The following is a 186,670-nucleotide window of genomic DNA, read 5'->3' on the forward strand; positions in this document are numbered from 1 at the left end:
CCGCGCTCGCAGGCTGCACCGGCAGCGAGGGTGAGGCGACGGCGACCGACGACGAGACGACCGCGACCGAGGGGTCCCCGGATGGCGGAACGGCGACCGAGGAGAGCACCTACGCCACCGAGGGCGACCTCACGGTCGACGCGTCCTGGGAGGGCGAGGAGGCCTCCGCCTCCGGTACCGTCACCGTCGCGGCCGACACCGAGGTCACTGCGTTCGTCGAAGCCGGCGCGGGCGTCGTCGTCGAGTCCGGCGCCGTCGTCGAGGGGTCCGTCCGCAGCCTCGGCGCGGTCGAGGTCCGCGAGGGCGCGACCGTCACGGGCGACGTGGAGGGAACGGCCGTGACGCTCGGCGACGCCACGACCGTCGAGGGCGCGATCTCCGCGAACGGCGACCTGACGGTCGGTGCCGACGCCACGGTCGCGGGGCAGGTCTCCGCCTCCGGCGCCCTGACCGCGGCCGACGGCGCCTCGTTCAGGAGCTTCGTCGGCGCGACCGGCGCGGTCGAGCTGGGCGAGGGCGTCACCGTCGAGCGGACCGTCTCCGGCGGCTCGGACGTGACCGTCGGCGCCGAGTCGACCGTCGGCGGCGGGCTCGTCACCGGCGCGTTCACCACCGGCGCGAACGTGACCGTCACCGGCGACGTGGAGGCCGCCTCCATCGAACTCGGCGAGGGCAACGAGGTCGAGGGCTCGCTGTCGGCCGACGGCGCGGTCGTCGTCGGCGCGGACTCGACGGTCGCGGGCGACGCGACCGGCGAGACGGTCGAACTCGGTAGCGAGGCCACGGTCGAGGGCGAGGTCTCCGAGACCGGCGGCGACGACGCGTAAACCGGCTACAGCGACTTTTTGAACCGCGGTTCGAACTCGGTTGTAGACCCCGCTGATCGGGAGTGAGACGTTCGGTGAATCCCAGCCGACTCCCGCTACGATTTGTGTGGCTCTGCTGTTGATCCTGCTGTTTGGAACAGCACCACCCAGAAAGCCCCAGCCGGCTCGACCGTCCGCGGCACGCTCTGCGCTCCTCGCTCCCCGCACAGCTCGCTGCGGTGCTTGAGGCGCCGGGGCCGGATCGAGCCGGCAGCCCCTTTCAGTCCCACCCCGCTCCGCACCGTAGGCCTCGCACCTCCCCAACCTCGGCCGCGGGCCGGCCGCGAAACCGCAGCGCGGGACAACCCGCGTCCCGCTGGCCTCCAGCGTGCAGTAGCGCGCTGGAGACACCGCAGGCAGCCGGCCCGCGACCTCCCTCGCGCGCGCCGACCGCAACCGTGCCACAGCACCGCGGTGGGCCGCGACAGTACGCGGCCACGCGGCGGTCGGCCGCCCGTCGCTTCCGGTCCGCCGCCGAACCCTTTTGTACGAAACCGCGGCCATGTTCGGGCATGCAGCGACCGACGCGCGAGCGTGCCGTTGGAGCGTCGAAACCGCGAGACTGCGGCGTCTCACCGGGGCAAGGACAACGCTTATGCGCGGGCTCACCAACTCACGACGTAGGATTATGGGAGTGATCGAGGACGTCTACGAGGACCTCGACACCGACGTCGCCTACGAGGAGTTCGAGGCGGCCGTCGAGGACAAGGTCGAGCAGATGGGGGGCCTCGCGGACGAGGAGACGGCGGCGATGCTCATCGCCCACGAGCTGAAGGACGGCGAGGCCGACACGATCGCCGACATCGAGCCGGGCATGGACGAGGTGAAGTTCCTCGGCAAGGTGACCTCCATCGGAGAGATCCGCACCTTCGACCGCGAGGGCGACGACGGCGAGGAGAGCGAGGGTCGCGTCTGCAACGTCGAGATCGCGGACGCCTCCGGCTCCGTCCGCGTCGCGCTGTGGGACGAGATGGCCGTCGCCACGGAGGAAGAACTGGAGGTCGGCGACGTGTTGCGCGTCGCGGGCCGCCCCAAGGAGGGGTACAACGGCCTCGAGGTGAGCGCCAACAAGGTCGAGATCGACGAGGACGCGGAGGTCGACGTGCAGGTGCTCGACACCTACCAGGTCGAGGACCTCACGCTCGGCGCCTCCGACGTGGATCTGGTCGGGAAGGTGCTCGACACCGACTCCGTGCGTACGTTCGACCGCGACGACGGCAGCGAGGGCCGCGTCGCCAACCTCACCGTCGGCGACGAGACCGGCCGCGTCCGGATCACGCTGTGGGACGGCAAGGCCGACCTCGCGGAGGAGTTCGAACCCGGCGAGGTCGTCGAGATCGTGGACGGCTACGTCCGCGAGCGCGACGGCGACCTCGAGCTCCACGTCGGGGATCGCGGCTCCCTCGAGCGCGTCGACGAAGAGGTGGAGTACGTTCCCGAGACGACCGATATCGCGGACGTGGAGCTCGACCGGACCGTCGACATCGCTGGCGGCGTCATCGAGACCGACCCCAAGCGCACGTTCGACCGCGACGATGGAAGCGAGGGACAGGTCCGCAACGTCCGGATCAAGGACGAAACCGGCGAGATCCGCGTCGCGCTGTGGGGCGACAAGGCCGACGCCGACATCGATCTGGCCGACCGCGTCGTCTTCACCGACGTGGAGATCCAGGACGGCTGGCAGGACGACCTCGAGGCGTCCGCGAACTGGCGCTCCACGGTGAGCGTGCTGGACGGGGACGCGGCGACCGGCGGGTCGGCCGGCTCCGCGGACCCTGCGGACTCCGCGGACGCCGCCGGCGACGAAACGGGACTCGGCGCGTTCTCGGACGACGGTGGCTCGGCTGGCGGCTCCGACGGCGGGTCGTCGGACGCCGACGTGGGGTCCGACGACGCCGGAAGCGCGGCCGTCTCGGGCGGTGCGACCGGCTCCGGCGGCGCGGCCGCGGCGACCGCGGAGGCGGGCGAAGTCGAGTTCACCGGAACCGTCGTGCAGGCGGGCGAGCCGGTCGTGCTCGACGACGGCCGGAAGACCAAGAGCGTGGAGACGGACGCCAACCTCCGGCTCGGCGAGGAAGTGACCGTCCGCGGGACGGAGCGGGACGGCACCATCGACGCCGACGAGGTCTTCTGACCGGCGGTCGAGCCGGCCCCTCGCGACCGCTCGTCCCGTTCAATCCGCCGGCGCGAAAACGAGCGTCTGAGCGACGCCGATGGGGCGGATCGGTGGTTGAGACGGCGTTACACCGAGACGCAACGGAAACCGTTATACGGGGCAGGTCCCCGTGTGTGGGTATGAGTGTCGAGCTACCGTTCGCCCCGGTCGACCAGATAATCCGGCGCAACGCGGGCGACCTCCGCGTGAGCGCCGGCGCGGCCGAGGCGCTCGCGCGTCGCGTACAGGAGCACGGCGCGACGCTGGCCGAGGACGCGGCCGAGCGGGCGACGGCGGACGGTCGGAAGACCCTGATGGCGGCGGATTTCGGCGTCGAACAGGTCGTCGACCGCGAGGACCTCACGCTCCCGGTCGCGCCGGTCGACCGCATCGCCCGGCTCCATATCGACGACCGCTACCGGGTCGGGATGGACGCCCGGATCGCGCTCGCCGACATCCTCGAGGACTACGCCGACAACGTCGCGAGCGCGGCCGCGACCCTGGCGCACCACGCCGACCGCCGGACGATCCAGGCGGAGGACATCGAGACGTACTTCGCGCTCTTCGAGTAGGATGCAGTTCGGCTACAACGAGGTCTGTCTCGACCACGATACCGGCGAACGACACCCCGAGACCGCCGACCGGCTCCGGGCGATCCGCCGCGGGCTCAACAAGCGGCACGGCGTCGAGTACGTCGACGCGCCGCCCGCGAGCCGCGCGGCCGTGGAGGCGGTCCACGACGAGGGATACGTCGGCGAGTTCGAGCGGTTCTGCGCGGACGGCGGCGGTAACTGGGACCCCGACACCGTCGCCTGCGGGGCGACGTGGGACGCCGCGCTCGCCTCGGCCGGGCTCTCGCAGTGGGCCGCAACCGCCGCGCTGGAGGGAGCCGACGGCCGGAAGACGCCGTTCGCGATCGGGCGACCGCCGGGACATCACGCGGTCGAGGAGGACGCGATGGGCTTCTGTTTCTTCAACAACGCGGCGGTCGCGGCCCAGACCGCACTCGACGACGACCTCGCCGAGCGCGTCGCGATCTTCGACTGGGACGTCCACCACGGAAACGGCACGCAGGACATCTTCTACGACCGCGGCGACGTGTTCTACGCCTCCGCTCACGAGGACGGGCTCTACCCCGGCACCGGCGCGGCCGACGAGACGGGCGAGGGCGACGGCGACGGAACGACGCTCAACGCGCCGCTTGCCGCCGGAGCGGGCGACGCGGACTACGCCCACGTGATCGAGGGGGCGCTCGCCCCCGCGCTCGACCGCTTCGACCCCGACCTCGTCATCGTCTCGGCGGGCTTCGACGCCCACAGACACGACCCCATCTCCCGGATGCGCGTCTCCTCGGAGGGATACGCGCTGATGACCGACCTGCTGCGCGACGTCGCGGACGCCTCGGACGCGGCGCTCGCGTTCGTGCTCGAAGGGGGCTACGGCCTCGACACGCTGTCGGAAGGCGTCGCGATGGTTCACGAGACGTTCGACGGGCGGTCCCCGGTCGCTCCCGACGGGGAGCCCGACGAGGCGACGATCGACCTCGTGGAGAGCCTCCGGACGCGGTTCGACCTGTAGGGTCCCTCAGGGCCGCGGATCGAAGTGCTCTCGCAGCGCGTCGCCGAACCCGTCCGCGAGCGCCGCCACGTCGTCGCCGACGAGCACCTCCCGCTCCTCGAGCGCGGTGGCGACGTGGACCCCGAGCCCGACGTCGAACACCGCCTCGCTTGCGAGGAACGCCGCGGCGGTCGTGAACTCTCGCTCCCGCTCCACGACGTAACGGTCGCCGTCGAGGAAGGGACCGTACGCGTCCGCGTCGTCGCCGTAGGCCGCGTAGAATCCCTCGGCGTGGTCGCGGACGTGGACCGGCGGCCCGCCGTGGGACTCGACGGTAGGTCGCTCCGCCACCGAGAGTTCGGCGAACAGCGCCGCGCGGTCGCCCTCCGCGTCGACCATCGCCCGCGAGCGGAGTGGCTCGAACCCCCGATCACCGAGTCCACCCACGATCCCCGAGAGCGATTTGCGGAGCTGCGGCCACAGCTGGTCGGGGACCAGGTCCGGCGCGTCGAAGACGACCGCGACGGGCGTCGTCCCGCGCCGGTCGATGTGCTCGCGCACGTCGGCGGGCGAAAGCGGGTCGCGTTCGGGCGGGAAGAACCGCTCCTCGGAGGGGTCCCGGAGCAACGCCCGGGCGTGGTGCTGGAGCCGGGCGACGTTCTCGGCGTCACAGACGGCGGCGACGTTGCGCTCGGGGTCGGTGGGGTCGATCACCACGAGCGGGTCGTCGAACGTCCGCTCGGCGTGGTCCTCGGGGTCGAGTTCGACCGGCGGGCGCCAGTCGGCGGCCGCCTCGACCAGCGGGACGAACCCCCCGTACTCCGCGACGAGCAACTCGGTGAGGTACCCCGAGAAGCCGCGCGTCCGGAGGTCGCTCCCGTAGGCGCCGACCCCCTTCAGGAACCGTTTGGCGAGGCGGACGCCGTCCGCGAGGTCGTCGTCGAGCCGCGCCTCCAGGTAGGCGTTGTGGAAGGGCGTGCGGTCGACCGCCGACTGGATGGCGGTCGCGTCGGCCACGTCGTAGCAGGGGACGAGATCCACGTCGAAGCCGCGGTACTCGCCTTTCACGTAGGGGTGTTCGGCGTACTCCTCGTGACCGTCCGGAAGGACGTGGTGGCCCACCTCCAGTCCGTAGGTCTCCAGCTCCTCGCGCGGGAGGTCCGGCGGGAAGCGCACGAAGAGGTCGATGTCGCGGTCGCCCGCGAGCCACGTCCCCCGCGCGGTCGAGCCCACCTGCACCACGTCCGCCTCGACCGGCAGGTCCGCGACCGCCTCCCGGGCGCGGTCGGACAGCGCCGCCGCGACCGACGCGAGCCGTTCCCGCTCCTCGGCGTCCGGAGTGACGCGCTCGCGGACCGACTCCAGCACCGCCGCGAGTTCCGCGTCGTCGGCCTCGCTCATGGGCCGGCTTCTCCGCGTCGGCGTGAAAGCGTGTCGGTCGTCGGGCTCCCGGTTCGATAACTGTACGCACGGTTCGTGGCGACGCGCGACGACGCCGTCGGGCGGAAACGAAAGCCCTATCAAAACGTCCGCGCTACGAATGGATGCGTGCCGAAGTAGCTCAGTTGGTAGAGCGCCTCGCTGTTAACGAGGCGGTCCCAGGTTCGAGTCCTGGCTTCGGCGTCTTCTTTCGATCTCACCCGGACAGTTCCGACCCTGTGTCTCCGGTCCGATACGCTAAAGGGACCGCTCCGGCTACCTCGGAGTGCGGGCCTTTAGCTTAGTCTGGCCGAAAGCCCCCCGCTCATAACGGGGTGAGCGCCGGTTCAAATCCGGCAGGGCCCATGCCTTCTCCAGTCGCTGCGCGTCCCGTCGCACGCCCGCTCCCCAGAAGGCTTATTGCCGGTACTCCACCTTCACCGGTAGAGATGGACCGCGAGCCACGGCCGACGAACGCGTGTGCGCCCTCCACCAGCCATGACCGGTGAGGACGCCCCCGGCGTCGACCGTCGGACGGTCCTCGGCGCGGTCGCGGGGCTCGGCGCCGCCTCGCTGTCGGGCTGTTCCGCGCTCGACCGCGGGGACGACGCCGAGACCACGCCCGCGGACGACGACCGCGCCCGCGAGCTCGCGGAGCGGTTCGCGCCGACGCTGTACTTCGACGCCCACGAACGCTGGTTCCCGACGGACCCGCGTCCCTACACGAGCGAGGAGGAGGGTGAGACGGTCGTGGACGGCTTCGACGCCTTCGACGGCTACCACGAGCGGTTCGACGGAAGCGCCGACGGCGAGGACGGCTCTCCGACCCCGCCGAACCCGACCGTCTTCTACCGCGCGGTCGAGTACGCGGACTCGCCGCTGTCGGTCGCCCAGTTCTGGTTCTACTCCGCGTTCGACCAGTTCACGACCAACTTCCACTGGCACGACTGGGAGGTGTTGCACGTCTTCGTCGACGACGAGGCCGACGAGCCGCAGCTGTTCGTCGCGAGTTCGCACTCCCGGAAGGTGCCGAACAACGAGTTCCTCGACCCGGAGCCGGACGCTGTCCCCCGGATCCTCCCCGAGTTGGGGTCACACTCCAGCACGCTCTCGATCAACGACGTGCCGGACCGGTTCCAGCGCCTGCCGGACGGCGACCTCCTCGCGGACGTCACGAACACCGCCATCGAGGGGATCGAGGACCTCTCGGAGGTCCCGCTCGCGTACGGGCTCCCCCGGGACGAGGGATGGCGGCTCCCCTACGTCGTCCCCGAGTACGAGGGCGCGCCGCTCCACGAACACGAACGGCTCCCGTCCGTCACCCGGGAGTCGCTGGTCGACGAGGCGCTCACCGTGCGCTCGCTCGACGCGCTGCAGTCGCCGCCGACCGACCTCCCCACGCGCGAGACGGGGCTGGTGTTCCGCCCCGCGGCGAGTGAGGGAGCCGGCGGAAGGAGCGACGCCGCGGGCTCCGAGGCCGACCTGGAAACGGACGTTGCCTACGACCTCGTCCCGACGAGCGAGATCGAGCACATCGCCGCCTTCACCGGTCCGCAACTGAGCTTCGAGTTCTCGGTCCCGGAGGCGGTCGAGGACGCGGTCGCCGGCCACATCACGACGACCGGCGTACCGTGGGACCAGCCCCGCTACGAGAACCCCGCGGCGGACATCACCGCCCGCAACCACCGGGCCGAGCTGGCCGACCGCTACGACGCCGTCGGCGAGGCGGGCGGGCTCAACGCGGTCGTCACGCGGGTCACCGAGGCGGTCACGAACGAGGACGCGCCCGACGGCGAGGGGCTGACCACGGTCGCCGGCGGCGTGGAGTCGGTCGTCCTGCTGGAGAGCGACCCCGAGGCCGTCCCGACGTTCGGCGGCGTCGCGGCCGTGCAGGACGTGGCCGCGGGCGAGCACCGCCTCACCGTCAACGGCGCCGGCCGCGCCCCGCACAGCGAGCGCGTGACGGTCGCGGACGAGGACGACGCGCCCACGGTCGCCGGCGTCGCCGGCGAGGTCCCGCTGGTCGCCCGCGAGAACGCGACGAAGCTGACGGTCGGCGGGGACGCCGGGAGCGACGACGGGGGAGCGGAGACGGCGACCGACGAAACGGCGACCGACGGAACGGCGACCGAAGCGACCGCGACGGAAGGAACGGCAACCGAGGAGACGGAGGGGGCGGAGAGCGCCTCGGGGGCGGCCGCGTCCCTCGCCGCGGTTGCGGTCGAGGACGACTTCGCCGGCCGGATCTACGACTCGCCCGCCGCGGGGAGCGACGCGCTCTACGTCCACGCGGGCGGCGCGTACACGACCGAGGTCCGCGACGTCGACGACGCGGTGGGGGCGTACCGCGTCAACCCCGACCCCGACTCGGAGGACGGAGTCAGCATCGACCGACCAGAGACCGGGAAGGCGCCGCTGGCGGCGTTCCTCGCCGACATCGCCGCGGAGACGCGGGCGGAGGTCGCGGCGCTGGTCGACGAGGACGGCGACGAGGATGACGACGACAACGGAACCGGTGGCACGGCCGGCGGCTCCGGGAACGCGGTGCAGGGGCTCGCTCGCGCGTTTCAGGCCGTGGTCGACGCGGCGGAGAAGGCGGCCGAGCGAGCGCAGGCGGGCGACCGCGGCGGCACGGACCGCCAGCTGGAGGTCGTCGCGGAGCGGCTTCAGCGGGCCGGCGACAGGCTCGCGGAGGCGAGCGACGACGTGCCGGACCCCTTGTCGCGGGCGGCCGAGCGCCGACTCGAACAGGCGGACCGGCGGGCGACGCAGGCGCGGGAGTCCGAGAAGCTCTGAGCCGGGCCAGGGCGGTCCGAGCCGGCCGGCCCTCAGAACCGGTCCGCGAGCTCGCCGCGCAGGTCGTCGAGGTCCACGTCCTTCATCGCGAGCAGCACCAGCAGGTGGTAGACCAGGTCCGCGCTCTCGGCGGTCAGCTCCTCGCGGTCGTCGTCCTTCGCGGCGAGGATTGTCTCGGTCGCCTCCTCGCCGATCTTCTCGAGCACCTCGTTTTCGCCCTTCTCGTGGGTGAACAGCGAGGCGGTGTACGACCCCTCGGGGAGTTCGCGCTTCCGGGCCTCGATGGTCGCGAACAGGTCATCGAGCACGGCGTCGGGGAGCTGCTCGGCCGCGTCCTCGGCGACCGTGGTTCCATCGTCGGCCCCCGGCTCCGGGTCGCTCACGCCTCCACCTCCGCGTGCTCGTCCGGGAAGAAGGCGAGCTCGTGGATCCGGTCGTCGCCCGTCAGTTCGGGGTGGAAGGAGGTACCGACGATCGGTCCCTGCCGGACCAGCACCGGTCGGTCCTCGACGGTCGCGAGCGTCGTCACGTCGTCGCCCACCTCGTCGATCAGCGGCGCGCGGATGAACACCGCGGGGAACGGCTCGTCGAGACCCGCCACGTCGATACGCGCCTCGAAGGAGTCCTTCTGTCGGCCGAACGCGTTGCGGTCGACGGTCACGTCGAGCAGGCCCAGGGGGTCGACCCGCTCGTCCTTCGCGTCCCGGGAGCAGACGATCAGGCCGGCACAGGTCGCCAGGACGGGCTTGTCGGCCGCGACGTGGTCGCGGATCTCCGGCGCGATCCCCTCGCGGTGGATCAGCCGGGAGATGGTGGTCGACTCGCCGCCCGGCATGCACAGCACGTCGCAGTCCGGGACGAGCCCCGCGGCCCGGATCTCCACGACCTCCGCCTCCTCGCCGTGCGCGGCGGCCGCGTGCCGGATCGCGTCGGCGTGCTCGCTCACGTCGCCCTGCACGGCGATGACGCCTGCCTTCATGTGCGAACGTGCGGCGGGGACGTGCAAAAAGGGCGCGCTCGCTGGCGGCGCTCACGGGAGACGCTCACGGGGAACGATCACGAGGGCCGCTCGACGACCCGGCGGCTCGCGAGGGGTCGCGGCCGCGTCGAAAAGGGAAGACTCAGACCGCCAGCGAGACGATCTGGACGAAGACGCCGAAGAGGACGGCGAACGCCAGCACCGTCTTGGGGTCGATCCTGATGGCGTTGCGGTCCTCGGACTCGAAGTAGCGGACGAGGCCCGCACTGGACATCAGGCCGCCGGAGTTCTGACCACTGCTCATACACGGCTCTGCGCCGCGCATCCGCCTAAACGTTTCGTCTCCGTCGAGTCGCGGCCGCCGCGGGCGGGGCCCTCGGCCGCTCGTGCAGGGGTCGTGGACGGGTGGGAAACCCTTATGCGCGCGCCGCGGTTACCCGTGTTCGCACAATGACCGTTCGACTCCTGGACTTCTACGCCGACTGGTGTGGCCCGTGTAAGACGCAGGACCCGATCCTCGAGGAGATCGTCGAGGAGCGCGGGGACGCCTTCGAACTGCAGAAGGTGAACGTCGACGAGGAGCAGGACGTCGCCAACCAGTACTCGGTCCGCTCGCTGCCGACGCTGATCGTCGAGAACGACGACGGCGTCGTCGACCGCTTCGTCGGCGTCACCCAGAAGGAAGACATCGACGCGGCGCTGAGCGAAGCCGGCGCCTGAAGTCGGTTTTTCGGCCCGTCTCGCCGGACTCGTCTCGCAAGCTTTTACAGCGCCCGCGCACTCTCACTCCACATGGCCAGTTTCGACGCCGCGGAACGACGCAACCTCGACCGACAGATCTGCATGCGCTGTAACGCCCGCAACGCCTCCGAGGCGAACCGCTGCCGCAAGTGCGGCTACACGAAGCTTCGCCCGAAGGCGAAGGAACGCCGCGCGGCGTAATCGGGCGACCGCGGCCGCGATTCTCCCGACACCGAACCTCGCCAGCGACCGCGTCGAGGCGACCGCTATCGACCGCTACTCCTCGGGGTACTTCGGCTCCCGACGCGCCGCGCGCTCGCGGGCTCGGGCGATGACCTCGCGGACCGTGTCGCCGCCCTCGCTCTCGCGGTAGGGGTCGCCGTGGCCCGGATACATCGCCGTCACCGACTCCGGAAGCCGGTCGAGGATCTCGTCGAGGCTCTCGATGAGGCGCTCCCGGGACTGGCCCGCCATGTCGGTGCGGCCGAAGGAGCCGTCGTCGAACGCGCCGTCGTTGTACACGACCACGTCGCCGCTGTAGACCCGTCTCTCGCCGAGGAACGCGACGTGGTCGGTGGCGTGGCCCGGCGTGTAGACGACCTCGCAGGCCTCGTCGCCGATCAGGACCTCGTCGCCGTCGTCGAGCGCGACGTCGCGGCGCGGATGGTCGCCGTAGGCGTACAGGTCGGCGTCGAACGCGTCGAGCACCGCGTCGAGTTCCCCGACGTGGTCGCCGTGCTGGTGGGTCAACACGACGCGGTCGAGGTCGGCGACGTGGTCGGCGACGACCGCCTCGACGCCCGGCATCGTTCCGGCGTCGACGAGCGTGGTTGCCTCGCCCTCGGCGAGGTACGCGTTGCAGGTGAACGCCTCGGCGTCCGCGGTGACGTTTCGCGGTTCCATGTCGCGTCTTTGGCGCGGCCGTCGTAAAAGTGGACGCGGTCGTGGGGGCGCAGTCGTGAAGGCGCGGTCGTGGGGGCGCAGTCGTGAAGCGCGGTCGTGGGGACGCAGTCGTGAAGCGCGGTCGTGGGGGCGCAGTCGTGAAGGCGCGGTCGTGGGGGCGCAGTCGTGAAGCGCGGTCGTGGGGACGCAGTCGTGAAGCGCGGTCGTGAGGGCGCAGTCGTGGGGCGCGGTCGTGGGGCGTGTTCACATCGTCCCGGGGGTTTTTCCGTGCTGATCGTCTATACGCAAGTGTATGGGCTTTGGGAGCTACGATGAATCCGAACAGGAGAACCAGGACCTCGACGCCGACTTCGAGAACGACGACGGCGTCCGAACGTCTCAGGCCTCCCACGAGGGAGACATCAACTTCGAGAACGGCGCCTCGAACGACGAACTCCTCGACAGACTGGCGGACATCAAGTCGGACGAATAGGTGAAACCGGGTAGCCGCTCGCTCGGGGTCGCCTTCCGCGACGCCGACGAGCGGAGCCGCATCGCGGGCGCCGTCGTCCGTGCCGACGGCGTCCTCGACGGACTCGCCTACGGCGGGTGCTCCGTGGGCGGTCGCGACGCGACCGCGAGCGTCGCCGCGCTTTTCGACAGACTCGACCGCGAGGACGTTCACCGAGTCCTCTGTGCGGGCGTCGCGCCCGCGTGGTTCAACCTGATCGACCTCGAGGCGCTTCACGAGACCGTGGACCGCCCGGTTCTCTCGGTCTCCTTCGAGGAGAGCGAGGGGCTGGCGGGGGCGCTCCGCGAACAGTTCTCCGGTGACGCGCTCGAGGACCGACTGGCGGTCTACCGGTCGCTGCCGCCGCGGCGGGCGGTCGCGGTCGGCGACCGGACGCTGTACGTCCGCGCCGTCGGACTGGCCGACGCGGACGCGGCTGCGGTCGTCCGCGAACTGACGCGGGAGGGGCGCCGACCCGAACCGGTGCGGGCCGCCCGCATCGCCGCCCGGGCGTACCACGACGCGCCGGAGCGGTGACGTCCACCGGCGGCGGCCGCGCTCCCGAACCAACCCCGTTTTTGAGGCTCGGCCGCGCTCGGTCGAACATGAGCGACGACGCCCCCGCCCGAGGCCTCGACGACGACCTCTGCGTGCGCGAGTGCGAGCGCTGCCCAGCGCTCGTCGACTCCCGGAGCCGCATCGTCAACGGCGTCGGACCGACCGACGCGGCCCTGCTGTTCGTCGGCGAGGGGCCGGGCGCCACGGAGGACGAGGAAGGGGAGCCGTTCGTCGGCCGCTCCGGCGACGTGCTCGACGAGGCGCTCCGCGAGGCGGGGCTGGCGCGCGCGGACGTGCGGATCACCAACTGCGTCCGGTGCCGCCCGCCGGAGAATCGCGACCCGCGGAGCGAGGAGCTCGCGAACTGCCGGGGCTACCTCACCGAGGAGATCGACCGCGTCGACCCCGAGCTGATCGTTCCGCTCGGAAAGGTGCCGAGCGAGCATCTGCTCGACCGCGACGTGGCGATCACCTCGACGGCCGGCTCGGTCGTCGAGGCGCGCGTCGGCGGCGCGGCGCGGCGCGTCCTGCTGTGCGTCCACCCCGCGGCGACGCTGTACGACCGGAGCCAGCGCGAGGGGTTCTTCGAGGCGGTCGCGGAGGCGGCCGACCTCGCCGGCGCGACCGAAGGGACCGGCGGGCAGTCGCGACTGGGTGACTACTGATCCCGAGCCGTCGATCAAAAACGGCGGTTCCCGATCCGCCGACCGAAAGCCGCGGCTCCCGATCCGCCGACCGAAAGCCGCGGCTCCCGATCCGCCGACCGAAAAGATCTTTATAAACAGCACGCGGCCGCTCCGTCCCGTTTGATCGTCGGTCGAGGGAGTATTGAGACGTACGTTCGGCTCCGCTACAAACATAGAAAAGACTAAAAATGGTGCGTCGCTCTCAACACCCATGTCCGACAACAGGTGGTCGGCGAATCGGCGCACGTTCCTCAAGACGACTGGCGTTGCCGGAGCCGTTGGGCTGGCGGGCTGTACCGGCGGCGACGACGGGTCCTCCGGCGGGACCGAGGACGGCTCGGGTGGCGGGACCGAATCCGGCGGGACGACCGGCGAGGTCGCGGACACGCCCACCGCGCAGTTCATCCTCAACCCGGCCGAGGCGGACGTCGAGATCGAACAGCAGTACCAGCCGATGTTCGAGTACCTCGAGTCCGAGGTCGACGTGGAGATCGAGTCGGAGCGCGCGGCCAGCTACACCGCGACGCTTCAGTCGATGCGCAACGACCAGGGCGAGATCGCGGACATCTCCCCCTCGGCCGTCATCGCGGGCGAAGGCGTCGTCGACGTGGTCGGCATCCGCATCGCGTACGGTGCGGCCCAGTACTTCTCGACGATCACCACGACGCCGGACAGCGGCATCGGCGGACTCGCTGACCTCGAGGGCGAACAGATCAACTTCGGCGACATCCTCTCGGTCTCCGGGACGCTCGTGCCGCTGACGATACTGCAAGACGCCGGCCTCGACGTCGGGACCGCACCGGACGGGGACGCGGAAGACTTCGAAGCCGCCTACTCGGATCACACCACCTCCCGCACCCAGATGGTCAATCGCGAGGACGTGGCGGCCGCGTGTACGGGCGCGTTCTCCTCGGCGCCCTACGTCCCGCAGGAACAGTTCGAGGAGATGTCCCAGGACTTCGTCGACATCTCCGCGGAGTACAGCGGTGCCGGCGACGCGATCGAGGAGGAGGGCGTCGAGCTCGAACTCCTCGCCGTCTCCGACCCCATCCCGCGTGCGCCGCTCGTGACCCGGAGCAACTGGGATAGCCCGGTCAAAGCCGAGATCGAGGAGGCGATCCTCAACGTGACCGAGGAGGACCTCAGCCACGGCGAGGACTACGAGGGCGAGCCGCTATGGTTCACCGGCGTCGAGGACGGGTCCATCGAGGACTACGAGATGATCCGGACCGTGATGGACGAACTCGGTCTCGAGTTCGAAGACCTTTCCTAACCCCTCGATTAACCCCTCTTACACCCTACATGAGTCGTATTACAGTCGACGGTCTCACCAAACATTACGGTGAAACTGTCGCGTTGAACGACGTCTCTTTCGAGATCCCGTCCGGCGAGTTCGTGATCGTCCTCGGCGTCTCGGGATCGGGAAAGTCGACCCTGCTGCGGTGTATGAACGGGTTGACCCCGATCACCAGCGGCGAGGTACGCATCGACGGAACACCGGTCACGCAGCCCCGTAACGACACGGCGATGATCTTCCAGCAGCACAACATCATCGGGCAGCTCAGCGCGTACGGTAACGCGTTGACCGGCGCGCTCAACCGAAACGGGTTCCTCCAGAGCCTCCTCCAGTTCCAGCCGAAGGCCGACAAGTATCAGGCGCTCCAGGCGCTCGAGACCGTCGGCCTGCTCGACGAGGCGCGTCAGCGCGCCAGTCAGATGTCCGGCGGACAGCAGCAGCGCGTCGGCATCGCCCGCGCGCTCGTTCAGAACCCGGACATCATGCTGGCCGACGAGCCGGTCGCGAGCCTCGACCCGGGAAGCGCCCAGCAAGTGATGGGCTACCTCCGGACCGCGGCCGAGCGCCGCGGGCTCACCTCCGTCAGTAGCCTCCACCAGGTGAACCTCGCCCGGAAGTTCGGCGAGCGATTCATCGGACTCCGCGACGGCGAGAAGGTGTTCGACGGCTACCGCGACGAGGTGACGATGGACGTGATCGACGAGATCTACGGCGACATCGACACCGAGGGCATGTTCGCGGAGACGGACGAGGACACGGAATCGGAGGCGACAGCATGAGCGGCGAGAGCGCGGCCGACGCGGCCGACGACCCGACCGATCCCGAGGACATCGACGCGAGCGACGTCAGCGGCGCCGTCACGGAGCAGTACGAGCGGATCGTCCGCGCACGCAAGGTGCGGGCGCTGCTGGCCGGCCTCCTGATCCTCGTGGTCGGCTACTTCTTCGCGAACGCGCTGTACGCCGTCGAGCTGTTGCAGGCGAACCTTCCCCAGTACTTCGGCACCTTCCTCGAGGCGCTGCAGGACTTCTTCCCCTTCCTCGTCAGCGTCGAGGGGTTCCCGTGGATCACGTTCAATCCCGGCGGGTTCCTGGAGTACTGGGCGTTCATCCAGGAGCGCAACCTCATCTACAACCCGGAGGCGTCGCTGACCGACCCCAGCACGGGCGGTCCGCTGGCGCTGTTCGGTGAGGCCGGCATCACGCTCTCGATGGGCTTTGCCGGCACGATCATGGGCTTCCCGCTCGCGCTGCTGTTCGGCATCCTCGGCTCCGGCCGCGTGACGCCGTTCCCGTTCAACTTCATCTTCCGCGGCGTGATGTCCTCGATCCGCGCCATCCCGGCGCTGGTGTGGGCGCTCATCTACGTCCCCCTCGGCGGGATCGGCCCGACGACCGCGACGCTGGCCATCGCCACGGACACGATCGGGAACCTCGGTCGCCTGTTCACCGACGAACTGGAGGAGATCGAGGACGGTCCCATCGAGGCGATGCGCACCACGGGCGCGAACAAGCCGCAGATCATCGTCTTCGGGATGCTCTCGCAGGTGACGACGCCCTTCATCGCGTGGACGCTGTACATCTTCGAGATCAACGTCCGGATCGCCGTCTCGCTCGGGATCATCGGCGGCGGCGGACTCGGACAGGTACTCAACGTCCAGCAGGGGCTGTTCGCGTTCACCAACATGATGGCGACCATCCTCGTCATCCTCGTGTTGATCATCTCCGTCGAGATGTTCTCCCAGCGGCTCCGGTCCCGCCTCCGCGGCGAGGACGAGACGCAGGGGTTCATCGACCTACTGCTCGGCTTCCCGCAGCGGATGGCCGAGTCGCTGCTCAAGTAGGTCGCCGCGGTCACGTTTTCTACCTCCTTGCGCCTGGTCGGCGAGTCCCGACGCCCCGCCGACTGCCCGAAGGGAAACCGCTTTTTCCCCGCTCGCCCGAGTATCGGTATGAGCATCCCCGAGCCTCCCGCGGAGGCGCTCGCGGACGTGGTCGTGGTCGACTACGGCCTCGGCAACCTCCGGAGCGTCACCCGCGGGCTGGAGCGCGCCGGCGCGAGCGTGGAGATAACCGACGACGTCGACGCCTTCGCGGCCGCGGACGGCGTCGTCCTCCCCGGCGTGGGCGCGTTCCGCGAGGGGATGGAGAACGCCGGCCCCTACCGCGAGGCGCTCGTCGAACACGCCGAGGCCGGCCGCCCCCTGTTCGGCATCTGTCTCGGCATGCAGATGCTGCTCACCTCCAGCGAGGAGGCCGACCGGGAGGGGCAGGGCGACGTGGAGGGGTTAGACCTCATTCCGGGCACCAACCGCCGCTTCGAGGTGGACGAGAAGGTGCCCCACATGGGCTGGAACGAGCTCCGCGTCGAGCGCGAACACCCCCTCGTCGCGGGCGTCGACGGCGAGCACGCCTACTTCGTCCACTCCTACTACGCGGACCCCGCGGCCGACGACGCGGTGGTCGCCGCGACGGACTACGGCGTCCGCTTCCCGGCGGTCGTCGCCAACGAGACGGGCAACGTGTTCGGGACGCAGTTCCACCCCGAGAAGAGCGGCGAGACGGGGCTGCAGATTCTGCGGAACTTCGTCGAGTACTGCGCGGAGCAGTAGGGTTCGACGAATCGGGGCGGCGAGCGCGGCCCGTCAGGCGCCGGACCCGGCGTCGCCCGTCTCCGCGATGCGGCGCTCGTACTTCTCCATCGACTCCGCGAGCGCCGCGTCAGCGTCCACGTCCGCGGCCGCCGCGACCGACAGCAGCGCGAACAGCGCGTCCCCGACCTCGTCGCTGGCGAGGTCGACCCCGTCCGGCGCCGCGCCGTAGTCGGTCGAGACGGTCGCCTCCTTCGCGAGCTCCCCGACCTCCGACTGGAGGTCGAGCAGGCGGTAGGCGAGCGGCGCGTCGAGGTCGTGCTCGTCGAGAAACGCGGCGACGCGGTCTTGCTGATCCATGTCTCCGAGCGTGTGAGCCGGGAGTGATGAATGTTCGGTGCTGACTGATTCCGATACTGAGTGTTGCAGACCGATTCAGACACATCGCTTTTCTGAGACTCGCGGCGGTGCGGTGCAGTCGCGGAGCGTTGCGGTTGCGGTTGCGGTGCCGTACTGTCGGCGCGCGCCGCGGCGCCCCTGTGGCGCCGCGACCGCGCGAGGGAGGCGGCGGCGCGGCCGCCTGCTGTGCGGTGTCGCGGCCGCGCCGCCGCCGAGGTTGGGGAGGTGCGAGGCTGCTGTGCGGGGCGGTTGCGGTGCGGTGGGTGGGACTGAAAGGGGCAGCCGGCTCGAGCCCGCCCCGACGACGTAAGCACCGCAGCGGGCGGTGCTGAGAGCGAGGAGCGCAGCGAGGCGCGGCGCGGTCGAGCCGGCTGGGGCTTTCTGGATGGTGTTGTTCCACGCAGCAGGATCTGCAACAGAAACAAAAACCGCGTCCAGAGAGCCGGCTGGGGCTTTCTGAGTGTTGCCGTCCCGATCAGCACGATCGACAGCAGCCACAAAAACACCGCCCAGTGACACAAAAAAGACACAAACACGCCGCTATACCCAGTATCGCTGTCGAGGGATCTACCGAGACACGACCGAGGTATCGCGTTACTCGAAGCGGACGCCGAGGTCGTGCATGCGGTCGTTGTTCATCGCGACGTTGACCAGAAGCGGCGTCAGCGCCTCCACCTCGGGCGCGTTCGCGAGACCGCCGGCGTCGAGCGGGCGGAGCCCCTCGATCCCCTCGGCGAGCAGGCGGACGATGTCCTTCGCGTCCTCGTCGTCGCCGACGAGCAGGGTGTCGATGCCGAGGTCGGCGTCGAGGTTGGAGAGGCGGTCCGCCGAGAGGTTGTGGAACCCGCCGATCACGGGCGTCCCCTCGGGCGCCGCCTCGGCCACGATGCGGGTGACGCTGCCCGCGCCGGGCTTGTGGTAGTGGAACCCCTCGTTGTCGCGCTTCATCCCCACCGCGGGCGAGACGAGGACCGTGTCGTCGTCGAGCCCGTCCGCGACCGCCTCGACCGTGTCGCCGACGTGGTACGGCGGGACGGCGAGCACGACGGCGTCCGCGCGGTCGGCGGCCATCGCGTTGTCGAAGCCGAGCACCTTCGCGTCGACGCCGCGGCTGTCGAGTTCCGTCTCGTACTCCTCGGCCTTCGTGCGGGCCTTCTCGGGGTCACGCGAGCCGATCAGCACCTCGTGGTCCGTGTCGTGAGCCCACCGGAGCGCGAGGCCGCCCCCCACGTCGCCGGTGCCGCCCAGTAGCGCGATTCGCATACGGACAGTGCGCCCGGCCGCGCCTTAGGGGTTGCGCGACCGGCGGGGTTCGCCTCGGTTCACTGCCGGCTCTCGTCGTCTCCCGCGTCGGCGTCACCCTCTTCGGCCGGCGGGAGCCCCAGCGCGCCCCGGAGGCGGTCCTCGCCGCCGCGGTAGACGGTCAGGTACGCCGCGACCGGCGCGAGCACGAAGACGGGGCCGACGACGTACGGCTGGAGCGAGGGGTCCCCGGCCGCGACCGCGCTCCCGACCGCGAAGCCGAGGAAGTCGAACGCGAGCATCCAGACGACGAAGCGGCCGGTCGGGGTCACGGACGCGCCACCTCAGGGCGCCTCCAGCAGGTCGGGGAGGTCGTTGACGCTGTCGACGACCGCGTCCGCCCCCGTTTCGGTGTACTTGCGGCGGCCCTCATCGCCCGTGAGCCCGCCGGTCAGGACGCCGACGCCGTAGTAGACGCGCCCGGGGTCGGCCTCGTCGGCGTTGCGCGCGGTGCGGACGTCGTCGAGGGTGTCGCCCGCGAACGCCACGCGGTCGGCGTCGAACCGCTCCGCGAGCGTTATCAGCGCCTCGGGGTCGGGCTTGCCGGGCGCGGGGTCGTCCATCGTGAACCGGTGCTCGTCGGGGACCTCGAGCCCGACGCGTTCGAGCGCGATGTCGGCCTCCGCGGCCGGGCGACCGGTCACCACGCCGACGTCGTGGCGCTCCTGAAGGCGCTCGATGGTCTCCGGCTCCACGAGGACCGGCTCGTCGTTGATGTAGCCGTCCGCCTCGATCGGCGGCTCCCCGCCCTCCAGCTCCCCGTAAAGGTCGCTGCCGAGGTACAGCGCCTGGAACACCTCTCGAAGCCGGTCTGGCTCCCACTGGTCGCGGACGCGGGCCTGCGGGACGCTCGGGAGGGCGGCGACGACCGACTTGGCGGCCTCGAGTCCGCCGCCCTCCTCGGCGATCCGGCCGGTGAACTCCGCGACGCTCATCCGGAGCCCCTCGCGGCTCGCGAGCACGTACAGCGCCGCGGCGTCCGTCAGCTCCCAGTCGTTGTTGAACCCGCCGGCGTCCTTGAACGCCTGCACGTCCGCGCGGTCGATGGTTCGCCCGTAGACGTGCCGCACCGACTCGACGATGGCCCGCCGGTAGGAGTCGGCCACGTCGACGAGCACCCCGTCGATGTCAAGCACGACAGCGTCGACCTGCATGCCTTCGGAGGCGGCGCGTGGGAGAAAAAACGTTCCGGGTCGCCGGGGCGTCTCCCGACGAGGGAGCGATCAGTCCGAACCGATCCGACCGCGGACGACGTACAGCGTGTCGCTCCCGACCGCGTGCCGGCGGCAGATCGGAACGACCGGCTCCTCGAAGCCGAGCGTCGTGAACGCACAGACCGCGTCCAGCCGCTCCGCGAGCCGCAGGGTCGGCCGCTGGAGTTCGGCGGGGAGGTTGCAGGCGTACACGACGCCGGGCGCACGCGGCAGTGCCAGCGCGGCCATGGGGTCCGCGGCCGCCGCAATCTCGGTCACGTCCGCGCGGCGGAAACGGACGCCCTCGGGCGCCGCCTCGGCCGCGGCGTCGCTCACGTCCATCGCGGTTACGTCTCGACCGCGCGCGCGGAGGGCGGCGGCGACCGCGCCGTTCTCGCCGATCCCGACCTCCAGGGACGCCTCGAAGTCGGAGAGGCGGTCCGCGATCCGACCGCGGGCTGTGGGGTTCACGCCGTGCGATTTATGCGCGCTGACTTCAAACGACTTTCCATGCTCGTTGACGTTGTGCCGGTGGGGGAGGTCTCCGCGCGTGTCAAGCGGGAAGCCTCCGGCGCGCTGCGGTCGGTCTACGACTGTGAGGTCACGATCCACGACGAGCAGCCGGTCCCGGCCTCGGCCTACGACGAGGGGCGCGACCAGTACCGCGCCGAGGACCTCATCGAGGTCGTCAGCCGGGCTGGCACCGGCGAGAAGAACATCGGCATCACGCCGCGTGACCTGTTCTACCGCCGGCGCAACTACGTCTTCGGACTGGCGTACCTCAACGGCGGCGGCTCGGTCATCTCGACCCACCGGCTCAAGACCTCCTCGGACGGCGGCATCTCCACGAAGCCGACCGACGAGGTGTTCGCCGACCGCGTCCGCAAGGAGGTCGTCCACGAGATCGGCCACACCGTCGGCCTCGAGCACTGCGACAACTCCAAGTGCGTGATGTCCTTCTCGCCGACCGTCCGCGAGGTCGACGTGAAGGAGGAACACCTCTGCGGCTCCTGCTCGCGGCTGCTCCGGTGAGCACCGCCTCCGGCCACCGAACACGCCGCCGTACCGACCGCGCTCGCGTTCCACTACATCTATCTCCATCCCCACCGTACGTTCGGTCATGCACCGTGAGCCGGCGGACCCGGACCTCCTCAACGACGCGCTCGACCTCCTCAACGTTGCGCTGGGCACGCCCTTCGCGGTCGCCAGCCGGATCGAGGACGGCCGGTTCACCGTCGTCGGACTCGACGACCGGATCGACACCGGAATGAACGTCGGCGACGAGTTCGACACCGCCGAGACCTTCTGCCGGACCATCTCCGCCAGCGGCGGCCCGGTGAGCATCCCCCACGCGTCGAGCGACGAGCGCGTCGCCGGCATCTACGCCAACGCCGAACTGGGGCTGGAGGCGTACCTCGGCCTCCCCATCACGGTCGGCGGCGAGCAGTACGGCACCATCGCGGTCTGCGACTCCGAGCCCCGCGCGTTCGACGAGGAGGACCGCCGCCGCGCCGAGGCGGCCGCGCGCCTCGTCGAGGTCGGCGTGGCCGAAGCGGTCTGATTCCGTCGGACTTTCCGTCGTCGTCCGGTTTTTCTGTCAGCGGCCGGCTCTTCTGTCGGCAGCCGAGTCTTCTGTCAACAGTCGGGTTTTCTGTCAGCGATCGGATTTCCGACCGCCGGGTCGCAAAAAGGAAAACCGCGGTCCGACCGGCGTCCTACTCCGCGATGTCGATCGCCGGGCGGCCGGGGTCGGCCTTGTTCGCGACCGCGTCGTCGGCCTCGTCGGCGGTCAGCACGCGGACGGGCGCGTCGAACTCCCGCTCGATCAGCCACGCGGCCGCCTCCAGCGCGTCGTGTTCCGCCTCGGGCGGCAGCGTCTCCGAGAGCGCCTCGCGCTCGGCCTGCAGGTCCTGTCCGTAGGCGGCCGCGGCGTCGCCCTGCTCGCGGATGTGGGCTTCCTGCATCAGCTCCGAGATCAGGTTGTCGGCGTCGCTCTCGATGGCGATCGCCAGCGCGTCGTACTTCCACTCGGGGGCGACAACCACGTCGACGCGCTCGGGGTCCTCGATCCCCGCCACGTCGACGATCTGGCGCACGTCCTCGCGGGTGTTCTCCACGAGCCGGCGGCGCATCTCCGCGGCCTCGCGGTCGACCGACGCGGTCGGCCAGTCGGCGTCGAGGACGAACTCGGGCGCGTCGCCCGACTCGTCGGCCGCCCCGCCCACGGCGGCCGCGTCCGCCTCTGCGAGGTCGGCGTACAGCTCCTCCGCGAGGTGCGGCGCGACCGGGGCCAGCAGCCGCACCGCGACGGAGAGCCCGCGTGCGAACGTCCCGGCGTGGGGGTCGGCGTACTCGCGGTACTGCCGCAGCGTCTTCACGAGGTCCTGCGCCTCCCGGAGCGCGACGTTGAACGTGAGTTCGTCGTACTCCTCGGTGGCGACCGCGACCGCGGCGTCGGTCTCGTCGCGGACGTAGCCCGCGACCGCGTCGTCGTCGCCGTCGGCGTCGATGGCGCCGTCCGGGTCCGCGAACGCCTCGACGGTCTCCGAGAGGCGCGTCAGGAACCGGTAGGTGGACTTGACGCCCTCCTCGGACCAGTCGAAGTCCCGCTCGGGCTGGGCCGCCTGCATCATGAACAGGCGCGCGGTGTCGGCCCCGTACTCCTCGACGATGCGCTGGGGAGAGACGACGTTGCCCTTCGACTTGGACATCTTCGACCCCTCCAGCTGGACCATCCCCTGCGCCAGCAGGTTGGTGAACGGCTCGCGGTGCTCGAGCCCCTCCTCGTCGGCCAGCACCTTCGTGAAGAAGCGCGAGTAGAGCAGGTGCATCACCGCGTGCTCGATGCCGCCGACGTACTGGTCGACGGGCATCCAGTCGTTGGCGCGCTCCAGGTCGAACGGGGCGTCGGCCACGTCGGGCGAGACGTAGCGCAGGAAGTACCACGAGGAGTCGACGAACGTGTCCATCGTGTCCGTCTCGCGGACGGCGTCCGCGCCGCAGTCGGGACACGTGGTGTGCTTCCACTCCTCGGCGGCGTCCAGCGGGTTGCCCGTCGTGTTGACGAACTCCGGCAGCTCGACCGGCAGATCCTCCTCGGGGACCAGGACGGGGCCGCAGTCGTCACAGCGCACGACCGGGATGGGCGTCCCCCAGTAGCGCTGGCGGGAGATGCCCCAGTCGCGCAGGCGGTACTGGGTCGTGTGCTCGGCGCCCTCGGTATCGGCGGTGATGCGCTCGCGGGCCTCGGCGCTCGAGAGGCCGTCGTACGCGCCGGAGTTGACGAGGACGCCGTCCTCGGTGTAGGCTGACTCGGAGACGTCCGGGACCTCGGGGGCGGTCCCGGCCGCGTCGTCGTCCGGCTCGGGAGCGATGACGGGCTCGATGGGGACTCCCATCTTCTCGGCGAAGACGTGGTCGCGGTCGTCGTGGCCCGGCACGCCCATCAGCGCGCCCGTCCCCACGTCCGAGAGGACGAAGTCCGCCACGAACACCGGGAGCTCCGCGCCCGTCACGGGGTTGGTCGCGGTCAGGTCGGTGGCGACGCCGTTCGGCTCGTCGCCGTCGGGGTCGGCCTCGTGGTGGACGAACTCGTGGACCGCCTCGTCCTCCTCAACCAGTTCCCGGCTGATCGGGTGGTCCGGCGCGAGCGCGAAGAAGGTCGCCCCGTGGACGGTGTCCGCGCGCGTCGTGAACGCCTCGACGGTGCCGTGGCCGTCGATCTCGAACTCCAGCGTCGTCCCCTCCTGTCGGCCGATCCAGTTGCGCTGCATCTGCCGGACGGAGTCGGGCCACCCCTCCAGGTCGTCAATGTCCGAGAGCAGTTCGTCGGCGTATTCGGTGATCTTCAGGAACCACTGTTCCAGCTCGCGCTGCTCGACGGGCGTGTCACACCGCCAGCAGAGCTCGTCGTCGCCCTCGACCTGCTCGTCGGCGAGGACGGTCTCACAGGAGGGACACCAGTTCACCTCGTCGTCGCGGCGCTCTACGAGGCCCTCCTCGTGGAACCGGCGGAACAGCCACTGGTTCCAGCGGTAGTACTCCGGCGTGCAGGTGGTGACCTCGCGGTCCCAGTCGTAGCCGAAGCCCATCGACTTCATCTGGCCCCGCATCGTGTCGATGCAGTCGAAGGTCCAGTCGCGGGGGTTGGTGTCGCGCTCCTTGGCGGCGTTCTCGGCCGGGAGGCCGAACGCGTCCCACCCCATCGGGTGGAGCACGTCGTCGCCACGCAGCCGCCGGTAGCGGGCGTACGCGTCGGTGATCGTGTAGTTGCGGACGTGACCCATGTGGAGCTTCCCCGACGGATACGGGTACATCCCCAGCACGTACGTCGGGTCCTCGACGTCGTCCGGCGTCCGGTACGCGTCCGCGTCGTCCCACGCCTCCTGCCAGCGTCGTTCGACCGCCGCGTGGTCGTAGCCCTCTTCGGTCATCTCTTGGATAGGCGTGGTAGGGTCGGAGCCCTATACCTTTCCATCCGACAGCCGCGGTCGCTCGCGGCCGCGTGACAAAAGTGGGGCCGCCGTCGTTCGCAGCCGCGTGACAAAAATGGAGCCGCAGCCCCCGGTCAGGACCGGTCGCGTCCGGTCAGCCGAGGACGTACCGGAGCCGCGGGTATTTCTCGACGAGCGGTTCGCCGTCGACCTCGTACCGCTCGATGGAGGCGTCGAGGCCGTAGGTGCGCCCGGCGGCCATCGCGGCGACCGCGAGGAACACCGCGACGTAGATCAGCTCCGAGGTGGCAAAGCCCATCAGCACCTCGTAGGCCCCGCTCATGTCCCAGTTGCCGAAGTAGAACGCCGTGGCCTGGAGCGCCCCGAAGAACGCGGCCAACCGGAGCAGGGTCCCGGTGATCAGCCCGAGGCCGATCATGACCTGTCCGACCGGAACGGCCACGTCGACGACCGCGATCACGGTCGGGCTGGCGGCCATCGCCCCGTAGAGCCCGCTCAGGGGGCTCGCGGGGTCGACGTTGGCGAGGTAGCCCTGCGCGGTGAACCCGCCGAGGAGCTTGCCGAGCCCCGCGCTCAGGAACACCCACCCGATCAGCACCCGCAGGCCGACGCTGAACCACTCGACTCCCGGACCGACGTCTTCGAGCACCGGACGCGCCGCGCCGCGCTCGAGTTGTGTGGACATAGGTGGCACCTCCTTACAGGTGTATCTCCGGCCGGCGACCCCTTATAAACAGGACCGCGGTCCCACGGCACAGGAACGGCGGCGGCTCCTCAAGTGTCCGGAACGAGTAGCAAAAAGTACGGAAGCCGACCCGTTCCGTCCGCGGTGGCGCCGGGGGACGGTCCCCCCGGCGTCGTCGGCAGCGCCTACGCGTACGTCTCCTCGAGGTACTCGACGATGTCGTCGGACTCCGGCATCCCCTCGACGCCGTGCGCCTCGTCGACGAGCACGGGGACGCCGGTCTGACCGCTGACCGCCTTCACCTCGTCGCGCTCGCCGTGCGAGCGCGGGACCATCACCGAGTCGTACTCCAGCCCGAGCTCCGCGAGCTTGTCCTTCACCTTCGCGCAGTACGGGCAGCCCTCCAGTTCGTAGAGCGTGATGTCCGTCATCGCCGGAACGTAGGGTGGTGTCGACAAAGAAGGCGTTGGTGCCGTGCGTCGCGCACGCGAACGCGCGCCGGTGCCGTCCGGACAGTCGGAAGGGAGCGCGGAAGCGGTGGGAACCCGCCGGGAACGGAGCGGGGTCGCGTTCAGAACACGAAGCCGCCGGTCTGGAGCACGTAGTAGCTCACCAGCACGACCGCGAGCACCCACTGGCCGAGGCGCACGTCGTCGGCCTCACCGATCGCGGCCTTCACGAGCGGGAAGGCGACGATGCCGGCCGCGAGCCCGTCGGCGATCGAGTAGGCGAACGGCATGATCGTGATCGTCAGCGCGCCGGAGACGGTCCAGGCCGGGTGCGACCAGTCGATGTCGGTGACGCCCTGGAACATCATCACGCCGACCACGACGACCGCGATGTAGGAGGCGTACGCCGGGATCGCCGCCACGACCGGGACGGCGACGAGCGAGACGGTGAACAGCGCGGCGACGACCAGCGCGGTGAGGCCGGTGCGGCCGCCCTCCTCGACGCCCGTGGAGGACTCGATGTAGGTGGTCACCGTGGAGGTGCCGAGCATCGCGCCCACGGTGGTCCCGACCGCGTCGGCCATCAGCGGCTTCTCGGCCTCGGGGAGGTCGCCGTCCTCGTCGAGGAAGTCGCCGAACTGCCCGACGCCGATCAGCGTGCCGGCGGTGTCGAAGAAGTCGACGAAGAAGAACGTGAACACGACGAAGGTGAACGTCACGGGGTCGATGTCCGCGAGTCCCTCGAGGAACGCGCCCGCCAGCGGCGTGATGTCGTACTGCGCCGCGGGGAGCGTCTCGGGGGTTATCGTCCCGCGGTCGAAGAGCCCGCCGAGCGTGAGCGCCCAGCCGGTCACCGCGGTCGCGAGGACGCCGAGGATGACCGAGCCGCGGACGCCGCGGGCCCACAGGAGCAGCGTGAGCGCGACGCCGACGACGCCGAGTATCGACCACGGGTCGGAGGCGATCGGGCCGAGCTGGACGAGCGTCGCGGGCTCGTCGACGACCACGCGCATCTCCTGAAGCCCGATGAACAGCAGGAAGCCGCCGATACCGGCCCCGACCGCGTACTTCACCGGCTCGGGGAACAGCTCGATGATGTACTTGCGCGCGCCGACCGCCGTCAGGACCATGAAGATCACGCCCTCGACGAACACCGCCGCGAGCGCGGTCTGCCACGGGATCCCCAGGATTCCGACGACCGTCACCGCGAAGAAGACGTTCAGCCCCATCCCGGGCGCGAGCGCGAACGGCCGGTTGGCGTAGACGGCCATCACCAGCGTCGCGACCGCGGAGGCGATGATCGTCGCGATGGCGATCATCTGGACCACCTCGATGAACTCGTACCCCTCGATCTGGATGGCCTCCGCGAGGATGAACGGGTTCACGACGATGATGTACGACATCGCCAGGAACGTGGTGAATCCCGCGAGCACCTCCGTCCGGAGGTCGGAGTCGTGTTCGTCGACGTCGAAGTACGCGTTCAGGGAGTCTGTCAGCCCCATGTGGATGTCTGTGCATACACCTGATAACCCACATAAGCGTTGCTGTCGGAGATACGCAGATATACACAGAAATGGATCGGAACTCCCGGGACGTGTGGTGCGACCGTCAGAAAACGGCGCGAACGTGCCTATCCGGCTACTCGAAGGTGGCCAGCGCGCCGACGGGCGCGTCCACGATCTCCCGCGCGCGGTCCATCCCCTCGTCGCCGACGGCGATCAGCGTGAAGACGCCGGTCACGTCCGCGTCCGCCTGCACGGCGATGTCCAGCAGCAGTTCCTGCGTCTCCCCCGACCGGATCAGGTCGTCGACGACCAGCACCGTGTCGCCCGCGGAGACGGCGCGGGCGGGCAGGTAGTAGGTGAGTTCGATGCCGGACGCGAGCCGCTGGCGCGACTCGATGAACTCCTCGACGGCGGTCTCCTTGGACTTCTTGGCGTACGCCAGCCGCGCGTCGAAGAAGGAGGCCATCGCGGCCCCGAGGGTGATCCCGTCGGTCGCCGCGGTGAGCACCACGTCCGGGCTCTCGAAGTCGAACGACTCCGCCGCGACCGGCGCGACCAGGTCGAGGAACGACTGGTCGAAGACGACCGCGGAGTTGTCGACGTACCCCTCCTCGTCGAACTCCACGCGGGCGTCCAGCTCCTCGGCGAGGGCGTCGCGGCCGACGCCCTCGACCACCTCCCGAGCGCGCTCCGCGCCCGGAAGGACGTGCCCGTTGACGTACCTGTTGAGGTCGCCGGCGGGGAGGCCGGTCACCTCGGCCAGTTCGTCGTACGTGCGGGTCTCCTTCAGCATCCGGAGGACGGCGACCGCCTGCAGCTGCAGGGCGGCCTTCTCTGCGCGGTTCATGCCCCGGATTACGTGGTTGCACAAGTATGAACACGTCGATGCGTACCGACGCGATTCCTGCACACGTCCGTGTGCTGCGTTGGCACCGCCGAGGACGGTGGTGCGACCGGCCGGGTCAGCGCTCCCGCACGACGACGAACTCCGCGAGGTCCCGCAGGTAGCCCATCGCGGCGGTCTCGTCGAGTTCGGTCGCCGAAAGCGCCGCGAGCGCCTCGTCGGACTGCTCGCGGGCGCGGGCGTTCGCCTCCTCCGGCGAGAGGCCGGTGACCTGCACGACCGAGGGGCGGTCCATCTGCTCGTCCTGTCCGGTTGGCTTGCCGAGCGCCTCGGCGTCGGCGGTCGCGTCGAGCACGTCGTCGCGGATCTGGAAGGCGACGCCGACGCGCTCGGCGTAGTCGCCGAACGACTCCACGACGAACGGGTCCGCGCCGCCCGCGACCGCACCCAACTCCGCGGCCGCGCGGAACAGCGCGCCCGTCTTCCGCCGCGCGAGCGTCATGTACTCCGGCTCGCTGGCGGGGCGGTCCACCAGTTCGGTCGCCTCGCCCTCGCCGAGTTCGACGAGCGCCTCCGCGACGATACGCATCGCGCGCTCGTCGGCCGAGAACAGCGCGAACGCCTCCCCGAGCAGGCCGTCGGAGGCGACGATGGCGGGGCCGTAGCCGTACTCCGCCCACGCGGAGGGGGTCCCGCGGCGCACGTCCGAGCGGTCGATGATGTCGTCGACCACCAGCGAGGCGTTGTGGACGAGTTCGACGCCGACCGCGAACTCGACCGCCTCGTCGGGGTCGCCCCCGACCGCCTCGCAGGCCAGCACCGTCACCGCCGGCCGTACCCGCTTACCGCCCGCGAGCACGACGTGGGAGAGCCGCTCCGAGAGCGCGTCCGGCTCGACCTCCTCGATGAGGGCCTCAAGCCGCTCGTCGACGAGCGCGACCCGGCGCTCCAGATACTCCATTGCGTATAAAAACGGGACCCCGGCGCAAAGGTGTGACGGAAACGCGCGGATCGGCGCCGCTCCTCCCGGGCCAGTTGCGAGGGCATTCGCGAGGAGGTCGGCAGTAGCCGGGTTTTGATCGGTTCGTCCCGCAGCGGTGCGGTTGCAGGGCGAGCGCGGTGCTGTGCGGGGCGGTGCTGTGCGGGGCGGTGCTGTCCGGCACGGTAGACTCTGCGGCAGAACACGTTCCGTATCAGCGAAAACCGGCCGGGGCGCTCCGAGCGGGACGGTTCCGGCCGAGGAGATCCGCAGAAGGACCAGCGCCGCGATCGGCCCGACCACGAACCCCTACTCGTCCGCGCGGTCGGCGAAGCCGAACTTCGGCTTGATGTCGTCGACGACGACCTCCACCGTGTCGCCGGCCTCCGTACCGGGGACGAACAGGGTGTACCCCTCCACCTTCGCGATGCCGTCGCCCTCGCTGCCGACGCTCTCGATCTCGACCTCGATCCGGTCGCCCTCCTCGACGGGCGCGGTGATCTGGCCCTTGCCGACGAGGAACACCTCGGAGGAGGAGTCGCGGGAGGCCTCGGGGGAGACGGTGCGGACGTACTCGAACGCCTCGCCGACCTCCTCGCGGAAGTCGTCGAGGTCGCGGCCCTGGAACACCTTCACGACGAAATCGCCGCCGGGCGCGAGGACCTCGCGGGCGGTCTTGAACGCCTGTCGCGCGAGATGGACCGAGCGGGCGTGGTCGAGGTCGTACTGACCGGTCATGTTCGGCGCCATGTCCGAGACGACCACGTCGGCCTGTCGGCCGTCCATCCGGTCGCGGAGTTTGTCCCGCGTCTTCTCCTCGGTCATGTCGCCGCGGAGGGTCTCGACCGCCTCCGACTCCAACTCGTCGATGCGCTGGAGGTCGACGCCGATCACGGTCCCGCCCTCGCCGACCTCCTCGGCCGCGACCTGCAGCCAGCCGCCGGGGGCCGCGCCGAGGTCGACCACGGTGTCCCCGCGGTCGAAGAGGTCCGCCGTCTCGTCGATCTGCTTGAGCTTGTAGGCGGACCGGGCGCGGTACCCCTGCTGTTTGGCCCGGTTGTAGTAGTCGTCCTTGCGAGTCATTTCCCCGTGTTTGGCGGCCGCGGCGTTTATGAGCGTCGCTCGGAGCGGCCGTGTGCGGGGACGTGACGCGGCGGCGCGGGCTATCCCGACCGCTCGCCCTCGCAGCCGTGTCCGCCCGCCGGGAGCGGACGGATCCCCCGGAGGCGGTCGGCGTCGGCCCCCTCCTCGTCGCTCGCGCCGTCACTCGCGCCGTCGCCGGCGTCGTTTCCCCCGCTCTCATCGCGCGATTCGCCGCCCCGCTCGCCGATCGGTGTGGCGGAGAATCCCAGGTCCGCGTAGAACTCGCGGAGCGACGCGTCGTACGCGGCCGTCATGCGGTCGTGACCGGCCGCGGCGGCGTCCGCGAGCGCCCGGGCGACGAGCGCGGTGCCGACCCCGCGACCGCGTCTCGACCGCCGGACCGCGACCGCGTCGAGGTGAGCGGCGTCCGCGTCGCCGACGGCGGTGACGACCAGCGCGCCCGCGACCGCGGGGTCGCGGTCGCTGCCCCGCTCCGCGAGCGCGACGAGCGCGGTACCGGCGGCGAGCGCGGTCGCGAGCGCCTCGTCTGCCACCTCCAGCATCGCGCCGTCGAGCACGCGCCGCACGTCGAGTTCGTCCGCGGGGGTCGCGGTCCTGAGCCGAACGCCGTCGGGCGGCTCCGGATCCGGAAGGGCGGGCGCGTCCGTGGGGCCGCCCGAGCCGCCGGTCACGCGAACTTCCGGAGTTCGTCGAGCAGGTCGTCCACGTCGGGCCGGTCGACCGGCGTGTCGCCGGCGTGGCCCCACAGCAGTTCGGGCTCGCGCCGGAGGTCGACGAGCGCGGCAAGCGGCATCCGCCCGAGCAGGTCGAACCGCCGACCGAGCGGGCCGAACTTCACCGGCTGGCCGTATCGGGTCGCCAGCTCGCTGTCCGGGTCCGCGACGATCGGGTAGGGCGCGTCGTGGTACACCACCCACTCGGCCGCCTTCTCGCGCGGTTCGGGGAGCACCGAGACGACCTCCGCGTTCAGCTCGGCGAACTCCTCGTAGCGGTCACAGACCGCCTCGACCTGCTCGCGGCAGTTGCCGCAGAGGAAATCGCGGTGAAACAGCAGTACCGCCACGTCCGCGTCCAAGTCTGTCAGGGAGAGCGGGTCGGGACCGGGGCCGGGATTCGGCAGCGAGAAATCGAGGTCGTTGGGGTCGGTCGAGGGCTGGTCCCCGGCGGACGTGGCGTCCTCCGCCCCGCCCTTGATCAGCCGGAGGAGGGTGACGCGCTCGGCCTCGACCGGGCTGTCCTCGGGGACGGGCGAGCCGTCGACGAGGACGGACGCCTCCTGCGGGCTGTATCCGGCCTCGCGGATCACGTCGCCGTAGGTGGCGTCGTCCGCGAGCGCGAGGTCGCGGTCCCCTGCACCGACGACCTCCACGGTCACGTTCATACGCGTGACTGGGGCGGCGCGCCGTTTAAGCGGTCTGGTGGCGCGTGGCTACCGCTTCTCCAGGGTCCCCTCACAGGTGGGGCAGCGTTCGTGGGACGTGCCCGCGAGCTCGATGGTCCGGCGCTTGAAACACTCCGAGCACAGCAGCGCCCCGCACCGGGTACACTCGTAGCCGTCCCGCCCAGCCAGCCCGATCTTCGCGAGGAGTCCCTCGCTTTTCGGGTCCATCTCCGTGTCGCAGCGCACGCACCGTGGCATCGATCGATCGCCGACAGGGACGCACGCCGAAAGAGTGTGTCGGTCGTCACCACGGAATCGGTCCCCGGGCCGTGCTCACGAGCGCGGTCACGCCCTGCGCTCGGTCACCCGAACGCGTAAACCGTCCGCGGGCGAACCGCGGCCGTGGCCTACGCAACGAACGACGGCGCGCGGATCCGGTACGAGACGGACGGCGACGGCCCGGCGGTCGTCTTCTGTGGCGACGCCGGGCTCGGCGCGTGGCAGTTCGGGTGGCAGCACGGCGCGGTGGCGGGACCGTACACCACGGTCACGATCGAACCCCGCGGGATCGGCGAGTCGGACCCCCCGGAGGGTCCTCTCGACGCCGCGACGCTCGCGGCGGACGTGGACGCGGTGCTGGCCGAGGCGGGGATCCGCAAGGCGCACCTCGTGGGCTACGGGCTCGGCGGGATGGTCGCGCAGGCGTACGCGCTCGCCTCCTCGCGCCCGCGGAGCCTCTTCCTCATCGGGACGGCCGCGACCGGCGACGCGTACGACCCGGACGCGGTCTGGGCCGACCCGAACGATCCGGCCGCGGTCCGCGCCTCGCTGGAGGCCGCCTTCTCCCCCGGCTTCCGCGAGCGCCACCCGGACGTGCTCGACCGGATCACCGACTGGCGGATCGCGGAGGACGCCGACCCGGAGACGTTCGCGGCCCACCGCGCGGCCGTAGAGGCGTTCGACGTCGGCGACCGGCTTCACGAGCTAACGACGCCCGCGCTCGTGGTCCACGGCGACGCCGACGACGCCTGCCCGCCCCACTACGGCGAGACGCTCGCGGAGGGCCTGCCGCGCGGGGAGTTCCGGTCGGTCGCGGCCGGCCACCTCGCGGGGGTCGAAGCCTCCGCGGCCGTCAACGACGAGCTCCGCGGCTGGCTCGACACGCAGACCGATGAATAGGCGAGATACGTAGCCAGTTCTGGTGGAGACGTTGCTGATCGGGACGCCAACACTCAGAACGTCCTACCCGGCTGTCCGTACGACGTTTTTTGTGTTTCTGTTGCAGATCCTGTTGATCTGGACAGTAACGTCCAGAAAGCCCCAGCCGACTCGTTCTCATACGGTTTTTCTGTATCTGCTGTCGATCCTGCTGTTCGGAACACTAACGCCCAGAAATCCCCAGCCGGCTCGACCGGCCGCGGCACGCTCTGCGCGCTCGCGCCTCTCCACACCGCCCGGCGCGAGTGCTTGCGGCGCCGGGGCCGGATCGAGCCGGCTGTCCCTTTCAGTCCCCCCACCGCGACCGCACAGCACCGCAACCGAACCGCAGCCTCACACCTCCCCAACCTCGCCGGCGGCGCGGCCGAGGCTGGGGAGGGACGAGGCCTCGGTTGCGGTGCCGTGCGGTACCGTGCGGTGCCGTGCGGTACCGTGCGGTGGAGTCGCGGCGCAGTCGCGGTGCGGTCGCGGTACAGTCGCGGTACGGTGCCGGGATCTCCGAACGTCGCCGTCCCGAGAAGCCGGATCTGCGACCGAGACAGAAAGCTCGGGCACGGCGCACCGAGAGCCGGTCGGAGCGTCCGGAAGGGCCGGCCGCGATCGGCGGAGCAGCACGGGGTCGAACCTGGGCGGCGGTCCTCCGTCACCGTCCGACTCACCCGAGCACGACCCACGCCCCGAGTCCGATCAGCACGGCGCCCGCGACGCGGTCGAGCAGGACGCGCGTCGAGCGCGCGCCCACGAGCGAGGCGGCGGCGTCCGCGGCGGTCGCCACGGCCGCGAGGTAGCCCGCGGTCAGGACGGCGTAGGTGCCGCCGAGCACCGCCATGCCGAGCGTCCGGTCCGGCCCCTCGATGAACCCCGGCAGCAGCGCGAGGAAGAACAGCGCCACCTGCGGGTTGGCGGCGTTCACGAGGAAGCCGCGGCGGAAGCCGCCTGTGGCGGTCGCGCCCGCGGCGCGGTTCTCTGGCTCACTGTCCCCGACCGCTCTCTCGCCCGCGTTCCGCAGCGTGGCGGCGCCCAGCAGGGCCAGATACGCCCCGCCGAGCAGTCGGACGGCGTCCGCGGCCGCGGGGACGGTCCGGTAGACCGCTGCGAGGCCGAGCGCCGCGAGCGCGGTGTGGAACAGCACGCCGACCGCGACGCCGAGCGCGGCGCGGACGCCGAGCCCCCGCGACTGGACGCCCTGCGAGAGCACGAACAGCGTGTCCGGTCCGGGTGCGAGGATCAGCGCGACCGCGGCCGACAGGAACAGCAGGTACGTCGCCGGGTCGGGGAGCACCATCGAGGAGGGGTGCGGCCGGCGGCGGTTTCAGCGCGTCGGTGCCGGCAGGGAGCGCTCGCGGCCGGCCGGCGGCGTCCCGCCCGCGCGAACGCGACGAACAAAGCCTTTACCGCGTGGACCGCCAAGGTCGGGCAAATGGTACTGGACGACCTCGGGAGCTCCCTCCGCGGCAGCCTGAACAAGCTGCAGGGGAAGTCCCGACTCAGCGAGGACGACGTCGAGGAGATCGTCAAGGAGATCCAGCGCTCCCTGCTCTCCGCCGACGTCGACGTCTCCCTCGTGATGGAGCTGTCGGACGCTATCGAGACGCGCGCGCTGGAGGAGGAGCCGCCGGGCGGCACGACCGCGAAGGACCACGTCCTCAAGATCGTCTACGAGGAGATGGTCGACCTCGTCGGCGACTCCACGGAGCTCCCGCTGGAGCCGCAGACGATCATGCTCGCCGGTCTGCAGGGGTCGGGGAAGACCACCTCCGCCGCCAAGATGGCGTGGTGGTTCTCCAAGAAGGGGCTCCGCCCCGCCGTCATCCAGACGGACACCTTCCGGCCCGGCGCCTACGACCAGGCCAAGCAGATGTGCGAGCGCGCCGAGGTCGACTTCTACGGCGACCCGGACAACGACGACCCGGTCGACATCGCCCGGAAGGGACTCGAGGAGACCCAGGACGCCGACGTGCGCATCGTCGACACCGCCGGTCGCCACGCGCTGGAGGACGACCTGATCGACGAGATCGAGCAGATCGAGGCCGAGGTGGCCCCCGACCGCTCGCTGCTCGTGCTCGACGCCGCCATCGGCCAGGGCGCGAAAGATCAGGCCAGCCAGTTCGAGTCGTCGATCGGCATCGACGGCGTGATGATCACCAAGCTCGACGGGACCGCGAAGGGTGGCGGCGCGCTGACGGCGGTCAACGAGACCGACTCCTCCATCGCCTTCCTCGGCACCGGCGAGACGGTGCAGGACATCGAGCGCTTCGAGCCGTCGGGGTTCATCTCCCGGCTGCTCGGGATGGGCGACCTCAAGCAGCTCTCCGAGCGCGTCGAGCGCGCGATGCAGGAGACGGGCGAGGAGGAGGACGACTGGGAGCCCGAGGACATGCTGCAGGGGAGCTTCACCCTGAAGGACATGCAAAAGCAGATGGCGGCGATGAACAAGATGGGGCCGCTCGACCAGGTGATGGACATGATCCCCGGCATGGGCGGCGGGATGATGGACCAGCTCCCCGACGACGCGATGGACGTGACCCAGGACCGGATGCGCCGGTTCGAGGTGGTCATGGACTCGATGACCGACGAGGAGCTCGAGAACCCCCGCACGGTCGGCCAGGAGCGCGTCCGCCGCATCGCCCGCGGCTCCGGCACCGACGAGGAGACCGTCAACCAGCTGCTCGAACAGCACCGGATGATGGAGCGCACCATCGAGCAGTTCCAGGGGATGGGCGACGGCGACATGCAGCGCATGATGAAGAAGATGGGCGGCGGTGGCGGCGGCGGCCTCGGCGACCTGATGGGCGGCGGCAAGGGCCCGTTCGGCTGAGCTACTCGTCGTCGAGCGTCGCCGCGTCGACCGTCTCCCCCGTCTCGGGGTCGCGCTCGGCGGTCCCCGCGAGGACCTCGCGGACCGTCTCCGCGGCCCTCTCGACGGGTGCGTCGAACGACGCGGCCTCCAGCCGACCGAGCGCCAACTCGGCGCCGGTGCCGAGCGCGATGGGCGACTCCGCGAGCCGGCTCCCGTCCGCGCGCACCGCGGCCACGCGCGCCGCCCCTTCGTCGTCGCGGGCGGCCACGACGAGGTCGGCGTCCGCGGCGGCCGCGACCTCCGCGGCCAGCCGTCCGAGCGGCTCGATCCCCGGCGTGTAACCGCGCTCGGTGCGGTACTCCTCGACGGCGACCGCCAGTCGGTCGCGCACCCGGTCGACGTCCCCGGACGCGACTCCGAGCAGCCAGCCGTCGAACGAGAAGACGCGCCGCCGGTCGCGGCTCCGGACGCGCCCGTCGCGGGTCGCCAGCCGGTCCGCCGCGACGACGGCACCCCCGGCCGCCCGAACCGCGATCACTGTCGGCATGCGTCACCGTACGGCACGCGGGGGCAAAACGGCGGCGGCGGGGAGAGCCCCGTCCGGTCGGGCGGGAAGTTGTCGGAGGACGCCGCGTTCACCGATCCTACGACTCGGCGGCGCTGGCCTCGCGGGAGCCGTCGAACTTGAACTCGAAGCGGGCGCCCCCGTCGTGGCCGGTGAGCGCGCGAACGTCCCAGCCGTGGGCCTCCGCGATGTGCCGCGTGATGGCGAGGCCGAGCCCGGTTCCGGACTCGTCGCTCGAGTACCCCGTTTCGAACACTTTCTCGCGCTCGCTCTCGGGGATGCCCGGGCCGTCGTCCTCGACGTAGAACCCGGTCCCGTCGCCGCCCCGGTACTCGACGGGCCCCACCCGGACCGTGGGGGCGGCTTCGACGGCGTCGACGCTCGGTCGGGTGGCAGGCCCGCTGGCGTCAGCGTCTCCACCTCCACCCCCACCGTCGCCGGCGGTGGAGCCGTGTTCGACGGCGTTGCGGAACAGGTTCTCCAGCAGCTCCGTTGCCCTGTCGGGGTCGACGTTCAGGGTCCGGTCCTCCTCGACGACGAGCTCCGCGTCCTCGGTCGAGACGTTCCCCCACGCGCGCTCCGCGAGCGCGCGCAGCGAGGCCTCCCGCCGCTCGCCGACGACCTCGCCCTTCCGCGCGAGCGACAGCAGGTCCTCGACGAGGTGATCCATCCGGTCGAGCGCGCCGTCCACGCGGTCGAAGTGCTCCTTCTCTCCGGTCTCGCGGGCGAGCTCGAGGTAGCCGGTCGCCACCGAGAGGGGGTTCCTGAGGTCGTGCGAAACGATGGAGGCGAACTGATCGAGCCGCTCGTTCTGCCGCTCGAGGCGCTGTTCGTACTCGCGGCGCTCGGTCACGTCGGTGTAGATGGCGTAGCCGGAGATGTTCTCGGCGTCGAGCTGGACGGGGATCACGTGGATCAGGAAGTACCGGTCGCCGTCGGCGGTCCGCCGCCGCACCTCCTCGCGGACGTTCTGTCCCCGGCGGAGCTGGTCGTTGAGCCGGTCGGCGGTCTCCCTCACGGCCGTCTCGTCGGGGAGGATGTAGTCGTCGATGCTCTCGTCGACGACGGTACCGGCGCCCCAACCGAACACCTCCTCGAAGGCGGGGTTGACCTGTCTGACGACCGGTTCGTCGTCGACGTACTCGTAGGCGACGGCCGCGTCGGGGATGTTCTCGAACAGCGCCGAGAAGCGGTCGCGCTCCCGGCGGAGCCGCTCGTGAGCCTCGATGCGCGTCAGCGTCTCCGCGGCGTGAGTGGCCAGAAGCTCCGCGAGCTCGAGGTCGCGCTCGTCGAAGGCGTCGCGCTCGGTGGAGACGGCCTGGAAGACGCCGTGGTCGCCCATCGGGACGCTGATCCCCGACCGGTACTCCGGCTTGGCGGGGTCGGCGTCCTCGTCGGCGGCCACGTCCTGGACGAGCCGCGACTCGCCGGTCCGGATCGTGAGCCCCGCGAGCGTCGAGCCGTCGATCGGCATCCGGTCGCGAACGTCGTCCGGCTTCGATCCCTCCGACAGCGCCGCGGCGTGGAGGTACTCGCCCTCCGCACGGAGCGTGCTGCTGCGGTCCAGGTCGAGCACGCGCTGGGCGATCTCGACGGTCTTCGCGAAGACGGCGTCGGTCGAGCGGAGCCCCGTCAGCTCCGTCACGCCCTCGTGGAGGTCGGTCACGCGTCGGCGGCTCGACCGGAGCTCGGTCTCGGACTCGATCCGCGCGAGCGTGTTCTCCGCGTACGACAGCAGCAGCCGGAGCAGCTCGAGGTCGCGCTCGTCGAACGCGTTCGCCTCGTCGGAGGCCGCCTGGAACACGCCGCGGTCGCCGAACGGGACGCTCAGCGCCGAGCGCATCTCCGTCCATCGTGGGTCGGCCGCCTCGACGTCGCTCACGTCGTCGATGATCTGCGGCTCCCCGGTTCGGTACGTCTCGCCGAGGACGCCGAACTCGACGTCGAATCGCTCCTGCCACGCGTGACTGGGGGCGGCGGGGACGAACTCGTCGCCCTCCGCGATCCCGATGTAACAGAAATCGTACCCGAGGAGGTCGCGAGCGATCCGCGCGACCGACTCGTAAACCGCCTCCTCGTCCGAGACGCCGACCAGCTCCGCGGTCCCCTCGTGGAGTCGTTCCAGCCGCGACCGGGAGTCGTCGGAGTCGTCGTCGACCGTCGAAACCGGCGTCGCGGCCGCCGCGGAGGCGTTGAGTGCCGCACCACGGACCACGTGCGGGAGCGCGTCGAGGTCGTCGACGCGTGTCGCGACGACCTCGTCCGCGTCCACGCCGTATCCGACGATCGGGGTCGCGGGGCGCGCGTCCGCGAGCACGTCGCGGGCGGACCTGTCGGTCACGACGATGGTGTCCGCCTCGATCAGGGGGTCGAACCGCTCGGCGATCGTTGCGGGGGACCGATGGTTGACCGATCCCACCGACGACAGCCGCTCCACCAGCGGCGCGGGCGGCTCCTCGCCGACGACGAGCAGCCGTGTCGCTTCAGTCACGTCTCACTCTCCTGTTTGTTTTACCATGGCGATCAGGGGTGATAACCCTATCGCCATTCTGCCTGAATATTTCGACGCGATCGGACCACGGGGACGCCACGGGGATCGGTCCGACGTGGCCGACTGCCGCGCTGCCGTCGCGCCGCTGCCGGTCACGCCGCGGTCGGCCCGGAACCCTTTTGCACGAACACGGGCCACAGTCGGGTAATGAGCGATCTCGAAGCGGAGTACCGCCTCGACTACTTCGAAGAGGAGGGGTTCCACCGACGGGAGTGCGACTCGTGTGGGGTACACTTCTGGACCCGCGACGCCGACCGCGAGGTGTGCGGGGAGCCGCCCTGTGCGGACTACAGCTTCATCGACGACCCGGGGTTCCCCGAGTCGTACACGTTAGAGGAGATGCGCGAGGCGTTCCTCTCCTTCTTCGACGACCACGACCACGAGCGGATCGACCCGTACCCGGTCGCCGCGAACCGCTGGCGGGACGACGTGCTCCTGACGCAAGCGTCGATCTACGACTTCCAGCCGCTCGTCACCTCCGGACAGACACCGCCGCCGGCGAACCCGCTGGCGATCTCCCAGCCCTGTATCCGGATGCAGGACATCGACAACGTGGGAAAGACCGGCCGACACACGATGGCCTTCGAGATGATGGCCCACCACGCGTTCAACGTCCGCGAGGACGCCGACGCGGAGTACGCCTACGAGGGCGAGGTGTACTGGAAGGACGAGACGGTCGAGTACTGCGACGAGTTCTTCGAGCACCTCGGGGCCGACCTCGAGGAGATCACCTACATCGAGGACCCGTGGGTCGGCGGCGGTAACGCCGGCCCCGCCATCGAGGTCATCTACAAGGGCGCCGAGCTGGCCACGCTCGTGTTCATGTGCATGGAGCAGGATCCCGACGGCGACTACGAGATGAAGGACGGGAACACCTACTCGTTCATGGACACGTACATCGTCGACACCGGCTACGGGCTGGAGCGGTGGACGTGGATGAGCCAGGGAACCCCGACGGTCTACGAGGCGATCTACCCCGACGCCATCGACTTCCTGAAGGAGAACGCCGGCATCGACTACACCGACGAGCAGCAGACGATCGTCAACCGCGCCGCGAAGCTCTCGGGTCGGCTCGACATCGACGACGTGGACGACGTGGAGGCCGCCCGCGGCGACATCGCCGAGAAGCTCGGCGTCGACGTGGCGGAGCTCCGCGAACTGGTGGAGCCGCTCGAGGACATCTACGCCATCGCCGACCACTCGCGGACGCTCGCGTACATGCTCGGCGACGGCATCGTCCCCTCGAACGTGGGGACGGGCTACCTCGCTCGGATGGTGCTCCGCCGGATGAAGCGGCTCGTGGACAACGTCGGCGTCGACGCGCCGCTGGACGAACTCGTGGACATGCAGGCCGAGCGCCTCGGCTACGAGAACCGCGACACGATCCGCGACATCGTCCGCACCGAGGAGCGCAAGTACCGCAAGACGCTCGAGCGCGGCTCCCGGAAGGTCGAACAGCTCGCGGACGAGTACGCCGGCACCGGCGAACCGATCCCGACCGAGAAGCTGCTGGAGCTGTACGACTCCCACGGCATCCAGCCCGACATGGTCGCGGAGATCGCCGCGGAGCGCGACGCCGAGGTCGCGGTCCCGGACGACTTCTACTCGCTCGTGGCGGACAGACACGAGGGCGTCGACGACGCCGACGAGGACGACCGCGACGAGCGGTTCGCCGACCTCCCGCCGACGGAGAAGTTGTTCTACGACGACCAGGAGCGCACGGAGTTCGAGGCGGTCGTCCTCGACGTCTTCGAGCGCGAGGACGGCTACGACGTGGTGTTAGACCAGACGATGTTCTACCCGGAGGGCGGCGGCCAGCCCGCCGACCGCGGCACCCTCACCGCCGGCGAGACGACCGTCGAGGTCGAGGACGTCCAGGAGGTCGACGACGTGGTGCTCCACCGCACCGACGCCGACCCCGGGACGGGCGAGTTCGTCCGGGGGCAGGTCGACGGCGAGCGCCGCACGGCGCTGATGCAGCACCACACCGCCACCCACCTGATCGGCCACGCGGCCCGCGAGGTGCTCGGGGACCACGTCCGGCAGGCGGGCGCCCAGAAGGGGACCGACTCCGCACGCCTCGACGTGCGCCACTACGAGCGCATCACTCGCGAGGAGGTCAAGGAGATCGAGCGCGTCGCCAACCGCCTCGTCGCCGAGAACGTCGCGGTCCGTCAGGAGTGGCCCCACCGCCACGAGGCCGAGGCCGAGCACGGCTTCGACCTGTATCAGGGGGGGATCCCCCCGGGAACCAACGTCCGACTGATCCACGTCGGCGACGCCGACGTGCAGGCCTGCGCCGGCACGCACGTCGGGCGCACCGGCGACATCGGCGCGGTGAAGGTGCTGAAGACGGAGCCCGTTCAGGACGGCGTCGAGCGCATCGTCTTCGCGGCCGGCGACGCGGCGGTCCGCGCGACCCAGCGCACCGAGGACGCGCTGTACGACGCCGCGGACGTGCTCGACGTGGACCCGCAGGACGTGCCCGAGACCGCCGAGCGCTTCTTCGAGGAGTGGAAGGCGCGGGGCAAGGAGATCGAGCGGCTCACCGAGGAACTCGCCGAGGCCCGCGCCGGCGGCGGCGCCGACGCCGAGGAGGTCGACGTCGACGGGACGCCCGCGGTGGTCCAGCGGCTCGACGGCGACGCCGACGAGATCCGCGCGACCGCGAACGCGCTGCGCGAGGAGGGGAAGATCGCGGTCGTCGGCTCCGGCGCCGACGGCTCCGCGCAGTTCGTCGTCGGCGTGCCCGAGGGGTCGGACCTCAACGCCGGCGAGGTCGTGGGGCAACTCGCCGCCCGCGTCGGCGGCGGCGGTGGCGGCCCGCCGGACTTCGCACAGGGCGGCGGTCCCGACGTCGAGGCCCTCGACGAGACGCTCGAGGAGGCGCCCGAGATCCTGCGGCAGGCGCTGGCGTGAGCGGCGGCCGCTGCTGATAGACGACCGGCTCCGCTGGCGGGACTTTCCGTCTCTCGCGGAGCGTTCTGTCGGCGGCGGGGTTTTTCCGCCCCTCGTGGACGGGTTCCGTCACTCGCGAGCTATCGGGCGGGGCAGAGAAGGTCGGCGGCGCGGTCGGGCGTCAGTCGGCGCAGGTCGCTTCTTCGGAGTCGGCGGTGAACTCCTGGGCGGGCTCGGTGAGCTGGTAGAGGTTCTGTCGGGCGTCGGCGAAGTAGACGTCCTCGTCGACGACGTCGATTCCCTCCAGCCGTTCGAGCGCGTAGCGGACCGTGCGCGCGGACAGCATCGATTCCTGGACGATCCCTTTCTGGGTCAACGGTCCGTTGTACTCCAGTACCTTGAAGACGAGCTTCGCGCTCGGGGGGAGGTCGTCGAGACTCTCCTGTTCGGTTCCAGCCATCGTTACGATTCGAAACGGTACACACCCATAAAGGTTGATGGAAGCCCCCCGGATCACCCCCCGTTTATCGGCTTTATTCCGCTGTTCTCGGCGTGTTGCGGCAATATCATCCCACAACTGCGCCCGTAAACTGACCGGTCAGTCAGGTTCGCGGCTCGCGCGCGCCCCGTCCAGTCGCGGCCGCGGTTCGCGGCCGGAACGAACCGCTTTTCACGAGCGCAGGCGGACGGGACGTATGAGCAACGACTCGGGAATCACGGGCCACGCCCGCGGCGTGGTCGTGACGACGGTCGCCTGCCTCGCCGGCATCGCGGCGGCGCTGGCCTCGGCGATGTACGTCGGCACGACGGCGGCGGCCGCCGGATCGACGACCGCGCTCGTCGTCCTCGCGGCCTTCGTCATCGTCCAGTTCCCCGTCCTGAAGGGCCTCGGCGTCGCCGTCGAGGAGTTCGGCGTAAAGGACAACCTCTACGTGACGTTCATGACGTTCACGCTCTGGTTCATCAGCTACACCATCCTCCTCGTGGGGAGCGTCTCGCTGTAACCATGGCGGACGACAGCATCGCCGTGGTCGATTTGGACCGCTGCCAGCCCGACCGCTGCAACTACGAGTGTGCCAACTTCTGTCCGCCCAACCGGACGGGCAAGGAATGTATCACCCAGCGCGGGGAGGACGCGGTCGACGGCGACCCCGACCAGATCCGCATCTCCGAGGAGATCTGTCTGGGCGAGACCTGCGGCATCTGCGTCGAGAAATGTCCGTTCGACGCCATCGAGATCATCAACCTCCCCTCCGAGCTGGAGGAGGACCCGGTCCACCGCTACGGCGAGAACGCCTTCTCGCTGTACGGCCTGCCGTACCCCGAGCCGGGCACCGTGACCGGTATCCTCGGACCGAACGGAATCGGGAAGTCGACCGCGGTCCACGCGCTCGCGGGCGAGATGACGCCGAACCTCGGCGACCACGATGACGAGCCCGAGTGGGAGGCGGTGCTCGACCGCTTCCGCGGCACGGAGCTCCAGAACTACCTCGGCAAGCTCGTCGAGGGCGAGGTGACCGTCGCGCGCAAGCCGCAGTACGTCGACCAGATCCCCAAGCAGTTCGACGGCAACACCCGCGAGCTGTTGGAGCGCACCGACGAGCGCGGCGCGCTCGAGGACCTGATCGACCGGCTCTCGATCCGGCCCGTGATGGACCAGCCCATCGACTCCATCTCGGGCGGGGAGCTCCAGCGCGTCGCCATCGCGGCGTGTCTGGCCCGCGACGCCGACTTCTACTTCCTCGACGAGATCACCCCCTACCTCGACATCGGTCAGCGGATGACCGCCGCGCGGCTGATCGCCGAGTTGGCGGAGGACGAGGCGGCCGACCGCTCGATGCTCGTCGTCGAGCACGACCTCGCGATCCTCGACATGCTCGCGGACACGCTCCACGTCGCCTACGGTGAGCCGGGCGCGTACGGCGTGATCACGGACTCGAAGTCCGTCCGCAACGGCATCAACGAGTACCTGAAGGGCTACCTCGACAACGAGAACATGCGGATCCGGCCGAACGCGATCACCTTCGAGGAGCACGCACCGCGCGTCTCCTCGAAGGGGATGCCGCTGGTCGACTACCCCGACCTGCACAAGTCCTACGGCGAGGGGGAGTTCTCCCTCGACGTGGAGGCCGGCACCATCTACGAGTCCGAGGTGCTCGGCGTCGTCGGGCCGAACGGCATCGGGAAGTCGACGCTCGCGAAGATGTTCGCGGGCTCCGTCGAGCCGGACGAGGGCGACCTCGACTTCGAGCTGGACATCGCCTACAAGCCCCAGTACGTCGAGATCGACCAGCCGATGCGCGTCGACGCGTTCCTCTCCTCGATCACCGACGAATTCGGCAGCTCCTACTGGAACACGGAGGTCGCCCAGCCGCTCCAGCTCGAGCGGATCATGGAGCAGAACCTCACGGACCTGTCGGGCGGGGAGCGCCAGCGCGTCGCCATCGCGGCGTGTCTCTCCGAGGACGCGGATCTCTACGTGATGGACGAGCCCTCCGCGCACCTCGACGTGGAACAGCGCGTGCAGGCCACCTCGGCCATCCGGCGCTACGCCGAGAACCACGACGCGACCGTGCTCGTCATCGACCACGACATCTACATGATCGACCTGCTGGCCGACCGCCTGATGGTGTTCGACGGCGAGCCGGCCCACCACGGGCACGCCAAGCCCCCGCAGGAGATGCGCGCGGGCATGAACGACTTCCTCGCGGACCTGGACATCACCTTCCGGCGCGACGAGCGGACCGGCCGCCCGCGGATCAACAAGCCGGACTCCCAGAAGGACCGCCAGCAGAAGCGCGAGGGCGAGTACTACTACTCCGTCTGACCGTCGGTCGTCGGCGACGAGCGCGGCCGGGGTCGTGACGACCCCTCGTCAGTCGTCGGCGGGGACCGGCTCTCGCTCGCCGTCGATCCGACCGTCGCTAAAAACGCTTTCGAGCCCCACTCCGAGCGTCTCGTCCGTCCGCGCGGTCGACTCCGCGGCGTCGACGTCGGTCGCCATCGCGCGGACGGCGTCGACGTTCTCCGGCACCACGTCGGCCTCCTGGTGGACGTTCTGGAACAGGTACAGGTCCCGTCCCGCCACGTTTATCGACTCGCCCCAGACGCAGTTCTCCCAGAGGTCGCCGCGCGGGCGCCCGGCGTCCAGCGCGTAGTCCTTCAGCCGTCCGGCGCCGTCGATGGCGGCCGTCTCGGGGATGACGAACACGCGGGACTCCTCGGCCAGCAGCTCGCGGACGGCCTCGGGGTCGGGCGCATCCTCGAGCGTGACGTTGACGCTGTGGGTGTGCATCTGGGTCGTCGGCGCCTTCAGCGCGGCCGTGTCGACGGTGAGGTCGGGCAGCACCGTCGACACGTCGGGACCGTGGTGGGAGGGGATCCCCACCGGGTCCGGGACCACGTCGTTGATCGGGCCGCGCGAGGTCTCGCCCGGGTCGCCGCCGCGCCGGACGAGCGTGACCCGCGCCTTCTCGACCCCGAACCGCTCCTCGAGGGGCGCGAGGAGCCGCGAGAGCCCGGTCGTGTTACAGGAGACGACGCGGACGTAGTCGGCGTCGCGAGCGTCCTCGAAGTTCGCCCGGGAGTTGAACGAGACCTCGGCCACGTCCGCGTCCTCACCGCCCTGGAACACCGCGGGCGTGTCGCGGGCCTCGTAGAGCTCCCGGTTCTCCGCGCCGATGCCGGCCGGACAGCAGTCCACGACCACGTCGCTGGCGTCCACGAGGTCGGCCACCCCACCGGCGAGGTCCACGCCCGCGGCCGCGAAGGCGTCCGCGCGGTCGGGGACCGCGGCGTAGAGGTCGTAGCCGCGGCGGACGGCCGCCTCCGCCTCGTAGTTGGGGCTCGTCTTGGCGACGCCGACCAGTTCCATGTCGGGCTGGGCCGCGACCGCGTCCGCGACGCGCTTCCCGATGGTGCCGTACCCGTTGACGCCGACGCGTATCATACCCGAGTCTCCTCGTGTGCGGGTATAATCGTTTCGAAGGGCTCAAAAAGAAATTAACTACGCCACGAGTAACTGGTGAGTTAATTCGCGTGACGAGAGCGTGTAACTCCGTTTCGAAACGGAGTAATCTCGGCGGTGGAACGCCCCGCAGGGGGTTCACGATCGGAGCGACGGTTCGTGGGGCAGCCAACCAGGGTGCCCGGAGGAGGGCCGGAGGAACGGATCGGACGGCCGCGATGGCAAGGCCTAACGCCCGGTCGGCCGAACTCGGGTCCATGACCGACGAGGCAATCGCGGCGGCGGCCCGCACCGCCATCGAGCAGTGTCTGGACCTCGGTGCCGAGGAGTCGGCCGTGGTCGTCACCGACGAGAAGCGCCGCGCCATCGGCGAGGCGCTCTACGAGGCCGCGAGCGCGGTGACCGACGACGCCTCCATCGTCCGCTATCCGCCGGGCGAACAGCACGGCGCGGAGCCGCCGGAACCGGTCGCGGCGGCGATGGCGGCCGCGGACGTCTTCCTCGCGCCGACGACGAAGAGCCTGAGCCACACCCGCGCCCGCGGCGACGCCTGCGCGGCGGGCGCCCGCGGCGCCACGCTCCCGGGGATCACCGAGGAGGTGTTCCTGACGGGGCTGGACGCCGACTACGCCGCCATCGCCGCGCACTGCGACGACGTGCTCGATCAGGTCGCGGACGCCGAGGCGGTCCGCGTCACCACGCCCGCGGGCACGGACGTCACCTTCGAGCCGGGCGACCGCGAGTGGCTCGCGGACACCGGGATGGTCCACGACCCCGGCGACTTCTCGAACCTCCCCGCCGGCGAGGTGTTCGTCTCGCCGGAGACTGCGAACGGCACCTACGTCGTCGACGGGACGATGATGCCCCACGGGCTGCTCGCGGAGGGGGAAGAGCTCACCTTCGCGGTCGAGGACGGCTACGTCACCGACATCTCGGACGACGACGTGCGCGAGCAGGTCGAGGCCGGCGCGGAGGCGGTCGGCCGCGACGCGTACAACCTCGCGGAACTCGGCATCGGCACGAACGTCGGCGTCACCGACCTCGTCGGCTCCGTGCTGCTCGACGAGAAGGCCGCGGGCACGGTCCACATCGCCATCGGCGACGACGCCGGCATCGGCGGCGACACCGACGCGCCGCTCCACCTCGACGGCATCCTCCGCGAGCCGACCGTCTACGCGGACGGCGAGCCGGTCGAGCTTCCCTCGCCCTGATAAGGAGACGCCGTTTGGGACCGGACCGGTCGGGGATTTTCCGTCGGCTCTTTGTACGATATTTCCGTGTCTGTTGCAGATCCTGCTGATCTGGACAGCAACACCCAGAAAGCTCCAGCCGGCCCTCGCTACTGATCTGGATCTAGTTCCGATCCTGCTGATCTGGACAGCAACACCCAGAAAGCCCCAGCCGGCTCGACCGGCCGCGACACGCTCTGCGCTCCTCGCTCTCAGGCTGGCGAGACAAACTGCATCTCGCCGCTCTCCAGCGTGCAGTGGCGCGCTGGAGACACCGCGCGCTGCGGTGCTTGAGGCGTCGGGGCCGGATCGAGCCGACTGCCCCTTTCAGTCCCACCCACCGCGACCGCTCCGCACCGCCACCGCCCCGCAGCCTCGCACCTCCCCAGCCTCGGCGGCGGCGCGGCCGCGAAACCGCAGCGCGGGACAAACCGCGTCCCGCTGGCCTCCAGCGTGCAGTAGCGCGCTGGAGACACCGCAAGGCGGCCGCGCCGCCGCCTCCCTCGCGCGGTCGCGGCGACACGCGTTGCGGTCGCCGCGGCGCGCGCCGACCGCACAGCACCGCAGCCGCACCGCGGCCAGACGAACGTTTTTCTCGGAGCCCGCAGAACTCCCGCCGTGAGTGCAGTCTGATCGGTCTGGCCCCGGCGCGGCGCCTCGCCGGCTGTCCAACGTCCGGCGTGCGCGACTCCGACGCGCGCGAGGTCGCCAGCGCGCTACCGCATGCAGGCTGCTCGGAAATCTTCGATTTCCGGTGGAACCCGACCGCGGCCGGAGCACCGCGGCCGCGGGCGGCTGAGGCCGGGGAGGCGTGAGGCCACACTTGCCTCGACAGCCGAGGTAGCGACTCACCGAGCAACCGGCTTCGATGACCAACTCCACGAACCGGCCCTGGCGGACTGAAAGGGCGAGGCCGGTCGCGGGCGCTCAGACGACCCCTATCGGCGCCGGGCGTGGCGGAGAGGCGCCGATATGTCGCTGAGCGCCCGCGAGCGGTCGAGGGCTTTCTGGGTGTTGGCGGCAAGCGCAGCAGAACGCTCGACTGATACAGAAAAAGCGTAGAGCGAGCGGCGAGGGATTTCTGGGTGTGGGCGGCAAGGACAGCAGGACGCTCGATCACGCAAAACCCGGCGTCCCGCGAACATTCACCGAATTGCGTTCACTCGGATCCATCCATTCACCGATCCACCTCGCAAGCCACTCCGTACCGCACGCAGATGGACAAACGCGGCTTTTTACGCCCGCGTCGGCTACGCCCGCCAATGAGCGATCACGAATCCGGCGACCGTGTCGGTCTCGCCTGTCCCTCCTGTTCGGACGGCGCCGAGACGGTCCACGAGGTGCTGAAGCCCGGCGGGCAGGCGACCGTCCGCTGCACGGAGTGCGGCCACACGCACAAGGCCGAGATCCCCGAGGAGGAGACCGCGGAGCTGAAGGTCGTCGTCTCGCAGGACGGCGAGTCGTTCACCACCCGGATGGAGGTCCCGGCGGACACCTACGCCGAGGAGGGCGAGGAGTTCGTCGTCGACTCGCCGGACGCGCTGATGCAGGTGCGGGTCACCGGCATCGAGACCGCGCCCGAGACGCGCGTCGAGGAGGCCGACGTCGAGGAGATCGAGACGCTGTGGACGCGCGCGGTCGACAACGTGACGGTGAAGGTGTCGATGCACCCGAACGACGGCAACCGCGACCACACGGAGTCGTTCTCGATCAGCGTCCCCGGCGACTACGAGTTCACCGTCGGCGAGGTCGCGGAGTTCGGCGACCGGAAGTTCACGGTCGAGGGGGTCCAGATCCGCGAGAACGCGCCCAAGTACCGCTTCGACAAGCTCGACCACGAGGGCGACATGGCGTACGCGAAGGACGTGAAGCGGCTGTACGTGCGCGACGAGACGTCGACCGCGTGGTCCGCGTGGTAGGGGGCTTCGTTCGACGCCCGGCTGTGGGGTCCCGCGCCACGCAGCGATGACCGGCCACTCCGCCGCCCCGCAGCGATGACCGGCCACTCCGCCGCCCCGCAGCGATGACCGGCCGCCCCGCCGCCCCGCAGCTATAACCGGCCGCCCGCGAAAGCGGGGCCATGGTCACGGAATCGCTCGCGGTCGCGGGCGCGGTCATCGCGGGGCTGCTCTGTCTGAGCGCCTTCTTCTCCGCCAGCGAGATCGCGATCTTCTCGCTGGAGAGACACCGAACCGCCGGCGCGTCGGACGACGACCCGCGTGCGGCCGCGCTGGCGCGACTGCGCTCGGACCCCCACCGCCTGCTGGTGACGATCCTCGTCGGGAACAACCTCGTCAACATCTCGATGGCGAGCCTCGCGACCGCGACGCTCGCGGTCGTCTACGGGCCGGGAGCGGGCGTCACCATCGCCACCGCGGTGATGTCCGTCCTCATCCTCGTCTTCGGCGAGATCGCCCCCAAGTCCTACGGCGTGGCGAACGCCGACCGGCTGGCGCTGCGCGTCGCCCGGCCGATCGTCGCGCTCCAGTACCTGCTGTACCCCCTCGTGGTCGTCTTCGAGACGGTCGTGGACGTGATCAATCGACTCGCAGGCTCCGACCCCGCGGACGCTCCCGAACTCACGCGCGCGGAGCTGACCCGACTCGTCGCGACCGGCGAGCGCGTCGGCGCCATCGACCGGCGCGAGCGGGAGATGGTCGAGGGGATCTTCGGCCTCGGCGAGACGACCGTCCGCGAGGTGATGGTCCCGCGGCAGGACGTCGTCGCGGTCGACGCGGAGACGCCCCTCGCGGAGATCGTCGGCGTCTGCGCCGAGGCGCGCGTCTCCCGCGTGCCCGTCCATCGCGGCGACCTCGACGACACGGTCGGCGTCGTCGACATCCGCGACGCCGAGCGCGCACTGCGGGAGGGGCTGTCGCTCGAGGACGTGCTCCAGCAGACGCTCGCCGTCCCTGACTCCCGGCGCGTGGACGCGCTGCTCGCGGAGATGCAGGCGGAGCGGCTCTCGCTTGTCACCGTCGTCGACGAGTACGGCGAGGTCGAGGGGATCGTCACCGTCGAGGACATCGTCGAGGAGATCGTCGGCGACGTCTTCGAGGTCGGCGAGGAGCGCCTCCTCGACCACACCGACGACGGCCTGCTCGTGAAAGGGGAGGTGACCGTCGGCGAGGTGAACGACGTGCTCGGTACCGCGCTCCCCCGCGGACCGACCTACGAGACGGTCGCGGGGCTGATAAACGCCGAACTCGGTCGGCTCGGCGAGGCGGGCGACCGCGTCGACCTCCCCGAAGCCGGCGCCTCGCTGACGGTGGAAGCGGTCGAGCGCAACCGGATCCGCACCGTTCGCGTTCGGCGGAGTGCGCGCGACGACGCCGATACCGGCGACGGCACCGCGCGCGACGACGCGGACGGTGCCGCCGAGTGAGGTCGCGTCGCCGCCCGCGTCGCGGTTCTCACTCCCCGCCCTCCCACTCCTCGCGCAACAGGCCGTAGAACACGCGATCGACGTGCTCGCCGTCGACGTAGTAGTGGTCGCGCTGGCGCCCCTCCTCGGTGAACCCCGCGGTCTCCACGATCCGGCGCGAGGGTTCGTTGTCGGCGCGGGCGCCGGCGTACACCCGGTGGAGGCGACGCTCCTCGAAGGCGTACGCGAGCAACAGTTCGACCGCCTCGGTGCCGTACCCCTGTCCCTGCCGCTCCGGGGGGAACCACGCGGCGACCTCCGCGCGGCCGGCGTCGGGCGCCACGTCGAGCAGCGAGGCGAACCCGACGCGCTCCCCGTCGGCCCGGACCACCAGATCGGCGTCGCGGTCGTCCCCGAGGTAGCGCTCGGCCACCACGTCGCCCTCCGGCGTCGCCGGCGCGTTCGGCCGCACGCTGGACATCCAGCGGCGGACCGCGGGGTGGTTGTGGCCGCGCGCGAGGAACGCGCGGTCGTCCGCGGTCGCGACGTGGAGGTCGACGCGGTCGCCACGCAGGAAGATCGGACCGGTCATGCCCGGGGGCACGGGCGAGAGCCGGAAACCGGTGGCGGCCGTCCGGGTCCCGCGCGGGCGGTCGAAAGGGGGCCGCGGCAGCAAGACCCAAACCCGCCGCGGTCCAACGCCGGGTATGGCCACTCCACGGCTCGTCTACGACGACGACTGCGGCTTCTGCATGTGGTGTGTGCGCTGGGCGCTGCGGTTCGGCGAGTTCGAACCGGTGGGCTTCTCGGAGCTCTCCCCGGACCAGCAGGCCCGCCTGCCGGACGACTACGAGAACTGCATGCACCTGCTGACCGACGACGCCGCCTACTCCTGCGGCGAGGCGCTGGCCCAGGCGGCGGAACGCTGCGGGCCGGTGCCGCGAACCGTCGTCGGCCTCGCGCGGAAGCTCCCCCGATGGGAGGCGATCCGCGAGAAGGGGTACCGCTGGGTCGCCGACCGCCGCGCCATCTGGGGACGGTACGCCTCGGCGGAGTGCCCACAGTAGAGGCGACGCGGTCGACCGGCCGAGCTACGCGCTCGGCGGCCGGCCGCGGATCGCGGCGTTGACGCTTCTGAGCGCGGCGCGGCCGGGCGCCCGGTCGCGCAGCGGCGCGTCGCCCAGATACGTCACCAGCGCGTCACGGAGGAGCCGCAGCTCGTCGCCGTCGAACAGCCCGTCGCCCTCGAGCGTGGCGAGCGCGTCGAGTTCGGGTGGCGATTCCGCCCCCGCTTCGACCGCCTCCTCCGTCGCGGCCAGGAGGGCGACGTGGGCGACCCACGCCTCCTCGCGGCCGAGATCGGGAGCGGTCGGATCGTCGTGCGCTGGTGGGGTCACGGATGAGGGTACGCGACCCAGCATATAAATCTATGCCCGTTGTTGTCACACGTCACGAACGCTGGCTACTCGAACGCGGGGATGCCCGTCAGGTCCTCGCCGAGGATCAGCGTGTGGATGTCGTGTGTCCCTTCGTAGGTGTAGACGGTTTCCATGTTCGCCATGTGGCGCATCGGGGGGTAGTCCGTGGTGATCCCGTTGCCGCCGAGCATCTCGCGGGCGATCCGCGACTGGTCGCGGGCAGTCCGCACGTTGTTCCGCTTGGCCATCGAGACGTGCTGTGGCCGGAGCTCGCCCCGCTCCTTCAGGGCCGCGAGGCGGTGGGCGAGCAGTTGCGCGGTCGTGATCTCGGTCGCCATCTCCGCGAGCTTCTCCTGCTGGAGCTGGAACCGCGCGATCGGACCGCCGAACTGCTCGCGGTCGGTGGCGTACGCGCGGGCCGTCTCGAAGCAGTCGCGGGCCGCGCCGACCGCGCCCCACGCGATGCCGAACCGCGCCTGCGTCAGACACGACAGCGGCCCCTTCATCCCCTCCACGCCCGGGAGGACGTTCTCCTCGGGGACGCGGACGTTCTGGAGGCTTATCTCGCCGGTGATCGACGCCCGCAGCGAGAGCTTGTCGTGGATCTCCGAAGTCGTCACGCCGTCGCGGTCCGTCTCCACGAGGAACCCGCGGACGGTGCCGTCGTCGCTCGCGCCGTCCGCGGCCGAGCGGTCCTTCGCCCAGACGACCGCCACGTCCGCGATGGGGGAGTTCGTGATCCAGGTCTTCGAGCCGTTCAGCACGTACTCGTCGCCGTCCCTCTCGGCGTGGGTCTCCATCGCCGAGGGGTTCGAGCCGTGCTCCGGTTCGGTCAGCCCGAAACAGCCGACCGCCTCGCCGCGGCCGAGCGCCGGCAGCCACTCCTCCTTTTGCGCCTCGCTGCCGAACGCGTGGATGGGGTACATCACCAGCGCGCCCTGGACGCTCGCCATCGAGCGCAGGCCGGAGTCGCACGCCTCCAGTTCCTGCATCAGCAGGCCGTAGGCGGTCTCGGAGACGTTCGGCAGGCCGTAGCCGTCGAGGTTCGGCGCGTAAAAGCCCATCTCGCCCATCTCGGGGATTATCTCCGTCGGGAACGTCCCCGCCTCGAAGTGGTCGCCGATGTCGGGCCGGACGCGCTCCTCGACGAACTCCCGCGCCGTGTCGCGGATCAGCCGCTCCTCCTCGCCGAGGTCCGCCTCCAGACCCACGTAGTCGAGCATGATCGTTCGTGGGGGTGGTTCCCACAAAAGGTGTTCGCAACGTCGCGTCGGTCCGCCGCTCCGCCGGCTCGACCGTCCGAGGCCGTCGGCGGTCGGCAGTCGTCGCGATCGTCAGTCGTTGTGGTCGTCAGTCGTCCGCGGCCGCCGCGGTCCGCTCCGCCTGCAGGTCGCGGACGTGCGCGACGAAGTTGTCGAACACCTGCTTCGCCTCGCAGGCGGCGTCGTGCTTCTCGGCCGAGATGGACGCCAGCACGTCGTCGACGCGGGCGTCCCCGAGCCGCTCGCGCTTCCCGTCGGCCACCTCGCGGGCGGTCTCGATGTCGTACTCGGGGTGGAACTGCAGGCCCCAGTTGTGTCCCGCGCGGAACGCGTGGACGCCGTACTCGTTCTCCGCGAGGAGTTCGGCCTCCGGGGGGAGCTCCACGACGGCGTCGCCGTGGGAGGCGAAGACCGTGAACGCCTCGTCGACGCCGTCGAAGATCTCGTCGCCGTGGTGGGTGACCTCCGCGTATCCGAGCTCGAAGTCGTCCATGCCGGCGACGCGGCCGCCCAGCGCCTCCGCGAGCACCTGATGGCCGTAACAGACGCCGAGCGCGGGGACGCCGCGGTCGGTCGCCTCGGCGACGTAGTCGATCAGGTCCGGGATCCACGCCTCGTCCCAGTAGACCGACGAGCGCGAGCCGGTGATCACGAGCGCGTCGAAGTCGTAGTGACTCGGGAGGTCGCCGTCGCTGGCGTCGAACTCGACGAGGTCGGCGTCGATCTCTCGGCGGAAGTTGCGTCTGGTGTTCTCGCCCTCGTGGGCCGCGTTGAGCAGGGCGAAGCGGAGCCGCGTCATGGACGTAGGGAGTCGGCTCAGCCTCAAAACGGTTGTGTCGCCGCGAACGACTGCCGGGGACGCGGAGGCGGTGCCGAGCGGTTCGGCGCGGGCGGTTCAGTGCCGCGGTTCCGTCGGGCGAAAACGTCTCAGTCGATGTCGATCCGGTGCCCCTCGTCGTCCTCGGGGGCGTCCTTGGGGAGCGTCACGGTCAACACGCCGTTCGTGTAGGTCGCGGTCGCCTCCTCGTCGCGGACGGCCGCCGGCAGGTCGACCCGCCGGCTGACCGACTCGCTGCGCCGTTCGCGGCGCAGGTACCGGCCGTCGTCGCCGTCGCTCGCGTGCTCGCGCTCGGCGCGGATCGTCAGGTGCCCGTCGTGGACGGACACGTCGATGTCCGCGCGATCGAACCCGGGCAGGTCGGCCATCACGACGAGCTCGTCGTCGTAGTCGGCCACGTCGACCCCGCCGCGTCCGCTGTCGCCGCTCCAGCCCCGGTCGCCCCAGGTCCGGTCCTCGAACCGGGTCATGCGGTCGAACAGGCGCTCCATCTCCTCGAAGGGGGTTCGTCGATTCATCTGTCTATTCACCATCCACCGGAAAGCGCCGTGAGGTATTAACTGTTTCCTCAGAAAGGACAGATTTGGGGAGAGCCCGACAACGGACGAGAGAATTGGTCGCGAAAGCGGTCGGTGAGCCACCGGTCGAGACGGTGACGCACGTCAGTCGATGTCGATGCTGTGACCGCCCGCATCCCCGGTGGCCTTGGGTAGCTCGACGGTGAGGACGCCGTGCTGGTACGTCGCGGACGCCTCGTCCTCGCGGACCTCGGTCGGGAGCCGGAGCCGGCGGGAGACGGAGCGGCGGCGGCGCTCGCGGCGGTGGTACTGGGTGTCCTCGTCGTCCGCCTCGTCGGTCTCGGCGTGTTCGGCCGCGATAGTGAGCGTTCGGTCCTGTACCGTGACCTCCACGTCGTCGCGGTCGTAGCCGGGCAGGTCCGCGGTCACCGTGACCGTCTCGTCGTCCTCCGCCACGTCGACGGAGATGCCCTCGCCGACGCGCGACTCGATGCCGCTGCCGAACTCCTCGAACTCGCGGCTCATCCGGTCGAACAGCTCCTCGATGTCGCGGAAGGGGTCACGTCGCGTCATACGGTCGAAGGATCGGCGGCGAGGCTCTTGAACATTGTCGCCGGTTCGCCGGCTTCCCTTGCGTGGCGCGTGTCGAACCGGCCCCCTCGCGCCCTCGCGGACGGGGCGGACGATCAGACGACGTGTTGAGTGTCGTAGGAACCGAGCACGCGCACCCACCCGTCCGCGGCCACGAGCTCGCGGAGCGCCGCGACCGCCTCCTGCGTGCGCGACTCGTAGAGGCCCGCCTCCACGTCGAAGTGGAACAGGTAGTCGCCGAGTCGGTCGCCGCTCGGGCGCGACTCGATCCGCGAGAGGTTCACGTCCCGGTCCGCGAACGCCTCCAGCATCTCCAACAGCAGGCCGGGGTAGTTGGCGTTCGGGTAGACGACGATGGTGGTCTTGCCGCCGGCGTCCGAGCGCGCCGCCTCCGGGGCGACCACGAGGAACCGCGTCGCGTTCGAGGAGCGGTCCTGGATGTCCTCCGCGAGCACCCGGAGGTCCGGTTCGCCCTCGCCGCCGGCCGCGTTGTCGGGGTGGCCGATGCCGGCGACGCGGGAGTCCTCGCGGGCGCGCTCGACGCCCCGGGCGGTCGAGGCGACCGCCTCCTGTGTCACGTCGGGGTAGTTCGCCTCCAGATAGCTCCGGCACTGCGCGAGCGCCTGCGCGTGGCTCGCCACCACGTCGAACTCCTCCGCCTGCGCCAGCAGGGCGTGTCGGATGGGCGTGACGACCTCCTGGACGACCGCGACCTCGCGGTCGGCCAGCGCGTCGAGGCTCTCCGTGACCGAGCCCTCGATGCTGTTCTCGATGGGGACCACGCCGCGGTCGAACTCGCCCTCGTCGACGGCGGCGACGATGGCGGTGACCGACTCGCGGAACGACACCTCGTCGGCGACGGCGCGGGCGGCGCGGTGCGAGTAGGTGCCGGCCGGCCCGAGCGTGACGACGTTCATGGACCCGCGTACCCGACCGACTGTCAAAAGGATGCCGGGAGACTGCCCGGTCACGAACGGCCCGCCAGAACTCCGGCCGCCCGGCCGGACTACCCCTCGAACTCCTCGATGAGCTCCGGCACCACGTCGAAGAGGTCGCCGACGATGCCGTAGTCCGCGATGTCGAAGATGGGCGCGTTGGGGTCGGTGTTGATCGCGACGATGGTCTCGGAGCCCTTCATGCCCGCGACGTGCTGGACGGCCCCGGAGATGCCGACCGCGATGTACACCTTCGGCGTGACGACCTTGCCCGACTGGCCGACCTGCCGGTTCTTCGGCAGCCAGCCGTTGTCGACGATCGGTCGCGAGGAGGAGAGGGTCGCGCCGAGCGCGTCCGCGAGGTCGCGCACGAGGTCGAGGTTCTCCTCCTCCTCGATGCCGCGGCCGACGGAGACGAGCACCTCCGCCTCGCTGATGTCCACGTCGCCGCCGCCGACCTCCTCGAAGCCCTGCACGCGGGCGCCGAGCGCCGCCTCGTCGATCTCGAGGTCGAACGGCTCGACCGCGGCGTCGCCGGTCCCCTCCGCGGCCGGCCACTCCCCGCCGCGAACCGTGAGCGCGAAGCGGTCGCCCGCCACGTCGACGGTCGTCTCGACCTTCGAGCCGTACATCTCGCGCGTGACCGAGAGCCCGCCGTCGTACGCGAAGTCGACCGCGTCAGTGACGAGCGGCAGGTCGAGCGACTCGGCGACCGCGGGCGCGTAGTCGAGCCCGTTGACGGAGTTGGGCATCACGACCGCGGTCGGGGAGAGTTCCGCCTCGAGCGCCTCGAGTGCCTGCTGGTAGACGCCGTGGTCGAACTCCTCGCCGTTCCGTACGGTGTGGATCGTCGCCACGCCGGGACGGTCGAGCTCCTCGGCGAACCGCTCCACGTCGCCGGAAACGACCGCGAGGTGGAGTTCGCCGCCGAGCGCCTCGGCCAGTTCGCTCCCGGCGGTGATCAGCTCGAAGGAGACGTCGCGGAGGTCGCCGCGCCGGTGGTCGACGACCGCGAGCACGTCGCCGCCCGCGCCGCCGTCCGTCGCCAGGCCGTCGGCGTTCATGCGCCCACCCCCTTCTCGCGGAGGACCTCGGCGAGCCGCCCGGCCGCCTCCCCGGCGTCGCCCTCGATCATCTCGGCGTCGGACTCGCTCTCGGGCTCGTACATCTCCGCCAGCGTCAGCGCGCTCGCCACCTCCTCGGACGAGAGCCCGAGGTCGGAGAGATCCTTCGCGGCGATCTCCTTGCGCTGCGCCTGCCGGATGCCGCGCAGGCTCGCGTAGCGCGGCTCGTTGAGCCCGGTCTGGACCGTCAACACCGCGGGGAGGTCGACCTCGGTCAGCTCCTCGACGCCGCCCTCCAGCTCGCGGTGGACGTTCGCGACGCCGGCGTCGGCGTCCACCTCGAGGTCGTTGACGACCGCGGCGTGCTCGAAGCCGATCCGGTCGGCGAGCGCGACGCCGGTGGCGCCGAAGGAGTCGTCGGCCGCCTGCACGCCCGACAGAACGAGGTCCGGCTCCTCCTCGGCGACGACCGCCTCGAGCAGGCTCACCTTGCCGGCCACGTCGAGAAACTCCTCGGTCAGCGCGTCGTCCCACACGCGGACGGCGCGGTCGGCGCCCTTCGCGAGCGCCATCCGGATCGTCTCCTCGGACCGCTCCGGTCCGATCGTGACGGCGACCACCTCGTCGGCCACGTCGGCCTCCGCGAGCTGGACGCCCGCCTCGACCGCGTAGTCGTCCCACTCGTTGAGGTCGTACTCGAGGTCGCTCTCGGCGATCCCGGTCCCCTCGATCGCGAAGTCGTCGCCGACCTCCGCGACCTCCTTGACGGTCACGAGAACCTTCATGGTCGACCACTACTGGACACCCGAGGTAAGAGCTTTCGGAAGCGGCCGGCGCGGCCCGGAACGCCCGCACGCGATCGGAATTCGACCGGAGGGGTCACCCGTCACGGCGGCCGCGGGCGCCCGGGATCAGGCTTCGTCGTCCGCGTCCTCGCCCCTCGGGTCGTTCTCGGGCAGCGAGATGAGGTTCTCGCGGCCGAGCCGGAGCTTCTCGATGCGTCCCTCCTCGGCCATCGCCGAGAGCAGCTGTGAGACCTTGGCGTCCGACCAGCCGGTCTCCTCGACCACGTCCGCCTGCCGCATCCGGCCGCCGTTCCGGTCCAGCAAGCGCTCGACGCGCTCCTCATCAGAGAGCAGCGAGAGGTCTTCGGTCGGCTTCTCCGGCTCCTCCTCGCCGCCCGCCGGCTCCGGCGGCTCGGACGACCGTTCCGTCTCCGCCGACGGACCGCTGGCCCCTGACTCGGCGGCCGGTCCCTCACCGGTGCCGTCGCCAGCGCCAGCCCCGGGCTCGCGGCGCCGATAGGCGTAGAGCCCCCCGCTGATGATCGCGGCCGCCAGCACGACCGCGCCGGCGAGGAGTCCCCACGGCGGCGCGTCCGCGACGTTCGACGAGTAGACGACGCCGATCCGCTCCTCGGAACCGAAGCTCCGCGGTCCCTCGATCACGACCGCGTTCTCCTCGAAGTCGACGGAGACGCCGGGCGTCGAGGAGACGGCGTACCCCTCCGGCGTCCGGATGACCATTCGCTGGTTCGGGCCGAGCGACCGGAGCCACGACTCGCCGTCGGCGGTCCGGAACGCGTCGTCCATCACCAGCTGGTCGCCGTTCGCCTCCAGGAACGCGGTCCAGACGAACGACAGTTCGAGCGTGCCGACGGCGACGACGCTCTCGTCGTCCACGGCGGGCTCCTCGTCGACCGAGGCGGCGCGCTCCACGTTCGTGATCGACATCTCGCGGCCGGCGTACTCGCTCGCGCCGGCGGCGTAGTTCCGGTAGAGGTCCGCGCCGGGGCCGACCTCCTCCTCGCGGAAGCGCTCGGCGACGCGCCGGAACGTCTCCGTCTCGTTGGCGTTGCGGAGCCGGTACGTCACGGTGACCGTCCACGCGGCGTCGCGGTCCGGCTGTAACACGACGTGGAACTCCGTCGACGGAGCCGACTCGAAGTCGACGGCCGGGCGCGCGGCGCCGTCAGTGAGCGCGGGCGCGCGGACCGCGGTGGCGGCCGACCCGGTCGAAGCGGTCGGTCCGGAGGTGGCGGCGCCGTCACTCGAAGCGACGGCACCGGTCGCCACCCCCGCCGCCGGAACGACCGCCGCGCCGAGGAGGAGGGCGAGCGCGAGCAGGGCTGAGAACGCGGGGTGCCGCATACACGAGGGAGTCTCGGCCGCCCGGCAAAACGCTTTCCATCGTTCGGTTTCGGGCCGTTCGGTCCGGCCCGGTGTCGGATCCGCGGCCGGTCGCCCGGTCGCTGTCGACCGCCCGTGCCGGCCGAGTCGAGCCGCCGGAAACGGGCGTGTCAATGCGTTTTTTGTGACCCGGCCACCACGTGAGAGCCATGAGAGCCCTCCCGCTGCTGCTCGCGGCGCTGCTGCTCGCGGCGCCGGTCGTCGCCGGCGTCGCCCCCGACCGGCCGTCGGCCGCACCCGCCGACGCGGTCCGTGTCAACGACGGCGGCGCACTCCAGCAGTCCGATCCGGACGACACCGCCCGGGTTCCCGTCCTGTCGCATCCGGCCGACGCCGCCGTCCGGGCCGACATCGGTCGCCATGGTTCGAACCTCGGTCCGGCGAGCGGCCTCGAGGTCTCCGCGACGACGGCGGCGATGGAGACCGCCTCGGTCGTCGCCCACGTCGAGAGCGCCGGAACGAACGACGAGCGGATCCGCCGGCTCATCGAGGCCGAAAGCGGGCTCCAGCAGGACGAGCTCGCGCTACACAGCCGACAGCGGTCGGCCATCCAGGCCCACGCGGCGGGCGAGCTGACCGACGAGGAGCTCGTCGTCGAACTCGCCCGGATCTCCGCGGCCGCGGAGGCGCTCGACCGGCGGCGCGTGGAACTGGAGACCCTCGCGGAGGAGACGGAGGACTTCAGCATCTCGACGGCGGAGCTGCAGCTCCGGCTCGGCGTTTACTCCGGCCCCGTTCGCGAGCTGGCGACGGACGCGCTTCGCGGCGAGGTCTCCTCTGACCGCATCTACGTCGCATCCGGCGACAACGCGGTCGTGCTCGCCGCCGTCGTCGACGGGCAGTACGTCCGCGAGGTGTACCGCGGCGACCGCTGGGACCGCGGCGCCAGCGGCTTCGGCGACGGGAGCGAGGAGGCGATCAACGCCACCGCCGAGGCGTACGGCGAGGCCCTCGACGACCAGAGCGCCAGCACCCTCGAGTCGAACACCATCGTCCGCGTGGACACGCCCCTGACCGACGAGCGCGGCCGCGTCCGCACGTACGTCAGCTCCGGCGACGGCGGCGTGTTCGTCGAGCATCAGTACCGGCCGCTCGACCCCTTCGCCGAGGCCGAGTCGGTGGCGGTGACACAGGACGGGTACAACCTCACCGTCAACCGGACGTACCCCGGCGGCCCGGTCCGCGTCAGCGTCGTCGACGTGGAGGAGGAGGCGCCCGCCGCGGGCGTGACGGTCACGGTCGCCGGCGACGGGGCGGAGAGCGAGGAGGTCGGCACGACGAACGAGGAGGGCGTCCTGTGGACGCTCTCACCGAGCGAGCCGTACCAGGTGACCGCGGTCGAGGAGCCGCGCGTGGCCCGGATCAGCGGCATCGAGCCGACCGCGATCCCGCGAACCGACGGGAACGTCTCGACGACCGACGGCTGACCACGGCGGCCGGCGGAGCGGCGTCGCGGCGTGTGGAGAACTCGGCGAGCGACGACGCCCCGGCCGGCGAACCCTTTTGAACGATAGCGCGCCATCCGGCGCATGCTCGGAGATCCGGACCGTCTCGACTCGCGGGCGTCGGCACCGGTCGGTGCGGCCCTGCTCGTCGCGCTCGCGGTCGTCCTCGCGGCGGGCGTCGGCGGCGCGACGCTCGGTGCCGGCGAGGCGCTGCCGGCCGGAGACGGTCCGCCCGCGGTCGCGCTCGGGATCGAGGCGGCCGGCGATCGCGTGACGATCACGCACCGCGGCGGCGAGGCGCTGGACGTGCGCCCGCTCCGGCTCGTGGTGCGCGTGGACGGCGAGCCGCTCGACCGCCAGCCGCCGGTGCCGTTCTTCTCCGCGGCCGGGTTTCGTCCCGGGCCGACGGGCGCGTTCAACAGAGCGGGGACGACGACGCTCCGGGCGGGCGAGTCGGCCGCGTTCCGCGTCGCGGGGACCAACGACCCGACGCCGGAGCCGGGCGCGACGCTGACCGTGCGAGTGTTCCTCCGCGGGACGCTGGTCGCCACGCTGGAGACGCGCGTCGCCCCCGGCTGATCTGCGGTCGCCCGGGGAACACCGGCTCGAACCGGCCGCACGGGCCGGAGACGCGCCTTTCTTAACCCGGGACTGGCAACGTCCGCCCATGGCAACGGAAGCCACGGAAACCGCCGACGACGTCGACGCGCCCGACGCCTACGAGGCGTTGCTGGACCGCCGCCGCCGCTGGAGCGCGGTCGACAGCGCGTCCGGCGTGCTCGGCTGGGACCAGCAGGTGATGATGCCCGAGGGCGGCACTCCCGCCCGGTCGAAGCAGCTCTCCACGCTCTCGTCGGTCAAACACGAGATCCTCACCGACGAGGCGACCGGCGATCTGCTCGACGAGCTCGCGGACGCCGACCTCACGGACGAGCAGGCCGCGGTCGTCCGCGAGATCCGTCGCGAGTACGAGCGCGCGAACGCGGTCGACGCGGAGCTCGTCGAGGAGATATCCGAGGCGAGCACCGAGGCGCTGGCCGCGTGGGAGGAGGCGAAAGCGGCGGACGACTTCGAGGCGTTCGCCCCCTACCTGGAGCGCAACGTCGAGCTCAAGCGGGAGTACGCCGAGCAGATCGACCCCGACCGCGACCCCTACGAGGTGCTGTTCGAGGACTACGAGCCCTGCCTCCCGCTCTCGCAGGCCGAGGACATCCTGACGGAGCTCCGCGAGGCGCTCGTCCCCGTCATCGACGCGATCCGCGAGTCGGACGCCGGCCTCGCGGTCGACACCTTCGAGGGGACCTTCGACACCGACGAGCAGGAGGCGCTCTCCCGGGACGTGCTCGACCTCGTCGACTACGACTGGGACCGCGGCCGGCTCGACGTCTCCTCGCACCCGTTCACCTCCGGCAACCAGTTCGACTGTCGGATCACTACCCGGTTCGACGAGTCCGACCCCCTCGGCGCGGTCGGCTCGACGGTCCACGAGTACGGCCACGCGCAGTACAACCTCGGCCTCCCCGAGGCGGAGTTCGGCACGCCGCTGGGCGAGTCGCGCGACCTCTCGGTCCACGAGTCGCAGTCCCGGCTGTGGGAGAACCACGTCGGGCGGAGCCGCGCCTTCTGGGAGCAGCTGCTGCCGACCTTCCAGGAGCACTTCCCGAGCACCGCGGACGCCACGATCCAGGACGCCTACGAGGCGTTCAGCCAGGTGTACGAGGACAACCTCATCCGCGTCGAGGCGGACGAGCTCACCTACCACATGCACATCGTCGTCCGCTTCGAGATCGAGCGCGACCTGATCCGCGGCGACCTCGACGTCGAGGACGTGCCCGAGGTCTGGAACGACAAGTACGAGGAGTACCTCGGGATCCGGCCAGAGAACGACGCCGAGGGCTGCCTGCAGGACATCCACTGGAGCCACGCCAACTTCGGCTACTTCCCCACCTACTCGCTCGGCTCCGTGATGGCCGCGCAGCTGTTCGCGGCCGCCGAGGAGGACATCGACGACCTCGAGGGGAAGATCGCCGCCGGCGAGTTCGACGACCTCCACGCGTGGCTCGGCGAGAACGTCCACCAGCACGGCTCGCGCTACGAGACGAACGAACTCGTGAAGCGCGCGACCGGCGAGGACTTCGCGGCCGACGACTTCCTCGCGTACGTCGAGTCGAAGTACGGCGACCTCTACGACCTCGATCTGGACCTATAGGCGGGTCCGGATCGTCGTCGTGGGTCGGGCGCTGACCGCCCGCGATACGTTTGCGTTTTTGTGTGTGCAAGCGTCCTGCTGCGTTTACTGCCGACACCCAGAAGGCCCTCGACCGCTCGCCCTTTCAGTCGGCCGCGAGACAAACCCCGTCTCGCGAGCCTCCAGCGTGCAGTAGCGCGCCTGCGACGCCAGGTGTTGGACAGCCGACATTTCGATGCGCCGCAGTCGGCTCGATCGGGTTGCACTCACGGCGGGAGTTCTGCCCCATCTGGCAAAAATGCACATCCAATGTGCGGTGCTGTCGGCGCGCGCGTTCCTCGCGCGCGCCGGCGTGACGTGTTCGGACGAGCAACCCCGCCGGCGGTGAGGGACGGAGCGCGCCCGTGCCCCGCCGCCATTTATGCGTTCGCCGTCCCTGTCGCCGGTATGCTCCGGCTCGCCGTCGCCTCGCGCGCGGAGACGTTCGACCGCATCCGGGACCCCCTCGCGGATCGCGGGGTCGAGGTCGCCCACCTGCGGGCGAAGGAGCGCGCGATCCGGCTGACTGGCGAGGGTGCCGACCCCTCGCTCGACGGCGACTCCGACTTCGACGCCGGCTTCGTCTACCCCTCGCGGCTCATGGAGGCCGCGGCGCTGGACGCTCGCCTCGACCTCCCGTGGGTCAACGACCGCGCAGCGGTGGCGGCCTCGCGCAACAAGGCCGGCGTGATCGCGGCGCTGGACGCCGCCGGCCTGCCGGTCCCGGAGACGACGATGGTCTCGAACCCCGTCGACGAGGCGACCGTCCTCGACGCGGTCGAGCCGTTCTCGTTCCCGGTCGTCGTCAAGCCCAACTCCGCGACGCGCGGGGTCGGGGTGGCGAAGGCCGGCGACGTGGACGACCTGCTCGGCATCGTCGACTACCTGAACCTGGTCCACGACTACCGGGCGACCGGCGACAAGTCCTACCTGATCCAGGAGTTCCTCCCCGACGCCCGCGACTACCGCGCGATGGTGCTCGCGGACGCCGACGGCGCTCCGACCTCCGCCGGCGCCGTGGAGCGCCGCCTTCCCGACGAGCGCCTGCGGGAGGGGCGCTGGAAGCACAACGTCCACCGCGGCGCGGAGGCGGTCGGCGTCGACCTCCCCGACCGCGCCCGCGAACTGGCGGAGGGGGCGGCCGCGGCGCTGGGGATCGACTACCTCGGCGTCGACCTGCTGGAGGCCGGCGACGGTCGGCTGGTCGTCAACGAGACGAACGCGCGCCCGACCGTCGACGCGGCCACGAAGTACGAGCCGGAGTTCTACGACCGGCTGGCGGGGCTGATCCGGCGGACTGCGGACGCCGAGTGAAAGAGCGGGAGCCGACGGTGCCGCCTACTCCACGTCGATGGCGGCGGCGTCGTCCGCGCGGTCGAACGTCACCTCGAGGACGCCGTTGTTGAACGTCGCGGACGCGGAGTGCTCGTCGACGCGGGCCGGGAGCGTCACGCGCTCCTCGTACTCGCGCCGGTCGGAAACGGCCGAGATGGTGAGCGCCTCGCCGTCGCACTGCAGGGAGAGGCCCTCCTTCGAGACGCCCGGGAGGTCCGCCACGAGTCGCACGGTGTCGTCCTCGACGTACGCGCTGACGTGCGTCTCGGTGCCGAACCCGGACTCGTCGGCCGGCTCGCCGCCGGCCATCCCGTTCATCATCCGCTCGATCTCGTCGAAGATGTCCCCGAACGGATCGTCGCGGTCGTCGCGGTCCATACGCGAGACGTGGGCGCTAATCTGCATAAGGCTTCTCCCCGCGCCGGTTCTGGCCGCTGTCGGCCCGTCGACCCGAACAAAAAATCGGCCGCGGCCGCGCCCGGTGGCGCCCTCGCCGCCGGCTCAGAAGGTGATGATCTCGTAGTCGTCGTCGACGAGCGACCGGATGCTCGGGTGCCCGTCGTAGTCGTCGAGCGTCACGAGGCCGGCGTCCGCGACCGCGTCCTCGACGCCGAACGCGCCGGAGCAGTAGTCACAGACCGCCGCGTCCTCGCGGACGGCCTGGTACAGCTCGTGGTAGTCGCTCTCCGGGTCCTCCAGTTCCGGGATCCACTGCGTCCCGGCGCCGTCGAAGATCAGCTCCAGCTCGTCCCCGTCGTTCTCGGCGAACTCCTTGGCCGCCTCCAGGGCGTTCGCCATGCGACCGTAATCGGCGTGCGACTCGTTACCGGCGAGAATCACGATTGCTGCTTTTGCCATCACCCGTCGTTGGGCGGGCCGGTACTAAACCCGCCCGCGGCTGTGTGTCCGCAACGCCGAGGCGATCAGCCGTGGTGGTGCCCGCCGGCGCGGCCCGCGTCCCCGCCGCGCGAGAACTGGCCGGTGAACGCGCGGTCGACGACCTCGGAGAGCGCGGGATGGATGTGGACCGACTCGCGGATGTCCGCGACGGTCCCCGACCCCGCGGTCATCGCGACGACGACCTCCTCGATCAGGTTCGACGCCTCGGGGCCGATGATGTGACAGCCCAGGATCTCGCCGTCGAGGTCGATGAGCACTTTCACGAACCCCTCGGCGCCCATCGCGTCGCCGCGGGCCGTCTCCTCGTAGCGGTAGGTGCGCGTCGCGTACTCGCGGTCCGCCTCCCGGAGGTCACTCTCGGTCGCGCCGACCCCCGCGACCTCGGGCGAGGCGAACACCGCGAACGGCATCGCGGCGTAGTCCACCGGCTCGGGCTCGTCGCCCAGCAGGTTGCGGATGACCGCCTTCGCCTCGTGGTTCGCGCTGTGTTTCAGCAGATACTCGCCGACCACGTCGCCGAGCGCCCAGACGCCCTCCGCGCTCGTCCGCAGGTACTCGTCCGTCTCCACGAACCCGCGGTCGTCGGTCTCGATCCCGGCCGCACCGAGGCCCAGCGCGTCGGTGTTCGGACGCCGCCCCGCCGCGACCAGCAGCGCGTCGCCCGTCACGGTCACGTCGTCCGCGTCGGCCGGGTCGTCGATCCGCTCGCCACCGGCCCGGACCGTCGGGCTCTCGGGGTACGGGCGCGCCTCGACGGTCACCTCGCCGTCCGCCTCCGCGGCCGCGACCGCCTCGTAGCCCGCGTACACGTCGAACCGGTCGGCGTAGCGGTCGGTGAACGCCGCCCCTACCTCGGGGTCGGCCTCCGGCAGGAGGTGCTCGCGTCGGCCGACGATCGTCACGTCGCTGCCGAACGTTCCGAAGAAGTGGCCGAGCTCGGCCGCGATGTAGCCGCCGCCGACGATCACGAGATGGTCGGGCGGCGTCTCCAGCTGGAGCGCCTCGGTGCTGGTGAGGTAGTCCACGTCCTCGATCCCGTCGATGTCCGGGATCGACGGGCGCGCCCCGGTCGCGACGAGAACGGTGTCCGCGCGGAGCGTCGCCCCCTCGTCCGCGCCGTCGACGACCTCAACGGTCCGCTCGTCGACGAACTCCCCGGTCCCCTCGAAGAGGTCGTGGCGGTTCGAGGACTTGAGCCCTCGCCGGATCGAGTCCGAGCTCTCCGCCACGTCCGCGTTGACCTCGCGGACGATCTCCGCGAAGTCGACGCCGGTCACGTCCGCGTGGATCCCGAACTCGTCGGCGCGCTCGACCGTCTCCAGCACCTCCGCGTGGTAGAGCAGCTTCTTTGAGGGGATGCAGCCGCGGTTCAGACACGTCCCGCCGAGCGGCCCCTCCTCGACGACCGCGACCGAGTTCTCCCGGCCGGCCATCGCGTTCGCCACGTCCAGTCCGGATCCCGAGCCGATGACGAGGAAGTCGAACTCCTGCATGGGTGGACCAACCGCGGCCACGGACAAGAAGGGGGGCCGCGCCGACGCGTCGCGCGCACGACCGATGCCGGTCCGGGCGACCGCGCGCTCGCGTCACCGTCCGCAGTCCGGGAGCGTCCCGATGGTCGGCGCCGGGGGCGCGCCGGCCGGAACGCGCCGCTACTCGGACGCCCTCGCGTACAGCACCGCCAGCGGGACCGCGTAGACGACGTGGCCGACCGCCGAAACGATCGTCGCCGGGATGCCGAAGTTCGGGAACGGCGGCGCGTTGGGGAAGCCGACCGCGGAGAGCCAGATCGGCATCACGAGCACGGCGAGCACCGCGGTCGTGAGGACGCCGTACGCGACCGCCAGCCCGAGCGCGCCCGGCAACTCGCGCGCCGTCTCGCGGAGCGCCGGCGCCTGTACGAGCGCGACGTAGGTCAGCCCGAGCACGACGCCGTGGAACTGGTGGATCGCCCACCCCGCGACCAGCGCCGGGCCCTCGATGCCGTACATCGCGGGGATCACGACCTCCAGTAGCGGCGGCGGCATCACGTACAGCATCATCAGGCCGAACGGAATGCTGCCGATGAAACCGCCCGCCGCGCCCGCGATCCACTGTTTCGACGTGACGCCCGCGGTCGCGGACGCCGTCGCAGTCTCGGTCTCTGTTGCCATGAGTAGTTACCTCACGTAACTCAATAGCACGCGTGTTATTAGCCGTAATCGAACGTCGCGGTAACCCGATTACCTGCGACTCACCGCCCGAGCACCCGCCACTCACCGCCGAACTGACGCGTCCTCGAACGGCCGTGTGTCCGGGGCGCACGCGGAGCGGCGCTTTATGAACTCGGCCGCCGTCGACCGGAGCATGCCGTTTCCGGTCGCGCTCGCGGGGTCGGTCGCGTCGCCGCTCCCGCTCGGAACCCTCGCCGCGGTCGCGGTCGTCGTCGCGCTGGCCGGCGCGGTCAACGGCGTCGCCATCCACGACGACATCGTCGCGGAGTACCCCGACACTCCCGCCGGTGTTCGGAACCGTGGCGACGTCGAATTCGCGCGGAACTACATCGAAGAGGGCAGTTTCGGTTCCGCACCGGACACCATCCACGAGAAGGCGTATCACCTCCTCCGGCTCCTCGTCGCCAATCACCCCTTCGTCGATGCGAACAAACGTACCGCGCTCAACGTGGCGGCCGTCTTCTACGTTCTCAACGGGTATCGGTTCGAGTACGACGACGAAATCAGGACTGTTCTGAAAAGCTTCGGGACCGATGAGTCCGCCGTCGATGAGGGGGACACCACCGAGTATCTGCGATCCCACACCGAGGAGTTGGATCTGGCCGGTGAGATCGAGGAGTGGAGAGACGAACTCGTCCGGTACGGGTTGGACCGGCTGACCGGCGATTCGTCGGACCCGAACGATTAACGGCGTTCGAAGCGTCGGTTCAGGCATGGCCACCGAAGACGGCGCGGAAACGACCGCTCCGCTCGACGACGTGATGGAGGACATCCGGCGGGAACTGGTTCGACGGGTCGCGGCGGACGACCGAGATTCGAACCGGGACATCTACGACGCTCTCGAGGACGAATAACCGGACTGTACTGAGCAATTGGTAGTCGGATCCGGCCAGAGCGATCGATCTGCGAGTGGTTCCCTCTATCGAATCCAGCTCTGCCTGTACGCACCCCCACCGAGACACCAGTAGACGGCCACCCGTCGAACGAAAGCACGCGTCTCGCAGTATTACTGCATCTACCCCGCCGCAGTCATCGATTAGAACGGAACGGGCGCGACGGGATCCCCGCGAGCGAAGCGAGCGGGGGTCAGTCGCGGCCGTGACCGAACGAAGTGAAGGAACGGGCGCGACGGGATTTGAACCCGCGGCATCTTGGTCCGGAACCAAGTGCTCTGTCCGCTGAGCTACGCGCCCTCACGTACGCGTTTCCCGGCGGGCGGTTTAACGCTTCTGAAAGCTCGAATCGGGGGCGGGGTCCGTGGTCCCGGGCGCGATGGCGGCCGCGGGCGGATCAGTCGTCGACAGGGGATTCGCGGCCGGCGTCGGCCGGGGCCGCGGTCTCTCCGCGGTCGGACAGCAGGCGGCCGACCCACAGCAGGCGGGGCTCGCGGTCGACGACCGCGACCCACACGACGAGCGCGGGCGGGAGGACGACCAGCGAGGCGACGTACGCGAGGAAGATGCTTGCGGCCGTCAACAGCCCGAACTGGCCCAGAAGCGGCGTGATCGCCAGCACCAGCACGCCGGTGCCGACGACGGTGGTGAGCATCGTCCCGGTGAGCGCGCCGCCGGTCCCGCGCAGGGTGCGCTCGAGCGCGCGGTCCACGTCGCCGCTGGCCTCGTACTCGTCGTGGAAGCGGTGGGAGACGTGGACGGTGTAGTCGACCCCGAGCCCGATGGTGATCGAGAGGATCGTCGCCGTGAGCGCGTTGAACGGGACCCCGAACGCGCGCATCGTCGCGGTCAGGGCGGCGATGGAGACGACCACGGGGACGAGCGTGACGGCGCCGAGCGTCGGCCGCCCGAGGAACAGGCCGTAGAGGACGACGAGGAACACCGCCGAGAGGCCGACCGCCGCGGTCAGCGACCGGATCGCGGAGGTGAAGATCGTGTCCGCGACCGCCTGGAAGACGACGATCTCGCCGGTCGCGGTGGCGTCGCCGCGGTAGCGGTCGGCCACCGCGCGGGCGTCCGCGGTGATCGCGGCGTCGGTGGCGTCCGACTCCACCTCGTAGACGATCCGCGTCGCGCGGCCGTCGTCCGTGAGGTACTCCGCGGTGAAGTCGGCGTAGCCCGAGTCGCGCAACGCGGCGTAGATCCGGTCGAGGTTGCGGTTCGGCGGTCCCTCGTCGAGGCTCGACTCGTCGACGAGGGCGTCGAACTCGGGGTTCTCGTCGGCGTAGCCGTCGATAGCGTCGCGGACGCTGGTGGTGCGCGCGCGGCCGTCCTCCTCGATGAACGTCGGCGGCGGGTCCCGCTCGACGCGGGCCTGCTCGCGGAGGGCGTGGTCCTCGCGCATGCGCGTCTCGACATAAACCGTGACGGTGTCGTCCTGCCCGGTCGCGAACTTCTCCTCCAGTAGGCTGATCCGGGCGTTGACGGTGTAGTCGGCGGGCTGCATCGGTCCCGGGAGGTACTGGACGTACGCGGGCTCCTCGGAGGGCGGCAGGAAGTCCTCGTCGTCGAAGGTGGTGTCGACGCCCGCGCCGTAGACGCCCGCGCCGGCGGTCAGGAGGAGCACGACCGCCAGGAAGACCGCGGGCGCGGGTCGGGAGAGGTCCGACAGCGAGGGGAGCAGACGGCCGAGCGCCGAGTCCTCCGAGCCGAGCGGCCGGGTGCCGAACGCGGGGAGGTCGGTCGTCTCGCGCCAGCGGTCGAGCTCCAGCTTCGCGGCCGGAAGGAAGCCCGCGAAGATGATCAGGGTGAAGACGATCCCGATCCCCGCGACGATGCCGAACTCGCGGATCGGCTCGAGCCCGCTCGCGAGGTTGGCGAGGAAGCCGATGACGGTCGTGCCCGCGATGACGGTGTAGGCGACGACGAGTTGGCGCAGACACGTCCGCATCGCGGGGCCGGGGGCGGCGCCCGCCTCCGCCCGCTCCTCGCGGTAGCGGTTCACCGTGTGGATCCCGAAGTCGATGCCGATGGCCAAGAGGAGCACCGGCACCGCGATCAGCATGTCCGAGAAGGGGATGCCGGCGTAGCCGGTGAACCCGACGGTCCAGACGACGGTCATGAGCAGGGCGACGCCGCCGAGCGCGAAGTCGAAGGGGTCGCGGTAGGCGTACGCCAACAGGCCGAGGATCGCCGCCAGCGCCGCCGGGACGACGATGAACAGCGAGTCGAAGATGACGCTCTCGAACTCGTCGTCGACGATGCCGCTCCCGAAGACGACCACGTCGCCCTCGGTGCGCTCGACGACGTCCTCCACGCCGCGTTGGACCTCGGTCGCGTCCGCCTGCGCGGGGAACTCGTGAGTGACGACGCCGATGGCGGCCGAGGCCTCCCGGCTCTCGGGCCGGAAGTCGTCGCTCAGCAGGGTGTCGAAGCTCGGGTCCTCGGCCGCGGCGTCGACCGCGGCGCGGACCTCCGCGTCGGTGGCCGACTCGACCGCCTCGCGCTGCGCCTCGGCGGTCTCCGCCTCGGGGTCGAGCTCCTGGGCCACCGCCGAGGCCGGGCTCCGGGTGCTCTCGACCCGAAGCGACCCGCGCTCCTCGACGCGCTCCTGCGTGCGGAGCATCGTCACCAGCCCGGCCTTATCGAGCACGTTCGTGTCCCGCTGGATCAGCTGCGTGGTCTGTGACTCCTCGTCGAAGGCGGGCTCGAACCGCCGATTCACCTCCTCGAGCGCGTCCGCCTCGGGGACGTCGTCGACGAACTGGCTGGTCCCGGTCTGCGTCTCGACGAACGCCATTCCCGGCGCGAACAGCACGGTGACGAGCAGGCAGGCGACGACGACCCGGCGCGGCCGCTCCACGACGCGGTCGGCGACGGCCTGAAGGACCCGCTCGGCGCGGCGCATCTACTCGGGACCGGATCCCCCGCGGAGCCGGCCGACCCGGGCCGCAAGCGTCTCGCGCTTCCAGTAGCCGACCCCGGCCAGCAGCGCGAGCAGGACGACCGCGGCGACCGCGATCAGCGTCGTCGCGTTGCCGTTCTCCGGTTCGGCCACGTCGACCGGGAGCCGGTAGGCCTCGCTGAGTTGGGAGTCGCCGCCGGCGTCGTCGTACCGGAAGTCGACCGAGACGGAGTAGGCCTTCGTGGCGGCGCCGTCGCCCACGTCGACGGTGAACGCGAGCGTCGCCGTCGCGTTGGGTGCGAGCTCCGAGACGAACGCCTCGTCGTCGGTCGCGTCCAGCGGGTCGGTCGCGAACAGCTTCGCCTCCACGTTGCTGACGGGCTCGTCGTTCAGGTTCCGGACCGCGACCTCGTAGGTCGTCTCGCCGCCGCGCTCCGCGACCGGATCGACCGCCTCGACCGCGAAGGCGTCCCGCTCCGGGGCTACGTCGACGACCACGTCGAGCGCGTCGGAGGTGGCGACGTCTCCGGCCGCGTCGCGGTACCGCGTCGCCACGTTGAGCGTCCGGTTGCCCGCGCGGGCGTCCTCGCGCACGCCGGCCTCGAACGTGGCGGTGGCGTTCTCGCCCGGCGCGAGGTCGCCGACGCGGACCCGGTTGTCCCGCGGGACGACGTTCTCGTCGAGCGGCACGGTCTGGCCGCCGCCGAGCGCGCCCCCGGCGCCGCCCCCGCCTCCGCCGCCCGTCGGCGCCTCGTTCTCGAAGACCACGACGACCTCCTCGGCGGGCAGCGGACCGTCGTTTTCCACCTCGACGGTGAAGGTGCCGTCCTCGTTCACGCGCAGGTCGCTCTCGACGCCGCGCGCCGAGAAGGACTGAGCGGGGAGCGGAGTGATCCCGGACCGGATCGTTCGGGTCTCCGCCTCCGCGCCCTCCGCGTCGCGGATCACGGCCTCGAACTCGATGGTCGAGGGGCGGACGGTCGCCTCCTCGGCGGCCGTCAGCCGGTAGGTGACGGTCCGGTTCTCGCCCGGCTCCCACCGGTCGACGAACGTCTCCGTCGTGCCCGCTTCGGTGACGTACGAGAGGTCCGGGTCGGTCGGCGTCATCGACAGCGAGACGTTCCGGGCGGGGTCCTCGCCCACGTTGCGGAGCGTGACGTTCGCCAGCCCGTTCGTGCCCGCCTGCACGTTCGCGTCGACGTCCACGACCGCGAAGCGGGCGCGGTCGGTTACCTCCACGTCGACGGTGACGGTCTCGGTCACGTCGCGCTCGTCGCGGATCGTCGCGCCGTCCTCGATCTCGGCGCGGTAGGCGTGTCTGTACTCCAGCGTGAGCGGGACCTCGTAGGTGCCCGGCGTGACGTTCTCGTCCGGGACGACCGTGAAGTCGATGGGGCCGGTCTGGCCCTCGCCCACGTCGCCGATCGGCTGCTCGCCGGTCCTGACGGTGAACGGGATCGCCGAGTCGTCGATCCGCGCGGTCGCGGACTGGGCGGTGATCACCTCGCTCTCGAGGGAGTCCTGTCCGCGTTCGTCGAGGTCGCCGCGGTTGTTCAGCGTGATCTGCAGCGTCGCCTCCTCGCCCGGGACGAACGCGGTCTCCGGCGCGTACGCCTCGATATCGGGTTCGCCGCGCGCGGTGTCGGACTGCTGAGCGGCGACGATCGTCGCTCCCGAGGCGACCAGCAGGACCGAGACCAGAACGAGCGCGACGGTGCGTTTCCTGTCCATTCGGCTCGGCTCCGGCTACGGGCCTCGCGGGTAATAGGGTTGGCAAACATAGAGAAACATCGTGACCGTTTTCCGAGAATTTCGGAGGCCGACCCCGAGATCGCCGGTAGCGGACGGCCACCGGCTCACCAGCGAGGAGCTATCGGAGGGCCCGGGAGCGGGCGCCGGCCCGCCACGCGACAACTCTCCCGCGTTTCCCACGCGCTTATTTATAAATCACTCGTAGGCGGGGCATGGACTCGCTGTGTGACCTCGGGCTCACGAGCTACGAGGACCGGGCCTACCGGGCCCTGTTGTCGATCGGGACGGGGACGGCCGCGAGGGTCGCCGAGGAGAGCGGCGTTCCGAAGGGGCGGATCTACGACGCGCTCGGCGGCCTCCGATCGCGGGGGCTCGTCCGCGAGCAGACCGCCGGGGAGCCGAAGCGCTACGTCGCCGTGGAGCCGGAGATCGCGGTCGACCGACTGGTCGAGGCGCGGACGCGGGAGCTCTCCGAGCGCATCGAGACGATGGAGGACGAACGCGAGGACCTCGTGGACCGGCTCGCGGGGACGGGGACGCCGGAGGACGCCTTCTGGACCGCGGCGGTGGGCGCGGCCGACTCGCGGGAGCTGCTGTTCGAGCGCCTCGACGCCGCCGACGAGCGCGTCGTCGTCGCCGCCGAGGCCGTCTCCTCGCAGTTCGAGATCGGCGAGGAGGGCGACGCCGTCCTCGACCGCCTGCTGTCCGCGGTCCGGCGCGGCGTCGAGGTGTCGGTCATGCTCTCGCCGGGCGTGTTCGACGACGCCCGCGACGCCGTCGACGACGAGCGCGCGGCCGCGGCGCTGGGCCAGTCGCCCTTCGAACTCCGAGTGACCGACGCGATGTACGGGACCTTCCACCTGATCGACGGCACCGAGGTGTGTCTGGAGGTTCCGGACCCGCTGGCGCCCGACCGCCTGTTCGGCATGCTCGACCTCCGAGACCCGACGTTCGCCGCCCGCGTCGAGGAGGGGTTCGCGGAGGCGTGGGGCGACGCGACGCCCATCGCGGACGTCTGACGACCGACCGCGCGACTGAGGACGAAACGCGAGCGGGCGGGGAGGGTCCGCCGACGGAACCCGTCCGCACACAGGAACAGAAACCGGCCGCACACAGGAACAGAAACCGGCCGCACAGAAACGGCCTGCAGAGTGAGACACCGCGGCGAAACCGCGCAGTCGGACCGGTTACGGCGCTTCGCCGGTCTCGATGCTGAAGGAGTCGCGCGGGTACGCGACGCAGGTGAGCGTGTAGCCGTCGTCGATCTCGGCCTCCTCCAGCATCTGCTGGTCGTCGTGGACGACGAAGTCCTCGGAGGGGCCGTCGGTGATCTGTCCGGCACAGGAGACGCACTGCCCCTGCCGGCAGGCGTACGGCAGGTCCCAGCCCTGCTCCTCGCCCTGGTCGAGGATCGGCTCGTTGTTGGCGAGTTCGACCGTCTCGCCCTGCTTGACGAACTCGACCTCGTAGTACTCGACCTCGTCCTCGGGGATGTCGCCGGGACCGGACTCCTCCTCGGCGCCGCCCTCGGCGAGCTCGCCCTCCTCGCCCTCGGCGCCCTCGCCGACGGCCGCGGCACCGCCGCCACCGCCGATGGAGCGGTTCATCGGCTCCGGGAACTCCGTCTCCGGGACGGTCGACGCTCGGTGCTCCAGCACCTCCGCCGAGATGTCCGCGGCCGGCTCCCACCCGCTCCCCCGCAGGTTGGAGAAGAAGACGACGACGAGCACCATGCCCGCCGCCAGCGCAATCGCCAGTGGGTTATACATGAGCGACGCTACGGAGAGGGTCCTTAAGGCGGTTTTGATCGATCCGACGGGGCGAGAAACGGCCCTCGCGGCGAGCGTCCCTATCGCGGGTACTGCTTGCCGAGATCGAGCCCGTCAGTCGCGTCGTCGCTCGTCCCGCCCGCTTCGTCCCCGTTCGTCTCGTCCTGGCCAGCCTCGTTCCCCTCGCCTTCGGGACTCACGCTCCCGGTGCGATAGCCGGCCAGGTCCAGCGTCACGTGGTCGAACCCGAGGTCGGTGAGGTGCTCGTCGGCCGCGGCCGCGAAGTCGGGGTCGAGCGCGCGGTCGAGTTCCTCGCGGGCGACCTCCACCCGCGCCAGTCCGTCGTGGTCGCGCACGCGGAACTGCGAGAAGCCCCACTCCCGGAGCAGGCGCTCGGCCTTCTCGATCCGGGTGAGCCGTTCCTCGGTCACCTCGAGTCCCGTGGGGATCCGCGAGGAGAGACACGCCATCGAGGGCTTGTCGGCCACCGAGAGGCCGTAAGCGTCCGCGATGGCCCGGACCTCCTCCTTCGTGATGTCGTGGGCCAGAAGCGGCGAGTACACCTCCAGCTCCTCGACCGCGCGCAGGCCGGGGCGGTGTCCCTCGCCGGAGTCGGAGGCGTTCGTCCCGTCACACACCGTCCCGATCCCCAGTTCGCGGGCCTTCTCGTACATCTTCCCGAGCCGCATCGTGCGGCAGTGGTAACAGCGGTCCTCGCCGTTCTCGACGAAGTTCGGGTCGTCGAGCTCCGAGAACTCAACCACGGCGTAGGGGACGCCGATCTCGTCGGCGACCCGCCGGGAGTCGGAAAGCTCCGCGTCGGGCAGCGTCTCGCTCTTGGCTGTGCAGGCGACCGCGTCGTCGCCGAGCGCGTCGTGCGCCAGCGCGGCGACGACCGAGGAGTCGACCCCGCCCGAGAAGGCGACCACGACCCCGTCCCGCTCCGCGAGCGCCTCGCGGGCGAGTTCGGCCTTCCGCGCCGTCGCCGGCGCGAGCGCGTCCGTGTCCATGAACCCGGTTTCGCGGTCGGCGGAGAAAAGGCCGTTGTCCGCGGGGTCGCCTCCGACGCGACCCCGGCCGCGACCGCTCCGGCGTGATCCCGGACCCGCACCCTTTTTGCGGTGCCCGCGATACCCGGTCACGATGGATCTGGAGGCGATCCCGGGCGTCGGGGCGAAGACCGCCCGGGCGCTCGAGGAGCTCGACGACCCGGAGGCGGCGCTGGAGGCGGGCGACGTGGCCGCGCTGGCGCGTGCGCCGGGCGTCACCGAGGGGCGCGCCGCGCAGATCGCCCGCGGCGCGATCCGCCGGCGTCACGAGGAGGACGGTGGGCGGCTGCTGGCGACCGACCGCGCCCGCGAGGTGTACCGCGACGCGATCGACCTCCTGCGCGAGCGCACCGTCACCGACTACGCGGCCAAGCGGCTGGAGACGTTCTACCCCTCCGCGTCGGCCTCGCGGATCGAGGAGGTGCAGGCGTTCGCGCGGGCGGCGATGGCGCGCGACCCCGACCCTGCGGTGCGGGACGCGCTCGCGGACGTGGAGCCGCTCTCCGACCCCGGGACGCTCCGCGTCCGCGAGCGGTGTCTGGCGACCGCGGACGCCGAGCGGTACGCCGCCGCCGAGGAGGCGGTCCCGGAGCTCTCCGTCGAGATCGTGGAGGACGCGCGCGACGTCTCGGAGCTCGCGCGCTCGTACGCGACGGTGATCGTGATCGACGAGGAGTTCGCCGGCCTCGACGTGGACGGCGACGTGCGCGTGCGCCCGAACGCGCTGGCGGAGCCGGCCGAGACCGTCCCCGAGCGCCTGCTGGCCTTCTTCGCCGAGAACCGGGAGGCGCTGCTCGCGGCCGCGCGCGTCCACGAGGCCGCGGGGCTCGTCGCGGGCGGGATGAACCCGGCCGCGGACCTCGACGCGCTCCGGGACGCGCTCGCACGCGTGGACGAGGCGGGCGAGGTCGTTGGCGACGACGAGTACGACCGGCTCGCGGACGCGGTGGACGACCTCGACGCCGCGGTGAGCGCCGCGGAGTCGGTCGCGGACGACCACCTCCGGGCGGCGATCCGCGAGCAGGACGTGACCATCGAGGGGCAGGACTTCCTCTCGCTGGTCGAGCAGGGCGCCCGCGTCGACTCGCTGCTCTCCCGCGAGCTGGCTGACGAGTACGACGAGGCGCTCCGGAAGGCCCGCGAGCACTTCGCCGACGCGCTCCGGCTGGAGCCCTCGGAGGCGGAGTTCGCGGAGCGCATCTTCTCGGGCGACCCCACGTTTCCGGTCGAGCACGCGGAAGAGCCCGTCTCCCGGCTCCGGACCGATCTGACGGCCGCCCGCGACCAGCGCGCCGCGGCGCTGAAGGCGGACCTCGCCGCGGATCTGGGGGAACTTCGCGACCCGGTGGAGGAACTGGTCCGCGACGCGCTCGAACTCGACGTCGAGCTGGCGGTGGCGCGGTTCGCTCGCGACTTCGACTGCACGCTGCCCGAGTTCGTGGACGCCGACGAGGAGGGGACCGACGCCGCCGGGTTCGCCATCGAGGGCGGTCGCTCGCCGCTTCTGGACGTGCCCTTCGACGAGGTGGAGCCGGTCGACTACGCGGTCTCGGGCGCGACGCTGCTGTCCGGCGTCAACTCCGGGGGGAAGACCTCGACGCTGGACCTGGTCGCGCTCGTGGTCGTCCTCGCGGGGATGGGGTTGCCGGTCCCGGCCGAGCGCGTCCGGCTGGAGCGCTTCGAGGAGGTCCACTACTACGCCAAGTCGCAGGGGACGCTCGACGCCGGCGCGTTCGAGGCCACCCTCCGGGACTTCGGCGACCTCGTGGACGGCGCCGACGGTCGGCTGGTGCTGGTCGACGAGTTGGAGTCGATCACGGAGCCGGGGGCGTCCGCGAAGATCATCGCGGGGATCCTCGAGGCGCTGGACGGGCAGGACGCGACCGCGGTGTTCGTCTCGCACCTCGCGCGCGAGATCCGCGAGGCGGCCGACTTCGACGTCGCCGTCGACGGCATCGAAGCCGTGGGACTGGTCGACGGCGAACTGCGAGTGAACCGCTCGCCACAGAAAAACCACCTCGCGCGGTCGACCCCGGAGCTGATCGTCGAGAAGCTCGCGGACGACCGCGGCGGGGACTTCTACGCCGACCTCCTGGAGAAGTTCTGAGACGGCTGCTGATGCGGTGACGGTGCGGTCGCGGTGCGGTCGCGGTGCGGTGGCGGGGCGGTGGCGGGGCGGTGACGGGGCGGTGACGGGGCGGTGGCGGGGCGGTGACGGGGCGGTGACGGGGCGGTGGCGGGGCGGTGCTGTGGCGGGGCGGTTTTCTGTCGCGGTGGCGGTGCTGTGGCGGTACCGTTCCGTGTCGAGGACGTGGTACCGCGGCGGCGCGAGGGCGCGCAGCGCCCGCAGCGCCGACCGCGGCCCCTTTTTGATCGACATTTTTCAAGGGAGTGGTCAAGCCGGCGCTTCGCGCCGGCGCGACCCGACCGCAGAAAAAGGTCGGATATCAGTCCGCACCGAACCGCCGCACTGCGAACGCCTCGAACGGGGCGGAGTACTGCATCAGCGTCGTCCCGAGCACGCTCATCACGAGCACGTAGCCGACCGCGAAGGCGTAGATGTCGTCCGCGACGCCCGCAGCCAGCGTGGTGCCGGCTCCCGACAGCGCCAGCGCCGCGATGATCAGGGAGAACTCCCCGCGGGTGACCATCCCGAGCCCCACGCGGGCCGAGCGGCGCGGGCCGAGGTCGTAGACGCGCCCGCCGAGGTAGCCGGAGACCAGTTTCGTCGGCGTGGTCGCGACGACCGCGACCGCCACGGGGACCGCGACGCCGCCGAACACTGACGGGTCCGTGACCAGCCCGATCCAGAAGAAGAACACCGCGGCGAAGGTGTCCCGGACCGGCTCCAGCAGGTTCTCGAGGTCGTGGACGTGGTCCGTCGAGGAGAAGGCCATGCCGACGAAGAACGCCGCGACCGCCTCGCTCACGCCGAGCGCGAGCGCCGCGCCCGCGACGAGGACGGTCGTGCCGAGCGCCCGGAGGACGGTGAACTCGTTCGATCCCGTGTTCAGCAGGCGCGCGAACCACGCCGTTCCGAAGTACACCGCCAGCAGGAGGAGGAGGATGAACCCGATCGCGACCCCGACCGAGGTCACGGCCTCGCTCACGTCGCCGCCGCCGAGCACCAGCGCGGACGCGACCGCGAGGTACACCGCGATGAACAGGTCCTCGTAGACGAGCGTGCCGAGCATCGGCGCCGCCTCGTCGTTGGCGATCCAGCCGAGGTCGATCAGCGACTTGGTGATGATCGCCGACGAGGAGATGTAGACGATCCCGGCGGTCAGAAACGCCGCCAGCGGGTCGCGGAACAGCGCGAAGCCGACCAGCAGCCCGACGCCGAAGTTGATCGCGAGGTCGATCCCCCCCGCGCGGCCGATCCGCTCGCGGCTCTCGATCAGGCGGTCGAGGTTGAACTCCAGCCCGAGGAAGAACAGCAGCAGGACGATCCCGAGTTCGGCGCCCACCGCGATGAACTCGCTCTCCTGGATGTACACCGTTCCGACGACCGGTAGCGCGAGCTCCCCGACGACGTGCGGGCCGAGCAGCATGCCGACCACGATGTAGAAGGGGATCACCGACTGGCCGAGCCGGTTCGCGAGCGCGCCGACCGCCGCGACCGCACCGAAGAGGACGCCCACCTCCAACAGCAGCGCGTCAGCCATCGAGGGTCACCCCCGAGCGCCCCGCCTCACTCACGGTCCACCGGACGCGACAGCATCGTCTCGAGTTCCTCGACGCTCTCGCGGTCGCCGACGACGATGAGCGTGTCCCCCACCAGCAGTTCCGTCTCCGGACCGGGACTCGCGAGCACGTCGTCGCCGCGCTGAATGGTGACGACCGAGGCGCCGGTCTTCGCGCGCAGGTCGGCGTCGCCCAGGGTCTCGCCCGCGAGCGGCGACCCCTCGTCCACCTCGAACCACTCGATCAGCGCGCCGCCGGGCAGCAGCGCGTCGGGCGCGTCGGGCGACTCCACGGGCTGGAAGTAGGCCCCTTCGAGGATCGTCCCGACGGTCCGCGCGAGCTGGTCGGTCAGCTCGAACAGCTTCTCGGAGTCGGCGTCCGCGGACGCCCGTTTGTACACCTCGCGACGCCCGCTGTTGTGCGTGAGCACGACCAGCGTCTCGCCGCCCCCGAGGTCGATCTCGTGTTTCTTGCCGACCCCGGGCAGTTCCGTCTCGGTAACTGGCATGACGGATCGGTTTCGCCGCCCCGAGTATAAATCGGCCGGGCGCCGGCCGGGTCGACGTCCCGCGCCGAGGGATCGACTACGCGGCGTCGCTCGGCGCGCCCGCCTCCGCGTCGTCAACTGGCTCCGTGTCGTCGGCCGGCTCCCCGTCGTCGACCGCCTCGTCGCCGGAGTCGCCGGAGTCGCTGGCCCCCTCGTCCGGGCCATCGGGGGCGTCCTCGTCGGCCGGCGCGACCGACGCGTGGTCGAACCCCTGTTCGGCGAGCAGCTCCGCGGCCCGGTCGGTGACCGAGGGCGCCACCAGCACGCCGCGGACGGGCTCGTCGTCGCCGAGCTCGCGTTCGAGCGCCGCCACGTAGCGCGCGAGCTGGCTGGCCGCGCTCGGCCCGACCCGGCGCCGCTTCAGCTCCACGACGACCGGCCGGCCCGCCGCGTCGTAGCCGAACACGTCCATCGGGCCGGCCGCGCTGTCCCGCTCCGTCTCCACGGGGTCGAACCCCTCCTCGACGAGGTCGGGATGGTCGAGGACGCGGCGTTTGAGGTCAGCCTCGCTCCCGTGGACGTCGAGGTCGCGTCCGCCGGTGACGGCCATCGCCGAGAGCTGGTGGACGGCCGCGAACCGAACCGTCAGGCTCTCGTCGGGGTTCTCGCGCTCGGAGCGGACGCGGAGCCGACCGTCCCGCACCGCGGCGCGGTGCTCGGAGCCGGGCGGCTGCCAGTTGACCGGCGTGCGCTGCTCGTCGGTGTGGACCAGCGCCGCGCCGTCCGGCTTGAGGATCAGCAGGCGGTCGCCGGGGCCGAGCTCCGAGGCGGCCCGTCCCTCGTAGTCGACCTCACAGCGGCCGAAGACGGTGATCAGGTCGCCGCGCTCGAAGGCTGACTCCAGCTCCCACAGCGCCTCCCGGTGGCTCGGATCGTGGAGGGTCGTAACGCTCACTGACGGGGATACGCGGTCGAGCGGCAAAAGGGGCGTGACGGGGTGAATCCCCCGGATCCTCAGCGCCCGTCAGCTACAACCCGGTTCCGACCGCACCGGACGACATGGAGTGGGAGGAGTACGCCGCGCTGATGGAGAGCGCCGACTACCGCTCGAACGTCCCGAACGTCTTCGCCGACCCCGACCACTTCGCGGCCGCGGTTGTGGACATGCGGGACGCCACCGCGGTCGACCCGGACGCCGTCGCGGGCATCGACGCGATGGGCTTCATCCCCGGCGCGGCGCTGGCGCGCGCGTTCGACGCCGGCTTCGTCGCGGTCCGGAAGGGGGGCAAACTCCCCATCGCGGAGGAGCACCGCCTCGCGGACGACTGCGTCGACTGGACCGGGACCGAGAAGACGCTCGAACTCGACCGCCGCATGGTCGCGGACGGCGCGTCGGTCCTGGTCGTCGACGACTACGTCGAGACGGCCTCGCAGGTCGGCGTGGCGGCCGATCTGCTCGAACGCGCCGGCGCGTCCGTCGCCGGCGTCACCGTCCTCTGTGCGGTCGAGAACGAGGAGACGCGGTCGCTGGACGCGGAGTACGGTCTCTACTCGGTGAACCCGTGGAACGGCGACGCCGCTACCGAGTGAGAGAAAATCCGAAAACGTGTCAGTGTGCCGATTCGTCGGGCTCGACGCGCCTTACAGGCGCGTCAGGTTCGTCGCGCGCGGGCCCTTGTCGGCCTGCTCGATGTCGAACTCGACTTCCTGCCCCTCCTCGAGGTCCGGACCGCCAACGTCCTCCATGTGGAAGAAGACGTCCTCGTCAGCGTCCTCAGTGTCGATAAAGCCGTAACCGCCCGTGTCGTTGAAGAAATCAACCGTACCGGTTGCCATTGCAACCAAACAGATGCGGGTCACACGGATAAGGGTTCCGTGTTGGCTGCTAGCGAGAAAAGGGGGCGTTTCAGTCGGACGAGCCCGCGGATAGCGGCGCTTCACGGTCCGAACCCGTCGAGTCGGCCGCCTCCCGCGCCGTCGCGTCGGTCTCGAGGTCGGTCGGACCGACGCCCTGCTCGCTCGCGTCCAGCAGCCGCTGGACCGAGGTGGCCAGCGCCACCGCGACGACCACGTCGAAGTGGACCAGCCACATCGCGTCGGTCGCGACGCCGACCCAGCTCGTTCCGTACGCCAGCACGGCGGCGCTCGCGGCCGCCAGGTCGAGCGAGACCGACCGCTCCGCGAGCGCCGCGCGGGCGCCGTCGATCATCGGCTTGCCGGCGAAGAACAGCACGATACCCGCCAGCACGCCGATGTTGAGGTGATAGGCGAAGCTCCCGGTCGCCACCAGCTGTTCGTTGAGGTGCTCGGCGATCGTCGGTCCGAGCAGCCACTCGAAGCGCGCGGGGTACATCACGGCGCCGTACGACGACAGCGCCATCAGGCCGGCCATGATCCCCGCCGCGAACCGCGCGCCCGCCCACGCGGTCGCCCGCCGGTTCGCGAACGCCTCGCCGCGGCTCGCGACTGGATACCCCACCGCCGCGAACCGACGTTCCAGCGCGGCCGGTTCGACCGTCGCCGGGTCGTAGTGGACCTGCACGCTCGCGGTCGGCGCGCTGGCGGTCGCGGCGCTCACCCCCTCGATCGCCTCCACGCCCAGTTCCGCGACCGCCCCGCACCGCCGACAGCCGACGTCGCGCAGTTCGTACACGGTGCTGACGTGGTCGTCCGGAACCGCGGAGACGGAGGGCCCCCGCTCGCGGTCCCCGGTCGCGAGCGCGCCCGGGTCAGCGCCCGCCTGGGACAGGAGACGCTCGGCGTCCGCACACCGAGGACAGCAGCCGTCCCCGACGGCGGACGCCCGGTCCGACGTTTCCGAGCTCATGTGTGTTAGTCGTACCCACGCGCTCCACGATCTTCAAGCCATCGCCGCAGAGCGGACGGCGCGGTCGGCGGCGCCCCCGGGTCGACGCGGTCGGCGGTGCGTTGATGGTCGTGGAGCGCCACCCGGATCCGTGAGACGGCGACTCTCCACCTACCGGGATCGAACACGAGAGCGGCTCGAGGAGGCGTTCAGCGAGGACCATCCGCCGCGCGACGTGGCGGCGACGTTCTCGGTCGGGCTCTTCGTCGCCGCGCTCCCGAACTTCGGCCTCGCGCTGGTCTGTTTCGCGCTGGCCGCCCGGTACCTCGAGCGCGTCAGCAACCTCGCGCTGGTGGCGGTGCTGCTCGTGATGAACCCGCCGGTGAAGTGGGTCATCTACGGCGTCGGGTTCTGGCTCGGGTCGCGGCTGCTCGGTCCCGTCCCCGGCGTCACGGCCGGCGGCCTGTCGCTCGCGGTCGGGCCGGCGGTGCTCGTGCGGCTGTTCGTCGGCACCGCGGTCGTCGCGGCGGGCGTCGCGATCGCGGGCCACCTCGCGGCGCTGCGGTTCGTCAGGGAACTCCGGCGTCGCGACATCGAACTCGCCGAGGAGGTCGCGGACGCGGTCGCGGAGTGATCGGAAGTCGCGACGGGACGCCGGACGCCGACTCGGGCCCGTAGAGGGGGCCCAGTCGGAAGGATTTAGAGCGCCCCCGGGCTAGTTTACGTATGGCTAACTGTCCGCTCGCCGACGACTGCCCCCAGTTCGAGGAGCAAATTCAGGGGATGGGGTGTCAACACTACGGGAACAAGGGCGGCGCCGAGTGGTGCAACCACTACGACATGCCGATCTACGAGCTGAAGGAACAGCCCGTCCAGCCCGGCGAGCAGGTCGTCGTCGAGGTCGACGACATCCACGAGAGCGGCGCTGGCGTCGGCCGCACCGAGGACGGCTTCATCGTCCTCGTCGACGGCCTCCTCCCGCCCGCCCGCGCCGAGGTCCGCATCCACCGCGTCAAGTCCAGCCACGCCACCGCACAGGAGGTCGTCGAACGCCTCCCCGAGGAGGAGGAAGGGGACGAGGAGGGCGAGGGCGCCGACGAGGGCGAGGGCGACGAGGCGGAACGCGACGGTCCGAGCCGCCCCGACCGCGAACGCCTCGGCAGCCGCGAGGACTTCTGGGGCCAGTAGCGGCACCCGTACCCCCGACCCAGACCAGCGAACAGTTAGCACTCCGTTTTGCGGACCGGTCCGTCCACGACTCCCCACGCGAGGGTCCACGCGAAGTCGGAGCCGACCGGGCTATCAGTCGTGATACTCGCCGCGCTACCTTTTTATTACAGCATCGGCCCACCGAATCGTTATGGATCGATATCCCGATCCCGACGTTACGGAACTGGCCGGCGTCCTCGACCGACGCCTCGAAGCGCTCCTCATCGACGGCCTGCTGGTCGTCGGGGTCATCGGACTGCTCGGATACGTGGGCGGCGCGCTCCTGATCGAGGGCTCGTTCGGCGGCTTCGGCGGCTTTCTGGTCGCGGTGCAGTTCATCTCGCCGGTCGTCCTGCTCGGTTATCAGACGGTCTTCGAGGGGTACTACGGACAGACGCTCGGCAAGCGGTACCGCGACATCGTCGTCGTCACCGAGGACGGCGACGACTGCACGTGGGTGGCCGCGGTCGTTCGCAACCTCCTTCGGATCGTCGACGCCCTGCCCGCGTTCTACCTCGTCGGCGTCCTCGTCGCCTACGTCTCCGACGAACACCAGCGACTCGGGGACCTCGCGGCCGGTACGCGCGTCGTGAACGTCGACGAGTAGCTCGGCCGCGCCGTTTTATGCCGTCGCGCGGGCGCTCCGGCGACTACGCGCCTCCAACGTCCCGCCTCGTGTGCCACCACGCCCACAGGATCAAAACCCCCTGCAGCGGAAGCCGAACCCACGCCGCGACCCGGGCGAGGCCCGCGTAGCGGTCGGGGACGAGTTCGGCCGCCACGCCGTCGGTGGCCATGTAGACGTTCGCCGGAAAGACTGCCAGCAGCAGCGCGACGATGCCCCACGCCGACGCTCGGCGGGTTCGCCTGAACAGCACGCCGACGCCCAGAACGACCTCGGCGGCGCCGGAGAGGTAGACGAGCGCCCGCGGCCGCGGGAATCGCGGCGGGACGATCCGAGCGAACCGCCGAGGGGCGAGGAAGTGCGCCACGCCCGCGAGGACGTAGAGGAAGCCCATCAGGTAGCGGAGCGGGCGCTTTCGGCTCGCGGCGTCGGGGAGATCGGGGATCACGCCCCGAACGACGGCCCCCGGGATCAAGACCGTTACCCCGGCTCCGTCACCGACCGGCGAGCCCCACCATCTTTGGCCCGTCGTGACGTATGCAAACGCAGATCATGCCAACGGTACACTACCGCGGCGAGGAGATCGAGTGCGAGGAGGGAGCGGTGCTGCGCGACGTGCTACAGGAAGCGGGGCTCTCCGTCTACAACGGAAAGGCCGAGACGTTCAACTGCCGGGGGACGGGCTCGTGTGGCACCTGCGCGGTGCAGGTCGACGGGGAGGTGAGCGAGCCGTCACGCAAGGAGCGGATCCGCCTCTCGATGCCGCCGCACCACCCGAGTCACGACGTGCGACTCGCCTGTCAGACCCGGGTCGAGGGAGACGTGGAGGTGACGAAAGGGGACGGCCTCTGGGGTCAGCACGTCTGATCGAGCGAAAGCGCCCGCCCCTGCGGGGGTCGCGGTTTCCAGCGTGAACCGGTACGCTGTGCGGACGGCGACCGCTCGGCACCGCAGCGCGATGTCGACGGGGTGAGACGGAACCCTGCCAAAGTATAACTCGCTCGGGTCGCCAGTCGTCACAATGACGGACAGCGAGTATCGGGAGCGATACCGTTCTGTTTCGAACCGGTACCGGGACCTACGGGCGTTCGTGGAGAACTCGCGGCACGCCGACCGCGAAGAAGTCGTTTCGATCCTCGACACACAGTCGCAACTGCTCGAGACGATCGGAGAGATGCTCGAGGAGTACGAGGCGGTCGTCGAACTGGTCGACGACCACGACCAGAAGCTCGATCGGCTCGAAGCGAAGGCCGAGACGGTGAACGGGCTGTCGGACGAGAACCTCGTCGAAGCCGTCGAGACGGAACGGACGGAGTCCCGAGAGCTGGGGGCGATGGTCGAACGGGTCGAGCAACAGCTCGACCAGCGACTCGACGCCATCGATCAAAACGTCACCGACCTGGGCAAGACGCTCGCCACCACCGACGTGTACGACCCGACCGCGGGGTCGACGGACGACATCGATCCGACGGAGAAGGCGGACCTCGACGACATCCTTCAGGACGTGTCTCGCGAGGGCGACGACTGGCACGACCGCTGAGCATGGTCGACTACTACGGCCACCTCCAGTCGGGAATGGAGCCGATCGTCCGGGAGATCCTCGACAGCCATTTTTCCGGCTACGACGGCGAGTGGACGCCCGTCACCGTCGCGGCGGCGCTGCACTTCTACATCTACCGGAAGCTTCCGTACGAGCGACGCCACGAGGGCGGAACGCGGCCGTTCAGACCGCCGACCGAGACGTGGCGGACCGGCGGGAACTGCGAGGAGAAGACCGTTACGCTGGCGTCGCTGTACGATTCGCTTCGCGGCGTGGAAACGCGGATGCTGTCGGTGTTCAACGAGGCGGGGGACGGCCACCTGCTCGTCGAGGCGGGCGTCGACGCGAAGCCGGTGCGCGTCGACGACGCCCTCGACGAGTTCTACCGGCGACTGGCCGAGCGACACGACGCGTTCAGCGATAGCCACCGGTCGTACTACGTCACGGACGACACCGAACTCGTGTGGTACGTCTCCGACCCCGAGATGAGCGGCTATCTCGGCGACGCGGGGTCGCTGTCCCGGCAGGGGTTCGTGTCCGGACGCCGCCTCGACTGGGAGTGGGTCGACCTCCGGGAGTACATCTATCCGCGGGTGGGCCGGATCGACGGCCCGGCCGCCGAGACGTAGAGGTCCTGCCGGGACGGGGGACAGCTCTACTTCAGTCGAGACTCACGAATGCGGTCCGTGTGGAAAAGGAATGCCGCCTCCCCGATTTGAACGGGGGACAGCTCGATCTTCAGTCGAGTGCTCTCCCAATCTGAGCTAAGGCGGCTCGCATTCCGACCAACGCCGATGGAAGACAAAAGGATTTCGAAGCACGGCGGTCGGGTGACTCGGACCGCGCCCGCGGTCGTCCGCGGCGGGTCCGTGCCGCGCGTCGCGACGGGTCCGTGCCGCGCGTTGCGGCGCGAGTCCCGGCCCGAGTCAGGCGGCCTGCCGGCGCTCAGTGAACACTTCCTGCCCGTCGTCGAACTCGATCACCGTCTCGATCGTGACGTAGCCGTCGTTCTCCTGGATCTTCGCGCCGCCGCCATAGCCGACGTCGACCTCGCGCGTGGAGGTGTAGCTCTCGTTCGCGGGGAGCTCACCGATCTCCTCGGTGCCCTCCCAGACCACGTCGTCGTCCGCGTACATCGTCGTGTGGACGACGATCCCTTCGGCCGTCTCGCCGCCGTCGTTGACGATCGTCGCGGTCACGTCACGGCAGGTGTTTCCGCACTCCTCGATCTCGTCAATGGTGAACTGGAAGGAGGCGTTCGTGTCCTCCATCGCGGGCGTCGCGGTCGCCGCACCCGCATCGTCGCCACCGCTCCCGCCTTCGCCCCCAGCTCCGTCGCCAGCGAGCCCGCCGCCGTCGCCGCCCGGGGCCCCGCCGAGCACGAGGAAGCCCGCGGCGAGACCGCCGAGCACTACGACCGACAGGACGACCGCGATCGCTGCCGTGCGTCCGTTCATACGAACGGCTCGTGAGCGTCGGATAAGTGCTTGGCGGCCGACACGGTCGCGTCCGCACCGCAAGGACAGGATGCGAATCCGCGCCTCACACGCGGCGCTCGCAAAGTACTCGCGCCGCGAAAATGGGACCGCCCGGATTCGAACCGGGGTCACGGGCACCCAAGGCCCGAAGTATACCAGGCTAACCCACGGTCCCGCGTTTCTCTATATCGCTATCGCGCGCTAAAGCGTTTCGCTCGGCGTCGCCCGTGTGAACCGCCCCCTACCGCTCGTCCTCGCGGAGCTCCAACTCGGCGACGAGGTCGTACGGCGCCATCCCCTTCCGGATCCCGTCGAGGATCCGGAACGCCTCGTCGGGCGCGAGGAAGTGCCTGGTGATCACGCGGCCGAGCGGCGTCGGCTCGAAGCCGTCGATGAACTCCCACTCGAGCAGCTTGCCGATCGCGTGTTTGGTCGGCACGTCGCCGATCATGCGGTCGTTGAGCCGCTTGGCGCGCTTGCCCGCGACGGTGATGTTCGCGAGCGTCTCCTCGACCGCGGCGGTCTCGTCGTAGGCGGTCGCCACGTCCTCCATCTCGCCTTTCAGCAGCGTGAACGCCACCTCGTCCTCCGTGCGCTCCATGGAGTTGTGGTAGGTGCAGTCCGGCTCCACGAGGAGGTAGACGCGGCCGCGGTCGTGGTAGTCCGGCCGCCCCGCGCGCCCGAGCATCTGCGAGAACTCCTGGACGGAGAGCCACTCGATCCCCATCGCCAGCGAGTCGAAGACGACCTGCGAGGCGGGGAAGTCCACCCCGGCCGCTAGCGCAGCGGTCGTGACCACGGCGGACAGGTCCTGGTTCAGGAACTGCCGCTCGACCTGCTTCCGGCGGCCGTAGTCGAGCCCGGCGTGGTAGGGGGCCGAGGAGTACTCCAGCTTCCGCGATATCTCGTGGCACCGCCGCCGGGAGTTGGTGAAGATGATCGTCTGCCCGCGGTACCCCTTCGAGGACTTCGTGTCGAACTCCCGCTTCGCGAGCTTGTTCGCGATGCGGGCCTTCTCGCGGCCGTCCGCGAAGGTGACGTGGCGCTCGATGGGCACCGGGCGCTCCTCGAACTCGATGAGGGTGGCACGGAGCTTCCGGGCGAGCCACTCGGGGTTGCCCACGGTCGCCGAGAGGTAGACGAACTGCGTCCCGTCGAAGGATGGGACCTGCTCCTGTCGGCGCTCGCTGTAGTACTTCAGCCGGGAGATGAGCCCGTCGAGGCGGTGGCCCCGCTCGCCCTCCTTCAGGGTGTGGACCTCGTCAATGACGACCGTTCCCACGTCGCCCAGGTCCTTGCCGGTCCGGAGCGCGTGGTCGATCCCCTCGTAGGTGCCGACGATCACGTCCGCGTTCGGGTCGAAGCGATTGCCGTCGTCGTCGATGCGCGAGGAGCCGACCCGGATCGACACGTCCACGAGGTCGCCGTAGCGGTCCTCGAAGTCCTCGTGTTTCTGGTTGGCGAGTGCGACGAGCGGGACGAGGAACAGGAGTTTCCCCTCCCCCTTCAGCGCGCGGTCGAGCCCCGCGAGCTCGCCGACGAGGGTCTTCCCGGTCGCGGTCGCGCTCACCACGAGCTGGTCGTCGCCGTCGAGCAGGCCGTTCCTGACCGAGAGGCTCTGGACCGGCAGCAGCTCCTCGAAGCGGTCCTGGGTCAGCCGCGCGAGGTCGTCGTGGAGGTCGAGTTCGTCGGTCCGCACCGGCGAGACGTCCTCGACGGTGGCGGAGACCTCGTCGTACTTGGTCAGGTCCGGGTCGAGGCCGCCGGAGACGAGGGTCGCGATGCGGTCGAGGTCCTGCGTCTCCAGGAGCAGGTCCTCCAGCCGGTCCTCCGCGGCGCCCGTGAAGTTCCCCGTGAAGGAGAGCTCGCGGTCGAGCTCCCGCTTCGCGCAGTCGGGGCAGATGTGCTCGTCGTTGTGCTTGATCGCCGTCTCCTCGGTGATCGGCGAGTAGCGGCCGCTCGCGGCGCACTGCCGGCAGGTCCGCACGACGAGCGCGTCGAGCTGGTAGCCGGAAAGCGCCGCCTGCAGCTCCTCGCGGCCCGCCGGCGAGGTCTGCTGGGAGATCCGGATCCGCTTGGCCGCCCGCGCGAGGTCGACGAACTCCTCCGGGCGGCGCGGCTCCTCGTCGTCCCCGCGGACGGCGATGAACTTCCCCGGTCGGGGGCCGGCGCTCGTCTCCTTCAACTCGAGCCGCCCGCGGAGCAGCCGGGTGCCGTCCTTCACCGCGACGACGGTGTAGTCGCTCCGCGCCTCGTGGAGGAACAGCGTCTCGACGTCGGCCAACTGCTGTGACACTGGCGTGAGGTAGGCGGGTCGGGTATTTCAGCGGTTCGCCTGCGGAGCGGCGGGTATCCGGCGGTCGCTACTCCGGCGACTCTCCGCCCCGCGGCTCGCCCTCGAAGGTGAACTCCGCGGAGTTGTCCCGCGGCTCGTAGCCGAGCGCCTCCTTCGCGCGCTCGATGGAGTAGTACCGGCGGTCGTTCTCGGAGATGCCGTAGACGATCTCGAAGCCGTAGTCGGCCCGCAGACAGCGGTCGAACAGGTGCGCGCAGTCGCGGTGGGAGAGCCACATCGCCTGCCCGCGCTCGTACTCGCGGGGCGGATGGTCCTTCGTCAGGTTGCCGATGCGGACGCAGACGACCGAGAGGCCCGTCTCGTCGTGGTAGTAGCGTCCGAGAAACTCGCCGGTGGCCTTCGAGACACCGTAGAGGTTGCCGGGCCGGGGGAGTTCGGTGCCGTCGAGCCGGAAGTCGTCGTCCTCGCGGTAGAGGTCGGGCTTGCGCTCGGTCTCGTAGTGACCGACCGCGTGGTTCGAGGAGGCGAACGCGAACCGCTCGACGCCGGCCTCGACCGCCGCGGACATGAGGACCTGCGTGCCGTCGATGTTGTTGCGGAGCACGCTGTCCCAGGGCGCGTTCTTCCGGGGATCGCCCGCGAGGTGGATCACGGCGCCGACGCCCGCGACGGCCTCGCGGACCGCCTCCTCGTCGGTGATGTCGGCGACGTACACGTCCCCGTCGTCGACGCCCGCGGGGACCTTTTCGGCCGGCAGCGGCTCGCGATCCAGCAGGCGCCACTCGTAGGCGTCGCCGATGCCGTCGAGGATCGCCTGCCCGACGCGACCGCCCGCGCCCGTCAGCAGGACCGGCTCGTCCATTCGTGCGGCTATGCGCGAAGCGCGCGGAAATATCGTGCGGTTCGACGCCTCGTCCGCGCCGCGTTCGACGTCCTCGCCGCGTCGCGAACCACGCGCGATCGGCGGGGCGAGACCGGCGCTACCCCTCGGAGGGCTCGGGGGTCGCGCGCTCGCGCCAGCCGGTCACGTCGTCGGCCGCCTCCAGCTTCGTCTCGTAGTACGCGAGGGGGTCGGCGGCGACGCGCCAGTGCTCCTCCTCGTTGTGGCAGATGCCGTACGCCGAGAGCGTCTCGCAGGTCGGCGGCGGGTACTGGGTCCCCCTGTCGTCCCGGAGGTACTCGGTCTGATAGCGCACCTCCTCGGCGTCGAGGCTCGTGTCCGCACAGAAGGCGACCACCTCGTCGGCGTCCAGCCCGATACCGGTCAGGAACGCCATCAGCGCGAAGCTCTCCGGCGGCGACAGCTCGACCCCCCGCTCGGCCTTGTCGATCAGGTTGGTCATGCAGGGCGGGAACAGCTCCGGGACGACCACGTCGATGGGGCCGACGTGCGGCCGCTCCGAGAGCAGGCGCTTGAGGTCCGCCACCTGCGACTCCAGCTCCGTCGCGAGCTGTCCCTCCGCCTCCAGCTCGAACGGGAGCCCCTCCAGCACGCGCTCGCGGACCGCCGCGCGGAGCAGCCGGTAGAGTTCCTCGCGCTCGACGCGCACCTCGCCGCCCGCGAGTTCGCGGTTGACGAGGCGCCACGACTCCCCCCAGTCGGGCGAGGAGAGGGAGAGGTACGCGCCGACGCCGACCCGGAACCACTCCGGCTCCCGGTTCCCGGCCATCGGCTCGGCGCGGACGCGGTCCGCGAGGTCGAACTCCGCGAGGACCTGGTCGCGGTCGACCGTCACCGTCGTCGTGGAGCGGAGACCGTCGTCGCCGCGCTCGGCGTCGGCCGCGAACCGCTCGGCGGCGGTGGCGGCCTCCGCGGTCGCGTACTTCTCGACGGCGGCCGAGGAGTCGAGCAGCGAGACGAGGATGCGCGCGACCGGGTACGAGAGCAGTTCCGCGCGCGTGTCGTACTCCTCGGGCGTCTCGCTCTCGACGGTGCCCTCCATCAGCGCCCGCTCCACGCGCTCGCGGCCGCGCTCGACCGCCGGCGCGCCCGCCGCGACGAGTTCCGGCAGCGCGACCTCCGCCGCCGCGACGGCCTCGCGGGCCGCCTCGAAGAAGGGATAGCGCGCGTGGAGGGGGTCGGTGTCCATCTCGCCCGCTCCTTGCGAGCGCCTGTGAATAAGGAATGCGGTTGGACGCGCGAGTCGCGACCGAGGGCGACCGGCCCCGCAACCGCCGGGAACCGATCGGCCCGGTCAGCGCTCGGCGAGGATCGTCTCGCCGGCGCGGACGGAGTCGCCGACCGCGACCCTGAGGTCCTCGCGGTCCACCGCGGGCGGGAACAGCACGTCGGCGCGCGAGCCGAACGAGACGTGCCCGACGCGGTCGCCGCGGCGGACCTCGTCGCCGGCCGCGACCGAGGGGTGGATCCGGCGGGCGAACCAGCCGGCGATCAGGAACAGCTCGTAGTCCCCGCAGTCGACTACGACCTGTTCGTTGCGGTCGGAGTCCTTCGAGAACGCGGGCTTGTACGCGCCGGGGCGGTGGCGCACCTCGCGCACCTCGCCGGCCATCGGCGCCCGGTTGACGTGCACGTCGGTGACGTTCATGAACACGCCGACGCGGAGTCGGTCGCCCTCCTCGCGGACCACCGAGACGGTGCCGTCAGCGGGGCTGACGACGCCCGCGTCCGGGACCGCACGCGCGGGGTCGCGGTGGAACCAGAGCACGCCGAGCCCCAGCAGGAGCAGCGCCAGACCGGCGGGCGGAACGAGGGCGAGGAGCGCCGCGCCGGACAGGAATGGTGGGCGCGCGAGCCGCCACGCGTCGTCGACGACCGGGAACGGCAGGAGGCGGGCGAGCGGCGGGCCGGTGGCGGCGTCGTCGGGATCCGTGGGATCGGACATCGTCTACGCCTCCACGGGGTCGCGGAAGTCGGCGGCGAGCGTCTCGCGGCCGGCCGCCCACGAGGCGAGCAGGTGGGTGAGGTGGAGGCGGTCGTCGAGCCCCTCCGAGAGGTCCATGTCCGCCTCGCCGGCGAGCTTGTGGAGCCGGGCGAGCTGGGCGCCGTCGTACGCGGAGCCGGCCCGCGCGACCCGGAGGAGCTCCCGCAGGAGCCCCGGCCCGTCGTAGCCGCCCTCGTCGAGCAGGTCGTCGAGCGTCGACCGGGCGTCCTTCAGGTCGCCGGACTGAGCGGCCGCGAGCGCCTCGCGGATCGTCTCGTCGTCGCCCACGTCGCCGAGCGTCTCGTAGGCCGCCGACATCGTCACCTCGTCGGCCGCGACCGCGGTCGCCTGCGCCGAGAGGATCGCACGCCGGAGGTCCCCGCCGGCGGCGCTGGCGACGAACTCCAACCCGTCGTCGTCGTAGGCCACGTCCTCACGGTCGCAGATCGTCGCCAGCACGTCCATCGTCTCGTCGGTGGTCGGCGCACGCACCTGCACCGGGAAGCAGCGCGACCGGATCGGCGGGATGAGCTTGGAGGGCTGTCGGGTGGTGATCACGAACTGGGTGGTGCGGTGGTGCTTCTCCATCACGCGCCGGAGCGCCTGCTGGAAGTCCTCGCGGATCGCCTCCGCGTTGTCCAGCACGAGCGTCTTGTACTCGCCGGACATCGGCGCGTAGGCGGCCGACTCCTTCAGCACGCGGTTGATCATGTCGCGTTTGGCCATCCGGGAGCGGCCGGCGAGGAAGCTCTCGAAGCGGGGGTCCTGTCGAAGCTCCTTCTTCGTTCGCGAGAAGAAGTCCGCGACGTTGATCTCGATCAGGTCGTTGTCCGGGTCGGCGTGCGTCTCCCGGGCCAGCGCCCGCGTGGCCGCGGTCTTGCCGACGCCGGGCGGCCCCTGCACGACGAGGTTCATCGGCTCGTCAACCGCGCGCTCCAGCCGCTCGCGGGCCTCGTCCTGCCGGATCTCCCCGAGGTCGGGCGCGTGCGCCTCGGTCCACAGCGGTCCGTCCATTACCGGCTCGTCGGGGACGCGCGCTCAAGAATCGGTCGGTCGGGAGCGTCACGGGGACAAAAATGATTGACTCGAATTGGAGTGAACATACAATCATTAAGTATGTCCGGCCGAATCACCCTGACGGACATCCATGAACGATCACGAACGTGACGACGACGCGAATCGCCTCACCCGCCGCCACTACGTGGCGGGTGCGGGCGCCGCTGTCGCGGTCGGACTGGCCGGTTGCTCCGAGGACCCCGAGGGAGACGTCGGGATGACCGAGACCGAGGGCGGCTCCGGCGACACCGAGGACGGCTCCGGCGACGGCGGTGACGGCGGTGACGGTGGGTCGGAACTCGAGATCGTCCACTGGTGGACCGCGGGCGGCGAGCAGGACGCCTATCAGGCCCTGCTCGACGGCTTCCGCGAGGAGCACCCGGACGTCGAGATCGTCGACAACCCCGCGCCGGGCGGGGCGGGGTCGGCTATCGACGCGGTGATCCAGAACCGCGTGCTCGACGGCGACCCGCCGAGCACGTTCCAGATCTGGCCCGGCCAGGCGCTGACGCCGTACACCGAGGAGGATCTCCTCGAGGACATCGGCGACTCCGTCTGGACCGACGAGATGGAGGAGGCGTACCTGGGCGACATCGTCGACCTCGCGCGCCCCGCGGGGAACCTCGTCGCGGTGCCGATCAACATCCACCGGCTCAACAACCTCTTCTACAACGTCGAGGTCGTCGAGTCGGCGGGCGTGGACCCGACGGACATCAACGACCCGCAGCAGCTCGCGGACGCGCTCCAGACGGTCGCCGACGAGACGGACGCGACGCCGCTGGCCCACCAGACGCAGAGTCCGTGGTCCTCGCTCCAGCTGTGGGAGTCGATCTTCATCGGGATGCAGGGCGTCGACGCCTACCGGACGTTCATCGACGGCGACGTGAGTTCGCTTGAGACGGAGGTCCGCAACGGCCTCGAACTGCTCAACACCTACTCCGAGTACTTCCCCGAGGACGCCGGCTCGATCTCCTGGGACCAGGGCAACAGCGCGCTGATCGAGGGCGACGCCGCCTTCATCCACCAGGGCGACTGGGCGGCCGGCCAGTACCGCGCGGCCGACGGCTTCGAGTTCGGCGAGGACTGGGACATGGTGCCGTTCCCGGGTTCGACGAGCGTCTACCAGTCGGTCATCGACTCGTTCGTCTTCCCGACCAACAACCCGTCGCCGGAGGCGACCGAGAAGTTCCTCTCGTACGCCGGCAGCGTCGACGCGCAGGCGCGTTTCAACCCCGTGAAGGGGTCGATCCCGCCGCGTACCGACGTGCCGACCGACGACTTCGGGCCGTTCCTCTCCCGGCAGATCGAGGACTTCAACAACTCGAACACACAGCCGCCGTCGATCGCGCACGGGACCTCCGTCGCGCCGAGCGTCCACTCCTCGCTTGAGGAGGCGTTCGCCAACTTCAACGGCAACGGCGACGTCGACCAGGCCTACGAGGCCATCGCGAACTCCTTCTGAGCCTCGATGCTCGGAGGACTTTTCGGGCGAAGCGACCGCGACCCGGACGACGCCGAGAGCGACGAGGAGCGGCGGTCTCGGTCCGGCGGGGAGCGACAGTTGCGGGCCGACGGCGGAGCGACCGCGTCCGCCGCGACCGGGACTGACGCGTCGATCCTGACGCGTCTTCGGCGCAGCGAGTTCGTGGAGTCGCTCCCCTTCTGGGGGCCGCCCGCGGTGCTCGTGGGGATCTTCGTCTACGGCGCGGTGGCGTGGAACCTCGTCATCTCGCTGATCGGCTGGGACGGGCTCGGTCAGCCCGAGTACACCGACTTCTCGCTCGCCGCCTACGAGCAGCTGCTCGTCGACCCCTCCTTCACGAGCGCGTTCTGGAACACGCTGATCCTGCTGTTGCTGTTCACGGTGCTGTCGCTGGCCGTGGGGCTGTTGCTCGCGATCCTGATCGACCGCGGGATCCGGTTCGAGAACACGTTCCGGACGATATACCTGCTCCCGATGAGCCTCTCGTTCGTCGTCACGGCCATCTTCTGGTCGTGGATGTACAACCCGCGGATCGGGTTGATCAACACGGCGCTTCGGGGGGTCGGCCTCGACGTACTCACGACGGCGTGGCTCTCGAACCCCGACGTGAAGCTGTTCGCCATCATCTTCGCGCTGATGTGGCAGTTCTCCGGCTACTGCATGGTAGTGTACCTCGCGGGACTCCGCGCCATCCCGCGCGATCAGTACGAGGCGGCGCGCATCGACGGCGCCTCGACGCTCCGCGTCTACCTGCGGGTCATCATCCCGCAGTTGGGCGCGTCGACGATGTCGGCCGCGGTCGTGCTGATGGTGTTCGCGCTGAAGGCGTTCGACTTCCTGTTCGTGCTGTTCGGGGTCAACCCCGGCCAGTCCGCGGACATCCTCTCGGTGATGATGTACCGGGTCGCCTTCGACAGGCTGCAGTGGTCGTACGGCGCCGCCGTCGCCACGGTGCTTTTCGCGATGGCGCTGTCGGTGATCGGGCCGTACCTCTACGCGCAGTACCGGCGGGGTGAGCTGTGAGCCGCGTCGCCGACCTGCGTGCGGCGGTCGCGGCGGTCGACCGCTCGCGGGCCGCGCTGTACGCGGTGCTTTTCGCGATGGTCGCGTTCTACCTCGCGCCGCTGGAGTCCGGGCTCGCCACCTCGATCAAGACGGAGGCGGGCTTCCGGGCGACGACGCCGTTCGCGCCCCCGCCGCTCGGCGAGTTCACGCTGGCCGCGTGGCAGGTGGCGTTCGACCGGCTCTCGCAGGGGCTGATCAACAGCCTGCTGATGGCGATCCCCGCGACCGTGCTGTCGGCGCTGCTCGGGTCGCTGTCGGCGTACGGGCTGACGAACCTCGACTGGCGCGGCCAGACCGGCGTGCTGGTGCTGTTCGTCGCGGGCGTGTTCCTGCCGTACCAGTCCGTGCTGGTGCCGCTCCGGCAGTTCTGGTCGGCGGTCGACCTCCCGTCGCTGATCCCGCTCGGGTTCGTGGGGAGCTACGAGGGGCTCATCACGCTGAGTCTGACCCACGCCGCCTATGGGATCCCGATCTGTACGGTGCTGTTCCGGTCGTACTACGCGACGCTCGACGAGGAGATGATCGAGGCCGCGCGCCTCGACGGCGCCTCCGCGGCGACGATCTATCGGCGGATCGTCCTCCCGCTGTCGGTGCCCATCTTCGCGGTGACGCTGATCTACCAGTTCACGCAGGTGTGGAACGACCTGCTGTTCGCCATCGTGCTGGTCACCGACCCCTCGAACCAGGTGGTCACCGTCGCGCTCAACCAGCTGCAGGGATCGTTCGTCAACCAGTACAACCTCCAGATGGCAGGGGCGTTCGTCGCGGCGTTGCCCACGCTCGTCGTGTACGTCCTGTTCGGCGAACAGTTCGCGAAAGGCGTGGCAGGTGAAAGCTAATGGCACGACTCGAACTCGACTCGGTGACGAAACGGTTCGGCGACGGCCCCGACGCGGTGGTCGCCGTCGACGACGTGAACGTCGACATCGCGGACGGGGAGTTCCTCGTCCTCGTCGGTCCCTCCGGCTGTGGCAAGTCCACCACCCTGCGCATGGTCGCGGGGCTGGAGACGGTCACGGACGGGGAGGTCCGCCTCGACGGGACGCGCATCAACGAGCGCGGCCCCGCGGAGCGGGACATCGCGATGGTGTTCCAGAGCTACGCGCTCTACCCGCACATGACCGTCCGCGGCAACATGCGCTTCGGGCTCGAGGAGTCGACGGACCTCGACTCCGAGACCATCGACGAGCGCGTCGAGGAGACGGCGGCGATGCTCGACATCACCGACCTCCTCGACCGCAAGCCCGGCGCGCTCTCGGGCGGGCAGCGCCAGCGCGTCGCGCTCGGGCGCGCCATCGTCCGCGAGCCCGCAGCGTTCCTGATGGACGAGCCGCTGTCGAACCTCGACGCGAAGCTCCGGTCGCAGATGCGGACGGAGCTCCAACAGCTCCAGAACGACCTGGACACGACCACCGTCTACGTCACGCACGACCAGACGGAGGCGATGACGATGGGCGACCGCATCGCCATCCTCGACGCCGGCGAGCTCCAGCAGGTGGCGACGCCGTTGGAGGCGTACCACCGCCCCGCCAACCGCTTCGTCGCGGGCTTCATCGGCGAGCCGTCGATGAACTTCGTGGAGACGACCGTCGAGGACGGCACGCTGGCCGCGGGCGAGGGGCTCACCTACCCGCTCGCGGGCGACGCGGCCGACGCGGTCGCGGGCGCGTCCGCGGTCACGCTCGGCGTTCGCCCCGAGGACGTGCGCGTGAGCGCCGACGGCGACCCCGACGACGTGGCGAGCGAGCACGTCTTCGACGCGACCGTCGACGTGGTCGAGCCGATGGGCAACGAGAACGTCGTCCACCTGACGCTCCCGGACGGCCCCGACCTCACCGCGACGGTCGACGGCCTCCGACAGATCGCGGACGGAACCGACGCCCGCGTCGGCATCCCGGCGAACGCCATCCACCTGTTCGACCGCGACTCCGGCGAGGCGCTCCACAACCGCTCGCTGGACGAGGCCGAGATGGACGCGCCGAACGTCTAAGGCGGCGGAGAGAGTCGCGGCGTTCGAGTTGGGGGTACGTCCGGAGCGGTTCCGGATGTAGTCCTCGGCGTTTGCGTTTCGGTCATGGATCCTGCCGGTTGGAGCGTCAACATCCAGAGATCTCCAACCGGCCCTCTATACGGCGCTTGCTGATCCGGTTCTGCTGATCCTGCTGATCCGGACGGTACCACCCAGAAAGCCCCAACCGGCTCGACCGCGCCGGGTTCCGGCAGACGGTCCGGGCTGCCTGCAGTGGCGGGCTGCCGGGCTGCGACTGCCGTCGTCCCGCTCGCCGAGCTCGCGGGAGCCTCACCGCGCGCTCGCGCTTCTCCGCCGCGCGGGACAACCCGCGTCCCGCTGGCCTCCAGCGTGCAGTAGCGCGCTGGCGACCTCGCGCGGTCGCGGCGACACGCTTCGCGGTCGCCGCGGCGCGCCCCGACTGCACAGCACCGCAACCGCCTGCCGGATGAACGTTTTTCGCGGATACCGCACAACTCCCGCCGTGAGTACAGCCTGCTCGCGCTAGTCGCGGTGCATCGTCCTGCCGGCTGTCCAACGTTTGGCGCGCGCGACCCGACGCGCGCGAGGTCGCCAGCGCGCTACCGCACGCAGGCTGCTCGGAAATCTTCGATTTCCGGTGGAACCCGGCCGCGGCCGGAGCACCGCGGAGGCCGCGGGCGGCTGAGGCTGGGGAGGCGCGAGGCCACCCTTGACTCGACAGCCGGCGCCGAGGCTCACCGATCGACCGGCTCCAGCGGCCGAGCAGACGAACCACGCCCTGGCGGACTGAAAGGGCGAGGCCGGTCGCGGGCGTTCAGACGACCCCTATCGGCGCGGGCTGTGCTGAGAGCGCCGATATGTCGCTGAGCGCCCGCGACCGGTCGAGGGCTTTCTAGGTATTCACGGCGAGCACAGCAGGACGCTCAATCACACAAAAACCAGCGTACAGCAGGCCGTCAGTGAATCGCAGAACGGTCACAAAAGTTCGCGCGGCCGCTTACGACTGCTCTTCTTCCAGCTGTTTCCGGCCGGGCGCGATCAGGCGGTCGAGGTACTCCGCGAGCGCGCCCTTCGCGTCCGCGGGGTGGAGTTCGCCGGACTCCAAGTCCGCCTCCAGCGTGTCGTAGGCGTCGTACTCCAGGTCGCCGCCGTACTCGTCGGGGCGCTCGACGACGACCGCGTCGAAGCGCGGGAAGACGTGGTACTCGAAGATCTGGAGCACGGGGTTCTCGCGGTCGACGCCGTCGTCCGTCGGCTCGGGGTCCGCGGTCGGCGGACAGTACGCCTTGTTCACCTTCGTCTCGATGTCCTCGCGGGAGTCCTCCATCGAGATGGTGACGCCCGCGGAGGAGGACATCTTCCCCTCGCCCGACGCGAGGTCGGCGATCAGGGGGGTATGGAGGCTCGTGGGCGGCGCGCGGTCGATGCTCGGGAGCACGTCGCGCGCGAGCATGTGGACCTTGCGCTGCTCCATCCCGCCGACCGCGAGGTCGACGCCGAGGTACGGGATGTCCAGCGCCTGCATCAGGGGGTAGACGGCCTGCGAGACCTTCACCGAGTCGCCGGACTTGATCTCCGCCATCGCGCGCTCGGCGCGGGCGAGGGTCGTCTCCAGCTCCAGCGCGTGCAGGTCGAGCGTGTAGTCGTCGTCGAGCTGGAAGTCCGAGCCGAGCACGAACTGCGTGCGCTCCTCGTCGAGCCCGTAAGCGATGAACTGGTCGCGCATGCGCTCGGCGGTCCGCCGGATCTCCGCGAACGACCCCTTGTCGTTGAGGTAGGCGTGGACGTCCGCCAGCAGCACCGTGACCTCGAAGCCGGCCTCCTGGAGGTCGATCAGCTTGTTCGCGGTCAGCATGTGCCCGATGTGGAGGACGCCCGAGGGCTCGTAGCCGACGTACGCCCGCTTCCCGTCGGGGTCGTCGGCCAGCGCCTCGATCTCCTCTTCGGTGACCACCTCGGCCGCGTTCCGGGTGATCAACTCGTAGGCTTCCATACACCTCACTGTGGGCAGGGGTGGGATATGACTTCTGGAACGGTGGGAACCGTTCGCGCGGCCCGGGTGGGGAGCGGGCCGACGAACGATGGGGGCGCCCGAAGGTGGGGGTCGCGGCACCCCGGAGGTAGGGTCGCGCGACCGCCGGATGCCGACCGCGGGGTCGACTCGGCGGCGCGCGCCCGCGGGGAGCAGGACGGCCGGGGGTGCGACCGGCCGCCGCTCCCTCAACTATTACTCCGCGTTCAGGAGCCATAAATTTTCTTGCCGCGAGAGGGGAACCCGGGCGGCGGCCGTCCTCCGCGACCGGCTCGCGGCCGCCGGCCGGTCAGTCGCGGTCGGCGCGGTGCTCGGAGATGATGCGGTCGATCGTCTCCTCGGTCCGCTCCCGGTGCCACGACTCCGCGCGGTCGCGCCAGTCGGCGACCGCCTCGCGCACGTCCCGCTCGCTGGCGACCGCGAGCTCGTCGATCTCGCGGATCTCCACGTCATCGGCCGGCGCGACCGGAACGCCCGCCTCGAACAGCGTCTCCTCGGCGACCTCGGGGACGGTCCCCGCCCGGAGCACCAGCCGCGGCTCGGTCTCCGCGAGGCGCTCGGCGGTGCGGCGGCCGGCCCCGGAGGCGTCCCGGAGATAGACCACGTCGCCGGTCGCGAGCCCGTAGTCCGCCTCCGCGGCCTCGATCGCGTCCAGCGTGAACTGGGCGACCGGCTTGACGGAGACGAGGTTCCGCCCCTCCGCCACGTCGGTGAAGTCCGAGTGGTCGATCTTCCACAGTTCCTTCAGGCGGTCGAGCTTGTCCGCGAGGTCGTCGGCGCGCTCGACGGCCGCCTCGCGCTCGCGCTCCAGCCGCTCGTTCTCGCGCTGGATGCGGGAGACGGTGCGACGCTCCCGGGCCTCGATCCGCTCCTCGCGTTTGGCCTCGGAGAGCAGCTCTTCCAGCTCCGCGATCCGCTCGTCCTTCTCGTCCACTTCGTCCTCGAGGTCCGCCGCGTGGTCCTCCAGTCGGTCGACGCGCCGCCGGAGCCGCCTGATCTCCTCCTCCTCGGGAGTGCGGTCCGGCGCCGTCGGATCGCCCCCCTCGGGCGTTTCGCCGCCCTCCTCGCCGTCGTCCCCGTCTCCGCCGTCGTCGGTCAGGTCCGTCAGCGCCGCCTCGACCGAGGAGCCGCCGGCGACGACGCGGGCGATCACCTCCTCGCGGTCGACGCGGGCGGGCGTCTTTCGCGTGATCCGGTCGAACTGGTCGGCGTGGTCGTCGACCGCGTACAGCGCGGCCGCGAGCGCGTCCCGCTCGTGGTCGTTCTCGTAGGTCACCTCTCGCGTGCGGTGGAGCTTCTCGTCCACGGGGATGTCCGAGTCGGGCGTCCATCCCGCGGCGTCGAACGAGCGCCTGAACTTCTCGACCGTCTCGGGCATGCGCTCGACGTCGGCCGCGACGATGACCGGGCGCCCGCGCTCGATGATCCACTCGGTCACGTCCGCCGTGTCCGCCGTCCGCGAGGAGTAGAGGTCGTGGACCGTCCCGTCGAGGCCGACGACCGCGGCCGCGGTCGTGGTTCCGGGATCGATCCCCACGACGACCCGGTCGCGCCGCCGGACGATGGGCTCGTAGGTGATGCCGTCGCGGCGCTCGCGCTCGACCTCCACGCGCACGTCGCCCGCCCGGGAGTTCGAGACGGGGATCCCCTCCGGCCGCGCCTGCACGGTGAAGACCGCGTTTGCGTAGCCGCCGTATTTCTCGGTCACCTCGCGCTCGTACTCGAGGTTCGCGTCCTTCAGTTCGGACTCGACCTGCCGAGTCCGCTTCTTGACGTTGCCGTGGATCCGGCGCGTGTAGCGGTCCTGGCTCCACCCGCCCTTGCCGGTCGAGCGGCCGCGCGAGACCTTCACGGTGGTCTCGTCGGTGAACGCGGAGACGACGTGGCCGACGTTGGCGGCGGCCAGTCTGGCGGCCGCCTCCGCCTCCTTCATCGGCTCCTTGCCGTACGGGATGCCGTGTCTGGACGCGACCCGCGAGAGCGGTTCGGGCCGCTCCGCGCCGGTCACCTGCACCAGCCGCGTCCCGTCGGGCAGCGAGCGGAGCAGGCCGACGAGGTCGTTCGTGTCGGCGGCGAGCTCGTAGGCGTTGTCGGTGGCGACGCGGGAGGGCTGGCGCTCCTCGATGAGGCGCCTGAGCTTGCGGAGCGAGACCACGTCGCGCTCGACGCGGGCCATCGGGCCGTCCGCGTCCGGCGCGTCCGGGTCGTCGTCGGCCGGCGAGAGCACGACGAGCGCGTAGGAGGGCGCGTCTCCGCGCACGTCGCCGCTCTGGACGTCGACGCCGAACACCGGCGCGTCGAGCGCGCGGATCGTCCGGGCTGTCACGGCAGGAAGTAGGCCGCTCGCGTGTAAATACTCCACGCCGCACGCGGTCGATCCGGCGGTCCAACGCGTACACATTTATGTGATGCCGCGCAACGTCGGGGCGACCCGTGACAGCAGCCGCCGACCGCCCGCACGCGCTGAAGGCGCTCAACACCGTCGCCACGGAGCTGAAGGACTGTGAGACGCCCGAGGAGGTGTGCGAGCGGACGGTCGACGCCGCCGAGCGAATCCTCGATTTCGACCTCTGCGTGATCAACCTCGAGGAGGACGGCCGGCTCCCCATCGCCGCCGTTTCCTCGGGCGTCCCGCCGGACGGCGCGACGCCGATGTCGGTCGAGGAGGGGATCGTCGGCCGCGCCTATCGGTCCGGCGAGGCCTATGTCGTCGACGACATCGACGAGGAGCCCGACGCGAACCCGCAGGGCCCCTACGGCTCGGCGCTGACGATACCCATCGGCGACTACGGCGTGTTCCAGGCGGTGTCGGAGGAGACGCACGGCTTCGACGAGAGCGACCTCGAGCTCGGCGAGCTGCTGGTCGCCCACTGCTCGTCCGCGCTGGACCGCCTCGAACGCGAGGCGGAGATCCGCGAGCACGTGCACAAACTGGAGCGGCAGAACGACCGCCTCGAGGAGTTCGCGGACGTCGTCTCCCACGACCTCAGAAATCCCCTCTCGGTGTTGGAGGGGTACCTCGAGCTCGCTCGCGAGACGGGCGACCCGGAGCACTTCGACCGCTGCGAGGAGGCCGTCGAGCGTATGCACCGACTCATCGACGGCCTGCTGACGCTGGCGCGACAGGGGGAGAGCCTCGGCGAGACCGAGGAGCTCTCGCTGGCGTCCGTCGTCGAGCCGTGCTGGCGCACCGCCGACACCGACGCTGCCGACCTCGTCCTCGAAGGGGACGCGACGCTGTCGGGCGACCCCGAGCGCCTGCGCCAGCTGTTCGAGAACCTGTTTCGGAACGCTGTCGAACACGGCACCGGCGAGGAAGGTGCTCCGAACGACCTCACGATCCGGGTGGGCGTACTGCCCGACGGGGCCGGGTTCTACGTGGAGGACGACGGTGTCGGGATACCGCCGGCGGAGCGGTCGGACGTGCTCGAACCGGGGTACACGACGAACGAGGGGGGAACCGGGTTCGGGCTGGGGATCGTCAAGGGCGTCGCGGACGCCCACGGCTGGACGCTCCGGATCGACGAGAGCGAAGGGGGCGGCGCCCGGTTCGAGTTCCACGGTATCGAGAGCCTGCGAAGCGACGGAGCCGCGGACGAAAACGGGACCGGACGCGAGGAGAAGTCGGGAGGCGGGGTCGAGACGAACGGCGGCGCTGCCTGACTCCCCGGAGACCCGGCGTGGCAGGCGCGTCGACCGCTACGACTCGTCAGCGTCCGGGAAGGGAACCTCCAGTTTCCGTCCGTCGTCCGGAACGAAGCAGTCGCCGCCGAACACCGACCGAGCCTCCTCGACGATGGGGCTCGCGTCGCCGGCGTACCGCGAGGAGATGTGGGTGAGCGCCAGTCGGCGGGCGCTGGCGCGGGCCGCGATCTCCCCGGCCTCGCGACCGGTGGAGTGGGCGGTCGACCGCGCACGCTCGGCCATCTCCTCGGCGAAGGTGGCATCGTGGACCAGCAGGTCCGCGTCCGTCGCCGCCTCGACGGTCCGGTCGATCGGGCGCGTGTCGGCGGTGTAGACCAGCTTGCGGCCGGGACGGGGGTCGCCGACCACCTGCTCGGGGCGGACGACGGTGCCGTCCTCGAGTTCGACGGTCTCGCCGGCGTGGAGGCGGCCGAACTTCGGGCCGGCCGGGACGCCGAGCTCCTCCGCCTTCGGGCGGTCGAACCGCCCCGGTCGCTCGTCCTCGACGAGCGCGTACCCCTGCGACCGCGTGCGGTGTTCGGTCTCGAACGCGCGGACCTCGTACTCGTCGGTCCGGAGCGCGACCGACCCCGGCGTCGCCTCGTTGATCCGAACCGGGAAGCTCGGCTGGTGACCGCCGGCGTGGACCAGGTCCTCGAGGTCTCGCTTGCAGTTGGGCGGGCAGTGGATCGCGAGCGGGTCGGTCCACTCGGTGAAGTCGAGCGTCTGGATCAGCCCCGGGATCCCGAGGACGTGGTCGCCGTGGAGGTGCGAGACGAAGATGTGGTCGACGGTGAACCCCGTCCCGAACCGCATCATCTGGCGCTGCGTCCCCTCGCCGCAGTCGAACAGCAGGCGGTCCCCCTCCCGATTGACGAGCAGGGCGCTCGGCGCCCGCTCGGTCGTCGGGACGGCGCCGCCGGTTCCGAGGAACGTCACGCGCAGAGACATGGTGCAGTCTGGGAGGGCCGGTTTGAAACCCGCTTCGATGCGGCCGCCGTCCGACGCGACGGCGGCGTCGGGGCGGCGCGCCCTCGAACGGCGACGAAACGCTTTCGGGAGTCGCCGGCGTCCGCACGAGCATGACCGGTCCCCTCCGCCGCGCCGCCGGTAACCTCCGTCGCCGCTGGCGGCGGATCCTCGCGCTGTTGGTCGTCGGAGCGGGCGTCGTCGCCCCCATCGTCACGGGCCTCTGGTGGTCGCTACCGCTGGTCTGGTTCCTCGGCATCGTCGTCGTGCTCCCCGTCCTCCACACGCTCGCGAAGCCCCTCCCCGACGCCGACGGCGGGAGCGCGGGCTCCGACGACGAGGCCGACCCCGCACTCGACGCGCTCCGCGAGCGGTACGCCCGCGGGGAGATCGACGAGGAGGAGTTCGAACGCCGGCTGGACCGGCTCCTCGCGACCGAGGACGCGGAGACGCGCGACCGCGAGGGCGTGGCGGCCCGAGTCCGGGAGAACGCGCGACGCGAGGTCGAGCGGCTCCGACGATGAGCCTCCGCACCCTGCTCGCGTTCCCCGTTCGTGGCTCCCCTCGCCTCGACGCGCTGCTCGTCGGGAGCGGCCTGCACCTGCTTGCAGTGTGGGTCCCCCTGGTTCCGTTCGTCGCCGTGGCCGGCTACCTCGCTCGCATGCTCGCGGTCGCCAGCGACGGCGACCGGGTGGCGGAGGCGGAGCGACCCGGGTGGCGACCGCTCGGCCCCCTGCTGGCCGACGGCGTCCGGCTGACGGCGACCGCGGTGGCCTATCTCGCGGTGCCGACCGTCCTCGCGGTGGTCACCCTCGGCGGCCCACTCGGACGGCTCGACCCCTCGGGAACCGGCGAGGGCGGACTCCTGCTGGTCGGCTCGACGGTGACGCTGTTCACCGCCCTCGCGCTGGCGTACCCGCTCCCGGCCGCGCTGGTCGCGGTGGCCCGAACGCGACGGCTCCGGGCCGCGCTCGACCGGCGCCTGCTCGGGGTCGCCACCCGGGACGGCGGCTACCTGTTCGCGGTGCTGGTCGGCGGGGCGGGCCTCGGGCTCGCGGCCGCGGCCTACGACGCGCTGAACGCCGTCGCCGCCGGCTTCGTCGTCGCGTTCTACGTCGAGGTCGTCGCCGCGGCCGGGGTCGGTGCCGCCGCCGGCGCGGCGTGGCGTCGGGCCGGCGTCTCGCCGGCGCGGGCCGACGGAGCCGCCGGGACGCGCGCGGTCGACGCCGCCGACGCGGGCGCCTCGGCCGACCCGGACGGCACGGACGGCTGACCGCCGCGCTTTAGCCGCGCTCCGTCGAACGCCGACGCATGACACACGACGACCCGGCGGCGCTGCGCGCACGAGCGCTCGCGACGCTCCGGATCCAGTACCCGGACACGCTCGCCGTGAGCGGGATGGCGTCCGCCGGCTACCGACTCCTCCACCCGGTCTCCGGCGAACCGTACGAGTCCGACCGGCACCTCGTCGCCACCTGCCGAGGGATCGCGAACTTCGCGACGGGCGCGCTGCTGGACGGACCGGCGTGGTGCGGCGACGCCGCCGCGCACGGCGTGCGGTTTCTGCGGGAGGGGCATCGCGCGGATCCGGGCGACCTCGACGCGGGATACCGCCTGATCGTCTCCCCAGACGGCGAACCGGTCGACCGCACGCGCTCGGCGTACGCGCACGCGTTCGTCCTCCTCGCGCTCTCCCGGGCGGCCGACGCCGAAGTGGAGGGTCCCGACGGCGAGCCGGTCGCAGCCGAGGACGTGGCCGCGGCGGCCGACCTGCTCGCGGACCGGTTCGCCGAACCGAACGGCCTGCTCGCGAGCGACCGCGACGCGGAGTGGGGAGAGGTCGAGCCCTACCGGGGACAGAACGCCAACATGCACGCCTGCGAGGCGTACCTCGCGGCCCACCGCGCGACCGGCGACGCGCGGTACCTGAACCGGGCGCGGACGGTCGCCGCGCGCCTGACGGTGGAGCTGGCGGCCGAGACGGACGGGCTGCTGTGGGAGCACTACGACGCCGACTGGACGCACGCGTTCGGCTACAACGCGGACGCGCCGCGACACCAGTTCCGGCCGCCGGGGTATCAGCCCGGTCACCACGCCGAGTGGGCGAAGCTGCTCGCGCTGCTCGACCGCCGCGGCGCCGCCGTTCCGGACTTCGACGACGCGGTTCGGGGGGCCACGACCGCCACGGACTGGTTCGAGCGCGCGGCGGAGCTGTTCGACGCCGCGGTCGACCTCGGCTGGACGGGGGACGGCTTCGCGTACACGGTCGGTCGGGACGGCGAGGTGCTGGTCCCGGACCGCTACGGCTGGGCGGTCGCGGAGGCGCTCGGCGCCGCGGCGGCGCTCGCGGAACGCGCCCGGAGCCGCGGTCGCGACGCCGAGGCCGACCGGTTCCGTGACTGGCACCGCCGGCTGCTCTCGACCGCGGACCGCTTCCGCGGCCCCGCCGGGCTCTGGTACGAGAAGCGCGTTCCGGCCGAGTCGGCGGAGCGCGACGACGAGCCGGTCCCGCCCGAGCCGCCGGGGGTCGAGCCGGACTACCACCCGGTCGGCGCGTACGCGGAGAGCTATCGATCCTTCCGGGGGTGACACTGCGACTGCGGGGTAGTCGTGGAGGCCGTTGCGGTGCTGATACGGTGCGGTACTGATACGGTCGGCGCGCGCGAGCAACGCGCGCGAGGGAGGTCGCGGGCCGGCCGCCTGCTGTGCGGTTCGCGGCCGGCCCGCGGCCGAGGCTGGGGAGGCGTGAGGCTGCGGTACGGTCGCGGTGCGGTCGCGGTGCGGGGTGGGACTGAAAGGGGCAGCCGGCTCGATCCGGCCCCGGCGCCGTAAGCACCGCAGCGAGCTGTGCGGGGAGCGAGGAGCGCAGCGCGTGTCGCGGCCGGTCGAGCCGGCTGGGGCTTTCTGGGTGGTTCCGTCCCGATCAGCAGGGTCTGTAGCAGTCCCAAAAACCACGTAGAGAGAGCCGGCTGGGGCTTTCTGGACGATACCGTCCCGATCAGCCGGGTCGGCGACCGAGACAAAAATCCCCCCGGACCACCGGAACCGTCGTCAGGTTCCCGTTCGTCCGTCGATCCTCGATGCGTCCGGCCGCGCGTAGATCAGGCCATGCCGAACGCGCGCATCGCGGAGCCGACGAGCCCCTTCGCGACGAGCGCCACGCCCGCGAGCAGGATCATCAGGCCGGCGCCGATGACGGGGTCGCGCCACGTGACCAGCGCGATCGCGAACAGGACGAGCAGGAGGCCGGCGATGCCCTCGAGACCGAGCTTGTTTCGCATGGGCGGATGTGGCCGGGCCGGGCGGTAAAAGGTGGACGCTTCCGACCGCGGGACACGCGCCGGGGCGGAGACGCGGTCCGGTGACCCTCCACGGTCGGGCCGCCGTCCGCAGTCCGGCGGCCGTCCGCGGTCGGCGCTTTTAACGTATAGGACGTGTAACCGCCCCTGCGTATGAGCGACGACGACGGCAAGCGCGGGCCCGACCTCCGGATGCCCGACGACGACGAGGTGTTCGCCGAGGTCACCGAGATGCTGGGGGCCAACCGCGTGCAGGTCCGGTGTGCGGACGGCACCGAGCGCACCGCGCGCATCCCCGGCCGCATGCAGAAGCGCGTCTGGATCCGCGAGGGCGACGTGGTCCTCGTCGAGCCGTGGGACTGGCAGGACGAGAAGGCGGACGTGGCCTACCGCTACGAGGAGAGCGCGGCCGACCAGCTCCGCGAGGAAGGCCACATCAGGTAGCGCGGTCGCGTCGGCTCACTCCTCGCGTTCGTCCGCCTCTCCGTCCGCCTGCTGGCTCGGCAGCCGGGTCGGATCCGCGGGCTCCGCGCCGTGTCTGGCGTCGTCGCGCTCGAGCGCGTACAGCACCGGCCCGAGCGACGCCAGCACCAGCACGCCGGGCAGCGGCACGCTCGGAACGAACAGGAACAGCGCCAGCGCGCCGGCGTTCGAGGCGAGAACGAAGCCGCCCCACAGCCGGGGGCGTGCGACGCCCGCGCTCGTGGCGTCCCGATACACGAGGGCGGTCAGCGCGGCGACGGCGAGCGCACCGACGACGGCGGGGACGGTCGCGACCATGCCCGAGGTTGCGCCGAGGCGGCGAAAAGGGTTCCGCGACGGGCCGAGGGCGCAAGCCGCGGCGGCGCGGCCGCCGGCCCGGTCCAGTCCGGTCCGGAGACGGCACCGCCGGTCCCGTGACCTCCGGGCTTATACGTCCCCGTCGCCAACGTCTCACGAATGAGTGGCGAGTTCGGCCTGCTCGACCCCGCGGACGACCCCGCAGAGGAGTGGGAGCGGATCGACGTCTCCGACACCGAGGCGGACCGCATCGCCCGCGAGCGCGACCGCGAGTTCGAGCAGTTCCGCGACCGGATCACCGACGCCGACCAGTTCAAGGTCGAGGGCGCGGTGTTCGACGACGCGACGCTGGCGGCGCTGTACAAGCTCGTACAGGACGGGTACATCGCCGCCTTCGGCGGCCCCGTCTCCACGGGCAAGGAGGCGCACGTCTTCGAGGCGCTGGGCGGCCGACGCGCGGACCCCGACACCGCCGACGACGCCGCCGCGACCGACGACCGCGGCGAGGGACGGGGCGGCGACCGCGAAGTGGCGGTGAAGATCTACCGGATCAACGCCTCCGACTTCCGGCAGATGCGCGAGTACCTGGAGGGCGACCCTCGCTTCGAGGGGATCGGCTCCGACAAGAAGGCGACCGTCCTCGCGTGGACGCGCAAGGAGTTCGCCAACCTCGAACGCGCCCGGAAGGCGGGCGTCCGCGTCCCCGAACCGCTGGCCGTCCAGCGGAACGTCCTCGTGATGGAGCTCGTGGGTCACGCGGACGACCGCGCACGGCGGCTCTCCGAGGTGAGCGTCGAGAACCCCGAGACCGCTTACGAGGTCGTCCGCGAGTACATGCAGCGGCTCTACCGCGCGGGCCTGATCCACGGCGACCTCTCCGAGTACAACATGATCATCCACGACGGCGAACTGGTGATCATCGACCTCGGGCAGGCGGCGACGGTTCATCACCCGAACGCCGGCGAGTACCTCGACCGCGACTGCGAGAACGTGGCCGCCTTCTTCCGCCGACAGGGGCTGGACGTGACGGCCGCCGACCTCCGGGAGTACGTCACCGCGGTCGAGCCGGCGCCGGCGGCCGACGCGGCGGACCTCCCGGGCGACGTGAACGGCGGAGACGAGTAGCGGTCGGCGGCCGCCGCCTCGCGTCGAGCGGCGCCCCTCGAAGCATCGATCCCGCTACACCGAGAACTCGAAGAGGTCGTCGCCGACGTGGTGGATCGACTCGACCACCTTCCCGCTGTCGCCGGCCATCTCGTCGCCGTCGACGAGCGCGCGGCCGATCGCCAGCACCTTGCCGTGCGTCTCCTCCGCGACGGCGACGAGGTCGCCCGCCTCGATCCCCTCGTCGGCGGTCGTGATTCCCGGCCGCATCACGTCGGCGCCGTCGGAGACGAACGAGATCGCGCCCGCGTCGACCGTGACGACGCCGGACTCGAGCTCGTGCTCGTTGGCGCCGCGGACGGTGAGGAACGGCTCGTCGTCGACGTAGAAGACCAGCGGCTCGCCGTCGACCAACACGAGGTCGAACGCGGAGTCGGCAAGCTCCACGAGTTCGAAGGAGTCACCCGAGAGCTCGACGCCGAGCCCGTCGCGGAGCGCCGCGGCGATCTCGTCGATCTCGTCGCTTCGGAGGTGGTGGCGGGACTTCACCTGCATACCTCCTCTCTCGGCCGGCCGGCGGATAAATCGCCTCATTCGGGGGACGGGGGAACCGGGTCGGACGGGGTGCAGCGAGGAACGCGCGAGGCCGGGCGGAGCCGACGCACGACCTGCGTCGGACGTGCGTCAGCCGCCGCACCAAACGCTAAGTGCCGGGCTCCCCTGCTCCCGTCTATGTGGCGCTCCGGGCGGTCCCGGGACCGGACGACGGTGGTGTGTATCGCCTGTGGAACGGTCGTGCTCCGCGAGGAAGCCCGCGAGTACGATAAGGAGGGCGACCGCTGGGACCGAACGGACAAACAGTTCGAGCATCTCTGTACGGACTGTCACGACGAGTTGTGCCTCCAACCGCGGGACGGGCTGGAGTCGCTGCTCGTCGCCGTCGAGGCGGACGGTCTCTCCCGGGCGGAGTTCTGTCGGCGGTACGCGGAGGCGGTGCGCGACCGCGCCGACGCCGCGGAGTCGGAGTCCGACCGGTAGACCGAACGCGATCGGCCGCTCCCCCGCGTCGTCCCGGGAGCCTGGGCCAGAACCTGCCCCCCGACACGCCTTTCTACCCGACGCGCCTTGACCCGGTATGAGCGACGACGAGGAGCCGAAACAGGGCTCCGCGGAGGACCAGGGTCCGGTGACCGTGACGCCGGAGCTGGCCGAGCAGCTGGCGGAGAAGCGCGAGGAACTGTTCGAGGAGTTCGGGATCCGGGACGAGTTCCCGGCCGAAGTGCTTCGCGAGGCCGAAACGCGCACCGAGGGCGTCCAACAGGAGATCCAAGACGAGGTCGACGAGCGGCGCGACCTCCGCGATCTGACCACGTGGACGACCGACCCGGTCGACGCACAGGACTTCGACGACGCCATCTCCATCGAGCGCGAGGAGGACGCCTACCGGCTGTGGGTCCACATCGCGGACGTGACCCACTACGTCAACCCGGACACGTCGATGTGGGAGGAGGCGGTCCAGCGCGCCAACACCGTCTACCTGCCGGCCTACACCATCCACATGCTCCCGCCGGTGCTCGCGGAGACGGTCTGCTCGCTGGTCCCCAACGAGGACCGGCTCGCACACACCGTGGAGATGGAGATCGACGACGAGACGCTCTCGTTCGAGAACATCGAGATCTACAAGTCCGTCATCAACTCCGACGAGCGGCTCACCTACACCGAGTGTGAAAACCGGCTCGAAGACCCCTCGCTCCCGCTCGGCGAGGAGAACCAACTGGCCTTCGAGCTCGCCGACCGCATGCACGAGCAGCGCAAGGCGGACGGCTCGCTCGTCCTCAACCCGCGCCGCGACCGCGCCCACACCATCATCGAGGAGTCGATGCTGAAGGCGAACAAGGCGGTGACGCACACCCTGATGTGGGACCGCGGCGTCGAGGCGATGTACCGCGTTCACCCCCAGCCCACGCCCGACCAGTGGAACGACGCGCTCAAGGAGATACAGGAGCTGAACGGCGTCTCCATCCCCGGCGAGGCGTGGGGCGACGACCCCCGCAAGGCGGTCAACGCCGCCTTGGAGGAGTCCCCCGAGCGCCAGCTCAACAAGATCCAGCGCGCCGTGCTCAAGGTGATGCCGCGAGCGAAGTACATGAACGACCCCTTCGGCGGCCACCACGCGCTCAACTTCGACATCTACGGTCACTTCACCTCGCCCATCCGCCGGCTCTCGGACCTGATCAACCACTGGATCGTCCACGAGAACGACGTGCCCGAGAACCTCGTGGAGCTGTGCGACCGCGCCTCGGACAAGCAGAAGGACGGCGAGACGGCCGAACGGCTCTACAAGCAGTTCATGGAGGAGCTCGGCGTCGACGCCTACGCGGTCAACAACCGCGGCCTCGAAATCGTCGAGGACCCGGAGGACGCGGATTACGCGGTCTGACGGGGCCACTCGTCGACCGAGCCAGCTGTCGCCCCGCGAAGCGCCGCGAAGGGCAAATCTATGGTGATCGCGACAAAGGTATTTACTGAATGAAACGACTCCAGGAACGCCGGTCACGCGCCAGTAGCGGACCGGCGGCCGGAGTCGGACTCGTCGGCGTCGCGTTCCTGCTCGTCCACGGCTATCACGTCCTGATCCACGGGGGCGCGCTGCTCCCGACGCTCACGGCGGCCCTGTTTCCGGTCACCGTCTCGGTCGCCATCGTCGGCGGCGCGGTCTGGTTCGGCCGGCAGGGGTACGCCCGCCCGTACGGGCGGCGCGTGCTCGGCTGGACGGTCGTGGGGAGCGTCGCGACGGCGGTGTTGACCGCGTTCGTGTTCCTGCACCAACTCCGGGAAGGGGAGGTGCTCGACGAGGCGTTCTTTCTGACGGTCGACCTGGCCACGCTGGGCGCGGCCGCCGGGCTGGTGGTCGGCGTCCACGACGTCCGCGGGCGGCGGCGCGCGGACCTGATCGCCGCGCTCCAGCGCGCGACGGACGAACTGCTCAAGGGGGGAACCCACGAGGAGGTGTGCGATCGCGCCGTCGACATCGCCGCGGACGTGCTCGGCCTGTTCATCACGGGGATCTGGCTCGTCGACGAGCGCGGCGAGCGGCTGGAGCCGGTCGCCGTGACCGCGATCGGCGGCGAGCTGCTGGGCGACCCCCCGACCTACACCCACGGGAACAGCCTCTCGTGGGAGGTCTACGAGAGCGGGACTGACCGCTGGTACGACGACCTCCGAGAGGTTCCCGACCGTCACAACGAGACCACCCAGATCCGCAGCGAGCTGATCCTCCCGATCGGCGACCACGGCGTGATGAACGTCGGGAGCCCGTCCACGAACGCGTTCGACGAGCTCGACCTCACGGTCGCGCGGCTGCTCGCGCAGACCACGGCGGTGGCGCTCGACCGCACCGACAGGGAGGAGCGGCTCCAGCGCCGAACCGACGAGCTGGAGCGGCAAAACGACCGCCTCGAACGCTTCGCCTCCGTGGTCTCGCACGACCTCAGAAATCCCCTTTCGGTGGCGAGCGGGAACGTCGAGCTCGCGGGCGCGGCGCTAGAGGAGGGCGACCCGGCGGCCGCCAGCGAGCGGCTCGACGCCGTCGCCTCCGCCCACAACCGCATGGACCGGCTGATCGCGGACCTCCTCGAGCTCTCCAGACAGGGCGAGACGGTCGGATCGCCCGAGACGGTCGCCGTCGAGGCGGTCGCGAAACGCGCGTGGGAACACGTCGACGTGGGCGACGCCAGCCTCCGGGTCGCGGCGGCGCCGACGGTCAGGGCGGACCCCGACCGGCTCCAGCAACTGTTCGAGAACCTCTTCCGGAACAGCATCGATCACGCCGGCCGCGACGTCACGGTCACCGTCGACGCGCTCCCGGACGGCTTTGCCGTCGCCGACGACGGCCCGGGGATCGCCATCGAGGACCGCGAGTCGGTCTTCGAGTTCGGCCACACCACCGACGCGGAGGGGACCGGGCTCGGGCTCGCCATCGTGCGCGAGATCGCCCACGCTCACGGCTGGGAGGTCGCGCTGACCGCGGCCGAGGACGGCGGCGCACGCTTCGAGTTCCGCGGCGTCGAGCACGCCTGAGGGGCGCCCCCGGCGACACCCCCCAGAACCCGAGGCCGACCGCACGGGACCGGGATATATACGCGTCCGCCCCCATCCGAGGTGCGTGAAACGAGACGCCGCACGCACGCTCACCCGGTACTGCCGCGAGCGCCTGGACCGGCAGCTCCGGGCGGTGTTCGTCTACGAACGCGACGACCACGAGGTGGTGCACATGCGCGAGGACCTGCGCGGCGAGTACGAGACGGGGGACTTCGACCGGTTCGCGACCGCCGCGTGGGACATCCACGAGAGCCTGCACACGAGCGGGATGAACCAGTCGACCCTCGGCCGCCAGCTCTCGACCGTGCAGGTGTTCGAGAACGCCTACGCCTTCCAGTTCCCCGGCTGGGAGGGCGGCGGCGTCGTCGCCACCTTCGACCGCACCGTCGGCACGCAGCTCCACTCCTTCATCGAGGACTGCTGGAAGGAGATCGTCGGCGAGCGGCAGTAACGCGCGATGACCACGGTCCAGACGCTCGCGAACTTCCTCGAGGCGATCCGCCTCGAGGAGCCGGACGCGGTGCTCGTCGACGACGCCGTCGAGCACGTCCTGCGACTCCGCGACGCGGCGGACGGCGACGCCGGGATCCCGACGACGCCGGACGGCCGAACGCGACCGCGACTGCCGGACCTCGTTCGTCGCGGCGTCTGCACGTACACGCCCGCAACGGGCGCGCTACACCGGTTCGCCGGCTTCGACTGCGACCGGCTGGAGGGAGGAGACGCCGACGCGCTGGCCGCGACACTCGCGGACTGGGTGGATCCGGCTGCGGTGAGGGAGGTGTCCGTCGCCGTCGACCGCTACAACGGGTTCTCCGTCCGGATCCCGCAGCGAGGCTACTGCGCGGAGGCGGACTTCGAAGCCTTCCGCCGCCGAGTCGACTACGACACGACCGCCGGGGTCGTCGGCCCCACCGACTCGACGTACAGGCGACTCGACGGTGAGGAACTCGACGAGGAGAGCGCCGATACGAGACCAGCCGAATTGCGGGACGATAAGTAGCGATCGCCGGACGGGCGTCTAGTTCCTTCGAAGCCACCGAAAACGTTAGTGGACTCGCGGGGATTTGAACCCCGGGCCTCTTCCTTGCGAAGGAAGCGATCTGCCACTGATCTACGAGCCCGCGCTGCGTTTACAGCAAATCGACCGCCGTACTTGTACCTTACCTTTCGCCACGCCGTGTGCGACTCGGCACCGCACGGCGGTCGGGGGCGGGGACGCGACGCGGCCGCCATCGTATCTCGCGACCGCGGACGGGACGACGTGCGGGCGGGGAGACTTGCAGGTGAGGCGACCGCCGGCAGCGCAACCGCTGGCGAGTGCGAAAACAAAGAGGAAACGAGACGCGAGCTGCGCCCTAGCGCTTAGTCTTCGAGAACGATCTCGATGCTGACGTCGTTCGGAACCTGGATGCGCATGAGCTGGCGAAGCGCCCGCTCGTCCGCGTCGATGTCGATCAGACGCTTGTGGACGCGCATCTCCCAGTGCTCCCACGTTGCCGTCCCCTCACCGTCGGGGGACTTGCGGGACGGGATCTCCAGCGTCTTCGTCGGCAGCGGGATCGGGCCCGACAGGGAGACCCCCGTCGAGTCCGCGATCTCGCGGACGTCGTCGCAGATGTCGTCGAGGTCCTCGGGGCTCGTGCCGGCGAGGCGGACGCGTGCCTGCTGCATCGATTATCGCTCGTTGACGCTGAGCACCTTGCCGGCCGCGATGGTCTGACCCATGTCGCGGATGGCGAAGCTGCCGAGCTCCGGAATGTCGCCAGACGGCTCGATGCTGAGGGGCTTCTGCGGGCGGACGGTGACGACCGCGGCGTCGCCGGACTTGATGAAGTCCGGGTTCTCCTCGGCGACCTCACCCGAGGACGGGTCGATCTTCTGGTCGATCGACTCGATGGTACACGCGACCTGCGCCGTGTGCGCGTGGAAGACCGGCGTGTAGCCGGCCGTGATGACGCTCGGGTGCTGCATGACGACGACCTGCGCCTGGAAGGTCTCGGCGACCGTCGGCGGGTCGTCGGCCGGACCACAGACGTCGCCGCGACGGATGTCGTCCTTGCCGATGCCGCGGACGTTGAACCCGACGTTGTCACCGGGCTCGGCCTTGGGCACTTCCTCGTGGTGCATCTCGACCGTCTTCACCTCGCCGCCGACGTCCGACGGCTGGAAGGAGACGTTGTCGCCGGTCGCGAGAACGCCGGTCTCGATACGGCCGACCGGGACGGTCCCGATGCCGGAGATGGTGTAGACGTCCTGGATGGGGAGCCGCAGCGGCGCGTCCGTCGGCGGCTCGGACTCCGGAAGGTTGTTGAGCGCTTCCAGGAGGATCTCGCCGTCGTACCAGTCCGTGTTCTCGGACTCCTCCGCGATGTTGTCGCCCTCGAACGCGGAGATGGGGATGTACTTGGCGTCGTCCGCGTTGAAGCGGACCTGCTTGAGGAGGTCCTGCACCTCGGACTTGACCTCCTTGTACTTGTCCTCATCGTAGTCGACGATGTCCATCTTGTTGACGCCGATGATGAGCTCGTTGATACCGAGGGTACGAGCCAGGAAGACGTGCTCCCGGGTCTGGGGCGCGACGCCGTCGTCGGCCGCGACGACGAGCACCGCGTTGTCGGCCTGCGAGGCGCCCGTGATCATGTTCTTCACGAAGTCACGGTGGCCCGGACAGTCGACGATGGTGAAGTAGTACTTGTCGGTGTCGAACTCCTGGTGGGCGATGTCGATGGTGACACCACGCTCGCGCTCCTCGGCGAGGTTGTCCATCACGTAGGCGAACTCGAAGCCGCCCTTGCCCTTCTCTTCGGCTTCTTCGCGGTGCTGCTCGATGACGTGCTCGGGGACGCTCCCCGTCTCGTAGAGGAGTCGGCCCACGAGCGTACTCTTGCCGTGGTCGACGTGGCCGATGATGGCCAGATTCTGGTGCGGTTTGTCACTCATGGGTAATCACGCGCTAAGGCGCTCTGTGAGGATGTTTTCGGTTGATTCCACTAAAACGGTTTCGATACGCACCACAGCCCATCCCGACCACGTCTGGCGGTTTATGCCAACACGACACACGATGCCGGCAAACACGTCCCCGTCGAGGCGGCAGAATGCGGCGACGACGGCCGCGAGACGGGGGGTCGCGGGGCGCGCGCGTGCCGTGACCCGTACCGCTCCGCCTACTGCAGCCGGCCCACGTCCGTACCGCTCCGCCTACTGCAGCCGGCCCACGTCCGCCAGCACCGCGCTCGCGGTCTCGGGTCCGCCCGCGCCGCGACCGGAGACGTTCAGCCGGCCGGCGTGGCTCGTCTCGATCTGGACGATGTTCTGGGTCCCCGTCACTGCGAGCGTTCCGTTCTCGGGAACGAGTCGCGGCCCGACGCGGACGCCCTCGCGGGTCGCCTCGCCCACCAGCCGGACGGTGCGGCCGTCCTCGGCCGCGAGCTCCAGCGCGCTCCCGGGGACGTTCCGGATCCCCTCAACCTCCGCGTCCGCGAGCGCGAAGTCGTCGGCGTCGGCCGGGTCGTCGACCGCACCGAACGAGAGCACGTTCGCGAGGATGACGCACTTCAGCGCCGCGTCCGTGCCGTCCACGTCGAAGGTTGGGTCCGCCTCCGCGACGCCCAGATCCTGCGCCTCGGCGAGGACGTGCTCGTAGTCGAGCCCCTCCGCCGCCATCCGGCTGAGGATGAAGTTCGCGGTGCCGTTGAGCACGCCGCGCGCGGCGGTGACGTGTGCGGGGCCGCAGTCCTCGACCGTGGAGACGATGGGGATGGCGCCGCCGACCGTCGCCTCGAACCGCACCGATCCGCCGGAGTCGGCCTCGAGCGCCGCCAGTTCGCGGAACCGCTCGGCGACCGGCCCCTTGTTCGCGAGGACGGCGTGCCGGTCGCGCTCCAGCGCCGTGCGGACGTGCGAGAAGCCCGGCTCCGCGTCGCCGAGCGTCGTCGGCGTCGCCTCCACGAGCGCGTCGTAGTCGGCCGCGAGCGCGTCCGCCGGGTCCGCCCCGCCGACGACGCCGGTCTCGTCCTTCTCGGCGAGGGCGTCCGCCACGGCGAGGCCGTCCTCGTCGACCGCGGCGCCCCGCGAGTCGGCGACGGCGACGACCTCGTGCCCGTAATCGCCCGCGAGTTCGGCGACCGAGCGCCCCACGGCGCCGCAGCCGACGACGGCGAGTCTCACGCCTCACCTCCCGCGAGCGGCTCCACGACGTGTAAGCCCTTCTCGTCGGCGACCGACCGGACCGCGTCCAGCGCCGCGGTCGTCTCTCCGGCCCGGGTCTGGAGCCGGAGGCGCGCGCTGGACGCCTCTTCGGTCCCCTTCGGCGCCGCGAGCGACACGTCCGCGACCGACGCGGACGCACACTCCTCGATGCGCTTGAGCGTGTCCGAGAGGTCGGTATCGATGATGTGGCCGACCAGGAGCAGGACGAGCTCCTCGGCGTACCGCTCCGTGCCGGCCTGCATCACGTTGATCCCCTCGGCGCGCAGCGCGTCGACGATGCCCTCGAAGCGCTCCTCGGTCGCCTCGAAGTCCACTTCGACGGGGATGTGCCCGCGCGGGGTCTTGTTGCCCCGCTCGTGGTAGATGGACAGCAGGTTCCCGCCGTTGTCGGCGATCGGGTGGAGCGCGGCCAGCAGCTGTCCGGGCTCGTCGACGAGCTCCAGTCGGACGGTGTGGGTCGAGACGGCCGCCCGCCCGCCGTCCGTTTCGGCGTCGGGGCCGCGCTCGACGGCGTCGGACCCGTCGGCGCTCACGCCGCCACCTCCGGGGGGAGCGTCGCTCGAAGCGGTCCGCGCCGTCCGTGCCGGGCGGGCCGGCGGGCACGCGTTCCTGTTGTTGTCGGCGCGGAGCGGTCGCTCGTTGGCTCCGTGCCGACGCACCGAACGGGAGTCGTGCCCGTGTGCATACTCGAACCGTCGGACGGCAGGCGGGATAAAGCTTCGACCTGGGCATGCGTTGCCTCCCCCGAAGATCGGTCACACACGCGGTCGGCTCGGTCCCACCACGACTCGAGGAATGGCGGTCACGGCGGGCCGACGACGAACGACGACGACGAAACGCGAACCGGAGAGAAACGCTCGAGGAACGGGTTTCTGTCCGAACCGATCGACGGTGGCCGCCGCGCGGGAGCTTTTCTGTACCCGCGGTCGCGGTGCCGGGCGATTGCGGTGCTGGGCGATTGCGGTGCTGGGCAGTCGCGGTGCTGTGTGGTCGAGCACGAGGAACCGCGGCGCGAGGGCGAGAAGCGCCCGCAGCGCCGACCGCGGCCCCTTTTTGATCGACATTTTTCAAGGATGGGTGAGCGCGCCGCCTGCGGCGCGCGAACCCGACGCAGAAAAAGGTCGAGGTGCTGTGTGGTCGAGCACGAGGAACCGCGGCGGCGCGAGGGCGAGAAGCGCCCGCAGCGCCGACCGCGGCCCCTTTTTGATCGACATTTTTCAAGGACGGGTGAGCGCGCCGCCTGCGGCGCGCGAACCCGACGCAGAAAAAGGTCGACTCTAGATGTAGTCGATGGACTGCGGCAGCTCGAGCTTCATGCCCTTGCGCTCGCGGATGTCCATGATCTGCTCGCGCTGGAGGTTGTCGGCCATGACGCGGAAGCCGGCGTTCTCCGTGTTCCAGGAGGCGCGACCCTCGGTCGCGGAGCGGATGTCGGAGGAGAACCCGATCATCTCCTCGACGGGCGCGATGCCCTCGACGACCATGAGGTCGCCCTCCTGGTACATGTCGTCGACGCGGCCGCGGCGACCCTGAATCTCGCCGGAGGCAGCGCCCATGTGCTCGGAGGGCACGTCGATGCGGACGTCCTGAATCGGTTCGAGCAGGCGGACCTCGCCGTCGATCAGCGCGCGGTGGACCGCGTCGCGGACCGCCGGGATGACCTGCGCGGGACCGCGGTGGATGGTGTCCTCGTGGAGCTTCGCGTCGTGGAGGCGGAACAGGGCGCCCTGGACCGGCTCGGCCGCGAGCGGGCCGTCGTCGAGGGCCTCCTGCAGGCCTTCGAGGACGAGCTCCATCGTCTCGTTGAGGTGCTGGATCCCCTTCGTGTCGTCGATGAGGATGTTGGTCCGGTGGATGTCCTCCACGTTCTGGGAGGTGTCCTTGTCCATGCCGGCCTCCTGCAGCGCCTCGCGGCGCTCCAGTTCGGGCATGTCCATCGAGACCTCGCCGAGCTGGATCGCGTCGACGATGTCCTCCGAGAGGGGCTCGACCGTGATGTAGAACTTGTTGTGGCGGTTCGGCGACTGCCCCTCGACCTCGCGGGACTCCTGCTGGGGCTGCTCGCGGAACACGACGATCGGCTCGCCGGTGATGACCGGGATGCCCTGGTTGTCGCGGATGCGCTGGGTGATCACTTCGAGGTGGAGCTCGCCCTGCCCGGAGATGAGGTGCTCGCCCGTGTCCTCGTTGATCTCGATCTGGATCGTCGGGTCCTCCTTGGCGACCTGCTGGAGCGTCTCGATGAGCTTCGGCAGGTCGTCCATGTTCTTCGCCTCGACGGACTTCGTGATGACCGGCTCGGAGATGTGCTCGATCGACTCGAACGGCGTCATCTCCACGGAGGAGACGGTCGAGCCCGCGATGGCGTCACGCAGTCCGGTGACGGACGCGATGTTGCCGGCGGGGACGCGCTCCACTTCCTCGCGCTCGGACCCCATGAAGAGGCCGACGCTCTGGAGGCGGTTCTTGCCCGCCGTCCCGGAGACGTACAGCTCCTGGCCCTTCTCCAGCGTCCCGGAGAAGACGCGGCCGGTCGCGATCTCGCCGGCGTGCGGGTCCATTGAGATGTCCGTGACCATGAAGACGACCTCGCCGTCCTCGTTGACGAGGCGCATGTCCTCGGCCAGCTCGGACTCCGCGTCGCCGCGCCAGATGCGCGGAACACGACGGGGCTGGGCGTCGACCGGGTTCGGGAAGTGCTCACAGACCATGTCGAGCACGACGTCCGACAGCGGCGTCCGCTCGTGGAGCTCGTCGCGCTTGTCGGCCTGCTCGAGGTCGATGATGTCGCCGAAGTCCATCCCCGTGCGCTGCATCGAGGGCATGGAGACGCCCCACTTGTAGAGGGCGGACCCGAAGCCGACGGTGCCGTCCTCGACGGAGACCGTCCAGTCGGTCGGGATGTCGTCCATGTTCTCGGCCATGCCGCGGATCAGCTCGTTCACGTCGCTGATGACCGCGAGCAGGCGCTCCTGCATCTCCTGGGGCCCCTCCTGGAGCTCGGAGATGAGGCGGTCCACCTTGTTGATGAACAGGGTCGGCTTGACGCCCTCGCGGAGCGCCTGCCGGAGGACCGTCTCGGTCTGGGGCATGGCGCCCTCGACGGCGTCGACGACCACCAGCGCGCCGTCGACCGCGCGCATCGCGCGGGTGACGTCGCCGCCGAAGTCGACGTGGCCGGGGGTGTCGATCAGGTTGATGAGGTGGTTGGTGTCCTCGTACTCGTGGGTCATCGAGACGTTCGCCGCGTCGATGGTGATCCCACGCTCCTGCTCGTCCTCCTTCGTGTCCATCGCGAGCTGCTCACCCGCGGTGTCCTCGGAGATCATGCCGGCGCCGGCCAGCAGGTTGTCCGAGAGCGTCGTCTTGCCGTGGTCGACGTGAGCGGCGATGGCGATGTTCCGGATGTGCTCCGGATTGTCCATCAGCCGTTCACATTCCTGCACGATCTTCTTTCGTCGGCCCATTATGCGTTCCACTACCGTTAGCGGGGTCAAAAGGGTAGTGTTTCGTTCCCGGCGATTCGGCCGGAATCGCCCACCTCGCGGGACGTATCGTGAGTATCGCTCGCACGGCGACGGATACATCCCGGCGCAGTTCCGTGGTACACGTATGCACGGATCACGGGGAAGCGCCAGGGTCCCGCTCCCCTCCCGTACCGCCGCGCTCGTCGCGGCGTGTGCCGGCGCGGCCGCGGTCGCGGGCTCCTTCGCCGTCGCGGGAGTTTCCGAGGCGTTCGTGGGCGCCGCGGTCGCCGACCGACTTCTCGGCGTGCTCCCCGACGCCGTCTTCGCGTACGGGATCACGACGCTCGGGAACGCCGCGCAGCCGCTCCTGCTGATCGGTGCGACGGTGCTGGCGGCGGTCGGGCTGACGCTGTCGGCGCTGTTCGCGACGATCGCGGTCGATCGGGCGTGGCCGGGGACGGGGCAGGACGACCGGACCGGCCGGAGCGTCTCGCGGGTCGCCCGCGCCGTCGCCGCCCTCGCGGTCGGACTCCTCGCCGGCGGACTCGTCGTGCTGGGTGCCGGGTCGGTCGGCTCCGGGGCGGGAGCCGGGATCGCGGCCGCGGCGACGACCGCCGCGGGCCGGAGCGCGGTCGCCGGCGGAGCGGGGTCGGGCGCCGAGGACGGTCCCGGGGCGAACGATCACGGCGCGGAGACGAGCGCCTCGGAGCGGAGACCGGTCCTCCGCTCGGCCGGCGTCCTCGCGGGCACGCTCGCCGCGAGCGGGCTGGCGGCGTCCCGACGCGGCGACTTCGCGCCCGCCGACCGGTCGCCGAACGACCCGCGGAACGGCGTGGACGATCCGCTCGTACTGGCGCTTCTGGACCGCGCCGAGCGGCGGAGCTTCGACTTCGACGCGGTCGACCCCCTCGTCTCCCGGGGGTTCTACAAGGTGGACATCAACCTGACCGACGATCCGGAGATCTCCGAGGCGGAGTGGTCGCTGTCGGTCGGGGGTGCGGTCGACGAGCCGACGACGCTCGACTACGCGGACGTGACCGGCCGGCCGACCGAGCACCGGTTCGTCACGCTTCGGTGTGTCGGCGACGGGTTGAACGGGTACAAGATAGACACCGCGCTCTGGACCGGGACGCCCCTCGCGCCGATCCTCGACGAGGTCGGGACGGGCGAGGAGTGCTGCGTCCGGCTGGAGGCCGCCGACGGCTACTACCACGCGTTCCCGCGTGCGGCGCTGGAGCGCGGCTTCCTCGCGTGGGGGATGAACGGCAAGCCGCTCCCGCAGGCTCACGGTGCGCCCGTCAGGGTGCTGATCCCGGGCCACTGGGGCGAGATCAACGTCAAGTGGGTGACCGACATCGAGGTCCGCGAGGAGCCCGCGACGGGCTACTGGGAGGAGCGTGGCTGGCACGGGAGCGGTCCGGTGGAGACGGTCGCGAAGATTCACACGGTGACGCGCGACCCCGACGGTCCCGGCCGCGACGACGCCGAAGGCGAGGACGGCGGCGGAGACGCGGACGCCCGCGTGCTGGTCGGTGGTCACGCCTACGCCGGGACGCGCGGCGTCGACCGCGTCGAGGTGTCGACCGACGGCGGCGAGACGTGGACGACCGCGGACCTGTCCGAACCGCTCCCCGGAGCGACGCCCGCGAGCGGGGCGCCCGCCTCGGACCCCGCCGACGACGCGTGGCGGATGTGGCGCCACGAGTACGCCGACCCGAGCGAACACGCGGTGACCGCCCGGGTCGTGGAGGCCGACGGCACCGTCCAGTCAGCCGAGGAGTCGGGCGCGTTCCCGCGCGGCGCGACCGGCTGGGTCTCCCGTGACGTGTACGCGGCCCGGGAGTGATCGACGCAAGAGACTTATTCGCCCCACCCATGCCAACATCACACATGGACATACGCGTGCAGGGGGACGTGCCCCCGGACCCCTTCCTGAGCGCGGCCGACCTGTTCGAGACGGAGTTCTCGCTGTCCGACCCGGTACACGTCCGAGTGCGCGAGGACCCCGACGAGCGGACGTGGGCCGGCCACTACCCGGACCATCACGTGCTCAACGTCTCCAGACGCGCGGCCACGAGCGCGATGGCGCGCGAACTGGCGGTCCACGAGTTCGCCCACATGGCGCGCCACGAGGAGGACCACCCCTCCCACGTCCAGTCGACGGAGGAGGCGCTGTACCTGGGGCTCGCCGGCGAGTCCGTCGAGCGCCGGAAGCTCGCGCACTGCTACCAGATCGCGAACCACATGAAGGACATCTACGCCGACGACATCACTCTCGCGGTGACCCCGCCGGACAAGTTGCTCGGCTTCCTCGAGTCGACGCTCGCGACCGCGGTCGCCGACCGGCCGACGCCGCCGCGTCCCGGCACCGAACCGGCGGGCGAGGGCGCAGACCCGGAGATCACCGCCGTCAACGCCGCCTTCGCGCTCGCGCTCGTCGAGCGGCACGACCTCGCGGACCGCGACCACCGCATCTACGACCTCGCGCGCGCGGCCGGCAGCGACGCGCCCGGCGTCGACGTGGCGGCGTTCAAGCGGCGGTTCCGCGCGCTCGGCCCGGACCCCTCTACCAGCGACTACAGAAAAGCGCTCGTCGACGCGACGCGAGCCTACGCGGTCTGACGGGTCCCTCAGAGCGCCGTGTCCACTTTCCGCGCACGTCCATCGCTCAGTCCGGCCCGATCCGCACGAGCCGGTCGTCGCCCGGCCGCGGGAACCGGTCCTGGTGGGCCCGACCGTCCCGGTTCGAGGTGATCGCGTACAGCGCGCCGTCGGGACCCTGTTCGACGTGTCGGATCCGACCGAGTTCGTCTGCCAGCGCCCGATGAGCGACGGCGTCGTAGTCGCCGTCCATCCAGTCGGCGTCGTAGCGGACGCCCTCCGTCCCCCCGTCCGCGGTCGCGGTCGGAGGCGTCTCGGCGCCCGCCGAGTAGACCGTCACGAGGTTGATCCGCTGTGAGGAGAGCCCGCCGACGACCAGCCGGTTCCGCCACGACGGGACCGCGTCCCCGGTGTAGAAGACGCAGCCGGGAGGGGCCCACGTCTCCGAGGGGCCGGTGTTGACGACCGGGCGCGCGTAGTCGGTCTCCGGATAGGTGTCCCCGTCGCGGGCGAACGAGCCCCCCTCCTCGGGGCCCCAGCCGTGATCCGCGCCGGGGCGGAGCACGTTCACCTCGTCGCGGGAGCCGGGGCCGTGCTCCGTGATCACCGGCGTCGCGTCCGGCAGGAAGGTGATCCCCTGCGGGTTCCGGTGCCCGTAGGTGAACACGCGAGGGTCGCCGCCCTCGATTGCCGGGTTGTCCGCGGGGGCGCTCCCGTCCGGTTCGAGCCGGAGCACCGATCCGGCGAGGCTGTCGGGGTCGGCCGCGAGTCCGCGGTCGCCCGCGTCGCCGGTGGTGACCCAGAGGTAGCTCGCCGGCCCGAACGCCAACCGGGCGCCGTTGTGGACCGCGTCGTCGGCCGGGATGTCGTCGATCAGTACGGTCTCGGTCGCGGTCGGGTCCGGCGCCTCCACGTCGAAGTGCGAGAGCCGGTTGGCGACGCCGTCGTCGGTCTCGCGCGTGTAGAAGGCGTAGACGAGCGGCACGTCGGGGTAGTTCGGGTGGACCGCGATGCCGAGCAGACCGCCCTCACCGCCGGCGTCCCACCAGCCGCCCTCCTCGCCCGGCGCGACCGCGTCCGCCCGCGAGAGCACGTCCGCCGACGCGACCGTCTCCAGGTCGTCGGCCGAGTACCGCGCGATCCGCCCCGTCCGCTCGGAGACGAAGAGGTCGCCGTCCGGCGCGAACGCCAGGTCCCAGGGGATCTCGAGGTCCTCGACCACCGTCTCCACCGTCACGTCGAGGTCGGGCGGCGCCGTCGGCGGTTCCCAGTCGAGGTCGTACCGCGTCCAGGCCTCGCCGTCGTGTGTGACCGCGCGGTCGTAGCTCGGCTCGTCGTCGATCGGCGCGACACCCGCGCCGTCGTCGAGGCAGCCGGCGGCCGGGAGGCCGACGAGTCCGGTCGCGGCGAGGAACCGACGGCGGCTCGTGTCCATGTCCGACCCTGCATCAGCAGCGGCTAAAGCGTACTGTTCGACCGCGGTCGAGCGACCGGAGCCGAGGCTCTCGGCGTGTCGAGAAGGGATCGAAGGGAGAAGATCGCCCGCGTTAGCGAGCCGCGGCCGCGACGCGTTCCCGCTCTTCCTTCTGGGAGATCGGGTACGCCTGCATGTCGTAGTCGGCGGCGCCGGTGAGCTGCTGGGCGAGCGCCTCCGCGGCGGGGGTCGCGGACTTGTAGGTGGCGTTCTGGACGCCGTCCGCGATGAACTTCAGGGCCTGGTCGACGCGGCGCTGGGGCGCGACGTCGACGGCCTTCGGGACCGAGATGCCGCCGTACTTCAGGCGGACGGTCTCCTCGCGCGGGGCCGCGTTCTCGACGGCCGTGACGAGCACCTGCGCGGGGTTCTCCTCGGTGCGCTCGTGGACGATCTCGAAGGCGTCGCGCACGATACGCGTCGCCTGCTGCTTCTTGCCCGTGTTCTCCTCGGTCTGCATCAGGCGGTTGATCAGCCGCTCGACGATGGAGATCTCGGACTTCTTGAACTGCTTGGCGGCGTGACGGCCCATCGTGTGCGCGATGGGGGTCACGTTGATGTAGCGCTGGGTGCTCGGGTCCTCGTAGGCGATCTCCGAGACGTCCCACTCGCCGAACAGCAGGGCGTTCTCCGTGGCCTGCTCGCTGGCGGCCGGCGCGTCCGGCTCGGGTTCCTGCGCCTCGACGTCGGCGCTCTCCTCGCTCTCGCTCATCTGACGGGCTTCTCCGCGTTCCCGCGAACCAGTTCGAGCATCGCGACGCCGTTGACCTTCTCCACCTTGTAGTTCACGCCGGAGAGGTCGCCCATCGCGCGACCCTTCGCACCGCCGATGCCGGCGATGGTGACCTCGTCGTGCTCGTCGATGAACGAGATGGCGCCGTCACCGGGACAGAACGCGGTGACCTGCTTCCCGTTCTTGATGAGCTGGACGCGAACACACTTTCGGATCGCAGAGTTCGGCTGCTTTGCCTCGATACCGACCTTCTCCAGCACGATCCCGCGACCCTGCGGGGCGCCCTCGAGGGGGTCGGACTTCTTCTTGAGCCCGCGCTCGCGCCGAGCGTACTCGGTGTCGGACCAACGACGCTGCTGTCGGTCCTTTTTGAGCTGACGGGCCGCGTATTTGCCGTTCGCCATCGTACCCGTACTTCCGAACGGAGCTACTTAAACGCCCTCATTCCCGTCCAGCGAGACGGTCTCAAAAGCCGCGAGCGGTACCTCTCGACGGATCTGCGGCCGTCCTTTTCCCGTTCGACGGTCGCTCCGTGCCGCTTGGACGATAAGCCGCGCGGAGAATCCGTCTCGACCGGAAACGGAGGGGTCGTTACCGGAACGAGCCGTCGCCGCGCACCCGCGCGGACTCGGTCGCGGTCCCGCCGTCGCTCCCGCCGGTCGCGTCCCGCGCCTCGTCGAGCCACCCCGGCTCCGCGACGGTCGTGTCGCCGATCCCCTCGAACTCGATGGTGATCGTGATCGTCGCGTCCTCGCCAGCGTGGGTCCCCGCCCACGTCTGCTCGATGTGGCGGACGACCCCGTCAGCGTCGACCAGCACCGTCGCCGCCGCCGACTCGACCGTCTCGGGAATGGTGCGCTCGGGCTCGTACGCGTCGGCCGTGAAGCGCGTCACCGCGACGCCGTCTCGGGTGGTCGCGCCGTCGACGGTAAGGTTCCAGCCGTCGAGGCCGCCGACGCCCGCCAGCGCCTCGCGGCGCATCTCCGCGTCGAACTCCGCGGTGGTCCGGTCGACCGACTCCGACTGGTAGCGCGTCTCCGCGTCCGTCGCGAGCCGGTAGTAGGCGGTCCCGTCCGCGATGTAGGCCGTGGTCGTCTCGTCGACCTCGGTGATGTCCTGTTCGAGGAACTGCCGCTCGCGCTCGCGCTCGAACCGGGCGTCGTACGTCTGCGAGAAGAGCCACTGGTCGGGGCGCTCCTCGCCGCCGTACTCCGTGTCCGCCTCCGAGAAGACGCGGACGCTCCCCGCCTCGACGACCGCGTCGCCGTGGACCTCCGCCAGCGTCTCGGCCGCGAGCGCGTCGCCGTCGCGCCACTCGACGTCCTCGGCCGGAACGGGCGTCGGCGACGGGGTCGCCGTCTCCGGCGGCTCGACGGTCCCGTCGTCTTCGCCGTCCCCGCCCTCGCTCGAACAGCCAGCCAACCCGGTCGTCGCGAGCGCGGCCGCGCCCGCGAGAAGCCTGCGTCGGTGCATGGCTACGGCGATGCCCCTCGGAGCTAAAAGGGGCCGGGTCCGTTCGCGGTCGTAAACCGGTCGAACGATCCGAACGCGGGCGTCAAACGCTAACCGCCATCAACACCAGGGTGACGACTCGGCGTGGAACCGCACCACTGCGGTGCTGTGCTGTCGGCGCGCGCGAGTAACGCGCGCGAGGGAGCCCGCGGCCGCGGTCGCGCAGCGGTGCAGTGCGGTTCGCGCGACCGCGGCCGCGGCGAGGCTGGGGAGGCGTGAGGCTGCGGTGTAGTTGCGGTGCAGGGCGGGTCGGTACGGGGCGGGACTGAAAGGGGCAGCCGGCTCGATCCCGCCCGGACGACGTAAGCACTCGCGCCGGGCGGTGCTGAGAGGCGCGAGCGCGCAGCGAGGCCCGGCGGGTCGAGCCGGCTGGGGCTTTCTGGGTGGTGCTGTCTCAAGCAGCAGTCACAGAAATGGACGCAGCAGCGTAGTAGCGAGAGCCGGCTGGGGCTTTCTGGGTGGTGCTGTTCCAAGTGACAGGCTCTACAGCAGTTTCAACAACATCGTACAGAGAGCCGGCTGGGGCTTTCTGGACGTTACTGTCCAGCTCAGAAGGATCAGCAACAGAAACGAGAACTACCCAAAGGCCACAACGGAAAGCTGGATCAAAAACGTCCGCGTCTAGGTCAGCTGGATGTCGTCCACGTCGTAGTGGCGCTTCGCCAGCGTGCGGGCGGTGTCGATGTTGCGCCCCTCCTTGCCGATGGCGACGCCGCGGTCCTTCTCTGCGACCTCGACGTACGCCACGCGGTCGTTCTGCTCGGAGAGCGTCACCGCGCGGACGGCCGCGGGCGAGAGCGCGCTCGCGACGAACGACTCCGCGGTGTCGGCGTCCTCGACGAGTTCGACGGTCCTGCCGAGCTCGTCCTCGACGCGCTCGACGGTCTGTCCGGCCTGGCCGATCGCCTCGGCCATCTCCCCCGCGGGGACGAGGAAGACCAGCCGGTCGCCCTCCACGAGGCAGTCCTTCGGCGTGACGCCGGTCAGCTCGTCGAACCGGCCGATGTACCGCCGTGCCTCGTCGGAGAGCTCGACCCGCATCAGTCGTCGGCGGGCTTCGAGCCCGTGACCCGCGAGCCCATGCGCAGGTCCACGTCGCCGGTGCCGATGGAGACCGGCTTCCCGACGATGACGTTCTCGATGACGCCGTCGAGGTCGTCGCGCTCGCCGTGAATGGCGGCGTCGAGCAGGTGGTTCACCGTCACCTCGAAGGCGGCGCGTGCCAGCACCGAGTCCTTGTTGCCGGAGATGCCGTGCCGGCCGATGGACTCGATCTCGCCGTTGTTGGTCATGATGTCCGCGACCAGCATCAGGTGGCGGACGTTCACGTCGTCGAGGCCCTGCTCTTCCAGCGTGTCCATCGTCTCGTTGATGATGGCCTCGCGGGCGGCCTCGATGCCGAGGTTACGGTGGATCTCGTGGATGTTGTTGCAGGTGGAACGGCTGGCGTCGACGCCCTCGATGCCGAGCACGTCGCCGAACGCCGACCCCTCGGTGTAGAGGACGAACTCCTCGCCCTCGTCGGTCTGCTCCTTGCGAATGACGACGCGGGTGACGTCCTCGATGCCCTTGAACACCACGTCGCGGAGCTGCTCGACCAGCTGGAGCAGCTCGCGGTAGCTCGGCTGGTCCGGGCCGAACTCGATGGCGGTGCCCGCCTGACGCGCGTCGACGCCGAGCGCGTCCTCGATGGTCTCCGCGACGATGCCGGCGACCTCGCTCGGGTCGTCGTGGGTGGGCCACCGCTCCAGCAGCGTCTCCTCGTTGAGGTCGATGCGGACCAGCATGTCCGCGACGTTCGTGGAGACGTCGCCGAGCGCGAGGATCTTCGTGGACTCGATGGACCAGACGACCTCGTGGGCCTTCTCGCGGTTCTCGGCGTACTCGTCCTCCAGGTACACCGTCATCATCGGCGTGTCCGGCGTCTTCCGGGCGTCCACCAGCTCGATGAGCCGTGGCAGCCCCTGGGTCACGTCGATCTCCGCGACGCCCGCGTAGTGGAACGTGTTCATCGTCATCTGCGTCCCCGGCTCCCCGATGGACTGCGCGGAGACCGTGCCGACCGGGTCGAGGGGGTCGACGCGCGTCTCGAGGTAGCGGTTCTCGACGCCGGTGACGATGTCGGTCGCCTGCTCGTTGGAGATCCCGCCGTATTCCTCGGCCTTCGCGTCGAGGGTCTCGTACACGTCCTCCTTCAGCCGCCGCGGGAGGTCCGTGTCCTCGACGATGGCCTCGATGTCGTCGGTGACGTGGTCGTACTCAGTCATCGGAGTCCACCCCCAGTCCCTGCGCCTTGTTAAGGCCCGGCCCGGCGTGTTCGGAGATGTTGGTCGGCTGCTGTTCGCGGCCGATGAACCGCTCCTTCTCCTCGTCGTCCGCGAACTCCGCGGAGAGGACGCGGTCGGCGATCCCCTCGACGTCGAGGGCGCCCTCGTCGCCGGAGGAGACCTTCACCGGCGAGGTGCCGTCCTCGCCGAACTCGAACTGCACGATGGTGTCGGAGGTGTCCCGCACCGTGCCGTCGTACTGCGCCTCCAGCTCGGAGAGCGCGTTGATGAGCCGACGCTGCAGGTAGCCGGACTTCGACGTCCGGACCGCCGTGTCGACCAGGCCCTCGCGGCCGCCCATCGCGTGGAAGAAGAACTCACGCGGCGTGAGCCCGTTGCGGTAGGAGTTCTCCACGAAGCCGTGTGCCTCCGCGGAGAGGTCCCCCTCCTGATAGTGGGCGAGCGTGCGGCCCTCGTAGCCGCGGTTGATGCGCTCGCCGCGGACCGCCTGCTGACCGACGCAGCCGGCCATCTGGGTGAGGTTCAGCATCGAGCCACGGGCGCCGGACTGGGCCATGATGACGGCCGGGTTGTCGTCGCCGAAGTGCTCCTCGGCGATCTCGCCCGCGGAGTCGCGGGCCTTCCCGAGCGTCTGCATGATCTTCATCTCCAGCGTCTCGTCGACCGTCCGGCCCGGCAGGCTCTCCAGCTCGCCGGCCTCGTAGGTCTCGATCAGCTCCTCGATGCGGTCGTAGGCGCTGTCGATCGCCTCGTCGACCTGCTCCTCGGCGAGCGGCGGGATGGACTCGTCGTCGATCCCGATCGAGAAGCCGAAGTGCATGATCGCGCGCATCGCCAGCGCCGCGATCTCGTTGATGAACACGCGGGCGCGCGTCTCGCCGTACGCCTTCGTGATCGTGTCGACCACGTCGCCGCCGAACGCGCCGACCGCGTCCTCGTCGACGGTCCCCTCCACGAGCTGGCCGTCCTCGATGAGCACGCGGTCGCCCGTCGAGGAGGTGAACTCCAGGTCGAGGTCGTCCGGCAGCAGCTCCGAGAACAGCGTCCGGCCGGTCCAGAACGGCCCCTGCTCGTTCTCGCCATCCGCCTCGGGCAGCTCGTCGACCCGCGTGGCGCGCAGCAGGTCCAGCGCCTGCGTCTCCGTGAACTCGGGGTTCGTGTGCGTCAGCAGGTACGTCCCCGAGATGTGGTCCTGGATGGCGCCGATGATGTTCTCGCCGAACCGCGGCGAGAGGATCTGCTCTTGCACGCGCATGAGGACGCGCGCCTCCGCGCGGGCCTCCTCGTTCTGGAGCGCGTGCATGTTCATCTCGTCGCCGTCGAAGTCCGCGTTGTACGGCGGGCAGACGACGGTGTTGAGCCGGAACGTCTTGTACGGCATCACCACGACCTCGTGGGCCATGATGGACATCCGGTGGAGCGAGGGCTGCCGGTTGAAGATCACGATGTCGCCGTCGATGAGGTGGCGGTTGACCTCCCACCCCTCCTCGACCTTCTCGGCGAGCTCCTCGCAGTTCTTCTCGGTCACCTTCAGGCGGCGCCCGTCGGGGCGGCGCACGTAGTTGGCGCCCGGGTGGCTCTCGGGGCCGTTCCGGACGTACTGGCGCGCCTCGTCGAGGTTGCGCTCGGTGACGTTGAGCGTCTGCGTCATCTCGGTGGCGACGCGGTCGGGAACGCCGACCTCGTTGAGCGAGAGGGTCGGGTCCGGCGAGATGACGGTCCGGGCGGAGAAGTTGACGCGCTTCCCCGAGAGGGAGCCGCGGAAGCGGCCCTCCTTCCCCTTCAGGCGCTGCGAGAGCGTCTTGAGGGGGCGGCCGGAGCGGTGCCGGGCCGGCGGCGTGCCGGAGATCTCGTTGTCAACGAACGTCGTGACGTGGTACTGGAGCAGCTCCCAGAGGTCCTCGATGATCAGCTGGGGGGCGCCCGCCTCGCGGTTCTCCATGAACCGCTGGTTGATGCGGATGATGTCGACCAGCTTGTGCGTGAGGTCGTCCTCGGAGCGCTGGCCGTTGTCCAGCGTGATCGACGGCCGCGTGGTCACCGGCGGGACCGGGAGCACGGTCAGGATCATCCACTCGGGACGGGAGTCCTCGGAGTCGATGCCGAGCGCCTCGAGGTCCTCGTCCGGGATGTCCTCGAACCAGTCGCGGATGTCCGAGGGCATCAGCTTGTTCATGTCCTCCTCGGTGAGGTCCACGTCGAGTGCACGTTCGATGGCGCGGCGGTCCTCCTTCCGCGGGCGGAACTCGCCGGCCATGATGTCGTTGACGCGCTCCAGCGAGATGTCCGTCTTCTCGGCCAGCTCCTTCGGCGTGGTGCCGGGCTCGTCGTTCTCCTCGTCCGGCTGCATCGCCTGCGCGATGCGCTCGGAGTAGTCGCCCGAGAGCACGTCCTGCACCTCGTAGTAGGTGGTCGGCTTCTCGTGTTTGATATCCGCCTGCGGCTCGCCGCAGTACGGGCACGAGGAGGCCTTCCGGGCCTGCCGGACGGCCGCCTTCAGCACGTCGTGGGGGTCGTCGCCGAGCTCCTCTGCGCGCTCGAAGCGGTCCGCGAACTCCGCGCGCTCCTCCTCCGTGAGCGAGAGCTTGCCGCACTCCCGGCACGTCGAGCGGAGGAGCCGCCGGATGAGCTTCGTGAAGCCGACGTGGATGACCGGCGCCGCCAGCTCGATGTGGCCGAAGTGGCCGTTACACGAGCCCGAGTGGCGACCGCAGGTCCGGCACTCCAGCCCGGGGTCGATGACGCCCAGTCGCGGGTCCATCAGCCCCATGTCGATGGGGTAGCCGTCGTCGTCGTAGGTGTCCGCCGTGATGACCTTCGTCGCGGACATGTCGCGATACGTCTCCGGGTCCATCAGCCCGAAGTTGATGCCGCCGAGTTGTTTGGGTGTCTGCATTGACATTCGTGAGACCTCCTAGACCGCGTCCTCCAGTTCGAGCCGGGGGCGGATCCCCAGGGCGATCATCTCGTCGAGCAGGAGCTTGAACGCGTAGCTGACCTCCAGCTCGTGGATGTCGTCCTCGTCGCCGGTCACCGGGTCGTAGATCCGGCGCTGCTCGCGGTCCTCGACCGCGACCAGTCCGGTCTCCGCGGAGACGTGGACCGTCTCCGCGTCCGACGACTCCAGCAGGCGCTCGTTGAGCACCATCGCCGCGCCGTGTCCGATGACGGTGTCGCGCTCCATCTCCCCGACGCGGAGGCCGCCCTCGCGGGCGCGCCCCTCGGTGGGCTGGCGCGTGAGCACCTGCACCGGCCCGCGCGAGCGGGCGTGGAGCTTGTTCGACACCATGTGGTACAGCTTGTGGTAGAAGATCGTCCCGACGAAAATCTCCGCCTCGATCTTCTCGCCGGTGACGCCGGAGTACATGACCTCCTTGCCGGAGGACTTGAAGCCGTGGTCCTCCAGCTGGCCGCGGAGCTCCTCCTCGTCCTCGCCCTGGAACGGCGTGCCGTCGACCCGGCTCCCGCGGAGGGAGCCGACCTTGCCGCCGAGCATCTCCAGCACGTGGCCGACCGTCATCCGCGACGGGAGCGCGTGCGGGTTCAGGATGAGGTCCGGAACGACGCCCTCCTCGGTGAAGGGCATGTCCTCCTGCGGGGCGAGGTGGCCGACGACGCCCTTCTGGCCGTGCCGGGACGCGAACTTGTCGCCCAGCTCGGGGATCCGCTCGTCGCGGACCTTCACCTTCGAGAGCTTCGAGCCGTCCTCGCCCTCCATCAGCGTCACCGTGTCGACGACGCCGTCCTCGCCCGAGCGCATGGTGACGGAGGTCTCGCGCCGCTTCTGGGGCGAGAGTCCACCCATGTCGTCCGGCTCCTCGAGGAAGCGCGGCGGGGAGGTCTTGCCGAGCAGCACCGAAGACTCGTCCACCTTCGTCTCGGGGTTGACGAGGCCGTCCTCGTCGAGGTGGGTGTACGCGTCCTCGCCGCGGGCGCCGCGGACGTCCTGACTCGGGATCTCGAAGCGGTCCTCCTGTCCGCCGGGGTAGCGCCGCTCCTCGCCCTCGTAGGTCCGGAAGAAGTGCGAGCGGGCGAGCGCGCGGTCGACCGACCCCTGGTTCATCACCAGCGCGTCCTCGATGTTGAACCCCTCGTAGGACATGACCGCGACCGTGAAGTTCTGGGCGGCCGGCCGCTCGTCGAAGTTGATCTGCTCGGTGGTCTGGGTCTTGACCATCGACAGCTGCGGGTAGTGCATCAGGTGCTGCCGCGTGTCCGGCCGGATCCGGTAGTTGGCCGACGGAATACCGAGCGACTGCTTCATCATCCCCGCGCCCATGGTAATGCGGGGACTGGCGTTGTGCTCGGGGTAGGGGATCATCCCCGCGCCGATGCCGAAGATCAGCTGCGGGTCGATCTCGAGGTGGGTGTGCTCGTCGGTGACGTCCTCCTCGTCGACGGCCACGTAGATGTCCTCCTCCTCCTCGGCGTCGATGAACTCGACGTAGCCGCGGTCGACGAGGTCCTCGAAGTCGAGTTCGCCGTTCTCGACGGCCTCGACGTCCTCGTCGGACAGCAGGGGCTCGCCGTTCTCGACGACGATGAGGGGGCGCCGGGCGCGTCCGGCGTCCGCGTTCACGATGACCTCGCGGGTGCGCTCTTTCACCGAGACGTTGACCATCTCGGAGACGTCGCCGCGCCGCCGCGCCTCTCGGATCTGTTCTGCGAGCTCGTTCGGGTCCGGATGGGTCCCGACCAAGCTCCCGTTGACGTAGACTTTCGCCTCGCGTTCTGCCTGAGCCATTGTTAGTCGTCCGCCGTCTGTCGGTCGACGCCCTCGATGCCGGGGATCCCCTCGACACCCATCGACGCCAGTTCTCGTTTGAGTCCCTGTTCGTCCTCGACGTTCTGGGAGAGCTCCATCGCCTGCGCGAAGTTCTTCACCAGACCGCAGTTCGGCCCCTCCGGCGTCTCGGAGGGACAGATGCGACCCCACTGGGTCGCGTGGAGGTCACGCGCCTCGAAGTGCGGCTGGCTGCGCGACAGCGGACTGCGCAGCCGGCGCAGGTGCGAGAGCACGCCCATGTAGTCCGTGCGGTCGACCAGCTGAGAGACGCCCGACCGGCCGCCCACCCAGTTGCCCGTCGCGATGGGGTGTTCGAGCCGCTCGGTCAGCACGTCCGAGCGGACCACCGTGTTGACGGTGAGGTCGCGGTTCCGCATGTTGGCGCGCTCGAGCTGGTACTTCACGTCGCGGGCCAGCTTGTTGAGCGCCGTCCGGAACAGGTCCTTCATCAGGTCGCCCGAGACCTTCAGCCGCTTGTTGGCGTAGTGGTCCTTGTCGTCGGACTCGCGGCGGTCGAGCGCCAGCTCGAAGCACGCCTCGGCCATCCGACAGAGGTAGTACGCCTTGTTGATGCGCACGTCCTCGTCCTCGACGCCCTCCTCGTGGAGGTGCGGGAGGAGGTAGCGGTCGATGACGTAGTTGGCGCGCTTGAGCTGGTAGTTCTTCCCCTGCCCGGAGGCGACGCGCTTCCCGAGCTCCTCGATGGCCCCCTCCTCGGTCTGGACCTCGGCCTCCTCCAAGTTCTCCAGCATGTACTTCACGATCTCCGGGTCGTCGGAGACGCGGTGGACGATCTCCTCGTCCGACTCCAGCCCGAGCGCACGGACCAGCGTCACGAAGTCGATGGAGCCCGAGACGGAGGGGAACGAGACCTCCAGCAGCCCCTCGCGGTTCCGCTCGCAAAGCACCAGCGCGCGGTACCCGCGGCGCTGGGAGAACGTCTTGGCGACCTGAATCTCGTCGCCGTACTTGGTGTCGTACTCCGCGAGGATCTTGTTCGGCGCCAGGTCCTCCGAGGTCATCAGCACGCGCTCGGAGCCGTTGACGATGAAGTAGCCGCCGGGGTCGACCGGGTCCTCGCCGATGTCGATGAGCTCCTCGTCCGAGAAGCCCGCCATGTTACACTTGTCCGAGCCGACCATGACCGGCATGCGGCCGACCTTCGTCTCGGTGGAGTCGACGACCGTCTCCGGTTCGTCCTCGCCGCCGCGGACGATGGACATCTCCATGAAGACGGGCGCCGAGTAGGTGATGTTGCGGAGCCGCGCCTCCTGCGGGTAGAGTAGCTCCTCCGAGCCGTCGGCCTCGCGGACGCGGGGCGTGACCATGCGGACGTCCCCGAGTTCGACGTAGACGGGCTCTTGCCCCTCCTTGTCGCCGATGTCGGTCTCGATGCGCTCCTTCTCGTCGACGACGTCCTGCATCCCGCGACCCAGGAAGTTGTTGAACGATCGGAAGTGGTGCTCGGCCAGTCGGTCGTCCGAGAAGTACTCCCGGGAGACCGTGCGTAGGTCTTGTCTGTTCATGAGATGACGAGTCGGTACACGACGGCCTGGTCGGCCGTTCGCGACTCTCGAACGATCTTGATCACGTCACCCACCTCCGCGGCGTCCGGTACCGCGGGGTCGGTGCGTTTGATCTTCGGCAGGTTCGTCTTTTTCACGTTGTACTCCGCCAGGACCTCCTCGACTTCCTCCGGGTCGTCGAGCAGGACGTGGTCCGGGACGAGTTCGTGTTGGCTTACGTCTACCATGGGTGCTGGTGGTTGGGAGAAGCTATCACGAGATACTACAGTTCTCTATCTCGCGCACGCTCATAAGAGTTGTCAAGCGCGGCGGGGCGCGCCGCTAACCGGGACGAGGGGCGAGTGACACTCGGGAACACGCCGGGGGAGGATAAAAGCATGACGCCAGTCGTCACCCGACGCTCGAGCATCGGACCCCCCGAGCGGCGCCGCGGGACGGTGAGACCGCACCACACGACGGGGACGGATGATAAGCCTTATCTGCGAGTCACGGTTACGCCTGAGTGCAGCAAGCCCGGATGGTGTAGTGGCCCATCATACGACCCTGTCACGGTCGTGACGCGGGTTCAAATCCCGCTCCGGGCGTTCCCGTTCTCTCGGGACCGCTGCCTGTTAGCCCGGATGGTGTAGTGGCCCATCATACGACCCTGTCACGGTCGTGACGCGGGTTCAAATCCCGCTCCGGGCGTTTCCGTCGCCGCCAACCGACGAGCGCAGCGAGTCGAACTCGGCGGCGACGAGAGGCCGACGGGATTCTGAATCAGGGAGTGACGCGAGCCCCGGCGAGCGAACGACCGTGGTTCAAATCCCGCTCCGGGCGTTTTCGATTTCTCGACCGCCGAGCGACGCGGCCGCGGTTTCTCGCCTGCGGATGCTTCGACGCGCGGAGAACGATCGACCGCGATCGACCGGCTACGCCTCGATCCCCAGCAGGTCGTCCACGAGTTCCTGCACCGCGAGCGCCGTCTCGAAGTCGACCAGGTCCGCGTCCGCGCCGTCCATCGCCGCGACCACCTCGCCGACGAGCGTCAGCGTCGTCTCGCCGTCCGCGTCCGTGACCACGCGCTCCTCGTCGGTCCCGGGAGCGGCCACGAGCGTCCGCCAGTCCGCGAGCGCGAGCGCGCCGTCGGTCCCCTCCACGGTCAGCGAGTTCTCCTGCTCGCCGACACAGTCCGTCAGCAGGTCGACGGCGCCGGCGACGCCGTCGGCCTCGAGCCGCGCGAGGATCGAGGTCTCGCACGCCTCGGGCCCGCCGAACTCCCGGGTCGCGTCGACGACCGCGACGTCGTCGAACAGCTCCAGCGCGCCGAACAGGAAGTGGCTCCCCACCTCGCGGGTTGGTCCGCCCTGCTCGCGTCCCTCCAGCCACTCAACGTCCTGCCACGGGCGGGGCCACTTCGGGAAGCGGAACCGGAGGGAGAGCCGCCGGGGATCGCCGACCTTCCCGGCCGCCACGCGGTCGACCAGCTCCCGGAACCCGGGCGTGTAGCGGAACGGGAAGTTGATCGCGGTCACGCGGTCGCTCTCGGCCGCGCGGGCGGCCAGTTCGCGGCCCTCGGCGGCGGTGGGCGCGATGGGCTTCTCGCAGATGACGTGCGCCCCGGCGGAGAGCGCCGCGTCGACCACCTCGGCGTGCGCGACCGGCGGCACCCCGACGTGGACGAGGTCCGGCGACGCCTCCGCGAGCATCGCGTCGAGGTCGGTGTAGGCGGTCGCGTCGTGCGCCTCGGCCAACGCCGCGGCCGCGTCCGCGTCGAGGTCGCAGGCGGCGACGAGGGCGGTCCGGTCGTGCTCCGCGAACGCGTCGGCGAGGCGCCGGCCGATCACGCCACAGCCGACGACGGCGGCGTCGTACATGCTCCGACGAAGGGAACGGCGACTGAAGACCGGTTCGTTCCCGAGACGCGGTCGGGAGAGACGGCCGGGAGCGGCCTCAGACGCCCCAGAAGAACGCGATCCCGAGCGTCGTCACGACCGTCAACAGGACCTGCAGCGGCGCGCCCACCCGGAAGTAGTCGGTGAACTTGTAGCCGCCGGGGCCGTACACCATCAGGTTCGTCTGGTAGCCGATGGGGGTGAGCATCGCGGTCGAGGCCGCGAAGGTGACCGCGAGCACGAACGAGAAGGGGTTCGCGCCGAGCGCCTCCGCGGCGTCGACCGCGACCGGGATCATCAGGACGACGCTGGCGTTGTTGCTGATCACGTTGGTGACCAGCGCGGTGAACAGGTAGAACAGGCCGAGCACCGCGAGCGGTGGAAGCGTCCCGGACGCGAGCACCACGACCTCCGCGAGCCACGCCGCCGCGCCGGAGCGCTCCATCGCGACGCCCAGCGGGATCAGGCCGGCCAGCAGGACGATCACGCTCCAGTCGACGGCGGGGTACACCTCGTTGGGCTTCACGCAGCCGGTGACGACCATCGCGACGATGCCCGCGAGCGCGCTGATGACGATGGGGAGGACGTCGAGCGCCGCGACCGCCACCACCGCACCGACGATGCCGAGCGCGACCGGGATGCGCTCGGTGCGGAAGTCGGGCCGGGTGAGTTCGCGGGCGACCACGAAGTCGCGGTCGTTCGCGAACCGGTCGATCGTCTCCTCGGTCGCCTGCAGGAGGAGGGTGTCGCCGCCGCGGAGCCGACGTTCGTCCATCCGCGCGTGGATGATCCGCCCGCCGCGCCGGATCGCGAGGACGGTCGCGTCGTACCGGCCGCGGAAGTTGAGCGACTCCAGGGTCTCTCCCACCACGGTCGCCTCGGGCGAGACCACCACCTCGACGAGGCTCTGGTCGACCGCGGGCTCGACCTCGCCGGTCTCCGCGTCGAGAACCTCGTCGGTCACCTCGGCGTCCGGAGCCAGGTCCAGCCCCTCCGCGTCGATGAGGTCCAGCAGGCTCTCGCGGTCGGTGCGGAGCACCAGGATGTCGCCCGCGCGAACCTCCTTGCGCGCCAGCGGCTCGGTGAACGCCTGGTCGCCGCGGATCAGCTGGACGATGTCGGCGTCCACCTCGAGGTCCGCGAGGCTGTCCTCGACCGTCCGCCCGACCAGCACGGAGTCCTCGCGGACGACGACCTCCGTGAGGTACTGAGTCATCTCGAACTCCTCGACGAGCCGGTCGGTCACCTTGATGCGCTCGGGGATCAGCAGCCGGCCCACCGTGGCCATGTAGATCCCGCCAACCACCAGGACGACGACCCCGAGTTGCGTGAACTCGAACATCGAGAACGGGTGGTCTATCAGGCGAGCCGACAGGTCCGACGCGAGGATGTTCGTCGAGGTGCCGATCAGCGTCAGCGTGCCGCCGAGCATGGCGACGAAGGAGACGGGCATCAGGAGCTTCGACGGCGAGACGCCGGTCCGCTTCGAGATGGTCGTCACCATCGGGATCATGATGGCGACGACCGGCGTGTTGTTGATGAAGCCGGCCGTCCCCCCGGAGAGCCCGAGCACCGCCAGCAGTTGCTTGAACGGGCTGTCGCCGTAGCGCTCGGCGATCCGGTCGCCCACGATGTTGACCAGTCCCGAGCGCCGGATCCCCTCGCTGAGCACGAACATCGCGAGGACGGTGACGGTCGCGGTGCTGGCGAACCCGCCGATGCCCGTCGTCGCGTCGACGCCGGTCCACGGCTCCAGCGCGACGAGCGCCACCAGCACGCCGATGGCGGCGATGTCGATGGGCACCGGCTCGGTCACGAACAGGACCAGCGCGGCCGCGACGACCGCGAAGACGACCAGCATCGACGGCGACAGCGGCGGCACGGCGCCGAGGCCGGTCGCTCCCTGTGCGGCGATCATTCGCCAAGACCGACCGCAGGGCCGGACAAAAGTCTGCCGGGGAGACGCCGAAAGACGGACGGCGGTCCGGACGCGTCGCGGTCATCGCACTATGCGTCGCGGTGCTGATGCGGTCGCGGTGTTGTCGGCGCGCGCCGCGGCGACCCTGTGTCGCCGCGACCGCGCGAGGGAGGCCGCGGGCCGAGCGCCTGCGGTGCGTTGCGGTTCCGCGCTCGGCCCGCGGCCGAGGCTGGGGAGGCGTGAGGCCCGCGGTCGCGGTGCGGGGCGGGACTGAAAGGGGCAGTCGGCTCGATCCGGCCCCGGCGCCTCAAGCACCGCAGCGAGCGTTGCGGGGAGCGAGGAGCGCAGAGCGTGCCGCGGCCGGTCGAGCCGACTGGGGCTTTCGAGGCGTTGCTGTCCCGAACAGCAGGATCCACGACAGACACGGAAACCCGAGTTCCCGACGAACAGCCGTCAGCAGAAACGCTCCGATCACCCGCCCCATCCGAGTGCCGTACGCTCAAGTAGCCGGCCGCCCGAGCACGGCCATGCTCTCGAAGCGGCTCGCCTCGACGGTCGCGACCGGTCTCTGGGTCGCGGGGGCGCTGTTGGTCGGACAGGCGCTCCACGTCTCGGTCGTCGCCGGCGAGGTGCCGATAACCGCGCCCGCACCGGTGTTCTACACCGTCGCGGGCGTCGCGCTGATCCTCGTCGCGCGGAACCTCGACGCGCACCCCTCCGAGTACCTCGACTACGTCTCCGGCCCGGACGAGGACGGCACGGAGACCGGCGAGGCCCCGGACGCGGAGCCGGACGCCGGCTTCGACCCCGCGGCCTCCCCGCTGGACGACGAGGCGCTGGAGAACCTGGAGGCGCGCGAGCGCGAGAACCAACAGGAATAAATCGTGGGAATCGGTAGCACCGCCAACGCATGAGCACGATCAAGGAACGTCTGCCCGCCTCGGCGCTCCAGCCCGTCGGGATCGGCTCGCTGCTGCTCGGCGTCGCGGGACTGACGATCGGCTACATCCTCCTGATCCTCGGGATCACGTTCGTCTACGGCCTCGCGCCCCACGAGCTCCCGCTCGTCGATAGCCTCCTGGTACTGGCGACCGGACTCGTCTCGGCGCTTCTCGGATACGCGGGCCTGAAGGGCTTCATGCACTTCTCGTACTGATGTACGAGATCCGCGAACACCCCGACGCGCCGGACCTGGAAGCGCTCGGCGAGTTCGTCGTCGAGCCCGTGGCCCCGGACGCGATCCGCGACCGCCGCGAGGCGGGCGAGGAGCTCCGCGAGGTGAACCTGCTGGACGCCGACGAGGTGGACGCCTACGTCGAGTTGAACCCGGACCCGATGGCGCCGGGCGACACCGACATCGGCACCGCGCTCTACCGGTTGGTCCAGCTGTTCGGCACGCCGCAGTTCGAGGAGTACGCGGCCGGCGAGGACATCTCGTGGCGCGACGACGAGACGTTCAAGTACCTCTTCCAGGTCACCCGCGAGGACGAGCCGGGCGAGTGGCTGATCACCGTCCACGACTGGCGCGTCCGGCTCGGCGTCTCGCTGGCGGCGTGGTCGGGCGACCTCGACGCGGAGGCGCCCGCGGTCGACCCCGGCGAGGCCGTCTCGCTGCTCGCGCTGGTGACGAACCTCGTCACCGAGCCGGTGTTCTGCGAGTACGAGGAAGTCCCCTACTGAGGTGTCCCTCCGCTCGTCGCTCGCCGCGGTCGGACGGCGCGCCGTCGCCGCGGGCCGCTGGACCCTCGCGGTCGGCCGCCGCGTCCTCGCGGGAGCGACGAGCCGACGCGCGAAGCTGTACGCCGCGCTCGGCCTCCCCTACCTCGCGACGCTGATCAGCATCGGGAGCTACCTCTCCCGCGGCGGGACCGGGACGCCGACCGCGGTCGAGGTCGGACTGCTGGCGGGCACGCTCGGCGCGCTGTTCCTCTACGCGCTCGGGGCCGACGCCCGCGGGCGGTGAGCGGGCGGTGAGCGGGCGCCCGGGCGCCGCGTCAGCACTCCGCCACCGCCTCACCGCCCCGTCAGCACGTGCATCAGGCCGAACGTGACCGCGAGCAGCGCCACGAGCAGCCCGCCGAACGCCGGGACCACCGCGCCGTAGCCGTACAGGCCGAGCCAGTAGCCGCCGAACGACAGCAGGAGCAGCGTCGGCACCGACAGCACGTACAGAAGCGAGGAGAGGTAGCTCGGGAGCGTGGGGTCCTCGTTCCGACGCGCGAACATGCCCCGGTCCTTGGCGTCCTTCTCCTCGGTCGGGAGGTCCCGTGCCATGCGCGAGCGTTGGAAACGTCGGGGAAAGAGGGTTTCGGGCCGTCCGCCACTCCGTGACGCGAGCGCTCGTCTACTCCGTGACGCCCTCGACCGTCACCGCCGCGAGGTAGCCCCCGCCGAAGACGAGCAGTTGGATCGTCAGCACGTCCACGACGGCGTCCCGGAGCCGCGGGGCGCCCACGAGCTCCGCGACCGCACCCGAGTAGCCGAGCGCGTAGACGGGCCAGAGCCACGCGCCGATACACACCGCCGCGCCGACGACGAACGCCACGCCGGCCGCGGCGACGCTCTCGCGGAGCCCGTTCGTGAGCAGGTGCGCGTACACGCCCGCGAGCGCCACCGCGGCCAGCGCGACCCGGTGGTCGCCCGCCGGCATCAGGTCCTCGTGACCGGCCATGAACGTCGCCAGCCCGACGACGACGCCCGCGAGCGTCCCGACGGCGGCCGCTCGGACGATAAACGCCGTCCGGCGCTCGACGTAGAGGTCGCCGACCAGCCGCTCGCGGCCGAGCGTCTCGTTACGCATCGCTCCCTCCGTCCGTCCCGTCGGTTCCGGTCGTGTCGTTGCCCCCGGTCGTCCCGTCGCTCCCCCCCGCGCCCGCCCGGTCGTCGGTGACGTCCACGTTTACCGTGCGGTCGACGATGGTCCCGGTCAGTCGCCCGTCGGCCGAGAGGCGGTCCGCCTCGGCCGCCGCGTGGAGCCGCTCGGTCGAGACGTCCTCGCCGGTGGCGCGGATCCCGAACGTGACGGTCTCGCCCGCGGGCACCGCGACGGGGTCGATGCTCCGGCCCGCGGTGCTGGCGACCACGTCCTCGCCGTCCGAGACCGGGAGCCACGCCGCGTGGAACCGCATGTCCGCCTCGGTCGGGTTCGCGACGCGGAGCCGGACGGTGACGGCGTTGCCCTCCGCGGGATCGATCCCGACGACCTGTGCCTCGACCGACGTGGACGCCTCCATGTGGGCGGTGACGGCCGCGCTCGTCGACAGCGCGCCGCCGACGGCCAACGCGACCAGCAGCGCGAACGAGCCGACAAGCAGGAGGGACCGCGGCGAGGGGGACCGATCCATCTCAGTCGTCCGCGGGGGCGGACGCGGGTCCGTCCTCCGGCGGCCGACGGTCCCCCTCCGTGTAGAGGTGACACGCCGCCTCGACGCTTCGGCTGGCCGAGCGCAGGTCCGGTCGGTCCGTCTCGCACTGCGAGACGAACTCCGACCGGATCCGGTCGGCGGCCGCCTCGGCGTCGCCCGTCACCAGGTGGTCGGCCGTCTCCTCGATGGTCGCCATCGCGTCGTTGGGGATCTCCAGCGCGGAGACGTCGACGCCGCCCTCCCCCATGCCGAGTTCCGACTCGTGTCTGTACTCCTCGGGGAGCTGGTCGAGCGTGAGCCCCTCGCTCAGCAGGCGGTCGCGGACGCGGTCGTCCGGTTCCGCCCCGGGGTCCACGTCGAGGTCTTCGACCGAGAGGCCGTTCAGCACGCGGCGCTTGAACGTGCTCACGCGACGGAAGGCGTTCTGGCTCCCCTGCCACCCTTCCGGGGGGATGATCTCCGCACAGCGGGTGTGGAACTTGCAGCCGCTCGGCGGGTTCCGGGGGCTCGGGATGTCGCCGGTGACGTTCGCTCGCTTGCGGTCGCGAGTCGGGTCCGCGACCGGCACCGCGTCGAACAGCGCCTCGCTGTAGGGGTGTTTCGGGTCGTCGACGATCTCGCCGGTCGGCCCGTACTCGATCATGTCCCCGAGGTACATGATCGCCGTCTTGTTGCACATGTACCGGATCAGCGAGAGGTCGTGGCTGATGAACAGGTACGTCAGCCCGTACTCGTCCTGCAGGTCCTTCATCAGGTTGAGCACGCCCGCGCGGATGGAGACGTCGAGCATCGACACCGGCTCGTCACAGACGACGAAGTCCGGATCCACCACCATCGCGCGCGCGATGGCGACGCGCTGGCGCTCGCCCCCCGACAGCTCCTGCGGGAACGAGTCGAGGTAGGCGTCGCCCGGCGCGAGCCCGACGTCGTTGAGCGTCTCCACGACGCGGTCGCGACGCTCCTGGTAGGAGTCGTACATCTCGTTGATCCGGAGCGGCTCCGAGACGGTGTCGTACACCGTCATCCGCGGGTTCAGGCTCTCGAAGGGGTCCTGGAAGATCATCTGGACCCGCTGGCGGAACTCCGTCTCCTCCTCGCGGGTCATGTCGGTCACGTCGAAGGTCGCGTCGTCGAAGTGGAAGCGGATCGAGCCCTCGGTAGGGTCGTACAGCTTCACCAGCAGCTTGCCGAGCGTGGTCTTCCCGCAGCCGGACTCCCCGGCGACGCCCATCACGTCGCCGCGCTCGATGCCGAAGGAGGCGCCGTCGACCGCGCGGACCGGGTCCGTACCGGTGCCGAGCAACCGCTCGACGACGCCCTCGCTGGTGTCGAACCACTTCTTGAGTCCCTCTACCTCGACTAGTGGGTCGTCTGCTGTAGCCATGTTTCCTCCTTTGCGGCGTCTTCCTGCACCTGTTCGAGGTCGTCGAGCCGGTAACAGGCCGACTCGTGAGCGACCTCGCCCGTCGCCTCCCCGAGCGCGCGGTCCACGTCGTACATCGGCGGGTGGGAGTCGCGACACTCCTCGACCGCGAACGGACAGCGGTCGACGAACCGACAGCCCGGGTCCGGGTCGCGCAGCGTCGGCGGCGTCCCCGGAATGGAGACGAGTTGCTCCTGGTCCTCCTCGACGGTCGGGAAGGAGTTGCGCAGCCCGAGCGTGTACGGGTTCGCGGTCCGCTCGAAGATGGACTCGGTCGTCCCCGACTCCATCATCTTCCCGCCGTACATGACGCCCATGCGGTCGCACGTCTCCGCCATCACGGAGATGTCGTGACTCACGATGAGCATCGCCACGTCGAACTCGTCCTGCAGGCCCTTGATCTCGTCGAGCACGCGGTCCTGGATGATCACGTCGAGCGCGGTCGTCGGCTCGTCGGCGATCAGCAGATCTGGACTGCACGCCATCGACATCGCGATGACCGCGCGCTGTTTCATGCCCCCGGAGAACTCGTGGGCGTAGTCGTCCGCGCGCTCGCGGTCGATCCCGACGCGTTCGAGCAGGTCGCGGGCGCGGCCGCGGGCCTCCTCGACGTCGGTTCCCGGCTCGTGGCGAGTGATCGCCTCGACGATCTGGTCGCCCACCTTGTAGACCGGGTTGAGCGCGTTCAGCGCGCTCTGCGGGATCAGCGCGACGTTCCGCCAGCGGACGTCGCGGATCTGCTCGAGGGAGAGCTCGGCGAGGTTGGTCATGCCGTCCTCGCGGACCGGGTACTGCGGATCGTCGACCACGTCGCGGCGCACCTCACCGCGCTCGTCGGTCCAGGCCGGCAGCGTGCCGTCGAACCAGATCTCGCCGCTCTCGACGTCGCCGTTCGAGTCGAGCAGCTGGATGATCGACTTCGCGAGCGTCGTCTTCCCGCAACCGGACTCGCCGACGAGCCCGAACGTCTCCCCGTGGTCGACGGTCATCGAGACGCCGTCGACCGGGTGGACGTCCGGCCCGTCCATGCGGTACCGTACGTTCAAGTCGTTGATTTCGAGTAGATGGTCAGCCATATGTCACCTCTGGGGGTTCGCCACGTCCTCCATCGAGAAGCCGATGAAGTAGAACGCGCCCGCGATCATCGTGATGGCGATGCCCGGCGGCAGCAGCCACCACCAGGCCTCGAACACGAAGCCGCGGTTCTGTATCTGTTCGAGCATGATGCCCCACGAGTACGCCGTGAAGTCCGACAGGCCGAGGTACGCGAGCGACGCCTCCGCGAGGATGGCGCCGGCCGCGTCCTGCGCGAGGTAGACGAACGTCAGCGGCAGGACGTTCGGCAGGATGTGTCTGAAGATGACGCGCGTGTCGGACGCGCCCGCGACCTTCGCGGACTCCACGTAGGAGCGCTCCTTCAGGCTCAGCGTCTCACCCCGGATGATGATGCAGTTGTTCACCCACGACTTCACGACGATGCCGAGGATGATGTTGGTCGTGCTCACGCCGCGGATCGCCACGAGGACGATCAGCAGCGGGAGGAACGGCAGGCCGTAGGTGATGTCCGCGAGCCGCTGGATCGACTCGTCGATCCACGTGTCGCCGTAGTAGCCCGAGATGAGCCCGAGCGGGACGCCGACGAGGCTGGACAGCAGTCCGGCCGCGAGCGCGATGTACATCGCGTTCTGGGCGGAGTAGACCAGCTCGGTCATCACGTCTTTCCCCTGGTCGGTCGTCCCCATCGGCGCGAAGAAGGGGTCACCGAACGCCGGCGGGTGCGGCAGCGAGTCGATCTGCTGTGGCGTCATGCGTCCCGGCTCGGTGCCGAGGTACGCCGTCCACTCGGTCGAGTGCGGGGCGAACCAGCCGGGCACGATCGCCCACAGGACGTACATCACGAGGATGAACAACCCGATCACGCCGAGTCGGTGCTGTGCGAATCGGCCCCAGACCCGCTTGTAGCGGTCGATCTTGGGGCCCCACTTCTCCTTGTACGCCTCCACGCGCGAGTTCGAAGATCCAGTAGCCATGATCATTCACCCCCCTCGAAGCTGATCCGGGGGTCGAGATAGGTGTACGCGATGTCCGTCAGCAGCCGCATCACGACGATGAGCACGCCCAGGATGAAGAAGACCGCCTGCGCGGTCGGGTAGTCGCGGCGGAGCACGGTGTCGACGATGAGCGCGCCCATCCCGGGCCACGAGAAGACGTACTCGATGATCACCGCGCCGTCGATGATGAACGCGACGCCCACGATGGCCTGCGTCGCCACCGGGATCAGCGCGTTGCGGGCAGCGTGTTTGATCATTACCGTGCGCTCCGAGAGCCCCTTCGCCTTCGCGAGGTAGACGTAGTCGGAGTCGACGACCGTGTTCATCTGCGTCCGCATCACGAGCATCGCCCCCACCCATCCGACGGAGATGATGCTGAAGAGCGGCAGGGCGATGTGGTGGAGCACGTCCACGATGGCGCGCCACCACGTCCACTGCTCGAACGGCGCAAGCAGGGAGGGATCGTCGGGGTACTGCGACATCATGTAGGAGCTGGGCAGCCAGCCGAGCTCGTAGTTGAACAGCCAGATGAGCAGCCACGCGATCCAGAAGGCGGGCATGGAGTACGCGACGAGCCCGGCCGCGAAGACCGACTTGTCACGCTTGGTGCCGCGCCACCAGCCGAGGTACATCCCCACCAGCGGGCCGATGATGTACCCGAAGATGAACGACGCCCCGAAGAGAACGAGCGTCCGCGGGAGCCGCCGCTCGATGAGCGACCACACCTCGGTCCCGTAGGTGGGCGACCAGCCGAACTGGCCGGTCTGGTAGTTCACCATGAACGAGAGGTACTGTCGCCACAACGGTTCGTTCAGGTCGTACTGTTCGATTATCGCCTGCCGTGCTTCGCGCGGCATATCCGGCGACACCAGCGCGTCCGCGAACGTCCCCGGCATGAGCCGCAACAGCAGGAAGGCAAGCGTCATGATCCCGAGAATAACGAAGTACGAGACGACCAATCGATACGCGAGGTATCGGAGACTAATTCTGGCCATTTGGGTCTGTGTAGGGTGTTGCTTGTGGTTATTTGTGTGAGGGTTAAGTTTTGCTCTTCTCCGTCCGAGGCGTTCCGGCGCGGAAAAGTGAAAACTCGGACAGGGACGGCGGGTTACTCGGCCTGGTGGATCTGCGAGAACTGGACGCTCACGTACGAGTCGCCCGGGCTCGGGATCCCCGAAACGTAGCCCTCGAAGTCGGCCTCGTTGACCGGCCACTGCGGGATCTCGTGGCTGTTGATCTGCGAGGGCGCGTCCAGATAGATCTTCTCGACGACCTGTCGCGCGACCGAGTTGCGCTCCTCCGTGTCCATCGTCTGGAGCGCCTCGTCGATGAGGTCGTCCGCGCCCGGCAGGCCCTCAGTGCCGTAGCCCATCGCGTTGTTGGCGTCGGTTTCGCCGATCTCGTCCGGGCTGTGCGCCTGACTGCTGTGGAACAGCGCCTCGAGCGACGGCGCCGCGAACGGCGAGAGGTTGGTCCACGACATCGGGAACGCGCCGAAGTTGACGTTCGTGTACACCTCGGTGAGCATGGTGTTGAACGTCATCACGTTTCGCTCCACCGGGATGCCGAGGGCCTTCAGCTTGCTCACCCAATCCTCGAGCATCTGCGTGCCGAGCGGCGAGTCCTGCGGCGGGTACATCAGGATCTGAAGCGGCTGGCCGTTGATCTCGGTGATCGTCTCGCCGTTGACCCGGATCTCCTCCTCGACGCCCGGCTCGTCGGCGAGGATGTCGGACTCGACCGAGCCCCACGTGTACTCGTGACGGGCCTCCATGTCGTCCGTCGTGACGCCCGTCATCGAACCGGGGTAGTCGCGGCCGGGGATGACCTGATTGTCCCCCTCGGCAGCCTCACCCGTGATCGGGACGCCGCCGCGGAGGAAGTCCTTGATCGCGGCGTAGTCGGGGACGCCGGGCTGGTCCTCGAGGAAGTCGAACGCCTTCGAAGCCGGGTGCTCGTTGATCTCCGCGTCGATCTCCGTCTCGGGACGGACTGCGGTGTACCCCGGCGGCATCGTGAACGCACCGCGCTGGACCGTCCCGCGGTTCAGCTGGTCGATCCAGTAGATATGGTCGTACACCAGCCCGACGGCCTGCCGGAAGATCGTGTCGTCGAACGGCGTCGTCCGCATCTCGAAGGAGTAGTGCGCGTAACCGGTGTCGGAGCCGGTGACGATGCGGGCCCCCTCCTTCTCCTCGACGTCCGGAATGTTCGCCGGCAGCACCGAGCCGTACAGCGCGTCGATGGCGTCCTCGGAGATGAACGCCTGCTGGAGCGCGTCGGAGGAGCCGTAGATGTTGAAGCGGACGTTGTCGAGGAACGGACCGCCCGCGCGGAGGTTCTCGTGCTCCTGGTACCACTCGAGGTCGTTGAGCGTGTAGTCGTCGCGGTACTCGATCTCGACGGACGTGTCGGGCTCGTAGCGGGTGAGCCGCCCCGGACCGAGACCGACCGGACCGAGGTACTCCTGGCCGTCGACCTCGTAGGTGTTCTCCTGCGGCTGGTACTCGGTGAAGTTCTCCGGGGAGACGTCGCTCCAGCGGTGCTCGGGGAGGAGCGGGAGCTGGAGCTGCTGGCTGTCGTAGGTCCCGACCGGGTTCGCGAGCTTGAGGTGGACGTCCCAGTCGTTGTCCGCCTCCTCGACGGTCTCGACGGGCGCGATCGTCGAGGCGTAGCGGCCGGGGTTCGCCTCCATGATGAAGTTGTACGTGAAGAGCACGTCGTCGACGGTGAACTCCTCACCGTCGCTCCAGGTGATCCCTTCCCGGATGTTGAAGTAGACGTCCGGCTCGCCGCTGTCGACGTTCTCCACCGTCCAGTCGGTGTACGCGCTCGGGTGGACGTCGAACGTGACGGGGTCGAGCGCCGTCCCGTAGCCCATGATCTCGCTGAGCACGGTCCACGAGTACGAGGAGGACGTCGCCATCGGGTTGACGCCCTCCGGCGGGTTGCTCATCCCGAAGCGGAAGGAGCCGCCCTCCGGGACGTCCCCTTCGCCGACCTCCTCGGGCGTGGACTCGGTTATCTCCTCGGTCCCCTGCGGTTCGGTTTCGGTCCCTTCCCCGCCTTCGTCGCCGGTACACCCGGCGAGCGAGACGGCGACCGCGCCGGCGCCGGCCTTGAGGAACGGACGTCGCTTGCTACTGGTGGCAGTGGTGTCATCGTCTGACATGCCTTGCCTTTCGCTGTAATTCTGGAACTAAGTACCTTTCGATGATACCCCGGACCCGGGATTGTTTCTTTTCGGTTGTTTTTGAATAAAGACGTGTGAACTGCCGGATCGTCACCGAATTCGCCGATTAGCTGTCGAATGCTTCCTCGCTGTTTCTCGCGCGCACGCCGAAGTAGAGCGCGAACGCCAGCCCGGTGACGAGGAGGCTCGCGTACAACTGCGGCGTCATCGCTCCTTCCGGACCGTTCTGATGAGTCCAGACGACCCCGAGCCCGGCCCAGCCCGCTGCGGCCGCGAAACTGATGGTCAACAGCCACGCGGCGAGGGTACCGTTCCCCCGGCGCGAGACGACCATCGAGACCGTCATGAGTACTACGACGATCACCGCGAGTACCCCTCGAGTCGTCATGTCCATAGCCGAGACTCGAGGTGCGCGACGCAAAAACCGTCGGATCGAACCGTCACTCCGGGTCCCAGACCGCCGGTGCGACGCCGAGCAGCCGAGTCACCGTCGGGTATCCCAACGCGACGACGACCACGAGAAGCACCGACTCGAGGAAGCTCGGATCGCCGTGCACGCTTCGCACGACCGCCAACAGGCCGTACATGACGACGAACATGACGGCCCAGTGCGGAGCGAGCTGTCGGACCTTCTCCGAGGTCGAAACCATACGGTCCCGTAGTCCGGAGACCAAATGGGACTGTCGGTCGAGAAAACGGACCGGGCGCTCAGTAGCGCGACGGAACGAACGCCAGGCCGACCAGCAGCAGCGACGCGACGCCGTTGGCGATGATCACGCGCCAGAGCGCGTCCGTGGTCTCACCGAACTCGCTGATCTCCGCGAGCTGCGCTTGGTACGCCGCCTGATCGCTCGTGAGGACGACCTCTTCACCGGAGGTGAAGTAGGCCAGATACGTGGTGTCGCCAACCGTCACGTTCTCCTCGTGCCCGAAGCCGGCCGACCGCGTCACCGTCGCCTCCCAGGTCAGCGTCGCGGCGTCCGCGGAAACCGCATCGACCGTCGCCTCGTGACCGTCGTACTCGAGCGTGTCGCCCGTCGCGAACTCACGTTCCTCGGGGTCCGGGAAGTACTCGTCCGCGGGAACCAGCGTGGCCTCACCGTCCTCCTCGACGATGACGTACTCCTCCCCGTCGCGCTGGACCGTCTCGTTGTCGGCGTCCTCGTCCGACTCCAAGATCGCCTGCCGGTCGATCTCCTCGCGGAGCGTGAACGTGTCGGGGTCGTCCCCCTCGATGACCACAGTCCACTCCGCGCCGTCGTACGTCACCGTGCTGCCGTTCGCCCAGTCCGCGGACTGGTCCGCCGTCTCGTTCCACTCGATCGTTCCGGAGTACGACACGGTTACCGCGCCGTGGTCCTCCTCCTCGCTCCGGGACACTTCCGTTACTGTGTAGGTCACGCCGTTCTCCTCAAACTGCTCCCCCGCTGAGAGCCGATGGTCGGGGTCCTCGAAGGACACCTCCGGCGCGTCCGCGGTGGCGACGAGAGCACCCGCTGCGGCGCCGACGAGAACGAAGAGCGCGACGTAGACGGCTACAGCGCGTCGTTGCATGATTCGAGCATGGGCCACCCCGCGTATAACAATTACTTTCCCTCCCCGGTTTTGGGAACCCCCGTTCGGGCACGCATCGACCGCGCAGAACACGACCGAAAACGAAAGCCAAGGGCCGGCTATGTGGCTAAGGGTTAAAGCCCAAGAATATAAAATTGATAAATAGAGCATGTCCACCCGGTCGCGAATTGAGAACCTGAGAACCCGCATCAAGACGCGGTCAAGTCTCTCTGACGATGAACCAGAGGAGGAAGACGCACCGACAATAGCAGAGGATGACGCAAACAAGCTTCTGGAATTCTCCAAACAGCTCGACCTCCTGAATTCCGAGTACAGCGACTACCGTCACGAGAAGTTGCTGCGGCACTGCACTATAATGGCCGAGCAGATCGGCGGAGTCGCCGATGCTCTAGAAAGCCGCGAAGATGCTGAGCGTGTCGTAGCGTGGATCAACACTGAAAGGAATACGGAAGATTACAGCGAAGAGACCAACCAGGACTACCGAATCGCTCTTCGTATCTTCGGAAAGAGGACTCTGAAGCTTGACGAGGTCCCCGACACACTAGCGTGGATTCCGACCGGGACCAGCAACAGCTACGACCCGGTGCCCAGCAGAGCGGACATGCTGGAGTGGGAAGAGGCGGTGAAGATGTCTGAGGAGGGCGCACTAAACTCACGGGATGCAGCACTGTTTCCTGTCGCCCACGAACTCGGACCAAGAGGAGAAGAAATGCACGAGGTCAAGATGCGACAGGTGCAGGATGCCGATCACGGACTGCAAATCCACCTCGATGGCAAGCAAGGTGAACACTCGGTAACGCTGATCAACAGCGTTCCATACCTCCAACAATGGCTCTCTGACCATCCTGCCCCAGATGACCCCTCGGCGTATCTCTGGTGTAAAATCGACGACCCGCATGACAACGCATCCTATCATTCGTTCCTTGGTAGGTTCAAAGACTGCGGTAGACGAGCTGAAATCGACAAGCCGGTAACGCCGACAAACTTCCGAAAGTCGAACACCTACTGGCTCGCCAAGCAGGGGGCAAAAGAATCAATCATTAACCAACGTCAGGGGCGGAAACAGACCTCAGACCACGCGCGCCGCTATCTGGCGAAGTTCGGCCCAGAAAACGAGAACAACATGTATGCCGAACTCCAAGGCATGGAGGTCGAGACAGAGAAAACCGAAGACCGAACTCCACTCACCTGCCCGCGCTGTGGAAAAGAGACACCTCGCAACGAGTCATTCTGTGTCTGGTGCCACCAAGCGATGGAGCCCGAAGCAGTCGACGAACTGGAAGCCGAAGAGAAGGAACATCGGCGTAAGCTCCTGAAAGTCGCAAAAGAGAACCCTGAGCTACTGGATACGTTAGAAGAACTGGAACCGTTGATCAGTTCGCTGGGTGGGGATGCAGACGTGATCAGTGCCGCAAAGGAGTTCACTGAAGCGACTGAGTAGTAGAACTACCAGCAATTGCTCTTGCAATAGGGGCGTTTTATGTGGCGTTGTTGAAACCCTGGGTAGAAGACAGGTTTCAGAGGTAGTGCTGAATACAGCACATGATCGAGAAATGGGATGGCAATGGGTCACGTGAAACCCGTGACTGGCGGATGCTGTATACGCCGTACGGGTACTGTTCCACAATCGGATCGCACACGTCGGGGAATGACTCGGACACCACCTTGCTTCAGGCTCAGACCGGTGTCACCCTCGCCGAGGAAGCGATACACTTCGTACTGCGGATTACTGAGGTGGCTGAGGGACAGGGCATGCAACTGGACCGGTGGGTTGTTTAACTCCCCTCGTCCTGCTGGTTCTCGCGGTGGGCTTGGAGGATGTCCTCGAGCGTGACGTCGTCGTGCTCTTCGACGCGATCCTCGACCCGGATGAGAACCTCCCGAGGGATCTCCACACCCGCCTCGTCACCGAATGTCTCCCTGGTCAAGGCGCTTTTCACGGTCTCGGCGCTTCGACTGATCTCTTCACCGACCTGGTTCGCGGCCTGAGTGAACCGGTCCTGTGGCGTCCGCTCGGTCCGGAGCATGAACGCTCGGGCCATCTTCGCCCATTTCTCGCCGCGTTTCTCAGTCTTGTCCCAGTAGTAGTCGTCCGGGATGACCTCGTCGAGGAGGTCGGGGATGATTTCGTGCTCGTCGTAGTCGCGCGTGGGCCGGAACTGTCCTAATCCCATATTCGGTGTGTGGGGCGTGTGGGTATTAGTGCCAACGGAAATAAGGGTTATTTCTAGCGTTAGGACGTCTAGGACGGCAGTATGGACTAGGACAAAGTATGATCATTCTTTTTGCTCAGTTTTCTAGGAGCAGTGCCTAGTCTGGATCATGAGAGGTATTCGAATATCTGGAGAAAGCGAAAGGCGAGATCGTTCGTCTGTGCGTTCTTTGAGGAAGCGAGGTCTTGGAGGTCCTGAATCCTCTCGGCATAGTCGTCATTCATCACCAGTTCCAGTTCGTAGCCGGTTTCGTCCTCAAACTCGTCGGCCAGTTCTGAGAGCGGAGTTACCAGTCCTTTCGGCGTGTTCAGACTCCAGAGCTGGAAGGTGAACGTCTCGGCGGTGTCGTATTCGGTGGTCACCAGCTTCTCGGCCCGTTTGAATTTCCGATCTAGGCGGTCACGGTTCTCCTTGTAGGAGCCGTAGCCCATTCCACCGAGGTGGGTCACGACCTCGCAGGCGTAGATTTCCTGCTCGCCATCTAAGTTGACGCCGACCACGTCAACCTCCGTCTGAGTGTCAAGGGCAGTCTTCTGGTAGGTGACGAAGTCGCAGTCTCCGATATATTTGTGATGGGCTCCGACCAGCATTTCTCCGGCTTTCGCCTGTGTTGACATGGCCGAGCGTTCTCTGGGGTCCGAAATAAAGCGTCCGTCCACGGGGGTCATGGTCCGAACCCTCGGAGCCAGCGTTGGTTCTGGATTCTTCGGCAGCACGGTGAGGGTGCCCAGCCTTGTGGTCGTTTTGGTCCTTGCGGCCCTGAAACTGTGGCCGTTCAGGTAGTCAGCCTTTTTCTCGGCGGGCTTTGAATGGGCAGTATGATCCCGCCTAATGAACTTGCTCTAAAGGTGACCGGAGAATGGACTGAAGAGAGGCTGGACCCGGAGTCAGAAGTCACACCGAGAAATCCTCGCGCATACGCCCAGTTCAAGTCGGCGACAGTGTACTCTAAGGGTGACGTGGCATCGGTTGAAGAGGATGTTAAGATGCCAGGGGAGACCGAGATGAACGCCTTGGCAAGTTCGATGAAAGACAGTGCATTCAACGACGGCCGGTTCGTCACCAAGACCACTATCCACCGCGTGTACCGGGAGATTACAGACCTCGTTGAGAGCTACGAGGATTTAACCCAGAATATGACGGCCCAGTTGATCATCGAGGAACACGATCTCGAACAAGAATGCGAAGAGTTCCCGATGGAGGTGGATCCAGATCATCTCAAAGCATCGATCCGCGGGTTTTTCCAGATGAGTGTACCGCAGGCGTACGCCGAAGCCTACTTTGAGATTCAGCTCGCGAACCGGGTGCTGCCGTTCCTCACCTTGGCCCAGGTCGTGATCGAGGATTACTCAGTGAGTTTGCTCCACGACAAGATCATTGACGAGGACTACCGGGGTTCGAATACGACGAAAAGAAAACTCGAGAGGAAGCTGTCTCAGCCGGGGCGTGAGATGCTCCTTCAACGTACAGGGCTGGTGTCGGGGGACCTCAGGAGCGATATGCAGGATGTCCGGCAAACACGGAACGATTTGGTCCACAATCTTCGTGAAACGGATTATTTCGAGGAAGTGGTCGAGGCGGCTGAGGCGGTTGAGACGTGTGCAGAGGTTATCGAGGAGTTCGAGGAGCGGTACGACGAAGGTAGTTTCTCCTGGTGAGACCGCATACACTTCTGTATCGGTCACGGTGCTTGTATCAATTACTGGGAGTTCAATTAACCCGTTTTATGTAGAATTTTCCCATCATAACATCTTATTGAGACCCAGTTGCAATCGGCAGAACGCTATTAGAAGAGAGGCGGACTACTGATCGAGTGATTCACGAAGCTGATCGAGGCGGTTGATGTCTTTCTCGACGACTGCTTCAGGAGGCTCTTCGCCGTACTTAACGAGAGCAGCCAAGCAGAGTGCTCGAACGAACTCGTCGTTGCTGTGTTTGATGACTCGAACAAGTGACTCCTTGTTTTGGCGGACGTAGACATCAGGATCGGTAGATTCACTCATCCGCCTCACCACCACTGTAGAACGCCGCGGCAGTTTGGAGTGCTGCGAGTATAGTAGAGTCCTCCTGAACATTCTGGAAGAACTTCCGTGCGTCTCGAGGGGTGGGGGTATCCCCTCGAAGAGAAACTCCCGCACGCCCCGCAGCAGCCTTGAACCACCGACGGATTGTCTCAGTTGTTACATGGCTACGTCCCGCCTCATGGCTTTCAAAGACGTACGAATCCTCGTTGAGTCGTCGTTTGATTGCTTCGGCATTTTTCTCGACGGGAATCAAGGAGTTTGCCCGTCCTTCGATACAGAATCCAACCTCATCTAGACCCTCGTCCAGATCAGTGAACTGGACCCGGTCAGTCCGCAGAGTTGCACAGTCACTGGTAGAGAGACCACACCCCGCTGTGAGCAACACAACAAGCTGTTCATCAAGGGATGCTGTATGGTGGTAGATTCCCGCAACTTGACTCGCATCGAGGTTTCCGGGGTCGGAAACATCGTGGTCCTGCCACTCCACTTCGGAGAGTAGGGTGGCAAAAGGATTGTTGTCGTCATCATAGAAGAAGTCGTAGAACGCCTTCAATGTCAGCGCATACTTCTGTTTGGACCCCTGGCTGCCAAGCTCTCGATCCAAATCGGACAAAATCGGTTTCCAATGGTCTCGAAGTGAAGAAGGCCCCTCATCGGCGATGCTGACAATGTCTACATGGCCGTGTTCCTCTTGATAGAGCCGGAGGAGTGTAGAAAGCCCGTACTGGTACGTCTCGATTGTTGTCTGGGTCAGGCCGGACTGAGCAAGTGACTCTAGGTACAGGTTCAATGCATCATGCGTGGCCTGATGATCGCCCTGCCATTCGAATGTGGAACCACTAGGCGAAGAGAGACCGACATGTTCAGCAAAGAAACCGGCCAACGTCATATTGTGGGAGTTCTGCTGGCCGCTGAAGGGGTACCGAAAACCACGGTACCCGTGTTCAACGAGCCACTGATAGGAGGGATACTCAGTGGTTGGATCGTAGCCGTCGTCGCGGAACTCGGGTGCAATCTCCTCCCAGTACATCTCCTCGAGTTCCTCAAGCGATTTATTTGCCCATTTCATTCTTCACCCGACGATAGTGGTATGCTGGTAAAAGGGGTAATGTCATATGTTGGTTTCTTGCTTGAGGTGGAGACCTAGAGCGAGATCAACTGTTCTCAATGTCTTAGCAAGCAAAAATCATCAACAGTAACTGTCATCACATCTGCGGGTGGTGCGTCGTTGGTAACCACACCGGGTGTTGGTCATCGACGTGAAATTGCTATAGAAATAACCGGAAAACAAGATCAAACAGAGTAGTAAAACTCCTACAATCACCTGCTCCAGTTAACGCCGCCGCTATCGTTTTGCTGGGAATCCGAGACTGCGAGAGTGATTCTTCCTTTACCTGGGATTCTGGGGGGCTCTTTACTGAGAGTGATTTTGCCGTCCTGTTCAAGTCCACTTACGTAACGACGGGCTGATTCGGTGGCACAAGCAAACTTGTCGGTGTTCCGGGTTACATACTGACTGAGTTCAGACTGAAGGTGATCCCATACCTCTCGCCCATCCGAAAATCCCCAGCGGTCGGATAACTGTCCGTTTGATGTGGGTTGTTGCTCTACAATGTCGATCACCCGTCGGTCAAACGTATCTATACTTCTGTCTTGAATCGTGATTTCGAACGGTCGCCAATCCGTCGATCCGCCTGGCCAGAGATTTCCGTACAGGCATCGATAGAGAATCTGCCCCCCCTGTGTAACTAACTCTCGTAGCTGGCTGTCGTTCTCAATTGACGCATATTCGCTAACATCCATCAGAAACAGACTAAATGATTGAAATGCACCCAGTGAAGGATTACGTCGGCAACGAGATTTGTGGAAGCTAATGCTCTTTTTAACGCTCTGGACTGTATGCTGTTTCCTGCGGTAACTGTCCTCAGTGCTCTGGAACCGCTCTACAACCCGTTCTGTGTCCGACAAATCGCTAATAACCGGCAGAGGTCCGAGGGTTGATTTTGCGAATCCGACTTGATCATCAAGATCCATCGTCAGCTCGTCTTCTGGGATTCCCCAGTAATCGGTTGCTTGATCTACGTATTCATCCCAAGAAGTAGGACTGCGCTTCGTTGTGATTTCAGGACGGGAAATCGGACACCGATCGTTAGCGTCTAACAAGTATCCACTTAGAGTTGGGTCAACACACCGTGCCGAAAATGGTATGGCTTCTACAGTATAGACATATTCTGCACCCTCCGTATCCACGACCCTCAGTACACCGAAATGGCCCGTGAGAAGATCCATTGGCTCATACTTCATCCAATTGAACAAATCGTCCAGCTCTTCCTTGTCAATAGGGAAGTCTGGAGCGAGTTCATTTGCGGTGTATCGGGCACCCTTGAGGCGATCGACAACGAGATCGGTGACCGGTTCCTCAAAAACGTGAATTCCGCCACGTCTGTTTGAAGGTACTGTTTCTGCAATCTTGCCGTCGGTTACGACGTGGCCCGCGTCCACAAGCTCTTGCCTTTCCATCTCGGGTTTGTCATAGAATTCGTCTGTTGGAATCATAGCTTTCGCGTGTATTGGTTGGTTATTCTCTGATCCAGTTCGTACATTATTGGTATTCGTGCCGGTGAGTGCTTAGGTAGATTCAATCAATCGGCTGATGAGTGAGTTCCGTTCCAAAGTTTCTCGATCGCCAACTAATGTAACGTCTTGTGCGCAGTTGAAGCAGGTGTAGAGTTGCTCAATATCACTCACGGGCGGAGTGACCACTCGTTCTTCGCCTGTAACAGCGAGACTGACTACAGCCGAGTCTACATGAGTTCCAGATAGCTGATCGGGGAGACGAACCGCTATGCCTTCTCCGGTTTCTTCCAACTCTTCTCGAATTGCATTTGCATGGGCGACAAAGGGAGTGACAACCAAATCTGGAGAGACGTTTGCACAAACTTCAGCTACCTTCTCGGCTTCAGTTTTATTTTGCGTCAGGCGCTGATGGAGATATGGTGTCGCATGTACGGGGATACTGACCTTCAGACGATGATGATCGCTATCAATAGGATTACTGGTACGGACTTTGAATCTGATGTCCTGGATTGTGTATGTCTCACCGAACGTTAGTGCGCTCGCGTCAAGGGTTCTAAGCTGTTGTAGAGACTGAGAGATATGGACTGCATCAACTTGTTTGACCGGTTCCAGCCGGATGAAACGGGTTTCGTTTTCTTCAGTGGACGGTGGTACTTGATATTCTAGCGAGGTTTCGCCGATGGCCGTTGCTATCGCTCCATCCGTATCTCTAAATTCGAAACTTCCGTCAATAGTCTCTGCGTCAAGTTCCAGTCCCGAAAATGCAGATTCCATTGCAGGGGTGAGTTCTGCTTTCACCCGAATGCTCTGACTGTCGTCGCTCTCAACGTTCGCGAACCGCCGGTATAGACGGTTGAAATACGCCTCGTCAAGACGGGCGTCTCTAGCCTCTCCACTGACAATCTCAGGACCAGACCGTCGAGTGTCACCAATTGCTGCTACTCGATCGCCAAGAACCTGGAGGAAATGGAACTGGGGTTCTGCGAGACTTTCAGCACCCACAATCACGATCGTGTCAAAGAATTTGTCAGTATGGGGCCGAACCGACTCATCACCATCTCGCATAGCGTGGAATACCTGCTCACTAAGCGCATAGCGCGCCGACGAAATCACGATAGATGCGTCACGAAGTGCCTCATAGATTTTGTGTCCATCAGACGTTCCAGTGAGACCCGTCGTTGCTCCACCAGCGAATCCGTCCATTCTAGTTGCCCCTTCGACTGAAGATAGTCGCTCCTCGACTGAGTCGGTCATTTCAGGCCGCGTACAGAGAATTAATGTGCGTTGCTCATCGTCAGGTATCTCTTCGCCACTAGTGGGGCTTGGATACTGCTGCGTGGCAAGTTTTGTAACAACGTCAGTAACGAGCGTAGTCCGGTCACGACGGACTGGAACATCCAGATACAGTTCCTTTGCGTCAGCGTACTCGGAAAGAGAATTTAGGTCCGAAGGGTCGAGACTGTCTTCGTTATCGCCGGCCTTTCCTGTCGTTTCAAGAAGGGGAGAGACCTCTCCTCGCTGAGCGTAGTCCAGTTGTGACAATAGCTCACGTGGTAGAGAATCAGCCGCGATGGTACGGACGGCTTCATATGTCTCCGTGGGATCGAGGAATGCTGAATTTGGCGTTGATTTCAGTTGGAAGACGTACTTGTTCTCAATCTGGCCATAGTATGTGGCTTCTTGATAGTATTCCGTGCCGGTCTGCTTGAGACGTACGCCCGAACCTGGAGTAAAGGATGGAACTAGCCCTGTATCTGACGTGAAGACCATCCTTCGTTGGCCCTCTAAGGCTTTAAGTTCGAGATCAGGGATTCGCAACCCTGCTTCGGACAGTGTTTCTGGAGCTAATTGCTCAAGTTCGTAGCCTAATCGTTTCCGATGGTCTCGTTCACTGTTCAATGCCTGACGAAGACCCGTGTAATGGTCGGTGACAGAGGGGTCTCGGAATTCGAGTCGTTGCTCACACTCGTCGAAGAGCGGACACTGGGATATGATATTTCCCTCATCGTCTGATTCAAAACACGGCCACCGGCGCTCAGATTGACAGTAATATTGACAAGGTGACGGTAGAATCTCATTTTTCTCTTGATCGGTTGTTGGCGACTTGAACGTACAGCCAGCACAATCTCGACCGTAAGTCGTCGGCACACCGAATCCATCGCGAAGAACAGATGCCTCGTTCCGGAGAGAGAGGATGTCTTCTACATCGCCGCGCCGCAATTCGACTTCCTCCAACACGACGCCCGATTCGTTCGCTAAGTTCGGATAAACGAGATAGCCGCTAACTCCTTCGTCAATCCGCTTATGGAGACGCTCTCCTGTCTGAAGAGTTTCGAGGAGGAACGCTAGGAGATAGACCCGGAGTTGAAATCGGTGCTGATTCCGTCTTTTATCCGTCAGGTTGTAGTTAGTTTTGAGATCATAGGGGACCCCGTCGACGATCAGGTCAACGCGGCCATTAAAGCCGACTGAGGCAGAGAGGCCTACTTCTGCACTGACATCTGTTGCTGAAGCGATCCGATTTGTAAATTCGTCGTCTGTCAGAAGACGAGTAGCAGCATTCAACGCGTTCTCCTGAATTCGGTTGGGACTTACCCATGCTAACCGACACAGAGCCATCTCGATAGAATACTCCGACTCAATTAATTCTTCAAGGGACGCCTCAACTTGTGCTTCCGACCAACCACCTTTGAATTGAGGTTGGCCCCCTTCTTCGATTGCCCGTTCTACTAATTTATGGACTATTCTACCTTTGATTGCTCCAGGAGAAAGATCGTATCGACCAGGCGAATACACGTTCTTCTCGTAAAGAAGGTCGTAAATACGGGGGCACTCGCTAGCGGAGCGCATCTCACTTTTGCCGATTGCGGTATCCGGGTCACGAATTATGATGCCGGTGACGTTGAAATACCACTTGTCGTTGTGTGTGTTGGGAATCCCCCTGACGATGACCGACTCGTCTTGCTGTAAAGGCACCTCGTCGATTATTTCGCGAAGATACGACGCGGTTCGCCCGAACGAGTCCGTCCAAGCAGGATCCTCATGCCAGATCGAGAGGAAGGCATCATCTTCGAACTGACCAGACGCCCTAACTGGATAAAGTGTCTTGTCGCCGCCTTGTTGCCCCCTTCTTGGGTCACCAACGACTGTACATCGGATAGTGACTTCGCGGCCATAGTGCGTCTCGTCGTCAACGATGTCCTGAATTGGATAGATCATTTTCACTTACCTCCATCAAGTGCCGCTAGTGAGCGTGCGAGGAGACGGCGGTCAAGCATCTGTTCTTGATACCGATACTGGTGTGTGCAGGAGTCCCGTTTTAGACAGTCCGGACATGCATGAATACACTGCTTGGTCACCTCTTCTATTCGTTCAGCCAGTTCACTAAGATCGCGACGCTGAGAACGCCTATTCGCAAATCGCCGGTACGTCTCTCTGACCCGAGTGTCGAAGAACGTTCGGTCCTCCAAAGCAAATACCAAGTCTACCGGTCGTGGTGTGCGGTTTAGTTGTTCCTTCGTTGTCGTATATGTCTCAGCAACAACGCTATAGAAGCGGGCCATTTCCCGTGTCTCAGCAATACGGTTAAGGCGTCGGTGAAGTAGCGGTTTGACGTCGTCGTACCGAGCGTACGAGAAGTCGGCTCCCAAGCTCTGAAATGCATCATTGAACTCGGGTATATCGCGCCCAGATGTAATTTCGCTCGTTTGGGCAAGGTCAAACACGTACTCTCCAGAGTATTCCTTCAGCAAGGAAACCAACGTCTCTTCTGTAGCACCAATATGGCAGCTCGCCTGTCTAGCAAGCCCGCTTAGCAGTTCAGTATCGGAGAGCTCACGTAAGTCATCGAAGACTTCACGGCTTACACCAGCACCGCCTTGAATTGAGTCATAGATACCGATCTCAACGGTTTCGCCGTTCGTCTCTACGAAGTTCACGTCGTACCAAGCTTCGAAGTCGCCACCACCGGCACTGTATTCTGCCGCCCACGAAGCAAGTCCATGTTTGAGTGAATGGACGAAGACATGCTCAGCAAATTGTCTCACTGAATCGTCATCAGCGCACTCCTCAATAATGGCTTTCAACGAATCTCCATATTCATCCAGAAGCGTTTCATAAGTCGAGATTTTCCCGTCATCGTAATCAAGCAACCCTAACCTCCTGTCCCTGGACGGTAGGAGGCTTGGAAGACATGCTTCAATGTCGTTAACACTGGCTTCAAATAGCGAGTCTGGCCCGTCAGACCCCATCGAAAAGAGATAGTCGACCGCAATTAGGGCACGATAGAACGGGGTAACGCTAAATGCGTGTTCGAGGGCCTCTTCTTGGAAGAACAGTCGGTCCCATAATCGGCGATATAAGAGCGAAAATTGGAGGTCTCGGAAAAGCGGCGTTTCTTTCTGGAAGACTTTGTCAAGTAACTCGGTGACCATCGACCGGTCTATATCAAACATCAGAACCTGGCTTTCCTCACGGCTACCGACGAATGCCGTGACGTCATCTTCCTCATGACGATAGCGAATTACTTCAGAGAATGTCCTTTCTTCGCCGTATAGAGTCAACAGGGTGGCATAGTACGCTTTAAGGAATGTCGCGTCGCTGTTGAACTCTCCCTGCTCAATGAGGCCACCGGTCATCGTCGACAAATCCAGTGACTCTGGACTGTCGCCTCGTCCAAGGGGATGCTTGAACCAGAGGAACTGCGAGGTCGGATCACTTTTCAACTTCGTGAGTTCCTCCTCTGAGACGTCCTCTGGTTTCTGATTCCTTACAACCCCGTTCGCAGAATCCCAATAGTAGTGCGTATGCTCTCCGTTCTCACCCACGCTCGGATTCCAGACGATGAACTGCTGGGGAATGTAGACGCTTACGTCGTCTACAGGGTGTTCAAACGGGGTGTACCGCTCTTCTTCACTCTGTGTTAGGATCTCGGATAGTTGACTGGATGTTCGAATGCGCAGCCCGTCGTTAATATCTGCAAATCCTCTTCTCGATGAGGGCCCGAAATCGCCAGTCCATAGGTCGAATTCCCATCGACGTTTGTAGCCGCCGGGCAAAAAGCTCCCCAACATAAGATCGAGAGTCTCATTCGCTAAAAAGCCGCCATTCGCGTTGACAACACTGATGTTACCACCGACCTGCTCAGAAATGAATGTACCCGGAACGCTAAATGGCCTTGTTGCCTCTGGATCAAGCTCAAAGAGGTCTGGTATATGGCAATATGGACGGAAACGATTGCGCTGGACCTTATCAAGGAGGTCAGATTGGTATTGAATCAGGCCATTAAGTCGTGCCAGCAATCGCTCTTCTTGTGTCAGGTCATCTGCTTCCGAGAGAGGAGTTTGATCGCTCATTTGTTGGAAGTATTCTCCAAGTCGAGGTTCCCAGCCGCAATCTCCTGGAAAAGCCGTCGCTTGAATTTCAGATCATCAAGACTCTCTTCGAGATCGGCCTGACGAGTCCCTCTAGGGAACCGTGCTGCCTCCCAGAATTCTTGGATGTCTCCCCCACCGACGCTTGCGGGTGTTAACGGGGCCTGTGTTAGATTAATGTAATCTCCAATTTCGTTGATCACGGCAGTAATCTGCTCCTCAGGCACCATCGGGAACGCCTTTCGGAGCCAGTTAGCGATCTCATCTTGCTCATGTGTGAATTTCTCATCTAACTCCTCGATGTCTAATCTTCGGTATATTTCGTCTGCGGTCTCGTTATCAGTGACGTTCAAGTAATCGAAGATCGCAGAGACGAGATGCTCTGTTCGAACGAACCTATTCTCTTCATCCAGATTGATTTCGAGGTACCGCTCATCTGGGTCGGAGAGGAGGTTTTCATGGTGGAAGTAGAATGCATCTTCAGGACGTGAACCGAGAACAACTACTGAAATCGGTTGGTCATCAGGATCACGGCCTCCCCTACCTTTCCGTTGTACGAATCCAGGGATGTTCATCGGTGCTCGATACTGGAAGGTTCCAATTATGCCGGGATGGTCGAATCCAACTTCCAGTGCGCTAGTAGTGACCATAAGATCCCAATTGTCGTCTTCAACACGAGTACCATCCGGAGTCTCAGTTCGGCCACTCTTGTGCAGGTAGACATCCATCGGCTCGAGATCCAGTTCGTCGGTCATCGTCCACCAGCACTCACCGGCCTCATAGACAGGACACGGATTCAGATTCTTGTTCGGAGGGAGTGGTTCGCAGACCGCCCGTTCATGTGATGCTGCATTCGATCGGAACTGGTGCTTAGGGCAGTCTGGATTGGTCCCTGGTTCATCTTCGTCTCGCAGGAAAGCATCAGGGGTACGGAGAGTGAATAACTCCTGACCCTCGACACCTCGTCCAGACTCTGCGTCTTGGATATAATCACCTAGTCGTTTGACAGAGTCGATAGAGTCAACGAACCCCAGAATTTTGTTCTTTAGTTGCCCCTCATCAGACTCCTGTTTGAGGATCGTATGGTACATCGTGAAGGCGACCTGAATCATAGACGAGAGATTCGTTACGTTCGTCTCTTCGAAATCCTCTGGTCCCCATTCACGCCGAGGTTTGTACTTGGCTTCTCCCTGTGGAACCTGGACCTCACGGGGGTCTGTAGCTTTTATAAATACGAGATATTCCCACCCGATTTCTTCAATCTCACTCTCTTTTCTAAATTCCTTACTCGTCTCCTTCCATGGGATGTCTTCGTTCTTACCTCGGGGGGTGATCTCTCTAGCATCGGGAGTCCCAAAGATTGCCTCTGTGAACTGTTCAGCGTTTGATATAGTTGCACTGGAGGCAACCAAGTTGGGTTGTTGGTCAGGATCGACTTCCCGCATTGCTGCTTGGAACCGCCGCATTACGTTTGCGACGTGCATTCCGTACTGGTTCGTATAGACGTGAACCTCGTCGAGGACAACGAACTTTGGCGGTGACGCGTGTCTCCAGAACTGATCGTAGCCCCGGTGATCCATCAATCGTCGATGAAGCGTATCGGGGGTAACTACGATGATGTCGGCTGTGGCCCCCTTATCTGATCGGGCAAAGTCAGCCTTATGCGCGGGATCCTTGTCACAGACCATGTCATCCGTCGGCATTCCTCCATCACAGCCGTCGACGGGACAGCTGATCTCAGATTGGCTTGCACTACCGTGTTGGAGGGCCACTGTTATCGGGAGCGAATCATAGGGCAGTTCGTCGTCCGCAGCGATAATTTGTTCAATCTCGTAGAGATACTCGACGATACGCTCAAACTGGTTATCACACAGGTCTTTTCGGGGGTATGCAAGAACAGCGTCAACACCGCCTACCCGAATATTGTCATGGTTCGCCGTCAGGCTGTATGCGAGTATCGGGAACAAGAAGGCCTCTGTCTTACCACCACCGGTACTCGCTGTGATAATGTGGGCTCGTTCTTCATCCCGTTCGGTAACCGCCCGGCGATAGAGTTCATCGAGGGATCTGCCCTGGAATGCAGCTAACCCGGTCATACCTCGGCGCTTACACAGCCTGTATATCAGAGTGAGCGCATCGTTCGTGGCGTCTCGCCAGTCTGCACGTCCGACAGACCCAAACTCAGAAGCAGGTTCGCCGGTTCTTGAACGTTGTAAAATCTCTCTGATTTTGTCACCCAAGTCAATTCCTTGGTCACCCCATTTAGGCTTCTCACGGGACTGTATGTCCATCTTGACCATCTTCGTGAGACTGGGAGCGTGCTCGTATCCACTCTGATCAGCGAACCGCTGGCGAAGCAGCGCGAAGTACCTAGTGACTTCTGCTACACGACTCCGAACGCGTTGTTTGTCGTAGACGTAGAGTAGAACATCCCTTTCGACAAGTTTGTCGATGACATGCTGAAAAAGTAGTTGGCTGGCCGTCTTAGTAGATAGCTGAGCAGGGAATGCGTAGGTAATGTCGATATTTTCGCCAGTATCCGGTTCATCTTCACCGAGTACGAATGTTCGGTGGAACCGATCGAATAGGTCTGACAGTGCTACCGTAGCATCGTAGTTACCGGCGTTGATCTGCTGCTTACAGGCATTATCGACCCATCGAAGAACGTGTTGTTGTAGGTCATCATGATCTTTCCCGTCGACAAGAACCTCCCACATCTCCTTGACAGCATCGAGGTGCTCATGCTGTCTCATCGCTGTATTACTCATTAGCCATCACGACCGTTATGTCCTCAATGTCACTCGTAGAGTCCGAGTAGACATCTTTGAGTTGACTAAACGCTTCTGCCTCATCGAAGTCTGTCTCAGTGACGAGCTTCCTGAAACTTCCATCGTACTCACGCAAGGCAGCGACAAACTGCTCACGTCGGGTTGGCCCTTTTGCTCGTTCACGAAGGTCGTCAATGAGTGTCGGTGCCGTGGCGAAGTCGCCCTTCTTTACGGTTTTCCGTGCTTCTTCGAGCAGTTCTTTCCCTTCCTCATCGGAGATTTCCGGATCGAGATCCTCGAGCTGTTTTAGATACTGTTGTTGCTGCTGCTCAATCCCTTGCGCCTGCTCTTTGAGAGATTTGAGGTCTGGTTCAATCTCTTCGAGGGTGCTGAGGGCAACTTTGAATTCGCCACTATTGAACTGATCTCGATAATCGTCAAATCGAGATTCAATTGCCTCAAGTTCCGCTTCCAGTTCCGTGTGCGAAGAGTTCTCTGCTGCAATAGCGTCGATGTGGTCCCCCGCGCTGTCTGCTACATCACGCAGTTGCTTGAATTTCTCAGTACATTTCGACTTGACTCCCAGTAGCTTTTCAACCTCATCGTCTATCGTATCTACCCGGTCATCGATGCTCCCGGCTCGTTTCGCAAGCCGCTCATACTGCTCGTTATCTATGAGCGACTCGAGTTCCGTATCCAGTTCTCCCAACTCCTCATCGTAATCATCAAGCTGAGACCCGAATGAACCCTCTACATCAGACTTCGAAATCTTCCGTCGAAGATCGTCAATATCGTCTCGAACTGAAACTGCGTCACCGACAATCTTCTCTTTGCGGTCAGAGACAGCATCTTCCAAGTCTTCCTCCAGTTCCACGATGTCATCGATGAGGCCACGAACCTCGTTCAGATCGTTGTGGGTCGGGTTGAAAACTTCATCAAACTGTTCGAGTCGGGTGGAGTGGTCCTCAATCCGGTTCTTGTAGCTATTGACGCTCTTGGCGTCAAGCGAAACCGCTTCGTCGTAGAGCTCCTGCGCCGCATCCAGTCTGGATTGGGCTCGGGATCTGGCTTCATTATACTGGTCCTCAACACTAACGATGTCGTACGCGTCGTGAATCTCTCCCTCCCGTTCTACTGTGGTGGGCTCCACGTAGTTCTGTCTCTGGAGATGGTCCAAATACCACTGAATCATCGCATTCTCGTCACCACGTGAACAACCCAGAGCGAACTCAGTGGTTAGCTGATCCTGGATCTCATCTACGGTGAGAGCGCCGCGCTCGTTAAGACGGCGGTAAATCTCATACCACGGCGGCTTGTCGTTCTCGATGTCCGGATAGACCCAGCGATTTCCTGATTTCGCTACGAGATTTTGATCTCGTAGCCCACCCATTATGTCCCCATTCAGGTTATAGCTTTGAATGTCGAGCTCGTCCTTTAGGTCACCAATTGTGAACTCTCGTGCATCATTTTTCTCCAGATACTCGATGACGTCACGGTGAACCTTGTCGGGATACGGAAGGATCGTCTCTGTGAAAGTTTCCTGCAAGCCACCGATTATGCCGATTTCAGAGATCAGCGTGTGGCCATCGACCATCCCCTCTGCTTGAATCTCAGAATCGCCAAGAGCCAATAGCCTACCGTAAATGAAGTTGTCACGTTGTTCGGTAGAGAGATTGACCTCTATGATGCGGTCGGTGACAAACTGTCGTTCTTCGCTGTCTAGCCCGTTAACGTACTTATTTGCCTCCGCAGATTGCTGCTGGTTTTGTTTTACCAACGCACCGAAGGTGGCACCACGAGATTGGTAGGCCTCGACGTAGAGTTTGAGTAATTCTGCGGGTATTTCCTGACCGTTATACACACCAACGACGACAGTTTGTTCTCGCCTCCCCGGCCCTCGGTCAACATCGATTAAGTGAAGGGCGTATTCATATCGACCGGCAGCGATGGTGACTGGATCCTTGTGCAGACTTCCTTTGCCCATCGATTGAACAGCCAGGGCTAGCCCACGTGAAAGGTCTCCTTGGTATTTGTCAGGGGCATTTGTCGCTTGGAGATCCAACTTCTGTATTTCCGTTCCTTCGTCACCCTTTCCGCGGAAGAGGAAGTCCTTGGCCTCTTCACTCAAAACGTAATAGTATCGACCGTGCCGGTCACGTTTTTCAAGTACACGAATTTCACCAGCGTCCTCCCCTTCAACAGTAATCGGACTCATGAGAGTGCCAGGAACGTCATCCGAGAAGGAATTCTCTGGAATCGCATCTCCTTCTCCAATAAGGCGCCCCTCCAAGCGCTCGAAGTCATCTCGTGCGTCCGGGTGTGCATCCTCGAGCCCCTTCTTGAGTGTGGTGAGTGCTTCTCCACTTAGGAGATCCTCGTCACGCACAAGAGAGGTGAAATCTCTAAGAGCGTAGACGATAGCATCGCCATCAATCCGGTCCGCATCCACCTTCGCCGCGTAGTTGAGGGCCTCAGAGTATATTTGAAGAATCGATCGTGGGTGGCCGCCCGTAACCTCAGTTACAACATCGACCGTGTCTTCCACAATTGGTGAAATTTCACCACGGTTAGAGGTACGGTGGACGTCCATCCGGTCAATTAGCATATCCTTGACGTCCGATTCAGTAAGATCACCAAGATAAATATCGTCTCCCTGGAATCTTTGAACCAACGCATTACCAAGCGAGTCATCGTCGTCCTCGTATTGGGTAATCGCCATTCGTGCACCTTGAGAGAACCCGAGAAGAATGTGCAGTCCCGAGGTGTTCAGTTCGTTAACTAAATGAAGGAACGAACGAATAAACCGCTGTACCTTCTGCTCATCATTTTCCGCCTCAATGTCTTCTGCTTCGTCGATGAAGAGGTAGACTGAGCGGTATTCTAATTCCTCCCTAGCATGTGTGACGATTTTCCGAAGGTTCGTGGCAACGTTGTCTTGCAGACGTTCATATTGATAGGCCTCGTCAACACTACTGTCCGGTTCGACATCAGGAAGTGACTCCACGTAATCCTGAAGACCAGGTTCGTCTTCTAATATCTCCTCGACGATTTTCTCATACAACCGACGAATACTCAGGCCTAAGTTGCCGACGTATACTGCTAATGCTTCGTACGTTTCCCCATCGACTTCAACGCCTTCTCTTACCTCGTCCCGCAGTTCGATGAGATGGTGGGACTTACCTGTCCCATATTCTCCGAAAATCAGCCGACGTTTCATCAGATCGGGTTCACGAATGCCCGATTGGACAAATTCACGTAGGCGGTATTCTTGGTCATCTCTTCCGACCAAATCATACTGTGCCGCGATCTCCTCATCCGCGATAGTCGTCGAGAATGGGTCTCGTTCCAACCCTAGTTCGTCGAATTTGCTTGCTGGTTCACTCATGGATTTTAGCTCCTTCAAGGACGTCCTCGTTGAGGATCAACTGTTTGTAGCTACCTTCAGAAACGATACCGGCAGTGTGCAGTCTCGTAATGTAGTTATCGAACGTGCTTCGAGGGATACCGTACAATGTTTCTAATCTCTCGAAGAGTTCCGGTTCTCGAACGCTTCCTCCGTCACCAATTAAATCGGAATATTCTTTGTAGATAATGTGTGCGAACAGGCGAACAGGCCACCTCTCCTGGATGTAGCCATTCTCAACCGGTTCAATAACGTCGGCATCCTCCAGTAGATTGAGCCCCATGTCAATTGTGAATTGGTTCATCTTGTCACCAATGAACGCATCGCCATCAAATTCCCGCATCACCTCGTAGTCCTTGACCGGGCCTTTCCGGTAGATGAATTTCGAGAGGACGAGTAACATCGGGTGTTGATACATGATATTCGCGAGTATTCGGTCTGCTTGCGCTCGCTGATCTTCTGCACCAACGACTTCCTCACCTGAATAGGTCAACACAACCCGATTGTCGTTAAATTCCTCTTCGGATGTTAGTCGATAGCCCTCTTCGCTATTTTTTATGAGATTTGCGTCACGAAGCTGCTCGATTATATCGTCTGCTCCTTCCGTAGCGGTTTCATCAGCATCGATCGTTTTCCGTTGTCTGAGTGCTTCTATAAGCTCCTCCTTGGACATCGGACCAGATTCTGCAATCAGTTGAATGCCGGCCCGTAGTTGGAAGAGGCGCGCATACTGAAGGGTCATTCGAGAAGATATTGTTGGTCTCGCTCATAAGTAGATAAAGGCTTCCCCGATTACTCCCACGTTTTCCCCTGTCGTTGGAAATACTGAGATGTCGACTCCTCGTTCTTTTTACTGATAACACCTGTATTGGCCAATCGTTCTAGAACTGCCTTGACTTCTGACTGATCCGTTCCCAATTGAACATCACGAGGGAGCGCATCGTGTATCTCGGCAGGAGTTCGGGGTTTCTCCGGGAGGATTAATTGTATTTCATCCCGGAGATTGATTTCTGCATCTTCCATCGAATCGTCGACATCCATAGCTGGTTCATCGGGATGAAGCGATCGGGCTATTTGTTCTACCAAATCCCGGATTTCGTTGTGAAGGGCATGGTCGCCAGACTGGTCCACATACCACTCAAAATCAGCAAAATCGATACTCATTACTTGATAAGTAGCTATCCCCGCTTGGTTCTGTTCGACGCGACCCATGAATTCTTCACCGACTTCCTGGACGTGGTCTGAAGTTCCACGAAACATACGGTAGACCTCCTCAACCTGTCTAAACCGACAAGAAACGCGCTCATAATGCTCGTCTTCTTCGATATAAGGTAGTGGAAGTAATGATGTATCGACATATGCGCGGTCAAACTCAGTCAGGTATTCGAATACTTCCTCCGGGTCAATGTTCCAGTATTCACCGATCACGAAGGCGTAGTCTTCATCCAGTTCAGTAGCTTTTCCACTAGGAATATGTTCAGCGATGTGAGGGAGTGTATCGACATACTCGTCCAGTCCCAATAGAGAAAACATCAACGTTGGATCTACAACACGGGCAAAGAATGGGATTGTTTGGAGAGTATAATAGAGTGACCTCCCATCACTGTCGACACCACGTATCACACCGTGCCGCTCCTCAAGAAGGTTCAGTTTGAAATTCTCGTTCGTAAAGTCGTCTGACCCACGTCGGCGATACTTATGGAGTATACGTCGAACATCGGCGGGTTGTACGCTAAAGCGGTTCGCCAATTCTTCGATAGTGTATTGACTTTGTTCCAGTTGATCCAACACTAATTGGTCGAGGGAGCGTTCAAATATCCGAACCGCAGGCTTTCCCTCTGGTAGTTCCTTTAGCAGCTGGTCAGTAGTCGCAACGCGCTTGTTATGAACCAAGCGTCGTCGTTTGGTTTCGGAGAGGGAGTAGAAATCGACATTGTCAGCATACATATTGATGTCTGACTCTCGCTGACAGATATTTCTGTTCCTGTCTTACTCGCACCAACAGCGTACTGGTCCTGTGTTCCCCTCCTCCCCCTCTGATTCGATGTCACAGACAAAGGCCTCGCCGTCAGGATGCATAATGAACCGATCTTCGTCGATATTCTCGACTGAATCCACATCCTCAATCTGCCAATCAGCGTCCTCATTACCGTCCCACGTGTAGTAGTCGTCCTCCCCCTCTACTGCGAAGTCCAGCATCCCAGACCCACTACCAACGATATGCTGGACCCGATCTAATCGGGTCGACTGCGTGATCCTGGCCATGAATAACTCTCATTCAGCGATGATAATCAATGTCCGCCACTTCAGAGAAGGGAGTAGTGCCACCGATGGAGCTAGCAACTCCCAAGCATCCCAGGTGGAGGACGACGGGCACTTCCACCACCGCGCATCCCACTACGCGGCGCTTCGTCGTCCGACTGGACTAACGGGAGAGACAATCATAGATATTCGCAGGCTAGATCCCTTGGTTTAGCATCAGGTTCTGCGCTTAGACAACCCTCCCAGTCGAGAGGACGAACTGCACGAGTGTCGTGAGGACAATATACCGTTCAATCGACTCTTCTACCGTCACTGTCTTTCGCCGTTCGTCGTACTGAACGAGGCCCCGCTGGTCTATTTTCGGGAGATGCGTCTGTATCAACCCGTTGTACGCGGATTCGTAATCAGCAGTCCCGACGTTCCTAGGTGGACTCCCTGTCTCGACGCCTCGGATGACACGTGCTAAGTGGCGCACCTCAATAGTGGTCCCCGGCTCGAACAGAGCGAGGTACTGGAGTGTGAGCAAACGTCGTCGGTTGCCGAGGAAGTTGAGCACGTCAGCGACCCCTGGAGAGTCACTATCAACTGCGCTCAAATGGACCACCTCTTCCTCGAAGCTTTCGGAGGCAACGATGCAACATGACCGTCGAACTTTTGCGAATCGTCGTCGTTAGTACACATGCTGTCTATTCAGGCAGCGCGGGGTCGGTGTCTTCACCACCGGGCCCACTCTTCGTGGACCACCCGCGTCAAGGAAAATTAGCGGTGGAACCGACTTAACCGTAGGTAAATCGGCTCAGCGGGGTCTACGATTCAGTGTAGTCTGGACGCTCGGCGTATTCAATCGGATCTCGCTCGCCCAGGTTCTGGAATGCCTGGAGTCGGAACGCGCACGCGTCGCAGGTACCACAAGCCGGTGCTTCGTCGCGATAGCAGCTCCAAGTATGTTCGTAGGGAACATCGAGTTCGAGGCCGCGTTCGGCAATGTCTGTCTTTGAAGCCTCGACGAACGGCGCCTCGATACTGATCTCTGTCTCTGGTTTCGTTCCGACATCGACAACCTGCTGGAACGCCTCGAAGAACTCTGGCCGACAATCTGGGTATCCCGAGAAATCCTCGCTATGCGCGCCGATGAATACGGCCACACAGTCGTTGGCTTCAGCGTACGAGGTCGCCATCGACAGTAGGTTGGCGTTCCGGAACGGTACATAGCTTGATGGGATCTCGTCACTCTCGAGGTCCGCCTCCTCAACATCCATCTCGTCGTCGGTAAGACTTGACGCGCCGATTTTCGAGAGGTGGTCCGTCGTCAAGTGGAGGAAGTCAGCGGCGTCGAAGGCCTTGGCCTGAGCCTTCGCGCATTCGTATTCCTTTGTCTCTGTTTGCTGTCCGTAGGACGTGTGCAGCATGTACAACTCGTAGCCAGCGTCTTGGGCGACAGCCGCGGCCGTCGCACTATCCATCCCGCCGGATGCCAGAATGACCGCCCGCTTCTTGCTCATTCTCGATCCTCCGAACGGATGACCGCTGCTTGGAACCGCTCACGTTCGGCTTCACTTGGTTCGCCGACGGTCGCTCTGGTGGTGGTCGTACTCTTGGTTTCGATGCCACGCATCGCTTCACAGAGGTGTGTTGCGTTCATTTCTACAAGGACCGTGTCTGCGTCGAGTTCCTCTTGGAGGCCTGATGCGATGTTGTTCGTCAGCCGTTCCTGCATCGTGAGTTGCCGTGACTGCCAGCGAACGTACCGCGTTAGCTTGGAGAGCCCCACCACTTCGTCGGTCGGCCTATACGCGAGGTGAACCGTACCGAAGAACGGCAGCAAATGGTGCTCACACAGGGAGTATACGGGAACCCCAGTTTTCACTATTAGGTCAGTTGTCTCGGCGTCGAAGGTTCGCATCGTCGGCTTCGCGATCTCACGTTGGCCTTCAGTGAGTGTTGCGAATGCGTTCGGAACGCGCCGCTGCCAAGTCTCAGCGAGCGCGTCGCTGTCCGGATCTTCGCCGACAGCCTCCAGCAGGAGTCGGATACCTCGCTGGGCTTTCTCATGGTCGATGTCCGATTCAGCGTCTTCGGTCGCAAGTTGCGAGTGCGTGCTCGTCATATTATGTTTCGGGAGCGTCGTTCCACAAATCGACGTGTAACCGCGGCGTGTATCGGTAGCCGTATTCCATCGCAAGGTCAGCGACCTCGTTCCGTCTTGCGTCGAGTTCATCCCGGGTCGTCCCCTCCGGCATCAGTAGCACGTCTGAGTCTGGGATATGCCTCGATGCTGTCGAGCGGACGTCGGCGAGGAGAGATTCGATCTCAGGCATATCTTCGGGGCCGGTGACGACAAACTTGAGTTGGGCGTCATAGTCGTCCACGAGCGAACCGAGTGCATTCAGGTCTATGCGACGCGCTTCGTGTCGGTCTTCCCACTCACCGTCGCCCTTGGGGTCCTTCTCCGGGGTAGGTGTACTTGAGGCAAGTTTCGGGCTGATGCTCGCCAGATCGATAGGAGCGTCGCGGTGGATGGTGCCGTTAGTTTCGACGGTAATGTGGTAGCCGAGGTCGGCCAGACGTTCGAGGAGAATGTCTGCCTCGTCGTGGATGAGTGGTTCCCCACCAGTGAGGACGACGTGGTCAGCGTCGTCGTGTGACTGGACTTCCTCGACGATGTCGTCGATGCTCATGGTCCCGTGAGTCGGCTCCCAGGAAGTGTGATAGGAATCACAGAACCAGCACCGAAGATTACACCCACTCGTACGGACGAACACAGAGGGGGTCCCGGTGAGTTTACCCTCTCCCTGAAGCGAGTAGAAGAGCTCGTTGACCGGCAGTGCCGCGCCGTCGACGTCGTCCGTAGACTGCTCGTCGGTAGTTGAGCTGACCGGCATTAGTGAGTCCCCCCCGCACAGAGTTCCGAGGTCTCTCGAACGGTAGCCGAGATGTCTGAGACCGAGTCAGGGAGTACCTCCGAGAGTTTCTCCTCAAGGAGGAGGCCCATTATTTCTGCGGTCGGAGGGTGTTCGAGAACGACTAGTGAGTCACTGTCGCCGCTTTGTTCGAAAGCCTCAATGAGGGGATCTCCTTGTTCGAGAAGAAATCGGTGGTCCCATTCAGATATTACTGAGGTAATATCTCCTTTGTCGACAATCCAGCCCTCCTCAGTAAGCGTCCCAGTTATCTCTACCGAAATTTCGTAGTTATGACCGTGCGGCCGACTACACTTGCCATCATGGTGAAGTAGTCTATGGCCTGCGCTGATGCGAATCGGGTTATCTTTTCCTACGATTAGCATCCGTTCATCTGACTCAGTGAGATTAGAGATCGATTCTTCCTCGGAGTACATATTAAACAGGCTCTCTCGGTATTCACTAAGTATTATCGGTAGCATACTCATAGATGGTCAAATCTCTGGGGAAATTATATTTTAGTTGCCAGATTAATGCTAACAGTGTCGGAAATTTCGTCAGTTAGCTATTTAGAGACAATCCAACCGGATTGGGATGATCTTCCGCTGACTTGCGAATTGCTTGAGCTACGTCGTCGTGAGCCGAGCGATGATTTGAGGACCTTAGCTCTAAACAGAGGTGGTGTAGGGTCGAGAAAAGTTCAGCACGTAACTCGACTTCTGCACCTACTCGAACTATTGGAAGACGATGAGTTGACTGACCGAGGTCGATGGCTGGCCGAAGCGTATGAACCTGCTATGCAGCAGAGTCGACCAAGAGCAACGTTAGGTATCGGGGTGAAAGATACGCTCTCGCACCGCGAGCAGATCCTCCTCTGGATGGTCATATATCACGAACACCGTTTGCCAATGCTGGCGGTTCTCCACCAGCTTTCTGTCGAGAGCGTTCCCGTAGCACAAGACTCACCGGCAGCACAGAGACTCGCAGAGCGAATCGATCATCTCTATCCCGGTGTCGATAGTGAGAGTTCCTGGGTACCGCGTGCAAAAGTCCATTATAAGTGGCTAGTTCACATGGGATTCGCGAAGGTTCGCTCAAACAGCTACATATTAACAGATATGGGTGACAGTATCTTCGAGCAAGTTGAGACGGAGTGCCCTGACCAGTGGGATACTATACAGATCCACACGGGCCCGACACTGTCGGACTTCAGCTAAAAAGTGTCATTTACCAGTATAGCTCTGAGTCAGGTGCTTCAAACGGATTTATACGATGCCCTCCCATCGCTACTACTGGTGACTATCTAACGTGCGGTTCTATGTTCCCGAGTGGGATGACGCAGTCGACGCCCACTACGATTTTGAGCACGATGAACTCTCTACACTGGACCGTCAAGAACGCGATTTAGATTACATATGGGATATTTTCGAGCCGGAAACAACACCAGTCGATGGGGTTCTCATCTCTCGTGAGCAGGTCGAAGAAACGGACCGTAAAGCCGAACGGCTCGCGAAGCACGGCGTCTACGACGACCCGGTTCTTTCTGTCCCGAATTGGCTGCCCACGATTAGTGACTGCGGGGCCTGGGGCTACAAGTCTCTCCCCTTCCCGCCGTACGGGAACGAACATATGCTTGACTTCTACGAGACGCTGGACGTCACTGTCGGCGTCACCATCGACCATCTCGTCCTGGGGTCGGGCAAGGACAAGGGCCGACTCTACCTTGATGAACGAGCGTTCGCCGAAGAGCTCAACAAAAGCGATGTCCCTGATGCCATCGCCGATGTCGTCGACGTAATGGTTGATGAATGGCCCGAAGAATGGCCCTCATACGTCGACGAGTATGAGCCTACGATTCGTACCGGTTCCGACACAGACGTTGAGTCGTTTGGTGCAGAGGACTTCCAAGGAGATATTGACGCAGTTCTAGCTCGTCTCGCAGAGGATCCACGTGCGGTCTACCGTAAACACGACGCCGAGTTCCGCTACGACCTGACGTTACGGAACGCCCAAGAGATGTATGACCTCTACCAGCGTCGTGACTACCCGTTCCGGCTGATGGTTGCCATCCAAGGGTGGAACCCCGCCTCATACAGCAAGGCCGCCGAGGAGGTGCTTGATATTGGCTACGACTACCTCGGAATTGGAGGGGTTGCAGGTAGTCCAACTCACGACGTCCGTGGAATCGTTAAGAGCGTCGGAAAGACGATCAAGCAGTTCGAACGAGAGCACAACACTCGCATCGACTCTCACGTCTTCGGCTTCGCGAAGACTGAGGCGTTTGAGACGATCGGTCGCTCGGGGATGACTAGTTTCGACAGCGCCAGTATGCTTCGTTCGGCGTGGACGGGTGGACAGAACTATCGCCTTGATAACGGCGAACGCTACGATGCCATTCGAGTCCGCTATCCATCAAGCCGAGACGATCTCGACGAAGCTGTCGAGAAATCCCTACGCGGTCGTGAAACACTAGTGGCGCTCCGAGCATACGATGCAGGAGATTCGATTCGTGATGCTCTCGAGAGTTGGTACGAGCGGGCCAAGGAGGTGCTACCAGCAACGAGAGAATATCTGCTGGAACACCGCCACGATGAGCAGTACGACGAGTCGCTCCTACAGGATATAGAAAGAGCGTTTCGAGAGGACTTCAAGTATGGACGCGAGCTTCAGGCGAGCTTCAGCGACAATCTCCGTAGTAAGCTAGTCAAACTTCTGCGGGAAGACACCTCGACCACTCCAGTACCGTTCGAGGAGTACGACGAACTACTGAATACGGCGACAGACGTATTTGAGGCATTCCCACACGCGAAGACCGTTTTAGACGAACCGCACGATGTCAGTGACTATGATCGTGTCTGGGCGATTGTCCGGGAGTACGCTACTTGGATTGGCGACGACGATCTCCTCCAAGAGTACCAAGAAACTCTTCGAAATCGCCCGTGGGAGAAATGCGACTGTCCGATCTGTAGAGACCACAGTATCGAGGTGTGCATCTTCCGGGGGAACGATCGGAATCGGAGACGGGGGTTCCACAACACACGACGCTTCTACGATGAATTCGAAGAAGACCTTCCGAAGATCCTCGTCGCGACCCAAGGTGGTGCGGCCCTCAGTCGCTACGAAACTGTTGAAGACTATCTGCGCGACAAACACTCCTCGTTCTGGACCCAGACACACGATCTTCCGGTCGCAGAGATCGGTGTGCTAGATGCGAACGGAGTGAGCGAGTGGTGGGAAGAAACTCCGTCGCTCGTCTCGTTCGCCCCAGACCGTATGGCAGCAAACGTCGGCGAACAAGCAGCGAGGTACCAACACCTCTTCGTGCACACACTGGACGGCGAACTTGACGAAGAAGTCGTAGCGGCAGCCCGTGAACATGATTGCGAGGTTCACACCAATAGCAATCCCCGAGACCTGCGAGATGAAATACTCGAGGTCTGCGGGCAGAACTATGCCGCCGGTGAAGACTTCGTACCTCATCCACCTGAGCTCGATACCGAAAATGGATTGGACATCCTTGTCATCGACCAGTGTTCAGGTTCGAAGGAAGTACCAGACGACGCACCAACCTTCGGTGAGGAGGAAACTCTTCAGTTCTCTCGCGAAGACCTCCTCGCTCGTGACAATGTGCCAGGTATCGCGGCACGGGATCTATACACTGGACGCCAGCAGAACCACGTCAAGAGTGCAGTTAGATGGCTCATGCGACAAGGCCACGACGTCGATCGCTACTTCATAAGTGCAGGATTCGGACTTGTCGCAGAAGACGAGTATCTCCCACCCTACGACGTAACGTTCAGCTCAATGAACGTTAGCAATATAAGAGAGCGATCTTCGAAACTCGACATTCAAAAAGAGCTACAACGACTTCTGCAAGAGGCCGACTACGATGTCGTCTTCTTTACCCTCGGGAAGGACTACTACACCAGCATCGACATCGACGAAATGGTTCAGGAAGTGCGTTCCGACCGGATTGGTGTGGTGTTCAACCGCGAACTCGTCGAGGATCAGTTTGACAACATCGAGTCCATCCCCGCCCGGACAGAAGATGCAAAAGAACATGGCACGATTGTTGTTGGACTCAAAGGACACTATATGAAGAACTTCGCTCGATACATCGACAGCGTCGATACTCTTCGGCCGGAAACTATCGAAGAACTATGTCGGCGGGTAGAGGAAATCCCACCACAAGCGGAATTCGAGTCTGAGTGAGCCTCCACTACCGACATGACATAACGTATTTTTTATATCTACGATTAATTTCCGCTTATATTCTTGAATTAAACATATTGCCCCATTCTCTATATAATAGGCCAGCCTATCCGAGCGGGAGGCATGTTGTATCGACGCCGAAAACTCGACCTCCCCCGAGGAGAACTGGACACCCCCGTTCTCTTTCCCGTCAGAAACATCGGGAAACGGTCGAGTGACAATACACCGACGTACGTCGGCACGATCCCAGAGTTCTCGGCAGCGATGATCAACGCAAGGTCAATCCGCAACCGGGACCCCATGTGGCAGAGAATATCGAATGGTGTAACCCTACGAGAGGAGATGGGTGTTCCCGAGGATACCATCGTTTTTGCGGACAGCGGTGGGTTCGACTTCGCAAACGAAGAAGTGGACACTACCCCAGCAAAAACGCTTGACACCCAGAGCAAATTAGACGCCGACATCCTCGGTACAGTCGACATCCCTCTCTCAAGAGACAATCGGGCAGCAGAAAATCAGCGGCGAATCGATCAAAGTATCGAGTACGCACTCAAAGCGAGCGACCACCACGATGGAGATGGACTTCTCTTCGCGAGTGTCCATGGTTACGATCCAGAGACAGTTCGGAATAACATACAATACCTGGAGAAGAACGGCGAATTCGATGGGTATGCCCTCGGAAGTATGGTTCCGATACGAACCGATTATAAAAAAGTAACAAAGCTGATACTATCTGCGCGAAACGCGACAGACAAGCACCTGCACGTGTACGGCCTCGGGGGACTCGTCTATCAACCACTTCTGCTCTACTTGGGGGTCGACAGTTTCGACTCTTCAGCCTTCATTCGTAGTGCGGGCAATCGGAACTACCTGATTCCGGGCTTCGGCGGGGAGGAACTACGGAATATCGAGGAGTTAGATAGGCTCCCCTGTCCCTGCCCAGTGTGTGGACAAAGAGAACTCGAGGAGATTCGCGAAGACCGAGTTGCCCTGACTCAGCATAATCTTTGGGCGCTCGCGACCGAACTGCGTCGCTTCCGCTATGTCGCCGAATCCAATCGAGACATCGAGGAGTACCTCGACTTGCGCTTCAGTGGGAACGAGGTCACCAAGCGTGCATACGAAACCGCGAAGCAACAGGTGCGGAGGCTCACATGAGCGACGAGAGACCAACTGTAAGGCCAGTCACTCTCAGCCGGATGGCTGAACTGACCCACACCTGCGAAGCAGCTAGCAGGTCCACTGACGATCTCGAAGACGAATTGGACGTGAGTCATCGACGTGCGCGGGAAACCATCCTCGAAGCGAAGCGCATCTCTTTGCTCGACGAAGACGACTCCGGCGAGGAACCAGTCTACACGACGACTGATGTCGGCTTGTCGTTCCTCAGTGCAATTCGCGACGAGGACTGGAGTCAAGTAAGTACAATTCTCGAGACACGGAGTCCACACTACGGGACCTTCATCGAGGTTCTCGAAGACGTCGAAAACGCGGGGTTAGACACGCTTCTGACACAGTTGGAAGAATCTCAAGAGTTCAGTCCATATTCGTATAACCAAACGAGCGTGGAGGTGCTCGGAGACTGGGCAGAGAGGCTGGGTCGGGTCCAACGAAACGCGTTCACGGGAAACTACTACTTGACAGATGAGGCGGCGATACCCACTAACTTCCACTACCTGCTCTTGGACGTGTACGACGACCTCGAAGAGAAAGCAGGCGTCGACCTGCGCCAGCGCTACCTGTCAATCCCACGTCTCCGTGAGGAGACCTGTGAACGACTCGGCTGCACTCGTGGTGATTTCAACCAAGCGCTGCTCGGGCTCTGCCAACAGAATGTCGGTAAACTCGAGCTATCGGGGGCACCGATGGATACGGCTGCAAAGGATGCCGCACTCGGCATCAAGCGTATTGCGCTCTCCGAAGAGGACGGTTTAGTTAGCACCTCGCAGTCCACTCAGCAGGTCATGGCCGGTGTCGAACAGTTCGGTAAGAAATACTACTACCTCGCAGTGCACGACCGCGACATCGAATACACACAGGAGGCTACATAATGTCCGACGCATTCACGATCACCGACGAGCAGCAAGACTACTCACAGTACAACTTGAACGCGAACCCATTCCCGTACAGTCCAGTACCCGCTGAAGATCCCGAGATATACTGTGGCCAGCAGCACGTCTCGGACAAGATCAGCTCAACTGTCTCGTCAATGCTCTCTACCGGCAAGTCCAAGCACCTGGTAGTCACTGGGAAGTATGGCAACGGGAAGTCACACACGCTCAAGTACACCCGTTCGCTCCTCCGTGATCGCGATGACGTCGTCGTAGGGTACGTTGCCCAGCCAGGGGAGGGATTCCTCGACATCTACCACGAATTCATCTACGATCTGGGCTTCAACCGCCTCCAAGAGCTCGCGTACGAGTTCCTCGCATCGGTTGCAAGAGATGTCACCGACACGAACCCGATCGGTGCCAGTGCGATGAAGTCGCTGATAGACGACGGCGACGTACTGCTCTCGGAAATTGTTCCCGAGGCGATTCGCCGACTCAGCGATGTGACGAAGTTTGCCGACTTCGCGCGTGCCATCATCCACATGGTGTACGAGGACACGAATCTCTACGCGTGGCAGTGGCTCACCGCCGAGGGGATTCGATACGAGCAGCGCAAGGAAATGGAGATTCATAGTGCCCTCGACGACGATACGATGGGTGTTCGAGCCTTCACCGCGCTCAAAAATATGCTGCTCGAACTCGGCTATACCGGTGTTTTCGTCTTCGTCGACGAGTTCGAGAGCATTGCACGACTCTCACCCAAGAACGAGCAGGCGACGCTCAACAGCATCCGACATCTGATGGACCAGAACAGTTCTGGGCTGTGTATGTTGTTCGGTTGTGCTCCCGAAGTCTGGCAAGACGTTATGAGTGAATATCATGCCTTCAGCGAGAGAATCGGTGAAGAAGTCGCTCTGAAACCGCTCACGAATGAGCATCTGAAGGAATTGGTATCGAACTATCTCGATCGAGAGCGTGATGAATCAAACGAAGGTTCTTCGATAGTCCCGTTTACTGATGAAGGGTTGGACGTGATTCTACAACGTTCGCAGGGCAATATTCGTCAAGCTCTCGCTATCTGTAGCCGAGTGTTAGATGCCGCTGTCGAGGAAAGCCAAGAAGTGGTTACTCCCGAGTTCGTCCAAAAAGCGATGTGAACACACCGTGTACTGAGTGAACATCCCACTAGTTATGGGATTTCCACCCCTCAAAACAACACGCCCGCGTCGAGTACGAGCCGCCTCAAAAGAGGCGATACATCCACGCTAGGCCCGTGGATGCTCAGACCTCGATGCGGTCAGACCAGACCGACCGCATGATCCGATACATACTCACACGTCCTGAATCCTGCGCTCAACCGTGGACGCATCGCAATCAGAAGACTACCAGGCAGGAGGGCTCCGATGACGCCTGATGATGAAGACGAGTCCAGACAGTTTGGAGAGGACCGACAACACTTCGACGACAGTGCCCATGTCATCGCTGATAAGGCCAAGCTATGGACTAACGCCCGCCGTCAACACGTCGTACGGCAAGTGTTGGCCGCTCCGAACAGGGAGCTGTCGCTCAGAGAACTCGCTCTGACTCTTCGCGATCATATTGACCAACACTCCGATCAAGACCCCGATTACGATCACGTTCGGCAGACGTTGCGCCGACGTCATCTTCCGCGCCTCGCAGAACACGACGTCGTCAGGTTCGAAGACAATACGATTCGTCCCGGCCCGGAGTTCGAGACAGCAATAGGACTGTTAGTTCGCAGCGATCCTCGAATCTAACGACTGAGCTGGGCAGCAATCGCTGTAGTTAGACTTCAAGCCCTTTCATCGCGAGCATGCGGCCTTGCTTTTCAGAACAACCTCTCGTTGTGGTAGTTAGACTCCGGTAGGTTCTGTTGGCGCCACCAGATTTCGAATTGGCTGTTTCGTATCGTTTCGGGGCATAGAAGCGTGATATTGTCGAGCAGAGACTGTGGACGCCGCTGTTAATGCTACTTCGTTCCACCATCCAGTAGCGGAGTGCCGAAGTTAGCCCTCCACTCCAATCATTCGACAATGACACAGGCAACGCAATCACCGGCTCCCGACGACCGACAGTACGACTATCCGAAGGTGAGGATTTACTCCATCTTGGGAGATACCGAACACCGGATCATCCTACGAGTTCTTGCAGACGCCGATGAACCGCTATCTCTCAAGGAACTCACCCGTGCGACACTTCTTGACGAGGAGTTCGATCAGGAAATCAGTGCATCGGTGCTGAGAGGGCTGATGTTGGATATTTATTTGCCAGTTTTAGACTCCGCCGGTGTCATCGATACTGACGCAGGTTACAACAAGATCGCACCGGGAGAGCACCACGAGGGGTACCTTGAGATAGCTACGGCGGTTGACGAGCTCTACGACAGTCACTTTGGGGGTCGCTGATGCTCGCGACGCCTATCGGACTCTACGAGTTGTCGGATGTCCGCCTTGACGTAGACGAGTTTGGTATCAATATCGACGATCCGGTCGTCCTCATCGGGACACGATCTGCTGGACCAACCCGCCGTGAGCGGGGGACAAAAACAGTGGTCGAACTCGGCCCTGTCCGCTATCCTGCGTCGATCTTCCAAAGAGATGGCTGTGACGTCCTCGACGCCTCACACGATATACTGTACGGAACCGTTGTCGTGTCGGCGGACGACCTCTCAGACGATGCGATCACCGCTCTCCGAGAGAGTGGTGGTTCCGTGTTCTCCGACATCACTAGCCCAAATGCGCTCTACTGACTTCAGACCAGATTTTCGATCGTGAGCGTACGCCAATATGGGCTTCAAAGAATTTGTCTCCACCATCGATAGCGTATTTGACCGATTCGAGGTGGTGAAGAGCTCTCTTTCCGAGTTGGAACGACCACTTGACGAACTGTTTGACGATCCGATTGTGGTCATTTATTGGTCCGCCACGTCCGAGGATGAGATACCGGACATCTCTCCGGTACTAAAGCTTGCTGCACGGGAAGACATGGTTCTCGTCGATCGAACTCTTGAATATATAGGGGCCGACGAAAGCTCGACCAAGGCGCGTCAACTGAGCGAGCACTTGGAGTTCGAACATCGCCCATGACTGCTGCCGGTCAAGGAGTCCCCTCTTCGAGAGTTTCGAACAGTCACTATACAATATCTACCCTATCTTATTCTTCCGCCCATTCAGTGCTACTTCGATGAAATAGTTAATCGAACTGAGTGATCATTGTCGTGGACCTGTGAGTAGCCGAGTCCAACTGGCACCTGAAGTTGCCGCCTCAGTGACAACAGAACGTCTACTCGCCTTAATGGCTCATAGGCATGGGTTCTTACGGACTCAAATCGACCCTCACGCCGTACCATTTCATCATATCACACCACCAGATTCGTTAAGAACATCTCTAATGCTGAGAGAAAGCGTGAGAGTTTTCGGCCGTTTCCCACAATATCCATCTCACGCTTTCTCAGAGTGCCAGAGAACCCAAAGCGGTGATTAGATATTTCTTTCTCTAATTATCTACCGTATACGCCAGACTGGGCCGAATATACCCTCTCGGGATGATATAAATGTGGGCAAACTGCCCACACCGGTTTTGAAATCGCAAGACAACAGCCGAGTGTCGAAATCACTTTTTTGATACGCACTACGCCACTCCAGTGATAAGAAAAATTGACCAGAATCAGCCGGGAGAGCCTGCACCACACACATCGGTTCGATTATAAGAATGTGGGCAAACTGCACACATCGATTTGAGAATCACATGGCAGAAGTAGAATCTCCATATCAGATAAGAGATAACCGCATAGTCAGTAAAGTGAGAGTCCTGAATTTCCGGCATCCACCACCGATTTGTGACTGGTGAATGAGTTTGTCCAATTATGGAAATGTGGGCAAACTGCCCACACTAATTTTGAAATCGCACGAAGAGACTTGATTCTCTATCTCGGTTTTCTGATAACCAGTATCTATTCGTGCTGATATAGGTCTCGAAGGACGAATTGGTGTACAGAGTGTCTGATTTCGTATAGAATGGTGGCTCGGACGGGGTTCGGTCAAGCAGTCAACCGCTTCGATTGGGAGAGGTGGACGTACACGTCAGCGTTGTTTTCAGGCCGATACTCACTTCGAAGTCAGGTCTTCACCGCGGTACGCGCCCGCATGTTTCGCAGCCTGTAGCGTGAGGGAACCTCCTCAAGTCGCTACACTCCGAGTCGATCTCGTGGATCGTCGGAGAGTTCATGCGGCATCAGAGGCACCCACCTCCGTACTCGGTGTCATCGGGTAGGGTTGGTTCCTCGACGAATGACGCAGAACGCCTCGCCGTCAGTTTCGAAGCATACGAGTACGACGGCGAGGTCCACAGAACACCAATCGGCACCTTAGGGATGTTCTGGAGCGAAGATAGGTAAATAAAAACCGGGTGCCGGTTCAGCACCATCACGGCACAAAGATCCCACTAGGTAATGTCGTTTTGGGATTTGGGGTAACGGGTGTAAGCCAAGGGCCGGATTTGAACCGGCGTTGGGCGGCTCTGCAGGCCGCTGCGTCTGACCGGACTCTGCCACCTTGGCGCGCATCGGTCGTAGTGCCGTGGTGCGCTTAAGCCTAGCGGTCCGCTAAACGATCGAGACCGGATGTCACGGGCGGGCCGGCTGACGGGCGCGCGCCGAACCGCACGGCGCGGCCGCTATCCAACGCACCTCGCCTCACAGAACCACCTTACAACACGACTTCTACAGCACTGCCGCTCGCCACTGAATGTATCCGCGTATGAATGTGCGTATGAATGGGCAGACGGCGAACCGGTACTCCCAGAGGGTCTCCCACTCCAGTACTACCCGGCACGCAGGTGGGCTTCACTTCCGTGTTCGGAATGGGTACGGGTCTTTCCCCACCGCTATGGCCGTCTTTATGCCGACTCCCGGAATCGAACCGAGATACGCCAACGTCGGTGTGACGCTAAACTACCGTGTATACGTGCGATCCAGCTACCGCCTGAACCCAATACCGAACCGTGGCATGAGTGTGGCTCGGTCTGTTAGTGCTCGTGGACTACAACGCCTCGTTGCCTTAGCGCGTACA

Annotated in this window: 177 protein-coding genes, 9 tRNA genes, 1 rRNA gene and 1 pseudogene (1 of these 188 running past the window's edge); 75 read left to right on the plus strand and 113 right to left on the minus strand. The window is 67.0% G+C overall.

All coding sequences use genetic code 11. From position 1 onward, the window contains the following. The 4 genes from ACQE3L_RS04650 to ACQE3L_RS04665 form a co-directional block, all read left to right on the plus strand. Positions 1-827, plus strand: the 3' portion of a protein-coding gene (locus ACQE3L_RS04650) for a hypothetical protein (RefSeq protein WP_426962617.1). It extends 67 nt beyond the left edge of the window; 827 of the gene's 894 nt are visible here — the last part of the coding sequence; its start codon lies beyond the left edge, outside the window; it ends in the stop codon at positions 825-827. Positions 828-1,494: 667 nt separating this feature from the next. Next, positions 1,495-3,000 carry a single-stranded DNA binding protein gene (locus ACQE3L_RS04655; protein ID WP_426962618.1) on the plus strand — a complete coding sequence of 502 codons (1,506 nt, stop codon included), beginning with the start codon at positions 1,495-1,497 and terminating at the stop codon, positions 2,998-3,000. 161 nt (positions 3,001-3,161) lie between these two features. Further along, positions 3,162-3,593 (plus strand): histone, encoded by a 432-nt coding sequence (locus tag ACQE3L_RS04660; protein WP_426962619.1) that lies wholly within the window; start codon positions 3,162-3,164, stop codon positions 3,591-3,593. Position 3,594: 1 nt separating this feature from the next. Further along, positions 3,595-4,599: a histone deacetylase family protein gene (locus tag ACQE3L_RS04665; protein ID WP_426962620.1), complete on the plus strand. Its 1,005-nt coding sequence runs from the start codon at positions 3,595-3,597 to the stop codon at positions 4,597-4,599. 6 nt (positions 4,600-4,605) lie between these two features. On the opposite strand, the gene cca is transcribed toward ACQE3L_RS04665, so the two are convergent. Next, the gene (gene cca, locus ACQE3L_RS04670) at positions 4,606-5,979 is read right to left on the minus strand and encodes a CCA tRNA nucleotidyltransferase (protein WP_426962621.1); all 1,374 of its coding nucleotides are present in this window, start codon (positions 5,977-5,979) and stop codon (positions 4,606-4,608) included. Between the two features lie 149 nt (positions 5,980-6,128). Here cca and ACQE3L_RS04675 point away from each other — a divergent pair. From ACQE3L_RS04675 to ACQE3L_RS04685, 3 genes are all read left to right on the plus strand, one after another. Then, positions 6,129-6,201, plus strand: a tRNA-Asn gene (locus tag ACQE3L_RS04675). A gap of 86 nt (positions 6,202-6,287) precedes the next feature. Further along, a tRNA-Ile gene (locus tag ACQE3L_RS04680) sits at positions 6,288-6,363 on the plus strand. A gap of 132 nt (positions 6,364-6,495) precedes the next feature. Further along, entirely contained in the window at positions 6,496-8,793 is a 2,298-nt protein-coding gene (locus tag ACQE3L_RS04685; RefSeq protein WP_426962622.1) for a hypothetical protein, read from the plus strand. A 32-nt stretch (positions 8,794-8,825) separates the two neighbouring features. Here the strand turns inward: ACQE3L_RS04685 and hisE are convergent, their stop codons facing one another. From hisE to ACQE3L_RS04700, 3 genes are all read right to left on the minus strand, one after another. Beyond that, a complete protein-coding gene (gene hisE, locus ACQE3L_RS04690; RefSeq protein ID WP_426962623.1) occupies positions 8,826-9,176 on the minus strand; it encodes a phosphoribosyl-ATP diphosphatase in 351 nt (116 codons plus the stop codon). Further along, the gene (gene pdxT / locus ACQE3L_RS04695; RefSeq protein ID WP_426962624.1) at positions 9,173-9,772 is read right to left on the minus strand and encodes a pyridoxal 5'-phosphate synthase glutaminase subunit PdxT; all 600 of its coding nucleotides are present in this window, start codon (positions 9,770-9,772) and stop codon (positions 9,173-9,175) included. Before pdxT ends, hisE begins: the two co-directional genes overlap by 4 nt. A gap of 142 nt (positions 9,773-9,914) precedes the next feature. Then, entirely contained in the window at positions 9,915-10,076 is a 162-nt protein-coding gene (locus tag ACQE3L_RS04700; RefSeq protein WP_058366464.1) for a preprotein translocase subunit Sec61beta, read from the minus strand. Positions 10,077-10,222: 146 nt separating this feature from the next. On the opposite strand from ACQE3L_RS04700, the gene trxA reads away from it, so the two are divergent. Beyond that, on the plus strand, positions 10,223-10,492 hold the full coding sequence (gene trxA, locus ACQE3L_RS04705; RefSeq protein ID WP_058366463.1) for a thioredoxin: 270 nt from the start codon (positions 10,223-10,225) through the stop codon (positions 10,490-10,492). Positions 10,493-10,564: 72 nt separating this feature from the next. Further along, positions 10,565-10,714, plus strand: a complete 150-nt coding sequence (locus tag ACQE3L_RS04710) for a 50S ribosomal protein L40e (RefSeq protein ID WP_058366462.1) — start codon at positions 10,565-10,567, stop codon at positions 10,712-10,714. Positions 10,715-10,789: 75 nt separating this feature from the next. Here the strand turns inward: ACQE3L_RS04710 and ACQE3L_RS04715 are convergent, their stop codons facing one another. Further along, positions 10,790-11,416, minus strand: a complete 627-nt coding sequence (locus ACQE3L_RS04715; protein ID WP_426962625.1) for an MBL fold metallo-hydrolase — start codon at positions 11,414-11,416, stop codon at positions 10,790-10,792. Positions 11,417-11,708: 292 nt separating this feature from the next. On the opposite strand from ACQE3L_RS04715, the gene ACQE3L_RS04720 reads away from it, so the two are divergent. The 7 genes from ACQE3L_RS04720 (at position 11,709) to hisH (ending at position 17,058) form a co-directional block, all read left to right on the plus strand. Beyond that, positions 11,709-11,888 (plus strand): DUF5786 family protein, encoded by a 180-nt coding sequence (locus tag ACQE3L_RS04720; protein ID WP_426962626.1) that lies wholly within the window; start codon positions 11,709-11,711, stop codon positions 11,886-11,888. Beyond that, positions 11,889-12,443 (plus strand): endonuclease dU, encoded by a 555-nt coding sequence (locus ACQE3L_RS04725; protein ID WP_426962627.1) that lies wholly within the window; start codon positions 11,889-11,891, stop codon positions 12,441-12,443. It abuts the gene before it with no gap. Positions 12,444-12,511: 68 nt separating this feature from the next. Next, positions 12,512-13,129 carry a uracil-DNA glycosylase gene (locus ACQE3L_RS04730; RefSeq protein ID WP_426962628.1) on the plus strand — a complete coding sequence of 206 codons (618 nt, stop codon included), beginning with the start codon at positions 12,512-12,514 and terminating at the stop codon, positions 13,127-13,129. Between the two features lie 232 nt (positions 13,130-13,361). Next, positions 13,362-14,423, plus strand: a complete 1,062-nt coding sequence (locus tag ACQE3L_RS04735) for a substrate-binding domain-containing protein (protein ID WP_426962629.1) — start codon at positions 13,362-13,364, stop codon at positions 14,421-14,423. A 29-nt stretch (positions 14,424-14,452) separates the two neighbouring features. Beyond that, positions 14,453-15,226, plus strand: a complete 774-nt coding sequence (gene phnC / locus ACQE3L_RS04740) for a phosphonate ABC transporter ATP-binding protein (protein ID WP_426962630.1) — start codon at positions 14,453-14,455, stop codon at positions 15,224-15,226. Next, entirely contained in the window at positions 15,223-16,290 is a 1,068-nt protein-coding gene (gene phnE, locus ACQE3L_RS04745) for a phosphonate ABC transporter, permease protein PhnE (RefSeq protein ID WP_426962631.1), read from the plus strand. Before phnC ends, phnE begins: the two co-directional genes overlap by 4 nt. Before the next feature lie 108 nt (positions 16,291-16,398). Continuing rightward, the gene (hisH, locus tag ACQE3L_RS04750) at positions 16,399-17,058 is read left to right on the plus strand and encodes an imidazole glycerol phosphate synthase subunit HisH (protein WP_426962632.1); all 660 of its coding nucleotides are present in this window, start codon (positions 16,399-16,401) and stop codon (positions 17,056-17,058) included. Between the two features lie 33 nt (positions 17,059-17,091). On the opposite strand, the gene ACQE3L_RS04755 is transcribed toward hisH, so the two are convergent. From ACQE3L_RS04755 to ACQE3L_RS04775, 5 genes are all read right to left on the minus strand, one after another. Continuing rightward, complete coding sequence (locus tag ACQE3L_RS04755) at positions 17,092-17,397, minus strand: MazG-like family protein (RefSeq protein WP_426962633.1); 306 nt, start codon at positions 17,395-17,397, stop codon at positions 17,092-17,094. 633 nt (positions 17,398-18,030) lie between these two features. After that, a complete protein-coding gene (npdG, locus tag ACQE3L_RS04760) occupies positions 18,031-18,699 on the minus strand; it encodes an NADPH-dependent F420 reductase (protein ID WP_426962634.1) in 669 nt (222 codons plus the stop codon). A 59-nt stretch (positions 18,700-18,758) separates the two neighbouring features. Then, positions 18,759-19,010 carry a DUF7534 family protein gene (locus ACQE3L_RS04765; RefSeq protein ID WP_426962635.1) on the minus strand — a complete coding sequence of 84 codons (252 nt, stop codon included), beginning with the start codon at positions 19,008-19,010 and terminating at the stop codon, positions 18,759-18,761. Between the two features lie 12 nt (positions 19,011-19,022). Further along, positions 19,023-19,892: a TIGR01548 family HAD-type hydrolase gene (locus ACQE3L_RS04770; protein ID WP_426962636.1), complete on the minus strand. Its 870-nt coding sequence runs from the start codon at positions 19,890-19,892 to the stop codon at positions 19,023-19,025. A 69-nt stretch (positions 19,893-19,961) separates the two neighbouring features. Next, positions 19,962-20,402: a UPF0146 family protein gene (locus ACQE3L_RS04775; protein WP_426962637.1), complete on the minus strand. Its 441-nt coding sequence runs from the start codon at positions 20,400-20,402 to the stop codon at positions 19,962-19,964. A 39-nt stretch (positions 20,403-20,441) separates the two neighbouring features. Here ACQE3L_RS04775 and ACQE3L_RS04780 point away from each other — a divergent pair, with 39 nt between their 5' ends. Together ACQE3L_RS04780 and ACQE3L_RS04785 are read left to right on the plus strand one after the other, a co-directional pair. Continuing rightward, on the plus strand, positions 20,442-20,963 hold the full coding sequence (locus ACQE3L_RS04780; RefSeq protein WP_426962638.1) for an archaemetzincin family Zn-dependent metalloprotease: 522 nt from the start codon (positions 20,442-20,444) through the stop codon (positions 20,961-20,963). An 88-nt stretch (positions 20,964-21,051) separates the two neighbouring features. Then, positions 21,052-21,492 (plus strand): GAF domain-containing protein, encoded by a 441-nt coding sequence (locus ACQE3L_RS04785; RefSeq protein WP_426962639.1) that lies wholly within the window; start codon positions 21,052-21,054, stop codon positions 21,490-21,492. A gap of 154 nt (positions 21,493-21,646) precedes the next feature. On the opposite strand, the gene leuS is transcribed toward ACQE3L_RS04785, so the two are convergent. From leuS to ACQE3L_RS04840, 11 genes and pseudogenes are all read right to left on the minus strand, one after another. Next, positions 21,647-24,364 (minus strand): leucine--tRNA ligase, encoded by a 2,718-nt coding sequence (gene leuS, locus ACQE3L_RS04790; RefSeq protein WP_426962640.1) that lies wholly within the window; start codon positions 24,362-24,364, stop codon positions 21,647-21,649. A gap of 154 nt (positions 24,365-24,518) precedes the next feature. Next, positions 24,519-25,070 (minus strand): DoxX family protein, encoded by a 552-nt coding sequence (locus tag ACQE3L_RS04795; RefSeq protein WP_426962641.1) that lies wholly within the window; start codon positions 25,068-25,070, stop codon positions 24,519-24,521. A 185-nt stretch (positions 25,071-25,255) separates the two neighbouring features. Next, complete coding sequence (locus tag ACQE3L_RS04800; RefSeq protein ID WP_426962642.1) at positions 25,256-25,501, minus strand: glutathione S-transferase N-terminal domain-containing protein; 246 nt, start codon at positions 25,499-25,501, stop codon at positions 25,256-25,258. A gap of 140 nt (positions 25,502-25,641) precedes the next feature. Then, entirely contained in the window at positions 25,642-27,021 is a 1,380-nt protein-coding gene (locus ACQE3L_RS04805; protein WP_426962643.1) for an NCS2 family permease, read from the minus strand. Positions 27,022-27,157: 136 nt separating this feature from the next. After that, positions 27,158-27,871 (minus strand): phosphoribosyltransferase family protein, encoded by a 714-nt coding sequence (locus ACQE3L_RS04810; RefSeq protein ID WP_426962644.1) that lies wholly within the window; start codon positions 27,869-27,871, stop codon positions 27,158-27,160. A gap of 115 nt (positions 27,872-27,986) precedes the next feature. Beyond that, the gene (locus ACQE3L_RS04815) at positions 27,987-28,829 is read right to left on the minus strand and encodes a polyprenyl synthetase family protein (RefSeq protein WP_426962645.1); all 843 of its coding nucleotides are present in this window, start codon (positions 28,827-28,829) and stop codon (positions 27,987-27,989) included. A gap of 327 nt (positions 28,830-29,156) precedes the next feature. Next, entirely contained in the window at positions 29,157-29,930 is a 774-nt protein-coding gene (locus ACQE3L_RS04820) for a 23S rRNA (uridine(2552)-2'-O)-methyltransferase (RefSeq protein WP_426962646.1), read from the minus strand. Positions 29,931-30,010: 80 nt separating this feature from the next. Beyond that, entirely contained in the window at positions 30,011-30,622 is a 612-nt protein-coding gene (locus ACQE3L_RS04825) for a GNAT family N-acetyltransferase (protein ID WP_426962647.1), read from the minus strand. Beyond that, positions 30,619-31,149 (minus strand): peroxiredoxin family protein, encoded by a 531-nt coding sequence (locus ACQE3L_RS04830; protein WP_426962787.1) that lies wholly within the window; start codon positions 31,147-31,149, stop codon positions 30,619-30,621. The genes ACQE3L_RS04825 and ACQE3L_RS04830 overlap by 4 nt, the downstream gene beginning before the upstream one ends. Then, a pseudogene (gene samp2 / locus ACQE3L_RS04835) lies at positions 31,126-31,332 on the minus strand (ubiquitin-like small modifier protein SAMP2); the annotation flags it as partial. The gene ACQE3L_RS04830 and the pseudogene samp2, both read right to left, overlap by 24 nt. 48 nt (positions 31,333-31,380) lie before the next feature. Then, complete coding sequence (locus tag ACQE3L_RS04840) at positions 31,381-31,590, minus strand: hypothetical protein (RefSeq protein WP_426962648.1); 210 nt, start codon at positions 31,588-31,590, stop codon at positions 31,381-31,383. 144 nt (positions 31,591-31,734) lie between these two features. Between ACQE3L_RS04840 and ACQE3L_RS04845 the strand changes: the two genes are divergently transcribed. Next, the gene (locus ACQE3L_RS04845) at positions 31,735-32,511 is read left to right on the plus strand and encodes an alpha/beta fold hydrolase (protein WP_426962649.1); all 777 of its coding nucleotides are present in this window, start codon (positions 31,735-31,737) and stop codon (positions 32,509-32,511) included. A 694-nt stretch (positions 32,512-33,205) separates the two neighbouring features. On the opposite strand, the gene ACQE3L_RS04850 is transcribed toward ACQE3L_RS04845, so the two are convergent. Beyond that, positions 33,206-33,835: a LysE family translocator gene (locus ACQE3L_RS04850; protein ID WP_426962650.1), complete on the minus strand. Its 630-nt coding sequence runs from the start codon at positions 33,833-33,835 to the stop codon at positions 33,206-33,208. 135 nt (positions 33,836-33,970) lie between these two features. On the opposite strand from ACQE3L_RS04850, the gene ACQE3L_RS04855 reads away from it, so the two are divergent. Continuing rightward, on the plus strand, positions 33,971-35,368 hold the full coding sequence (locus tag ACQE3L_RS04855; protein ID WP_426962651.1) for a signal recognition particle protein Srp54: 1,398 nt from the start codon (positions 33,971-33,973) through the stop codon (positions 35,366-35,368). A gap of 1 nt (position 35,369) precedes the next feature. Here the strand turns inward: ACQE3L_RS04855 and ACQE3L_RS04860 are convergent, their stop codons facing one another. Both ACQE3L_RS04860 and ACQE3L_RS04865 read right to left on the minus strand, forming a co-directional pair. Next, a complete protein-coding gene (locus tag ACQE3L_RS04860; RefSeq protein ID WP_426962652.1) occupies positions 35,370-35,897 on the minus strand; it encodes a hypothetical protein in 528 nt (175 codons plus the stop codon). Between the two features lie 97 nt (positions 35,898-35,994). Beyond that, positions 35,995-38,406, minus strand: a complete 2,412-nt coding sequence (locus tag ACQE3L_RS04865; protein ID WP_426962653.1) for a GAF domain-containing protein — start codon at positions 38,404-38,406, stop codon at positions 35,995-35,997. Positions 38,407-38,613: 207 nt separating this feature from the next. Between ACQE3L_RS04865 and alaS the strand changes: the two genes are divergently transcribed. Next, on the plus strand, positions 38,614-41,385 hold the full coding sequence (gene alaS / locus ACQE3L_RS04870; protein ID WP_426962654.1) for an alanine--tRNA ligase: 2,772 nt from the start codon (positions 38,614-38,616) through the stop codon (positions 41,383-41,385). A gap of 160 nt (positions 41,386-41,545) precedes the next feature. Here alaS and ACQE3L_RS04875 read toward each other — a convergent pair whose 3' ends face one another. After that, on the minus strand, positions 41,546-41,824 hold the full coding sequence (locus tag ACQE3L_RS04875; RefSeq protein WP_058367355.1) for a MarR family transcriptional regulator: 279 nt from the start codon (positions 41,822-41,824) through the stop codon (positions 41,546-41,548). A 235-nt stretch (positions 41,825-42,059) separates the two neighbouring features. On the opposite strand from ACQE3L_RS04875, the gene ACQE3L_RS04880 reads away from it, so the two are divergent. Together ACQE3L_RS04880 and ACQE3L_RS04885 are read left to right on the plus strand one after the other, a co-directional pair. Next, on the plus strand, positions 42,060-42,368 hold the full coding sequence (locus ACQE3L_RS04880; protein ID WP_426962655.1) for an EMC6-like membrane protein: 309 nt from the start codon (positions 42,060-42,062) through the stop codon (positions 42,366-42,368). Positions 42,369-42,370: 2 nt separating this feature from the next. Beyond that, a complete protein-coding gene (locus ACQE3L_RS04885) occupies positions 42,371-44,191 on the plus strand; it encodes a ribosome biogenesis/translation initiation ATPase RLI (protein ID WP_426962656.1) in 1,821 nt (606 codons plus the stop codon). Between the two features lie 48 nt (positions 44,192-44,239). On the opposite strand, the gene ACQE3L_RS04890 is transcribed toward ACQE3L_RS04885, so the two are convergent. Next, entirely contained in the window at positions 44,240-45,313 is a 1,074-nt protein-coding gene (locus ACQE3L_RS04890) for a type II glyceraldehyde-3-phosphate dehydrogenase (protein ID WP_426962657.1), read from the minus strand. Between the two features lie 275 nt (positions 45,314-45,588). Between ACQE3L_RS04890 and ACQE3L_RS04895 the strand changes: the two genes are divergently transcribed. From ACQE3L_RS04895 to ACQE3L_RS04905, 3 genes are all read left to right on the plus strand, one after another. Continuing rightward, a complete protein-coding gene (locus ACQE3L_RS04895) occupies positions 45,589-46,542 on the plus strand; it encodes an aminopeptidase (RefSeq protein ID WP_426962658.1) in 954 nt (317 codons plus the stop codon). Positions 46,543-47,822: 1,280 nt separating this feature from the next. Further along, positions 47,823-48,479 (plus strand): HVO_0476 family zinc finger protein, encoded by a 657-nt coding sequence (locus ACQE3L_RS04900; protein WP_426962659.1) that lies wholly within the window; start codon positions 47,823-47,825, stop codon positions 48,477-48,479. A 161-nt stretch (positions 48,480-48,640) separates the two neighbouring features. Next, positions 48,641-49,945, plus strand: coding sequence for a hemolysin family protein (locus ACQE3L_RS04905; RefSeq protein ID WP_426962660.1), 1,305 nt, complete (start codon positions 48,641-48,643; stop codon positions 49,943-49,945). Positions 49,946-49,973: 28 nt separating this feature from the next. Here ACQE3L_RS04905 and ACQE3L_RS04910 read toward each other — a convergent pair whose 3' ends face one another. Continuing rightward, positions 49,974-50,516, minus strand: a complete 543-nt coding sequence (locus tag ACQE3L_RS04910) for a GNAT family N-acetyltransferase (RefSeq protein ID WP_426962661.1) — start codon at positions 50,514-50,516, stop codon at positions 49,974-49,976. A 115-nt stretch (positions 50,517-50,631) separates the two neighbouring features. Between ACQE3L_RS04910 and ACQE3L_RS04915 the strand changes: the two genes are divergently transcribed. Next, entirely contained in the window at positions 50,632-50,991 is a 360-nt protein-coding gene (locus ACQE3L_RS04915) for a thiol-disulfide oxidoreductase DCC family protein (protein ID WP_426962662.1), read from the plus strand. A gap of 24 nt (positions 50,992-51,015) precedes the next feature. Here the strand turns inward: ACQE3L_RS04915 and ACQE3L_RS04920 are convergent, their stop codons facing one another. From ACQE3L_RS04920 to ACQE3L_RS04960, 9 genes are all read right to left on the minus strand, one after another. Then, on the minus strand, positions 51,016-51,321 hold the full coding sequence (locus ACQE3L_RS04920; protein WP_058367372.1) for a DUF7853 family protein: 306 nt from the start codon (positions 51,319-51,321) through the stop codon (positions 51,016-51,018). 65 nt (positions 51,322-51,386) lie between these two features. After that, positions 51,387-52,565 (minus strand): acyl-CoA dehydrogenase family protein, encoded by a 1,179-nt coding sequence (locus tag ACQE3L_RS04925; protein ID WP_426962663.1) that lies wholly within the window; start codon positions 52,563-52,565, stop codon positions 51,387-51,389. Between the two features lie 127 nt (positions 52,566-52,692). After that, the gene (locus ACQE3L_RS04930; RefSeq protein ID WP_426962664.1) at positions 52,693-53,403 is read right to left on the minus strand and encodes a type 1 glutamine amidotransferase; all 711 of its coding nucleotides are present in this window, start codon (positions 53,401-53,403) and stop codon (positions 52,693-52,695) included. Between the two features lie 128 nt (positions 53,404-53,531). Next, positions 53,532-53,960, minus strand: coding sequence for an archaeal heat shock protein Hsp14 (gene hsp14 / locus ACQE3L_RS04935; protein ID WP_426962666.1), 429 nt, complete (start codon positions 53,958-53,960; stop codon positions 53,532-53,534). 144 nt (positions 53,961-54,104) lie between these two features. After that, the gene (gene hsp14, locus ACQE3L_RS04940; RefSeq protein ID WP_426962667.1) at positions 54,105-54,533 is read right to left on the minus strand and encodes an archaeal heat shock protein Hsp14; all 429 of its coding nucleotides are present in this window, start codon (positions 54,531-54,533) and stop codon (positions 54,105-54,107) included. Between the two features lie 113 nt (positions 54,534-54,646). After that, a complete protein-coding gene (pheA, locus tag ACQE3L_RS04945; protein ID WP_426962668.1) occupies positions 54,647-55,468 on the minus strand; it encodes a prephenate dehydratase in 822 nt (273 codons plus the stop codon). Positions 55,469-55,557: 89 nt separating this feature from the next. Beyond that, positions 55,558-56,550: an electron transfer flavoprotein subunit alpha/FixB family protein gene (locus ACQE3L_RS04950; RefSeq protein WP_426962669.1), complete on the minus strand. Its 993-nt coding sequence runs from the start codon at positions 56,548-56,550 to the stop codon at positions 55,558-55,560. Continuing rightward, on the minus strand, positions 56,547-57,335 hold the full coding sequence (locus tag ACQE3L_RS04955; RefSeq protein WP_426962670.1) for an electron transfer flavoprotein subunit beta/FixA family protein: 789 nt from the start codon (positions 57,333-57,335) through the stop codon (positions 56,547-56,549). The genes ACQE3L_RS04950 and ACQE3L_RS04955 overlap by 4 nt, the downstream gene beginning before the upstream one ends. Positions 57,336-57,461: 126 nt before the next feature. Further along, a complete protein-coding gene (locus tag ACQE3L_RS04960) occupies positions 57,462-58,700 on the minus strand; it encodes a helix-turn-helix transcriptional regulator (RefSeq protein WP_426962671.1) in 1,239 nt (412 codons plus the stop codon). A gap of 188 nt (positions 58,701-58,888) precedes the next feature. Between ACQE3L_RS04960 and ACQE3L_RS04965 the strand changes: the two genes are divergently transcribed. From ACQE3L_RS04965 to ACQE3L_RS04980, 4 genes are all read left to right on the plus strand, one after another. After that, positions 58,889-60,166 carry a DUF7094 domain-containing protein gene (locus ACQE3L_RS04965; protein ID WP_426962672.1) on the plus strand — a complete coding sequence of 426 codons (1,278 nt, stop codon included), beginning with the start codon at positions 58,889-58,891 and terminating at the stop codon, positions 60,164-60,166. 102 nt (positions 60,167-60,268) lie between these two features. After that, the gene (locus ACQE3L_RS04970; protein WP_426962673.1) at positions 60,269-60,763 is read left to right on the plus strand and encodes a type IV pilin domain-containing protein; all 495 of its coding nucleotides are present in this window, start codon (positions 60,269-60,271) and stop codon (positions 60,761-60,763) included. 88 nt (positions 60,764-60,851) lie between these two features. Then, positions 60,852-62,393, plus strand: a complete 1,542-nt coding sequence (locus ACQE3L_RS04975) for a carboxypeptidase M32 (protein WP_426962674.1) — start codon at positions 60,852-60,854, stop codon at positions 62,391-62,393. A 426-nt stretch (positions 62,394-62,819) separates the two neighbouring features. After that, positions 62,820-63,725 carry an ATP-grasp domain-containing protein gene (locus ACQE3L_RS04980; protein WP_426962675.1) on the plus strand — a complete coding sequence of 302 codons (906 nt, stop codon included), beginning with the start codon at positions 62,820-62,822 and terminating at the stop codon, positions 63,723-63,725. A gap of 24 nt (positions 63,726-63,749) precedes the next feature. Here the strand turns inward: ACQE3L_RS04980 and ACQE3L_RS04985 are convergent, their stop codons facing one another. The 4 genes from ACQE3L_RS04985 to ACQE3L_RS05000 all read right to left on the minus strand — a co-directional run bounded on the left by ACQE3L_RS04985 (position 63,750) and on the right by ACQE3L_RS05000 (position 66,799). Next, positions 63,750-64,124, minus strand: a complete 375-nt coding sequence (locus ACQE3L_RS04985) for an Hsp20/alpha crystallin family protein (RefSeq protein WP_426962676.1) — start codon at positions 64,122-64,124, stop codon at positions 63,750-63,752. A 123-nt stretch (positions 64,125-64,247) separates the two neighbouring features. After that, entirely contained in the window at positions 64,248-64,604 is a 357-nt protein-coding gene (locus tag ACQE3L_RS04990; RefSeq protein ID WP_426962677.1) for a DsrE family protein, read from the minus strand. A gap of 65 nt (positions 64,605-64,669) precedes the next feature. Beyond that, positions 64,670-66,139, minus strand: coding sequence for a dihydrolipoyl dehydrogenase (locus ACQE3L_RS04995; RefSeq protein ID WP_426962678.1), 1,470 nt, complete (start codon positions 66,137-66,139; stop codon positions 64,670-64,672). Between the two features lie 159 nt (positions 66,140-66,298). Next, positions 66,299-66,799 (minus strand): hypothetical protein, encoded by a 501-nt coding sequence (locus tag ACQE3L_RS05000; RefSeq protein WP_426962679.1) that lies wholly within the window; start codon positions 66,797-66,799, stop codon positions 66,299-66,301. A 193-nt stretch (positions 66,800-66,992) separates the two neighbouring features. Here ACQE3L_RS05000 and ACQE3L_RS05005 point away from each other — a divergent pair, with 193 nt between their 5' ends. Both ACQE3L_RS05005 and ACQE3L_RS05010 read left to right on the plus strand, forming a co-directional pair. Beyond that, positions 66,993-67,547 carry a type II toxin-antitoxin system death-on-curing family toxin gene (locus ACQE3L_RS05005; protein ID WP_426962681.1) on the plus strand — a complete coding sequence of 185 codons (555 nt, stop codon included), beginning with the start codon at positions 66,993-66,995 and terminating at the stop codon, positions 67,545-67,547. Between the two features lie 25 nt (positions 67,548-67,572). After that, positions 67,573-67,713, plus strand: a complete 141-nt coding sequence (locus tag ACQE3L_RS05010) for a hypothetical protein (protein WP_426962682.1) — start codon at positions 67,573-67,575, stop codon at positions 67,711-67,713. Positions 67,714-67,979: 266 nt separating this feature from the next. Here the strand turns inward: ACQE3L_RS05010 and ACQE3L_RS05015 are convergent. The 3 genes from ACQE3L_RS05015 to ACQE3L_RS05025 form a co-directional block, all read right to left on the minus strand. Beyond that, positions 67,980-68,052, minus strand: a tRNA-Arg gene (locus ACQE3L_RS05015). Positions 68,053-68,149: 97 nt separating this feature from the next. Further along, on the minus strand, positions 68,150-70,660 hold the full coding sequence (locus tag ACQE3L_RS05020) for an efflux RND transporter permease subunit (protein ID WP_426962683.1): 2,511 nt from the start codon (positions 70,658-70,660) through the stop codon (positions 68,150-68,152). Further along, a complete protein-coding gene (locus ACQE3L_RS05025; RefSeq protein WP_426962684.1) occupies positions 70,661-72,388 on the minus strand; it encodes a COG1361 S-layer family protein in 1,728 nt (575 codons plus the stop codon). Between the two features lie 233 nt (positions 72,389-72,621). Between ACQE3L_RS05025 and ACQE3L_RS05030 the strand changes: the two genes are divergently transcribed. After that, the gene (locus ACQE3L_RS05030; protein WP_426962685.1) at positions 72,622-73,428 is read left to right on the plus strand and encodes a TrmB family transcriptional regulator; all 807 of its coding nucleotides are present in this window, start codon (positions 72,622-72,624) and stop codon (positions 73,426-73,428) included. A 168-nt stretch (positions 73,429-73,596) separates the two neighbouring features. Here ACQE3L_RS05030 and ACQE3L_RS05035 read toward each other — a convergent pair whose 3' ends face one another. Further along, positions 73,597-74,178 (minus strand): 2Fe-2S iron-sulfur cluster-binding protein, encoded by a 582-nt coding sequence (locus ACQE3L_RS05035; protein WP_426962686.1) that lies wholly within the window; start codon positions 74,176-74,178, stop codon positions 73,597-73,599. 80 nt (positions 74,179-74,258) lie between these two features. Beyond that, a complete protein-coding gene (larE, locus tag ACQE3L_RS05040) occupies positions 74,259-75,188 on the minus strand; it encodes an ATP-dependent sacrificial sulfur transferase LarE (protein WP_426962687.1) in 930 nt (309 codons plus the stop codon). 133 nt (positions 75,189-75,321) lie between these two features. Between larE and ACQE3L_RS05045 the strand changes: the two genes are divergently transcribed. Next, on the plus strand, positions 75,322-77,334 hold the full coding sequence (locus ACQE3L_RS05045) for a helix-hairpin-helix domain-containing protein (RefSeq protein ID WP_426962688.1): 2,013 nt from the start codon (positions 75,322-75,324) through the stop codon (positions 77,332-77,334). Positions 77,335-77,674: 340 nt separating this feature from the next. On the opposite strand, the gene ACQE3L_RS05050 is transcribed toward ACQE3L_RS05045, so the two are convergent. The 3 genes from ACQE3L_RS05050 to nucS all read right to left on the minus strand — a co-directional run bounded on the left by ACQE3L_RS05050 (position 77,675) and on the right by nucS (position 80,353). Further along, positions 77,675-78,892, minus strand: a complete 1,218-nt coding sequence (locus ACQE3L_RS05050) for a cation:proton antiporter (RefSeq protein ID WP_426962689.1) — start codon at positions 78,890-78,892, stop codon at positions 77,675-77,677. A 26-nt stretch (positions 78,893-78,918) separates the two neighbouring features. Further along, complete coding sequence (locus tag ACQE3L_RS05055; protein ID WP_426962690.1) at positions 78,919-79,419, minus strand: cation:proton antiporter regulatory subunit; 501 nt, start codon at positions 79,417-79,419, stop codon at positions 78,919-78,921. 76 nt (positions 79,420-79,495) lie between these two features. Further along, complete coding sequence (gene nucS, locus ACQE3L_RS05060) at positions 79,496-80,353, minus strand: endonuclease NucS (RefSeq protein ID WP_426962691.1); 858 nt, start codon at positions 80,351-80,353, stop codon at positions 79,496-79,498. Positions 80,354-80,457: 104 nt separating this feature from the next. On the opposite strand from nucS, the gene ACQE3L_RS05065 reads away from it, so the two are divergent. Beyond that, entirely contained in the window at positions 80,458-80,988 is a 531-nt protein-coding gene (locus ACQE3L_RS05065; RefSeq protein WP_426962692.1) for a phosphoribosyltransferase family protein, read from the plus strand. A gap of 51 nt (positions 80,989-81,039) precedes the next feature. Here the strand turns inward: ACQE3L_RS05065 and ACQE3L_RS05070 are convergent, their stop codons facing one another. Both ACQE3L_RS05070 and ACQE3L_RS05075 read right to left on the minus strand, forming a co-directional pair. Beyond that, positions 81,040-81,234 (minus strand): cold-shock protein, encoded by a 195-nt coding sequence (locus ACQE3L_RS05070; protein WP_058367336.1) that lies wholly within the window; start codon positions 81,232-81,234, stop codon positions 81,040-81,042. A gap of 70 nt (positions 81,235-81,304) precedes the next feature. Further along, positions 81,305-82,225, minus strand: a complete 921-nt coding sequence (locus tag ACQE3L_RS05075; RefSeq protein WP_426962693.1) for a hypothetical protein — start codon at positions 82,223-82,225, stop codon at positions 81,305-81,307. Between the two features lie 130 nt (positions 82,226-82,355). Here ACQE3L_RS05075 and ACQE3L_RS05080 point away from each other — a divergent pair, with 130 nt between their 5' ends. The 3 genes from ACQE3L_RS05080 to ACQE3L_RS05090 all read left to right on the plus strand — a co-directional run bounded on the left by ACQE3L_RS05080 (position 82,356) and on the right by ACQE3L_RS05090 (position 84,020). Next, positions 82,356-82,838, plus strand: coding sequence for a DUF2062 domain-containing protein (locus tag ACQE3L_RS05080; RefSeq protein WP_426962694.1), 483 nt, complete (start codon positions 82,356-82,358; stop codon positions 82,836-82,838). A 92-nt stretch (positions 82,839-82,930) separates the two neighbouring features. Continuing rightward, positions 82,931-83,392: a TRAM domain-containing protein gene (locus tag ACQE3L_RS05085; protein WP_426962695.1), complete on the plus strand. Its 462-nt coding sequence runs from the start codon at positions 82,931-82,933 to the stop codon at positions 83,390-83,392. 172 nt (positions 83,393-83,564) lie between these two features. Then, positions 83,565-84,020, plus strand: coding sequence for an RDD family protein (locus ACQE3L_RS05090; protein WP_426962696.1), 456 nt, complete (start codon positions 83,565-83,567; stop codon positions 84,018-84,020). A 43-nt stretch (positions 84,021-84,063) separates the two neighbouring features. On the opposite strand, the gene ACQE3L_RS05095 is transcribed toward ACQE3L_RS05090, so the two are convergent. Then, positions 84,064-84,432 (minus strand): DoxX family protein, encoded by a 369-nt coding sequence (locus ACQE3L_RS05095; protein ID WP_426962788.1) that lies wholly within the window; start codon positions 84,430-84,432, stop codon positions 84,064-84,066. 158 nt (positions 84,433-84,590) lie between these two features. On the opposite strand from ACQE3L_RS05095, the gene ACQE3L_RS05100 reads away from it, so the two are divergent. From ACQE3L_RS05100 to ACQE3L_RS05110, 3 genes are all read left to right on the plus strand, one after another. Then, the gene (locus ACQE3L_RS05100) at positions 84,591-84,905 is read left to right on the plus strand and encodes a 2Fe-2S iron-sulfur cluster-binding protein (RefSeq protein WP_426962697.1); all 315 of its coding nucleotides are present in this window, start codon (positions 84,591-84,593) and stop codon (positions 84,903-84,905) included. A gap of 154 nt (positions 84,906-85,059) precedes the next feature. Continuing rightward, entirely contained in the window at positions 85,060-85,578 is a 519-nt protein-coding gene (locus ACQE3L_RS05105) for a hypothetical protein (RefSeq protein WP_426962698.1), read from the plus strand. 2 nt (positions 85,579-85,580) lie between these two features. After that, complete coding sequence (locus ACQE3L_RS05110) at positions 85,581-86,207, plus strand: hypothetical protein (protein ID WP_426962699.1); 627 nt, start codon at positions 85,581-85,583, stop codon at positions 86,205-86,207. Between the two features lie 71 nt (positions 86,208-86,278). Here the strand turns inward: ACQE3L_RS05110 and ACQE3L_RS05115 are convergent. The 8 genes from ACQE3L_RS05115 to ACQE3L_RS05150 form a co-directional block, all read right to left on the minus strand. Beyond that, positions 86,279-86,352, minus strand: a tRNA-Phe gene (locus ACQE3L_RS05115). Between the two features lie 152 nt (positions 86,353-86,504). Further along, positions 86,505-87,035, minus strand: a complete 531-nt coding sequence (locus ACQE3L_RS05120) for a hypothetical protein (protein ID WP_426962700.1) — start codon at positions 87,033-87,035, stop codon at positions 86,505-86,507. Positions 87,036-87,158: 123 nt separating this feature from the next. Next, positions 87,159-87,231: transfer RNA gene (locus ACQE3L_RS05125), tRNA-Pro, on the minus strand. Between the two features lie 66 nt (positions 87,232-87,297). Continuing rightward, a complete protein-coding gene (locus ACQE3L_RS05130; RefSeq protein ID WP_426962701.1) occupies positions 87,298-89,352 on the minus strand; it encodes a DEAD/DEAH box helicase in 2,055 nt (684 codons plus the stop codon). 67 nt (positions 89,353-89,419) lie between these two features. Continuing rightward, the gene (gene azf, locus ACQE3L_RS05135) at positions 89,420-90,214 is read right to left on the minus strand and encodes an NAD-dependent glucose-6-phosphate dehydrogenase Azf (RefSeq protein WP_426962702.1); all 795 of its coding nucleotides are present in this window, start codon (positions 90,212-90,214) and stop codon (positions 89,420-89,422) included. A 118-nt stretch (positions 90,215-90,332) separates the two neighbouring features. Beyond that, positions 90,333-91,442: a DNA primase gene (locus ACQE3L_RS05140; protein WP_426962703.1), complete on the minus strand. Its 1,110-nt coding sequence runs from the start codon at positions 91,440-91,442 to the stop codon at positions 90,333-90,335. A gap of 105 nt (positions 91,443-91,547) precedes the next feature. Continuing rightward, entirely contained in the window at positions 91,548-92,198 is a 651-nt protein-coding gene (locus ACQE3L_RS05145; protein ID WP_426962704.1) for a protein sorting system archaetidylserine decarboxylase, read from the minus strand. A gap of 3 nt (positions 92,199-92,201) precedes the next feature. Further along, positions 92,202-93,251 carry an AAA family ATPase gene (locus tag ACQE3L_RS05150; protein WP_426962705.1) on the minus strand — a complete coding sequence of 350 codons (1,050 nt, stop codon included), beginning with the start codon at positions 93,249-93,251 and terminating at the stop codon, positions 92,202-92,204. A gap of 133 nt (positions 93,252-93,384) precedes the next feature. On the opposite strand from ACQE3L_RS05150, the gene ACQE3L_RS05155 reads away from it, so the two are divergent. Genes ACQE3L_RS05155 through ACQE3L_RS05170 form a run of 4 tightly spaced genes read left to right on the plus strand, consistent with a single transcriptional unit; the run spans position 93,385 to position 97,831 of the window. Then, the gene (locus tag ACQE3L_RS05155) at positions 93,385-94,755 is read left to right on the plus strand and encodes an ABC transporter substrate-binding protein (protein WP_426962706.1); all 1,371 of its coding nucleotides are present in this window, start codon (positions 93,385-93,387) and stop codon (positions 94,753-94,755) included. A gap of 6 nt (positions 94,756-94,761) precedes the next feature. Further along, positions 94,762-95,799: a carbohydrate ABC transporter permease gene (locus tag ACQE3L_RS05160; protein ID WP_426962707.1), complete on the plus strand. Its 1,038-nt coding sequence runs from the start codon at positions 94,762-94,764 to the stop codon at positions 95,797-95,799. Then, positions 95,796-96,680: a carbohydrate ABC transporter permease gene (locus ACQE3L_RS05165; RefSeq protein WP_426962708.1), complete on the plus strand. Its 885-nt coding sequence runs from the start codon at positions 95,796-95,798 to the stop codon at positions 96,678-96,680. The genes ACQE3L_RS05160 and ACQE3L_RS05165 overlap by 4 nt, the downstream gene beginning before the upstream one ends. Then, positions 96,680-97,831, plus strand: coding sequence for an ABC transporter ATP-binding protein (locus ACQE3L_RS05170; RefSeq protein ID WP_426962709.1), 1,152 nt, complete (start codon positions 96,680-96,682; stop codon positions 97,829-97,831). Before ACQE3L_RS05165 ends, ACQE3L_RS05170 begins: the two co-directional genes overlap by 1 nt. Before the next feature lie 997 nt (positions 97,832-98,828). Here the strand turns inward: ACQE3L_RS05170 and ACQE3L_RS05175 are convergent. Both ACQE3L_RS05175 and ACQE3L_RS05180 read right to left on the minus strand, forming a co-directional pair. Continuing rightward, positions 98,829-99,824, minus strand: a complete 996-nt coding sequence (locus ACQE3L_RS05175) for a tyrosine--tRNA ligase (RefSeq protein ID WP_426962710.1) — start codon at positions 99,822-99,824, stop codon at positions 98,829-98,831. 328 nt (positions 99,825-100,152) lie between these two features. Beyond that, complete coding sequence (locus ACQE3L_RS05180) at positions 100,153-102,189, minus strand: DUF460 domain-containing protein (protein WP_426962711.1); 2,037 nt, start codon at positions 102,187-102,189, stop codon at positions 100,153-100,155. Between the two features lie 107 nt (positions 102,190-102,296). On the opposite strand from ACQE3L_RS05180, the gene ACQE3L_RS05185 reads away from it, so the two are divergent. Then, on the plus strand, positions 102,297-103,526 hold the full coding sequence (locus ACQE3L_RS05185; RefSeq protein WP_426962712.1) for a sensor histidine kinase: 1,230 nt from the start codon (positions 102,297-102,299) through the stop codon (positions 103,524-103,526). A gap of 36 nt (positions 103,527-103,562) precedes the next feature. On the opposite strand, the gene rnz is transcribed toward ACQE3L_RS05185, so the two are convergent. Continuing rightward, on the minus strand, positions 103,563-104,498 hold the full coding sequence (gene rnz / locus ACQE3L_RS05190) for a ribonuclease Z (protein ID WP_426962713.1): 936 nt from the start codon (positions 104,496-104,498) through the stop codon (positions 103,563-103,565). A 131-nt stretch (positions 104,499-104,629) separates the two neighbouring features. Between rnz and ACQE3L_RS05195 the strand changes: the two genes are divergently transcribed. From ACQE3L_RS05195 to ACQE3L_RS05205, 3 genes are read left to right on the plus strand one after another with little or no spacing between them, the layout of a single operon-like run. Continuing rightward, on the plus strand, positions 104,630-105,040 hold the full coding sequence (locus tag ACQE3L_RS05195) for an SHOCT domain-containing protein (protein WP_426962714.1): 411 nt from the start codon (positions 104,630-104,632) through the stop codon (positions 105,038-105,040). Further along, entirely contained in the window at positions 105,037-105,789 is a 753-nt protein-coding gene (locus tag ACQE3L_RS05200; protein ID WP_426962715.1) for a DUF4013 domain-containing protein, read from the plus strand. Before ACQE3L_RS05195 ends, ACQE3L_RS05200 begins: the two co-directional genes overlap by 4 nt. 38 nt (positions 105,790-105,827) lie before the next feature. After that, positions 105,828-107,105 carry an AGE family epimerase/isomerase gene (locus ACQE3L_RS05205; RefSeq protein ID WP_426962716.1) on the plus strand — a complete coding sequence of 426 codons (1,278 nt, stop codon included), beginning with the start codon at positions 105,828-105,830 and terminating at the stop codon, positions 107,103-107,105. Positions 107,106-107,617: 512 nt separating this feature from the next. Here ACQE3L_RS05205 and ACQE3L_RS05210 read toward each other — a convergent pair. Beyond that, positions 107,618-107,797 carry a DUF7470 family protein gene (locus tag ACQE3L_RS05210; RefSeq protein WP_058367386.1) on the minus strand — a complete coding sequence of 60 codons (180 nt, stop codon included), beginning with the start codon at positions 107,795-107,797 and terminating at the stop codon, positions 107,618-107,620. Between the two features lie 171 nt (positions 107,798-107,968). On the opposite strand from ACQE3L_RS05210, the gene eif1A reads away from it, so the two are divergent. After that, complete coding sequence (gene eif1A, locus ACQE3L_RS05215; RefSeq protein WP_058367387.1) at positions 107,969-108,259, plus strand: translation initiation factor eIF-1A; 291 nt, start codon at positions 107,969-107,971, stop codon at positions 108,257-108,259. Positions 108,260-108,274: 15 nt separating this feature from the next. On the opposite strand, the gene ACQE3L_RS05220 is transcribed toward eif1A, so the two are convergent. Next, positions 108,275-108,595 carry a hypothetical protein gene (locus ACQE3L_RS05220; protein WP_426962717.1) on the minus strand — a complete coding sequence of 107 codons (321 nt, stop codon included), beginning with the start codon at positions 108,593-108,595 and terminating at the stop codon, positions 108,275-108,277. A gap of 159 nt (positions 108,596-108,754) precedes the next feature. Here ACQE3L_RS05220 and rio1 point away from each other — a divergent pair, with 159 nt between their 5' ends. Continuing rightward, positions 108,755-109,720 carry a serine/threonine-protein kinase Rio1 gene (gene rio1, locus ACQE3L_RS05225; RefSeq protein ID WP_426962718.1) on the plus strand — a complete coding sequence of 322 codons (966 nt, stop codon included), beginning with the start codon at positions 108,755-108,757 and terminating at the stop codon, positions 109,718-109,720. A 54-nt stretch (positions 109,721-109,774) separates the two neighbouring features. Here the strand turns inward: rio1 and ACQE3L_RS05230 are convergent, their stop codons facing one another. After that, on the minus strand, positions 109,775-110,254 hold the full coding sequence (locus tag ACQE3L_RS05230) for an RNA-binding protein (protein ID WP_426962719.1): 480 nt from the start codon (positions 110,252-110,254) through the stop codon (positions 109,775-109,777). A gap of 177 nt (positions 110,255-110,431) precedes the next feature. On the opposite strand from ACQE3L_RS05230, the gene ACQE3L_RS05235 reads away from it, so the two are divergent. The 5 genes from ACQE3L_RS05235 to ACQE3L_RS05255 all read left to right on the plus strand — a co-directional run bounded on the left by ACQE3L_RS05235 (position 110,432) and on the right by ACQE3L_RS05255 (position 114,803). Next, entirely contained in the window at positions 110,432-110,737 is a 306-nt protein-coding gene (locus tag ACQE3L_RS05235; protein WP_426962720.1) for a DUF7562 family protein, read from the plus strand. Between the two features lie 97 nt (positions 110,738-110,834). Beyond that, complete coding sequence (locus tag ACQE3L_RS05240) at positions 110,835-112,139, plus strand: ribonuclease catalytic domain-containing protein (protein ID WP_426962721.1); 1,305 nt, start codon at positions 110,835-110,837, stop codon at positions 112,137-112,139. Between the two features lie 89 nt (positions 112,140-112,228). Then, positions 112,229-113,779, plus strand: a complete 1,551-nt coding sequence (locus ACQE3L_RS05245; RefSeq protein ID WP_426962722.1) for a sensor histidine kinase — start codon at positions 112,229-112,231, stop codon at positions 113,777-113,779. A gap of 85 nt (positions 113,780-113,864) precedes the next feature. After that, on the plus strand, positions 113,865-114,251 hold the full coding sequence (locus tag ACQE3L_RS05250) for a DUF7522 family protein (RefSeq protein ID WP_426962723.1): 387 nt from the start codon (positions 113,865-113,867) through the stop codon (positions 114,249-114,251). Between the two features lie 6 nt (positions 114,252-114,257). Further along, a complete protein-coding gene (locus ACQE3L_RS05255) occupies positions 114,258-114,803 on the plus strand; it encodes a hypothetical protein (RefSeq protein ID WP_426962724.1) in 546 nt (181 codons plus the stop codon). 49 nt (positions 114,804-114,852) lie between these two features. Here ACQE3L_RS05255 and ACQE3L_RS05260 read toward each other — a convergent pair. The 6 genes from ACQE3L_RS05260 to ACQE3L_RS05285 all read right to left on the minus strand — a co-directional run bounded on the left by ACQE3L_RS05260 (position 114,853) and on the right by ACQE3L_RS05285 (position 121,479). After that, positions 114,853-114,924 (minus strand) — tRNA-Ala (locus ACQE3L_RS05260). Between the two features lie 241 nt (positions 114,925-115,165). Next, positions 115,166-115,474 (minus strand): 30S ribosomal protein S10, encoded by a 309-nt coding sequence (gene rpsJ / locus ACQE3L_RS05265; RefSeq protein ID WP_058367404.1) that lies wholly within the window; start codon positions 115,472-115,474, stop codon positions 115,166-115,168. A gap of 3 nt (positions 115,475-115,477) precedes the next feature. Further along, entirely contained in the window at positions 115,478-116,743 is a 1,266-nt protein-coding gene (gene tuf / locus ACQE3L_RS05270; protein ID WP_426962725.1) for a translation elongation factor EF-1 subunit alpha, read from the minus strand. A gap of 258 nt (positions 116,744-117,001) precedes the next feature. Then, positions 117,002-117,970: a homoserine dehydrogenase gene (locus ACQE3L_RS05275; protein WP_426962726.1), complete on the minus strand. Its 969-nt coding sequence runs from the start codon at positions 117,968-117,970 to the stop codon at positions 117,002-117,004. Further along, the gene (locus tag ACQE3L_RS05280; protein ID WP_426962727.1) at positions 117,967-118,545 is read right to left on the minus strand and encodes an amino acid-binding protein; all 579 of its coding nucleotides are present in this window, start codon (positions 118,543-118,545) and stop codon (positions 117,967-117,969) included. The genes ACQE3L_RS05275 and ACQE3L_RS05280 overlap by 4 nt, the downstream gene beginning before the upstream one ends. A gap of 744 nt (positions 118,546-119,289) precedes the next feature. Beyond that, positions 119,290-121,479, minus strand: a complete 2,190-nt coding sequence (locus ACQE3L_RS05285) for an elongation factor EF-2 (protein ID WP_426962728.1) — start codon at positions 121,477-121,479, stop codon at positions 119,290-119,292. Positions 121,480-121,624: 145 nt separating this feature from the next. Here ACQE3L_RS05285 and ACQE3L_RS05290 point away from each other — a divergent pair, with 145 nt between their 5' ends. Together ACQE3L_RS05290 and ACQE3L_RS05295 are read left to right on the plus strand one after the other, a co-directional pair. Beyond that, positions 121,625-123,325 carry a molybdopterin-dependent oxidoreductase gene (locus ACQE3L_RS05290; protein ID WP_426962729.1) on the plus strand — a complete coding sequence of 567 codons (1,701 nt, stop codon included), beginning with the start codon at positions 121,625-121,627 and terminating at the stop codon, positions 123,323-123,325. A 44-nt stretch (positions 123,326-123,369) separates the two neighbouring features. Beyond that, positions 123,370-124,101 (plus strand): DUF5781 family protein, encoded by a 732-nt coding sequence (locus tag ACQE3L_RS05295; protein ID WP_426962730.1) that lies wholly within the window; start codon positions 123,370-123,372, stop codon positions 124,099-124,101. A 46-nt stretch (positions 124,102-124,147) separates the two neighbouring features. On the opposite strand, the gene ACQE3L_RS05300 is transcribed toward ACQE3L_RS05295, so the two are convergent. From ACQE3L_RS05300 to ACQE3L_RS05345, 10 genes are all read right to left on the minus strand, one after another. Beyond that, positions 124,148-125,515 (minus strand): PQQ-dependent sugar dehydrogenase, encoded by a 1,368-nt coding sequence (locus ACQE3L_RS05300; RefSeq protein WP_426962731.1) that lies wholly within the window; start codon positions 125,513-125,515, stop codon positions 124,148-124,150. A gap of 112 nt (positions 125,516-125,627) precedes the next feature. Then, positions 125,628-126,266 carry a 30S ribosomal protein S7 gene (locus ACQE3L_RS05305; protein WP_426962732.1) on the minus strand — a complete coding sequence of 213 codons (639 nt, stop codon included), beginning with the start codon at positions 126,264-126,266 and terminating at the stop codon, positions 125,628-125,630. Then, positions 126,263-126,691: a 30S ribosomal protein S12 gene (locus tag ACQE3L_RS05310; RefSeq protein WP_058367409.1), complete on the minus strand. Its 429-nt coding sequence runs from the start codon at positions 126,689-126,691 to the stop codon at positions 126,263-126,265. Before ACQE3L_RS05310 ends, ACQE3L_RS05305 begins: the two co-directional genes overlap by 4 nt. Before the next feature lie 187 nt (positions 126,692-126,878). Beyond that, positions 126,879-127,760, minus strand: a complete 882-nt coding sequence (locus ACQE3L_RS05315; RefSeq protein WP_426962733.1) for a DUF7537 family lipoprotein — start codon at positions 127,758-127,760, stop codon at positions 126,879-126,881. Positions 127,761-128,420: 660 nt separating this feature from the next. After that, a complete protein-coding gene (locus ACQE3L_RS05320; RefSeq protein ID WP_426962734.1) occupies positions 128,421-128,840 on the minus strand; it encodes a NusA-like transcription termination signal-binding factor in 420 nt (139 codons plus the stop codon). Further along, positions 128,840-130,066 (minus strand): DNA-directed RNA polymerase subunit A'', encoded by a 1,227-nt coding sequence (gene rpoA2, locus ACQE3L_RS05325; protein ID WP_426962735.1) that lies wholly within the window; start codon positions 130,064-130,066, stop codon positions 128,840-128,842. Before rpoA2 ends, ACQE3L_RS05320 begins: the two co-directional genes overlap by 1 nt. After that, complete coding sequence (locus tag ACQE3L_RS05330) at positions 130,059-132,983, minus strand: DNA-directed RNA polymerase subunit A' (protein WP_426962789.1); 2,925 nt, start codon at positions 132,981-132,983, stop codon at positions 130,059-130,061. Before ACQE3L_RS05330 ends, rpoA2 begins: the two co-directional genes overlap by 8 nt. Positions 132,984-133,001: 18 nt before the next feature. Further along, on the minus strand, positions 133,002-134,831 hold the full coding sequence (rpoB, locus tag ACQE3L_RS05335; RefSeq protein ID WP_426962736.1) for a DNA-directed RNA polymerase subunit B: 1,830 nt from the start codon (positions 134,829-134,831) through the stop codon (positions 133,002-133,004). A 2-nt stretch (positions 134,832-134,833) separates the two neighbouring features. Further along, the gene (locus ACQE3L_RS05340) at positions 134,834-136,399 is read right to left on the minus strand and encodes a DNA-directed RNA polymerase subunit B'' (protein ID WP_426962737.1); all 1,566 of its coding nucleotides are present in this window, start codon (positions 136,397-136,399) and stop codon (positions 134,834-134,836) included. Then, positions 136,396-136,626 carry a DNA-directed RNA polymerase subunit H gene (locus tag ACQE3L_RS05345; protein ID WP_058367416.1) on the minus strand — a complete coding sequence of 77 codons (231 nt, stop codon included), beginning with the start codon at positions 136,624-136,626 and terminating at the stop codon, positions 136,396-136,398. The genes ACQE3L_RS05340 and ACQE3L_RS05345 overlap by 4 nt, the downstream gene beginning before the upstream one ends. Positions 136,627-136,910: 284 nt before the next feature. On the opposite strand from ACQE3L_RS05345, the gene ACQE3L_RS05350 reads away from it, so the two are divergent. Both ACQE3L_RS05350 and ACQE3L_RS05355 read left to right on the plus strand, forming a co-directional pair. Beyond that, positions 136,911-136,983: transfer RNA gene (locus ACQE3L_RS05350), tRNA-Asp, on the plus strand. A 30-nt stretch (positions 136,984-137,013) separates the two neighbouring features. Then, positions 137,014-137,086, plus strand: a tRNA-Asp gene (locus ACQE3L_RS05355). A 224-nt stretch (positions 137,087-137,310) separates the two neighbouring features. Here ACQE3L_RS05355 and ACQE3L_RS05360 read toward each other — a convergent pair. Both ACQE3L_RS05360 and ACQE3L_RS05365 read right to left on the minus strand, forming a co-directional pair. After that, positions 137,311-138,255, minus strand: coding sequence for a Gfo/Idh/MocA family protein (locus ACQE3L_RS05360; RefSeq protein ID WP_426962738.1), 945 nt, complete (start codon positions 138,253-138,255; stop codon positions 137,311-137,313). A gap of 76 nt (positions 138,256-138,331) precedes the next feature. Beyond that, complete coding sequence (locus ACQE3L_RS05365; RefSeq protein WP_426962790.1) at positions 138,332-140,134, minus strand: SLC13 family permease; 1,803 nt, start codon at positions 140,132-140,134, stop codon at positions 138,332-138,334. A gap of 584 nt (positions 140,135-140,718) precedes the next feature. On the opposite strand from ACQE3L_RS05365, the gene ACQE3L_RS05370 reads away from it, so the two are divergent. The 4 genes from ACQE3L_RS05370 to ACQE3L_RS05385 are packed head-to-tail and all read left to right on the plus strand — an operon-like array spanning position 140,719 to position 142,154. Further along, positions 140,719-141,072 carry a hypothetical protein gene (locus ACQE3L_RS05370; RefSeq protein ID WP_426962739.1) on the plus strand — a complete coding sequence of 118 codons (354 nt, stop codon included), beginning with the start codon at positions 140,719-140,721 and terminating at the stop codon, positions 141,070-141,072. Positions 141,073-141,101: 29 nt separating this feature from the next. Continuing rightward, complete coding sequence (locus ACQE3L_RS05375) at positions 141,102-141,347, plus strand: hypothetical protein (RefSeq protein ID WP_058367419.1); 246 nt, start codon at positions 141,102-141,104, stop codon at positions 141,345-141,347. Beyond that, complete coding sequence (locus ACQE3L_RS05380) at positions 141,347-141,871, plus strand: hypothetical protein (RefSeq protein WP_426962740.1); 525 nt, start codon at positions 141,347-141,349, stop codon at positions 141,869-141,871. Before ACQE3L_RS05375 ends, ACQE3L_RS05380 begins: the two co-directional genes overlap by 1 nt. Before the next feature lies 1 nt (position 141,872). Further along, positions 141,873-142,154: a hypothetical protein gene (locus ACQE3L_RS05385; protein ID WP_426962741.1), complete on the plus strand. Its 282-nt coding sequence runs from the start codon at positions 141,873-141,875 to the stop codon at positions 142,152-142,154. A gap of 50 nt (positions 142,155-142,204) precedes the next feature. Here ACQE3L_RS05385 and ACQE3L_RS05390 read toward each other — a convergent pair whose 3' ends face one another. The 11 genes from ACQE3L_RS05390 to ACQE3L_RS05440 form a co-directional block, all read right to left on the minus strand. Beyond that, a complete protein-coding gene (locus ACQE3L_RS05390; RefSeq protein ID WP_426962742.1) occupies positions 142,205-142,465 on the minus strand; it encodes a hypothetical protein in 261 nt (86 codons plus the stop codon). Positions 142,466-142,535: 70 nt separating this feature from the next. Continuing rightward, positions 142,536-142,991 (minus strand): hypothetical protein, encoded by a 456-nt coding sequence (locus ACQE3L_RS05395; protein WP_426962743.1) that lies wholly within the window; start codon positions 142,989-142,991, stop codon positions 142,536-142,538. Further along, positions 142,984-143,535, minus strand: coding sequence for a hypothetical protein (locus ACQE3L_RS05400; RefSeq protein ID WP_426962744.1), 552 nt, complete (start codon positions 143,533-143,535; stop codon positions 142,984-142,986). The genes ACQE3L_RS05395 and ACQE3L_RS05400 overlap by 8 nt, the downstream gene beginning before the upstream one ends. A gap of 1 nt (position 143,536) precedes the next feature. Further along, the gene (locus ACQE3L_RS05405) at positions 143,537-144,940 is read right to left on the minus strand and encodes an ABC transporter ATP-binding protein (protein ID WP_426962745.1); all 1,404 of its coding nucleotides are present in this window, start codon (positions 144,938-144,940) and stop codon (positions 143,537-143,539) included. Beyond that, positions 144,916-146,055 carry an ABC transporter ATP-binding protein gene (locus tag ACQE3L_RS05410; protein WP_426962746.1) on the minus strand — a complete coding sequence of 380 codons (1,140 nt, stop codon included), beginning with the start codon at positions 146,053-146,055 and terminating at the stop codon, positions 144,916-144,918. The genes ACQE3L_RS05405 and ACQE3L_RS05410 overlap by 25 nt, the downstream gene beginning before the upstream one ends. 3 nt (positions 146,056-146,058) lie before the next feature. Continuing rightward, positions 146,059-147,009, minus strand: coding sequence for an ABC transporter permease (locus tag ACQE3L_RS05415; RefSeq protein WP_426962747.1), 951 nt, complete (start codon positions 147,007-147,009; stop codon positions 146,059-146,061). 2 nt (positions 147,010-147,011) lie between these two features. Further along, positions 147,012-148,025: an ABC transporter permease gene (locus ACQE3L_RS05420; RefSeq protein WP_426962748.1), complete on the minus strand. Its 1,014-nt coding sequence runs from the start codon at positions 148,023-148,025 to the stop codon at positions 147,012-147,014. 113 nt (positions 148,026-148,138) lie between these two features. Next, positions 148,139-150,202 (minus strand): ABC transporter substrate-binding protein, encoded by a 2,064-nt coding sequence (locus ACQE3L_RS05425; RefSeq protein WP_426962749.1) that lies wholly within the window; start codon positions 150,200-150,202, stop codon positions 148,139-148,141. 127 nt (positions 150,203-150,329) lie between these two features. Further along, positions 150,330-150,617, minus strand: a complete 288-nt coding sequence (locus ACQE3L_RS05430; protein WP_426962751.1) for a hypothetical protein — start codon at positions 150,615-150,617, stop codon at positions 150,330-150,332. 46 nt (positions 150,618-150,663) lie between these two features. Beyond that, entirely contained in the window at positions 150,664-150,873 is a 210-nt protein-coding gene (locus tag ACQE3L_RS05435) for a hypothetical protein (RefSeq protein WP_426962752.1), read from the minus strand. 58 nt (positions 150,874-150,931) lie between these two features. Beyond that, on the minus strand, positions 150,932-151,777 hold the full coding sequence (locus ACQE3L_RS05440; protein WP_426962753.1) for a hypothetical protein: 846 nt from the start codon (positions 151,775-151,777) through the stop codon (positions 150,932-150,934). 169 nt (positions 151,778-151,946) lie between these two features. Here ACQE3L_RS05440 and ACQE3L_RS05445 point away from each other — a divergent pair, with 169 nt between their 5' ends. After that, complete coding sequence (locus ACQE3L_RS05445) at positions 151,947-153,239, plus strand: tyrosine-type recombinase/integrase (RefSeq protein ID WP_426962754.1); 1,293 nt, start codon at positions 151,947-151,949, stop codon at positions 153,237-153,239. 334 nt (positions 153,240-153,573) lie between these two features. On the opposite strand, the gene ACQE3L_RS05450 is transcribed toward ACQE3L_RS05445, so the two are convergent. Continuing rightward, positions 153,574-153,972: a hypothetical protein gene (locus tag ACQE3L_RS05450; protein ID WP_426962755.1), complete on the minus strand. Its 399-nt coding sequence runs from the start codon at positions 153,970-153,972 to the stop codon at positions 153,574-153,576. 146 nt (positions 153,973-154,118) lie between these two features. Next, positions 154,119-154,628, minus strand: a complete 510-nt coding sequence (locus ACQE3L_RS05455) for a hypothetical protein (protein ID WP_426962757.1) — start codon at positions 154,626-154,628, stop codon at positions 154,119-154,121. 201 nt (positions 154,629-154,829) lie between these two features. Between ACQE3L_RS05455 and ACQE3L_RS05460 the strand changes: the two genes are divergently transcribed. Beyond that, positions 154,830-155,669, plus strand: a complete 840-nt coding sequence (locus ACQE3L_RS05460) for a hypothetical protein (RefSeq protein ID WP_426962758.1) — start codon at positions 154,830-154,832, stop codon at positions 155,667-155,669. 144 nt (positions 155,670-155,813) lie between these two features. Here the strand turns inward: ACQE3L_RS05460 and ACQE3L_RS05465 are convergent, their stop codons facing one another. The 15 genes from ACQE3L_RS05465 to ACQE3L_RS05535 form a co-directional block, all read right to left on the minus strand. After that, positions 155,814-156,014, minus strand: coding sequence for a hypothetical protein (locus ACQE3L_RS05465; RefSeq protein WP_426962759.1), 201 nt, complete (start codon positions 156,012-156,014; stop codon positions 155,814-155,816). Continuing rightward, complete coding sequence (locus tag ACQE3L_RS05470) at positions 156,007-157,104, minus strand: hypothetical protein (RefSeq protein ID WP_426962760.1); 1,098 nt, start codon at positions 157,102-157,104, stop codon at positions 156,007-156,009. Before ACQE3L_RS05470 ends, ACQE3L_RS05465 begins: the two co-directional genes overlap by 8 nt. Positions 157,105-157,355: 251 nt before the next feature. Beyond that, positions 157,356-158,591, minus strand: a complete 1,236-nt coding sequence (locus ACQE3L_RS05475) for a DUF5797 family protein (protein ID WP_426962761.1) — start codon at positions 158,589-158,591, stop codon at positions 157,356-157,358. 72 nt (positions 158,592-158,663) lie between these two features. Continuing rightward, the gene (locus ACQE3L_RS05480) at positions 158,664-161,831 is read right to left on the minus strand and encodes a PD-(D/E)XK nuclease family protein (protein WP_426962762.1); all 3,168 of its coding nucleotides are present in this window, start codon (positions 161,829-161,831) and stop codon (positions 158,664-158,666) included. A 2-nt stretch (positions 161,832-161,833) separates the two neighbouring features. Then, positions 161,834-163,966, minus strand: a complete 2,133-nt coding sequence (locus ACQE3L_RS05485) for a hypothetical protein (RefSeq protein WP_426962763.1) — start codon at positions 163,964-163,966, stop codon at positions 161,834-161,836. After that, positions 163,963-166,752, minus strand: a complete 2,790-nt coding sequence (locus ACQE3L_RS05490; protein ID WP_426962764.1) for a DEAD/DEAH box helicase — start codon at positions 166,750-166,752, stop codon at positions 163,963-163,965. Before ACQE3L_RS05490 ends, ACQE3L_RS05485 begins: the two co-directional genes overlap by 4 nt. Next, on the minus strand, positions 166,745-170,137 hold the full coding sequence (locus ACQE3L_RS05495) for a hypothetical protein (protein WP_426962765.1): 3,393 nt from the start codon (positions 170,135-170,137) through the stop codon (positions 166,745-166,747). The genes ACQE3L_RS05490 and ACQE3L_RS05495 overlap by 8 nt, the downstream gene beginning before the upstream one ends. Next, positions 170,130-170,897 carry a hypothetical protein gene (locus ACQE3L_RS05500; RefSeq protein ID WP_426962766.1) on the minus strand — a complete coding sequence of 256 codons (768 nt, stop codon included), beginning with the start codon at positions 170,895-170,897 and terminating at the stop codon, positions 170,130-170,132. Before ACQE3L_RS05500 ends, ACQE3L_RS05495 begins: the two co-directional genes overlap by 8 nt. 50 nt (positions 170,898-170,947) lie before the next feature. Next, positions 170,948-172,102, minus strand: coding sequence for a hypothetical protein (locus ACQE3L_RS05505; RefSeq protein WP_426962767.1), 1,155 nt, complete (start codon positions 172,100-172,102; stop codon positions 170,948-170,950). A gap of 42 nt (positions 172,103-172,144) precedes the next feature. Continuing rightward, positions 172,145-172,420, minus strand: coding sequence for a hypothetical protein (locus tag ACQE3L_RS05510; protein WP_426962768.1), 276 nt, complete (start codon positions 172,418-172,420; stop codon positions 172,145-172,147). A 226-nt stretch (positions 172,421-172,646) separates the two neighbouring features. Continuing rightward, positions 172,647-172,973: a DUF7344 domain-containing protein gene (locus ACQE3L_RS05515; protein WP_426962769.1), complete on the minus strand. Its 327-nt coding sequence runs from the start codon at positions 172,971-172,973 to the stop codon at positions 172,647-172,649. 250 nt (positions 172,974-173,223) lie between these two features. Further along, entirely contained in the window at positions 173,224-173,919 is a 696-nt protein-coding gene (gene queC / locus ACQE3L_RS05520) for a 7-cyano-7-deazaguanine synthase QueC (protein WP_426962770.1), read from the minus strand. Continuing rightward, the gene (folE, locus tag ACQE3L_RS05525) at positions 173,916-174,524 is read right to left on the minus strand and encodes a GTP cyclohydrolase I (protein ID WP_426962771.1); all 609 of its coding nucleotides are present in this window, start codon (positions 174,522-174,524) and stop codon (positions 173,916-173,918) included. Before folE ends, queC begins: the two co-directional genes overlap by 4 nt. A gap of 1 nt (position 174,525) precedes the next feature. Beyond that, positions 174,526-175,299 carry a 7-carboxy-7-deazaguanine synthase QueE gene (locus tag ACQE3L_RS05530; protein WP_426962772.1) on the minus strand — a complete coding sequence of 258 codons (774 nt, stop codon included), beginning with the start codon at positions 175,297-175,299 and terminating at the stop codon, positions 174,526-174,528. Next, positions 175,299-175,754, minus strand: coding sequence for a 6-pyruvoyl trahydropterin synthase family protein (locus ACQE3L_RS05535; protein WP_426962773.1), 456 nt, complete (start codon positions 175,752-175,754; stop codon positions 175,299-175,301). The genes ACQE3L_RS05530 and ACQE3L_RS05535 overlap by 1 nt, the downstream gene beginning before the upstream one ends. 871 nt (positions 175,755-176,625) lie before the next feature. Here ACQE3L_RS05535 and ACQE3L_RS05540 point away from each other — a divergent pair. The 8 genes from ACQE3L_RS05540 (at position 176,626) to ACQE3L_RS05575 (ending at position 184,687) form a co-directional block, all read left to right on the plus strand. Continuing rightward, a complete protein-coding gene (locus ACQE3L_RS05540) occupies positions 176,626-179,529 on the plus strand; it encodes a DUF6884 domain-containing protein (protein ID WP_426962774.1) in 2,904 nt (967 codons plus the stop codon). A gap of 123 nt (positions 179,530-179,652) precedes the next feature. Continuing rightward, positions 179,653-180,687: a tRNA-guanine transglycosylase gene (locus ACQE3L_RS05545; RefSeq protein ID WP_426962775.1), complete on the plus strand. Its 1,035-nt coding sequence runs from the start codon at positions 179,653-179,655 to the stop codon at positions 180,685-180,687. After that, positions 180,684-181,580, plus strand: coding sequence for a hypothetical protein (locus ACQE3L_RS05550; protein WP_426962776.1), 897 nt, complete (start codon positions 180,684-180,686; stop codon positions 181,578-181,580). Before ACQE3L_RS05545 ends, ACQE3L_RS05550 begins: the two co-directional genes overlap by 4 nt. Beyond that, positions 181,580-182,737, plus strand: a complete 1,158-nt coding sequence (locus ACQE3L_RS05555) for a BREX system ATP-binding domain-containing protein (protein ID WP_426962777.1) — start codon at positions 181,580-181,582, stop codon at positions 182,735-182,737. The genes ACQE3L_RS05550 and ACQE3L_RS05555 overlap by 1 nt, the downstream gene beginning before the upstream one ends. Positions 182,738-182,983: 246 nt before the next feature. Continuing rightward, a complete protein-coding gene (locus ACQE3L_RS05560; protein ID WP_426962778.1) occupies positions 182,984-183,358 on the plus strand; it encodes a DUF7344 domain-containing protein in 375 nt (124 codons plus the stop codon). 276 nt (positions 183,359-183,634) lie between these two features. Further along, the gene (locus tag ACQE3L_RS05565) at positions 183,635-184,006 is read left to right on the plus strand and encodes a hypothetical protein (RefSeq protein ID WP_426962779.1); all 372 of its coding nucleotides are present in this window, start codon (positions 183,635-183,637) and stop codon (positions 184,004-184,006) included. Then, positions 184,006-184,350, plus strand: coding sequence for a hypothetical protein (locus tag ACQE3L_RS05570; RefSeq protein WP_426962780.1), 345 nt, complete (start codon positions 184,006-184,008; stop codon positions 184,348-184,350). The genes ACQE3L_RS05565 and ACQE3L_RS05570 overlap by 1 nt, the downstream gene beginning before the upstream one ends. A 37-nt stretch (positions 184,351-184,387) precedes the next feature. Then, the gene (locus tag ACQE3L_RS05575) at positions 184,388-184,687 is read left to right on the plus strand and encodes a hypothetical protein (protein ID WP_426962781.1); all 300 of its coding nucleotides are present in this window, start codon (positions 184,388-184,390) and stop codon (positions 184,685-184,687) included. A 1,396-nt stretch (positions 184,688-186,083) separates the two neighbouring features. Here the strand turns inward: ACQE3L_RS05575 and ACQE3L_RS05580 are convergent. Further along, positions 186,084-186,159 (minus strand) — tRNA-Cys (locus tag ACQE3L_RS05580). A gap of 218 nt (positions 186,160-186,377) precedes the next feature. Next, positions 186,378-186,499, minus strand: a 5S ribosomal RNA gene (rrf, locus tag ACQE3L_RS05585). Positions 186,500-186,670: the final 171 nt, after the last annotated feature.

This window comes from Haloparvum alkalitolerans (assembly GCF_050122995.1).
GTDB classification, from domain to species: domain Archaea; phylum Halobacteriota; class Halobacteria; order Halobacteriales; family Haloferacaceae; genus Haloparvum; species Haloparvum alkalitolerans.

Excerpts from the sequence above, each read along its gene's own strand:
- ACQE3L_RS04730 (WP_426962628.1), top strand. The coding sequence starts at position 12,512 with ATGAGCGACGACGCCCCCGCCCGAGGCCTCGACGACGACCTCTGCGTG.
- ACQE3L_RS05365 (WP_426962790.1), bottom strand. The coding sequence starts at position 140,134 with ATGCTGGTCGTCTTCGCGGTCGTCGCGGCCGCGCTGGTCCTGTTCGTG.
- hsp14 (WP_426962666.1), bottom strand. The coding sequence starts at position 53,960 with ATGAATCGACGAACCCCCTTCGAGGAGATGGAGCGCCTGTTCGACCGC.
- ACQE3L_RS05230 (WP_426962719.1), bottom strand. The coding sequence starts at position 110,254 with ATGCAGGTGAAGTCCCGCCACCACCTCCGAAGCGACGAGATCGACGAG.
- folE (WP_426962771.1), bottom strand. The coding sequence starts at position 174,524 with ATGACGAGCACGCACTCGCAACTTGCGACCGAAGACGCTGAATCGGAC.
- ACQE3L_RS05120 (WP_426962700.1), bottom strand. The coding sequence starts at position 87,035 with ATGAACGGACGCACGGCAGCGATCGCGGTCGTCCTGTCGGTCGTAGTG.
- ACQE3L_RS05070 (WP_058367336.1), bottom strand. The coding sequence starts at position 81,234 with ATGGCAACCGGTACGGTTGATTTCTTCAACGACACGGGCGGTTACGGC.
- ACQE3L_RS04770 (WP_426962636.1), bottom strand. The coding sequence starts at position 19,892 with ATGCAGGTCGACGCTGTCGTGCTTGACATCGACGGGGTGCTCGTCGAC.
- ACQE3L_RS05145 (WP_426962704.1), bottom strand. The coding sequence starts at position 92,198 with ATGTCCGATCCCACGGATCCCGACGACGCCGCCACCGGCCCGCCGCTC.
- ACQE3L_RS05505 (WP_426962767.1), bottom strand. The coding sequence starts at position 172,102 with ATGTATGCTGACAATGTCGATTTCTACTCCCTCTCCGAAACCAAACGA.
- ACQE3L_RS05140 (WP_426962703.1), bottom strand. The coding sequence starts at position 91,442 with ATGGACACCGACCCCCTCCACGCGCGCTATCCCTTCTTCGAGGCGGCC.
- ACQE3L_RS05085 (WP_426962695.1), top strand. The coding sequence starts at position 82,931 with ATGGCTAACTGTCCGCTCGCCGACGACTGCCCCCAGTTCGAGGAGCAA.
- ACQE3L_RS05535 (WP_426962773.1), bottom strand. The coding sequence starts at position 175,754 with ATGTACTCCGAGGAAGAATCGATCTCTAATCTCACTGAGTCAGATGAA.
- ACQE3L_RS04990 (WP_426962677.1), bottom strand. The coding sequence starts at position 64,604 with ATGGCAAAAGCAGCAATCGTGATTCTCGCCGGTAACGAGTCGCACGCC.
- ACQE3L_RS05560 (WP_426962778.1), top strand. The coding sequence starts at position 182,984 with ATGACGCCTGATGATGAAGACGAGTCCAGACAGTTTGGAGAGGACCGA.
- ACQE3L_RS05475 (WP_426962761.1), bottom strand. The coding sequence starts at position 158,591 with ATGATTCCAACAGACGAATTCTATGACAAACCCGAGATGGAAAGGCAA.
- ACQE3L_RS04810 (WP_426962644.1), bottom strand. The coding sequence starts at position 27,871 with ATGAACCGCGCAGAGAAGGCCGCCCTGCAGCTGCAGGCGGTCGCCGTC.
- ACQE3L_RS05565 (WP_426962779.1), top strand. The coding sequence starts at position 183,635 with ATGACACAGGCAACGCAATCACCGGCTCCCGACGACCGACAGTACGAC.
- ACQE3L_RS04715 (WP_426962625.1), bottom strand. The coding sequence starts at position 11,416 with ATGGAACCGCGAAACGTCACCGCGGACGCCGAGGCGTTCACCTGCAAC.
- ACQE3L_RS05380 (WP_426962740.1), top strand. The coding sequence starts at position 141,347 with ATGTACGAGATCCGCGAACACCCCGACGCGCCGGACCTGGAAGCGCTC.
- ACQE3L_RS04820 (WP_426962646.1), bottom strand. The coding sequence starts at position 29,930 with ATGACTCGCAAGGACGACTACTACAACCGGGCCAAACAGCAGGGGTAC.
- ACQE3L_RS05395 (WP_426962743.1), bottom strand. The coding sequence starts at position 142,991 with ATGCGTAACGAGACGCTCGGCCGCGAGCGGCTGGTCGGCGACCTCTAC.
- trxA (WP_058366463.1), top strand. The coding sequence starts at position 10,223 with ATGACCGTTCGACTCCTGGACTTCTACGCCGACTGGTGTGGCCCGTGT.
- ACQE3L_RS05570 (WP_426962780.1), top strand. The coding sequence starts at position 184,006 with ATGCTCGCGACGCCTATCGGACTCTACGAGTTGTCGGATGTCCGCCTT.
- ACQE3L_RS04785 (WP_426962639.1), top strand. The coding sequence starts at position 21,052 with ATGCACCGTGAGCCGGCGGACCCGGACCTCCTCAACGACGCGCTCGAC.
- ACQE3L_RS04905 (WP_426962660.1), top strand. The coding sequence starts at position 48,641 with ATGGTCACGGAATCGCTCGCGGTCGCGGGCGCGGTCATCGCGGGGCTG.
- ACQE3L_RS04660 (WP_426962619.1), top strand. The coding sequence starts at position 3,162 with ATGAGTGTCGAGCTACCGTTCGCCCCGGTCGACCAGATAATCCGGCGC.
- ACQE3L_RS04850 (WP_426962650.1), bottom strand. The coding sequence starts at position 33,835 with ATGGTGCTCCCCGACCCGGCGACGTACCTGCTGTTCCTGTCGGCCGCG.
- cca (WP_426962621.1), bottom strand. The coding sequence starts at position 5,979 with ATGAGCGAGGCCGACGACGCGGAACTCGCGGCGGTGCTGGAGTCGGTC.
- ACQE3L_RS04985 (WP_426962676.1), bottom strand. The coding sequence starts at position 64,124 with ATGGACCGCGACGACCGCGACGATCCGTTCGGGGACATCTTCGACGAG.
- ACQE3L_RS04655 (WP_426962618.1), top strand. The coding sequence starts at position 1,495 with ATGGGAGTGATCGAGGACGTCTACGAGGACCTCGACACCGACGTCGCC.
- ACQE3L_RS05510 (WP_426962768.1), bottom strand. The coding sequence starts at position 172,420 with ATGGCCAGGATCACGCAGTCGACCCGATTAGATCGGGTCCAGCATATC.
- ACQE3L_RS04950 (WP_426962669.1), bottom strand. The coding sequence starts at position 56,550 with ATGAACGCCGACGGCCTGGCGACGGACGGCGGCGCGGGCGGCGACGTG.
- ACQE3L_RS04930 (WP_426962664.1), bottom strand. The coding sequence starts at position 53,403 with ATGACGCGGCTCCGCTTCGCCCTGCTCAACGCGGCCCACGAGGGCGAG.
- ACQE3L_RS04755 (WP_426962633.1), bottom strand. The coding sequence starts at position 17,397 with ATGGATCAGCAAGACCGCGTCGCCGCGTTTCTCGACGAGCACGACCTC.
- ACQE3L_RS05320 (WP_426962734.1), bottom strand. The coding sequence starts at position 128,840 with ATGCGGGTCGAGCTCTCCGACGAGGCACGGCGGTACATCGGCCGGTTC.
- ACQE3L_RS04860 (WP_426962652.1), bottom strand. The coding sequence starts at position 35,897 with ATGCCGACAGTGATCGCGGTTCGGGCGGCCGGGGGTGCCGTCGTCGCG.
- ACQE3L_RS04710 (WP_058366462.1), top strand. The coding sequence starts at position 10,565 with ATGGCCAGTTTCGACGCCGCGGAACGACGCAACCTCGACCGACAGATC.
- ACQE3L_RS05445 (WP_426962754.1), top strand. The coding sequence starts at position 151,947 with ATGTCCACCCGGTCGCGAATTGAGAACCTGAGAACCCGCATCAAGACG.
- ACQE3L_RS05315 (WP_426962733.1), bottom strand. The coding sequence starts at position 127,760 with ATGCACCGACGCAGGCTTCTCGCGGGCGCGGCCGCGCTCGCGACGACC.
- ACQE3L_RS05305 (WP_426962732.1), bottom strand. The coding sequence starts at position 126,266 with ATGAGCGAGAGCGAGGAGAGCGCCGACGTCGAGGCGCAGGAACCCGAG.
- ACQE3L_RS05155 (WP_426962706.1), top strand. The coding sequence starts at position 93,385 with ATGAACGATCACGAACGTGACGACGACGCGAATCGCCTCACCCGCCGC.
- ACQE3L_RS04975 (WP_426962674.1), top strand. The coding sequence starts at position 60,852 with ATGGCAACGGAAGCCACGGAAACCGCCGACGACGTCGACGCGCCCGAC.
- ACQE3L_RS05100 (WP_426962697.1), top strand. The coding sequence starts at position 84,591 with ATGCCAACGGTACACTACCGCGGCGAGGAGATCGAGTGCGAGGAGGGA.
- ACQE3L_RS04735 (WP_426962629.1), top strand. The coding sequence starts at position 13,362 with ATGTCCGACAACAGGTGGTCGGCGAATCGGCGCACGTTCCTCAAGACG.
- ACQE3L_RS05405 (WP_426962745.1), bottom strand. The coding sequence starts at position 144,940 with ATGGCTACAGCAGACGACCCACTAGTCGAGGTAGAGGGACTCAAGAAG.
- ACQE3L_RS04815 (WP_426962645.1), bottom strand. The coding sequence starts at position 28,829 with ATGGAGTATCTGGAGCGCCGGGTCGCGCTCGTCGACGAGCGGCTTGAG.
- ACQE3L_RS04665 (WP_426962620.1), top strand. The coding sequence starts at position 3,595 with ATGCAGTTCGGCTACAACGAGGTCTGTCTCGACCACGATACCGGCGAA.
- ACQE3L_RS05055 (WP_426962690.1), bottom strand. The coding sequence starts at position 79,419 with ATGCCAGTTACCGAGACGGAACTGCCCGGGGTCGGCAAGAAACACGAG.
- hsp14 (WP_426962667.1), bottom strand. The coding sequence starts at position 54,533 with ATGACGCGACGTGACCCCTTCCGCGACATCGAGGAGCTGTTCGACCGG.
- ACQE3L_RS05175 (WP_426962710.1), bottom strand. The coding sequence starts at position 99,824 with ATGGAAGCCTACGAGTTGATCACCCGGAACGCGGCCGAGGTGGTCACC.
- ACQE3L_RS04720 (WP_426962626.1), top strand. The coding sequence starts at position 11,709 with ATGGGCTTTGGGAGCTACGATGAATCCGAACAGGAGAACCAGGACCTC.
- ACQE3L_RS05310 (WP_058367409.1), bottom strand. The coding sequence starts at position 126,691 with ATGGCGAACGGCAAATACGCGGCCCGTCAGCTCAAAAAGGACCGACAG.
- ACQE3L_RS05000 (WP_426962679.1), bottom strand. The coding sequence starts at position 66,799 with ATGGCAACAGAGACCGAGACTGCGACGGCGTCCGCGACCGCGGGCGTC.
- ACQE3L_RS05065 (WP_426962692.1), top strand. The coding sequence starts at position 80,458 with ATGGAGTGGGAGGAGTACGCCGCGCTGATGGAGAGCGCCGACTACCGC.
- pdxT (WP_426962624.1), bottom strand. The coding sequence starts at position 9,772 with ATGAAGGCAGGCGTCATCGCCGTGCAGGGCGACGTGAGCGAGCACGCC.
- ACQE3L_RS04910 (WP_426962661.1), bottom strand. The coding sequence starts at position 50,516 with ATGACCGGTCCGATCTTCCTGCGTGGCGACCGCGTCGACCTCCACGTC.
- ACQE3L_RS05110 (WP_426962699.1), top strand. The coding sequence starts at position 85,581 with ATGGTCGACTACTACGGCCACCTCCAGTCGGGAATGGAGCCGATCGTC.
- hisH (WP_426962632.1), top strand. The coding sequence starts at position 16,399 with ATGAGCATCCCCGAGCCTCCCGCGGAGGCGCTCGCGGACGTGGTCGTG.
- leuS (WP_426962640.1), bottom strand. The coding sequence starts at position 24,364 with ATGACCGAAGAGGGCTACGACCACGCGGCGGTCGAACGACGCTGGCAG.
- ACQE3L_RS05330 (WP_426962789.1), bottom strand. The coding sequence starts at position 132,983 with ATGCAGACACCCAAACAACTCGGCGGCATCAACTTCGGGCTGATGGAC.
- ACQE3L_RS05450 (WP_426962755.1), bottom strand. The coding sequence starts at position 153,972 with ATGGGATTAGGACAGTTCCGGCCCACGCGCGACTACGACGAGCACGAA.
- ACQE3L_RS05295 (WP_426962730.1), top strand. The coding sequence starts at position 123,370 with ATGGACATACGCGTGCAGGGGGACGTGCCCCCGGACCCCTTCCTGAGC.
- ACQE3L_RS05090 (WP_426962696.1), top strand. The coding sequence starts at position 83,565 with ATGGATCGATATCCCGATCCCGACGTTACGGAACTGGCCGGCGTCCTC.
- ACQE3L_RS05470 (WP_426962760.1), bottom strand. The coding sequence starts at position 157,104 with ATGAAATGGGCAAATAAATCGCTTGAGGAACTCGAGGAGATGTACTGG.
- ACQE3L_RS05285 (WP_426962728.1), bottom strand. The coding sequence starts at position 121,479 with ATGGGCCGACGAAAGAAGATCGTGCAGGAATGTGAACGGCTGATGGAC.
- ACQE3L_RS05480 (WP_426962762.1), bottom strand. The coding sequence starts at position 161,831 with ATGATCTATCCAATTCAGGACATCGTTGACGACGAGACGCACTATGGC.
- ACQE3L_RS04895 (WP_426962658.1), top strand. The coding sequence starts at position 45,589 with ATGACCGACGAGGCAATCGCGGCGGCGGCCCGCACCGCCATCGAGCAG.
- ACQE3L_RS05360 (WP_426962738.1), bottom strand. The coding sequence starts at position 138,255 with ATGTACGACGCCGCCGTCGTCGGCTGTGGCGTGATCGGCCGGCGCCTC.
- ACQE3L_RS05440 (WP_426962753.1), bottom strand. The coding sequence starts at position 151,777 with ATGCAACGACGCGCTGTAGCCGTCTACGTCGCGCTCTTCGTTCTCGTC.
- tuf (WP_426962725.1), bottom strand. The coding sequence starts at position 116,743 with ATGAGTGACAAACCGCACCAGAATCTGGCCATCATCGGCCACGTCGAC.
- ACQE3L_RS04915 (WP_426962662.1), top strand. The coding sequence starts at position 50,632 with ATGGCCACTCCACGGCTCGTCTACGACGACGACTGCGGCTTCTGCATG.
- ACQE3L_RS04995 (WP_426962678.1), bottom strand. The coding sequence starts at position 66,139 with ATGCAGGAGTTCGACTTCCTCGTCATCGGCTCGGGATCCGGACTGGAC.
- ACQE3L_RS05095 (WP_426962788.1), bottom strand. The coding sequence starts at position 84,432 with ATGGGCTTCCTCTACGTCCTCGCGGGCGTGGCGCACTTCCTCGCCCCT.
- ACQE3L_RS05415 (WP_426962747.1), bottom strand. The coding sequence starts at position 147,009 with ATGGCTACTGGATCTTCGAACTCGCGCGTGGAGGCGTACAAGGAGAAG.
- ACQE3L_RS05420 (WP_426962748.1), bottom strand. The coding sequence starts at position 148,025 with ATGGCCAGAATTAGTCTCCGATACCTCGCGTATCGATTGGTCGTCTCG.
- ACQE3L_RS04840 (WP_426962648.1), bottom strand. The coding sequence starts at position 31,590 with ATGCCACGGTGCGTGCGCTGCGACACGGAGATGGACCCGAAAAGCGAG.
- ACQE3L_RS05170 (WP_426962709.1), top strand. The coding sequence starts at position 96,680 with ATGGCACGACTCGAACTCGACTCGGTGACGAAACGGTTCGGCGACGGC.
- ACQE3L_RS05400 (WP_426962744.1), bottom strand. The coding sequence starts at position 143,535 with ATGGATCGGTCCCCCTCGCCGCGGTCCCTCCTGCTTGTCGGCTCGTTC.
- ACQE3L_RS04980 (WP_426962675.1), top strand. The coding sequence starts at position 62,820 with ATGCTCCGGCTCGCCGTCGCCTCGCGCGCGGAGACGTTCGACCGCATC.
- larE (WP_426962687.1), bottom strand. The coding sequence starts at position 75,188 with ATGGACACGGACGCGCTCGCGCCGGCGACGGCGCGGAAGGCCGAACTC.
- ACQE3L_RS05030 (WP_426962685.1), top strand. The coding sequence starts at position 72,622 with ATGGACTCGCTGTGTGACCTCGGGCTCACGAGCTACGAGGACCGGGCC.
- ACQE3L_RS04890 (WP_426962657.1), bottom strand. The coding sequence starts at position 45,313 with ATGATACGCGTCGGCGTCAACGGGTACGGCACCATCGGGAAGCGCGTC.
- ACQE3L_RS04805 (WP_426962643.1), bottom strand. The coding sequence starts at position 27,021 with ATGGGGCTGACAGACTCCCTGAACGCGTACTTCGACGTCGACGAACAC.
- npdG (WP_426962634.1), bottom strand. The coding sequence starts at position 18,699 with ATGCGAATCGCGCTACTGGGCGGCACCGGCGACGTGGGGGGCGGCCTC.
- ACQE3L_RS05300 (WP_426962731.1), bottom strand. The coding sequence starts at position 125,515 with ATGGACACGAGCCGCCGTCGGTTCCTCGCCGCGACCGGACTCGTCGGC.
- ACQE3L_RS04800 (WP_426962642.1), bottom strand. The coding sequence starts at position 25,501 with ATGACGGACATCACGCTCTACGAACTGGAGGGCTGCCCGTACTGCGCG.
- ACQE3L_RS05050 (WP_426962689.1), bottom strand. The coding sequence starts at position 78,892 with ATGGCTGACGCGCTGCTGTTGGAGGTGGGCGTCCTCTTCGGTGCGGTC.
- ACQE3L_RS05205 (WP_426962716.1), top strand. The coding sequence starts at position 105,828 with ATGACACACGACGACCCGGCGGCGCTGCGCGCACGAGCGCTCGCGACG.
- ACQE3L_RS05235 (WP_426962720.1), top strand. The coding sequence starts at position 110,432 with ATGTGGCGCTCCGGGCGGTCCCGGGACCGGACGACGGTGGTGTGTATC.
- ACQE3L_RS05105 (WP_426962698.1), top strand. The coding sequence starts at position 85,060 with ATGACGGACAGCGAGTATCGGGAGCGATACCGTTCTGTTTCGAACCGG.
- ACQE3L_RS05545 (WP_426962775.1), top strand. The coding sequence starts at position 179,653 with ATGTTGTATCGACGCCGAAAACTCGACCTCCCCCGAGGAGAACTGGAC.
- ACQE3L_RS05455 (WP_426962757.1), bottom strand. The coding sequence starts at position 154,628 with ATGTCAACACAGGCGAAAGCCGGAGAAATGCTGGTCGGAGCCCATCAC.
- rpoB (WP_426962736.1), bottom strand. The coding sequence starts at position 134,831 with ATGGCTCAGGCAGAACGCGAGGCGAAAGTCTACGTCAACGGGAGCTTG.
- ACQE3L_RS05025 (WP_426962684.1), bottom strand. The coding sequence starts at position 72,388 with ATGGACAGGAAACGCACCGTCGCGCTCGTTCTGGTCTCGGTCCTGCTG.
- rpoA2 (WP_426962735.1), bottom strand. The coding sequence starts at position 130,066 with ATGACTGAGTACGACCACGTCACCGACGACATCGAGGCCATCGTCGAG.
- ACQE3L_RS04780 (WP_426962638.1), top strand. The coding sequence starts at position 20,442 with ATGCTCGTTGACGTTGTGCCGGTGGGGGAGGTCTCCGCGCGTGTCAAG.
- ACQE3L_RS04900 (WP_426962659.1), top strand. The coding sequence starts at position 47,823 with ATGAGCGATCACGAATCCGGCGACCGTGTCGGTCTCGCCTGTCCCTCC.
- rnz (WP_426962713.1), bottom strand. The coding sequence starts at position 104,498 with ATGTCTCTGCGCGTGACGTTCCTCGGAACCGGCGGCGCCGTCCCGACG.
- ACQE3L_RS05500 (WP_426962766.1), bottom strand. The coding sequence starts at position 170,897 with ATGACCCTTCAGTATGCGCGCCTCTTCCAACTACGGGCCGGCATTCAA.
- alaS (WP_426962654.1), top strand. The coding sequence starts at position 38,614 with ATGAGCGATCTCGAAGCGGAGTACCGCCTCGACTACTTCGAAGAGGAG.
- ACQE3L_RS04700 (WP_058366464.1), bottom strand. The coding sequence starts at position 10,076 with ATGAGCAGTGGTCAGAACTCCGGCGGCCTGATGTCCAGTGCGGGCCTC.
- ACQE3L_RS05020 (WP_426962683.1), bottom strand. The coding sequence starts at position 70,660 with ATGCGCCGCGCCGAGCGGGTCCTTCAGGCCGTCGCCGACCGCGTCGTG.
- ACQE3L_RS05340 (WP_426962737.1), bottom strand. The coding sequence starts at position 136,399 with ATGAACAGACAAGACCTACGCACGGTCTCCCGGGAGTACTTCTCGGAC.
- ACQE3L_RS05150 (WP_426962705.1), bottom strand. The coding sequence starts at position 93,251 with ATGGACGGACCGCTGTGGACCGAGGCGCACGCGCCCGACCTCGGGGAG.
- ACQE3L_RS05375 (WP_058367419.1), top strand. The coding sequence starts at position 141,102 with ATGAGCACGATCAAGGAACGTCTGCCCGCCTCGGCGCTCCAGCCCGTC.
- rio1 (WP_426962718.1), top strand. The coding sequence starts at position 108,755 with ATGAGTGGCGAGTTCGGCCTGCTCGACCCCGCGGACGACCCCGCAGAG.
- ACQE3L_RS05495 (WP_426962765.1), bottom strand. The coding sequence starts at position 170,137 with ATGAGTGAACCAGCAAGCAAATTCGACGAACTAGGGTTGGAACGAGAC.
- ACQE3L_RS04885 (WP_426962656.1), top strand. The coding sequence starts at position 42,371 with ATGGCGGACGACAGCATCGCCGTGGTCGATTTGGACCGCTGCCAGCCC.
- ACQE3L_RS04925 (WP_426962663.1), bottom strand. The coding sequence starts at position 52,565 with ATGCTCGACTACGTGGGTCTGGAGGCGGACCTCGGCGAGGAGGAGCGG.
- ACQE3L_RS05370 (WP_426962739.1), top strand. The coding sequence starts at position 140,719 with ATGCTCTCGAAGCGGCTCGCCTCGACGGTCGCGACCGGTCTCTGGGTC.
- ACQE3L_RS04875 (WP_058367355.1), bottom strand. The coding sequence starts at position 41,824 with ATGGCTGGAACCGAACAGGAGAGTCTCGACGACCTCCCCCCGAGCGCG.
- ACQE3L_RS05160 (WP_426962707.1), top strand. The coding sequence starts at position 94,762 with ATGCTCGGAGGACTTTTCGGGCGAAGCGACCGCGACCCGGACGACGCC.
- ACQE3L_RS05210 (WP_058367386.1), bottom strand. The coding sequence starts at position 107,797 with ATGCGAAACAAGCTCGGTCTCGAGGGCATCGCCGGCCTCCTGCTCGTC.
- ACQE3L_RS04965 (WP_426962672.1), top strand. The coding sequence starts at position 58,889 with ATGAGAGCCCTCCCGCTGCTGCTCGCGGCGCTGCTGCTCGCGGCGCCG.
- ACQE3L_RS04970 (WP_426962673.1), top strand. The coding sequence starts at position 60,269 with ATGCTCGGAGATCCGGACCGTCTCGACTCGCGGGCGTCGGCACCGGTC.
- ACQE3L_RS04960 (WP_426962671.1), bottom strand. The coding sequence starts at position 58,700 with ATGCGGCACCCCGCGTTCTCAGCCCTGCTCGCGCTCGCCCTCCTCCTC.
- ACQE3L_RS05485 (WP_426962763.1), bottom strand. The coding sequence starts at position 163,966 with ATGAGCGATCAAACTCCTCTCTCGGAAGCAGATGACCTGACACAAGAA.
- ACQE3L_RS05345 (WP_058367416.1), bottom strand. The coding sequence starts at position 136,626 with ATGGTAGACGTAAGCCAACACGAACTCGTCCCGGACCACGTCCTGCTC.
- ACQE3L_RS05220 (WP_426962717.1), bottom strand. The coding sequence starts at position 108,595 with ATGGTCGCGACCGTCCCCGCCGTCGTCGGTGCGCTCGCCGTCGCCGCG.
- pheA (WP_426962668.1), bottom strand. The coding sequence starts at position 55,468 with ATGAACGTCGTCACGCTCGGGCCGGCCGGCACCTACTCGCACCGCGCC.
- ACQE3L_RS05255 (WP_426962724.1), top strand. The coding sequence starts at position 114,258 with ATGACCACGGTCCAGACGCTCGCGAACTTCCTCGAGGCGATCCGCCTC.
- ACQE3L_RS05575 (WP_426962781.1), top strand. The coding sequence starts at position 184,388 with ATGGGCTTCAAAGAATTTGTCTCCACCATCGATAGCGTATTTGACCGA.
- ACQE3L_RS05460 (WP_426962758.1), top strand. The coding sequence starts at position 154,830 with ATGATCCCGCCTAATGAACTTGCTCTAAAGGTGACCGGAGAATGGACT.
- ACQE3L_RS05010 (WP_426962682.1), top strand. The coding sequence starts at position 67,573 with ATGGCCACCGAAGACGGCGCGGAAACGACCGCTCCGCTCGACGACGTG.
- queC (WP_426962770.1), bottom strand. The coding sequence starts at position 173,919 with ATGAGCAAGAAGCGGGCGGTCATTCTGGCATCCGGCGGGATGGATAGT.
- ACQE3L_RS05435 (WP_426962752.1), bottom strand. The coding sequence starts at position 150,873 with ATGGTTTCGACCTCGGAGAAGGTCCGACAGCTCGCTCCGCACTGGGCC.
- ACQE3L_RS05390 (WP_426962742.1), bottom strand. The coding sequence starts at position 142,465 with ATGGCACGGGACCTCCCGACCGAGGAGAAGGACGCCAAGGACCGGGGC.
- ACQE3L_RS04955 (WP_426962670.1), bottom strand. The coding sequence starts at position 57,335 with ATGAAGGTTCTCGTGACCGTCAAGGAGGTCGCGGAGGTCGGCGACGAC.
- ACQE3L_RS05245 (WP_426962722.1), top strand. The coding sequence starts at position 112,229 with ATGAAACGACTCCAGGAACGCCGGTCACGCGCCAGTAGCGGACCGGCG.
- ACQE3L_RS05430 (WP_426962751.1), bottom strand. The coding sequence starts at position 150,617 with ATGGACATGACGACTCGAGGGGTACTCGCGGTGATCGTCGTAGTACTC.
- phnE (WP_426962631.1), top strand. The coding sequence starts at position 15,223 with ATGAGCGGCGAGAGCGCGGCCGACGCGGCCGACGACCCGACCGATCCC.
- phnC (WP_426962630.1), top strand. The coding sequence starts at position 14,453 with ATGAGTCGTATTACAGTCGACGGTCTCACCAAACATTACGGTGAAACT.
- ACQE3L_RS05075 (WP_426962693.1), bottom strand. The coding sequence starts at position 82,225 with ATGAGCTCGGAAACGTCGGACCGGGCGTCCGCCGTCGGGGACGGCTGC.
- ACQE3L_RS05290 (WP_426962729.1), top strand. The coding sequence starts at position 121,625 with ATGCACGGATCACGGGGAAGCGCCAGGGTCCCGCTCCCCTCCCGTACC.
- ACQE3L_RS05035 (WP_426962686.1), bottom strand. The coding sequence starts at position 74,178 with ATGTATAACCCACTGGCGATTGCGCTGGCGGCGGGCATGGTGCTCGTC.
- ACQE3L_RS05465 (WP_426962759.1), bottom strand. The coding sequence starts at position 156,014 with ATGAGTGAATCTACCGATCCTGATGTCTACGTCCGCCAAAACAAGGAG.
- ACQE3L_RS05005 (WP_426962681.1), top strand. The coding sequence starts at position 66,993 with ATGCCGTTTCCGGTCGCGCTCGCGGGGTCGGTCGCGTCGCCGCTCCCG.
- ACQE3L_RS05550 (WP_426962776.1), top strand. The coding sequence starts at position 180,684 with ATGAGCGACGAGAGACCAACTGTAAGGCCAGTCACTCTCAGCCGGATG.
- azf (WP_426962702.1), bottom strand. The coding sequence starts at position 90,214 with ATGGACGAGCCGGTCCTGCTGACGGGCGCGGGCGGTCGCGTCGGGCAG.
- ACQE3L_RS05530 (WP_426962772.1), bottom strand. The coding sequence starts at position 175,299 with ATGCCGGTCAGCTCAACTACCGACGAGCAGTCTACGGACGACGTCGAC.
- ACQE3L_RS05490 (WP_426962764.1), bottom strand. The coding sequence starts at position 166,752 with ATGAGTAATACAGCGATGAGACAGCATGAGCACCTCGATGCTGTCAAG.
- rpsJ (WP_058367404.1), bottom strand. The coding sequence starts at position 115,474 with ATGCAGCAGGCACGCGTCCGCCTCGCCGGCACGAGCCCCGAGGACCTC.
- ACQE3L_RS04855 (WP_426962651.1), top strand. The coding sequence starts at position 33,971 with ATGGTACTGGACGACCTCGGGAGCTCCCTCCGCGGCAGCCTGAACAAG.
- ACQE3L_RS04880 (WP_426962655.1), top strand. The coding sequence starts at position 42,060 with ATGAGCAACGACTCGGGAATCACGGGCCACGCCCGCGGCGTGGTCGTG.
- eif1A (WP_058367387.1), top strand. The coding sequence starts at position 107,969 with ATGAGCGACGACGACGGCAAGCGCGGGCCCGACCTCCGGATGCCCGAC.
- ACQE3L_RS04795 (WP_426962641.1), bottom strand. The coding sequence starts at position 25,070 with ATGTCCACACAACTCGAGCGCGGCGCGGCGCGTCCGGTGCTCGAAGAC.
- ACQE3L_RS05200 (WP_426962715.1), top strand. The coding sequence starts at position 105,037 with ATGAGCCTCCGCACCCTGCTCGCGTTCCCCGTTCGTGGCTCCCCTCGC.
- ACQE3L_RS05195 (WP_426962714.1), top strand. The coding sequence starts at position 104,630 with ATGACCGGTCCCCTCCGCCGCGCCGCCGGTAACCTCCGTCGCCGCTGG.
- ACQE3L_RS05410 (WP_426962746.1), bottom strand. The coding sequence starts at position 146,055 with ATGGCTGACCATCTACTCGAAATCAACGACTTGAACGTACGGTACCGC.
- ACQE3L_RS05240 (WP_426962721.1), top strand. The coding sequence starts at position 110,835 with ATGAGCGACGACGAGGAGCCGAAACAGGGCTCCGCGGAGGACCAGGGT.
- ACQE3L_RS05555 (WP_426962777.1), top strand. The coding sequence starts at position 181,580 with ATGTCCGACGCATTCACGATCACCGACGAGCAGCAAGACTACTCACAG.
- ACQE3L_RS05425 (WP_426962749.1), bottom strand. The coding sequence starts at position 150,202 with ATGTCAGACGATGACACCACTGCCACCAGTAGCAAGCGACGTCCGTTC.
- ACQE3L_RS05045 (WP_426962688.1), top strand. The coding sequence starts at position 75,322 with ATGGATCTGGAGGCGATCCCGGGCGTCGGGGCGAAGACCGCCCGGGCG.
- ACQE3L_RS04685 (WP_426962622.1), top strand. The coding sequence starts at position 6,496 with ATGACCGGTGAGGACGCCCCCGGCGTCGACCGTCGGACGGTCCTCGGC.